We start from the raw sequence: 165,402 nt of genomic DNA, 5'->3' as shown, positions 1-165,402 counted from the left end.
TGCAAAGTGCTTTCCCGGTTTGGGAAACGGCTTTACACCCTTGCAAAGTGCTTTCCCGGTTTGGGAAACGACTTTACACCCTTGTAAGATGCTTTCCCGGTTTGGGAAACGATTTTACATCTTCTTGGAAATTGTTTTGACAAAACAGTTATCTTTTGAAATATAATGCTTACCTTGCCCTCGTTATCAAAAAATAGAAATCATGGGAACATACTTAAAATTCACCGATTTTTCTGCAAATAATTTCAACAACGCCGAGTACCTCAGTTTTCTCCGCCGTTTCCGTGCCCTCCTTCCATTTCCGGAGCAGGGTGGCGACCGACCCGAAATCGAAAGCCTTAGCGTCAATGAATCGAACGGTGTCCCTGCATTGGGCGTTTCGGCCGCTCAACTGACTGTCCTCGACGCAGTGATCGACCAACTTACCGATCTGAACAACCAGAGCCGTATCAGCCAGGAAACTGAAACGTTGAACGACACTGACAAACAACGCGACAACGTTGCCGTCTATGCTTTGAACCGGATAAACAATTCCGCAACCCTGCCACTCCAGGCAGAACAGGAAGCCGGAAAGTTTCTGCGGAACGTAGTGAAACCATATACCGGAATCGCACGCCTCCCGCTCAATCAGGAAACAGAAACGATCAAAGGACTCCTGGTCGATCTGAGAAAACCTGAAAATGCATCTGCCGTACAGGCTTTGAGCCTGACCCCTTATTTGAATGAACTGGAACGTTTGAATAATCTATACGAATCACTGGTGGCCCAACGCGCTGCCGAACGTCTGGCTAGTAGTGTAGACAACAGCAAGATCGTGCGTGCCCAAGGTGATGATATTTATGACGATATAACCTCGCTGGCTTTTGCCTGGAGCTTGGCGAATCCTTCGGACGAAGCTACTGCTTTTATCCGCAATGTCAACGCTCTGATATCCGATGCGCAGACAGCCTATAACCAGCGTATGGGACAGAAGAAAAAGAAGGAAAGCGACCGGCCGGAAATTGAATAAACTGGGTAAGGTTGCGGTTAAGCCCGTTTTTACAACGGCTGCCGCAACCTTCTTTTTTTATTCTGTTTCATTACCACTTCAGATAATCCTCGAAAGTAACCTTTTCGAAGTTCGGAATCACTTCATATACTTTATCCTTCAATGATTCTTCCGGGTTGGTGGTGCTCAGGCCGATAACCCGCATGCCGGCAGCCGTTCCCGCTTGTATGCCGGCAAATGAATCTTCAAAAACGAGGCAGTCGGCAGGGGAGACATGCAGGTCGTCTGCGGCCAGCAAGTAACACATCGGGTCAGGTTTCCCCTTTGTGATGCGGTCTGCGGTCACGATTGTATCGAACATGTTTTCCAGATGATGCAGTTTGAATGCCCGTTCAACCTTTGTATTGTCCGAACTGGTGACCAATCCCATCTGCACACCGTTCTTTTTCAGCAGGTGCAGAAATTCCAGGGAGCCGGGCATGGCGGGCAGGGGCATCGTGCTTTCGTATTCGGTCGATTCTTTGATGATCATCTGACGAAATTCTTCCGTACGGTCGGAAAAATACTTTTCCATGATGTAGGGGAGTGTTGTGCCTTTGATAACAGCAGCGAAGTTGTCGATACCTGTCCCGTAACGTTCACCTGCCTCATTCCAGAAAATATCGTAAATGGGTTCAGTGTCGACTATCACGCCGTCAAAGTCAAAGAGAGCCGTTTTAAATTTCATAAAAATACCTTTATTGATTACATTTTGCACACAAAGATAAGGCTATTCTTTGAAAAAGATTCTATCTGTTGTAAAATAGCAACACTTTTGCTGTGCATTTATGAATAATATTTTATCTTTGTGCTCGTACACATGTGTTAGTTGACAGACCAGTAAAACAATTTTCTTATTTATAATACCTAAAAGAAAAACAGAATGAAAACATCTTTGAAGTTAGCAGCCCTGTCCCTCGCGCTGCTTTGTTCCTGTCAGTCGAATGACGGCTGGCAAAAGTTATTCAATGGTAAAGACCTTACCGGTTTCAAGCAATTGAACGGCGAAGCGCCCTACCGGGTGGAAGACGGCTGCCTGGTCGGAACTTCGGTGACGGGCCAGCCGAACAGCTTTATGGCTACCGAACAGGAGTATGGCGATTTTATCCTGGAATTTGAAGCCCTCTGCGACCCGGCATTGAACTCCGGTGTGCAGTTCCGCAGCGAAAGCCGTCCGGATTACCAGAACGGGCGTGTGCATGGCTACCAATGCGAAATGGACCCTTCCGACAGAGCATGGAGCGGAGGTGTTTACGACGAGGCACGCCGTGGTTGGCTGGTGACGCTCGTCGATAACAAACCGGGACAAGCCGCCTACAAAAAGACAGATTGGAATAAATTCCGTATCGAAGCGATCGGCAACAATATCCGCATCTGGCTGAACGGCGTGAACACCGCCAATCTCTATGACGACGAAACAGCCAAAGGCTTCATCGCTTTCCAGGTGCATGGCATCGGAAAGAATACCGATCTGGAAGGAAAAGAAATCAAATGGCGTAATATCCGTATAAAGACGGAGAACCTGGAAGCCGAACGCATGCAGGGAACCCTGGCTCCTGAAGTGAACCGCGTCCCCAACTACCTGACGGATGCTGAAAAAGCGGACGGATGGAACCTCCTGTTCGACGGACAGACAACTACAGGCTGGCGTGGCGCCCATAAAGAGGCCTTCCCGGATCATGGCTGGAAAGTGGAAGACGGACAGTTGATCGTCTTGAAATCCGGTGGTGGCGAGTCTACCAACGGAGGTGATATCGTGACCGATAAAGAATATGCAGCATTCGAGTTAAGCCTGGAATTTAAAATCACTCCGGGAGCAAACAGCGGAATCAAATATTTCGTGACGGAAGCAGAAAAACCTAGCGGCTCCGCCTATGGCCTCGAATACCAGATATTAGATGACAAACTGCATCCGGATGCCAAACTCTACACAACGACTCCCGGCAGCCGCACCCTGGCAAGCCTTTACGACATGATGCCGGCCGGTAACAAACGTTTCAACGGTGTGGGCAACTGGAACCAGGCTGTCCTGAAAGTATTCCCCAATAACCATGTGGAACATTGGCTGAACGGCTTTAAAACATTGGAATACGATCGTGGTTCGGATGCTTTCCGCGAATTGGTGAAAGGTAGTAAATATGCTGCCCCGTCTTATAACGAGGCAGGACGTTTCGGTGAAGCTCCCCAGGGACATATCCTGTTACAGGATCATGGCGACGAAGTTGCTTTCCGCAGTATCAAAATCAAAGAATTAAAATAATCTTATTTTACACGGAGGAAGCTGCACAGGACAACCGGGCGGCGCACTTCGTGGATGATACGTTCAGAGGAGGTCAATATATTAAAAGTATATTGGCCTTCGTAATTTTTAAGGACAACCTCCAGGTCGCTGGAAGTTGCAAAGAAAAATCCTTCTTCCGGCATCTCCTGTTCGAAATTGTGGAAGCGGTTGCCGAGATAGAAATTAAGCCCGTACAGGTTCCTGTATTTCTTGAGATTATTCATAACGAACATATTGTTCTCATTCAGCGGATATTCTTTCATTACCTTTTCCGCAAAAGGGCGGGCAGAACCATCCTGGCGGATACCCCGCATGATAACCCCGTCGATCAGTAAATTGATCGTAAAACTCAGGGCGATCGTAGCATACAGGATCTTGATGTTTATCTTTTTGAACATCTGGTAAAGCACCGTCAGCAGCGCCACCAAAACGACGATAACAATGCAAACCGTCAGTCCGTAACTGAAAGAAAATATGTTGCTGACAGCTTCGACCTGTGCCAGGGTGGAGGTACGGCTTGTGTACTGTGAAGCAATAGCCACGGGGTCGATAACGCCGATCATCGTCAATCCGATGGCAATCAGTACCACGGTAGTGACCGATGCCAGGAAGGCTGCGAAGATACGGGTTACCTTTGTCCTGTATTCCGTGATATAGATGGCGTATTGTGCCAGGAATATTGCGATGAACGGATAAGCCGGCATCAGGTATACGCTTCTCTTGCTGGAAGGGATACTATAAAAGAAGATGATGCAAACCAATGCTACCAGGCTGAACAGTTTTTCTTTTTCCATGGAAAGAATATTATTCCAGCTGTCTTTCAGCACTTGTTTGAACGATCCTTTTTTTCTCTGCCAGTTCAAACCGAAGAGGGAGAAGAAAAAGAAGATGGTCCAGGGAATAAATCCGGCAGCCAGCGTCATAAAGTTATACCATACGCCATTCTCGTGTCCCAGGTCATAATTGATATCGGGCGTATTGAGATGGAAGAAACGTCCGAAGTTCTCGGCAAGTACGACATCGAGAAATTTATCCCCTCCCTGTTTCCAGGCTGCGATATACCAAAGCAGAGGCAGGAACAGAGACGAAACACCGATATAAAGCAGTGCCTTGAAAATTGTCAGCAGGCTGTATTTACGGAGCATCAGCAGATAAGCACCGAACACGAATAGAGGCAAAATAACTCCTACAGGCCCTTTAGTCAGAACCGCACACCCCAGCAATACCGGGATAATAACCGGCAGACCTTTCAACTCCAGTTGGTCTTCCCATCGGAACAACTGATAGAGGCCGATGACAATGAATGTCGTCAGTAGCATATCGACACGGGTAGTCATCGCCGCTCTGTGCATTTCAATGCATGTGAGTAGTAGGAGAGTAGCTATAAACGCCTGCTGGAATTTTATCCTCCGCCCGAAAAACATGAGCGTGCATCCCATCAGGCAGATAAAAGCGATTGTAGACGGCAGGCGAGAGGTAAACTCCGATACATATCCCTGCGGATAAGAGAAAGCAGCCATCAGCCAGTGTGCCATCGGCGGCTTATAGGCAAATTCGTTGGCATAAACCTGGGGTAATATCCAATTGCCTGATTCAAGCATGGATATGGCAACTGATGCTTCACGCGGCTCTCCTTTGGTGGAGAAATCACCCAGGCCGATCCAGGGAAGCACGGAGATTATACAGATTATAATAACCATTGTTACCGGCTTTTGCAGGTAGAGATATTGTAATGTAGGTGTACGCATATTCTTTTTGTAAGAGGACTAAACCAGTTAATGTCGTTATATCAGTTTGCAAAAGAACGATTTTTTGCGGACTTTTTCTTCATTTTTGATAACTTTTTATGTCCCTAAAGATTCTTTGATGGAAGAACGTATGACTTCCGCATCCTCTTTGTTTTCTTTCAGAATGGAAAGAACGAAGTTTAAATAACTCTCCTTGTTGCTGATACCGCAGAAGTTGCATACACGGCTTTGCGGCAGCATCCCTTTTTGATTATACACACGAAGGATATTCTTGTAATCTCCCGTTTCGATGTACTGGTTGAATTTATCTTTTATCCCATTGTATATTTCATCGACATGAACGTTGTAACGGATGCTTTCCACATGCTCGGTCAGTTGTTCGACGGTCGTTATCTTGCGGTCGACCGCTGTTTCCAGTTTCTTGCGGACGCGGTGTTTGGCATGTAGGATAACCTGGCTTTCGAGGTCCTTCTCGAAGAGTTTGACTACATTTTCCTTTACCTGGGTAAATACGGTATCGGGATCTTTCATCATACGGCGTGCCACGGTACGTATCACGGGTTCGAGCATCAGCAGGTTTTCCACTTCGGCTACGTCGGGAACGAAGATATGCTGGTCATGCAGATAGTCGATCTCTCCCTGCGTACGGCGGTCGCGGTCTACGATCCCCATGGATTCCAGCGTATGGAAGTCCTGTAACTGCCGGAAAGCCTTTGTCGTTTCAATCACCTTCTGGCAGCCACCCATCGGCTTGACCATATAATCGGGGAAGATCAGTGGGTAGAGGCGGTTGTCGATACTGTTGGAGTCGGTCCCTTCGATGAACAGGATCGGTTTGCGGCTCCCGAGGATATCTATATATACTTCTTCGGGAAGGCTGTCGCTGTTTTCTATCAGTTGGTAGTCCCAGACATGGGCGTCGGCATTGTAGTCCCTGATCCATATCCGTTTGCCTTCCGGACGAGAGGTGGCGAAGTCGATATCGTGCGTCAGATAAACGAATGTGCAGTCGGGACGCATAGCTTCGATCTCATCCCAAAGCAGGTTCTTGATCGAGTTGTGAAGCAGTATTTCCGGTTCTTCGATCACCAGCAGTTCGTTGGGACGGGCACAGAGTACGGCGCCTATCAGGTAGAAGACGATCTTTTCGCCGTCGCTCATTCTGCCGGCCGTATAAGAATCGCCGTCGCGGCTGGTGGAAGCCAGTTCAATAAAGCCGGACTTCCTGACCAGGCGGTTATGCGGGAACATTTTCTCCCAGATGGCCTGTATGCGGTCTATTTTGGTAACGGGCGGTTCCAGGTCCGGGGTCAGCTTGCAGGCTTCCTTATAGTTTACCGCCGCCTCAAATTCTTCGCTTTGCAGGTGGAGGATCAGTTTTTCGTATTCTGAAAGGCGGGGCATGAAGATGCGTTCCGCTATCATCGATTGCAGGCGTGCCAGTTCATTACCTTCGACAGGCACAGGTTCTTCACTGCTGATAAACAGGGAGTGCATGCCGGATATCTTTTTACTGTTGTCGGAGTAACGCTCCAGCAGATCTCTGCCGAACGAACTTTTGCCGGCACCATTTGCCCCGATAACGACAAGCACGTTTGTGTCGAGCACGATCGTTTCGGAGGCATTCAACTTGGAAGGGAGAGTGAGTTCCATACAGGTACTGATTTATTTTACTCCCAAAGGTAATTAAATTATTCGTATTCTATAGCTTGGGCGATCTTTTTGACGGAGTAAAAAAATCTGTAAATGGCAAACCAATGATTAAGATCAAGGATGTCATTTACAGACTTTTCTTCATATTTATTTTTAGTTATTAAAGTGATAACTGCCCGAACCGATCTCGATTTCCGTATAGGAGGCAGTGTCATTCACCCTCCTGATACCCGATTGGTTGGATTGTTTGATCCGGAACTCTTTCGGTATCCGTACGACGGCTGAGGTGTTGCCGGGGATTGTAATATCCCAGCTGAAAGTACCGTTTTCTTTTTTCCAGGCACTTTTGATCTCTCCGTAAACTGATTCGTAGGAGGCGGAAACGGCATTCAGCCCTTCGGGAAATACCGGAGCCATGATCAGCTTCTTATAAGCGACGGATTCCGGAGCGCATTTGATTCCAGCCAGGTCTTCATAGTACCAGATGATCAGGTCGCCCAGTAACATGACATGGTTGGCGGAATTCATGGCAGGGTCGGCGGTATCTCCGTTCCAGAGTTCCCAGATGGTGGTGGCACCTTTCTTTGCCATGTATCCCCAACTCGGGTAGGTGTCGTTCGTAGCAATCTTCCAGGCCATATCTACCCGGCCGTATTCGGTGAGGCCGCGCATCAGATGCTGGATGCCCAGGACACCGGTACTGACATGGCCGCCGAAGTCTCCCTCCGTTTTCTTGACAATGTTGGCAAACACTTTTTCTTCATATCCTTTTGGAACGAGTCCTAAACGTAATGACAGGATGTTGGCTGTAACCGTATTGTTGCCGTATTGGGCTGTTTCCGGATGGAAATATTTTGCGTTGTAGGCTTCTTTCATCTTTGCTGCCAGTTCCTGATAGGCTGTAATATCGTTTTCCTGTCCGCTTAGCCGGGCAAATTCGCTCATCATATTCAGCAGGCTGTAATACATGGTTGTAGACAGGATAGCACCGTCAGTCTTACGGGCCGGGTCCTGCGAATGAATTAACTCCTGTGATTCCGGGGGCATACACCAGTCACCGTAAGTGTCTTTTACGATGATATAATCCTGCATGGCTGTTTGTTGTATGTGTTGCATCCATCGCTTCATAGACGGGTAATGTCTGATGATGGCACTCTTATCCCCGAACTGGCGGTATAAGAGGTTGGCTACATAGAAATAGGCGGCAGGCCAGGTGACATCGTCGTTGTATATCGTCCAATAACGGGGAGATACGTCGGAGATGCTTCCTTCCGGGCTTTGGGAGTCTTCGATATCCTGCAACCATTTATTATACAGGAGGGCATTGTTGAAGATGAAAGCTTCTCCATATGCTCCGGTTACACGGTCTCCCAGCCATCCGTGACGTTCGTCGCGTTGCGGACAGTCAGTCGGCATGCCCCGGTAATTGCCACGAATACCCCAATAGGCATTTTTATAGATCTGGTTCACCAGAGGGTTGGAAGTTTCAAACTTTCCGGTCGTTTTCATTTTGTCATAGATTACTTTTCCGGTAAAGGCGGATAATTCCGGCTTATAATCAAGCCCCGAAATCTCTACAAAACGGAATCCGTGATAGACAAATATCGGTTCCCAGCTGAACTGGCCGTCGCGAGCCGGGGTATATATATCGGTTACATTGGCACTACGCAGGTTTGCCAGGTAAAGCGAACCGTCTTCCTTGAGTAATTCAGCAAATTTCATAGTGACAGGTTGATCTTTCTTTCCTTTCAGGCTGACAGCTAACCTGCCGACCATATTCTGTCCCATATCGATGATATATTTGCCGTCCGGTCTTTCGGTGATGCTGACCGGCTTGATTTCTTCCTGGATACGGAGGTTCGGATTTGACTGTACGGTTAATTTACCGGCGGGAGTTGTCATGACATCTGCCGTGAGCCATTTAGAGTCGTCGAAACCATTTTTGTTCCAACCGCTCAGTTCCAGGCGGGCGTCATATTCTTCGCCGTCAAATTCGTTGTTGGCAATGATCGGGCCTTTGGAGGTTACTTTCCATGAGGTATCGCTGACTATGACGGTTTGCGAGCCGTCGGCATACTCGATTTCCAGTTGTGCAAGCAGGGAGGGCAGCGTTTCCTGCCGGTCTCTCATTGCGAAATAACGACCGTTACCCAAGGCAACGCCTATCGTATTTTTATCTTTTGACAACAGATCCGTCACGTCATATACATTATAATATACACGGTTAGGATACCAGGATGGTCCGGGCGCGAAAATATCTTCGCTTACAGGTTTTCCATTGATATAGGATTCGGAAAAACCGAGGCCGGAAATGTATAGAACAGCTCTTTGAATCGGTTTATCCGCAACAAACTCTTTGCGGAGATTGCGAGCGGCAAGACGTGTCTTCCCTTCTTTCGTCTCCCCTGGGTTGGAAAGATTGTTTTCGCCGATCCAGGTTGCTTTCCAGTCGGAAGGATTGAGCAAGGTCATCGACCAGGTGTTTATCGGACTCCAGTCCGTTGAGCCTTGATTCGTATTGGCTTTAATACGCCAATAATATTGTTTTCTGGATTGTAACGGATTGCCTCCGTAGGGGATGAGTATGGACTCATCGCTTTTCACTTCACCGCTGTCCCAAAGCAGTTCTTTCCCGTTTTTCAGGTTATCGGGAGATTCGGCAACCTGTATCTGATAGGAGGTCTGCGTGAGATCGGGTGATCCGGAAGAGATTTTCCACATAAAGCGGGGTTGTGATACACCAATGCCTACCGGGTTTTCTTTCATTTCAACCCGAAGATCTTTGATACTGACCGTTTGGCCGGAAGTACATCCCGCCAGTATGATAACCAAAGCAGTCAATAATGAGGATAAAGTAGCTTTCATTTGCATTCGAATTAAGTTAAGTCTGTATAGAACAGGGATAATACATCTTCCTTAGTTTCACAAAATTAGGATATTGGATATTGAAAGGGTTTTAATTTTGACTTTTTTCCTTTGTAAAATGATATTGTTAATGGATAGTTCTATGTTTTATGCCAAGTTGTCACAGCAAAAACGACTGGAGCCAACAGAGGACTTCCAGTCGTTTTTGCTGTGAATAGCTATAAGTCAGTTAGTTTTTTTATTACTATCCGAACCGTGTCCCGCAATTACCACAGAAGACTTTTTTTGGTTCCAACGCTTTGCCACAGGAAGGGCAGAAGCGGGGAGCGGCTGAAACGGGGGCAGGCGGATCGTAAGAGGGAGCGGCTGCCTGTGGTATTTCTGCTGGAGATTGTTGTTCACCATAGCCGGACGCTTGTCCCGCATAAGCCGGTTGCGGTTCGCTCGTGCCTTTGTTAAACAGTTCTTTGAACTTTTTCGACAGGTTGCACAACTTGCCGTAGAGGTCGAAGGTGATTTGGGTGGTCGGAGCTACCTGCATATAGCTGCTCATCATTTTTACCAGTATCCAGCTGTCGATAAAAGCATATTTTACCGTATAAGCGAACAGCAAGGAGATAATGAAAGCCATAAATCCGCTCCATCCAAATAGACGGAACAGCCCGCCGAAGAGGACGAATGCCACCAGCGTTACTGCCACGAATGAAAGGATAACCACACCGGTTGTCTTCGCTGCGTCTTTCAACAGTGTCTTCCAGTTCTTGAAATAGATAACCACACCGTCGGCGGCCAATTTATAGGCATTCTGTTCCGGATGGGCGAAGGTATATCCCAGGCAACATTCATCGACGTAGCCGAGGGAGATATCCAGAAACATATTCATGAGGCTTTTTACGCCATCGGCTCCCGGCAGTGCTCCGAGCAGTCCGTCGGTGATACGCCCCAGGGTACGTTGCAGTTGTTTGACGGAACCGGCTACCAGTTTGTCGAGTGCGAAGTATACGTTGGAGGTACCGAAGCGTTCCTTCACCATCGTCTTTCCGGTTTCAAACGGGTTGGCAGGGACTTGCCCTGTTTGAAAGGCTATCGTTATTACGGCTACATGCCCGGCTTTCACCAGATAGCCGATGTAATGGTTGAGGAAGAAATTCACTATCCCGATCAGACTCAGCCAGATAATGAACATGATTGCGCCGACTCCTCCACTATCGAACAGGACGGCGATACCCATCATGATGGCGAACAGAACGACGGCTATCAGGATATTGAGCAATCGCAGCCCCAGCTTGATCCAGCCGAATTGCAGTGTCTTTGAAAAAACTTCTTTTGCTGTCATAACCAATAGGTATTAATGTTAGAACCTGATCTTGAAGGAACCTTTATCCGTTTTCACGATATAAACGCCCGGTGAGAGTGTTGAAACATCTATTGTAGATGTGGAACTTTTCTTTACCAGCCGTCCGACGATAGCAAATATCTCGATACCGTTTTCGGCTGCCGGGACTTCGAGGATGGTTCCGTTTAGTCGCCATTCGGGTTTTTCGGCAGTGATGGTTTCGTTGCCGGAAGGATTGCCCGGTTGGTGACTGGAGTAGTAGGCGTAATCTTTGCCATCGTATTGCCAGTCGGTGGCTATTGGGAAATAGGTTTTCCCCCAGCTTTTGGAGATTACCGGGTTGCCTTTGTCAACTATTTCGCTTTTCATTTCTGACATTACAGCCCAGGAGCCCATCATATCGGTTGACATTTTGGTCATGCTGATATCTCCGTCGTAAGTCATTCCCATTTTCATATTGAAAGTCATTCCTTCCGCTGTAGTTGAGAGTTCGAGTAAAGTAGGCATACCTGCGGAGTTGACCTTTACGTTAGTTATATTTACAATGCCTTCCTGTTTCCAGCTACCGCCTTCCCTGGTAAAACTGGTAATCATTTTCGGGTAAATATGATCATTTTCGTAGGTCATATCTGTCTTGTCGGTTTCCGTTCCGTCGGCAGAATAACCGATAGCCGTTGTTGTACGTCCTTTACTGTCGAGCGTGTTGACGGTTTTACCGGCCGTTTTCCAGCTGCTTGTCGCTTCCTCCCAGGTATAATGATTGGTCTGGGTGACGAAGTTCTTGTCATTGAATACGTTTTCTTCTTTTGTACTCTTTTTGTCGTTTTCATCGTAATGGATGGTGCTGTCCGGCGAAGCGGTAAGGAACGCCAGAAGATCGAATGCACTACGCAGTGAAACCGATGTGTTTTGTGCCATCAGGTTGGTTGAGGCGAACAGGGCAGTAGCTGCCATAAGTATAATCTGTTTCATAAGAGTAAATTATTAGAGATGAATACTATTTTAATAAGCGGTATTTTCCGATAAGCGGGAGCTCTTTGGCTCGACCGTTCACGGCATTGAGAATTCCGATCACGGCCAGCACGGCAAATACGAAACCGATAAGACCGATGATGCTCACCACAAAATAGAGTCGCCATGAGATAGCGAGGATCACGCCGCTCAGAATGCTGTACGCTATACCATATATGATACATGCGATGCAAAGCAGCAAACCCTGGTTGGAATGATATCGGGCAAAAGGCGAGTCTTTGGCCGCCAATATCGGAATAAGAACCAGCGGGCCGAAATAGGCCAGGATCGACATGCCTTTGTGCTGTTCGATGTCTCTGGGATCGAACTGGGCCGTGCTGTCGGCCGTGTTGTTCAGGTTCGAGAAGGTATCGCCGGCAGCCGGTTGGGGTTGCTGGGCCTGGGGTGGTTGCTGTACCGGTTGGGGCTGTTGATACTGTTGTTGCGGAGCCGCCGCCGGCTGGGGCGGTGTTTCCTGAGTAGGAGCGACTGCCGCCATCGGTGCGCCGCAGGCCGGACAGAATTTAACTCCGTCGTTTACTTGTTGTCCACATTTTCCACAGAATGCCATAATTATTTCCTCCTTTAATTTTAGTTGTTTTGTTTCTTACTGTTATTTATTCGAGCGATTTGAGTGTATCTGTAATGTCACTGAGACCGGAACCGAACATGCTTCCGAAAATAAGGAAGATGATGCCCGAAAGAACCGCGCTTATCAGCATGATGATAAGCATGGCACGGGCGAAGTTCGTCTTATTCACTTTCCGGCAACCGCCGCATGCCCATACAAGGAGCAGGATCAGGTTGACGATGGGTAGCATCATCAGCAACATGATGCCGATAAATCCGCCGGTCGTGATCGGTTCGTACTTGCTGCCCGGGGGCAGGGCGTTCGGGTCGGGAGCCGGTGCATACGGTTGCGCCGCATAGGGCTGGGCTGCGTATGGCTGTGCAGGTGGTACCGTGTAAGCCTGTTGAGGCGGTGGTGCGGTCTGCGGTTGCGCATAAACAGAGGGAGCCTGCTGCGGTTGGGGCGGTGGCGACGGAGCTTGGGGCTGCACCTGCTGCACGGGCTGTACAGGCTGGGTAGGGACTTTCACCGTTATTCCCATCGGTTTTCCGCACGAGGTGCAGAATTTGATGTCGTCGGGGACTTGTGTTCCGCAAAAAGTACAAAATGCCATATTGTTTGTTTTTTAATTGTTAAATAAAGATAGATCAAGTTTAACCGACATTCGTTCCGCAATTGCTACAGAAACGGTGTCCCGCTGCTACTTCGGCTCCGCAATTGGAACAGAAGCGTTTGGCGGCAGGAGCTTGTGCCGGTGGAGCGAGGCGTGTACCGCAATCCTGGCAGAAGTTGGTTCCTTCGGGGTTGTAGGCTCCGCAATTCGGGCAGCTGTGGGCGACTTCTTCGGCTTCGCGACGGGCACGTTCTTCCTCCTTGGCACGTTCGCGGGCTATCTTTTCTTCGCGTGCAGCTTTCAGGCGTTCCTCTGCAGCCTGCCGGTTGGCGGCAAGCTGGTCGAGTTCAGTCTTTATCTCCGGATAGCTTTTGCCTCCATCGGTTTCATATACTTGCCGGCCGAGACGGGCATAGACCTTCTCTTCTTTACCGGCAAGTTCTTTCAATTCACTTTGTGCATTGAATATTTTCACATCCGGATCGTCTTGCGGCATAAAGCCCGACAATCCTTTCACTATTCCGTCGATGATGTTTGACATGTTATTGTTGTTTGGTTCGTTACTCTTTTTTCTCCTCCGGAGCTGTTTTCTTGGCATCCTTCATCAGCTCGTTCAGGTCGAGATCTTTTAGCCCTGCGCTGATGGCGAGGATGGACAGCTTCGACACCTTGGCGACGATTTTCAGTTTTGTTACACCGCCGATTTCGTCGTTTTCCAGTGCTTCATTCAATACTTTCAGCGGTTCTTCCAGGTCTTTGCCTATCTGTTCCATGTCTTCCTTGCTCAGTTTCTCGCCTTTCTTATTTGCTTTTTCCAGCTTTTCGATGGCGGTGTCGATTTTCTTCAAGGATTTGTCAACGGGTGAACCTCCGCAAGCCGTCATTATCACGAGGCTTACAATGCACATAAGTGCTACGATTGTCTTTTTCATGATGCGTTTGTTTTTTAGGGTTTAAAAGCCTTCTATTTCTACTATTTCCTGTACGGACATCAGCTTGCCTTTCTTGTTGTAAGTTTCCGTTTTCACGGGACCGATGCCGCGGCCGTACCATACTTTCTGCTTCATCTGCTGCTTGATGCCGATCACTTTCGAGAGGACGGTGCTTTCGACGATCAGGCAGTCGATGGAGGTTCCGCCGATATCGAGCGTTTCTTCGCCCGTCACTTTGATATCGGAGGTAGCGGTTGTCGTTTTCATGGCACCGATGTTGACGGTGATGGTGTAATCTTTCAATACGTCGCCCACAGCAACGTCGGCGGGTAGTATCAGGTTATCGCCGCTCACAGTCATGCCTTCCATCAGCTTGCCGGCCAGCGAAGTCGGGTCGAACGTGACGACACCGTCTTTGATGTAGATTTTCATGTCCATCTCTTCGTTCAGCAACGGTTTTTTCTTGTTGTCCATCACCATCGTTTTGTAGACGACGGTGCAGTTAGAGGGTTCGCCTTCCACGCTAACGACGGTGCTTTGGCTGTAACCGTTGATCTTTCCTTTGCCGTCTTTTTCGGCCAGGGTGATCTTCAATCCGTCCTTAGTGAAGAAGAAGGGTTCCTGGGCGTTCAGCCCCACAGTTGCCATCAGGGAGATGGCGATTAGCAGTAATGTTTTCAGATGTGTTTTCATACGCTTGATATGTTAGTGATTAATAATAAAGTTGCGTTATCGATTCATATTTGATATCTGTACCATTCATTTCTCCGGTCGGCCTGTGCCTGTCGAAAGCGATTTTTCCGTTTACGATGACCAGTTCTATTCCTTCGGAGAATTGGCAGGGGTTGGCATTCGTTGCCCGTCCTCGGATCGTTTCGGGGTTGAATACCGTCAGGTCGGCGATGTATCCGTTTCGTAGTTCGCCGCGTCCGCGCATCGGGAAACCGATGATCCGGGCGGAGCGGGTAGTCATCTTGTTGAGTATCTTTTCCAGCGGGATACGTTCGTCCAGCGCATAACGGATAGCGGAGGCGAAGCAGTTTGCACCGCGGGGATGGTTGTTGGCGCACCGTTCTTTTTCGATGCCGCCGTCGGAGCCGATCACGCAGAAGTCTTCCCGGAGGGCCAGCCTGACAGTTGTCTCCATCGGCTGGACACCGGGGCGGACGGCAACCAGTACGCCGGCTTGGCTGCGGTAGCGGTTGAAGCTTTCTTCCGTCAGCCGTTCGCCGGTCCCGACGATTTCGAGGTCGGAGTAGGTTATTTGGTAACGTTCCTGCCAGCCCTCGGTGAAGCGGGAAGAATGGAGATAAGTGGCCCAATAGGAACTGGGGTATACGCATGTCGTGATTTCCAGTCCGCTGGTACGGGCTTCGCGGATACGTTTCAATGCCTCGGGCATGTGGAAGGTGCCGCCTGTCGAGTTGAGGTGGTCGATATGTACTCTGCACCCTGTCAAGTGCGACAGCCGGATCGCTTCGTCTACTCCCAGCAATTCTTTATCGCGGCAGGAATAACGTGTGTGCAGGAAAAGCGGCCGTTCGTATTTCCGGGCGAGATGGGCATAGGCCAGGAGCTCTTCCCTGGTTGTGTCCGGGTGATATTCCGGGCTGTGGGAGATGCCCAGTGCGCCTTCTTCCAGGCTGCTTTCGATGGCTTTCAGGCGACTTGCCAATACCGGATATTTATACCGGAGGTTCATTACTTTAGTGGAAACACCCCAGTTGACGTAGTGTTTTTCCCGGCTGAAATGACGGTAATAATCGCCTGCATGTGTTGCTCCGCCGTGCATTTGCAGGGCTGTTGCGACACCGTCGCCCAGTTTGTATTTTTCGAATGTGAGGAAAGTCCTTTCGGGATTAGCGGAATTGTCGGCCAGGATATCGATAAAGCCGGGAGAGACGACTCTTCCGCTCACGTTGATCACATAATGGCAAGGGATAGGAGACTTGCTCACTACCAGTCTGCCTCTAGGAGTTATGCCGATGTCGCAGCTACACCATCGTCCGTCGATATAGGTTTGTCCTCCACGCAATACATACTCCACTTCCGGACTTGCTACTTTTATCGTGGCAGACCGGAGGGCATCCGAGCACAGTGCGGCTGTTGCTAGGCCACATGCCTTCAGAAAATTCCGGCGGGAGTATATTGGTTTCATGTAGCGATTGTTTCTTATGGTTGTTTATTTCTTTTTCTGTCCGGCACCGAACATTTCGAGCAATGCCTTAATCTTTTCTTCCGGGCTCTTGTCCGAACCTTCGTTGATGGATTTTATTTCTTCGGCTTTTTTCTGGAAAGCGTCGCGGGTATCGTCGAAGTTTTTTTGGCTCTCCTGGCGCGATTTTCCCGAGAATAGTTCCAACATTCCACCGCTGGGCATTTCGGTGATTTTGTAACCTTCAGGCAATTCGAACAGATGGGCGGGTTGCGGTCCTTGCCGGATGTTGCGCAGCACTTGTAATCTATCGTACTGACCACCGGGTTTTTCGGCGATGCAACCTGTATAGTTGGATGCCTTCAATGGTTCGTAAATCCATGTCAAGCCTGCATTCTCGGTCTGTGCCTCCCCTGTCAGGTTATTAATGCTTGTGCGATAACTGTAATATTTTTTGCACATGCGCCCGTCCACTTCTTCTTCACCCAGGTATTCCGTATGACTTTGTTCATTGCTAACAAGATCGAGCCCTACCATCTGGTTGGTTCCGGCAAATTTCGTGATGTCGTTAATCAGAAAACCGGTCTTTTTATCTTCGAATAGCGCATACACTTTCTTTGTGTCCAGGAGGCAAAGGGTTATGAACTTTTTGCCTGTCTGCTTATCAACGCTTTCCGACCGCAAACCTTTGGGCGACACCCACGTCTTACTGATGAGTTCGCCATTGCTGTAGCACCACTCGCCGTAGAACGAGATTTGTGCTTCTGCCGTTGTCATTCCCAGCAGCCCAGCAAATAGCAGTAGTATCCATGTTTTCATAACTGTTCGTTTTATCCGTTAATAAGTAACACATTGAGTTTTATTCGATTTCTGGTCTGTCTTCGCCACCGCCACCACCTTCCGGAGGGGTGCTCTTCGCCAGGCGATAATCGGCCAGAGAAGCGTAGCTGATATCATTTTCCAGCACGCCTCCATCCTCGAAGGTGAGGCCATTGAGCACGCTTTCGCGCAGCTCTTTTGAGGGGGTGAAGACGATGCGGGCATTCTTGATCATGCTGTTTGCCCGGAAATCGTTGATATTTTCCACACCGTCACTTTTGAAGGTGGTACGAAAGGTTCCTAAACCAGGAATTTTCACTGTGTGCCCCTGCTGAAGCTGTTGGGGCACAAATTTGGCAAGGAGTTCCAACGAGGCTTCCATCTCGATGGGAGCCATGGTAGTGTTGGCGGTGGCAGCACGTGTCATCGCCTTGCCCGACAGCGGGGATTCGCTATTAGGGGTTGCATACCATTTGGGAGGTGCATCCTTTTTCAGCGGGTTCGTTCTTTTAATTAATTTGTACTTAGCCATTGTTTTTATTTTTAAATTATTAATAATAAGTTGTTTCATTCTCTTATACAGTTGTTCCCGGTCTTGCCTGTGTGAGGTCTCCGGTTTCACCTGCGTGAGGCTCTCGATGTCACCCGTGTGAGTCTTTAGATGTCACCTGTGTGAGGTTGACGATGTCACGCGGGTGAGACTTTTTACCTTTCGGGGAATCGGTTTCCCCGGAAACCCGGAAATTGCATTCCGGAGTTTCCGAAGTCACCGACGGGTCTACCAGAATCTATCCCCGTTTGTTTTTTTATAGTAGCTGACCGCGATGTCCGAATATGAATAATAGACGGTTGCGGCGGTCGGCATGAAATCGGTATGGTAGAAGCGGCGACCGGCCCGGCGGCGGATCTCTTCGTAGCTGTCGCGGAAAGAGCCGTTATAGGCAGTGGCGCAGAAACGGACTTGCCCGGTTGCTGTCTCTTCGGCCAATTCGGGGAAACGCCGGTAAAGGAGTTTCAGGAAAAGGGCGAGGTAGATGCATTGCCATTCAGGGTTATCCAACCGGCGGATGCGGGCGCGGCGGGCGTAGACGTTGTCGGCCAGGTCGAAATAGATTTCGTATTCGTGGCGTAACGGGATCTGCATCCAGTCGTGCTCCAACGCTTCGGCAAAGGAGGGTTTCATCTGGAACCGTCCGATGGAGAAATCGGCCCCGCGGGTTCCGCCTTGCAGGTAGAGTGCTTTGATGGCTACTGTCTCCATTAGATTCTGCAAGGCGGAGTAGCGGAGCAGTTCGGGGAAAACGACTGCTGCCGCCAGTTCGACAGGGAGGCCGAACTCTGAAAAAACAACTTCCCAGATCTCCTTTTGCCTGGTTGTGTATTTTTTTGCTTCTATCCATTCTTTTTCAAAGATCGCTTGATAATCCTGCGCCACGGATGCCGTGCAAAGGGCGAAGGCGAGGGCCGGCACGAGGAATATCTTTATAATTTGTAGACGCATTTCTCTACGTTTTCACCGGATACCTCTACCCATATCAGCCGATTGCCTTCCTTCTTCAATGCCGAGGGATAGAAGGTGGAGCCGTCGTGCAGGGTCAGGGCACCGTCGCGCGAGTAGGTGGCGGTCCATTTGCCGCTTTGCGAAGTCCAGGTGCCGTAAGGCGGGTCGTAGTCTTCGCGTTTTTGCTGCTGTTGCTTGATGGCCTGCCGACCTTTGGTGTCCATTTCGCGTTTCTTGCCGTTCTCGTAGATGTACTCGGTGCCGTTCTCTTCGTCGATTGTCCAGATGACACTGCCGCTCAAGAAGCCGTCGACGGAGGTGGCATAACCGCTCTCGGCACGCATCATCCGTTCGCTCTTCGGGAATTTCATGATGGTCTCTTTACAGACGGGCGAAAATTCCGGTTCGGGAAAATCGCGGTATGCCTGGTCAAGCAGGTTGGCGCAGATGGTCACGATATTGAGGCTGGCGCGTTTCTCGGCACAGGCGGGGATCATTCCGGCTTTCACCATGTCGGCCTGCAGGGACATACTCTGCGGGTAGAGCCCCCTGTTCAGTTCGATCTGCTCTGCCAGGTATTTGCGCCAGGTGACGGCGGCTTCGCGGCGGGCGCGTTTGGCCAGCTCGTCGGCTTCGGTGTAGATCTGCTCGATCTCTGCCGGGTCGTCGGTGTTGCAGAGCCGGGCGTAGAGGCTTTTGATGATGTCGGCATTTTTTCCGAGTATTTTATTGTAGTTAATGAGCGGGTTAGGAGGGCCCTCCATCTGTTTTTGCATCAGTTCGGCGAGGCGTTGGTCCAGTTCGGCATCGCCGCTACCGGATTGTATGCTTGAAAGGGAGGAGGATTTTTCCATCAGTGCGCCCAGGTCTTCCATGGCGTTGCCGTGTTCGGCAAGGATGGCCAGCCGGTCCTGGTCGCTCAGCTCGCCACCTGCGGCTGCTTCGCGTTTTTCAATGTCGACGGCCATGGCTTCGAGGCTGCTCATGTCGCCGATGGTGTTGCTAACGATCTTTTGGGTGATGCGTTCTTTTTCGGCTTCGGAGGTCATGTCGTTTTCGAGGGCCCGCAGTTCGGCTTCGGTGATGCCGAGTTTTTTGGCAGTCGAGGCGTACATGTTTTCGCGGAAGGCAATCATTTCTTCGTTCGAGCAGGTGTATTGCTTGTCGAGTTCCCTGACGCGCGTCGTAACGGCTACTATCTTCCGGTAGTAGGTTTCGCGGGCGGCGGCATTGGGGTTCGCCATTTCATCGACCGATGGGAGCGGGGGAAGTTCCTTCAGCAGGGCTTCGATGGAGGAGGCTTTGCTGGGGGTGACTGCTTCGTCCCATGTAGCGGTAGCGGTGCGGAGTTTCTGCAGTTTGTCGGACGGGGTGGGGCGTTGGATCGGTTTGTTGCCATCGCTGTTCCCGTCGTGATTGTCGTCGGCTTGCGTCTGATCTTCCGCAATGTCGGTGCTTTCGCTGATGCCGACAGCGTTTTCCACTTTCTGCTTCAGCTTTTTCATAAAGCCCTGGCTGTGTCCCGCGGTGGGGAGGCAGCAGGCTAATGCTAGTAGGAATAAGGTCTTTTTCATGTCGTTCCGTTTTTATGGTGTTACATTATTTTCATATATGCACACAAAAAAAGCGTGTAAACTTTGTGATTGGTTTACACGCTTTTGGTTACGGAAGTGTTTTTTATATTCAACTGGTTACAAATTGTAACCAGTTGAATTATATTCTTTTATATCATGTGGGCAATCCTCTAATTCCTGCAAAAGTTCTTCAACGGTATGAGGTTTAATCTTACCTTCTCGTACGAGTTTAAGTTCCCGTAGTCCCTCTCGGATATCGTTCAATATCTCTTCTTTTTCTTCGAGTGACATTTCTTCGTCGGTCATATCGTCATTTTCATAATTGATATGTATCATGGGATTTTTAACCGATTGTTTAAGAACACGGACAATATTCATCAGAATACGCCCTATTTCGTTGCTTTCGTCGAAAGTGATGGTAATCATTTCATTATCTCCTTTCTTTTTTGATTGTTCATATTCTTTAGCATGTACACTAATGTATTACAGAGCATTCCTACACTTCAATCTGTGGATCGTCTTTATCCTGTTCTAATTGTAGAAAGTCTTTTGCATTGATGGGGGTTACGACCGGCCGGCCGGTTTCTTCTTCCAGTTTCATGCGGGCTTCTTTGGCGACGTTAGCTCCACGGCGGGCTACTTCCATATGATCGTCGAAAGTTTCTGTTTCCGTCACTTCCGATATCTCCTTGGTGGAGAGTTCGGCAAGCATGTTTAACACTAACTCTTTGTTGGTCATATTATCGCGCAGGTTTTCTTTTTTCAGCCTCTTGAATTGTTTGTATTCTTTGGCTGTTTTTCCTGCCCACGTCTTATAGATAATATCTGTTAGAGTGGCAAACTGTACGCCTTCCTCCAATCCCTGGCGTTTCCATTCGTCGGTCAGGTCTTTACGGATTTCGATGCTTTTAAGACGTTGGTTTATCCAGTTATCGGAGTAGCCTAGCCGTTTGTAGTCGGTCATGGCCTGTTCGATGGATAACTCCGGGTCTTGCATCTGGTCGAGACGTTCTTTCGCTACCTGTGCCATCCAGAGTTTGAACGGCTCGGCTTTGGGCGAAGGGATGGATTGGATCAGGCGGAAGAGTTGCTCGGTGGTGGCAACGTCAGTCTTGTAATACTTGCCGTCGGAGGAAAGCATTTTCAGTTGACTACAATTTGTAGTCAACTCACTTCCTTCCTTTTTTAATCGGTTTTTTAATACACTCCAGTATTTTCTGGGGTTAGGACTGTCGGTCAATACAGCCACCACATCAACAATAGAAAAGTACCATTCTTCGGTTTCACTATCCCATAATGTGCGGACTTTCTTCTCTTCAAAAACTTTGATAGCATTTTGCTGTGTCATAATTTATGGTTTGTTGGTTCTTTGCAAAGATATGCAAATACTTCTCAAAACCTTTTGTTTCCGAAGAAATTATTTTAAGCGTGTAAACCAATACGTCAAAGAGCGCTTTTTAGTATGTTGTTATGGTAGAGTCCAAACAAGTTTGGCTCTGCGTTTACTTACTGCTTCACAAATTGGCTCCGCCCATTTGTCGGCGCTGCTCGGCATAGCTCAAGCAAGCTTGGCTCTGCTCTCACAGCTTGACAAATTCAACCCGTCGGTTTTTGGCACGGCCTTCGTCGGTTCCGTTATCGGCGATGGGAGAGGATTGTCCTTTGCCGGAAGCGGTGAGGCGGTCGGTGGCGATGCCCAGTTCGATCAGTTTGTCGACGATGGCTTTCGAGCGGGCTTCACTCAGTGTCTGGTTGGAAGCCTCGTTGCCAGTGCTGTCGGTATGGCCTTCGACGGAGAATTTGAGATCGGGGTTTTCTTTCATCAAGGTGACGATACGGTTGATTTCACCCATACTCTCCGGTTTGATGGTCGATTTGCCGACATCGAAGGTGATACCGTAGGTGATGAATTTACCGTCAGACATCATGCGGTCGTACAAGGGGACGGCGCCTTTGGCGATGCGGACGTTCTTGAGAAAATATTTGCCCATGGATTCGCTCGTCACAGCCTCTATGTAAAACCATCCGGGTTGAACAACGTTAGGAGCGTTTGTCACTCTCACGCCATCGATATACACTTTCCAAGCACGTTTGTTGAACGACATCTGGCATTTGTGCCAACCCACGGCCGACAAATCAATTTTGATGTTTGAGGTGCGACTTTCTTTCGATGGCGTTACCCAGTCGGCCTCTATCACACGCTCATTGGATGCCTGGACATACCACTCGGCATGCGAAATAAAATCATTGCTCGACGGTTTTCTGAAGGCAAATTTCCACCAACCGCCGCCCTTTTCGGGTACATAAAAATCAAACTCTACGGTATGAGACTCGGTAAGATAGTTCTTCGCATCCTTCATTAGAGGAGTTATGGAAGTTGACCTGTCAAAAGAAATGACTTTCACTCCACCGACAGTCGCGATTTCACAATTTCCTCCCAACAAATCCCACTTGGAGGGGAACTCACCGAGTTGTTCGTTGTCAACGAGGTCTTCGAAAATAATCTCATCCCCCGGCACGAAGTCGCTTTTGGCATACGTCATTTCAAGCGATTGCCCTTTCTGCTGCCCTCCATCCTGCTCCACATCCTGCCCGTCGGCATCCGTATTATCATCGACATCGGTGGCGGTGTTGTCTTTCTTATCATTCCCTTTCCCCGTCACCGCATCTTCGGCGCTATCGAAAGTTTTGTCCACTGCTTTGTCTATTTTCTTTTCGACATTACGTTCTGTTGCTCGCTTGGCACTTTCACCTGCTTTTTTAAGGAGCTTCTTTCCCCATTGGGCTTGTACGTCCGTTGTCCCGATCAGGAACAATAAGGCGGATAGAATTAATACTAGCTTTTTCATTTTTCTTTGATTTATAAATTATAGTTTGATGTTATTTATTTGCCGCTGCCAGGCTTGTGAGAAGGTTTCTCGTACAAATTCATGTACTTCTTCGGGCTCATTCTTTCATATTCGTTGAACCGAGAGAAGAAAACGGAACGGGAATGAAATCCGCATTGTGTCCCTACCTCTTCGATCATCGCTTTACTGTTTGTTACAGCCATTTCTCTGAGTATGGCTTTGGCTTCTTCTATCCGCATCCGGTTAATCAAGTCGTAAAAGTTCCGCTTCATATATTTATTGATAGATTTGGATATCATTTTGACAGGAATACCAGTCTCGCGCGATAAATCCCATAACGAGTAGTTCGGATTGAGATATCGTTTTTCTTCTTCCAGGTGGCTGACCACCCGTCGGCAATATTCAGCCATCTGATCGGACGGCAGTTGGAGCCGGAGGTTCTCACCGGAAGGATGATTTTCTTTCTGACTGTCTTTGGTTACCATAACATTGCGATTTGATGGTGCGATAAACTTTGCTTGCTGCAAATGGACGATAAAATCCCCGGGTAACCTAGAAATAAACGTTCGGATAAATCCGAATTCCTTGCATTCAGACTAGTTTCTGACTAAAAGAATGCATTCAGGACGAATAAATGATGCCGGGAATGGATAGAGAGTTTCTGTTTTTTTCATGTGCATTGACAGGTTCTTGCCGTTTAGTCCCGGAGTACGGCTATTTATATTATAAGGAAAGCGTGAGACTCTTGACTTATTTTAAGAGATAGGCTCTGGTAAACCCGTGCAGTAAAATAAGCAACAGCCCACGCCCTTTGACATATACTCGTATGTATATAACAATGACGTGAAGAGTACAGCTTATCATTCTCCTGCGAAAAATTTACCAGATTTTATCTCTGAGAACAAAGCTAAACACTTTCCATGTGTCTAAAATGTCTGTTACCTGACGGCAACGTCACAAATATAACAAGAATTTCGGACTTTGGAAGTATTCGCGTACTCTTTTTCGGACTGTTGCTCTTTTTTGTTTATTAACAGTACTTTGCTCAGAATTTGTATGCTGCTCCGAGCGTGAACACCGGACGGTCGTAGTCGCTGACTAATTGGTATTTAATTTCGAAAGCCAGGGCGAAATTATCTGTCAGCCAATATTGCGCACCGGCTCCCAGGTTGGCTCCGAATTTGGTTTCGGAAGCACTGGCTTTCACGCCGTATTCTTTCAGACTGTCACCCAGATCTGCTTTGGCTCCGAGCAGTGAAACGCCTGCCAGGGGATAGAATGCGAACTTGTCGGCTACATGGAATAAATAATGCAGGTTTACATTGATATCCCACATGCTTACATAATCTTTTTTGAAGAAATAGGTAGCTGACGGCTCGATACGGAGAGCATCGGTAAAACTGTACTGAAACTTGGCTCCGACCCCAAAATTGCTGTAACCGCTTTTTGTGCCGTAAGACAGGTTAAGACCTGCTGCCATATCTCCTTTTTCCTGTGCCTGAATGGCAAATGCTGTAAAAAGAGTTAGCATCAAAAACAAAACTTTTCTTGAAATAGTCCTTTTCATAATGGAAGAAATTAGAAGTTTATCCTACTCGTAAGCTTTTCGGTTCCGCTGTTTTTAACTCGATAATTATGAGCACAAAGAGAACATAAAAGAACGAGAGCTCCTAATAATCGGAGCCCGGGTTAATTTGAATGCACTGCATTCGGACTAAAAAGTTTCGTTTTTCTGCGATTTGAGCCATTGGGCGGGAGATTTCCCTTCCGCTTTCTTAAAGGCAAGAAAGAATGTCGAACGGGAACGGAAGCCGCATTCTTCGTAAATGCTGTCTATCGTATAACCGGAAGTTTCGGGTGAAAGTAATAGCTGCCTGGCTTTTTCCACGCGCATCGCGTTTATAAGCTCAAAGAAGTTGCATTTCATATAGCTGTTGACGGCACGTGAAAGCATCTTTTGCGGGATACCGGTTTCTTTGGAAAGCATTGCCAGTGAGAGGTCGTTCCGGAGAAATGCTTGAGAGGTTTCCAGGTACTCGGTTACCCGTTTGCAGATTTCCTGCATTTGTATTTCATCCAATATGGGAGAGGGGGTATTCTCACTGTTGTTTTCTGTGGCCGACACTTCTTCGGTTGTGGAAAGTACGGCCGGATGTGCTATAGAGTTGTATGTCAAATAGCTCATAGCTATAACATTCAGTATTTGTATCAGCCAGGCGTCCGTCCGGGGCCATATCACGTAGCAGGTCATGACGATAACAAACAGGGCGGCAAACAGGTACATCAGTTTCGGTATCCACTCTTTTTGCAGGTATTCCGCATCAGACCAGTTTTCTTTGATATAGTGTCTCTTTTTATGAAGATAACGGAAAATGGCTGCAAAATAAAGGAACATCTGGAATAATATGATAAGCGTATTGAGATCGCCGACCCACATATCGTCGCCGCTCATTTCATATATAATATTATCCATCCGTTCTTGTGTAGACAGCGAAAGTACGATGATAACGGAAACGGCTGCAGGAATGAAGTGTAGCAGTTGTATCGGTCTGAAGCGAAAGTCCGTATCGAAATTTCTGAGAGTGAAAAGCCACAGTAGAGGCATCAACATTGTATTGACAGAGTAACTGATGGGAAACATGAACAGGGTGATCTCGTGCCAACCCAGCATACGGCTCATATTATAAATGTAGACCGGAACGTTTGGAAGTACGATAATGGCTGCCGCGTATCCGTTCTCTCCCCGGAAGCGGGTGGCAACCAACAAAATTATTGCCAATATGATCAGTATGGTAATGCAAGAGGAATTTATTGTCAATATGAATTCTGTGTATCCCATTATCTATTCTGTTTTTTGGGTTGATTTAAGCCATTGTTTGCTCTGTAATCATATTAGTCTTTACGTACAAAAATAATTATTTTTTTATGTAAAAGATATATTAAGCTTGATTTACAATAGATAAAAAATGAGGATACACCTGTGAAGGCATATCCTCATTCATATATTTTATTGTTTATGTTGCTTAATAAGCCCGTGCAAACAATACGCGTTGTGCGGAAGGTTTGCCGGTAACCATACACTTACCCGGTGTTTTATCGCCTTCCAATGGGATACAACGGATAGTTGCTTTGGTTTCGTTCTTGATCAGTTCTTCTGTTTCGGGAGTACCGTCCCAGTGAGCCATGATGAACAGGCCTTCTTCGATCTTTTCTTTGAACTCTTCGTAAGTATCGACAGTTACCGTGCAAGCTGTACGATGATCAAGAGCTTTCTGGAAAATGTTCTGCTGGATTTCTTCCAACAGATTCTGTACGTATTCTTCGATACCGTCGCAAGTGATGGTTTCTTTTTCCAGCGTATCGCGGCGCATTACCTCGATCGTGTTGTTTTCCAAGTCGCGTCCGCCCATAGCCAGACGTACGGGAACACCTTTCAGTTCGTATTCTGCGAACTTCCATCCCGGTTTTTTGTTGTCTGCATCGTCAAACTTAACGGAGATACCCATCTTCTTCAGTTTGGCAACGATACCGTTTACCTTTTCGCTGATCTGAGCTAACTGTTCATCGTTGCGGTAGATCGGAATAATCACAACCTGGATAGGAGCGAGGTGCGGAGGCAATACCAGACCATTATCATCCGAGTGAGACATGATCAGGGCACCGATCAGACGGGTTGAAACTCCCCATGAAGTAGCCCAGGCATAATCACTCTTGCCTTCTTTGTCGATGAAAGTAACATCGAAAGCCTTACCGAAGTTCTGTCCCAGGAAGTGGGAAGTACCTGCCTGCAAAGCCTTTCCGTCCTGCATCATCGCTTCAATAGTGTAGGTATCCAAAGCGCCTGCGAAACGTTCGCTGGCAGATTTTACACCTTTGATAACCGGCATTGCCATATAGTTTTCAGCAAAGTTTGCATATACTTCCTGCATCTTCTTTGCTTCGATTTCTGCTTCTTCACGGGTAGCGTGAGCCGTGTGACCTTCCTGCCACAGGAATTCTGCGGTACGGAGGAACAGGCGTGTACGCATTTCCCAGCGCATCACGTTTGCCCATTGGTTACATAGGATAGGCAGGTCGCGGTATGACTGAATCCAGTTACGGTATGTGTTCCAGATGATTGTTTCAGAAGTCGGACGAATGATCAGTTCTTCTTCCAGTTTAGCTGCCGGGTCGACAACTACACCTGTACCGTCATGGTTTGTTTTCAGACGATAATGTGTAACAACAGCGCATTCTTTGGCGAAACCTTCCACGTGTTCGGCTTCCTTGCTTAAGAATGATTTCGGGATCAACAGAGGGAAGTAAGCGTTTACGTGTCCTGTTTCCTTGAACATATCGTCGAGGATACGTTGCATCTTCTCCCAAATAGCGTATCCGTAAGGCTTGATAACCATACAGCCACGTACAGCAGAATTTTCTGCCAGATCCGCTTTAATAACCAAATCCTGGTACCACTGAGAGTAGTTTACACTTCTCTTAGTCAGTTCTTTCAGCTCTTTTGCCATTTTCTTTAATTCTATGTTGTTTTCAATGATTTTCGAATAATGTCGGGCAAAGGTACAAAATATTTAGATTGAGTTCCAATATGCAAGACTGATATTAGAATATATTCTGATACGGGTATAAATTTCCATAGAAGAATGACACTTTCCGAATGATTCTTCCTTCTATGGTAAAAAGTGTTTCTACCTATAGAAACAACAGTTTCTTCATAATGAAACAACTGTTTCTATAGGATGAAACAAACAAAGGCTGTCACCTTTTCAGGGACAGCCTTGGCGCTTATTTAGATAAGAGTATTTTCTTATTCTTATTTATACGGTTCGCCCTTTACAGCAGCGATACCCGGAAGAACTTTACCTTCGATAGCTTCCAGCAAAGCACCACCACCTGTAGATACATAAGAAACCTGGTCTGCGATACCGAACTTGTTAACGCAGGCAACAGAGTCGCCACCACCAACAAGAGAGAATGCACCGTTCTTTGTAGCTTCAACGATAGCGTTACCTACTGCACGTGAACCGTCAGTGAAGTTATCGAATTCGAATACGCCTGTAGGACCGTTCCAAAGGATAGTCTTTGAGTTTTTGATAACGTCAGCGTAGATTTCGATAGTCTTAGGACCGATGTCAAGACCTTCCCATCCGTCAGGAATTTCGTTTACGTCAGCATATTTAGTGTTTGCGTCGTTACTGAAAGCGTCAGCAATCTTAGCGTCTACAGCCAATACCAGGTTTACACCTTTTTCTTTTGCTTTCTTCATCAGGTCAAGAGCCAGATCCAACTTATCGTCTTCAACGATAGAGTTACCGATCTTACCACCCATAGCCTTTGTGAAAGTATAAGTCATACCACCTGTTACGATCAGGTTATCTACCTTACCCAGCAGGTTTTCGATGATTTCGATTTTAGAAGAAACTTTAGAACCACCCATGATAGCAGTGAACGGACGAGTGATGTCGCTCATTACTTTATCGACAGCTTTTACTTCTTTTTCCATCAGGTAACCGAACATCTTATGGTCAGTATCGAAGTAGTCAGCGATCAGCGCTGTAGAAGCGTGAGCACGGTGAGCTGTACCGAATGCATCGTTTACATAGCAGTCTGCATAAGAAGCCAGTCTCTTTGTGAATTCTTTCTGGCTTTCTTTAACGGCTTTCTTGGCAGCTTTCTTTTCATCGTCTGTTGCGTCTTCCGCCAAACCTCTTGGTTTGCCTTCTTCTTCAGCATAGAAACGAAGGTTTTCCAGCAACAATGCTTCGCCCGGTTGCAATGCAGCAGCCTTAGCGCCGGCTTCTTCGCCGATACAGTCGTTAGCAAACTGAACTTCTACGCCCAGCAGTTCAGAAACGTGTTTCAGGATATGTTTCAAAGAATATTTATCTGTAACGCCTTTCGGACGGCCCAGGTGTGAACCGATAATTACACTGCCACCGTCTGCCAGGATCTTCTTAAGAGTAGGAAGAGCGGCACGGATACGAGTGTCGTCTGTGATGTTGAAGTTTTCGTCCAATGGAACGTTGAAGTCAACTCTTACAAATGCCTTTTTGCCGGCAAAATTGAAATTGTCAATTGATTGCATAACTCTTGTATTTAAATTTCTGTATAAAATGTCTTTCTTAGCGCTCGCAAACTTACATAAAAATATTTTATTTCAGTGTTACATTTACATAATAATTCGGTCTATTTAGCATCCGAATGACATCTTTTGGTTTTGTCTATATATAATGTATAGATGCTGAATAATCTGTTGTCGTAAACAGGAGAGGGCCTTAGGGTAAAAAGATGGGAGATCTTGTGTAATAGATTTTTTTTAACACTTTTAATAATTGCTAATAATCACAGTTTATATATTTGTCACCGGCTAATTAAGTAATCATTTTTGTATACTCTATAAAAATCATTATGAAAATGCAAATTAACTGTTTAAACCTACTATTGGTACTGTTATTGGGTGTTATCCCTTGTAAGATCCACGCTACGGACACAAAAGAGAGCGTGATGTTGTACACTCCCTACACAAAGATTTCTGTTCCACCGGGAGAGTCGATTGATTACAGTGTTGACGTCATCAACAAGAGTGACGAAGTGAAGAATGCGACGATTTCCGTGGAAGGAATGCCCCGGGGATGGAGTTATGAGGTGAAGTCCGGAGGTTTTACAATCAGTCAGTTGTCAGTTCTGCCGGATGAAAAGAAAAATTTCTCTTTAAAGGTCGAAGTGCCGGTGAAGGTGAATAAAGGTACTTATAATTTTACGGTCTCTGCCGACGGAATGGCGAAACTCCCGCTTACGATTACCGTCTCCAAGCAGGGAACTTACCAGACCGATTTCACGACTACGCAGCCGAACATGGAGGGAAATTCCAAATCGACATTTACATTCAATGCAACGATCAAGAACCGTACAGCGGAGCAGCAACTCTATGCTTTGACAGCCGATGTACAGCGGGGCTGGAATGTGGTATTCAAGCCGAATTACAAGCAGGCAACATCTGCACAGGTAGAACCTAATGCAACCCAGAATATAACTATCGACGTCAACCCGCCGGCTAATGTTGCAGCAGGAAGTTATAAAATACCTGTTCATGCCTCGACGGGTTCCACTTCTGCCGATCTGGACCTGGAAGTGGTAGTAACCGGTTCTTATGAAATGGAATTGACTACTCCGAGAGGTTTGCTTAGTTCTGATATTACAGCCGGTGAGACGAAACGGATCGATTTGGTTGTGAAAAATACCGGTTCTGCCGAACTAAAAGATATAGAGCTTTCTGCCAGCAAACCGGTAGACTGGGAGGTTACTTTCGAACCGGCAAAACTGATGAAGCTGGGAGCCGGACAGACTACAAACGTTGTTGCTACGGTAAAGGCTTCTAAAAAAGCACTTCCCGGAGATTATGTAACAAAGATGACAGTCAAGACTCCGGAGGTAAATGCTACAACCGATTTTCGTATTTCCGTAAAAACTCCGATGATATGGGGCTGGGTTGGTGTTCTGATCATTGTTTTGGTATTGGGAGGCGTCTATTATCTGTTCCGCAAATATGGAAGGAGGTAAGCCATGGGTCAACCAGTTATTGAACTTACCGGACTGACAAAAAAGTATGGTGGTTTTACTGCGGTAAATGATTTGAACCTGACCATTAATAAAAAGGACATATTCGGATTACTGGGACCTAACGGAGCCGGAAAGTCTACAACGATCCTGATGATGCTGGGACTGACTGAGCCGACTTCGGGTTCTGTGAAAGTATGTGGCGTAGATTCTACCACGCACCCGATAGAAGTAAAACGGATAGTTGGCTATCTGCCGGAAGATGTCGGGTTTTATGACGACATGACCGGGATAGAAAATCTGGTATATACAGCTCAGCTGAACGGTATTCCGAAGAAGGATGCAAAGGAAAAAGCTGTTCAATTGCTTGAAAGAGTCGGTCTGATGAATGAAGGGAATAAGAAAGCCGGTAAATATTCGCGGGGTATGCGTCAGCGTTTAGGCTTGGCAGATGTCCTTATTAAAGATCCGGAAGTGATTATTTTGGACGAACCGACATCAGGAATAGATCCTGCCGGTGTCCGTGAGTTTATGGACCTGATTCATCAGCTGAGTCATGAAGAAGGGCTGACGGTGCTGTTCTCTTCCCATCATCTGGACCAGGTTCAGCAGGTCTGTAACCGTGTCGGTCTGTTCAGCAGTGGTAAACTGTTGGCCGACATTGAACTGACGGAGCAACAGAAGAAAGAGCACGGACTCGATGATATTTATAATCATTATTTCGAAGGAGGTAAAGGTCATGAATAGAATATATCATCCCTTTTGGGTAATTGTGAATAAAGAAGTCTCCGATCATGTGAGAAGCTGGCGTTTTATTATCATGATCGTCCTTATTGCATTGACTTGTATGGGGTCGTTATATACTGCTCTGACTAATATCGGAGACTCCATCAAGCCTAATGACCCAGACAATGCGTTCCTTTTCCTGAAACTGTTTACCGTTTCGGATGGAACTTTGCCTTCTTTTGTTGTCTTTATCAGTTTCCTGGGGCCTTTGCTGGGGATTGCGTTAGGATTCGATGCGATCAATTCTGAACAAAACAGAGGTACATTGAGTCGTATCCTGTCTCAACCTATCCATCGTGATTACCTGATTAATGCCAAATTCGTCGGGGCATTGATTGTTATTGGCATTATGTTGTTCTCCCTGGGGTTTCTGGTGATGGGATTCGGATTGATAGCGATCGGTATTCCTCCGACGGCGGAAGAGTTTTTGCGAATGGTGTTCTTTATCATTGTCAGCATCTTCTATGTTGCTTTTTGGCTGAATCTGTCGATATTCTTTTCCATACAGTTCCGTCAGGCTGCGACATCCGCACTGGCTTGTGTGGCCATCTGGTTATTTTTCAGTGTGTTCTATAATATGATCATCAATCTGATAGGGAAAGCACTCAGTCCTTCCGGATTTGCCAGCGATTACCAGATAATCAGCTACCAGCGCTTTATGCTTAACCTGTTGCGCTTCGCGCCGAGCCAGTTGTTCAGTGATGCAACGACAACCTTGCTGATGCCTTCTGTCAGAAGTCTGGGACCGTTGACGATGGAACAGGTGCATGGGGCTATCCCCAGTCCGTTGCCTCTGGGCCAGAGCCTGATCGTTGTCTGGCCGCAGCTGACAGGGTTGATTGCAGCGACAGTTGTTTGTTTTGCCTTGTCTTACGTTTCTTTTATGAGAAGGGAAGTTCGTTCCCGTTAATCCGATTAATATCAGAAAAGGCTCTTACCTGTGTTGGGGATAAGAGCCTTTCTTTAATAATTATATCTTTGTTTATGCAGTTTCCAGTTTGAACCGCAGGCGTAACCGTCCGTCAGTATAATCGTAATTCAAGAGTTTAAACCGCCCTATTTCAGAAGTGTTGCTGACATGTGCACCAATACATGCACAGGCATCATAATCTCCGACACGAACAATACGTAATGTCTCACTCGCATCTTCCGGTAATTTACTGAGATCGACAATGGCTCCGGCTTCCGCTTTCGGAATAAATTCGATCGTTACAGGCAGATGCTGTTCTATTACTTCATTTATCCGGCGTTCTACTTCAGCCATCATTTCAGCGGTAGGCGCTTCCGATAATTCATAATCGCACTTGCTCTTTTTCCTTTCTATATGGGCATTCTTCGAACGCGGACAACCAAACATGCGAACCATCGTCTGATTTAAAATATGTTCGGCTGTATGCATCGGTGGATATTCAGCCTTATTATGTTCGTTTAATTGAATTTCTTGTTCCATCTTAATTATTTTGATTGATGAGGTTTACTGCAACTTGTTTGAACTTGTGTGATTTTTACACAGGTTGATTTATTATTATTTCAACTCCAACTCCTTCCTCAGTAAACTATATACATTTATATCCGTGTATTCACCGGAAGAAAGTAATTCTCCGTCACGTTCCGTTCCTTCCAGTGTGAAGCCTAAACGTTGAGGAATGGCGTTGCTGGGTTGATTGCCCACGGCACATCGTACCTGGATGCGGTTGAAATCTTTTTCAAAGAACGCCCATTGGCAGAGATAATGGACGGCCCGTGTAATAACACCTTTTCCCCGAAACTCAGGAAGCAGCCAGTATCCTATTTCCGTACGATGGTTTGTTCGGTCTGAGAAATGAAAACCGATCAGACCACAGATCGCAAAGCCTTTTTCAATGATATATACGACATCCCGTTCTTTATAAGGCACTTTTAATGTAGATTCCAGGAATGACTGTTCATCCGCAACACTGTTTAAACCATCGACAAACGGTAACCAGATCCGTAAATCCTCACGATGTTTATCTATCGCTTCGTATATGATTTCTGCATCTTCATAAATAGCTTCCCGGATCGTATAACCCGGAATCCCGAAAGAAGAAGAGTGGGGGCGGATGCTTTTTTCAAACGCTTTGCGTTTATCTCCCCTGTAAGGAACTTCTCCAGAGTAACTGAATCCCAAAGAATCTATTAAGCGGAGCATATACTGATTGTCGAAATTGGTGTCGATGCGAAATTCATAGATGCCCTTGTTACGGCTTACTTCTTCCGCCTGCAACATAAAACGTTTCGCCAATCCTTGATGTTTCATCTCATCGGCTACGGCCAGTCGGTGAACCACCATGTAAGGAAGCTCGTTTGTCCATTTACCGTCGATTTCTTTGTAGGCTGGCTCTCCGTCGAAAGAAATAACGCCATAAGTAACAGCTATATTTTCTTTATTACAAAAGACATATCCATTTCCCGATTGAATATCTTTGGCAATGTTTTCAAGTGCCGGATAATTCTCATCCCATTGATGGCTGTTCAACCGTCGCATTTGCGCTTTGGCTTGTCCGATGATTTCCCAGATACGTGCTATATCTGCTTCTTCTGCTTTCCGGAATAGTAAATCTGAATTGTCCATATTATATTCTTATATTTCAGTGGATGCAAATATAATGATATATTTCGGGCAACAGGATATTTTTTGAAGAAGTGGCGTTCAGAAAGAAAAAGAGCCTGCCTATCCGGAGTAGGATAAAGACAGGCTCTTCCTGTTTGATTGATAATTAGAATTCGTAGTGGAAACCAAAAGTCAGGTCTTCAGAACTCAGGCTGATACCGGATGTACTGTTGGCATATTTATAATCATCGCGATAACCGGCGAATCCGTATTTAGCGACAAATGTCAGGTTCTTGCATATTTCAAGTGCAATACCCGGCTTGATACCGATTTCGAAACCGTTGACGCTATCGTAGCTTTCTCTTTTATAGGTAGAGATACCAACACCACCGTCCAGGAATAAACGGACAATACCTTTTTCGAAGAATGAAAAGCGGGCATAAGGAGCGAAATTAAACGCATTAGCCTTGTCCTCGTCCGATTTGAAATGTGTATAACCGATCTCTGCTGCAATAGCCCAGTTCTCGTTCAGGTTATAACCGACTTCTGGTGCAATAGAAAAATTGGTAACATCGGCGTTCTTGTCGTGAGTAAGATTGAATGAACCACCTACATAAACCTGTGCATCAGCACTGATGATTGCCATAAATGCAACCACCAAAGTAAAAACTAACTTTTTCATCTTTGCTTGTATATTAAACGTTATATGTAAACGGGCGCAAAGATATACAAAAATAAACATATGTTGTACGGCATAAATATTTTATTGTTTGTCTTGCTAATTACAGAATATCCTTAACTTTGCCGCCGTAACAATTAACAAAAAGCATTATGTCAGTTGCAAAGAGGGATTTAGATGATACAAGAAAGGTGACGACACATCGCCTGATGGAAATGAAACAACGTGGAGAAAAAATTTCTATGTTGACGGCTTACGATTATTCTATGGCTAAACTGATCGATCAGGCTGGTATGGATGTTATTCTTGTCGGCGATTCAGCATCGAATGTAATGGCCGGTAATGTAACAACGCTTCCTATCACATTGGATCAGATGATTTACCATGGTAAATCGGTTATGAAAGCAGTACAGCGTTCATTGGTGGTAGTCGACCTGCCTTTCGGTACATACCAGGGAAACTCGAAAGAGGCTTTGGCTTCCGCTATCCGTGTTATGAAAGAGACGCATGCCGACTGTATTAAACTGGAGGGAGGTAGTGAAATAAAAGAATCTATCGAACGTATCCTTTGTGCAGGTATTCCTGTGATGGGACACTTGGGTTTGACTCCGCAGTCTATTAATAAGTTTGGTACTTATACCGTCCGTGCCCGTGAAGAAGCAGAAGCACAGAAGTTGGTTGACGACGCTCATCTGTTGGAAGAGATCGGATGTTTCGCCATCGTGCTGGAAAAGATTCCGGCAGAACTGGCTGCACGTGTTGCTTCCGAACTGAGCATACCTATTATCGGTATCGGTGCCGGTGGAGGTGTAGACGGTCAGGTTTTGGTTATGCACGATATGTTGGGAATCAATATGGGATTCTCTCCGCGTTTCCTTCGCAGATATGCTAATATCGGAGAAGAGATCACTCGTGCTGTCCAGGCATACATCGAAGATGTGAAGACACAGGACTTCCCGAATGAGAAGGAACAATATTAGAAATAATTGACCCGACTTTTCCCTTGATGGAAAAGTAGTCAAAAGATCAAGGCTGCACCTGCTTTGCTACTATAAGTATCGGTGTCGGCCATCCTAAGAGGAAGTACAGCTTCCTTGGAAAGGCCTAAGCGGTGAAGCCGGTTGAGCCTTGATCTTTTGGTTACTTTTCTATCAAGAGAAAAGTGATATTTAAATCTGATAAGTCATGAAATCTCATCTACTGATCGGAGCCGCATCGTCAGGAAGCGGTAAGACAACATTTACACTCGGTTTGCTTCGGGCGTTGAAGAATCGGTATGGAAAAGTCCGGCCGTTCAAATGTGGTCCGGACTATATCGACACGCGCCATCATAAAATGGCCGCCGGTTGTCCTTCCGTCAATTTGGATAGTTTCATGATGTCCGAACAACATATATGTGATTTGTATCGACGCTATACTTCGGTAGCCGATTATGCGGTAACCGAAGGCGTGATGGGCCTTTTTGACGGATACGATGCTATGCAGGGAAGTAGTGCTGAAATCGCGCGTACATTAAATATACCTGTCGTCCTGATCGTAAACGCAAAAAGTACAGCCTATTCCGTTGCCCCTTTGCTGTACGGTTTCAAAAACTTCTATAAAGAGATAAACATTGTCGGAGCCGTTTTCAATTTTGTAGCTTCCGAAACTCATTATTCCTTTTTGAAACAAGCCTGTGAAGATGCCGGTGTCGAAGCATTAGGATACCTTCCCAAACAGGCCGACGTAGAGATACCGAGCCGCCATTTGGGCTTAACCCTGGATGAGACATTTTGTTTTGATACATTTGCCGACCGTGTAGCCGCCCTGGTAGAGAAACATGTCGATATCGACAGGCTATTGGCATTGACCGCCTGCCAACCTGTTTCTAACTCTCATATGGTTCAGCTTGAACAAACGCTGCCTTCTCCTTTGAAAATCTCGATCGCTCGTGATACCGCCTTTAATTTTGCGTATGAGGAGAACATTCAATTGCTGCACAGGCTGGGAGAAGTTACCTTTTTCAGTCCGCTTCACGATTCCGTATTACCGGAATCCGATTTTGTATACTTGCCCGGAGGCTATCCCGAATTATACCTTCTCGGTTTATCATCAAACCGTTCCATGCTTCAATCTGTCCGCGATTATGCAGAAGCAGGAGGGAAGCTACTTGCCGAATGCGGAGGAATGATGTATTTATGCAATAAAATAAAATCGTCGGATGGGAGTAGTTTTCCGATGGTCGGTTTACTGAACCAGTCGGCTACTATGGAGCAAATGAAACTTCGTCTGGGATACCGTACATTATATTATAATGATTATGTAATGACCGGACACGAGTTCCATTATTCCCGTATTGAGCCTCAGAAAGAGGAACTGCCTTCCGTCGCTACCGCCTGCACAGCCAAAGGAAGCCCTGTCGCTACCCCTTTATACAGATATAAGAACGTCTTAGCCGGATACACCCACCTTTATTGGGGCGATCCGTCAAGAAACCAATGGTTTATCGACTATCTGAACGGACTTATCTAGCCATTGCCAACACTTTCATCTCTTTCGGCATCTTTTCGATCGCATATCTTAACGAAGTACGCGGCATATCCGCTTTCTTAGCCATCACATAGTCGAATACATCTTTCTGATATGCTTCACTGGCAGCCTTCAACATCCATCCGTAGCCTTTTTGTACCAAATCATCCGTATCATAGAAAAGAGTATCGGCAATTTCAAATATATCTTTCAGGAAAAGGCCCTTTCTGGCAGGGATAATCAGTGTGACGGCAGCTGCCCGTTTCATCCACCGGTTCTCAGAATGCGCCCACTCTTTCAAACGGGAAATATAGTCCGGATACATCTCAACAAAAGTACCGACCGTATGATTACATAATGTATCGCAGGAAGCCCAATTGGATACATACTTGTCCACCCACTTTTCGAAAACGTCAAAATCCTCCGGTTCATACTGCGCATGAAGATAATAAGACCAATTACATGCAATATAAGATTCTTCCGAATATCCTGATTCCCACAAAGTTTCACAAAGAGTAAATATCTCTTTCTTAGGAAGTTCTTTGATTAATGCATAAAACTCCTTACTGATCTTATTAACCGTGGGGATTCTCACACCGTGGTACAAAATTTTTTCCTTAAAGAAACCCTGGGCATTCTGCCGGGTCTTTTCGTCGATATTGTCAACCAGTGCCTGGCGTACTTGTTCAATGACTGTTTTCATAAGAGGATATGATATATTTACTACAAACATACATATTTTTCTTATATATGCTCGTTTTAATAAAATAATCCTTATTTTCGTGTAAACTAATAATTCAATGCCATGGTCAATACTATTTTTCTTGGAATCGCAGTTGTTGCTTCCGCCATATTTCTGATACAGTTCATCATGTCTATCTTCTTCGGAGACCTGGATACGGACACGGATATTGATGTCGATCTCAGCAGCGCAGTATCTTTTAAAGGATTAACCCACTTCTGCATCGGTTTCGGATGGTATATGTATATTGCCAAAAGTACGGCCATCTCTACTTTCCTGATCGGCATCCTGATCGGGTTGCTCTTCGTTTTTATCCTATGGTTTCTCTATAAGAAAGCCTATCAGCTTCAAAAAGAAAACAAACCGGAAAAGACAGAAGCCCTGGTGGGCCGGGAATGTACGATCTATGCACACGATGGAGTTCGCTATATCGTTCAGGTCGCCCAGAACGGAGCCTTGCGTGAGGTGGAAGTCCGTTCCCTGGAAGGAAAAAAGTACCAGACCGGCGACCGTACGTTGATCTGCAAGGTTGAATCAGGAACAATTTATATACAGTAATAAATAATAAACTCAACGATTAAATTATGACACAGGAAATGTTAATCATGGTAGCCATCCTGGTAGGGGTTATCATTCTTTCTTTTATCGGGATATTGTCCCGTTACCGTAAGTGTAAGAGCGACGAGGTGTTGGTAGTGTACGGTAAGACATCCGGAGAGAAATCAGCTAAACTCTATCACGGTGGAGCCGCTTTCGTATGGCCTATTATTCAGGGATACGAGTTCCTTTCCATGAAACCTCTTCAGATTGATTGTAAACTGACCGGTGCCTTGTCCGCGCAGAATATCCGTGTAGATGTTCCGACCACCATTACGGTAGCGATCAGTACCGACCCTGAAGTGATGCAGAATGCAGCCGAACGTCTGTTAGGTTTGCAGCCGGAAGACAAGCAGAACCTGATTACCGATGTTGTGTATGGCCAGATGCGTCTGGTTATTGCCGATATGACGATCGAAGAGTTGAACTCCGACCGTGATAAATTCCTTTCCAAGGTACGCGACAATATCGATACGGAACTACGTAAGTTCGGTCTTTACCTGATGAACATCAATATCAGCGATATCCGTGATGCCGCCAATTATATCGTCAACCTCGGTAAAGAAGCTGAAAGCAAAGCCCTGAACGAAGCACAGGCCAATATCGAAGAACAGGAAAAACTCGGTGCCATCAAGATTGCCAATCAGATTCGCGAACGTGAAACGACTGTTGCCGAAACACGCAAAGATCAGGATATCGCTATTGCAGAGACAAAGAAACAACAGGAAATATCAGTTGCCAATGCCGATAAAGAACGTATTGCCCAGGTTGCCGTTGCCAATGCCTCGAAAGAGTCGCAGGTAGCCAAAGCCGAAGCAGATAAGAATATCAATATAGAAAAAGCAAATACTGAAAAAGAAAGCCGTATCGCAGAACTAAATTCCGATATGGAAATCAAGAAGGCCGATGCCGGAAAGAAAGCCGCTGTCGGACGAAACGAAGCAAATAAAGAAGTGGCCAAGTCTGATGCCGAACTGGCAGTAACCCAGGCCGAAGCAAGCAAACAAGCCGGTGAAGCAGCAGCCCGTTCGGAAGCCTCTGTGCAAGCTGCCCGCGAAATCGCCCAGCGCGAAGTGGAAGAAGCAAAAGCCAAAAAGGTTGAATCAGCCCTGAAAGCACAAAAGATCGTTCCGGCAGAAATCGCCCGTCAGGAAGCCATCCTGCAAGCTGAAGCAGTGGCCGAAAAGATGATCCGCGAAGCCGAAGCGAAAGCAAAGGCAACTTTGGCCCAGGCCGAAGCCGAAGCCCGTGCCATCCAGATGAAACTGGAAGCCGAGGCCGAAGGTAAAAAGAAATCATTGCTGGCTGAAGCCGATGGTTTCAAGGCAATGGTTGAGGCAGCCGAATCGAACCCGACTATCGCTATCCAGTATAAGATGGTAGACCAGTGGAAAGAAATTGCCGGCGAACAGGTGAAGGCATTTGAACACATGCAGCTTGGCGATATCACCGTCTTTGACGGTGGCCAGGGCACAACCGGTAATTTCCTGAATCAATTGGTTAAAACCGTTGCCCCGAGTCTCGGCGTATTGGATAAATTGCCTATCGGCGAAACCGTAAAAGGAATCATTCGTCCGGAAGAAAAAGACGAAAAGAAAGATACAACGAAGAAGTAATATGAGAATTTACACCAGGGGAGGAGATAAAGGCCGTACCGGTATCCACGGCGGCGAACGGGTTGATAAAGACGATATCCGTATCGAAGCCAACGGTACGCTTGACGAAGTGAATGCACAAATCGGTATCGTGCGGGCTTTATTACCTCCCGAACATGAATGGCAGGATGTCTTAGGTAAAATACAACGGGAGTTGATGGTTGTCATGTCGCACGTGGCAACCCCTTCCGCTATCCGCGACAAGAACCCTAACAGTTTATCGGAGGACCTTGTGTCCTTCTGTGAGCAACAAATAGATCTACTTACCGGACAGATGCAGGATAATGGTTTCTTTATCCTGCCCGGCGGTACCCTGATCTCCGCCCATTTGCAGTTGGCACGTACCATTGCCCGTCGAGCCGAACGTCGTTTATGGACATTATACCGGAAAGATCCGCTTCCGGAAGAAATCATGCAGTTCGTGAATCGCCTCTCAGACCTACTTTTCACTATGGCTCGTTACGAAATGTTTCAACAGGACCATGCCGAAGAACGTTGGAACTCTTTCCTCTATAAAAGAAAAAAGAAAGAGTAATCCATATCCGGCAATAGTTAAATTAAACTCTAAAATCTTGCAAATTCACGATTGAAAAGTGAATTTGCAAGATTTTTTTATTTTTCAGAAGTATATAACCTCTCTTTTTGAAGTTTGCCATCATCGGAACGTCCACTCTCCTTATGAAAATAAACCTATTTCTGGAAATCTCATCTTTTTAATTACTTATAAAAAACAGTGTATTATTGCCTTACTTATTGTATGGAATTAATGTTTTAGGTTTTGACTGAAAAATGACTTTATTCATATAAAGAATATGGCTTAAAGTGTGTGTTAATATGCAGTATACTAGATTTTTATATGTAATAGGTACTGACTAGAAAAAACGATCGTTTTTTTTAGTCAGCGCAAAAGTAAGCAAAAAAAATATATAACAAACAAAGAAATTCAATTATTATTTGAAATTCAATACTTCAACATTTTTTTAATCATAGTAAAATCGGACAATATGATGACTAGAAAAAACGATCGTTTTAGCTAGTCATCCTGTTCGTGAGTACACTTTATGTGACTGACGAACCTTGTCATATCAAAAAACTAGTATTAATTAATGGCTTATTTATTGACAACCCTGTCTTTAGTCTTATCTATATTGCTCTCAGCCCTGATAATTCCGCGTATCCTGGTTGTCGCTTATCGAAAAAAACTATTTGATATACCTAATGAACGAAAAGTTCACGACGGAATAATTCCCCGTTTAGGTGGTATTTCATTTGTTCCTACAATCCTGTTTTCACTCTCTTTTGTGACCGGATTACGTTACCTGATCGGCTTCGAAATAGCCGAAAACAGGCTCCATTTTATCATTCCCGAATTTTTCTTCTTGATCTGTGGTCTCACGTTATTGTATTTATCCGGTATAAAAGACGATCTGGTCGGACTACGTTATCGGACAAAATTCTTTATACAAATCCTAGCCGCCTCCATGTTCCCTCTGGCGGGATTATGGATCAATAACTTATACGGGTTGGCAGGTATTCACGAATTGAGTCCGTATATAGGAATTCCTCTTACGATATTAATGACAGTCTTTATCATCAACGCCATCAACCTGATTGACGGTATCGATGGCCTGGCCTCCGGGTTAAGTATTATTGCCCTAAGTGTTTTAGGAAGTTTATATCTTTATTATAGCCAGTGGGTATATGCCATGTTTGCTTTTTCGGCATTGGGCACATTACTCCCATTTTTCTATTATAACGTCTTTGGGAAGGCGGACCGTTGTACGAAGATCTTTATGGGCGATACCGGTAGTTTGACATTAGGTTATATGCTGGCATTTCTTACGATCTCTTATGCAACAGTCAATCCGCAGATACATCCTTATTTCGAAGGAGCGATCATTGTCGCTTTTGCCCCGTTGATAGTACCGGCTTTCGATGTTTTCCGCGTCATGTTGATTCGTGCCCGAAATCATAAACCATTGTTTATTGCCGACCGGAATCATATTCATCATAAATGCCTGGATGCAGGTCTGACATGTAAAAAAGCAGTGGTATGCATTTTAGGACTGGCTTGTGTCTTATGTGTTTTGAATATGGCACTGATTAATACGATCAATAACAACCTGATTCTTTTTCTGGATATTCTGTTATGGTCTGTGTTGATAGGTTGGTTGAATAAATCAATAAAACGTTTTAACTATTAACTTTTCAGGTTTCCGCTTTATCCGGATAAATGTTTATCTTTGTTCAACACTTGACAAAGATTAAAATAGCGTATGATGACGAATCGTAAATTACCAATAGGAATACAAAGTTTCGAGAAGATTCGGAATGGAAACTATTTGTATGTCGATAAGACTGAACTGGTTTATCGTTTGGCAGTAAGTGAGATCCCTTATTTCCTCAGTCGTCCTCGTCGTTTCGGAAAAAGTTTGTTGATTTCTACTTTGGACGCTTATTTTCAAGGACGAAAAGAACTTTTTCAAGGGTTAGCCATTGAAAAATTGGAACACGATTGGCTTACTTATCCGGTGTTGCATCTTGATTTGAATGCCCGTAAATATGAAACGGAAGCGGATCTGGAAGCTATTTTAAATCAATATTTAGAGATGTGGGAAGCTGTTTACGGGGATGAAATGAAATTACGTGCTCCGGAAGAACGTTTCTTTTATGTTATCCGTCGTGCTTGGGAGCAAACCGGTCGTCAGGTGGTTGTATTGATCGACGAATACGATAAACCCCTTTTGCAGGCTATTAATAATGAACCTCTGCTGGATGCCTATCGGCGTACAATGAAAGCGTTTTACGGTGTACTGAAAAGTACGGATCGTTATCTGCGTTTTGTTTTCCTGACCGGTGTCACTAAATTTGCACAAGTCAGTGTTTTCAGCGATTTGAACCAGCTCAATGACATAAGCCTTGATTACAATTATGCTACTCTTTGTGGTATAACGCATAAGGAGTTGGCCGAAAACTTTCATCCGGAATTGGAACAACTAGGTCAAATGCAGTCTCTTTCATTGGATGAAACATTTGAAACAATGGTTAAACAATACGATGGATACCATTTCCATCCGAACCGTGAAGGAGTATTCAATCCTTTTAGTACTTTAAATGCATTAGAAAAAAGAGAATTTGGCGATTATTGGTTCCAGACAGGAACTCCCACCTTTTTAGTAGAATTATTGAAAAAAAGCGAATACGATCTTCGCCTTCTGATCGATGGTGTAGAGACACAGGCATCGGCTTTTACCGAATACCGTGCCGAGCAGAATAATCCGATCCCGTTAATCTATCAAAGCGGATATCTGACCATCAAAGAATACGATGCCCGTTTCAAACTCTATAAACTTGAATTTCCCAATGAAGAGGTGCGTTATGGATTCCTGAACTTTATCACTCCTTTTTATTCATCTATCTCTGATGACGAAAGAGGTTTTTATATCGGCAAGTTTGTAGACGAGCTGGAGTCGGGTAATGTAGATGCTTTTATGCAACGTATTCGTGCTTTTTTTGCAGATTTTCCTTATGAGCTGAATGACAAAACAGAGCGTCATTATCAGGTTGTTTTTTATCTGATCTTTAAGTTGATGGGACAATTCTGTGATGCTGAAGTTCGTAGTGCCAAAGGTCGTGCGGATGCAGTTGTTAAAACCGGGGAATATATCTATGTTTTCGAATTCAAGTTGGATGGAAGTGTAGAAGAAGCCTTAAAACAGATTGATGATAAAGGCTATTTGTTGCCTTATAAAGTAGATAACCGTAAACTGATAAAGGTCGGTGTTTCGTTTAATAAAGAAGAACGGAATGTCGGAGAGTGGGGTGTTGTGAATAAAGAGGTGATATTTTGATTTTAATGGTTTATTTATATAGCTTTGTAAAAAATCAATAACGAAATGGCAAAACAATCGCATCCATATAAATCAAAAGAAAATATTCACTCTTCGAAGTTGGAGGAACCTTCTGCTGCTTATGTTTCTGCTGACTTGCGGGGCACTTATCTGGATATTGTTTCTGAAGATATGTTTAGAAGTGCCATATCCAAAGCTGTTTCTGATTTCGATAAAGGATTGGTCATATCCCATAACCAGATAGATGAATTAGTGAAGGCTCGAATGGGATGGAAATAGTTTGGTCATCTTTTGCTACCGAAGGACTTTTCTCTATATTAGAATATGTAGAGACTGATTTTGGAAGCCGTGTATCCCAACGTGTATATACTGATATAATGGGATATATTGAAACCTTAACTAAGTTTCCTAACTAGGGTATTCATGATGATATATTTTCTACTGAAACTTTAGAGGTTCGTTATCTGATTTGTAAGCAAAATATAATTTACTACTTGATCTATAAGGAGACAATATACCTTTTGTCGATAGCAAACTCTAACCAGTCCTCTGACCGTATACGTAAAGTGATAGCAGACTATTTACGATTATATAAATAAGTTTTCCAAGGAATATCAATACTGTATATTCCCTTTGTAATCAAACAATAATGAATATAGCAATTGTAGGAACAGGCTATGTAGGCCTGGTCACGGGAACCTGCTTCTCTGAAATGGGAGTAGATGTCACCTGTGTGGACATAAATGAAGCAAAGATAAAAGCTTTGCAGGGAGGTGTAATGCCTATCTATGAACCCGGTTTGGAAAACCTGGTCCTGAAGAATGTGGAAGCCGGTCGTTTACATTTTACGACTGATCTGACCGCTTGCCTGGATAATGTATCTATTGTTTTCAGTGCTGTCGGAACTCCTCCGGATGAAGATGGAAGTGCCGATCTGAGATATGTCCTGGATGTAGCACGCACTGTAGGGCGTTCTATTAATAAATATACGCTACTTGTAACAAAGAGTACTGTTCCGGTCGGAACGGCTCAAAAAGTAAAAGCTGTCATTCAGGAAGAACTGGATAAGCGTGGAGTGGCTATTCCCTTTGACGTGGCATCCAATCCTGAGTTTCTGAAAGAAGGAGCAGCCATCAAAGACTTTATGGCACCTGACCGGGTGGTTGTTGGTATTGAAAGTGACCATGCCCGTAAATTGATGGAACGTTTATACAGACCTTTTGTATTGAATGGTTATCCTATTTTATTCATGGATATTCCTTCAGCGGAGATGACGAAATACGCAGCAAATGCTATGCTGGCTACCCGTATCAGCTTTATGAATGATATCGCTAACCTGTGTGAAAGGGTTGGTGCTGATGTGGAATGTGTCCGTAAAGGCATTGGAAGCGATACCCGGATCGGAAAACATTTTTTGTATGCTGGCTGTGGTTATGGTGGCAGTTGTTTTCCAAAAGATGTGAAAGCATTGCTACATACCGGCAAAGAGAATAGTTATACGATGCGTGTAATAGAGGCTGTAGAAAATGTGAATGAAACTCAGAAAAGCATTGTTTTTGAAAAAGTAAACAAACTCTTCAATAATGACCTGAAAGGCAAGATCGTTGCTATTTGGGGATTGGCATTTAAACCGGATACGGATGATATGCGTGAAGCTCCGGCATTGGAAGTTATTGCGAGGTTATTAGCAGCAGGTGCTGTAGTAAAAGTCTATGATCCGGTAGCCATGGCAGAATGCCGTCGGCGTATTGATGACTTTGTGATTTATGCACAAGATATGTATGAAGCTGTCATAGACGCAGATGCATTGTTGCTTCTGACAGAATGGAAACAATTCCGTATTCCTAGCTGGTCTGTTATCCATAAAGTAATGAAAAGTCATGTAGTAGTGGATGGTCGGAATATTTATGATGGTGAAGAATTGAAAGAGTTAGGTTTTACTTATTCAAGAATCGGACAGAAATGAAACGAGTATTAGTAACGGGCGGAGCCGGTTTTATCGGCTCTCATCTATGCGAACGTTTGGTGAAAGAAGGCAACGATGTGATTTGCCTGGATAATTATTTTACCGGCAGTAAGGATAATATTCGTCACCTGTTACAGTATGACAACTTTGAGTTGGTTCGTCACGATGTAACTTCTCCCTATTATGCCGAGGTCGATGAAATCTATAACCTGGCTTGTCCTGCATCGCCTCCCCATTATCAGTATAATGCAATTAAGACAATGAAAACCTCCGTTTACGGGGCAATGAATATGTTGGGATTAGCCAAACGAACCAAGGCAAAGATTCTCCAGGCTTCGACTAGTGAAGTGTATGGTGATCCGGCAGTTCATCCTCAGGTCGAATCTTATTGGGGAAATGTGAACCCGATCGGTATTCGTAGCTGCTACGATGAAGGCAAACGCGCAGCCGAGACATTGTTTATGGATTATCATCGTCAGAATGGTGTGCGGATTAAAATCATTAGGATATTCAACACCTATGGTCCTCGAATGAATCCGAATGACGGACGTGTCGTTTCAAATTTCATAGTACAAGCATTGAAAGGAGAGGATATCACAATTTATGGGGATGGAACTCAAACCCGAAGTTTTCAATATGTGGATGATTTGATTGAAGCAATGGTTCGCATGATGGATACCGGTGATGATTTTATTGGTCCTGTTAATACAGGAAATCCAGGAGAGTTCACAATGTTGGAACTGGCAGAAAAAGTGATTGAATTGACGCATTCGGCATCAAAGATTGTTTATAGCCCATTACCGGGTGATGATCCGAAAAAACGGAAACCAGATATATCGTTGGCAAAAAAGATGTTGAACGGCTGGGAGCCGGGAATACAATTAGAAGAAGGACTAAAGAAAACAATTAGATATTTCGGAAAAAAGTAAAGTCCTACTAGAACGTGAATACATTGAATGAAAAATATGGTTATATCATATAGCTTTGGCATCATAGATTTTTTACACTTTGGGCATATCCGTTTATTTGAAGATGCCCGAAAATTTAGTAATAGACATATTTTAGGATTAATATCGGATGCCGCTATTTATTCCTGGCATGGAACGTTGGTTTCTTCCTATGAAGAACGGCTGGCTGTATTGCAGGGTGTTAAATATATAGATGAGATACGTCTTCAAAATTCATTTGATCCGCTACCCAATTTGCAATTGATCCATAGAGAATTTCCTGAAGCTAAGATAGTACTTTATATTGGTAATGATCGAAATTTTGTTCCTTGTGAGAATTATCTGAAGGAAATAGGAGGGGAAGTAAAAGTCATTGATTATTATGAAAAATTGTCTCCTCAAAATATATTAGATTGTCTGACAACTAAAGCCGCAAGAGTAAAACAGTATTCTTCAAATCTTATATCAACCAAGGCAAATACATTATTAGCATTGAAACCGGTTCTCTCAAAAGGGAAAATAGAAGATATTTATGTACTTACAGTAAATGAATATGTGAACGATTTCATAGCTGCATTTCAAAATATAAAGGAAAAGTTTCAGGGAGATTATATTGTAGTTAGAAGTTCTTCAGTCGCAGAAGATTGCTTTGAATCCTCTAATGCAGGACATTTTGAAAGTGTTTTAGGGATAAACTCTTCTGATATGGTAGAAGTTAAAAAAGCGATAGGAGAGGTTGTTCGCTCTTATGATCAATCAACTGATTTTTATAAGGATGAACAAATACTTATTCAGCGTCAAACAATGAACGTCGCTTGTTCGGGAGTCATATTTACCCGTGATGTGGATAGTAACCTTCCTTATTATTTAATCAATTATGATGATGGAGGTTCTACAGATTCTGTGACAAGTGGGAGTGGGGGAAATACAATCTGGATTTTGCGGAAGAAAGCTAAAAATAATCCTCCAAATAAATGGAAGAAGTTACTTTCTGTTGTGGCAGAGTTGGAGTCTTTGTTAAACAAGATGATACTTGATATAGAATTTGCTGTTACATCTGATGATGAGGTTGTCATTTTCCAGGTTCGTCCTTTGGCTGCCAATTATAAATTCCAGGTAAAACAAAATGATGAACAATTCTATCGTTGCTATAAGAAAGAATTATTAGCTTATAACAACATAAAAAATTATCAGACGTCTGTTCCGATGCTTCTTTCTGATATGGCCTTCTGGAATCCCTCTGAGATTATAGGAGTGAATCCCCATAATCTTGATTATTCCTTATATCGGGAAATTATAACCAAACATGCCTGGAATGAGGGATTGTTGCCTTTAGGATATAAAAGAGTTCCGGATGATCTGATGTTTCGTATAGGTAATAAGCCTTATATTTCTATCGACTATTCTTTTTTGGCTTTAACGCCGGAAGCTTTGGAAGAAAATCTTAGAAATAAACTTTGTCACTATTATGAGAAACAATTGTTGAAAGATACTACGTCTCATGATAAAATAGAGTTTGAAATCGTTTTTAGTTGTTTGGACTTTTCAACAGATAGACGATTGAAAGACTTATTGCATGAAGGATTTAGCTTTGAAGAAGTAAATATTTTGCGACAAACTTTATATAATCAAACGAATGATATTTTAGAAAATTACTCCAGAATATTATCATCAGATAAAAATGATTTGCAGGAGTTGGAAAGTATCCGTCTTGAAGTAGAAAGAAATGTAGATTTAAAATGTGATAATGTTTTTGTGACGCTTCAGAGTATTTACCAACTGTTATCATCATTAAAGAAATATGGTACTCCTCAATTTTCCCGGCAGGCTCGTTGTGCCTTTATATCGAGATCATTGTGTAAATCTTTGGTTGAAGAGAATTTGTTTTTAGGCAAGGATATGGATTTATTTATGTCTTCTATCCATACTGTGGCATCTCAGTTTGAGGTTGATTTTAAGGCCTTTTCTTCAGGAAGATTGCCTATAAGGGATTTTAATCGTAAATATGGACATTTGCGTTGTGGAACATACGATATACAGTCCCCCCGATATGACCGGATAGATTTTTATCAGGATACTCGACAACAAAAAACTCAATCTGTTAAATCAGCAGAGTATGAATCCATATCAGAGGTCGAATCTTCCTTGAAAGAACAATTGTGTAAGTTGGATTTTTCTGTATCATCAGAAGATATATTATACTTTATAAAAGCTTCATTGGAGGAAAGGGAATCTTTCAAATTTGAATTTACCAAATCATTGAGCCTTGTTCTCGAGTTGATCGAAGAAGTCGGAGCCCGAATTGATCTCACAGTCTTAGATTTATCTTATTTGGAAGTTGCTGATATTTATGCAGCAGAGTATTATCCGTCCATACAAGAATTGAAAGAGTTCTGGACGACTCTGATATCCAAACGAAAAGAAATTTATAGAGAAAAGTCAATGCTGATACTACCAGAATTGATTGTAAGTAATAAAGATTTGGAAATAATAGAGCAGAATGAAGCCCGCCCCAATTTTATTACTACTCAGAAAGTGGAAGGAGAAACGATTAATTTGGATAATAACAATACCCAGGATATTCAAAATAAGATTGTGGTTATATCTAAAGCAGATCCTGGTTATGATTGGATATTTACTAAGAGAATAGTTGGTTTGATAACTAAATATGGAGGAGCAGCTTCCCATATGGCTATACGCTGTGCCGAATTTAGTTTACCGGCAGCTATAGGCTGTGGCGAAAAGATTTTTGATTATGTATCTAAATCGGAAAAGATAGAACTTGATTGTGGAAATAATAAAATAACCCGGATATTTTGATGAAAACATTAATAACTCAACGGGAAGGAACAGATAAATATGGAGTTCCGGTTGATTCTCTTGAAAGTAATTATATCCGTTATTTTAGCAATTTAGGATGTGAATTGTATCCGGTATCCAATTTTATATCCCGAACAGGCTATCTCTTTGATCAGGATGTCGAGTTACTCATTTTGACCGGGGGAGGCTCTCTTAGCGGTGAGTTTTATCATCCGGTTAAACCCGAAACGGATTCTCCTTGCAGAGATTATATAGAAAAAGCATTGTTTGAAGAAGCAATAAAAAGGCAGATTCCAGTTTTAGCCATTTGTCGTGGTATGCAATATGTAAATGCATTATTAGGAGGGAGTATTTCTGTCCTTTCTGGCTTACCGGTATTGCGGCGTGTAGGAGAAGATCATCCTGTTTCTTTTGGAGAAGAAATAGTTTATGTAAACAATTATCATAATGACGGCGTCTACCTAAATCAGTTAGCAACAGATTTGACTCCCATAGGCATAGATAAAGAGAATGGAGTTGTAGAAGCTTTTATGTCTGATGCGCATAAAACCTTAGGAGTACAATTCCATCCGGAGAGAAATATTCAAGATTATGAATCACGAGGTTTTATAGACCTGCTGATTGAGAATTTTATACATAACAGAACAAATAAATATTCAGGAAAATGAAAGCAATTATTTTAGCTGCCGGACAAGGTACCCGCTTAAAGAAATATACAGAGAATTTACCTAAAGGAATGCTCGAGTTTCAGGGTAAGACAATCATAGAACGTCAGTTGGAAACTTATCGTTCAATGGGAATAGATGATATAATTGTCGTCCGTGGCTTTGCTGCTGATAAAATAGATTATCAGGGTGTGAAGTATTATGAAAATCCAAATTATGCGACCACTAATATGGTGGAATCTTTATTGATGGCCCGGAGTGAGTTTGACGATGATATAATTGTCAGTTATTCGGATATTTTATTTTCCCATGAAATGCTGCAGGGAATGATTCAAGCAAATGGGGATTTTGTTGTGGCGGTAGACGATAACTGGAAAACGTATTGGAGGGCTCGTTATGGAAAAGTAGACTTTGACACGGAAAGTCTGGAAATAGATGTAAATGATAATATAGTATCATTAGGTTTGGAAGCACCGTGTATGGATGATATTGATGCTCGTTATATAGGTCTACTTAAATTCTCCAAAGAAGGCTTGAATATTATAACAGATTTGTTAGATAGAGACTATCCTCATTATGTGGATAAACCTTGGATGTTATCCGGAAAGCATATTCGTCAGGCTTATATGACAGATTTATTAATGGCATTGATAAAAGATAAACATCAAGTGAAAGCCAGTCATTATAAGAATGGTTGGATAGAGTTTGATACGAATGAAGATTATGAACGAATGTCAGAGTTGGCAAATAATGGAGAAATAAGAGCTTTTATAGAACTGTAGAATGGGGAATGATTTGAGACGGGAGGCCGTCCGTGGTGTCTTATGGAGTGCGATAGAACGTTTTTCCGTGCAGATTGTTCAGTTCATGATACACATAATTCTGGCACGCTTGCTTCTTCCTTCGGATTTTGGACTGATTGGCATGCTTGCTATTTTTTTGCAAATATCCCAATTGCTGATAGATGGTGGTTTCAGTAATGCTTTAATTCAGAAGCAAGACAGGACGGAGATAGACTTTTCTACTGTTTTTTATTTTAATATGTTTATCTCGATCGCGTTGTACTGTGTACTATTCTGGACTGCTCCTTTTATTGCGAATTTTTATCATATCCCTGAATTATCATCGGTAGTTCGGGTTATCGCCTTGAATCTTGTTATATCCTCTTTTTTTGCGATTCCGAAAGTCAAGCTAATGATAGCGATCGATTTCAAGAGCCAATTGAAAATTTCATTGGTGTCGATTCTCGTTTCAGGAGTCGTAGGTGTCCTTTTGGCATACAAAGGTTTTGGCGTGTGGGCTTTGGTTATGCAATCTTTGCTGAATAATTTGTTTTTGTGCATTCTTTTTTGTGTGTGTTTTCGTTGGTTTCCATTGTATGTATTCTCTGGGAAATCTTTCAGGAGTTTGTTTTTTTTCGGTTCGAAATTGACCCTGTCGAGTTTAATTCATACGGTGTATTATAATTTATACTCTATTGTGATCGGTCGTTATTTTTCCGCAACAGCCCTTGGGTATTTTAGGAATGCGGAACAATTCGCCTCCCTGCCATCTTCAGGAATCAATATGATCATATCCCGTGTTTCTTATCCGGTGTTAAGCCGTATTCAGGATGATGATGAGTATTTGGCCAGGGCATATCGAAAATATATTCGTTTGAGCTCATTCCTGATTTTTCCTTTGATGTTTTGTTTGGCAGCTTTGGCAGATCCAATCGTGAATTTTTTATTGACGGATAAATGGAGTGAGGTAATTCCTCTTTTTCGAATATTATGTCTTTGCTGGATGTTGGACCATTTGAGTGTGATTAATTTGAACTTATTGTTTGTCAAAGGACGTACGGATTTGTCTCTTCGCTTGGAATTGGTAAAAAAAACGATCGCTACGATTATATTGTTTACCTCTATTCCTTTTGGACTAGAGGGTATGTGTTGGGGACGTGTTTTTTACTACATAATAGCTTCTTATATTAATACGTATTATACGAAAAGATTGATAGGATTGAGTTTCTTGATTCAATTGCATGATATTATTCCATATTGGATATTGTCGTTAGTCATGGCTTTATGCGTATATGGCATATCTCTGCTTTTTCTGGAAAGTTATTTCCAAATAATGTTCGGTGTGGCATCTTGTGTATTGATTTATTATATGTTGTCTTATCTTTTTACCTTCAAGACATTAAAAGAATTTGTGTTACTATTTAAATGAAAAATATATGAGAAAAATCTCTTTAGACGAGATGAAGAAAATTCAACTCGAGATATTAATTGATGTAGCAAGATTTTGTGAAGAAAATGGTATAAGATATTATTTGACGTATGGGACTCTTCTTGGTGCTGTCAGGCATAAAGGCTATATTCCTTGGGATGATGATATTGATATAATGATGCCAAGACCAGATTATCAAAGATTTTTGAATATCTATAATGTCAAAAAATCTCATTATAGATCAAGATCTTATTATTCGGACTCGAAGTTTCCAAATTTATTTGCAAGAGTTGAGGACATAAGGACATTTCAAAAGGAAAAGCTTATCTATGAAAATGGAGTCGGGGTTTCAATTGATGTGTTTCCTCTTGATGGGGTTCCTAAATATGTTTTTTCGATTTATCTAAGATTTATAGAGGTGTTGAAGTTAGTATGGCATTGTAGATTACAACATATGATATCCCCAAAAAGTGTTTTGAAAAGAGGCTTGACTTTTATGATAACAAAGATTCCTTTTGGCATTTATCTATATTGTTTGAATGTCATGGATAAAATGTTGAGATTGTTTTCGTATGACAATTCAGGGAGGGTTGCGCTTCTTGTTGTGATAGATAGAGAAAGAAGGGAGTTATTTGAAAAAGAAATGTTGGAAAAAACTGTATTATTAGAGTTTGAAAATAATTATTTTTCTGTTCCATATAAATATGGTGATGTTTTGAATGCTTTGTATGGCGATTACATGAAACTTCCCCCTGAATGCGAGAGGGTTCCAAAACATTCTTTTGAGGCTTTTTATAAAGAATAACTAGGTTTAAATGATGAACAAATACGATTATTTGATAGTTGGAGCAGGCCTATATGGCTCCCTGTTTGCCTATAAAGCAAAAAAGGTGGAAAAAAAGGTCTTGATGATTGATAAACGGTCTCATATCGGTGGAAATTTGTATTGCGAGAATATAGAGGGAATCAATGTTCATAAATATGGTCCTCATATATTCCATACGTCGAATAAAGATGTATGGGATTTCATGAACTCCATTATACCTTTCAATCATTTCCGTTATGAGCCATTAGCCAGTTATAAAGGAGACTTGTATAATCTTCCTTTTAATATGAATACATTCCATCAACTTTGGAACGTAAATACCCCGGATGAGGCAAAGTCTATCATTAATGCGCAGCGAAAGGAATTTGAAGGAAAGGAGCCTCAGAACTTAGAGGAGCAAGCGATCTCTTTAGTCGGTCGAGATGTATATGAGATTTTGATAAAAGGTTATACTGAAAAACAGTGGGGAAGGAAATGTACAGAGCTTCCTGCTTTTATTATCCGCCGTTTACCTGTTCGATTCACCTACAATAACAATTACTTCAATGACTGTTATCAAGGAATTCCTATCGGGGGTTACAATAAATTGATTGAAGGTTTATTGGAAGGGGTGGATGTTCGTCTGAATGTGGACTTTTTTAAAGATAGGCAATCTTTAACTAGCTTAGCAGATCGTATCGTATTTACCGGAAAGATAGATGAGTTCTACGATTATCGTTTTGGAAAGTTGGATTATCGTAGTCTTCGTTTCGAGGAAGATATCTTGGATATGGAAAGCTATCAAGGTAATATCGCAGTGAATTATACAGATACAGAACAACCTTATACCCGTATCATCGAGCATAAATATTTTGAATTCGGTACACAGGATAAGACGGTTATCACGAAAGAATATCCATTAGAGTGGCAGGAAGGGTGTGAACCATATTATCCAGTGAATGATCAAAGAAATAATGCGATATTTCATAAATATAAAGAATTGGCTGAGCAAGATGCAGAGGTTATATTTGGAGGGCGTTTGGCTGAGTATAGATATTATGATATGCACCAGATAATAGAGAAAGTACTACATTTAAAAATCAATTAAATATGGAAAAAATAGAGAAACCAAATATTAAAATATTGGTCTGCTGCCATAAACCAGGTGAATGGATAAGTGATGATATATATATACCTATTCAGTGTGGAAAAGCTCTTAGTAATGTGGATCTTGCTATTCAAGGTGACGATACGGGGGATAATATAAGTACCAAAAATAGAAATTATGCAGAGTTGACAGCAATGTATTGGGCATGGAAGAATATGAAAAATGTAGATTATATAGGTTTATGCCATTATAGAAGATATTTTGATTTTCATAAACAAAGCAATGGTTTTGGAGCATATACTGAAAGGCCTATATCATCAATTCAAGATTTAGAATACTCTATTCCAAATACTGTTTTTTCTCAAATAGAAAAAGGACATATAATTGTAGCTTCTCCTTTTATTGTTAATACTTGTTTGTATTTGAACTATTGCTATTATCATATAAGTGATGATTTGAGAGTTTTAGAGGATGTTTTGAGAAAGCGTAATGATATTTATTATAAATCATTTTTGAAATTAATGTGGTGTAATAATCGTTTTTTTCCATGTAATATGTTTCTTATGCCATTTGTTGAGTATGATAAATACTGCACATGGTTGTTTGATGTATTGAGTGAAGTAGAGAGTAGATTAGATATTAGTAAATATACATCCGATCAAAGTCGTGTTTTCGCATATATGGCAGAACGTTTACTAACTGTATATCTATATGCTAATCATATAAAAACTAAAGGTGTACACTTTGTTTGGTTCAATAATAGTAGTTTTCCTAAGAGATCTTGGTTTCGCGTAAAATTATCAAATTTTGTATCTACCTTGTCATTGTTACCAATGTGTCTGGAATATAGAAGAAAAAAATCTATTCAAAATAATATATAATATTTGTGATGGCAGAATACGAATATGAAGTAACACTATCTATGCCTATTTACAATGTAGCATCTTATGTAGAACGTGCCTTGCTATCTGCGTTGAATCAGACTTTTGAAAGTATTGAATTCCTTTTAGTTGATGATAGAGGAATCGATAATAGTATGGAAATTGTACATACAATAATTTCTGGACATCCTAGGGAAAAGGATATTCGTATTATTGAACATAAAAAAAATATAGGTCTGGGTGCAACGAGGAATACTGCTATTGATAATGCTAAAGGTAGGTATCTGTTTTTTATGGATAGTGATGATGAAATAACTTCTGATTGTATAGATATTATGTATTCTAAGATAGTGAAAAATAATGTCGATTTTGTTGCAGGAAGCTACAATGTTATTAATTGTGTAGGAGAGGTTGAAGAGATAATGAAATATAATGACTGTTTTTTGTATGATAGTAATATTATTTCTCTTTATATAAAGGATAGACAAAAAATATTTACTCCAATATGGAATAAATTATATAGTATAGATTTCTTAAGAAGAAATAAAGTATATTGTATACCATATTGTTTGAATGAAGATATTTTATTTTTATTACATGTTATGTTGAAGGCTTCTAGCTGTATATTGATATCAAATGTGTCTTTGTCGTATTTTTTGAGAGATAATTCTATAACAGGTGTTATAAGAAAAGGTATTGATGATAAACTGGTAAAACAGCATATAGATATATTTAGAGAAATGCAATATTTGCTTAATCAGAATAAAAATAATATAGTATATATATATGGTTATATGTTATCATTTGTTTTTTCTGAAATGATAACAATTCTATCTTCTGATGTGTTTTTGAATACATCTAAAAAGTTATATATAAATAAATTCTCTTTTGACATTGATTTGTCTAGTTTAATAAAGTTATTTCGTAATAATATTAAATATATTTTTGAATATTTATTTATTAAGTCGTCATTTCCTGTTAAATGTTTTTTAGTGATCTTGTTTAAATGCAGAATGAAATTTTGATAGTATGAATCATTTGAATTTATTATGACTGCTATTAATACATATATGAAAATAAATAAATTACTTCATATCTATTTATTTACTTTTGGTTTCTTTTATTATTTAATATTGCCTCTAATAGTTTTGATTTGGAATTTATTTGATGGATATCCAGGAATGAATTATTTATATATGTATTATGATAATTCTTTTTTATATAATTACATTTTTATATCTATAGGAATACTGTTCTCTTTTATATTTGGCTCTTTGATACCTTTGTTTTATATTAAAAAGAAAAAGCGTAAAGAGAATAAAGTTATTTATAATAAGGTTGTTGCTTTCTTTTTGGTGATGCTTTTTATATTTGCTAATGTTGTTATATATTATAATAGAGGTTTGTTGTTTAGTGGATATAAAGATGATGTGGATATTTTATTTACTGGTCAAATTAGTTCTATTAATACTGTTTTTTTATTTTTTTTGCTGTATTATATAGATGTGAAAGAGAGATTTTATACTTTATTTGTTTTTATACTTTTATCAATTGTAGAATTTAGTATTGTTTTATTAGGTCTGGGATCAAGAATGTATGTTTTTATACCTTGTATAGTGTTACTTGTATATTATTATGATAAAGGAAAGTTATTGTTAAAACATGTGTTTATTATTCTTGTTTTTTTGATTGTTTTTCTTCTAACAGTGGCTATATGGCGCTTGGGTGATATGGTTGTCTCTTTTGATAAACTACTTTTTGTAGGTTGTACTGAACCTGTATATACATGGATTACTGCAGTATCCATGTTTTCCGAAAATAAATTTTCCTATTTTTCTTTTCCAGATAATTTTATTACCTCTTTCTTGAATTTTATACCTTCTGTATTGTTGCCTAATAAATCTGATTTAATATTTTCAGTAGATATGAAATTTGATGCACCGTTTGGGGGGATGAGCTTATTAGTCTCTTTGGTATATAATTTTGGAGTTTTAGGGAGCTTTTTAGCATTATTCTTTTTGGGTTTATTTTTTACATATGTTCGCTATAATTTTTCAACTTATTTTGGGAATGTCTATTATTATTGTATCTGTTCTGTGATTCCTTTTCAATTATTTCGAGATAATTTTTCTATAGTAAATAAAATGATATTTTATAATTTTCTAATAATTCCTATGGTGATTTTGTTGTTAAGTAATCTTATTAAATGGGTTATAGTTAGATATTGTAATAATTCGTATGAATGATATAATTGTTTTAAATATTGATTAAGTATGAATAATTCTGTTTTAGAATCTATTAATAAGAAAATCTGTCTTGAAAATGAACTATTTAGAAGTCAGGAATTCATCTCTTTTATTGATGATGTAGTATCAGTTATTAGTAAAAGTTTCTCTAAGAAGAATAAACTATTGATTTGCGGTAATGGCGGCAGTGCCGCCGATTCCCAGCATTTTGCGGCAGAACTCGTAGGGAGGTTTATGAGAGAACGTAAGGCTTTGCCTGCGATCGCCTTGACCACGGATACATCAGTACTGACCGCAATTGGTAATGATTATGGTTTTGATAGAGTATTTGAGCGTCAAGTGGAAGCCTTATGTGTGGAAGGAGATGTTCTTTTGGTTATATCTACAAGTGGAAATTCAAAGAATCAGGTGAATGCTATACTAAAGGCAAAAGAACTTGGTGTTACAACTGTAGCATTACTGGGCAAAACCGGTGGAGAGTGTCTGAAACTTGCGGATTACAGTTATGTCGTTCCTTCTTCAGAATCGGCAAGGATCCAAGAGGTTCATTTGTTTATTGAGCATTTGATCTGTGAGTTGGTAGAAGAGGATTATGTGTCTAAAAAGTAAGGCTATTTTTTTGGATAGGGATGGTACCATCAACGAGGATTATGGCTATGTCTATAAATTGTCAGATCTAAAGTTGATAGAGGGAGTGACCAAGGAGTTAACCCGATTACAGGACAAAGGTTATTTGCTGATAATAGTGACCAATCAATCAGGGATAGGAAGAAATAAATATACCTACGAAGATGCTTTGCGTTTCAATGATGGTCTGCTAACGGTTTTGAAAAAAGAGAAGGTTTTTATCACAGATGTTTTCATGTGTCCTCATGTTCCGGAAGAAAATTGTGAATGTCGAAAACCTAAACCGGGAATGCTCCGGGGAGCGATGAAAAAATATAATATAGATCCGGGGCAATCTTATATGTTAGGTGACAAGATGTCGGATGTGGAATGTGGACAAAATGCAGGGGTAAGTTCTTTTCTTATAACACAAAAGAATGATCTTCATCATTGGGTAGATTTAATTTTAAAGGAGGATATATGAAGGAATTGTTTAGTGGCACGAATAAAATTTTTGTGTTCGGAGACGTGATACTGGATGTCTATAATTTTGGTAAGGTGGAAAGAATTTCCCCGGAAGCTCCCGTTCCTGTTGTCCATATAAGAAAAGTTCGCAAGACTTTGGGGGGAGCTGCCAATGTTGCGAATAATATGGTTAAGTTGAAAATGACTCCTGTTCTATTTGGCTGTATAGGTAGTGACATTCATGGAAAAGAACTTATAGACCTGCTTAATGCTGAAGGTGTGAACAATTATTTGAAGGAAGATAACTTCCCAACAACATCAAAAGTTCGTATTATAGCAGGTTCCCAGCAGATAGTTCGGGTCGATACGGAGGAAGCCCGAAAGTTTCCTTCATGTTCGAATGCCTTGTCTCAAATAGATGCCTTATGTGAGGATTGTAAGGTTTTGGTGATATCTGATTATGGGAAAGGAATGGTTTCGTTTGATATATCTCGTTATCTGATATCGAAAGCTAAAGATTCTGGTAAAATATTGATAGTCGATCCCAAAGGGAGTAATTGGGAAAAATATAGAGGAGCTACGGTTATCACTCCAAATTTGAAAGAATTGTCGGATGTTTATGGGGAAGAGTTAGAAAATGAGGATGAAGTAATCGAAGCTGCTGCAAAGGATATAATGGGGAGGTTTGATCTTCCTTATTTATTGGTTACGAGGTCCGAAAAAGGTATGTCATTGATCTGTACTGATTATGTTTTTCATGTAAAGTCAAAAGTTACTGAGGTGTTTGATGTTTCTGGAGCTGGCGACACGGTAGTCGCTACCTTGGCAGTGGGGTTATCCTCTGGATTGGACTGGAAGGTAGCTGTGCAGATGGCTAATCAGGCAGCGGGTATAGTTGTTGGAAAGATGGGGACGGCACCGGTACTTTATGATGAATTGATGGATAGTTTATCTTATTCCGGAAAAAGAAAAATTTATGATGCGGGAGAGATAAAACTGATATTGCAGAAGCTGAATAGACCTTTGAAAAAAATAGTTTTTACAAATGGTTGCTTTGATATAATACATAAGGGACATATCCAATATCTGAAAGAAGCGAAAAAAATGGGGGATACGTTGATTGTCGGTTTGAATAGCGACGATTCGGTACGACGCCTAAAAGGAAATTCCCGTCCTATCAAGAAAGAGGATGAGAGAGCTTTGATCTTGTCTGCTCTAGAGTTTGTGGATTATGTAGTGATTTTTAATTCGGATACACCATTGGACTTGATAAAGGTTCTTCAACCAGATATCCTAGTGAAAGGAGGTGATTATACGGTTGAAAGTGTAGTTGGGCGCGAGTATGCAAAATCTGTCCGGATTATACCTTTCGTAAATGGATATTCTACAACATCTACGGTTGATCAGTTAAGAAACGATAAAAAGTAAGACGATGTACGCTAAGAAACTTGGATTGACGAGAACGGGAATGCTTGAGGTATATATATTGATAATATTCCATGAACTATTGAATTTTTTTATTCGCTTGCTTGTCAGGCCTAAAGGGGAGAAGTTCGATTTGTTGCTGGTAAGGACTGATGGTATCGGTGATTATATCATTTGGTTGGATTCTTTGCGGGCTTATAAAGAGGCTTTCAAAGATAAAAAGGTCTTGTTGGTTTGTTCCAAGGCTACGTTGGATATAGCGAAGCTGGATCCTTTTTTTACTAAGATTGTTCCTCTTGACAGGGGGCAGTTCCTGAAAGTAACGTATTGGTATAGCTTCGTGAAAAAAATTAGGCAATATGCTTTTGATTATGCGATAGCTCCTGCTTTTTCTCGTTCTTATGTTAGTGATAGTGTAATATCGGTAATTCGTTCTAAGCGGCGGGTCGGATTTCATGGTGATTGCCTAAATATGTCTCGTTGGCAAAAGTATTATATGGAATGTTTTTATACACAGTTAATTAATACTCCGTTGGAAAGGCTACCAGAGATTGATATTAACGCTTATTTTGTGCGTACCTTATTTTCTCAGGATTTTCAGGCTCAATTACCAGCATTTCCCGTTTTACCGATCTCATGTTCTTATGTGGAAGGTAATTATTGTGTATTCTTTTTATCTACTAATAATCTCTTCCACGCATGGAGTGTGGATCGATTTGTGAAGATCGCAATGGAGTTGGTCGATAAATATAAGATTATATTATTAGGGTACGGAAAGATTGATCAGGATTTGTCTGATGCTTTTATGTGTTTATCTGGAAATAATGGACAAATAATAAATAAAGTAAATAAGACTTCTTTTCTGGAGACAGCCCAGATTGTATCTCATGCTAGTTTGGTAATCGGTAATGATACAGGAGGAATACATTTGGCTACAAGTTTGTGTGTTCCTTCTTTGGCGATCGTATCAGGTGCACATCCGGGAAGATTCCTGCCTTATCCTTCGCGTTTTTCTTCTTTATTTTATTTTCCTCATATCGTTTTTCATCAAATGGATTGCTTTGGTTGTGATTACCGATGTTCAAGACCTATGAAGCAAGTTTATGAATGTATAGATTCTGTTAATGTTGAGAGTGTCAGAAAAGAATTATTGTCATTGTTGAATTGTTTAAAATAAAAATATGGATCGTCTGAAATTATTGATAAAACCATTGGCTTGTCGGAAAAATAAAGTATATGCGGATCGGGATATGATATCTCCAGATACTGCTCCAAAGAATTTATCGGAAGAAGCTTTAAAGGCAATAAAAAGTTTAGCCGATGATATTATCGAGGCAAGGGAAAATAAAAGATCCGTGATGTTAACGTTTGGTGCTCATACGATAAAAAATGGGATGGCTCCTACTTTGATAGCGATGTTGGAACGAGGATTTTTTACGCATTATGCTACCAATGGCGCAGGGATCATACATGATTGGGAGGTCGCTTATCAAGGTCGTACGAGTGAGGATGTGCGCGCTAATGTTTGTAAGGGAGAGTTCGGAACATGGGAAGAAACAGGTTTCTATCTGAATCTGGCATTGAATGTTGGTGCTTGGCAAGGATTGGGATATGGAGAATCCGTGGGACATATGGTGTTTCATGGTGGATTGATGATCCCTGCATTGAATGAATTGGAGGCTTTTACCTTGGATAATTATCATATTGAGCCAGGACGGGTAGCAGCAGCTATGGATTTATGCGAGGTTATACGAAGGTTTAATTTACGGCCAGGATTTATGGAGATAAGGCATGAATATCCTCAATTAGGTATTCAGTCAGCCGCTTTACGGTTTGGAATTCCTTTTACCGCACATCCTATGTTCGGTCATGATATAATTTATACGCATCCGATGAATTATGGAGCTTCTGTAGGAAGAGTGGCAGAGCGTGATTTCCTAAGTTTTGCGGATAGCGTTACGAACCTTTCAGGTGGAGTTTATCTATCGGTAGGTTCTGCTGTAATGTCTCCGATGGTTTTTGAAAAATCCATGTCTATGGCTCAGAATCTGGCACTTCAAAATAGAAAGAAAATCAGCGGACATAAGATCTATGTAGTGGATTTAGCTACCTCTAATTGGGATTGGAATAAACAAGGAGAACCCCCGATGGATAATCCTGCTTATTATTTAAGATATTGTAAGACTTTCTCTCGTATGGGAGGAAATATGAATTATATAACAGCGGATAATCGTGATTTTTTATTGGCATTGTATCAACGACTAATTAATAGTAATTAAAGCATTATTTATCATATAATTTTATTTAAAATGAAAACAGCATTTGTCTGTGGCGCCGGTGGATTTATCGGTAGTCACATGGTGAAGTGCCTCAGAAAAGAGGACTATTGGGTGAAAGGTGTCGACTTGAAATATCCGGAATTTGGAGAGCCGGAAGCCGATGATTTTGTAATTGGTAATTTGCACGATATCAATGTTTATAATCTGAAAGTGGATCGTCTGTGTCTTCATTTAGATTAAAATGTAACTATAAATAGTGAAGTATAAAATAACAAACAATATTATGATAAATCGAATCGTACAGATAAATAAAAAATGGTCGGACCATTTCAGTACAAAAAAAGAATTTTTTTGTACTGAAATGGAATCTTATACTGATACTCTTAAAATGCTTATTGAAAAGAGCCTTAATTCTGCTAATTCTATTTTAGAGGTAGGTGGTATTGATAGACCTTTATGGTATAAGAATAAGGATCTGATTTATGATGGTTTAGATATTGAGTACAAAGATAAATGTGAGGAAATATATGATCATTTTATTGTTCAATCAATAGAGGAACCTGTTAATGGCAAGTACGATTTGATTATTTCCAGGACATTGTTGGAACATGTACCTGATAATAAGAAGGCGTTTAATTCTATTTATCAGGCTTTATCCGAACACGGTGAAACAATTCATTACTTACCAAGTAAATATCATATATATTCTCTCATATTAAGATTAGTAGGGAATAAAGGACAACGTTTTCTTATTAAAAAACTTCGTCCCTGGGCAGCAGATGTTACTGGCTATCCTACTTTCTTTAATTATTGCTCTCCTCGGCAAATGAGAAAATTATTAGCCGAAACAGGATTCAAATCTATTAAGATAACATGTTTTTATCATGCCAACGATTATTTTTCATTTTGTTTTCCTTTGTTTTTACTGGTAACTTTGTGGGAAAACTTATGTAAAAAATTAAATTTGGAAACCTTTTGTGCTGGGTTTGTAGTTGAAGCACATAAATAAACTTTTTCCCTTGTCTATTTGATTTATAAAATCAACATATTAAATTCAAATTCAAAAATGAAAACAGCATTAGTCTGTGGCGCCGGTGGCTTCATCGGTAGCCACATGGTGAAGCGCCTCAAAAGTGAGGGCTATTGGGTGAAAGGTGTCGACTTGAAGTATCCGGAATTCGGAGAAACAGAAGCCGATGACTTTATGATTGGCGACCTGCGCGATATCGATGTATGCTATCGTGCGGTGGATCGCAAGTTTGACGAGATCTATCAGTTTGCCGCTGATATGGGCGGAGCAGGTTTTGTTTTTACCGGTGAGAACGATGCCGATATTATGCATAACTCTGTGATGTGTAACATCAATATGATGGATGTGGCTTATAAACGGAATGCAGGACGGATCTTTTACTCTTCTTCGGCTTGTATCTACCCGGAACGTAACCAGATGGACGCTTTGCATCCGACTACATCGGAAGATTCCGCTTATCCTGCCGGACCGGATAGTGACTATGGTTGGGAGAAACTGTTCAGCGAACGTATGTACCAGGCTTACCATCGTAATAAAGGTCTGGATGTACGTATTGCCCGTTTCCATAATATTTTCGGTCCGGAAGGGACCTGGGAAGGCGGACGTGAGAAGTCTCCGGCTGCCTTCTGTCGTAAAGTGGCTGAAACACCGGATGGCGGAACGATCGAGATGTGGGGAGACGGTAATCAGACCCGTTCCTTCCTTTATATCGACGAATGCCTGGAAGGTGTGCGCCGCCTGATGAGCCAGGATGAGTTCATGGGGCCGGTGAATATCGGTTCGGACGAGATGATCAGTATCAATGGCCTGGCTGAAATGGTAATGGGCATTGCCGGAAAGAAACTGAATATTGTACATATCCCTGGTCCGCTGGGTGTAATGGGACGCAATTCGGATAACCGCCTGATCAAAGAAAAACTGGGATGGGCACCAAGCTGGCCTCTGTCTAAAGGCATGGCTTTGACCTATCAGTGGATTAACGAACAGGTTCAGAAACGTAGTAAATGAAGATAATTTGTATCTCTCAGGTCTATTGGCCGGACACGGCATCTGTGGCACAACATCTGGTTGATCTGTTGCAGGCCTTGTCCGGTCAGGGGCATGAGGTAACCATCATCACCAGCCGTCACAATTACGAACATCCGGAGATTATCTATCCTGCTCGTGAGTGCTGTGAGCGGGTTCATATTCACCGTCTGCCGAACACAGGATTCGGCAAGCAAACGAAACTTGGGCGGCTGGTTGATTTTCTTAGTTTCAATTTTCTGATTGCCTGGAAATTACTTTTCATCGGCCGCAAATCGTGCGATGTGATGATCGGTCTGACCAGTCCGCCTTTGCTTTCGTATATCGGGATAAAGATTGCGCGGATGAAAAAGATGCGTTTTGTCTATTGGACGATGGATCTGCAACCGGAACTCTCTGTAGTGGCCGGATATATGAAAGAGGGTTCTTCGATGGCACAGACGATTCAGAAGCGGGGGGATTATATTTTTCGACATGCGGACAGGATAATCGTGTTGGATAAGTATATGAAGGAGCATATTTGCCGTCGTCTTCATTCGGACAGGAAAGGGATCGATGTGATTCCGGTCTGGCCGGTGATGGAGTCGGTGTATGAAGGGAAGCGGGAGGATAACCCGTTCCGTCAGGAGAATGGTTTCGGTGACCGTATCGTGATCATGTATTCCGGTAATCATTCGGTGATGCATCCGTTGACGACTTTGTTGGAGACTGCTGTCCGGCTGAGTGATGACAAGCGTTTCCTGTTTGTTCATATCGGTGGCGGAGTACGTTTGCAGGAAGTCCGCGAATATAAGGAAGAGTATGGATTGGATAATGTCATGATCCTTCCTTACCAGCCGCGTGAACGGATTCATTTGTCGTTGGGTTCGGCCGATATCCAGGTTGTTTCGTTGGGAGAGGGTTGTGTAGGCTATACGCATCCGAATAAGGTCTATGGGGCTATGTTCATCGGCAAACCGATTCTTTATATCGGTCCGGAGAAGTCGCATATCAGTGATATCCTGAATGTCTGTAAAGGAAACATTGCTGTCTGTCATGGAGAATCGGAACTGTTGGCGGAAAGACTTTTAGCTTTTGCCGAACTTTCAGAAAGTCAAAAGAACGCAATCGGATTGTGTAACAAAACTTTTGCCGAACAGCATTTTCATCCTGATGTATTATTAGATCAGATGATACGGTCGGTAGAGTCGGTAGAGGATTTATGATATCTTGATTTTTTTCTTCTCTTTCTTTTTTTGATATTCAATTATTTCTTTGTTCCTTTGCAGTAATCAAAACAAATAAGAATATGAATAATCCATTCGAAAAATTAATTAAGATGTCTCCAGAGGAACTGCTGAGTGCAACAAAAAAGATGTTGGAGGATAAGGAAGCATGGAAAGAATGCGTCCAAAAGAAAGAATCTTTTTCAACTCTGGAGAATAGAGGTATGAAATTGATGAAAGTTAAATAAGCCGTTAAAAATCAAACCATAAACCTTAATTGTAATGTATCCTATAATTAATCTTGATGACATTAATTTGTCCGCACCTTATTTTGTATATGCTTCATCTGATAATAAAAGTATAAAATTCACAACGGATAATACGTTGCATTATACTGTATCGTTTATTGAAGATTACAATTTTCCTGGTGCATATCAGTTTTTCTTATATGAAGATGATAAAAGAAAATCCTCATATGATGAAAAAATCAGTTTAACGATATTATCTATTCTAAGATCTTTTTTTACAGATAAGAATAATGTGTTGCTTTTTATTTGTGATGCACAAGATGACCGGCAGTGTGGAAGGAATCTGTTGTTTTCTAAATGGTATCATATATATGGGAGTAAAGCATATCATAAAGAAGATTTAGTAATAAATGTAGGTGGAACTTGTTCCTATTATGCATCATTTATTTGTAGGAAAGATCATCCTTCGTTAAAAATCATGCAAGAAACATTTATCGATTTTCAGAAAAAAAAATTCAAAATAAAAACGTTTTGCTTCAGATTAACTAATACACAAAAAGTCTGTTACCCCTCCATATCAGAGAAGATAACAGACTTTAAACGATCAAACATCCGTCTCTTCATCTTTCCATTCCTCTTCCGGATAATACTGGTCGATGATAACGAAAAACAGATGATATTTACATAAGATATGACGTATCCAGCGTTCGCTCACCAATAGCATCTCACTGATCCGGGAGATATCCCGGTCGGTAATGCCGGAGACATCCATGCTTTCGGCATGTTTTCGGTAAGCCTTCAACAGACAGTCATAGATGGCATATCCGGTCGCTTTGTTGCGGTGGATCATGCGTTGGTAATTTTCTCTGTAACTCATGCGGTAAATAATTTGTACAGACCACCGATCAGTCCCGCAGCCATCAGGCTGTAACCGGCAATGTCTATGGGTTCGACACGTTGTTTGGTTCCCCAGTCGCCCTGGTTGAGAGCGAGAGTATCGCTCCGATAGTTGTCAGCGTCACTTCTGTCTGCTCCATCAGCAGAGACAGTAGGGTGATCGCCATCAGGAAGAGGACGAGGATAGGGATGGGGACAAGGGCAGTCACCGGTTGCCGACTTTTGCCTGCGGGGAAAGATGATCCGGGCAAGGCTGGTGAGGAAGGCAAGGATTGTTTCAAGGGTTTTCATTTTGTATATATTAATATTTAGAAATAATAGAGCTATCTATGGTGTCTTTTAAACGAGGTTTGCCTCGTGCCGCAGGCTCTCTTTTGCCGTTGGTTTCAACCAACGGTTTTAAATACAGGAGGCAAAGCCTCTTCCTCTGTGGGATTTATCCCCTTTCATAATATGATACCAGATAAAGGGGTTGAAACCCACAGAGGAATCCGGTAAAACCGGAAGATTTATCTATCCGTCAGTTGAAACTGACGGCAAAAGAGAGCCTATGGCATGGGGCTTGCCCCATTAAAGAGACACTAATAGTTCTTTTCTGATAAAAGGTGAACTCAGCAAACAGTATATCTTTCGATCGTCCGGCAGATCGACACCAGCATCCTCTGGTAGGCTGCACGGTTGTCACCGTTCACTTCACTGATGTATTTGCTGTAAGCAATCTCTTTGGCATAGGCCGAAGGATGGGAACTGAGTGAGGCAGCTACCGGATAAGCGGTGTGGATCAGACGGGCGAAGTCCATAAAACTGTCTTCCGCTGATTCGTAGGTGCGGAACCATAAGGAGGTATGGCCGCTGTTTTCAGAAAGATCGGTCTTTGTGCCTTTCCAGAAAGCGTTTGGACGTCCGTAGGCGGTGATGCCGAAGAAGTTATGATGCTCCTTAGCCAGCGTACTTTCTCCCCAGCCGGTTTCGATGGCCGATTGGGCAAGGATGACGATCGGATTGATTCCGAAACATTCCCCCGCCTTTTGAGCGGGGAAAAGATACTGTTTGATGTATTCCTGTTTTACCATAATAAAGAATAATTATTTTACTCGATTTCCGGACGGTCACTGCCACCGCCGCCTTCTTCCGGCTTGCTTTCCGTACCGGGGATATTGTATTTTTCGAAACTGGCATTACGGATCGTGTCCGTCAGCATTGTACCCGGATAGAAAACTATATGTGCCCGGTGGAACAGAGAGGTATTGAAATCCTTTTCCGTAGAAGATCCTTTGCTGCCGGCAACCATCCGGAAGCTGCCGAAATCGCCCAGATGGATCGATTCTCCGTCGGCCAGCGATTCATTCATGACGGACAAGAGTCCATCAAGTACCAGCAGGATATCACCGCGGCTGGCAGTGCTGTATTTGCTGATACGGCTGCAAATACGGTTCAGGTCGACCTTCTTGGTGATGCTGGTCTGTGCATAGTAAAGTTCGGCCCCTTCGGCCGCATCCTTACTCATGTCTCTTCTTTTGACAAGTCTGAATTTTAATGGCATAATCTGGTAATTAAAAATTGATAATTGAAAATTGTTGGTTATCGATAACATTACAAAGGTAATTGCTGCGGAAAAGTGCCTGCCGGATAGAAGCAGATAGCAGTAGTTGGGAGCGAATAAAGATGGTTATTATTTATCATCAAAGAAGCTGATAATTACTATTAAAAGATAGGTGTTTTAACGGCAAAACATATATGGTTTGCGATCGAAACATATATGTTTTGAAGAAAGAATAAAAAGACAATTTCACAACTTAATAACCCTGATTACAACTTAAATTTATAAACAAATGGGACAGCAAGTAAATAAGTTGAAAATAAATCAGATAAAAACAAAATTGATGGAAGTTTTAAAAAAACATTCGGGCAATAACCGGTGAACACCTGTCGCTCGATCCTTTGACGGAATGGCTGGATAAACAGCCGGATAAAAACCGGTACGTGATGTTGTTCACCTGGTTCTTAGGAGAACCGGTCATAAAGGCGCTGAAAACATGGAATACTTTGGGAGAGCGTTTCCTGAAAGAGAACCGGATCGGTATCCTGCATGATTGCGGTTTCGATACGGGACGTTTGCCGATGGAACGCATTCGGGTGAAATCTCCGGATTTGTTCCTCGCTTACATCGCGGCCATGGCCCGTTGTGGAATGTTGGATTGTTCGTTGGAAGAACTGGCCGATTACATCGACTTGATTTTTGAAACGGGATACGAAGTCGTTACGATTTACAATCATTTAAAGGCGGCTCAGAATACCTTTTGGGAGATCGACCAGGAAGTCGAAAGGAGTAAAAAGAAGGAGAGAAAACAACAACGTAGTAAATAGAATTTATAACTCACTGTAATCTTGTTATTTAAGTTGTGAAACTGGCATCAAAACAGTTCTCAAAAGTCGGAAAAGAATGGTTTACTTTGCATCAGAACGTTAGGGTATTATTTCATTTGCGAAAAAAATGATGGAAATTACGATTTATAAATTCTAGATAAGAAAGATAGTTCTAACTATATTAAAAGAGAGGCATCCGGATACGTATAGAGTCTACATACGGTAGTGCTTCGGGATAATGACTATCAAGTTTTAGCGCAAATAGTAATCTCATAACGGGGCAAATATCAATTTTCTTTAAATGTGATTATTATGAGCGTAAAACAAACGAAAGAAAACCCGGAGGTATTGTGGATGGGAAAGTCTTTTATGAAGATGCCTCGAAAAGTGTTGGCGCTGTCGGTCAGTGCCAGTAAGAAAGAACGTCACCTAGCCCGTATCTACATGGCATTGGCAACGATGAGTTATTTCAAACCCGGATTTATGAAACTGGGACGTATCCAATACGTTTGCCATGTAGGGGAATATTTTTGTACTTATCAGTTCCTGGCTGATCGTACTGATATCAGTGCCGGTTCGGTGGGGTATTATCTGAGAAAGTTGGCTCGTGAACGATTGATCGAATATGGTCCTGTGGCGGGAGGCACAAAAATCAAGATTTGTAATTATAATTATTTTTCGGGACAGATAACGGAAAGTACGGACGACAGCGGCAATGATACTTCTGCCGCTCAGGCAATGGCCGCTGCCGAACAGGCGATGGGAGGTCGTAGCAAACAATTTCAGCCAAAAGGAAAGGGAGGCGAAGCATGAAAGAAGGTGTTGACGAACAGAAAGATCTGACATTGTCGGAGGTGGAGAATACGTTGGTGTGCTGCCTGCTGACCAGTGTGGATGCTCCGGGCCTGGTGTCGACATTGCTGCATAAGGAAATGTTTTCGGATGCAGCGCTGGGTTTTGTTTTCCAGGCGGTAATGAATTTGTATGAACAGGGTGTGCAACCGGATATGGTGTCGGTCGAAACGGAGATGCGGCGGATGGATGAAGCTCGCTGGAAGGAGCTGAACGGATTGTCGTTCCTGCTGACGGCGATGCTGAATGTGCGCCATGGCGGAAATGTGCAGCATTATGCTCAGGAGATAAAGCGCCAGTATATGTTACGTTGCCTGGCACAGTTGTTTGTCCTGCTGAATATTAAGAGCAGTTGTTTTGATGCTGATCCGGAGGCCGTTATTTCGGAAGCGGAAGATTCGCTGCTGAAACTGCGGGGGGAAGTGGCCGGTAGTGAACCGATACGTCCGGTGGGTGTCCTGGCTGCCGAAGCGGTTGCCTGGCACCGGGAGCGGTTGGATGGTTCGTACGACCGGAATCGCATACGGAGCGGGTTGGCTGAGTTCGATTATGTCACCGGTGGTTTTCATAAAGGGGAACTTTCTGTCTTGGCGGGTCATTCGAGCGATGGCAAGACTGCTGTCGCCCTGCATATCGCTGTCCAGGCGGCCCGTGCCGGAAAACATGTCTGCCTTTTCAGTCTGGAGATGTCGAACCTGCAAATGCTGAACCGCATCCTGGCGGGTGTGACGGATGTCGATCCGGACCATCTGCGTATCTCGGGATTGACGGTCCGCGAACTGGAGGTGCTCGAAAAGGCCGGAAAGTTGTTGGAGCATCTGCCGTTGTATATTGATTACAAGGCGTGTAACACCCTGTCGGATATCCGTTCGAAGGTCATGCTGAAAAGCAAGAAGGGGGAATGTGATTTCGTGATCCTCGACTACCTGCATCTGCTGAGCAGTATCCGTCAGAAAAACGAAACGCAGGAACAGGTAGTGGGGCGTAACATAACGGCCCTAAAGCAGTTGGCTTTGGATACCGACTGCCCGGTGCTTGTCGTTTCGCAGGTGAACCGTGCCAGCGACCAGCGTGTCGACAAGGCGCATATCCCGGTGATGAGCGACCTGCGTGATTCGGGAACCATCGAACAGGTAGCTGATTGTGTATTTTTTGTCTATCGCCCGGAGCGTTACGGGATCGTCAAGGACGAGCGTACAGAGGAAGACCTTAAAGGGGTAGGTAAACTCTATATCGTTAAAAACCGAAACGGTGCGACCGGCATTGCCCGTTTCCGTTATAATGCTTCGTACACTAAAATAACGGATTATTAATACCCGGAACGAAATGGCACAATATAATATCGATCAGATAAAACGGTCGGTCCGCCTGGAAGAGGTGGCCGGACATTACGTCAAACTGTCACGTCGGGGGAAGTTGTTTATCGGACTTTGTCCGTTCCATGCTGACCATCATCCGTCGTTGACCGTCGATCCGCAAAAGCAGACTTTCACCTGTTATGCCTGTGGCGAACATGGGGATGTGATTGCTTTTGTACAGAAAGCGGAGAAATGTAGTTTTGCGGAAGCGGTGGAGAAGTTGTCGCCGGTGACATCGTTGCCAATGACACACCCCCTGCCCCCTCTCGAGAGGGGAAAAGTTACTCCCGGCGCTATAAACGAAAAAACGGAATGTCCGATGGTATCTCCTTCCCCTCTTGAGAGGGGGCAGGGGGTGTGTTATCTTACCATCCAAAAGAACAATCAATTTCTCCAGGCCCTCTTGCCTTATGCTTGCGGTGATTCGGACTTGACGCCTGCTTATCTGGATTTTGAGGTGGGTGTTTCGCCGGGTATGGTGCCGAAAGAATGGTATAAGATGCGGAACCGTGTCATTTTCCCGCTCCGTGATGAGATGGGAGGGTTGATAGGTTTTGCCGCGCGGAAACAACCGGACGGGGATTCGGATGAACCGAAATATAGAAACACGTCGGTGGAAGAGGGGTATCGGAAAAGTGAGAACCTGTATGCCTTGAATCTGGCGAAAGAGGCGATCCGGCAGGATGGTTTTGCATTTGTGGTGGAGGGGTATAAGGATGCCATAGCCATGCATGCGGCGGGTTTCAGGAATACAGTAGCTTTGTGTGGGACGGCTATGTGTGACGGACATGTCGCGTTGCTGAAAAAATATACTTCGCAGGTGACTGTCTTGCTGGACGGGGATCGGGCGGGTGAGAAGGGTTCGACTGAAGCTGTAGCGATTCTTCGCCGGGAAGGTCTCTGGGCTGTCAAGGGACAATTGCCTGCGGGTGAAGATCCGGATTCGCTCTTTCGCCTTTGGGGAAAGGAGGCTTTTGTCTCTTTTATCCGCGGGTTACGGAAACAATTGCTGTCATCGGAAGAGGTCGCCTTATTCAACCGGATAAGCAGACAGGTGCAACTACTGCTGCAAAAGCATAATGCCGGGGAACGAAAAGTTTTGCTCAGTGATTTGACGAAGATGTTTGCTTATCGGACAGGTTTGTCGCTTCGTGACGGCCATCCGGCTACATTAGATTGGAGGTGGCTATGAAAGAGGATCAGAAAAATAAGAAGCCGGATAGGGACGAAGAGGAGGAGAAATGGAAGAACCGTAGTTTCGGTTGGCTTGAACTGGGTATCTTGTACAGTCCGATGATAACACCGGCGGCAGCTTCCCGCCGTTTGAAAGCCTGGGTATTGGCAAACAAAATTCTGGTCACTCTTCTGAAAGCCGCCGGTTGGAATCGCAAGCAACGTGTCATGACACCGAAACAGGTGGAATGTATAGTAGAAATATTGGGAAGACCTTAATATCGATAACGTGATGAGGGGGACTGATTCAATATTTATCAGAATTGAACTATTTGTGCCTCTTTAATGGGGCTTTGTCCCATGCCGCAGGCTCTTTTTTGCCGTCAGTTTCAACTGACGGATAGATAATCTTTCCGGTTTTACCGGATTCCTCTGTGGGTTTCAACCCCTTTTCCAAGTATTATGAAAGGGGATAAATCCCACAAAGGAAGAGGCTTTGCCTCCTGTATTTAAAACCGTCAGTTGAAACTGACGGCAAAAGAAAGCCTACGGCACAAGGTGAGCCTTGTTTAAAAGACACTGTAGATAGCTCAATATTTTCTAAAATCGAAACAAATGGAATTAATATCAAAATTACTTCTTTGGGGAGGTATTTTAGTGCTTCCCCTGAACTCTTATGCTCAGTTTATCAAAGAATTGAGTTATCGGGCGGAAACCGGCGTGAGCTTCAGCGGAGGGGAACATACTCCTTTCTGGCTGACGGCAAACAAGCAGGGATTGTCATCTATTGAAAAGAATAACGGTTATCTGCGTGCCGGGGTCTTCCGGGAGTTGGAAAACGATAAACGCTTCTCGTATGCTTTCGGGGCGGATTTGGCTGTCGCTTATCATTTTACTTCGACTTTTGTGGTGCAACAGTTGTATGCGGATTTGAAATACCGTTGTCTGGGATTGAGCATCGGAAGCAAGGAGCGCTATAGTGAGTTCAATAATCCGTTCCTTAGTAGTGGCGGCTTGACATTTTCGGGAAATGCCCGTCCGGTTCCGCAGGTTCGTATCGGTATTCCAGAATATACGCTTGTTCCGGGGACAAAAGGTTGGTTGGCTTTCAAAGGACATATCGCTTATGGTATGTTTACGGATGATGGCTGGCAAAAAGATTTTATTAAGCCGGGAGGAAAGCATACGGAGCATGTGCTTTATCATTCCAAAGATTTGTATGTGAAGGTCGGTAACCGGGAGAAGTTTCCTTTGATCTTTGAAGGAGGTCTTGAGATGGCTGCTCAATTTGGGGGGAATGCGTTTAGAGGAAGTGAAAAGATTGATATGCCAAACGGGATAAAGGATTTCTTTAAAGTGTTTATTCCAAGCGGAGGGAGCAGTGACACTCCGCTTGGGGAACAGACGAATATTTATGGAAACCATTTAGGAGGTTGGAATTTTTCTTTGACCTGGTATGCTCCTAAAGATTGGACAATTCGTCCTTATTACGAACATTATTTTGAAGATCATTCGCAGATGTTCGGAGAATATGGCTGGAAAGACTGTCTGGCAGGAGTGGAAATAACGTTTCCCAAAAATCCTGTCGTTAGCAGTTTCGTTTACGAATATATCTCAACAAAAGACCAGTCCGGTCCTGTTTATTGGGATCATACATCGGAGATACCTGAACAAGTGAGTGGTACAGATAATTATTATAATCATGGTATTTATACCGGTTGGCAGCATTGGGGAATGGGAATCGGGAATCCGCTAGTCATGTCTCCAATTTATAATGATGATGGAGAAATAGTCTTTAAAAGCAATCGCTTGCAGGGACATCATTTCGGGATCATGGGGACTCCTTGTACCGACCTGCAATACCGAATCCTTTTATCGTTTACCCGTAACTGGGGAACTTATAGCTTACCTTTTTATGAGATCAAAAAGAATGGAAATGCGTTGGTAGAATTAACTTATACGCCCCATCAGTTAAAAGGCTGGGACTTTACAGGATCGCTAGGTGTTGACAGAGGTGGAATGTTGGGTAAAAGTGTTGGTGGCATGTTAACAATCAGAAAAACGGGATGGATATGATGACTTTAATAAATACGAAGAAAAGATATATAGTAGCGGTTTTGCTAGTTCTAATAGTCAGTTCCTGCGGAAAAATGCCGATTAACGGAGACCTGGATGGTCGCTGGCAGATCATGAAAATAGAATATGCATCAGGAGAGGAAGAGATGCCGGAGCGGGCTTACTACAGTGTTGCTTTGCATACAATCAATCTGATGAAGGTTGATGTAACCAGTCAGACCGGCAATATGGAGTATACCGGAGATTCCTTGTTTGTAGTCATGCCAATCAGCAAAGTTGAAGATTTATTGCCATTCGGGATGAACGGAACGGAGCAACGTTTCGGCGTCAAAGAATTAACATCAAAGCATCTAGTATTACAATCGGATTATGCCCGATTGGAGTTCAGGAAGTTTTGAAAACAACAAAACAAATAACAATATGAATAACGTAATCAGAAATGTATTATTGGGGGGATTACTGTGTCTGTCGGTTCCGCTAGCGGCACAGGTACCCCAGGATTTGATTGACAAGGCGAAAGCCGCGGGTATGACGGATGAACAGATCCGTCAGGAGATGAATAAACGAATGGGACAGTCCGGAGCGGAACAGACCGTACGTACGGCATCGGATGCTGTGGTAACAGACCGTACAGTCATGGTTCCGGATGGAAAGGGGATACCTCCTTTGGATGTTCAGCGGGAAGCCAATCGTCCGGCGGGAGATTTAAGCGGAACCGTGTTTGGCCGTGAAATATTCTCGAACAAGAACCTGTCCTTTGAACCGGATCTGAATGTACCGACTCCCAAAGGATATGTTTTATCCGCCGGAGACGAATTGCTGATCAATGTCTGGGGAGATTCGGAATTGAACCTGAAACTGAAAGTTTCTCCTGAAGGAACGATTCTTATCCCTAACCTGGGTCCGGTATCTGTGAGCGGACTGACTATTGAAACAGCTGAAAATCGTATCCGTCAGGAACTGGGGCGGATCATGTCTACTTTGTCCGGAAATACAGAGTCTGGAAGTACGGACGGGGCTAATACGTTCGTATCCGTTAGTCTGAGCCAGATACGCAGCATCAAAGTCAATATTGTAGGTGAAGTCGTTGCTCCGGGAACATATACGCTTCCTTCGTTTGCCTCCTTGTTTAATGCGTTGTATGCAGCAGGCGGAGTGAATGAGATCGGTTCGCTTCGCGGAATAAAGGTTTACCGTAACAGTAAGGAAGTGGCTAAACTGGATGTATATGATTATCTCCTGAACGGCAAATACAATACGAATATCCGTCTGGAAGAAAATGATATGGTGATCGTTTCTCCCTACGACCAGCTGGCGGTTGTAAGAGGGAAGGTAAAACGTAACCGCATTTTCGAAATGAAGAAAGGGGAAACTTTACAACAACTGTTGAACATGGCCGGAGACTTTACCGGGGATGCTTACAGGAAAGATGTCCGTGTCAAGCGAAAAGCCGGAAGCCGTTATCAGATAGCTACTGTTACAGAAGATAAATATCCTACTTTTGCGATGATGGACGGTGATTCTTTGTTGGTGGATTCTGTGATCCCCTTCTACGAAAACCGTCTGACAGTGACAGGAGCAGTCTGGCGTCCGGGAGAATATGAGTTGAACGGGGCGGTACATACAGTCCGTCAGCTGGTTGATCAGGCAGCCGGTTTGAAAGGAGATGAGTTTACCGGTCGTGCCCAGATTACCCGTTTGAATCCGGATTTTACAACGACTGTCATAGCCGTAGATATCCGTGGAATCCTCAGTGGCACATCTCCGGATATAGAACTTAAACCGGAAGACCAACTGAACATTCCATCCCTGTTTGACCTTCGCGAACCTTATACGATCAAAATAAGCGGGGCGGTGAATTACATTGATACGGTTCTTCCTTACCGGAACAACTTAACCGTTGAAGATGCCATTATGATGGCGGGCGGATTAAAAGAATCGGCGGCAACGGTCAATGTGGAAGTAGCCCGAAGGATTAAGGATACAAAGACTTACGAGAATACCAACCGTACAGCAGAAGTATTCAATTTTGCATTGAACGATAATTTAGGTTTGATCTCTACGGATGGAAAGAAAAGCGATATGGTCTTTACATTAGAACCGTTTGATGAAGTGTATGTGCGTTTCTCACCGGGTTATCAGGAACAACAGGTGGTAAAGGTAAATGGTGAAATCACTTTCTCCGGCGATTATGTTCTGGCAGAAAAGAATTCCCGTTTGAGTGATATCATCGCCAAAGCCGGAGGGATAACTCCTGATGCCTATGTCAAAGGGGCCAGCCTGAAACGCCAGTTGACAGAAGATGAAATGCGCCGCCTGGAAACTCTGCTGCAACTGAGTGCAAATAAGCAAAGCCGTGACTCGGTAGCTTTGTCACTGGAAAACATCAAAGACTATTCAGTGGGTATCGATTTGGAAAAGGCTTTGACAAATCCGGGAAGTGCCCACGATGTGGTGCTACGTGACGGGGATGAACTTTATATTCCACAATTCCAGAGTACAGTGAAGATAAGTGGAGCTGTAACTTATCCGAACAGTGTGACGTATACAAATGGAATGTCTGTAAAAAGTTGTTTGTCGCAAGCCGGTGGTTATAACGATATTGCCCGTAAATATCCGATCGTAATTTATATGAATGGTAAAGTGGCAACGACCAGAAAGCGTTTTATCTTCTTCAAGCACTATCCGAAGGTAGAGCCCGGCAGTGAAATCGTTGTTCCCGCCAAAACGCAGCAAGATCGCAAAACAAGTTTGGCAGAAATCTTGAGCATAACCAGTTCGACCACATCGATGGCTGCAATGATAACCTCTATCATCAACACACTGAAATAATTATCAATTTTCAATCTTTAATTATCAATTAACAAGGTGGATATGATTCAAATGAACGCTCCTGATATGGATACAAACGAGCAGGAGATAGATTTAATAGAGTTGGCTAAACGGCTATGGGGGGAACGCAAGTTCTTGTTCAAATGCTGTGGAGTCGCGATAGTTGTAGGATTGGTGGTTGCTTTTAGTATACCGAAGGAATATAGTACGACAGTAAAGCTGGCACCTGAAACGTCTGATCCGTCCAAAAAGATGGGAAACTTGGGAGGATTAGCAGCCATGGCAGGGATTAACCTGAACAGTACTTCGGGAGCGGATGCCATCTCTCCGGACCTGTATCCGGATGTAGTCAGCAGTATTCCTTTTTTACTGGAGTTATTCCCCGTACAGGTGAAAAATGAGAAAGGTGATTATTCTGCATCCTTATATGATTATATGAATGAGGATCAGAAAAGGGCGTGGTGGAGTTATGTGGTACAGGCTCCCTTTAAGCTGTTGGGTGTTGTGAAAGATTTGTTCTCAAAAGAAGAACCGGTAAGTAGTGGAGAATTGACTTCTTTCAGGTTAACAAAGGAACAGGCAGATGTCATAAATGCGTTACAGGAACGCATCTCCGCTTCTGTGGATAAAAAGACATCGGTAATCACTGTTTCCGTTCAGATGCAAGACCCATTGATCTCTGCGAATATTACTCAAATTGTTTTGGAAAAACTTCAGGGATACATCACAAATTACCGAACCCAGAAGGTAAAGCAAGACCTTGAATTCACAGAGAAAGTATTTAGTGAAGCCAGGGAGTCCTACTATAAAGCCCAACGTGCTTATGCTGCCTTTGAAGATGCCAACAAGAATATCATCTCAGCCAGTTACCGTACGGAACAGGAACGTTTAAAGAATGAAATGACATTGACCTTTAATGTTTACAATACATTGGCCCAGAAGCTGGAACAGGATAAACTCCGGGTACAGGAACAGACACCGGTATATACAATAATACAACCTGCCACAGTTCCTTTAAAAGCCGCTTCTCCCAAGAAACCGCTGATTCTGATCGGATTTGTATTCCTTGCCATTTTCGGCGGAGTCGGTTATCTGTTTATCAAAGACCTTTTCAATCCCAAAGAGGAAACTGAAGTTTTAGAGGTTGAATAATTAGTTGGGGGATTTGTATAGAGTTCAGTTTTTATCAGATTTGAACTATCCTGTCCCCGTGCTTGACACGGGGCCGCAAGAGAACTGGCGGTATCAAAAGATATTATAGGATACGGTCTGTGCCTTTGCGATCCCGTGTCAAGCACGGGAACGGGATAGCTCAATTATTCCTAGTATTGACATATTTTCTGAATGTCACTCTGCGATCTTTATCATTCTTATCATTATTTTGTTACTGAAGAATCCGGCTGTCTGCTGGTAGGCTTCAGGGAGGATTCCGTTACTTTCATTGTGAAAGAGGTATGGAATAAGGAACCTGTCGGTTTGCCGGAAGTGGACAGGCTGTATACTGAAATGCAGCGTATCGGGGAAATGTGCAGCTGCAACCAGTTCCGGATCCTGGCTCACGGAGGTTATCTGCCGGAGGCACTTTCCTTTGAACTGCATGGACTGACTGTTTCGGATGATAGCTATCTGAAAAGCTTGGAAACGGGAAAGCATATTGAACTGTTTTCACATAATGAAGCGGCTTACCGGGCTATCGAGGAAGGATTCAAAACAAACAGGATCGGAGCGGTTGTACAGGCGACCGGAACAGGAAAGTCTTACCTGATTGCCCGCTATATCGTCAATCATTCAGAAGATGATATTTTAGTTATTGCTCCCAACGTTACGATCATTGCCGAGATCAAAAAAGCAATCGGCAGGACAATGCCACATGTCGCCTACCGGACTTTCCAGGCATTAGTCCTGAATCGCGGTACAGTCGGTGAACTCAAAGCGGATCATATCATTATTGATGAGTTCCATCATTTCGGAGCGGAGGTATGGGGAAAGGCTGTACAGGAAGTAATAGATAACAATCCGGAGGCCCGTGTACTGGGAATGTCGGCAACCCCGATACGTCCCGAAGAGATGCTCGATACGGTAGAGGTTTATTTCAAGGGAAACCTGTTCCATGAATTGTCTTTGTCTATGGCCTGGTATTATAAGATACTGCCTGTTCCTGTTCTGGTGCAGAGCGTGTTCGATCTGAATAACCAGCTGGATAAGGTACAGCGTATGCTGAACAGGAGCGACTGTACATCTGAAAGGCGTAAGCGTATTCAGGACAAAATAGACTTTGCCCGACTGGATTTTCGCGGCTCGTTGAGTGCATCGGAACTGATCCGGCGTTATCTTCCGAAAGAAGTAAAGAAAATGCTTGTCTTCTGTAAAGACAAGGAAGATCTTCAGCATATGATTCCCGAAGTATCGAACTGGCTCGGGCAGGCAGGCTTTGAGACGGAAACATTCGAGATCCATAACGGGCTGAGTAACCGGGAGAATGAAAAGACGTTGCGTCGTTTCCGTAGGGAAACGGGAAAACTGCATGTTCTTTTCTCTATAAATATGCTGATCGAAGGATTGCATGTGGAAGGAGTAGATGCCGCCATGTTCCTGCGACGTACAGAATCGTATGTGGTTGCCTTGCAACAGTTGGGCCGTTGCCTGAAAGCCGGTTCGGACCGTCATCCGGTGGTACTAGACTTCGTCAATAACCTTTCGGGTCGTTCTGTTTATGAGGCTATGTCAAGGGAATTGGTTTATCATCCGGCAATCCGTGCCCCAAAGAGCTTTAAAGGCTTTATGGAATTTGAAGTCACGGGATTCCTGTCTGATATCCGTGCCCGTGTGGATGATATGCTGGCGGAGTTGGATGCATGGCCGGTCATGTATGAACGTTTGATCGAATATAAGGAACGTGAAGGGCGCTGGCCGCAGGCAGCCGAAGGGAAGCTGGGAAACTGGTGCAACACCCAGCGGATTGCCCGGAAGAAAGGAACGTTATCGGAAGATTATATCTCGCAGCTGGACCGGATCGGTTTTGAATGGGAGGTACAGGACAGCCGCTGGATGAACTGCTTTGAAGAACTGAAAGCATTTATGGCTGTAGAACACCGTTGTCCCAAACGCGGCGAAAACAAACTGAATACCTGGTGCAATACCCAACGCCAAGCACGAAAGAAAGGTCTCCTTTCCAATGAAAGAATCCGGTTGCTCGATTCGATCGGCTTCTGGTGGGAACAGGATCTGGATTCGCTTTGGACGGAGAACTGGCAGCAGGTACTTGCCTACTACAAAAAACACAAACGTTGGCCCAAAAGCAATGAAGGTAAAGCCGGCAGCTGGTGTAACACCCAGCGCAAAAACCGGAAACAAGGTTTACTTTCGGCTGAACGCATCGCCCGGATGGAAGCCGAAGGTTTTATCTGGACTATCGATGATGTCTGGATGGAAAACTATGAAAAACTACAGCAATTCTTCTCTGAAAACAACCGCTGGCCAACCGCCCGTGAGAACAAGCTGGGCAGTTGGTGTTTCGTACAGCGCAGAGCCTTGAAAAAAGGCGAACTCTCCTCTGATCGTAGGAGTCTGCTGGATAAGATTTCTTTCCCCTGGAGTTTGAGGTAAATTTCCAATAATACTTTCCTATTAGTCAATGGCGACATCCTGCCATTCCCCTTTCACCAATTCACGGGTAGATTTAAACCCGATCTCTTTCAGCAATTTGAATGCCTTTTCCCGTCCGTCGTTTACCAGGTCAGGATAATGGCAGTCGGAATTAACCATCACGGGGATGTTCATCTCTTTCAGTAATCCGAGGTACTCTTTCCGGGGAAATAGCTGTTGCTTCTTTTCCAGATTTTTGGTGTTTATTTCAACCATCAATCCTTTTTCGACTATCAGGTCGAGGGTTGCTCTGAACGGTTCCTGATACCAGGCTGCGTCAAAAGAGAAACCTTCGCATTTGTGCCCGTTCATATATATTTTATCCATATGGCCGACAATATCGATACCGCCGGCTTCTATCATTTTTAGTGTCGAATCATAATAACGGGTTACCAACTTGCGGATATCTCCTTCAAAATAACGTTCTACCGATGCTTTATAATCAGCGAAGGAACCGTCGATACAGACCATATTCTCTTCACTCAGATGTTCCGAGATAGGAAGGAAATGGATGGAGCCGATGCGGTAGTTCAACGGAAGTTCCTGGAAATAAGGGACGGATGGGTTGTAGGTTTCATCCAGATAATCAATTTCCAGGGCTGTATATATTTCTAACCGGTCGCTGTATTTCTTTTTCAGCCGGTCTATTTCAGCCAGGTATTCGGGCATGTCGTTTTTCGACATGTTCCAGAAGGTCTCGAAGGGCAGGGGGGAGTGTGATGAAAATCCATACGCCCGGAAGCCATGGGATATAGCGAACTTTACAAAGTCTTCAGGCGTACTGCGCCCATCACAGAATGTACAATGACTGTGATAATTACTAAGTTGCATAAATATTCTATTGTCGATTGTTTTAGGAATACAAAGATAGAAAATCTTTCTGAACATATTGACCGGGACTGTTGTTTAATAGTTGAGAGATTGTTAAACAGGTGATAATTTATAAGAGATATGAACAGACGAGAAAGATTGGAACTGGAGGTTTCGAATATCCAGTCGAAGATAGATAATGCTCCGAAAGATATTCCTTCCCATATTTTAGATTCGTGGAGGAAAGATATAGTCAGTCTGGAGTTTGAGTTGAACAACCTTGTCGATAGCGAGGAAGATAATAATTACTGATAGGTATATTTATAGGTTAATAGATTGTTTTAGGAAGAAAAGAAGCGGAACATCCCGATGTTGCCGCTTCTTTTTTTCAATCTTTTATTTGATGACATTCAGCTCTTTACCAACTTTGATAAATGCTGCAATGGCTTTATCCAGATGTTCTTTTTCGTGGCCGGCAGACAACTGAACGCGGATACGGGCCTGGTCTTTCGGAACTACCGGATAGTAGAATCCTGTTACATAAATACCTTCTTCCTGCATTTTTGCAGCAAAGTCCTGAGACAATTTGGCATCATACAACATTACGGCGCAGATAGCAGACTGTGTCGGTTTGATATCGAAACCGGCAGCCAGCATCTTATCGCGGAAGTAAGAAACGTTGTTCATCAGCTTAGTATGCAGTGCGTCGCTTTCTTTCAGAATCTTGAACATTTCCAGACTGGCTCCAACGATAGCCGGTGCTACTGAGTTAGAGAACAGATAAGGACGTGAACGCTGGCGGAGCATGTCGATAATTTCTTTTTTACCTGTAGTAAAACCACCCATAGCGCCACCGAATGCTTTACCTAATGTACCTGTGAAAATATCTATTTTTCCATATACATTATATTGTTCTGCCACACCGCGACCTGTCGGACCGGCTACACCGGCTGAGTGAGATTCGTCGACCATGACCAGTGCATCGTATTTTTCTGCCAGTTCGCAGATCTTGTCCATCGGAGCAACGTTACCGTCCATAGAGAAGACACCGTCTGTGGCGATGATGCGATGACGCTGTGCCTGAGCTTCCTGCAAGCAACGTTCCAGGTCAGCCATATCGGCGTTGGCGTAGCGATAACGTTTTGCTTTACACAAACGTACACCGTCAATGATGGAGGCGTGGTTCAACGCATCGGAGATGATGGCATCTTCTTCGCCGAACAACGGCTCGAACAAACCACCGTTTGCATCGAAACAGGCGGCATACAGAATCGTATCTTCTGTTTTGAAATAATCGGAAATAGCGGCTTCCAATTCTTTGTGCAAATCCTGTGTTCCGCAGATGAAACGAACGGATGACATACCGTATCCGTGGGAATCCATGGCATCTTTAGCTGCTTTAATCAGACGCTGGTTGTCTGACAGACCAAGGTAATTGTTGGCACAGAAGTTTAAAACATTACTTCCGGCATTTACTTTAATGTCGGCTCTTTGTGGCGTAGTGATAATACGCTCGTTTTTGTACAATCCGGCTGCTTTAATGTTAGCCAGTTCCTGTGTAAGGAAATCTTTCAGTTTACCGTACATAACTTTGTTTTTTGTTAGTATTTTTGAATCAAGTAGACTATTTAGTTAACAATTGATAGTTGAAAAGTAACAGTTAGTTCGTTTTTGTTACAAAGGACTGTCAACAGTTAATAGTCAACTCTCAACTGGTGAAGCAAAGGTCATATTTTTTTTTGAATATTAGCATGAAAAAACACAAGAAAATCGTGCGGGAACAATTTTATTCTCTATACCTTTGCCGCAGAAAAAACTTAAAAGAACAATAAAAACGCAATGAAGAATGTATTAATTATCGGTTCTACCGGTCAGATCGGCTCAGAGTTAACCATGGAGTTGAGAAAACGTTATGATGGCGACATCGTAGCAGGTTATATATCCGGAGCAGAACCCAAAGGTGAACTATTGGAATCAGGACCTTCTGCACTTGTTGACATAACAAATGAACAGCAGATCGCCGAGACAGTGTCTAAATATAAGATTGACACAATCTATAATCTGGCTGCATTGTTGTCTGCCGTTGCTGAAGCAAAGCCTCAGTTAGCCTGGAAGATCGGTATGGGTGGATTATTCAACGTACTGGAAGTAGCACGTGAAATGAAATGTGCCGTATTTACTCCGAGTTCTATCGGTGTATTCGGTAACAACACTCCGAAAGACAAGACTCCGCAGGATACGATCCGTAACCCGCGTACGATGTATGGTGTGACTAAAGTTTCCGGCGAGTTGTTGAGCGACTATTATAACATCCGTTTCGGTGTGGATACACGTTCGGTTCGCTTCCCGGGATTGATTTCTTACGTAACTCCTCCGGGTGGTGGTACAACTGACTATGCAGTGGATATTTATTATTCAGCCGTAAAGGGTGAGAAGTTTGAATGTCCGATCGCTGCCGGAACATTTATGGATATGATGTATATGCCGGATGCATTACATGCTGCTATCCAGATTATGGAAGCCGATCCTACACGTCTGCAACACCGCAACTCATTCAATATTGCTTCTATGAGTTTCGATCCGGAAATTATAGCAAACAATATCCGTAAATATATTCCTGACTTCCAGATGGAATACAAGGTTGATCCGTTGCGTCAGGCGATTGCTGATTCATGGCCCAATTCATTGGATGATACTTGTGCCCGTGAAGAATGGGATTGGAAGCCGACTTACGATCTGGATACAATGACTAAAGACATGATCGCAAAACTGAAAGAACGTTTCGGTAAATAACAAATATAAGAGGTTTGTTGATGGGAGGGGATATCCGGTTTAGGGTGTCCCCTTTATTTTTAAGTGGGGTGGGTAATAAAGTTTCCTGTAAAGGATACTTCATTTTATATGTTTTAGAGCATGTTTTGGCTAAATAATGTTAATGCGAGGCATTTTTCTTGCAAATATTATGCTGAATAACATAAAACCCCTATATTTGCACTGTGTTTTTCATGGTATTAGATTTAAGGTTAACAATGAAGATTGGCTGTCCGTGATGGATAGCCTTTTTTTGTTTATATGTGTCTGGATTTGCTATTTCGTAGAAACCATGTTACTGTATTTTTTCGGGTATCCTGAGAGGATTGCCAGTAAAGCGCCGAATCCCAATAAATAAGGATAGTATAGGTACTGCATAATCTCGAGAGGGGAGACCTGGCCTAATCCTGAAGCCATTAGCAACTGTGCCCCGTAGGGGATGATTCCCTGAATGAAACAAGAGAAAATATCCAGAATACTTGCGCTGCGGCGTGGGTCGACTTTAAAACGGTCTGCAATATCTTTTGCGATCGGTCCCGCCATGATCAGGGCAATCGTATTGTTTGCCGTACAGAGATTGGCAAAGCTGACCAATGCGGCGATACTCATTTCCGCTCCTTTGGAGGAATGGATGCGGGAAGTCAGTTTGAGGATGATCCAGTCGATACCTCCATTGTAACGAATCATTTCCAACATGCCTCCTGCCAGTAAAGTGACGATAATCAGTTCACCCATATTGGTTATACCGAGTCCCATCGAAGCTGTCCAGCCCCATATGTCGAAACCTCCCGTCAGCAATCCGACAATGCCGGAGAGCAGGATACCGATAAATAAGACCAGCATTACATTGACTCCGCAAATGGCGGCGACAAGGACTACCAGGTAAGGAACCACCTTTGTCCATTCGATCGCTCCGGCTGTGTAATTGCTGTCGATACCGCTTCCAACCAATACATATATTATACCTGTAATAATAGCGATGGGGAGAGCGATACGGATGTTCACTTTAAACTTATCATTCATGTTACATCCCTGTGTTCGGGTGGCAACGATCGTAGTGTCGGATATGAAAGACAGATTGTCGCCGAACATGGCTCCGCTTACAACCACTCCGAGCATCAGGGCATCGGGCATTCCCGTCTTATCGGCAATACCTACTGCCACTGGGGCAAGGGCAACAATTGTACCTACGGAGGTCCCGACTGAAATAGATATAAAGCAGGCAGCCAGGAATATACCGGCAGCCAACAGGTTTCCGGGCAGGATCGACATCGCCAGATTGACGGTTGCATCTACAGCCCCCATCGCTTTGGCTGTCTGGGCAAACGCCCCGGCGAGAATAAAGATCAGTACCATCAGCATGATATTGCTGTTGGCAGCTCCGCGGCAGAATTGTTCGATACGGTTGGACAGTTTTCCTCCCTTGGATATGGCGATAGCAACGACAGATGATATGACAAAAGCTACGGTGATAGGCATCTTATAAAAATCGCCTGCCAATATGGATACGACCAGATAGGTGAGCAGGAATACCAGTAAAGGTATGAGTGCCCAGGCATTAGGCGCATGATTTAAAGGAGAGTTAGAAGGAGAATCGCAACGCAATACGCACCCCTCCTTTCTTTATATTCGGTTCATCCAGATAGGTAAGCCGTCGGTAATAATCTATACGAAGAATCTTGAAGATGTTTTCCAGGCCGACGCTTGCTTCCATATAGGGTGTTTTGCCCAAAGGACGTGTGCCGTCGGGCAGGAGGAACAGATTCGGTGTCAAGGCCGGATTGTTTTTATCCGTCAGTCCTCCGTAGATACCATTGAAAGAGATTACTTCGCGTAACCTTAGCCATTTGATACCCGGGATACGGTTTAATATCCAACCTTTTAAATAATAAGTTGCATTGAATGAAACATATTGGTCTGTCACAAACTCCAGGGCATTCATCATGTGGAATGCTTCCGGCTGGATAGTAATTGACTGGTTGGTATTCGGCAGGATCAGCAGCGGGAAAGGTACTTTGTTCCATACTTTTCCGGCTTTCAACTGCGTATCGATATGCCCGAACGAGGATAACCAGATACGTTTTTCCGCACTGACTTCCGTATGATTGTAGTTATATTCTCCACCCAGTACCCCTTTGATACCCAACTGATGTGACAGTTTGAAGATAGGAGCATCCTTCGACAGGTTGAAGACCGATTCTTTTCCGGAGCGTCCGTCGTAAGAGCGTTCACCGGGAGCGAAACGGAGTTGTGTTCCGATTTCAGAGGTTGTAATATCCTTTTTTTGAATCAATGTGCCGTCTGCTTCTTTCTCGATATATTTGAGCGTTCCGGCAGCCTGGTTATTCTGGTTATAGACCCATGACCTCCACGTAAGGCCGTTCAGCCATTCCTTTTCGTACTGGAACATGGATTTGCGGATATACTGCATTTTAGTTACAGGTTCGCCTACTTTCCAGGCAACAAAGATGTTATCCTTGCTGGTGAAAAGGAAATCCTGTCCGGGGGTATATACGTCATATTCCTGGATAAAGGATAAATTATTGACCGGACTTTCTCCTTCGTGGTATAGTTTTTTGTTGAAGCTATGTGTCAGTTTTACATTGTATTTCAGTTTACGGTCGTTCGTTCCGTAGGCGAGATATCCGCTGGCGAACCAGTAAGGATTCAGGTTGGCTGTCGTCATACCGCCGATACGTAAACGGACACCTTCCAGACTGTTACCGCTGATTGTCGTGTTCATCGGACCGAAGTCGAATTTGGTGGATTTTTTATCGCCGGCTGTCGGGATATATCCGGATATAAGTATTTCTGCTGTTTTGATGATTACATTGAATGCCGGGACTTTCCGGAGTTGGGCCAGCAGGTCGTCCAAGGCGTTTTCTTTTTCTTTCAGAGGCACATGGCGGTTGTTTATCCAGAAGGTATCGGGCTGTTCGATTGCCACAGGTAATGTATGGAGTGAACCCAGCAGGTTGAAAACGGAGTCTGCTTTCGCCTGTTCTATGTTGAAATTGTATTTGTCGTAATTCCTGAGTTGGTGCGCATAGAGCTGCTGGGCGCCTTTTACCAGGTAGAAATTGACATAGGTGTTTTCGTTCTTTACCACCCAGGTGCTGTCCGGCATCCGTTCGAATTCCTGTTCGATGCGGAGTTTGTCCACCCAGTTCAGGTTGATATTCGCGGGGGTGTTCAGCAGGAATTTTTTTAAGGCATAATTACCGTCAAGAGTGATGTATAACCTTCCGGTAAAACCGTAACTCTGGCTGTTGACCGGAACGAAAGCCAGGTCGACACATTTATCGCCTCCTATATCGAGGGTATCCATGATATAGTATTTATAATAGCTGGTAGCCAGGGTGGAGGACAAGGGGCTGACGAAACGGTTCAACAGGATATTGATATTATTATCGAAGATGTTGATGCCCTGAAATATCTCTTCCAGGTTGGAGGTGATGCCCCCGCCGTCATCCAGAGTCTGGTCGACGCCTTGCATACGTTTGCCTTTGACAATCGTTTTTTCTGTTTTCGGATGTTTCCGGTAATATCTATCTGCAATTGTTTCACGAACGGAAAGGGTCAGGATGGGTTTACCGTTAAATTCGGAACTGTCCAGGTAGTTCTTGATGAATTTGAATTTCTTCATGAACTTGTTTTTCTCGAAATCCGGGTTGAAGTCATCCAGGGAGAGAGAGAGTTTTTCGTATACCTCGGTTTGATATTCGTCCTTGGCTTCGATGCGGTTGTCGTTCTTATGTTCGATTACTTTTTTAATCAGTTCGACGGCCGGATTGTCTTTACGGGAATATTTTTCTCTTTTGGGTTTGACGATGACTTCGGATATTTCGAAAGCGGTAGGGCGAAGGTCAATGGTAAGTCCGTCATTCTTCTGTCCGGTTTTCAGGTCGAGTATTTTAGTGTCGTATCCTAATGATGCGACAGCCAGCTTGTTATAACCTTTATCGTTCTGTAAGGCGAAAGCCCCGTTGTCGTCGGTCATTGCCCCAATGGTTGAACCGTCAAAATAGACGGAAACAAAAGCCAAAGGTTCTCCGGTTATTGAATCCTTTACGATACCGGATGCAGAGGTCATGCTTTGCGCATATAAAACGGCAACACCGGTCACTGCCTGCAACAGAACCAATAATACTATTAAGTGAATTCTTTTTACCATGAAACTAACGTTATTCCTTCTCGGATAATGCAGTTGGCAAAGGTAAGCTTTTTCCCCGTAGGAGCGGAGTCAGCCTTATTAATAATATTTAATCAAGGAGGATGCAGGAGCCGTTTACAACGACTTTATATTCTCCCTATTTACCGGATTCTTGCCTTCCGGTGTGTATAAATGATCGATGCGGGAAGCGTATGCTTTTTCTACTTTTCCACGGACAATCTTCATTGTACTGTTAACCATGCCGTTTTGTTCGGTGAACGGTTCGGGCAAGACGGCAAATGTGGTGGGTAGCCAGCGATCGGGGAACATAGATGACAAGTCACCCCCTTTACGGAAACGGTCGATCTGTTTTTGGATGATACGGATGGCTTCTTCTTTTCCTTTTTCCGTATTCAGATCGAGTTGCTGGTGGGAGAGATGTCTTTTCAGATGGTCTTTGTTCGGTACAACCAAAGCAACCGTATAAGGATTCTGGTTGTTGTAAAGCAATAGTTGGTCGATGCAGGAAGAATGTTCAACCAATGCTTCTTCGATACCTTCCGGACTGTATTTTTCGCCATCGCTACCGATCAGCAGGCTTTTGAAACGGCCTAATACATATAATAAGCCGTCTTTGCCCATATATCCCATATCCCCGGTGTAAAGCCAACCGTCTTTAATGGTTTCGGTCGTAGAAGCCGGATTTTTCCAGTATCCAGCCATGACATTTTCTCCGCGGATAACAATTTCGCCTTTTTCTCCGAGGGGAAGTTCTTTACCTTCCTGGTCGCATATTTTCAGGTCAAGCGGTTGAACCAGTACGCCGCTGCTTCCAAACCTGTGGTGGCGCGGGCCGTTGGTCGAGATGACAGGGGTTGCTTCGCTAAGCCCGTACCCTTGATACATCGGCAGGCCGATGGCATAATAGAACTTTTGTAAATCCTTATCCAGCAGGGCACCGCCGCCGATAAAGAACTTCAGTTCGCCGCCAAAGTTTTCACGGACTTTAGAAAAGATGATACTATCGAACAGGCTTACAACCGGCTTTAGCAGGAACCGCCAGCCACGACCTTTGTCATCGCCGCCATCCCCGTTATAGGTATATGCCACGTTCAGTCCCATGTGGAACAGACGGTTGACCATGTTACCCTGCGCCCGGATGCCTTGTTCGATATTCTTCTTGAAGTTCTTGGCAAGGGCCGGGACACTCAATATTAAATACGGCTTAAATTCCTTGATGTTTACAGGGATATTCTTTAACGTCTCCATACCGGTTCTTCCCACCTGTACGGTAGCTACCGAAGCTCCTTTATACATAAATATATAGAAGCCTACCACATGGGCAAAGCAATGGTCGAGCGGAAGGATAACCAACGTGCGCCAGGTATCGTCGATATCTACGCAGGTAAGTGATTGCTCCACGTTAGCCGTGTAATTGCGATGAGTGAGGATAACGCCTTTCGGGTCGGCGGTTGTTCCGGAGGTGTAAGTGATTGTGGCATAATCATCGTTGGTAAGCGATTGTCCGATTGCCAGAAACTCTTCCAACGGATGCGCACTGAGGTATTCTTGCCCCATTTCTATTACTTTAGAGAGGGGAATTTCTTTTTCCTGATATTCTTTTTGGTCGTCGAAGATGATGATTTGCCGGAGCAACGGCAGTTTATCGACGATAGAACGTATTTTCTTCAACTGGTTGCCGGATACCATAATATATTTTACATCGGCATGTGTCAGACGGAACAACAGGTCGTTTGCCTCTTCCAGTTTGATAGAGAGGGGGACGTTGGTGGCTCCGGCGTAGAACATCGCCAGTTCACCGATGATCCAGGCGTTGCGGCCTTCGCTGAGCAGGGCCATGTTGTCGCCTTTCATTACTCCCAGGGCAACCAGTCCGGCGCCCAGCGTGTAAACCTGTTCCCTTACCTGTGTGTAAGTGGTAGGCTCAAATTTGTTTGTTGTCTTTTCCCATAAGAACGGGTTGTCGGGATATTGTTTCACCGAGTTTTCAAAAAGGTCTACCAATGTTCTTTTCATGACATCTTCATTTTATCCAATTAGCTTTATATTGTCGGAACTGATAATCTCCGCGTTGTTTGTGCCTCTTATAATAATGCCATAGTCCAGATAAAAATCGTTTATGGCATCGATACTGAATATCGTACTATTGAATGCAGATAGTAAATTGGGAAATGAAACGATAGCGTATACTTCTTTTTCCTGAGGTAAAATGCATTTATCTTTAAAGAATTGAACGGTCTGCTTTATTTGCTCAATCATATTATTCGGATAATCGTTTCCTTTCCTGAAAGCAGCGATCTCGTTTTCTGCATATTTCATTTCTACAAAAAGAACCCAATCTGTATCTTTATAATTATCGGGGTAAATAACACATTCGCATTGACGGGCCTTTTTCTTTTTGCTGTATTGTAATGCGTTTTCGCCGAATGCATCCACAAGAATGGATATGGCCGAATCATTCCTTAAGCAAACAGAGTGGATTAGTTTTCCTGTATTCGGGTTAACCGGAACACGATCATGTACTTTCAGATTTTCGCTCGTGAACTTTTTCCAATCAACGATATGGATGCTTGTATATGAACATGGATAAACCTGATGTTGTTGTATAGAATCATTTATCCGTGTTTTCATTTTGTTCTTTTGATATACTTGAGCATTGCATAATATTCATCCATTACTTCATTCATTATTGTGTTGAAATAATGATCTCCGATTGTATTCAGTCTGCTATTCTTAATATCTACTAACTTACCATCTTTTATTTCCCATGCGGATACCAGCGACGGATCTATCCATGATTGTCGGCTAGCCAGACTTTCCTGTTCCGTTTTCGGCATTGTCTCTTTTACTTGAAAGCCTAACATGCAGTTATTCAGGGCATAAAGGATGTAGGGGCTATGGGTGGTGAGAATTAATGAGTCGTCTTCACGTTGCTGAACACTGCTGATGAGATTGTATAGTATATCTCGTTGGGTAGACGGAAATAGATTAAGTTCCGGTTCCTCAATAAAGAATCCGGTACCTGCTGTTGCGATATATGGAATAATATATGGCTCTAGTTCTGTAAATTGTATGCCGCCATCCTGCTTACTTAAAGTACTTATCAAAATATTTAGAAATCTGGAATCCCTCTCCTTAGAAGCTATACTTCTTGGTTCTTCATTTGTATATATCCACTCTGCAAAATAAGATCGCAATACGACTAAAGGGATCATAGATTGTAAACCACTGGATGCATCCATTAGTTGAATAACGGTACCGTCCTGATTTTGAATATAATCCATATCGCTCTTTTCGTCATAGTAATAGTCTATCTCTAAAAAGGGCAGATGAATATGTTTCTCAGGAGTGAATATTTTGCGGGCATTGTTCCAGTCTGCCATAAAATTCCTTATGTTGTTGTTGGGCAGGCTGACTTCTTTCCAGTCGGAAATCATCGAAACAATATTTCTTTCGGCAGGAATATATGACAGTTTTATCCTTTTATATCCAAACTGGTTCTTCCAATTTATGACAGGTTCTTTATCTTTATATATATATTTCAGATTAATTGTTTCTGAATGATATTCTATTTCTGAAGTTTCCTTAAAATAGCCGGTGAGTTTGTGGAAACGAGCTAATTCTTCAATAAATACACCTTCTTTGAGGAAGTAATCAAAAGATTGATCTAATGATATTTTCTTTTCCACCCAAGAACAGTAACATGCAATTTTATTGATAGTACTTTTCCCCGAACTCTGGGGGCCCATGATTACATTGACTTTGTTTAGTTCAATGTCTGCATATTTTATCGGACCTATATTTTTAATTCTTAAATGTGGCATATTATATTCTTATATTAATTCTCGCAAATGTAAAGAAATATATTTGAACCGAGTTGCTTACAATGGTTTATTCGTGAGAAGTCTTTGTCTTCTCTATTTCTTCAAGCAGCATGCAGGCAGCCTCTACTGTACTCACATTTTTTATTACGATACTGCGCTTACCGTTCTGGTCCCGGAGATTACATTCGCGGGGATGTTTTTGTATAAAGGCCAGCAATTTGTCGAAAGCCTCGCTCTGATAGTACGGGCTTTCGGAGTTGGATATGAGGATGATGTTCATCTGCCCCTTCTTTAATACTACTTTTTCCATTCCCAGCTTCTTGGCCATACGGCGGAGGCGGACGATACGGATCAGTTCTTTTCCTTCCTTCGGAATTTTGCCGAAGCGGTCTTTCAGACGTTCCGTGAAGGCCAGTATATCCCGTTCTTCTTCCATATTATCCAGTTCGCGGTAGAGAGAGACACGTTCCGAATCGTTGGGGATATAGGTGGGTGGGAACATCAGTTCGAGGTCGCTTTCGATATGAGTTTCGCGGATATATTCGCTGCCGGAATCCCGTTTGCCGTTGTCGGAATCGGCATACAGGTCGGCAAACTCATCGCTTTTCAGTTCATCGACAGCCTCTTCCAGAATCTTCTGGTATGTTTCATAGCCGAGGTCGGCAATGAAACCACTTTGCTCGGCTCCCAGCATGTTACCGGCACCACGGATATCCAGGTCCTGCATGGCGATATGGATACCGCTACCCAGTTCAGAGAAGTTCTCGATGGCCTGCAAACGCCGGCGTGCCTCCTGTGTCAGAGAAGAAAGAGGCGGGGAGAGCAGGTAACAGAAGGCTTTGCGGTTGCTTCGTCCTACACGTCCGCGTAACTGGTGCAGGTCGGACAGACCGAATTGCTGTGCGTTGTTGATGATGATTGTGTTGGCATTCGGTACGTCGATACCGCTTTCCACAATGCTGGTGGCGATCAAGACATCGTATTCGTAATTGACAAAATCGAGGATGATCTTTTCGAGTTTCTCCGGTTCCATTTGCCCGTGACCGACTGCTACGCGGGCATCGGGTACTTCACGGCGAACCAGATTCTCTATCTCGTAAATATTCTGGATACGGTTATTGATAAAGAATACCTGTCCGTTACGGCTCATCTCGAAATTGATCGCTTCACGGATAATATCGGGGTTGAAACGCTCCACTTCCGTCTGTACCGGATACCGGTTGGGCGGGGGAGTGGTGATGCTGCTCAGGTCGCGGGCACCCATCAACGAGAACTGCAAAGTTCGGGGGATCGGTGTCGCTGTCATTGTCAGCGTATCCACATTCACTTTCATCTGACGAAGTTTTTCCTTAACGGATACGCCGAACTTTTGCTCTTCATCGATGATAAGCAATCCCAGGTCTTTGAACTTGACATCTTTGCTGACAATACGATGCGTACCGATCAGGATGTTCACCTGGCCCTCGGCGACATCCATCAACGTTCTTTTGATCTGTGCCGTAGTCCTTGCCCGGCTGATATAATCGATCCGGCAGGGGAAATCTTTCAGACGCTCCGAAAAAGTTTGGAAATGCTGGAAAGCAAGAACTGTTGTAGGAACCAGTACGGCTACCTGCTTGTTATCGGAAACGGCCTTGAAGGCAGCACGGATCGCAACCTCTGTCTTGCCGAAACCTACGTCACCACAGATCAGGCGATCCATCGGACGTAAACTTTCCATGTCTTCTTTCACTTCGCTTGTCGCTTTCATCTGGTCGGGCGTGTCTTCATAAATGAAGCTCGCTTCCAGTTCGTGCTGCATGAAGCTGTCCGGCGAGTAGGAGAAACCTGTCTCCTGTTTGCGTTGGGAGTAAAGAAGGATCAGGTCGCGGGCAATGTCCTTGACCTTCTTCTTTGTCTTTTCCTTCATCTTCTCCCAGGCACCGGTTCCCAACTTGTTCAGCTTGGGCGGTTCGCCGCTGTCTTTTCCTTTATATTTGGATAGCTTATGCAGGGAATGTATGCTGACGAAGATGATGTCGTTGTTTTGGTAGATCAGTTTGATAGCTTCCTGTATCTTGCCGTTTACTTCGGTGCGTACCAGGCCGCCGAACTGCCCGACGCCATGGTCGATATGCACGATATAGTCGCCGGTCGTGAACTGGTTCAGTTCTTTCAGTGACAACGTGAGTTTTCCGCTGCGGGCCTTTTCGCTTTTTAGGTTGAACTTGTGGAAACGGTCGAACAGCTGATGATCCGTAAAGAGACAGATACGCAGCGCGTCATCGGTAAATCCTTCATGGATGGTCTTGTTGACCGAAGTGAAAGGGATATTTTCTCCCCGGTCCTCGAAGATCGCCCGGATACGGGTTGCCTGTTTTTCGACGTCACTCAATATATATAATGTATAGCCACTCTCCAGATAGTTACGGAAAGAGTCGCTCACCATGTCGAAATTCTTATGGTAAATAGGCTGTGCCTGTGTACTGAATGTAAGGGTGGCATCCGCTACTCCTGCCGGGCGTGTACCGAAATGTATCCGGCGGAAGTTGAGGGCTGCCCGGAGGAAATCTTCTCCAGTCACCAGTCTGGCACGCATTCGGCTGATGTCGGCAAACGATTCTTCGTCACCGACAACCGGCTCTTCATTCCACAGGCTGCCGATACGTTCCTTCGTCCATGTCAGGTCTCTGGCTGCCAGGATTGTTTGTGCAGGCAGTGAATCCAGCAGCAGGGTGTTGGTACGGTCGCTTTTATTCATTTCCGGCACGATATAGATACTCTCCAGTTTCTCTTTGGAAAGCTGGGTTTCCACATCGAACGTACGGATTGTCTCCACTTCCTTTCCGAAGAAGTCGATACGGTAAGGAAATTCATAGGAGAAAGAGAATACGTCCAGGATACTGCCGCGCAGGGCATATTGCCCCGGTTCGTAGACATAGTCCACCTGCTCGAATCCATATTCGTCGAGCACGTCGGACACGAACATATTATCCAACTTCTCGCCGACACTGATCTTCAGAGTGTTCTTTTTCAGGTCGTCGCGCGATATGACCTTTTCAGCCAGTGCATCGGGATAGGAAACGATCACGAAGGGTGCTTCGGGGTCCTGGAGGACACTGAGCACTTCGGTCCGCAGTATTTCATTTGCCGGGTCGATATGTCCGTATTTGATGGCCCGGCGGTAAGCGGACGGGAAAAAGTAAATCTCATTGCTTCCGGTCAGCTGCATCAGGTCGTGATAGAAGTAGCCGGCTTCTTCCTGGTCGTTGAGTATGCACACATAGTTGCCCCCTCTTTTTAAAAAAAGAGAAGCGATTGTCATTGCTGCGCCCGAGCCGTTCAACCCTTTCAGGAAAATGTTATTTGACGTATTACCGTTCAAAAGGGTATCCAATGCGGAAACTTGTGGGTGGGCGGCGAATATTTTAAGTAATTCTTGTACCTCCATTAAAATTGTTGTCTGTTGACAAGTAACAAATGACAGCAACAAATGTTACTGAAATGTTTGGCAAAGGTAGCTTTTTTGTTCAAAATAATATAGAGTAATAAGTTTAAATCAACTAAAATATGTACCTTCGCATTCGGGTTGATAACCGATTGCCGACAGTTCTGCGGGATAGTTGCAGTAAATCTGTCAACTGTCACTTGTCAACTGTCAATTAATAAAAGAAGTATATGTCAGACAGTATTGTTATTATTCCGACCTACAACGAGAAAGAGAATATTGAGAATATTATCCGTGCGGTATTTGGGTTGGAAAAGGAGTTTCATATTTTGATTATAGATGATGGCTCGCCTGATGGTACAGCGGATATTGTAAAGCGATTACAGAGTGAATTTCCTGAACGTCTTTTCATGGTAGAAAGGAAAGGCAAGTTAGGGTTGGGAACTGCCTACATTTGCGGTTTCAAATGGGCGATCGAACATAAGTACGACTTTGTCTTCGAAATGGATGCCGATTTCAGTCATAATCCGAATGATCTTCCGAAGTTATATGCCGCCTGCACGGAGCAGGGGGGAGATGTGGCTATCGGTTCGCGTTACAGCAATGGCGTGAATGTGGTGAACTGGCCGCTGGGACGTGTATTGATGTCATATTACGCATCTGTCTATGTCCGCTTCGTTACCGGGATGAAAGTACAGGATACGACTGCCGGTTTCAAATGCTACCGTCGCGAGGTGCTTGAGGCGATCGATCTCGATCATATTCATTTCAAGGGATATGCTTTCCAGATAGAGATGAAGTTTACGGCGTATAAATGTGGTTTCAAACTGGTGGAAGTGCCTATTATCTTTATCAACCGCGTATTGGGAACATCGAAGATGAACTCTTCCATATTTGGGGAAGCGTTGTTTGGCGTGCTTAAACTGAAGTGGTGGAGTTTATTCCGCAAGTATCCGCAGAAGAAGTAAAGGGGATAGCTGGTAATAGAGGACGGATTCGTTACAATTTTTTTCGCCATTATTATATTTGTCAGGATTAATTATGGTAAATTTGTTGCTTTCAGTACTAAATACAATATCATGAAGCTTCTTACAAACACATTCTTGTTAGCCGCATTCTTGTTTTTACCCGTGCGTGTGTTCTCGCAAACACAGCAGGACGAACTGGAGCAGATCCGTCAGAACTATATCGGGACCTTGATCAGTTCCAATGATGAATCGGATTTACTCAACCGCATATTGTCCGGTATCCCGCCTGAGACGGAAATGTCTGATCAGGTCGTTGTGGAACTGCATCAGCGGTATCCCTTCAATATGGAGAAGATCAAAGGATATATGGAGAGTATAAATGAAGACGGTTCCTGGCCGGATATCAACTATACAGATACCAAACGCTCCGGATGGGATGCCAAGAAGCATGCCGACCGTATACTGGAACTGGCAAAACTCTATCATGCCGAAGGACCTTCGTGCACCTGGTCGCCCCGCTTCTCTACGGTTATTCATCAGGCGCTCGGTTATTGGTTCCGCACGAAACCTGTTTGCAAGAACTGGTGGTATAACGAGATCGGCATCCCGAAAACGTTCGGGCCGGCTTTCCTGCTGCTCCGTATGCAGATGACACCCGACGAACTCAAAGAAGCTGTGAAAGTAATGGATAACGCCCGTTTCGGCATGACGGGGCAGAATAAAGTCTGGCTGGCAGGAAACGTACTTGTCAAAGGCCTGCTGACAGACGATTATGCCTTGGTAAAGGCTGCCCGCGATACGATCATCTCTGAAATAACCACTGGGCGTGAGGAAGGTATTAAAAGCGACTGGAGCTTCCACCAGCATGGACCGCAACAGCAGTTCGGCAACTACGGGCTGGCTTATCTCGGTGAGATGAGTTTCTATTCAGGATTGTTTGCCGGGACTTCCTTTGCTTTGAATGCCGAACAGCAATCTATCCTGAATAATTTATTAACGGAAGGCTATCGCTGGATTATCTGGCGCGGCTATATGGATGTGAATGCCCTCGACCGGCAATTGTTCCATAATGCCCCTATTCATAAAGCGTTGGCGATAGGATATGCCGCCAGTTCACTGAAGAAGGGCAGCGCACCGGCCGATGTGCAGAAGATGGATGATTTCCTGAATGACAATTTCCCTCCCCAACCTGCGCAGGGGACAGCCTTTACCGGACAGAAACATTTCTGGGATTCAGACCAGACTATCCATCGCGCACCGGGGTGGATGGCCTCTGTCAAGATGGCTTCCAAGCGGGTGATCGGTACTGAGTTAGTAAATGAAGATAACCTGAAAGGCTTTTATATGGGTGACGGCGCTACTTATATATACCGTAACGGCGATGAATATCTGAATGTGTTCCCGTTCTGGGACTGGCGTAAGGTCCCGGGTATTACTTCGTATGAAAGCGATGCGCCTATCCCTTCTCCCCGTACTTACGGGGCTCATGTCCGTAATGAAACGACTTTTGTCGGTGGTGTAACGGATGGCAGTACAGGCATGACCGCCATGATCCTGAACCGTGACGGAGCACATGCCCGCAAGTCGTGGGTTATCACGGACGATTTTGTGTTATGCCTTGGGGCAGGGATTCAGACCGACAGTACGCTGAACCTGGCGACATCGATCGACCAACGTATGAAACAGGGGCAACTGGCTTATTGGGAAAATAACCGTTGGAATCCTGTCAACGGAACCGTTACGATCACCGGGAAGGCTCCGCGTTTCTATCATGACAGTACCGGTTATATCCTGATGCAGCCTGAAAACAGTGTGGCGATCTCAGAAAAACGTTCCGGCCGTTGGTCCGACTTTATGGGTTCATATATACCGCAAACGGTGGAAGGGGAGGTGGTCTCTTTATATATCCGCCATCCGAAAGAGCTACCCGCCACTTACCAATACCTGATACTGCCGGCCTCTTCGGCAGACCGTACAGCCACTTTCCGGACGGATGATATCCGGGTGCTTCGCAATGACGAGGCCATGCAGGCCGTAGCAGCCGGCAACCGTTTCTATGTCACCGCATATCAGGAAGGAACCATCCGCCTGTCGGATGATATAACACTGGCGGTACATACACCGGGTATCTATATGCTTTCTCCGGAAAACGGGAGACTCCGTATAGAGGCAAGCGATCCGACACATACACAATCGTCCTTGTCTTTAACGATCAATGACTACGATTTGAAGATAATGGTTCCTGCCAACCAGGCTCCCGGCCAGCCTGTTTCCGTTACCCCGGTTATCAGCGCGCCGTTGGTAAAGTCGATTTCCGTAGATGGCAAAAAAGACGACTGGCAACAGATACCTGTTTCCGTGTCGGGCCTGACCGCTCCCTGGAACGGGGCTGCTAAAGACCGGACCCGGTTCTCTGTCTGCTACGACAAGAAGAACTTATATTTCCTGTATGAAGTAGCCGATACTACCATTATATATAATAATGAAAAGACCGAGGCCTCGGTTGAGAGCAGTGACCGTATCGAGTTTTTCTTCAGCAAAGACCCGGCTATGGGCGATTATTATTGTGCGGAGATCGATCCGCGCGGAAAAGTCATGGACTATCATGCAAAGTTCTACCGCCAGTTCGATTTCGACTGGAACTTTAAAGGACTGAAACTGGGAACACATACCGGCAAAGACACTTATATCGTGGAAGGCTCCATCCCCTTGAAGAGTCTGGAAGAAATGGGTGTGATCTCACCGGACGGCGAGATACGTTTCGGTGTATACCGTGCCGATTATTACGGGCCGCAAGAGGAACAGGTGATCTGGTCGTCCTGGATCATCCCTGATGCCGTCAATCCGGACTTCCATATACCGTCTTCTTTAGGAGTACTGAAATTGCGGTAAGAGGTGGTTCGTAATTTATCAGAATTGAGAAGTATATTGTCATTATTATAAGTAATAGAGGAGAATATAAATAGTATTTTTGCTTGTATATAAGATCAATGTAATTGCTTAATTCATGTATTATGGCGAAAATAACACACTTATTCTCTTTATGTATTCTTGTTTGTTTAGGTCTTTTGTCATGTAATAAGACAGAGACGTCTGCAAATCATCCATCCTTTGCCAGTATCGAGCAAGGCTTCCGTTCAATACCCGATAGTGTACAGACCGGTGTTTATTGGTACTGGATTTCTGATAATATATCGAAAGAAGGGGTGGAACGTGACCTGGAAGCCATGAAAGTGGCTGGTATTAATCGTGCGTTTATCGGGAATATCGGTATCGATGGCATCCCTTACGGCGATCATAAACTGCTGAGTTCCGAATGGTGGGAAGTGCTGCATGCCGCTTTGAAGAAAGCCACGGAACTGAATATAGAAATCGGAATATTCAACAGTCCGGGATGGAGCCAGTCCGGCGGTCCGTGGGTGAAAAGTTCACAGGCTATGCGTTATCTGGCCTCTTCAGATACGATTGTCGCCGGACCGGGACGTATGCAACTGACGCTACCTTCCGTTGGAAAAGATGAACAGGACGTCTGCGTTATCGCTTATCCGGCATTGGATAAGCCAGTGGCGGAAAAAAGCTGGGCGATAAATAAGAAGTCAGGGCAATCGTCCTCTTCCGTTCTGGTCTTTGATAAGGAAGCAACCGTCCGCACACTGATCTACCGGGTAAATACACCTTTTAAAACGACAGCCAAGCTGTGGGTGAAAAAAGGAGGAAAGGAAGAATTGCTGAGACAATTCGTGATCGACCGTAGTAACCCGGCACTGAATGTAGGCTTTGTCCCTTATGCGCCGGTCGTTATTTCCCTTCCGGAGACTTCCGCTTCACAGTTTCGCCTGGAAATGTCAGAAGAAGGAGAGGCTGCCGGAAATGTAACCCTTACATCTTCTCCCATGATGGAACGCTACCCGGAGAAATCGCTGGCTAAGATGTTCCAGACCCCGCTTCCTATGTGGGATGACTATCTCTGGGAAAAACAGCCTGCCGTTAGTGATGCCTCTTTGATGGTTTCGCCGGATGAGATAAAGAACGTGACTGAATTTTCAAAGAACGGTGTGTTGGATTGGGAAGTACCCGAAGGTAAGTGGGTGATCTGCCGGATGGCTATGTTGCCGACAGGTGTAACCAACTCGCCGGCTGCTCCCGAAGCTACAGGACCTGAGATCGATAAGATGAGCAAGAAACATGTCGCTTTCCATTTTGATGCCTTTATCGGTGATATACTGAAACGTATTCCGGAGGCAGACCGTAAAACATTTAAGGTGGTTGTCCAAGATAGCTATGAAACCGGAGGACAGAACTGGACCGACGATATGATCAGCGTATTTAAGGAACGTTACGGATATGACCCCGTTCCGTATCTTCCGGTTCTGGAAGGTACAGTGGTTGGTAATCCCGATATTTCAGACCGCTTCCTGTGGGATTTGCGCCGTTTGATAGCCGACCGTGTTTCTTACGATTATGTAGGTGGCTTGCGTGATGTTTGTCATCAGCATGGATTGACAACCTGGCTGGAAAATTACGGTCATTGGGGATTCCCGGGCGAGTTTCTGCAATATGGCGGCCAGTCCGACGAGATAGCCGGTGAGTTCTGGAGCGAAGGTTCCCTGGGGGATATCGAGAACAGGGCGGCTTCTTCCTGCGGGCATATTTATGGCAAGAGACGTGTCTGGGCCGAGTCGTTTACAAGCGGGGGACCTGCTTTCGGCCGCTATCCGTATCAGATGAAGCAGCGTGGGGACCGTTTCTTTACGGAAGGGATAAACAGCTCTTTACTGCATGTATATATCCACCAGCCGTTTGAAGATCGCGAACCGGGGTTGGATGCCTGGTTCGGTAATGAATTTAACCGGAAGAATACCTGGTTCAGCCAGATGGATGTCTTTACCGGCTATCTGAAAAGATGTAACTTCATGTTGCAACGCGGCGATTATGTGGCAGATGTAGCTTACTTTATCGGTGAGGATGCTCCGAAGATGACTGGTATCTGTACGCCTGAACTTCCTGCCGGCTATTCCTTCGATTATATTAATGGGGAAGTTTTGTTGCAGCGGGCATCGGTGGAAGACGGCCGGATTGTTTTGCCAAGCGGAATGAAATATCGCTTGCTGGTATTACCCCAACTGGAAACCATGCGTCCGGAAATTTTGCAGAAGATAAAGGAACTGTTGCAGGCAGGTGCCTGTGTGATAGGGCCTGCTCCGAAATATTCTCCGAGCCTGAGTGATTATCCGGCTGCCGACCGGAAAGTGCAGGCACTGGCTTCCGAGCTTTGGGGCGACCAGACAGAATCCGTACGGACAATAGGTAAAGGCCGTCTGTTTATGCCGGCAACTTCCCTGCAACCGGTATTGGAAGCCTTGAACGTAAAACCGGATATGCGTGTTAATTCCGGTACGCCTGTTTTGTTTATCCACCGTGCTACGGATGAGGGTGATATTTATTTTATCTCGAATCAAAGTGAAACTCCGGTTGATATAAACCCGTCCTTCCGTGTAGCCGGAAAATTGCCGGAACTGTGGAATCCGCTGACAGCAGAGATACGTCTTTTGCCGGAGTTCACCTGTGCTGACGGAGTAACTACCGTGCCGGTTCGTCTCGAAGGTTTTGAAAGCTCCTTTATTATCTTCCGTAAAAAAGGCACGCCGGTGAAAACAACCGCCCGGAATTATCCGGTCAAAGAGGTTCTGGCAACTGTTAGCTCTCCCTGGCAGGTCGATTTTGAAAAAGGGAAAAGAGGACCGGAAGAAGCTGTAACCTTCCCGGCATTGCAGGACTGGACAGAAAGTACAGACCCGTCCATCCGCTATTTCTCAGGAAAAGCAATCTATACCAACCGGATCACTTTGGATGAACTGCCTCAGAAGGCGCTTTATCTGGATCTGGGCAAGGTGATGGTCATGGCGAAAGTAAAGATCAACGGACAGTATGTTGGCGGCGTATGGACAACCCCTTACCGCCTGCCGGTTGGAGACTTTCTACGTAAAGGGGAGAACCTGATCGAAGTGGAAGTCGTGAATAACTGGAGGAACCGCCTGATCGGTGACGCTTCGTTGCCTGAAAAGGAACGCGGCACCTGGACAAACGTGAATCCCTGGAATGCAGATTCGCCTCTACAATCGTCCGGTTTGATCGGACCTGTGGAAATACAGGCCTATTCTTACGAATAACCGCTCCTGCCTGCGTTGTTTTTGAATAGAATCATGTACATTTGTAACAAATAAAATACAAGGTATATGAATAAGATTCTGATAAAAAACGCTCGCATTGTGAATGAAGGCCGTATGTTTAAAGGCTCGGTCCTTATTGATGGAGATAAAATAGTAGAGGTGTTCGAGGAAGTTGTTCCCGAAACCGCCTCCAATGTACAAGTTATCGATGCTGAAGGAAAGCTCCTGTTACCGGGAGCAATCGACGATCAGGTACATTTCCGTGAACCGGGCCTGACACATAAAGGAGACATCGCTAGTGAAAGCCGTGCGGCCGTAGCTGGCGGTGTCACCTCTTTTATGGATATGCCGAATACCAAGCCTCAGACTACCACGATAGCCGATCTGGAATGGAAGTTGCAGCGCGGAGCGGAAACATCTGTCGTCAACTACTCTTTCTTCTTCGGTGGAACGAATGATAATATGGACGAGATCCGTAAGCTGGACCGTAGCCGTGTGCCGGGGTTGAAGCTGTTCCTCGGTTCTTCTACAGGCAACATGTTGGTGGATAAGAAGGAGAGCCTGGAGCGTATTTTCGGTGAAGCGGATATGCTGATCGCCATCCATGCGGAAAAGGAAGAAGTGATCAAACGCAATATCGCTTATTATACAGGATTGTACGGCGAAGATCTCGACATCTCTTTCCATAGCAAGATCAGAAGCGAAGAAGCATGTTATGCCTCTTCATCCGAAGCTGTCGAACTGGCTACCCGCCTGAATTCACGTTTGCATATCCTGCATTTGTCTACTGCCAAAGAACTGACATTGCTGAGTAATGAGATTCCTTTGAGCGAGAAGAAGATTACCGGCGAGGTGTGTGTGCATCACCTTTGGTTCCATGACGGCGATTACGCTAAGTTTGGTAACCGAATCAAATGGAATCCGTCTATCAAGACGTTGGAAGACCGTATCGCTTTGCGCAATGCCGTTAACGATAATACGATAGATATCGTAGCGACCGACCATGCTCCGCATTTGTTATCGGAGAAAGAGGGCAGTTGTTTGAAAGCGGCTTCGGGCGGTCCGTTGATTCAGCATTCGCTGGTTGCCATGCTGGAGATGGTGGCAGAAGGTTGCTTCACGTATGAAAAAGTGGTGGAAAAGATGGCGCATATGCCGGCAGACCTGTTCCATATCGACCGGCGCGGTTATATCCGTCCGGGTTATTATGCCGACCTGGTCCTTGTCGATCCGGAGAAGAGCTGGACGGTGGCTCCCGAAAATATAGTATATAAATGCGGATGGGCACCTTTTGAAGGGACTACCTTCCATCATAGTGTCAGCCAGACTTTTGTCAACGGGCAGTTGGTGTATGACAATGGCGTCATAAACGACGAAGTCCGGGGGATGGAAGTGAAATACAACTAAAATACAAACCAGTATGTATAATGTATCCCTTCTCGCTTTTCCAACTAGCCTGCCACACTTTGGTAGTCTCGCTTCCAAGGCGTAGTAGTGTGGCTTCCAATCCGTGGAAGAGACGCTACCACGCCGTGGTAATCAGGTAAGGATAAAATCGTAGAGGTCGCGATACTCGTCGAAGCGCAACTCGTCTGTATAGCCGTGCCGGCGGAAGAGGTTGATGATCCATTCCTGTTGCTCAGGTGTGAGAAGGCGTTCGCCATTGTGGTAGCGGTAGTAGGTGGTGTTTCCACCCAAATACGTCTTGATACGGTCGCGCAGAGGCGTATCGTCTTTCTTCTTCACCTCGGCAAAGAGGGCACGGAAACCGTAGGCGGCGTGGATAATACGTGTCTGCTTATAGCACACGCAGGTGACGCCTTGACGGGCCGTGGGATAGACGGCAGGCCCTGTCACCCAGCCTTCGGGGAGGTGCTTCCCAGCGAGAAAACGGGCGCAACTGTCCGACTTCGGGCAGTCGCTTTGGAAGCAACGGCAGTAGGAGGGAGGAATTTGTTCGGGGGTCAATAGGATGTTTGTCTCCATTGTATTCATATTATTCGTTTCCTGTTTCAGTGAGTAAATTGCTTCTTGGTGTTTTCTGTCCAACCGTCAACAACCGTATTAATGTGCTCTTTCCCTGAACTCGGAGGGCGTTACGCCCTCTTTCTTTTTAAAGAAGGTCGAGAACTGGCCGGCATTTTCAAACTTCAGGCTGTAGGCAATCTCCGATATGTTTAGGTTACTTCCCGTAAGGAGTTCTTTTGCCCTCAATAGTTTTTGCTGTAACTGGTATTGAGCGGGAGACACGCCGGTATATTCTTTGAACATACGGCGGAACCAGGAGTATCCCAGTCCCAGTTGCGAGGCGATCTCTTCCGGCGACACGGGGTTTTCCACCTGCTCTTTCATCAGGATACGGGCCTCGTTGATTTTGTCTACTACATATGTATTAGTAAAAGCACCATTCTTTTTCTTATAATAAACAGTACCCATTATATGAAGGACGATACTGGATATCATCTGCTGGTATCCGGATTTTTCCTGCATGGCAAACTTTAGTATATCTTCATATAATCCTACAATAGTAGCACTTAAACCGATTCTATGAAGCGGCTCTTCTTTCGTGAAGAAACGTTTTTCCACTCGTTTGTCGATATGTATTCCACGGAATCCTACCCAATATTCATCCCATCCGGTCTCTTTGTCCGGATAGTAGCTGTGCCATTCTCCTGGAAAAAGCAGGATCATGGTGCCGGCTTCTATCTTTTGCTGTTTGCAGGATTGGGAAGAGAAGTAGCCGCTTCCCTTCGTTATATAGACAAGCTGGTATTCCTTCAGGATACGTCCTGTCTGCGGTTTGAAGTTATAACTGTCCGGATGACCGGATAACGGATATTGACTTTGGGGTGGAATGAATTGGTATCCGATCGTGGTGACCGTAATCCCCCAGTCTTCATCAGACGCTCCGATAGTCAGGTAGCGTATTTGATTATTTGCGTGTTTATTCATGTCAGAATTGAAAGGTTTAAAATCATTTTCGTAAGCAAAGATAGTAAATAACCTTTTACTTTTGCTTCTGTAAAACAAATAACTTTGTTGCAGGCATGAAGAAACATAACTTTTTAGCATTTGACATAGGAGCCACAAGCGGGAGAGCCGTTTTGGTGTCATTAATGAATGGCAAATTTGAAATGCGGGAACTTCACCGCTTCCCTAATAACCTGTTGGAATTGCACGGGAAATATTATTGGAACATATATAATCTGTATGAGGAACTGAAGAAAAGTCTTTCCCTTTGTGCCCGGGAAGATATCCCGGTCGATTCGATCGGGATCGATACCTGGGGAGTCGATTTCGGTTATCTGGCTTCGGATGGTTCTTTACTGGGGTTGCCCAGGGCGTACCGCGATCCGTATACGGAAGGTGCATTGGAGGAATATTTCCGCCTGGTGCCGCGTGAGGAAGTCTACCGGCTGACCGGTATCCAGTTTATGAACTTTAATAGTCTCTTTCAGCTGTTCCGTGCCCGAAAGGAGGATTTTGCACCTTTGAAAAATGCTGAAGAAATACTTTTCATCCCTGACTTATTGTCTTATCTGTTAACGGGCAAGAAGGTGTGTGAATATACGGATGCTTCCACATCCCAGTTGCTTAATCCTGTTACGAAACAATTTGAACCTTCTTTGCTGGAGGCAGCAGGAGTTTCGCCGTCTATCGTGCGGCAGGTGGTGATGCCGGGAACGCTTGTCGGGGAACTGACGGATGCCCTGGCGGAGGAAACCGGCATTGGCAAGATACCCGTTATTGCTGTAGCGGGGCATGATACGGCTTCTGCCGTAGCTGCTGTTCCGGCCAGGGATGAGCATTTTGCTTATCTGAGTAGCGGGACCTGGAGCTTGATGGGGATTGAAACGGAAGAACCGATCATAACGGAAGAATCCTATAAGAATAACTTTACAAACGAAGGCGGTATCGAGGGAACAACCCGCTTCCTGAAAAATATTACCGGCATGTGGTTATTGGAACAATGCCGGAAAGAGTGGGAGAAGGCCGGGCGTGCTTATGCTTATTCTGAAATCGTGGAGCTGGCTGGGCAGGCTGTTCCCTTTGTACGCTTCGTCGATCCGGACGATCCCCGTTTTGCTAATCCGACGTGTATGACAAAGGCTATTGCCGGTTATTGTGAGGAGACAGGGCAGCCTGTTCCTGAAACGGATGCCGATTTTATCCGTTGCATCTTCGAGAGTCTTGCGCTCCGTTATAATGAGGTGATCCGGATGTTGAAGGGAATGGCGCCTTTCCTGATCGATCGGTTGCATGTGATTGGCGGAGGTTCGAAAAATAACCTGCTGAATCAGTTTACGGCGAATGCGATCGGCATGCCGGTGATTGCCGGCCCTTCGGAAGCAACGGCGATCGGGAATGGTATGGTACAGGCACGGTCTGCCGGTATCGTCTCCACCCGTTGGGAAATGAGGCAGTTGATAGCTGATTCTATTCAGACCGAAACATTCCTGCCGCAGGATGAGACTGTTTGGAAAGATGTTTACGACCGGTATTTACAGGTTGTAAAACGATAATAATTAAGATAAATAAAGACCAGTGTGATAGTAAAAGTCAGCTTGTTCCCGCGCTTGACGCGGGATCGCATGAGAACCAGTCATATGAATATCGAATCGATCAGGCCTGTTTTTATGCGTCCCCGCATCGGGTGCGGGGACAAGGGCTTTTATATATTTGGAGTAAAATAAAGTATTAACAATATCAATAATTAAAAAGCATACCATGAATACTGAAAAGAAAGTAAAAGAAGCATTTGATTTGGCAGCCGAACGTTTTGCTGCTGTAAACGTTGATGTAAACAGTGCACTTGAAAAGTTGCAGAAAATCAGTCTTTCACTCCATTGCTGGCAGGCAGATGACGTGACGGGATTCGAGAATCCGGACGGCTCGCTTTCGGGCGGCATACAGGTGACCGGTAATTATCCGGGCAAAGCGCGTAATATAGATGAAGTTCGCGCCGATATCCTGACAGCAAACTCTTTTATCCCGGGAACTCATCGCTTGAACCTGCATGAAATCTATGGCGATTTCGGAGGAAAGAAAGTGGACCGCGATGAAGTGGAACCTGCCCATTTCCAAAGTTGGATGGAGTGGGGGAAAGAGAACAATATGAAACTCGATTTCAACTCCACTTCTTTCTCACATCCTAAAAGCGGAAACCTGACGTTGGCTAATCCGGATGATTCGATCCGTAACTTCTGGATCGAACATACGAAACGCTGCCGTGCGATCAGTGAGGCGATGGGTGTTTACCAGAACGATCCTTGTATGATGAACCTCTGGATACATGATGGTTCCAAGGAAGTGCCGGCAAGCCGCATCAAATACCGCCAGTTGCTGAAAGATTCGCTGGACGAAATCTTTGCAACGGAGTATAAGAACATGAAGGATTGCATCGAAGCTAAATTGTTCGGTATCGGACTGGAAAGCTATACGGTCGGTTCTTACGATTTCTATCTGGGATATGGGGCTAAGAATAATAAAATCGTAACGCTGGATACCGGACATTTCCATCTGACGGAAAGTATTGCCGATAAGATCTCTTCCATGCTGTTGTTCACTCCTGAGATCATGCTTCATGTGAGCCGTCCGATCCGTTGGGACAGCGACCATGTGGTTGTATTGAGCGATGACCTGCTGGACCTTTCCCGTGAGATCATCCGTTGCAATGCATTGGATCGTGTACATATCGGACTGGATTATTTCGATGCTACGATCAACCGCATCGGAGCTTATGTGATCGGTTGCCGTGCCACACTGAAAGCGTTCCTGCAAGCCTTGCTTGAACCGTCTGCTACTTTGCAGCAATATGAATCGGAAGATAAACTGTTCCAGCGCCTGGCATTACAGGAAGAATTGAAAAGTCTTCCGTGGACTGCCGTATGGGATATGTACTGTTTGAAAAATAATGTTCCTGTAGGGGAAGATTACATTGCAGAAATAGAAAAATATGAAGCGGAAGTAACAAGCAAGCGCAAATGAATATACTGATAGGCTTACTGATTATCGCCATCGGCAGTCTGGGGCAAAGCAGTTCCTACGTGCCGATCAATAAGGTGAAAAACTGGAGTTGGGAGAGCTTCTGGCTGATCCAGGGTATTTTTGCCTGGCTCGTTTTTCCTTATCTGGGCGCACAACTCGCTATTCCGGAAGGAAATAGCCTGACTGAACTCTGGAGTGCCGGTGGAAGTACCGGCGCTGTAATCTACGGAATGCTGTGGGGCGTGGGAGGTCTGACATTCGGTCTTAGCATGCGTTATCTGGGAATAGCCCTGGGGCAGAGTATCGCTCTTGGTACCTGTGCCGGATTCGGTACGCTTTTTCCGGCAGTATTCGGGGGGACGGATTTGTTTCATGGCGACGGACTGATCCTTTTGCTGGGTGTTTGCGTAACGTTGGCTGGTATCGCAGTGATCGGTTATGCCGGTAGTCTGCGTGCCCGCAACATGACGGACGAGGAAAAGAAAGCGGCTGTGAAAGACTTTGCCCTGACGAAAGGTTTGCTGGTTGCATTGTTGGCGGGTGTGATGAGTGCCTGTTTTAATCTGGGCCTTGAATCCGGAACTCCGATACTGGAAAAAGCGAAAGCCTCCGGTGCAAGCGATTTGTTTGCTTTGAATCCGGTGATCCTGTTGGTAACAATGGGTGGCTTCCTGACGAATGCAGCCTATTGTATCTTTCAGAATATAAAAAATAAAACGGGGAAAGATTATTTCTCCGTTCCGGGTAAGATATTATTGAATAATGTTTTATTTTGTGCGCTGGCAGGAGTACTTTGGTATTCACAGTTCTTTGGATTGGGCATGGGAAAGAGCTATTTTTCTGACTCTCCGGTAATGCTTGCCTTTTCATGGAGTATCCTGATGTCGCTGAATGTCATATTCAGTAATGTTTGGGGAATCATATTGAATGAATGGAAAGGCGTTAGCAGGAAAACGATTATCGTATTAATTACCGGTATGGGAATACTGATATTCTCTTTGCTGTTACCGAGTTTATAGATGACTTTTCGGGAATACCCGAAGCAATTAATATAGAAAAAAAATGACAACAATTGGAAACAACAGCCTTTTGATGGCTGAAATTGGCCGTATCGCTGAGGTGGCTGGCTATCTCTGGACAAAAGGATGGGCCGAAAGAAATGGAGGAAATATATCTGTTAATCTAACCGGTTTACTGACACCGGAAGAAATGGCATTGCCGGCACTTGCTCCTGCTATTCAGTTGCAGGAAGCGATGACCGCCCTTGGAGGACATGTATTTTATGTGACCGGGACAGGCAAACGGATGCGGTATGTCGCACAGGACCCGTTCGCAAATGGTTCGCTGATCCGGATAGCACCGGACGGAAAAAGCTATGAGATCATTGCCGAACAACCTGTCGCCCCGACATCCGAACTGCCGTCTCACCTGATGATGCACAATTATCTCCGTTCGTTGGGACGTGATAACAAGGTCGTTTTGCATACGCATCCGACAGAACTGATCGGTATGACGCATTGTAAACCATTCCTCGATTCGCAGGTGATCACCCGGACGTTATGGGGCATGATCCCCGAATGCCGTATCATCGTACCGAAAGGTGTCGGTATTGTCCCTTATGAAATACCGGGAACGATCGAACTGGCGCATGCTACGATCAAACAACTGGAAAAACATGATGTTGTATTCTGGGAAAAACATGGAATCCTGGCGGTCGGTGAAGATCTGATCGAATGTTTTGACGCAATCGACACCTTGGCAAAATCTGCTCAAATCTATCTGAGTGCCCGCATGGCCGGCTATGAACCGGCAGGAATGACCGACCAGCAGTTGGATGATCTGGTTCCTGCTTTTGGGTTGTAGTTCCTGTAGCGTGTGAGGTTCAAAATTAGAAAGAAATGAGCTATCCCGTTCCCGTGTTTGATACGGGATCGCAAAGGCACAGACCGTATCCTATATGTATCTTTTGATATTGCTGGTTCTTCTGCGGCCCCGTGTCAAGCACGGGGACAAGATAGCTCATATCTGATAATAACTAAACCTGTCCATAGAAGCAAATTGATTCATTATTGATAATACCATGAAAAAGATACTTATACTTCTTACTCTTTTATGTTCCCTGCCGGTACTGGCCCAGCAACGCGACAGCCGGGTACGCGAATATCTTTCCCCGACGCGTATTGTCTGGCAACAACATAGCGAATTGATAAAAGATGGCGATAAACTGCTCCTGCCGGGTAACGGACAGGCAGAATTAACAGATCGTGCTCTTTGCAAGATGACCAGTACGTCAGAAGAGCATCCGGCCCTTTTGTTTGATTTCGGGAAAGAACTTCAGGGAGGCATTCAGATTGTGACCGGTGCTTTTTCCAATAAAAGCCCTATAAAGATGCGTGTCCGTTTCGGAGAATCCGTCAGTGAAGCCATGTGTGAAATTGATGGGAAGAACGGGGCCAGTAATGACCATGCAATACGTGATTTTGTTGTCACATTGCCCTGGTTGGGTGTGCTGGAAGTCGGTAATTCAGGTTTCCGTTTTGCCCGTATAGACCTGATGAGCGATTCTACGGAAGTTTCCTTGAAAGAAATCCGTGCTATTTCTACATTCCGTGATATCCCGTACAAAGGTTCTTTCCGAAGTAGTGACGAACGGCTGAATAAAATCTGGCAGACCGGTGCTTATACGGTTCATTTGAATATGCAGGAATATCTCTGGGACGGTATTAAGCGTGATCGTCTGGTCTGGTTGGGTGATATGCATCCGGAAGTGATGACCGTAAATACTGTTTTCGGTTATAACGAAGTCGTCCCAAAGAGCCTTGACTTGATCCGTGATGTAACGCCTCTTCCCGCTTGGATGAATGGCATCAGCGCCTATTCGATCTGGTGGTTGCTGATCCAGCGTGACTGGTATTATCACCATGGAGATGTGGCTTACCTGAAAGAGCAGCAAACTTATATGAGCGACCTTCTGCGCCTCCTGATTTCTAAAGTGGATGCAGACGGACGTGAGAAACTGGATGGATGGCGTTTCATGGACTGGCCGTCAAGTGAGAATCAGGTGGCGATCGATGCCGGTCTGCAATCGCTGGTTCTGATGGCTATGAGGGCAGGCGATGAATTATGTACAACACTTGGTGACGATGTGTTGGCATCCCAATGTCGTGAAACGGCGAAGAAAATGGAAAAGGCGGCTCCGAAGGTGATCAAGCCTTTGTTGAAATCTAAAATAGCACCGGATGCTCCGGGCTCAAAACAGGGTGCGGCTTTATTGGCCCTGGCTGGTTTGATGAAACCGGAAGAGGCAAACAGTAAATATCTGTCAGTAGGTGGGGCACGTGGATTCTCTACTTTCTACGGATATTATATGTTGCGTGCAATGGCTGCTGCCGGGAATTATCAGGGAGCGATCGATGTGATCCGCCAGTATTGGGGAGCGATGATCGACCTGGGTGCTACTACGTTCTGGGAAGATTTCAATATGGACTGGCTTCCGAATGCAGCACGTATCGACGAACTTGTGCCCGAAGGGAAAAAGGATATTCACGGTGATTATGGTGATTATTGCTATAAAGGTTTCCGTCATAGTTTGTGTCATGGCTGGGCTTCCGGTCCGACATCATGGCTGAGTGAATATGTATTGGGGGTTCAGGTGGTGGAACCGGGATGCCGCGCAGTCCGTATCACCCCGCATCTGGGCGATTTAAAATGGGTGGAAGGAACTTTCCCGACTCCGCAGGGTGTAATAACGATCCGTCACGAAAAAGGAGCGGACGGTAAAGTGAAAAGCGAAGTAAAGGCTCCGGACGGTGTGAAAGTCTATCTGGAGAATTAAATAAAATTGATAACCTGTAAAAGCGATCGTATTATGAAAAAGTATCTCTTATTGTGTGTATGCGCCGGATTTTTGGCTTCGGCAGAAGCTAAAACGAAAACGTACTGGAAAGCAAACTGGATAAATACGGAACAATGCCAGAGTGCGAGCAATACCTGGCTGGCCTATCGTAAAACGGTAACTTTGGCTGAAGTTCCCCGGACACTGGCCGCACATATTGCAGCCGACAGTAAATATTGGTTATGGATCAACGGTCGGATGGTGGTGTTTGAAGGAGGCTTGAAACGCGGTCCTTCTCCTTATGATACTTACTACGATTCGGTAGAGATTGCTCCTTACCTTACGTCGGGGGAAAATACGATCGCTGTTTTGGTGTGGCATTTTGGTAAGAACGGATTCAGTCATGTGAACAGTGGACTGGCAGCCTTGTTATTTGAGGCGATTGCTCCCGGCATAGAGATTGTATCCGATAAAAGCTGGAGTTGTAGGGTATATGATGCTTATCAGAATACCGGTGCTCCTTATCCGAACTATCGCCTGTCGGAAAGCAATATCCGTTTCGATGCCCGCAGAACATTAGAAGGATGGAACCAGCCTGGCTATAAGAATACGTTTCCCGGAGCCGAGATCGCTGCAGTGGTTGGTAAAGCGCCTTTGGGAAACCTGGTTGAACGTCCTATTCCGCTTTTTAAGGATTTTGGTTTAAAGGAGTATCCGGGTGTCCGCCGGTCGGAGAGAGGCGATACCCTGTTCTGCCGTTTACCTTACAACTGCCAGTTTACACCCTATCTGAAAGTGGAGTCGGCGGAAGGTGCGACAATCCATATGCAGACGGATAATTATCGGGGTGGAGGACCAGAAAATATCCGTGCCGAATATGTCACCCGCAACGGCATACAGGAGTATGAAAGTTACGGCTGGATGAGCGGTCATGAGATGTGGTATATTCTTCCCGAAGGAGTAAAAGTACTGGAAGTTAAGTATCGTGAAACCGGCTATGATACAGAGTTTGCCGGATCGTTTCAATGTAACGATTCTTTCCTGAACGAACTTTGGAAACGTTCTGCGAGAACATTATATATAACGATGCGTGACAATTATATGGATTGTCCCGAACGCGAACGTGCTCAATGGTGGGGAGACGAGGTGAACGAGTTGGGAGAGGCTTTCTATGCACTTTCTCCTTCTTCCCATAAACTGGCCGTTAAAGGCATTTATGAACTGATGAACTGGCAGCGTGCCGACGGCTCATTGTTTGCTCCTGTTCCTGCCGGTAACTGGTCGAAGGAGTTGCCTTTGCAGATGCTGGCTTCGGTGGGTTGGTATGGTTTCTATACACAGTATTATTATAGCGGAGACAGTACATTTATTCCGGTTATTTATGACCGCCTGCATCGTTATCTGCATGAAACATGGCAGGTCGATAAGAGTGGCCTGCCCATCGAACGCAGTGGTGAATGGAGTTGGGGTGACTGGGGCGAACAGATCGATATGGGGGTATTGACGAACTGCTGGTATTATCTGGCACTGAAAGCAGAAAAGGAATTTGCACTTCAACTGGGTAAGAAAGCAGATGCAGAAGAGATCACCCGTATGATGTATAGTATTGAGAAATGCTTTAATACGAAATTCTGGACCGGCACTGCATATCGTTCTCCGGGTTATCATGGCAAGGATGACGACCGTTCGCAGGCTATGGCCGTTCTATCCGGTTTGGCGACAAAAGACAAGTATCCCGCCATACTGAAGGTCTTGAAAAAAGAATATCATGCCAGTCCCTATATGGAAAAGTATGTATTGGAAGCACTTTTTCAGATGAATGCCCCGGAGGTTGCCTTGCAGAGGATGCGTGACCGGTATGCCGGTATGTTAAACTATAAGGATTATACAACCTTATTTGAGGGTTGGGGAGTCGGCGCTGAAGGTTTCGGAGGAGGTACGATCAACCATGCCTGGAGCGGAGGACCGCTGACGCTGCTGAGCCAGAAAGTGTGTGGTATTGAACCGACATCTCCCGGTTTCCGTACATTCCGCATAAAACCTCAGATGGGGTCTTTAACGGAAGCATCGGCATCAGTACCTACCCATTACGGAGATATAAAAGTGAAATTACGCAAGTCAGGACGTACTATATTAATGGAAATACAAGTTCCGGAACAGACGAGTGCAGAGGTCGTTTCTCCGAAAGGAAAGATACAGCAGATAGGCTCCGGAACCTATAATTTAAAGTGCCCCTTTTAATCGGGGCACTTTTTGTATTAATTCTGACGAATATATTTAAGGTTTATATATTGTTTAATAATCTCACATTATCTACTTTTGCGGCGGAGAATAAATGGTTATTAATCAATGGCAAAAAGAAAAGGCAAAGCAAAATCGCGGAAAAAGAAGAATCAGGGGGCATCTTTAGTTTCTGTAATCAGGCGTATATTTGTTCTTGCGGCCTTAGTGGTTATCTGTTTTATCGGCCTGTTATATGTGTTTAACTATTTCTATCCTACTTCCGGTAAGAAGCCTGTGGCGGTGGAACAGAAGAAGCAGCCTGCTGATCCTGTAAAGGAAAAACCGGCAGATAAAAAGCCTGCCATTGTTCCTCCTCGTCCGAAAACAACTACTTTTAAAGTTCCGGCAAATGCCGAAATCCCTAAATTGAAGGCTAAACGTTCCGAACAAGTGATCCGTCACGAAGGATATACCGTATCCTACAATTCAGATTATAAGATTGCGAACTGGGTAGCTTACGAGCTGACTGCCGAAGAGGCGAAAAGCAAAAAGACGGAACGTTCTAATAAATTCGTACCGGACCCGATGGTAAAAGGTGCGACAGCAACGAATGAAGACTATACCCGTACAGGTTACGACCGTGGCCATATGGCTCCTGCCGGTGACATGAAGTGGTCGGCAAAGGCAATGCGCGAATCATTTTATTTCAGTAATATCTGTCCGCAGAAACCGGCGCTGAACCGGGGTATCTGGAAAGAACTGGAAGAGCAGAGCCGTTTATGGGCGAAAGATTACGGATCTTTGCTGATTGCTACCGGTCCTGTAATTACGGACAATATGAAACGGATGGGAAAGAATCGAGTAGGTGTTCCTGGCGCGTTTTACAAAGTGATTTGTTATGTTTCGGGAAGCGAATATAAAGCAATTGCGTTCATTCTGGAAAATAAGGATTATAAAAAGACTTCTTTGAAGTCAATGGTGATACCTGTCGATAGTGTGGAAAAAGTAACGGGAATTGATTTCTTTCCGGCTGTTCCCGATGAACAGGAAAGGGTAATGGAAGCAAAAATAGATTGGGACAGTTGGTCCTTTTGACACTAGTAGTTTGTACGAGCAATATAGAAATAAAACAAGCAAATATAAGTAGCTGCCGTTCGGTTCCGAAGGAGCGGCGCAATTAGAACAATTAGTGGAAAATGAATGTTGTATAGCTATGACTTAACGCATAGTTTTATATGACTGTATGCAAGCATATATAATTAATAAGTAACTAAAATAACTAAATCAAGTTGTTATCATGAATGGTAAATTGATTCCCGTTTTTGTATTGACAGCATTGATGTCATGTAGCCAGCCTCCGGTAAAGGAACAGGGCCCTCGTCCGGTGAAGCTGGAAGAAGTGACATCTTTGGATATGGTAGAAAAATCATTTAGCGGTGTTGTATCGCCTGATCAATTTAGTGACCTGGCTTTTAAGATGTCCGGTCCGCTGATTTCATTAAATGTCGAAGAAGGACAGAAAGTACGTACAGGGCAAATCGTAGCCGAAATAGACCCACAGGATTTCAAATGGGATTATGAAGCCAAAAAGGCTTCTTTCCAGACAGCACAGGCGCAGTTGCAGCGTGCGGAAAGACTGCTGGCTAAACAGGCAATCTCTCAACAGGAGTATGAATCGACAAAGGCTGCTTATTCCAATGCACAGGCAGCATTCGAAAACTCACAGAATACCTTGGAGCAGACTAAGCTGCGTGCTCCTTTCGATGGCTTCATCCAAAAGAAATATGTAGAGAATTATCAGAAGGTACAGATGGGACAAGGTATTGTCTGCCTGATAAACCCGAACAAATTGCAGGTGCAGTTCACAATGCCTGAAACGAATATCACTTACTTCTCCACTCCCTACAGCATCTTTGTAGAGTTTGACAATTACAAAGGGACCCGCTTCAAAGCGAAAGTAAAAGAATATGTGGAAGCCTCGCCCGATGGTTCCGGCGTACCGGTATTCCTTTATATTGATGATCCCGAATTTAATCTGAACAAATATAAGGTAGCCGTAGGTTTCTCCTGTCGTGTAATCCTGAACATAGAGAGCAAGAGTTTCAATGAAGGGGCCGTGTTGATTCCGCTGTCTGCTATCGTTGCCGACGAACCGAACAGTGGTAATAAATATGTGTTCGTCTATAACCCGCAAACCTCGAAAGTGGAACGTCGTAAGATTACGGAAAAAGAACTGGTCGGCAAAGACGGTGTTGTCGTAACCGAAGGTTTGAAAGCCGGAGAGCAGATCGTTACTGCCGGAGTAACCCGCCTTGTCGACGGACAACAAGTAAAAGTATTAACAGATTAAGAGGATAAGCAATGAATATTCCAAAATATTCTTTAGAGAATTCGAAGATTATATACTTCTTCCTGGCTGTTATGCTGATAGGTGGTATATACTCTTTCTTTAAATTGCCGAAGAAGGAAGATGCTCCCTTTGTGATCAAGCAGGCTGTGCTTGTTACACAATATCCGGGTGCGACTCCTTTCGAGGTAGAAAAACTGGTCACCGAGCCAATCGAACGTGAGATCCAGTCTATGTCTGACGTGCTTCAGATCAAGTCTGAATCTTATTTCGGTATGTCTAAGATTTCGATTGAACTTCAGCCGACACTCGACCCTGACAACATGCCCGTTAAGTGGGATGAACTTCGCCGTAAGGTGGCGAATATCGAACCCCGCCTGCCGAGTGGCGCTTCTTCTATCTCAGTCAGCGATGATTTTGGAGACGTGTTTGGTATCTATTACGCTTTGAGTGCGGATGATGGTTATACCTATGATGAATTACGTGACTGGGCTCAGAAGATCAAGACGGAACTGTCTCCCGTTCCCGGTGTTCAGAAAGTATATCTGTTCGGTGAACAGACACAAGTTATTAATGTAAGGATTTCAGTTCCTAAACTGGCAAATCTTGGTATCGACCCGAACTCGATACAGCAAGTGTTGCAAACGCAAAACCTGCTGGTAAATACCGGAGATATCAATACGGGTAATTACCAGTTGCGTGTCCGGGCGGAAGGAACCTATAAGAATATCCAGGATATCCGCGACCAGTTGATCGTAACCAAAAGCGGTAGTGAAGTCCGTTTAGGAGATATTGCTATTGTGGAACGAGGGTATATGGATCCTCCTTCCAATCTGATGCGTGTGGATGGCAAACGTGCTATCGGTATCGGAGTTGCAACAGGTGCTAAAGATGACGTGGTGGCTGTCGGTAATGATGTAGCTGCCCACCTCCAGGAGATGGAACAATTGTTCCCTGTTGGAATGGACCTGAAAACGATCTATCCGGAAAACAAGATTGCAGACGAGGCAAACAATGGTTTTATCCTGAACCTGATCGAATCGTTGCTGATTGTAATTGTGGTGATCTTCCTGGTGATGGGATCACGTGCCGGTATGCTGGTGGGTAGTTCGCTGCTCTTCTCGGTGGGCGGTACTTTATTGCTTATGTTGATCTGGGGCGTCGGACTGAACCGTACTTCGCTGGCCGCCTTTATCATTGCGATGGGTATGCTGGTGGATAATGCGATAGTTGTAACCGATAATGCGCAGGTCGGTATCAAGCGGGGATTGTCCCGTTATCAGGCTCTGATCGATGGAGCGACCAAACCGCAATGGGCATTGCTGGGAGCTACCTTTATCGCTGTCTGTTCATTCCTGCCGATGTATCTGGCTCCGGCTTCAGTGGCCGAAATCGTTAAACCGTTGTTTATCGTATTGGCTGTTTCATTAGGTTTAAGTTGGGTACTGGCATTGACTCAGACAACAACTTTCGGTAACTTTATCCTGAAAGAGGCTAAACCGGGCGAGTCGAAGGATCCGTACGATACGAAACTGTATCATAAATTCGAAGGGGTGCTGGGGCGTCTGATCAAACGCAGATGGATAACTATTACTTCCGTGATTGCGACATTGTTCCTCTCCTTATTTATTATGAGTATCATGCCGCAGAGTTTCTTCCCGATCATGAACAAACCTTATTTCCGTGCCGACCTGATCTTCCCTGAAGGGTACAGTATTTACGACGTGGAGAAGAATGTTAAGCTGATCGAAGATTATCTGAGCAAGAACGAGAATATCAAGTCATATTCATTTACCCTGGGAGGTTCACCGGTTCGTTATTACCTGGCAAGTTCGTCGGTAGGTCCGAAACCTAACTTTGCCAATGTGCTGATTGAGACTAAAAAGGCGGAGGATGCACAGGCGGAAGAAGGTAAATTCTATGACTATATGGTGGCTAACTATCCTGATATCCTGACGCGTTCAGCCTTGTTCGCCTTGTCTCCGGTACCTGATGCCGCTATCGAGATCGGTTTTATCGGCGACAATGTGGATACACTGGTCGCTTTAACGGAACAAGTCAAAGAGATTGCCCGTCAGTACGACCAGGTGATGGAAGTGCGTGACAGCTGGGGGAATAAAGTACCGGTATGGAAACCGATGTACTCACAGGAAAAAGGTCTGCGCCTGGGTATTACCCGCCAGCAGGTTGCTTATTCCCTTCGTTCGGCAACGAATGGTGTACCATTGGGTGAATATCGTGAAGGCGATGTCTTCATGCCTATCCTGATGAAGGATGCCGACAGGGATTCTATGAACCTGAACGATATTAGAACATTGCCGGTTTACAGTGCCAAAGGACGTTCCGTCAAAGTTGAACAGGTTATCGACGATTTCTCTCTCGATTATGAATATAATGTAGTGAGACGTTACAACCGTCAGCCATACATGATGATGCAATGTGAACCGAAACGCGGCGCCAACACCATGGCTGCTTTCAGCCATCTTTGGACAGAAGCCCAGAAACAAATACAGGTTCCTGAAGGTTATAAGATGACTTATTTCGGAGAACAAAGCGAACAGGATAAAGGTAACAAAGCGATTGCCGCCAATATTCCGTTGATGTTCGGTCTGATCTATGTTACCCTGTTGTTCCTTTTCCCGAAATATTACCGTAAACCGGTGCTGATCATGGCTATGCTTCCGTTGATCTTCATCGGTGTGGTACTGGGATTACTGGTATTCGGCAAGTCGCTCGACTTCTTTGCGATGCTGGGATTATTGGGACTGATCGGTATGAATATAAAGAATGCGATTGTGCTTGTCGATGAGATAGGTTTGCAAATGGATAGCGGACTGGCTCCTGTCAATGCCGTTATCGAGGCAACTAAGACACGTATCGTTCCTGTAACGATGGCCTCGGGTACAACGATTCTGGGTATGCTTCCGTTGTTGGGAGACGCGATGTTTGCAGGTATGGCCGCAACGATCATGGGAGGTTTGTTTGTCTCAACCATCCTGACCATCTTCGTGCTTCCGGTTACCTATTGTATTTTCTTTAAGATTAAATCGGAATAAGATATGAAAAGTAAACTGATAATAGGTTGTATGTTACTGGGTGCCCTGTCTGCGAAAGCACAGGTGCAGCCCATTACGGCAGCCGAATACAAAGAAAAAGTACTTGAATACAGCCGTCAGATCAAGCAAAGTTCGGAAGAACGGATTGCAATGCAGCATGCTATCAAAGCTGCTAAAACAGCATTCTTCCCGGCTGTGGATTTCTCCGGAAGTTATCAATACCGTATAAATAAATACGAATTGGGAATGGGAGATGGCATACCCGGTATCGAAATGGACCATAATACGTATAGTCTTGGTGCCACAGTAAGCCAGCCTATTTACGCCGGCGGACAAATTTACAACAATTATAAGGCTGCCGAAATCCAGGGCCAGATCGCGACCGAGGCCGAAGAGTTGACGACCGATAACATCGTTTATGCTGCCGACATGAACTATTGGTCTGTTGCTGCCCGTAAAGGCATGTACGCTGTAATGACACAGTATGTCGATATTGTACAGGAACTGGCAAACGTGCTGACTCTCCGTTTTCAGGACGGACAGATCAGCAAGACCGACCTGTTGCAGGTACAGGCCCGTTTAAAGGAAGCCGAGTTGAATAAAAGTGCCGCTTATAAGGATTATCAGATTGCATTGCAGAATCTGAATGTCCTGATGGGTGTCCCTCCAATGGAGCCGATAACGATTACAGACTCTATTACGATGGTTTTACCGTTGCCTATGCAGGTCGGTGAATCGGCAGCACTGGAAAACCGGCCGGACTACCTGATCTCCAAACTGAACATCGAGTATCAGAAAAGACAGATCAACCTGTCAAAAGCAAAATATAATCCGACCCTGTCTGTCGGTTTTCAGGGCACATGGGGAACTCCTATGTTGAACGTAAAAGGCTCCGATAACTTATGGACACCGGCTGTCTTTGCATCTTTAAAGATTCCTTTGTTCCGTTGGGGTGCCCGTTTCAAGGAAGTAAATTCCCAAAAAGCCGTGCTGCGCAGTAAAGAGTATGCAATGGATAATACCCGCGACCAGATCACTCAGGAAGTGGCTAATGCATGGACAAGCCTGACAGAGAATACTAAACAGATCGATGTCGCTGAAGAGGCTTGTAAGATAGCAGAAGAGAATCTGGATCTGAATACATTCAGTTACAACGAAGGTAAGCTTCCTATTGTCGATGTCCTTTCTGCCCAGTTGTCATGGATACAGTCTTATAGCAGCCTGATCCAGACCTGGTACCAGCAAAAAGCATCATTGGCCCAGTATAATAAGGCTATTGGTATCCGACGGATGCAGTGACCTCTGGAAAATACATACTAAGTAAAATCTGTTTCTCCCTAGTGGAACACTTGTTTCATTAGGGAGAAACATTTGTTTCATAGTAATGAAACAGTATAAAGGTTGTATGTTTATATTTGAATACAATTGCTTGCAGGTTAGAAAGCATTAGTTTTTATCTTTGTATCCGTTTAAGAACACAAAAACAAGATGGAGATTATAAGATTGACAGCAACGGATCATCCGCGGTATACTGCTTTTAGAAACATATATGATATAAGTTTCCCAATCTATGAACAACGGACTGTGGAGCAGCAACAGGACGCGTTTTCAGACAGCCGGTATCATTTGGATTGTCATATTGATCCGGTCAATGATCTTTTATTGGGCTTTATCGCTTATTGGAGATTCGATAGTTATACGTATGTGGAACATTTTGCAATCCATCCGAATGAGCGCGGGAAAGGTCTGGGAGGTTTGATTCTGAAGAATCTGATAGAGCAGGAAAGTGGGCGTGTATTATTAGAAATAGACCCTGTTACGGATAATGTCTCTGCTGCCCGCTTGCATTTTTATCAGTTACATGGGTTTGTAGAAAATCCGTATCCTCATACCCATCCGGCTTACAGAAATGGATATCCGGATCATTCGTTAGTTGTTCTTTCCTCCGGAGAAACCATACCGGATATTGAATATAAGCGGTTCGCTTCAGATTTGAATCGGGTTATAATGAAAAAGGGAAGGTGATGAACCTTCCCTTTTTCATTATATAGTTTCTTTTTATTCTTTACTCAACGCTTTCAGGGATGCGAAGAATGTGGAACCTTTACCTTCTTCCGACTCGAACCAGAGCTTTCCGTCATGCTGTTCAACAAAGTCTTTGCAAAGCATCAAACCTAATCCGGAACCTTTTTCATTATTCGTTCCGTAGGACGTGAAGTGAGTATTCTGTTTTAACAGCTTTTCCTGGTCTTCTTTCTTTATCCCCTTGCCGGAGTCTTTGACGCTGATAACAACATGGTCTCCTTCTATCTTGGAACCGATAGTAATGGTTCCGCCTTCAAAGCTGAACTTAATAGCATTTGAAATAAGGTTCCTGACAACTGTTTTGATCATGTCTATATCAACAAAACCGGATAGTTCTTTGTCCATGTCCTGTAATTGGATAGTCAGTCCTTTTTGGGTTGCCATCGGGATATATATTTCTGCTGTGCTTGAAACCAGGCTGTTTATATCAGTTTCCTGTTTATATACATTTTGTTTCTTCAGACGGTTTTTAGCCCACTTAAGCAAATTATCCAACAGCAGGAAGATTTCTTCCGACGTCTTGTTCATCATCTGGAGCATTTCAAATACTTCCGGACTTACCTGGTCTTTATCTACCATCATAAGGATCGCATTGTTCATCATTTTCAGAGAACCTAGTGGCGAACGCAGATCATGGGCGATAACGGAATAAAGGGTGTCACGGGATTCTATGGTGTTTTCCAGTTCCTGCTTAATTCGTTTAATGCTGAATAACTCGAAACGGTGAGCTACGCGCTTAACCAATTCCTCTCTCTGGAACGGTTTCGTCACATATTCTGTTGCTCCGAGCTGGTAACCTTTTACTATACTCTGCATATCACTCAGGGCCGACATGATAATAACAGGTATATCGTTTGTGTCCGGATTACTTTTAAGATGCTGTAATACTTCGTATCCATCCATCTCCGGCATCATGATATCTAATAGTATGAGATTAGGGTGCTTGTCATGTGCCAGACGTAAAGCCTTGGCTCCGCTGTCACAGGTTAATAGCCTGTAGCCTTCTTTTTTTAATATAGCTTGTACTAACATGACGTTGGTTGGTACATCGTCAACGATCAATACTGTATATCCTGCTGCTAAATTATCCATATCAAATTTAAACTTTTCTTGATATTCAATCACTATGCGTACGCAAAAATATTAATAATGTTTGAATTTACAGGCGTTTTCCTTGTTACATTTTAGAATTATTTTTTTTATTGAATTCTTTTTGCTTTCTCCCATGCTCCATTCCCTTTATTTCCAGCTAAATAGAAAAAACCTCTTATCACATTTATATTCATGAAAGAGAAGTAGTAGGGGATAAAAAACAACTTGTTTCGAACATTTTTCTGTTCCATCATATAACCGGCATAAGCCATTATATAGAATGCAACTTGTAAAAGTAGTAAAAATATATAAGTAAACCCTCCATAACAGGCTAATATTATATTTAATGGTATTAAAAGAAATAACATGACCGGCGTAATGGTCCATCGTAAGACACGATGGCTCACAAATTGAAAACTAAGCATACCATAACGGAAGATGTTGAACAGGTTTCGCAGACGCCAGACCGATTGCAGTCCTCCGGCAGCAATGCGTATTTTGCGTTTTTCTTCTTCTTTCATATTGAGGGAAGCGGTTTCGGTAGCGTAGGCTTCTTTACAATAGGCTATTTTATATCCTTTTTGTGCAATACGTAATGAAAGAATGAAGTCGTCAAGCAGGGTGTCTGACGGCATTTGTTCGAATAACTCCGTCCGTACGGCAAATAACTCTCCTGCTGCTCCGACTGCCGAATACAACCGGTAGTCTAATGCTTTCAGGGCTGATTCGTATTTCCAGTAAATACCTTCTCCCGCCGTAGCTCCCTGGGCAGTGTTTGTTTCCACTCTTTTTTCTCCGGCTACGCATCCGACCTCCGGATTGGAGAATTGGCGGATAATTTCATGCACGGCTTCTTTATTAAGCATGGTATTTGCATCCGTAAAGATGACGTAGGGCGTTGTTATATATTGTATACCTCGGTTCAGGGCGGCTGTTTTCCCTTTGCGTTGCGGTTGGAAAAGCACGGTTACTTCCGGATATTGTTTCAGGAGTTCATTCGTACGGTCGTTCGACCCGTCTGTAACCCAAACGATTTTCAGCTTATCGGTCGGATAGGCGAGGGCATGACTGTTCTCCATCTTGGAAGCAACGATATCTTCTTCATTGTATGCCGCAATGAAGAGGGTAACTTCAGGAAGAGGCTCAGGCAATCCTATGCTTATGGGTTTTTGGAAGAGTTCTTTTACTTTTACTAATACATATAATAATATACCGTATCCCAGATAGGTATAGAAGACTATAAAGATACCGATCCAAAATAGCCATTCGATTACAGTGTAAAATACTTCTTGCATGGTTTTATATTTATTTATCTGATAAAAGAGATTCCGTCTATTCCTCCTTTAAGCAAAGGAAGTATCAGCTTGAATTTTCCTTGGCATAAATAAATCAGAAAGTGCTTAGGTAAAGCAACAAAAAGCTGATATAGATATGAACATTTCCTTTCAAATGGGTCAGACAATGTTCTTTGGGCAAATATCAGGCGATTGCGGGTATGAAAATATACTTGTAACGGACTTTGCAGACCGACACTGGCACTTTCTTTATGTCCGACGACTGCCTGAGGTTCATACCAGATACTAAATCCGGCTTTATGCATGAAGGTACACCAATCCAGTTCCTCATAATACAAAAAATAGTATTCGCTCATATAACCGAACTTTTGAATATCAGCCGTCCGGATCATCATGGCTGCTCCATTGGCAAAGGCTGTTTCCTGCGGGACATCAAACCTTCCGTCGTCTTCCTGTGAGTAGCCGATGAATTCGTTACGGAGTGTTATGTAACTCATTGGAGTGGCTCCTGCATATTGCAGTTTATTGTTTTGCGGCCAGAAAGTCGTTTTAGGGGAGACACATCCTATTTTTTCATCACTATCCAGCCGTTTTACCAGTATCTCAAGAATGGGGCGGGTAATGATCGTATCGTTATTCAGGAAAAACAAGTAATCACCGGTTGCCTGTTTGACACCGATGTTATTTCCTTCCGCAAATCCGAGGTTTATATCGTTTCGTATTACTTTTGCATCAGGATATTTTTCTTTTAACAAAGTGTAATCATTCAGGCTGGCTGAACCGTTATCCACAACAATCAGTTCGTAAGGATAATTTTCATGCCGTTTTAATGATTCAATCATTTCACATGTATCTGTGACCCCGTTATAATTAACAGTTATTATGGAGACTTTTTTCATATGTAAATAAATTGCGCTCCCTATCTCAAGAGAGCCGTTTAAACCATTAATAAATTGATTTTTTTAGAGTTCAGACAAAACAAAAGAGAGCACTTGTATAGATACAAATGCGGTTGGCTATTATCTTTGGGCATTTTATAATTTTACAACAGCTAAGAAAAAAAATTTCATACACGCGTTAAAGGACTCGCAGTCTTGACCGCTTAGCAGTTGAGATCAGTTTCATGAGCGACCTCTTGCTGTTTCTTACGACAACAAGCCAGTAAAAATCGACCTTCTCTATGTTTTTAACCTACTTCTGGGATTGGACCATCATCACGGCTGATTTTAACTTTATAGCCAAGTGCTTCCAGCTCTTTCTTCAAGTAATTTTTCCGTTTCTGCTCCATCCTTTGGTTGAGATATTCCGCACCGAGTTCCTTATACTCACAAGCCTCTTTCAGTACATGCCATACCGATTTCAGGATCGAGTGTCCTACTGCTACTAAAGCCCTCTTTTTCCCTCGACGGGCGGCTAAACGGTGATAACGTGCACTGTAAAAGGTGTTCTTGGTACGGGTGGCTGCCCACGCAGCCTCCGTGATTACGGCTTTCAACTGTTTGTTGCCATGGGTGGTTCTACCACTTTTTTTTTACCTGCGCTCTCGTTATTGCCAGGACAGACACCGGCCCACGAAGCCAGGTGCTTTTCGGTTGGAAAGGCTTCCATATCCACACCTATCTCTGCTATCAGGTCTTCAACCGTTTTCCGGCTAAGTCCGGGGATCTTCTGCAAGAGTTCCATCACATTCTCATAAGGAGATAAAACCTCTTTTATACGGCAGGTAAGGTCAGCTATGATGGCTTTCGTCTGTTCCATATCTTTACGGATGGTCTGCAACATATAGATGTGATGCGGTTCTATAAAGCCTTCACAAGCCTGATAAAGAAGTTCCGGACTGGCTTCAAGTTTTTTATGATAGATGCAAGTTATGTCATCCATTGTTACATGACCCTTATCGATCAACATATCTATCAGCTTGTTCGCCACGACTCCGTCCAGGCTGCACACCACGCTGGAAAGTTTGATGTTACAATCTTCCAGGATACGAACAATACGGTTTTTCTCAGAAGATACATGCTGGATCAACTTGTTACGGTAACGGGTTAAATCACGAAGCTCACGTTGTTCACGCTCCGGGATATAACTCGGTTTCAACAAACCTGCTAAAAGCAGTTTGCAAATCCAGGCACTATCCTTTTTATCCGTTTTGTGCCCGGGAACATACTTGATGTGCCGTGCGTTCACGATCCAGACTTTCATATCAGGACATTCAAGAATCTTATAAACCGGCTTCCAGTAAACACCGGTACTTTCCATGGCTACATGCGTAATGCCACTGGATAATAACCATTCTTTTAATTCTGTCAAAGAACTACTGAAGGTCTTGTAACTGCGGGTTTCAGTTTTGAGACCTTCGCCACTTATCGTAGCAACTACCATGTCCTTGTGGACATCTATTCCACAACCCCGGAGGATGACTTGTTCAAAAGGTACTGTTTTCATTGCATTCGTTTTTTCGAGTGAATGACACTAAAGTAAACAATACCCCCCTATTTACATTCTCTTGGACGAAATTTATTTCATGGATGTTTCATGATTATTCTTTTTAGTGATATGATGCGGTGTATTGTTGAAACTCATGTCTTTCTTTTTTACGCGGCAAATCGAAGCCGTGTAACTGCGTAACAGTGCTATCATCATTGATGGTAGTTTTGTTATGCTGACGAAAAAGTCTTGGGTGTACATATTCCGGGGTATTGCTAAGAGATATGTTCCTATTTTGATGATTAGCAGGTAATACCATTTAATTGCAACGGAAAACGATACGACAGACCAGAAGAGTATCATCAGGAATATCAGCAAAAAACGGACTGGTCTGGGGAAAGGGATCCATTGGATGACCTTGTCAATATATGACAGATTTATCTTCCTTATATTAAAATCCTTTGTTATCAGGGAAAATGCAAGAATCTGAGCATGGAACCATCTTGACCGTTGTCTGATCAGAATGTCTTGTCTGGCGGTCTTCTCATCATATACATATATATCATCACTGTAATCTACGAATATGTTGTCTCTGGCCAGGATAGCTTCCAGTTCTTTGTCTTCCGCAAAGGTTTTGCACTCATGCATATGTTGTTTCAGCCATTCAAAATCAAAAACCATTCCGGAACCGATCAAAGCTGATGATAGTCCGACGTTCACACGTCCTTTTCTGAATATAGTATTATTTATCTCTTCTGAAATGCCATCCCACACGGCAACGGATGTATTTTCATTTTTCCGGGTTCTGTGGGCCTGCAATACTTTAACTGTTTGTGTGGCTTGGTTTATGCGGGTCAGGAAGTCTGTGTCGGTAATATTATCGGCGTCCATAATAATAACCCGGTCAAATCCTTCCAAGTGATCTAATGCATAAGATATGGATTTATGCTTCATACTTTCTTGAAAGTCAGGAGTAAAAAGAGTTATTGGCAATTGCCCCAAAGCGAGATTGGTTGCCTCCTCCATATGATCAGAGACCACTACTACCTGAAATTTATCCCGGGGATAATCTTGCTTCATAAAACTTTCAACAGATTCTTTTATTACCCGGTCTTCCTTATAGGCAGCAAAGATAACTACAATGCTTTGTGTTTTAACATGGTCTGTCTTTCCTTTTTTTCTTTTGACAAAAGAGGCCAAAGTGAAAAAAAGATTGTATCCTGTGAATATCGCAGTGATGATGAACAGGAGTGTATCCAATTGAAATAGAAAATTCATTCTCTTTTTTTTGCAAAAATAGCTATAAATATTTAAGATGTATTGAAATTCAAAATGTTTTTATGTTATTCTGATTTGTCTTTTTTTGTTTTAGAATGTAAGTAATATGGTGTGTATTTGAAAATATTTAATGATAATATGTATTTTTTTATTGGGTAACCAATAAATAATGAGCAAATAATAGCAAAAATAGTAAGATAAATCCCTTCCATAAGAGTCGAATTTTCAAGTTTAGGAAATCCAATTATATACCGTCCAATTTCAAAACACAAAATATGCAAAGCAAAAATAATTAATGAGTTTTTCCCTAGATACTTCAATATAAAGGCTAGACACCTTATCTTCTCAATGTGTTTGCTAAAATATAGAATAATACAAGAGGCACTTATGGCTGCTAATATCGAAATTGGAAAATAATTACCTAAATGGTTTAACATTACATCTACATTTATATTTAAGTAAACAGCACTAATATAAATAATACTTCCAATGATAATTATAACTATTTGCTTTTGTAAGGAAAATGTAAGTATAGCATGTTGATTAATCCACTGTCCTATATGTAAAAATATTATCATAGATAAAGAAGTGCTTAAATATAAAGGTAATAAGATCCTCATTTTGTATAATGAAAAGCCTATTAGTAGACAAATTAATGATAATAATGATTTTATGAATTCTTTTTCTGTACATTTACTAATTAGAAAATATATAATTTGTACTTCAAACAGAGACAAAAAGAACCATAAAGGGCGTACAACTCCATATGGTTTGATAATGACGCCAGGACTTATTGTGAATAATTCTGAATGATTTGTCCCATAATATAGTACAGCTGAAGCTGTTTTACATATAATAAAGAAAAGTATATATGGATATATATATATTTTTAATTTCTTTTTAACTACTTCAATGAAGCTAAGGCATTCATCTTTAAAAAAATAACCTGATAAAAGAAAAAATAGCGGCATATGAAATAAATAGATTTCTTCTTTAATTGGACATACATTGGGTAAATGTCCCCATACAACAGTTATTATACCTATTCCTTTAGCTATATCTATGATATTGTTTCTGTTAGACATACGATTTGTTGATTAATGTTATTTTGACAACTAAATATATGGATGATTTTTTTGTTATTTTTTCCCAAGAAATAATATTCTTGTGATTTTCCATTTTACTAATATTCTTTCTAACGTAATAGGAAGTATTATTGCTACTATAGTGGCAAAAACAAATGTAACAAAACTATTATGTATATGTATTTTAGATATTAAAATACGACCACCAGCAGTTCCAAATCCATGGAATAGGTATATTGTGTAAGCATATTGGGCTAACCATACGAAAAAAGTATTTTTTAGATTAATGGATACAAGAAAGGCTGATGATATCATACCAATGGGAATTGTTAAATGAAGTATGGTGTAATAAGTGAATGTTTCTGGTAAGAAATAGTCTATTTGCTGAAAGATAATACCTACTAATGTTCCTAGTAGATATATTTTTTGTAAAGTTGAAGTACATAACTTTTGTTTAAATCTATTTAGTCCTAGGCCAACTATGAAAAATGGTATGAGGTATAGTGCGTTTTTAAATGCAAAAAAATTAGGAATAGATTCTGAAATTATATGTGATACTTGACAAAAGCATAGTCCCCATGATATCATTGTTATTATACACCAGTTTTTAAATGATTTTATAAGATTTGATATTTCAAAAATAGAGATAAAACTAAAAACTAAAAAAAGTGCAGGTAGATACCAAAATAATGTATATGGATATATGTATATTTTCCATATTTTTTCTAAAGACTCTTTCTGATTTGTTCCAGGTATTAAATATTGAAGGATGAAATAGGTCGTTCCAACAAATATTAAAGGGAAAAGAAGCCGCCTTGCTTTTTTTTGTAAAAATGTTATAACTGTTAGAGAGTTTACTGGGTGTAATGCATATACCCAACCTGATATAACGGTAAATAATGGCATTCTTATATTTTCAAATAAGCAATATAAATATCTGTATATAGAATTTTCATCTACTTGCATACCTCCAGTAGATCCTGAACCTATTACATGCCCCATAACAACAAACAGAATAGCTATTCCTCTTAGTGTTTCGATATGAAGTGATTTTTTTTGTATCATAATATAATAAATTGATTAATTATTAATATATAGTCTATATAATAGTGATAACTTTTTTCATTTGTTCTACCCAGGAAAGTGATTGAATAGAGTTTCGTATCTCTAATGGAGACATTTTTCTTTTTTGATAGAATTCTATGATTAGTCTAATATCAATAGGACTTTCGTCTGCCGGAACTTTTAGGATATAAGGCTTGTCTTCAAAGTCACTGTCTTGTTCCGAATAGATGAAAGATAAGCCGCGAGCAGCATATTCCCGGTTCTTAAGTGTTTTTATATTGGTTATACCACTACGATGGCGGGCCAGACTACCAATGGCCATATCTGATTGTTCAAAAAGCAGATCTAATTCTTCACCATGTTTTGCCCCATGTAGAATGATATAAGACTCCAGATGATTTGTTTCAATCAGTGGTAAAATGTCGTTTTTCTCTCTTTCCCCGAAAAAATTACCGACTAGGTGGAAAAACACTTTGTAGTCAGGGTCTTTCTTATAATAATTAACCAGGCCTTGTACAAGACGGTCGAATCCATGCCAGTAGTGTATTTCTGCGACTCCAATCAAATGGAGCTCGTGAGAAGTGTCATTTGTTTTTTGTTTCAATTTTATTTTACTAAAATCGACTCCATTGGATATCTGGATTGTGGGAGTACCAAAAATACTTTTATAATCAGAGAATGTAACAATCCGGCATAAATGTTTGGCTAGACTATTCCTGAAATACTTATCCAGAAATCGTTGTAGTTTCCTTCCGGAAGAGGGCTTCTCATTATCATAGGGGTAAGTCGGAATTTCCATAACAACACGGATGCCCGCTTTACGCATTTTTTTTACCATTTTGATCGTAAACGGGTTGGCATTATGATCTGAACGGATATATACGAAACGAATACCTTCATTAATTGCATAATCTGCGATTGAATTGAATTCAATCCGTTTTAGTAGTTTCCCTTTTATTCCTCGTCCATAATCACATAAAATGGCATCATCGATCATCCTGTATTTATTTCCATCGGACTCGCTCAGATAACAGGTTTGTACATCTAAACCACAGGCCTTTAATGCATCTACCTGATAATGTATTTTTTTACTGATACCATTTGTTTCACTGAAACCATGATATACGAGGAATAGGGCTTTCATCTTTTAATTTTAGATTTAATCAGATTGATAATATCATATTCTCCTTTTATTTGTATGTATGCTACATAGACTATTGAAAATATGCAGCCTTTTAATAATAGACTGATGTATGTAGGACATTTGTTCGGCACATAATACATAGGTAATATGCAAACAATTAATATTCCAGTAAGCAAAATAGGAGAGACGAACTGCTTCCAGAATGTCTGAAGGCCTTGTTTAAAGGTGATTTTGTACATCCAGATATAACATTGTACAAAGTTTATTGTAAATGTAAGGGATATACACCATGCTACAGCTTCTAATGTCTTGAAAAAAAATATTCCGGTTAATATTCCTATGATATTAAGCAGAGTAGAGAATACCCCACAAATAAATAAACTTTTAGTATCATTTGCTGCTTGAAAAATGGAACCGGAGGTAGAAAGGATTACCTGTATACCAACCGATATGGATAATATTTGAAAGACGGGAATAGAAGGCATCCATTGTTCACCAAAGATAATTAGGATTATTTCCCGAGAGCAGAACCATAATAATACAGATAAGGGGAATCCGATAAAAGCCAGGAAACGAACTACTTTATTATATGAAGCTGAAAGCCTGGACAAATCGTTTTGAAAGTCTGCGAATATAGGATGCATAACCGGAGATATGACATGTGTGATATTCTGAAGAGGCAACATCATAAGACGGTATGATTTTTCATAATATCCTAATGAAACCATATTCATATATTTTCCTATCAGTAATTTATCTAAATTCCGACTGAAATAATTGATCACATTGAACATAAACTGATAAGTAGAGAAGCTAAGAATTTTTTTCATGGATTGAATTCCCCATGTACCGGATAACTTCTGTGGTTTTTTCCGGAAAGATATGAGAAATAGTAATATACTGGACAATATGGGATTAATGATTAATGCATATAGTCCAGCTCCCATCAAAGCGGCAGTTATGGCTAAACTTCCTCCGGCAATCTGAATTGTTAAACTACGGTATGCAATGAATTTAAATTCTTTTCCTCTGAATAACAATGCATTTGGTACAATGTTGGCAGAGGCGAAGAATAAGTTCAGTGACAGTAGTTGACAGATGCTTAATAACGTATCGCTTTGGTAAAAATGGGAGATAGGCCATGAACATAAGAAAAAAATTATAGAGATACCAATACCCAACCAAAGGGTAAAGGAAAAGATATTGCTGAGATCATTTTCGGATAATTCTTTATTTTGTATGATTGCCGGTGCTATTCCAAGATCGCTGAATATACCAAAAAAAGAAATAATAACTGTTGCAATTGCTACTACACCAAAATCTTCCGGCTCAATGAGACGAGCTAGTATCCCGGCTATTACTAAGGATATTATTATTCCTGAATATTTAGCTATTGCCGTATAAAAAACACCGGATAGAAGTTCTTTCTTTGTGGAAGACATGTAATCTATTTTTTTAAGAATGATTTAAACAGTAAAATAAGGATGTTTTTTCCGGAGACATACCTTTTGTAATCTTTGATACAGCGTCTTGCTATGTATAAGCGATCTTTAAAAGGCATTTTGTAAGATAACCATACGGCTGCATTCAACATTTTAGACAAATGTTTATCAACTATATACCGTGTTTCTGTATGTTCAGAGGCATAAGTAAATAATCTATCTGTTATGATAAAATAACTATCTATGTTTTTTAAGGAGAATTTACGTGTCATAATAGAGTCACTGCGAAACCTTCTTTTAAAGAAATTTTTATGGATACACATTACTCGATTTGCTTGTAAATATAGTAGAGTGCTGAATAACTGATCCTCGTGAATAATACCCGGCAGAAAAAGAAGATTTATCTCTTTTAGAAATTTAGTGTTTATAAGATTTAAACAGGGAGATGGAGAATATTTGTTTTTTTCTACCAAGATTGTAAATAGCTGTGATCCTGTGTATAATGTGTCTGGGCTAGTACAATCCTTACGCTGATAATTAAGATGAATGTTAAAATTTGTCTCTTTATTAAGAATGTCAGCATCAAAAAAAATAAAATCTAATGCATTTTCTTCACATTTGAAAAAACATGATTCCAAAGCTTCAGGCTCAAGATAATCATCACTATCCATGAAATATAGGTATTTCCCTTTAGCAATACTAATTCCTTGATTACGCGTAGCAGAAGGACCTTGGTTCCCTCTGCTATAGACCTGTATTCGGTCATCTTCATTTGCTAATTTTCGGATTATGGATAAAGAGTTATCTGTAGAACCATCATTTATGATAATGATTTCTATATCCTGTAGGGTTTGATTCATGATAGACCTGACGGCCTCTTCCACGAACTCTTCAGTGTTATATACTGGTATTATAATGCTAACCATAGAGTTTGACATTGGATTCATGTTATATTTTGATCCACTTTTGTATATTCGGATCATATCTTTTTATGATTTTTGCAGGATTTCCCACAGCAACACAGAAATCCGGTATGTCTTTGGTAACAACACTTCCTGCACCGATTTGACACCTTTTTCCAATATGCACTCCGGCTACAACGACTGAGTTTGCTCCTATATGTGAATCATTATCAATCACAACTTCTTTTTTTACAAGAGGCTGTTCATTGGAGTCGCAAGTACCGTCTTCATATCCGTGGTTAAAACCTGAGATGAATACATGTTGTCCCAAGCCAACTTTATCCCCTAGCTTTGCCGGACCGATAACTACAGATCCTATGCCTATTCTGGCATTATTTCCAATAATAACATCTCCTGCACCATTATTTATGGTAGTAAAGTCTTCTACTAAAGAATCTGTACCAACAACAAATTGATTCCAGGGAAACACATCTATTCTTGACCGGTTTCTTCTGATAACAGCTCCTTTTCCTTTTTTATGCAAAAATGGATTCACAAACCATTTAACCCAAAGTCTGGGCCTCGGATTTTTAGGAGATGATATTAAAAACAAAATGAACTGTTTTAGTCTCTCATTTTGTTTTATTTTTTGTTTAAGACTACTATTCATAATTTTATCCTATATATTCCGATAGATTTTTAATAAAGATAAAGCTGTACTCTTCCAGGAGAATTTATTTACTCGTTGTAATCCGTAATCGACTTGTCCGACATAATATTGATGATCATTCTCTAATAAGAGTAATTTATTTGCAATATCTTCTTCATTGAATGGATCTGCCAGTATTCCTTTTTCACCTGCAATTTCCGGCATGGCAGAAGTATTTCCCGCAATTACAGGTGTGCCGCAAGCCATTGCTTCAAGCATAGGGATACCAAAACTTTCCCGGAGTGATGTATATAGAAAAGCATATGCTCCATTATATAAATAAGCCAAATCCTTGTTGGGAATGTATCCCGGATAGGAGAGATAAGGTTTGATATCTTCTATTCCTTGTTCTTTAAGTATAATATCTAGCTTGTCTTCTTTTAAGTCGGCAATCAGTAGAGGACGTTTTTTCTCTGACTTCTTTAAGTAGATACTATAAGCCTTTAATGTGCGTGGCACATTTTTTTTAGGATCAGTATTTCCTAAAAAGAAAAGATACTCTTGGCCTGCTATATATTTTTCTGTAACAGATGCTACATCAGGTATTGGATGGAAATGCTGATTATAGCCATTGTATATTGCCGTTATCTGATTCTCACAAAGATGTAATGCCTTTTTAATACGGTTACATTCAAAATTGGAGACTGTGATGATCTTTTTGCATTGGGGGAGAATGCGAGGAACGATCCAGCGACGATAATACCATCCCATATTTTGATACCACGATTTATTTCCGCTTTGCCGCGGTTCTAAAAATATAATATCATGTAGTGTCAGTATCAAGGGTACCGGGCAATAAATAGGAGCTGTGTTACTTGTACAATGTAGTAAATCTGCTTTTATCTTTGCTACGGCACGAGGTAAGGCAATCTGCTCCCAAAGTGGATATGTAGAACAGTTGACTTCTATGATATGCATATTGGGTGTCTCCTCCAGACAGCGATCATTTCCCGGACTTACAAAAATATAATACTCATTCTCTTTATCTATTTTTTGTAATTCCCGTATGCTTTCTAAAGCAACGAAGTCCATTCCATGTTTATTAGAACGGAATATACGTTGAGCTTCAATGGCTATTTTCATATTTTACAGAGTGTTTAGTATGGATAAATTTTTTACTTCCTCCTCTTAACCGGAAAAGGTTTAGAAACATAAGAAAAAACAGAATTGGCAAACTGATGATTGCCTTTTTAAACTGCTTATCAACCAGATAATCGGGAACTGCTAAACTGAAGGTTATACCAATGAAAAGTAATAATCCCCACCATTTAATTGATAGAAATATATTTATAACAGTAAAAAAACAAGCGATAAGGATAACGAATCCTAACAACAAAATACGGGGGGGCATCATCCATTGGAATAGCTTATCACAATAATCCCATTTCCCGCTCAACATCGCTCCGGGTAATTGAGAGATCCCTGAAAACAGATTACTGAATTGAGTCGCTAACCAACGGCGTCGTTGGTTGTAAAATTCTTTTTTACCTCTTACTTTTTCATCATAGGTATAGACATCTTCCAGATATTCAATATATATATTTTGTAAAAGTAATTTACGTTCCATGTGTTTGTCTTCACCTATTTCATCAATTCCCTGGATTATTTTTTTGAATAGATCATATTCAAAAGCCATTCCTGATCCGCTTAAACCGGAAGAAAACCCAAGTCGTGTATGCCCTTTTCTAAAAATAGAGTTATTAATTTCTTCACTGACAGCATCTAGCACAGCCGTATTTGTATCCCGATTTTTAGCAACTCTATGTGTTTGTATTGCCAAGCATCCGGAATAGAAGGCATCGTTTATTTTATCCAGGAAATGAGGATTTACTACATTATCCGCATCAAGTACAACTACCATATCATAAGATAATTTGTTATCTTCTATGTATTCGATCGCTTTATGTAATGCATAGATCTTAGTACTCATGGGATCAGATATTGGGGTAACCATTGCTGTTATTCCCTCCAATCTGGCGATTGTATCTTCTCTCATTTGATCGGATATCACAATCACATCATATAATTCCCTGGGATAATCCTGCTTGAAAAATGACTGTACAGAATCTATAATCACATCATCTTCCATATAGGCAGGGAACAATATGGCGTACCTGTGTTTCTTATTTGCTTTAGGATAAGAATAAACAGCCTTTTTTTTAGAATAGGCTGCGAAGATGAATAGATATAAAACTGCTATAAGGAAAAGTAAAAACAAAACAGCATCTATAAGCAGAAATAAATATTCCTGTTTATCTATCCAGTTATTCTTTAAGCTAAATAATAGTTCTATCATGTTTTATTATCAACTAGTCGGTTTATGAATAATTTTTGATTTTATCACTGAGTTCCTTATCAAAATATTTTCCATTCAAAATGAAACTCATTCCCATGAATGCTATAACCATCGTGGGGAATTGTCCCCAAAATGAATTCCCATATGCACTTAAAAACATACCGAATATAGCACATAGCCATCCCGTTAATATTCCTTTTAGCTCAGGATCATGTATATTAAACATTAAAATCCATGTTCCGCGAGCTATGGTAATAAAAACCATACCCATATATAATATTAAACCAATGATTCCTGTTTCAACCCATATCTTGACATACCAAGAATCAGTAGGGATGGATGTTGTAAAACGTCTGGATACTTTTACTCCCAAGCCATCACCGGATAATCCTAATCCTTCTCCAAATGGTTTGTATTTTAAATATTCCTTTAATTTTTTCTGGTTCTCTTTACGGACAATATATGAAGCATCTTTACTTGGTGTAAAAGCAGTTCTCATTCTTTTGATAGTCGCATTACTTTGACCGATCATTGTAAAAGCAAAGAACACGTAAATCAGAATCAAAGACGCTGTTCCAATTAAAATAGACCGAGTCTGTTTGCTAACTACGGTATAAAGTGCTAATCCGGCCAATGGTACAATTATTGCACCTCGAGTACCGGAAAGCATCATTGTATACAAAGAAGCAATAGCTACGCTTGCATAATAAATCTTGAATGCTTTATTTTTCATATATAAAGAAGTTATACCAAAAATAATACCAGCACCTCCCATATTGGATCCCATGTTACTCGCATCTGTGAAAAAGGAGAAATAACGTATACCGGAATGAATTATATGGGTCGTTGCACCTCCATTGTTGAGCCATCGGGTTTCATAGGTATCAAAACCAAAATATTTTTGCATAAAGGTTTTTAATACGGCCAATACAGTGAATAATGAAAATGTAAATAAAAGAGCTTTCAATGTTTTGTATCTGGTACATAGTAGTGATGTAAGAATTGTTATAGTTAGTCCGTTAATGATTAACCCTCTGGATAAAATCCACCCTTCAAATACTCCACTTGGATTCATCACTTCCAAAATGCAATAGAAGGTCCATATTGCTGATAATGCACTTAGAATGTGAAAGCATCTTTTCCATTTGATACTATGATAAAGTGCACTATGCACAAAAATAAGTACAAGGGTAAGTACATATAAAATATCCATGATTATACTTATTCCTTCTATAGGCATATAACGGGTGATCCCTAAAATGAAATAATTGATAGTAAAGATTATGAATAACATTAATTGAGGATATCTTAAGATTAGAATTCCTGCAATACATATTAGTGGAAATGCTGTAATTACTGCAAAAAGTGCCATATTCATGGATAATAAAGCCATGAGAATACCAACCAGCCCTATCAATATAATAAGATAGAGAAGCTTTATTGAACGAGTTTCAACAGGTATGTAATTACTATTATTCATGCTTATCCCTTTATAGCAGAATTTTTTGCTGTTAATCCCATATATATAATACGATTGGAGAATGAACGTATAGAAGTTTCCGGAGGTAATTGGCCTGTAAAATCTTCTACAGCTTCACGGCTTGCATTATTTAAATAAAGGAATAACGGCTTGTCTTGAGCCATGTCCATTAGATATTTCACAAATTCTTCATCACTATTCTTCCATACTCTACGGGCATTAGCTATTAAAAGATTTACATCTGCCTTATTTAATAGACAAATCGGCAGACTATTATCTTTAATAGAAGGATATTCCAACAGGAGAATATCCATTTGATCATGGTCTTCTATGTAGGAACTTATTTCTCCTGAAGACAGATATGTCGCATCAATTGGAAAATCTATTCCCGCTACCAGATATTTGACATTGAATCCGATTTCTTTCCAATATTCTAATAAATATTGGCAAACAAAACTTTTCCCTTCTTTTCTTTCTATGCTTAGTATATTAATATGAAATATTTTTCCTTTTTTCATGTGTTGAACAAGTCGATTACATGTATAGGCTGCAGATATTCTGTTACAAGCTTTTATAAATCCTCTGTATTTTAATTGCTGGTTACCTGTGAAAGCGCCTAAAACATTCATTTTAGTAAGCCTGCGGGCACGTTCTGCATCCCGTAGAGTTCTGTCTAATAACTCTACGATTAAATTCAGACCAATAATGAATATTATACTACCGGCAAATGCAGCTATGATTAACAGCACACGTTTACTTTTATCGCTGAAAAGAGGAAATGTCGGTTCTGATATAGTGTTCAATGTTGCAGTAGTTAATTGCAAATTCTTTTGTTTCATTTTAGCCATATTCAAAGCATGTAACACCTGCAAATAAGCTTCTTCTGTCACATGTATTTCACGCTCTTGCCTGTTTATCTGGGTTCCTACAGGAGAATATGTCTTATATTGTTCAATGAATTCTTTTTTCCTTTGGTCTAATATCTTCAATTCAGCTTTTGCTTTGATATTGATAATGGTTTGTGCTAACCACTCATTGACTAATCCATCGATAGAAATACCTTCCTTACTTTCTTTATAATTATTGATTTGTTCTGTTAGTGTTGCTACTTTTTTCTCTGCATTCTTTAAATCATCTTTGTATTTCAATAATTTCAGATCGTCATTTTGAGTATCTTCCGTTGTAAATATTTCTATTTCCGTTATTTTTCCATTTATTTTAGATATTTCTTCTAAAGCTTTGATAAACTCGTCATTAGCTTGTACTAACTTGATACGAATTCGCATATATTGTTCAAGGCTTTCAAGTAATTGTGAGGAACTGTTGATTCTACGAATTACTTCTTCATAGCGATTTTCAAAATCTGAAAATGAACCGGCGATAGCTTTTGTTTGTTCCTGATAGTTTATTACGCTATTCTTGATATTGTAATCCGTAAGCTCATTTTCGAGATTATTTAATTGACTTCGTAATCTTTTTTGCTCAACTTCGTAATATTTTACGATGTCATCGGCAGTTTTATATTTTAATTGATTATAGGAGATACGTAATTCTTCACTAAGGAGTTTCACTGTTGTTAATGTAATACCTGGGTCGGTAGATGTATAGGCAATGTCAATCAGATCGCTATTACCCAGGCGTTTTACAATGATTTGGGATAATGCGCCATAACTATAGTAAGGAGTGAATCCGTTAAATAACTTATACAAGAAATTATGTGTATCACTTTGCTTATATTTCTCAAGGTTACTTATCGTTTTCTTAAAAGAATCTTTATCAATTAAATTCAGGACTTCTTTAGGAACAAAGCTAACTAGGTTCTGATAGTTTTTGGCAGTTATATATTTATTATCAACATTGGGATCTCCATTAATAAGATTCAATGCTAATAATTTCATTGATACGGTTTCTAAAGTACCTTTTGATTTAGTAAGGTTTACCAAATTGTCGAAGGTATTGTTTACACTCATCCAATCCGGTTTACTTTCACTCTCTAATCCAGTATTAGATGTAATGCCGGTATAGATAGACGTATTCACTGTATATTTTTTTTGCATGAACTGTGTAAAGTATGCAACTAATGCCGTGACAACTAACGTTCCTAATATTAGTTGATAGCGAATGCGGTGTAGAAAACGGGATATATAGAGTGTGATATCCATAAGTCATCTGTTTATGATCTTTACATTTGTGAGCATCTCTAGTAGAGTGACAGCATTATGTAAAGCAGTTCGTCCTTCCTGATAAAGGATGATTGCATTAGTACGTCTTCCTTTCTCTATGGAAAGTTCTCCAATACCAATTTTCCCATTAATGAAGTCCTGTTCGGATATTTTCATTTGAGCGTTATACAATGCTGCAGCATCCGATTTCGCTTTTAGAGTGGCTAAAGATTGTAATACATTGTTATACGCCTCCAATATTTTTAATTTCCGTTCCTCTATTGACATTTCGTACTCGTAATCTAATTGACGGAAATGTGCTTTCTTTGCTCTTATCTTTTGTTTGTGACTAAACAAATCACCGAAAGGTATTGATATGGATAAGCCTGCACTATATGTACTTTGATTACTACCCAGGCTAGTCATAAACATTGGATCTTCCACTGTTTTTGTAGTAGATAACTGAACGATCTTTCCGTACTGGTACTGTCCGTATATTCTGAAATAGTCCAACCATTCTCTCCTTGATACTTTCATTTCAGCATTAGCTTCTTCCCGTTTGGCTTCATATATTTTTATAGAGGGATGATCGTAAACAGATTGTAAGAAAACAGAAAGAGGAGGAAGTTGAACCCGTTCATAGTCGTCTAACATGGCCTGTATAGAATCTGCATTGACCATGGCTGTTACTTCTACTGTTGTAGTTTTGTCAAAATAGTTGCTTTTCTTTTTTTGACAGAAACAGTAAGACGTATTTATCAGTAACAATATAATGAGAATATTTTTCATCAGATATTTATACATCCTCCTTTTGGATAAACGCTGTGAACGTTTTAATAATGATCCTCATATCCATACGGAAAGAAAACTCTTTTGCGTACTTGATATCCAGTTGTTTCCGCTCTTCGGCAGACATTTTTCCTGCACCACCCCGTTTTTCAACTTGCCAGAGTCCGGTCAGTCCGGCAGGACCCATGAAACGTTGCACATATTCGTCGCTTGTAAGCAATTCGGCTTCGTAAAGGGGGAGAGGACGGTTTCCTACAACAGACATATCACCTTTTAGGATGTTGAATAATTGCGGAAGTTCATCAATACTATATTTTCGAATGAAATGACCGACGCGAGTGATTCGTGGGTCGTTTTCCAGTTTGAAGAAGGCATTAGAACGTTCGGTTCGTTTAGTTTTTAGGTAGTTATTTTCGGAAGTACTTAGGTTGTCCGAAAATAAAAGTATATCCTGTTCCTGTTCTTGTTTCTGTTCGCTGGAACAGGATCGCTGAGATATCTCAGCAGCCGAAGAAGAGTTTAAAGACTCTTCTTCGGCTATATTTTTTGTATACTGATTTAATTGCTGATATTCAGCCAGCCGTTTGTCTGCATCCGAATACATGGAACGGAACTTGTAAAAGTCAAAAATCTTATAATTGCTGCCTACACGTTTCGATTTATATACAATCTTTCCATTACTTTCGGTACGAATAGCTAATGCTGTCAGGATAAGTATCGGGGATAAGCAAAGAATAGCGGACCCCGAAGCCAGGATATCGAATGTTCGCTTCCATAAAGGGAGTCTGAATTCTGTCAAAGATGATATCTGATTATCTTTTCTGGCTTTTTCCTTTTCTTTAAAATCAATAATAACAGAAAATAATTTCTGCAAATCATCCTTGGAGGTGTTCTTTGATATCATGCAATCAGTGCCAGCTCTCAGATAAGGAATTTTCTCTTCCTTACTTAACGTTTCACTGATTAAAATAATGTATAAGGTAGGATATAATTTATGCAGTTGAGCGATAGTGGGTATATCTGTTGCCATATCGGACCTCTCCATAAAAACACAAAAATCGATGTATTCAATACTGGATAGACAAGATTTTATCTGCTGGAAGGTGATACATTCGATGATTTTGCATTGCAAAGTTTCACGTAAGTGAGCGGCAAGAGGAATATTATGTCCCCAAAAGATATATTCCATACAAAATGTTGTTATTTACCCTAGCGTTTAGTTATTTATCTCAAAAGTCTTTTTACCCGAACCCTTAATTCTTCAGGATTAAAAGGTTTCAGAATAAAATCTTCTGCCCCTTCTTCAAAAAGACGTATTCTGTTCGCGCTACTTTCATCGCTTGACAGAATCAATACCGGAATGTGATTAAAAAGAGCATTCGCCTTTAGATAACATAAGAATTCTTCTCCACTCATTTCGGGCATATTCAAATCGGATATCACTCCGTCAGGAATATTTCCTTCATTAAGCCAGGCTATAGCTTTAATCGGATTTTCTCTATATGTGACGTCATATAGAGAAGATAAATAAAGCATTATAATCTTTGCTATCTCCGGCTTATCATCAACCAATAGAATTGACTGTTTCATGTTTTTATATACTAGTGCTGTTTTTATTTGCTTCAATGCACAAAATTAAAATAATTATTTAATAAAACGTATAAAAATCAAAGGTTTTTCCTGGAGAATAGTCTTTTCTCCAAAGAATGTTATATATGAAAATTATTCTTTAAGTTTGCAAGGCGAAATCTAGTCGTTATTTTGAATTGATAAATAAAGAAATGAATATACCCTTTAAAGTATTAAATATAAGCATTATACTCGCCGCTATGCTTTCCGGTTGTCAGCCGGAAATGCCTGTTACATCTTCAATAATAATTGATTTGGACGGCTTTTCTGTTCCTGTTAATAAAAATTTGTATGGAGTAACAATTGAAGAGATAAACCATGCCATTGATGGGGGAGTATATGCAGAGATGATACAAAATCGCAGTTTTGAGGATGGAGTGCCTCCTTTAAACTGCCCTTATGATGCCAAGCGAAATGTATTAAGCACGCCTAACGGATGGACGATCCCCTTTATTCGTCCCGATTCAACACCCGGCTGGCGGAAAATTTCTTCAAATACCAGTATATGGCCTGATAATAAAGAGTTGATTAATGATAAAAATAAACGCTCTTTATTGGTTTCTGTTGCCGCTTCTTCGGAAACCGGGAGAGGAGGCGTAGTTGCAACTGGTTATAATGGACTTTCCATACGTGAGGGTGAAAAATATGAATTGTCCTTATATCTGAAAGGCGGGTCGATGATTCCTAAAAAGGTTCGTATCTTTTTAGGCGATTCTGTGGCAGAAACACCTTTGAGTGAAACTTTTGATGTTTCTCCGATATATGAATGGAGGAAATACAAACATACATTTACCGCTTCGGAAAGCACAAATAATGCTGTTTTGGCTATTACAGCAGATACTTCTATTGTATTCTGGATGGATATGGTTTCTCTATTTCCTCAAAAAACATGGAAGGACAGGCCTAACGGTCTGCGTCCTGATTTAATGGAGATGATTTCTTCGTTGAATCCCCAGTTTGTCCGTTTTCCGGGAGGGAGTTTTGTAGAAGGTTATACGGCCGGAACGTATCCGGTCTGGCATGAAACCATTGGAGATATTTCTACACGCAGGAATTTCTGGAATATATGGGCGTATGGTTCGACTAACGGTATGGGGTATCATGAATATCTGCAAATGTGCGAAGATTTGGATGCGGAACCGCTTTATGTGATTAATAGCGGGGTGACAAGCCAAAGCCGCCGGCCGCGTTATGAGGATATTACAGCTATGAACAAGTTGGTTCAGGATGCATTGGATGCGATTGCTTATGCCAATCAGCCTGCTGATTCGACTTTTGGTGCTATGCGTGCCAGGAATGGGCATCCGGAGCCGTTTGACTTGAAATACATAGAGATTGGGAGTGAGAATTATGGGCAGGAATATTCAAAGCGTTTTGACCTTTTTAAAAAAGCTATTAATGAGGCTTATCCTGAAATTACTGTGATTAAGAGTTCATTTATTTCAGGGAAAAACCGTAACGAGTGGACTGATTATCATTTTTATTCCGGTGAAGATTTCCTTATCGCAAATCATGACAGATACGAGACCGGGCAATATCTGAGAAGATTTCCTGCGGTTTTCATCGGTGAGTTCAGTATGGGCGATGTCTCTTTGCAAGGAACTTTGCGGGCGGCGATAGGAGAAGCCTGTTTTCTGCTTGGTGTGGAGAGTAGTCCGGAAGTGGTAAAACACCTGGCCTATGCACCGGTATTGGGAAATGTAAATTATGATTTTCAGAGATATCCGGCTATTTCTTTTAATAATAACAGTGCAATCGGGTCTCCTTCTTATTATATGATGAAGATGTTTTCGGATAACCGGGGAGATGATTTGCTGAAAACAGAAATAGAAACATACAGCAGGCCCCAGGTTACATTCGGATATGCAGGAATCGAACTGTTTGATAACAGTTATGACTTTGAAGATGTGCGGATTGATGGCAAACCTGTAACGGATGCGATAGTCAGGACCGGAGGCTGGAAAGTAAATAACGGTACATTAACTCCCGATGCCAACCGTTGGAATTATATCTTAATGGGCGATTCGACAGCCCACGATTACACTTTTTCCATGAGAGTGAGAAGGAATAAAGGAAGCGGACAGATTCAGCTTCGTGTGCGGGATAATGGAAAAGAAGGAGAGGCCAACGATCATATTGCAGTTTCCATTGCTCCCGGAACCTGTGAGTTCTATCGTTCTGCCGGTGCCGTTAAAGACACATTGCGTTCTCCTGAACCTTATTCTTTTGAAAGCAACCGTTGGTATGATGTGAAAGTGGTTTGTAAGGATGAAGCCGTAAGTTGTTATGTCGAGGACAAATTGGTGCATGAGGTTGTATTGCCTCCGCTGCCGTCGCTGGTTTCTGTTGCCACATTGGAGAAGGAGACCAATACGATTATACTGAAAGTCGTAAATACGACACAACATGAAGAAAAGACGGAATTGAATATAAAAGGTGCTAGTGTCAAAAATGATGCGGAAATCCTTCAATTGACCGGCGATCCTTTGGTGCGTAATACATTTGATAATCCGACCCGGATTGTTCCGGTATCGAAGAATATCACTTTCTCTCTGGGTGGACCGATGGTTTATTCTTTCCCGCCCAACTCGATTACCATTATGAAGATGAAAGTCGATTAAGATAAAGAAAGGCCCTGAACAGTGACGTCCAGGGCCTTTTTTGTGATTACCAAAATGTGATTAATGAACCAGCATTTCCGGAGTGATACGGGTGAATCTTTCTGCATCCGCTTTACGCAGTTTTACACTGCCGTCATTCCAGTTGGAAGGCCATCCGCCGATGATATGTCCGAGGAATACCACTTTGATTTCATGCAGGCCGGCAGCCAAAGCAACAGAAGTGTCGTGGCGTGAGAAACGTTTTACTTCACCGCCATTGTTGATTAGCAGTTTGCCGTCAATCCAAACTTCTTCGTTGTCAGAAGAGATATAGTAAACGCCATCTTCCGGAATATTTACATAACCGGTTGCAACGGCAGCATACTGTTTAACGCCTCTCATTGATTCGCTGGTCTTGACAACGCTGGTAAGTTCGCGCAAATCTTTCATGGTCGATTTCTTCCATTCTTTTACGTCAGCCAGTTTCGATGATTCAAGGAACATACCGTCAGTAACCTGCATTTCCAGTCCCGGAGTTGTTTTAGCAACTTCCTTAGCCGGAGCCAGTGCCTGTTTTTCTACAGTGATTGTACGAGTCTTGCTCATTTTACCGGAAGGTAATACGGAGCGGATTTTCAATATGCCTGATTCTGTGAATTCGATAGGAGCAGAGTAAACAGTTGATTCGGCAGTCGGTTCTGTTCCGTCGATTGTATATACCATTTTGACAGGGCGAGTTGTTTTGAATGCCAGAGATGCTTTATCCGTAAATGCAACGAAGTTACATGAGCCATTCGGCTGTTCCGGTTGTGGGATATGATAGTTGATGTTGTGTGCATCCAGACGAACATAAGCATTATCAAGTCTGCGTTCGAAATCTTTATAATCCTTACGGTTTAGCGGACTCCATCCGATTTCGGCCAAAGCCAACATACGAGGATACATGCGATATTCCATCAAATCGGTGTTGTACATATATTCCGACCAGTTGTTACACTGAACACCGATTACATGCTGGGCTTTGCCTGTTGTAACCAATGTGTCAGGAATCGGGTTATAGCTGTATACTTTTTCAATCGTAGCATATCCGCCGATAGTTACCGGTTCTATTTTGGAATCTCCCTGATATTGGTCAAGATACATACCACCGCTTCCCGGAGTCATAATCACATCGTGGTCCATGTTAGCAGCAGCGATACCGCCGGCTTCACCACGCCATGACATAACAGTTGCAGACGGTGCAAGACCACCTTCCAGGATTTCATCCCAACCAATGATTTTCTTTCCGTATTTGCCGGAAAGATATTTTTCCATACGTTGTACGAAGTAACTCTGCAAACGTTCTTCCGCGCTGTGCTGTTTGTCGCCTTTTAACCCTTCTTCCTTGATACGTTTCTGGCATAGCGGACATTCTTTCCAGCTGATCTTCGGACATTCGTCACCTCCGATATGGAAATATTCACTGGGGAACAACGGGGCGATTTCATCAATCACGTCTTCCAGGAACTTGAATGTTTCTTCTTTGCCGGCACACATTACGATGTCTTCAACACCCCAGATGATACGCGGAGTACCCGGTTCGCCTTTACAAGACAATTCAGGATAACCGGCGATAGCAGCCATTTCGTGTCCCGGAAGTTCCAGTTCAGGAATAACTGTGATGAAGCGATCGGCTGCATATTTCACAACTTCCTTGATTTCTTCCTGTGTATAGAAGCCGCCGTACTCAGTGCCTTCGCCTTCGATACGTTTTGCTCCGACTTCTGTCAGTTTCGGATATTTCTTGATTTCGATACGCCAGCCCTGGTCGTCTGTTAAGTGCCAGTGCATGCGGTTTACCTTGAACAGGGATAATACGTCAATCTGTTTTTTTACGTTTTCAACTGGAATGAAATGGCGGCACGGGTCAAGCATGAAGCCACGGTATCCGAAACGCGGTTCGTCTTTTACCGAAACACATGGAGTGGTCCATGCGATACCGTTTACAACAACCGGACTTTCGATTTCTGCCGGCAACAGTTGCATGAATGTCTGCATACCGTAGAACAAACCTTGCGGAGTTTTAGCTTTTACAACAACTCCATTGGCAGTTACGTCGAGTGTGTAACCCTCGTTATTTACGTCCAGTGATTCGTCGATGAGCAATGAAATCCCGTTAGAAACTTCTTTGTCTCCGACTGTTACCTGATAACCTGTTGCCAGATTCATTTTAGAAGCAAAAAATTCAGCCACAGTCTTAGCTTCCGGAGTGGAAGCCTGGAAAGCCATATTTTTGCCAACTTTAAAGACTCCTTCGTTCTGAGTCAGACTTACAGGTACAGGAATTACATTGATACCCTGATTATAAGGCATCTGTTTTGTAGGCCCTTCGCTGCATGACGCAAGGATACATAGTGCTGCGCCTGCACACATTGAAACGAGCTTCTTCATGTTATAAAGATAAGTTTATAGATAATTGTGAATTTTGTTTTTCGTAGGGGCGGCCCTAGCGGTCGTCCCGGTATTTACTCCGGTTAAACAGATATTTTTGCCGCTTATACGGTATTTATATACTATATATAATATAATGTATAGGGACAGCGGTTTAGTGCCGGCCCTATACAAGGTATTTTACCATGCGAAGATTGGATATTCTTTCATGATGCTGTTTACTTTTTCGCGAACAGCGGTGATTGTCTTATCACATTCGGGAGCAGAAAGAACAGTGTCGATTAATTCAACGATTTCAGCCATCAGCGGTTCTTTGGCACCACGGGTTGTGATAGCCGGAGTACCGACACGGATACCTGAAGTCTGGAATGCTGAACGGCTGTCGAACGGAACCATGTTCTTATTGACAGTGATGTCGGCAGCAACCAATGCTTTTTCAGCTACCTTACCGGTCAGTTCAGGGAATTTCTTACGCAGGTCTATCAGCATACTGTGATTGTCCGTACCATCGGAAATAATCTTATACCCCTTATCGATAAATGCTTTAGCCATAGCAGCTGCATTTGCCTTCACCTGAGCCTGATATGTTTTGTATTCCGGTTTCAGTGCTTCGCCAAAAGAAACGGCTTTAGCAGCAATTACATGTTCCAGCGGACCTCCCTGGATTCCCGGGAATACGGCTGAATCGAGTAACTGCGACATCTTTTTGATTTCGCCTTTCGGAGTCTTCTTTCCCCATGGGTTTTCGAAGTCTTTGCCTAACAGGATGATACCTCCACGCGGACCACGCAGCGTTTTATGAGTCGTAGAAGTCACGATGTGGGCATATTCCAACGGGTTGTTCAGTAAACCTGCAGCAATCAGACCGGCAGGGTGAGCCATGTCTATCATCAACAGGGCGCCTACTTTGTCGGCGATTTCGCGCATACGTTTGTAATCCCATTCACGTGAATAAGCAGAACCGCCACCGACAATCAATTTCGGTTTTTCGCGCAGTGCAACTTCTTCCATCTGGTCGTAATCGACGCGTCCGGTTTCTTCTTTTACGTTATATTCTGTTGCTTTATATAGGATACCTGAACTATTTACGGGAGAACCATGAGAAAGGTGGCCGCCATGTGCCAGATTCAAACCGAGGAATGTATCCCCTGGGTTAAGAACTGCCAGGAATACGGCTGCATTTGCCTGTGCTCCCGAGTGAGGCTGGACATTTGCCCATTCAGCATTGAAGATTTGTTTCAACCGTTCGATAGCAATCGTTTCGCTCTGGTCTACTACCTCGCAACCACCATAATAACGCTTGCCGGGATAACCTTCGGCGTATTTGTTGGTCAGGCAGCTTCCCATGGCTTGCATCACCTGGTCGCTCACAAAGTTTTCAGAAGCAATCAGCTCGATACCTTTCAACTGGCGCTGATGTTCTTTTTCAATGATGTCGAAAATGATCTTGTCTTGTTTCATTACATGTAAAATTGGTTATTGCAATGAGTTCTCTGCTTATCAAAATGAGAGAATCGTCGCAAATTTACGATAAATTTCTGTATATATAGTCTAATTGTTATCAAAATATAAATAGAGAAAGGCAGGAATGAGGCCGTTTTTGTGCCTATCTTTGTCGTTCTCTGTATTTGTGGAAATGATGTTACTTATTTCGGCTGTCAAGAGGTAATAGAATCTGTTTTCTTACTATTCCTCAATTTTGTATTAGTGTATTTGTCTTTTTGTAAATAAAGTTGACTCTTTAAAGAATCAACAATGAAAAAGAAGAATTATTATCAAGAGAGAGAGCATCATCTGATGTGTCATGAGATTTATCGCCTTCGTGTAGTAGAAGGCCTGGAAGTCGCCGCGATAGTAGAAAAACTGGGTATAAGTCGTTCTCGAGTTTACCGTGCATTAACTATCTTTGAGGTTGATACCCCCCAAAAAGCAGCAATGATGAAGAAACAAGGCAAAGAGGTAACAGAGGAAGATTACAAAAAGTTACTGGGTGAGATCGCCTCTCTCAAGAAGGATTTAGCTCAGGAACGCCTTCGGGCTGACTTTTACGAAGAAATGGTGGCCTTTGGCAAAGAAGTTTATGGTATCGACCTAAAAAAAGCTGGCACCAAGTAGCATCCAGGCTTCACACCAGGGACAAGAGGCTTTACGGCATTGTCCCTATGTGTCGTCTGCTTGGTGTAAGTAAACAAGCCTACTATAACCATGTGGATAAATTAATGTTCAAATTAGCCAGGGAATCCTTTGTGATTGAATTTATTAAAGAAGTACGTCAGAAAGCTCCCGGCATTGGTGGCAATAAGCTTTGGTTGATGTACCGTCGCAGGTTCGGAGAAGAACACAGCGTTGGCTACAATCGTTTCTATGACATCATAGAACGATATGGCTTGAAAGTACGTAAGCGCAGGCGGCGTATTGCAACAACGGACTCCAACCACGACCTTCCGCTTTATCCGAATCTGGTTAAAGAGTTGATACCCAATCGCCCTTGCCAGGTGATAGTTAGCGACATAACCTATATACCTCTTTGGGTAAACCCTGTTACGGGTGAATATACATTCTGTTACCTTTCGCTGGTGACGGATTATTATACGAAAGAAATCGTAGGATATAGCGTAGGGGAGACATTAGAAACGATATATCCTCAGGAGGCCCTGGAAATGGCCATCAGACATTATGCCGGCAAAGACCTCTCAGGGTTAATCCATCACTCCGATCGTGGTGTACAATATGCCAGCTATGCTTATACGGGCCGTTTGAAAGATTGCCAAATACGCATAAGCATGACAGAGAGTGGAAATCCCAAGGATAATGCGGTAGCCGAGCGTGTGAACAATACCATAAAGAATGAACTGCTTAAAGGAATGGTATTCTATCGAATCCGGGAAGTAAAGGCTGCCGTTAAAGTTGCTGTGGAGTTTTACAATCACGAACGCCCTCACTGGAGCCTGGACGGAATGACACCTTCCGAGGCCGCCGAAGGTGAAGGAGAGCTGAAGAAAAGATGGATAAGTTACCGTGAAAGAGCTATTAAAAGGCTGAAAGAGATGGGGATGACAGGATAGATCTTCCATTAAGTAAGGACTGATTATAACCTAAGACTCTTTGGAGGCTTCGCGCCTCCAGCCGTATGGCAAACCTCCGCGGTGGTTTTTTCATTACCCGTTTGGGGTGAATAGAGATTTTGATTATTTTTGCGAAAAACTGGCAGGTAGAGTTAACCTGTTTCATAAATAAGCAAGAAATAAGTCAACCGTTATTATTATTAAGTTTAAACCGAGTCAACCTTTTATATATATAAGACTGAAAGTAGTCAACTAAAAACGTTAACATACAATTATTGCTCAGCTGATTACAGTTTCCTCGTAGTTTCGCGTTTAGGAAACTCCAGTTCCCTGCCTAGGAAACTGCAATTTCCTGCCTGGGGAACTCCAGTTTCCTGCGGAAGAAACTCGCATTTCCTAAGCAGGAAACTGAAGCCGCTCCGCTGTGTCCGGAATTTTGCTCCCCAGTGAATGACAAATTGCCAACTCAATAGGAAAAATGACCATTCCCTTAACTAGTCGCTTTCTCTACTTTTGTATTGTCATCCTTTGCGTTTTAAGCGGGGAGGCTGATAGATAATAAATATTGGAATATAGATAAATTTTACGAACAATTAGGTTAAAACGAATGTTCTGTTAATAACTAACTTAAAAGAGGAGAAACGAAAGATGAAAAAGTATGATGCGATAATCATTGGGTTTGGTAAGGCCGGCAAGACTTTGGCCGCAGAGTTGGGAACGAGAGGCTGGAACGTAGCCATTATTGAACGTTCGGCTGGTATGTATGGCGGAACTTGTATCAATATAGGTTGTATCCCGACAAAAAGGCTGGTACACATGTCGAAAGTAACTCAATACAGGAAACCCTCTTCTTTTGAGCAATACGCAGAGGAATTCCGGAATGCTATTGCCGGAAAAAGGGAACTGACTGCCTTTTTACGCAAAAAGAATTTCGATAACCTCGATTCGAAAGACACCGTCACGGTCTATACCGGTATCGCTTCTTTTCGTTCTCCTCATGAAATAGAAGTGAAAGCAGGCAATGAAACCCTTCTCCTGGAGGGCGAAAAGATATTCATCAATACGGGCGCTTCCACCATAATTCCGTCAATCAAGGGACTGGAAGGTAATCCGTATGTTTATACCAGTACTTCTATTATGGAACTGGATAAGTTACCGCGCCGGCTGGTGATTGTAGGCGGCGGTTATATCGGCCTTGAGTTTGCCTCCATGTTTGCCGGCTTCGGTTCCGAAGTGACCGTGCTTGAAGGAGGCGACAAGTTTATTGCCCGTGAAGACCGTGATATTGCCGAGGCGGTAAAAACAGTATTGGAAAAGAAAGGAATTACTATTCATCTGAATGCTTTGGTGCAGTCGATTGAACACAATGACGCCGGAGCTGTTATAACATATAAAGAGAAAGAAGGAAACGAAGTACAACTTCCCGCCGACGCTGTGCTGCTGGCAACCGGACGCCGTCCGAACACGACGGACCTGAATACGGAAGCCGCAGGCATACAGGTTTCCGACCGTGGTGCAATCGTGGTAGACGAACACCTGCATACGAACGTGCCCGATATATGGGCCATGGGCGATGTGACAGGCGGACTCCAGTTCACTTACATCTCCCTGGACGATTACCGGGTGATAAAGGATGAACTGTTCGGTAGCGGACGCCGTACGAAAGATGACCGTGTCGCTGTGGCTTACTCCGTTTTCATCGACCCGCCTTTGTCGCGTATCGGTATGGGAGAAGAAGAGGCCTTGCGTTCGGGAAGAAAGATAAGTATCGCACGGATTCCGGCGGCGGCATTCCCGCGAACACGTACTTTCGAGCAGACGGATGGCCTACTGAAAGCGATTGTCGATACGGAAACAGGCGAGATACTGGGTTGTACCCTCTTCTGCGCCGAATCGACGGAGGTTATCAATACCGTCTCGCTGGCTATACGGGCGGGAAAAGATTACACATTCCTGAGGGATAGCATTTATACGCATCCTTCGATGAGTGAATCGTTGAACGATTTGTTTGCATTGATAAAATAACGAAATATAAAATAGAACAGAACATGAAAAAAGCAGATATCGGACTGATAGGTCTCGCCGTTATGGGTGAGAACCTGGCTCTGAACATGGAAAGCAAAGGTTTTACCGTTGCTGTATATAACCGTAGTTTCCCCGGTGAGGAAGGGGTGGTGGACCGTTTTGTGAACGGCCGCGGCAAGGGGAAGAATTTTATCCCGGCCCATTCTATCGAGGAACTGGTGGAAGCCGTTAAGCGTCCGCGTGTCATCATGATGATGATTAAGGCAGGCGCTCCGGTCGATGAGATGATTGAACAACTGCTGCCCCACATGTCGCCCGGCGATGTGATTATTGACGGTGGTAATTCCGATTTCCACGATACGGAACGCCGTGTGAAGGAAGTGGAGGCAAAAGGTCTTTATTTTGTCGGTAGCGGTATTTCAGGCGGCGAGGAAGGTGCCCTGCACGGCCCGTCTGTGATGCCCGGAGGTTCTCCCGAAGCATGGCCAATTGTAAAGGACATATTGCAAGGCATTGCAGCCAAGCTCGACGATGGGACTCCCTGTTGTCAATGGATAGGCACGGGCGGTGCCGGACATTTCGTGAAGATGGTGCATAACGGGATTGAGTATGGCGACATGCAGTTAATCTCCGAAGCCTATTCTTTGCTGAAGAACCGTAAAGGACTGGATGATGACGAAATGGCTGTCGTCTTTGAAGAATGGAACAAAGGGGAACTGGACAGTTTCCTGATTGAGATTACAAAGAATATCCTCCGCTTCCGCGACGAAGACGGCAAACCGTTGCTGGACAAAATCCTGGATGTCGCCGGACAGAAAGGAACCGGCAAATGGAGCGCCATCGCAGCAATGGACGAAAACGATCCGTTGACACTGATTACGGAAGCTGTTTATGCCCGTATGCTGTCGGCCCTGTCGTCTGAACGCGAAAAGGCTTCCGGATTGTATCCCGAACCTGTCGAACTGGGTGAGAACCTGTATGTGGAAGAGATTCGTCAGGCTTTGTATGCTGCGAAGCTGATTTCTTATGCACAAGGTTTTTCTTTGATTCGCCGCGCTTCCGAACGTTACGGATGGAACCTGGACTTCGGCACGATTGCACAGATATGGCGTAAAGGCTGTATTATCCGTTCCGTATTCTTGCAGAAGATTACGGATGCGTACAGGAAGAATCCGGAGTTGCAGAACCTCCTGTTCGACGACTTCTTCCGCACCAAGATACAGGTCGCTTTGCCTTCTTGGCGTAAGGTGGTTGCAGAAGGCGCCCTGAGTGGCGTAGCCTTGCCGGCCATGAGTTCGGCCCTGAGTTATTTCGACGGCTTGCGCACGCTCAATTCGGCTGCCAACCTGATTCAGGCACAGCGTGACTATTTCGGTGCGCATACCTATGAGAGAGTAGATCGTGACCGCGGCATTTTCTTCCACACCAACTGGACGGGCGAAGGCGGTAACACAGTTTCAGGAACTTATACTGTATAAAGGAGGGACTTGATGATGAAAAGAGCAGACAGTCAACTCCTGGTTATTTTCGGAGCATCGGGCGACCTGACAGGCCGCAAGTTGCTTCCGGCACTTTTTGAATTGTTCATTGGCGATATGTTACCCGAACATTTCGCTATATTGGGTGCGGCCCGTACGGGATACACGGACGAAGAGTTTCGTGCCGAACAGCGTAAACACATCCTGGAAGCAAGGGGAAATAAGGAAACAAACAGCGCAGAACTGGATAAATTCCTCCGGATTCTGTTCTACCTGGCATTCGATTCAACCAACTCCGCCGAATATGTAAAACTGAAAGACCGTATCCATTCGTTGCAGCAACAGGAAAATATCCCGGACAGGATTATCTATTACCTGGCCACTCCGCCGCTGATGTACGAATTGGTACCCAAGTATCTTCAGGAAAACGGCATGAATGTGGCTGATACGGAAGACGGATGGCGCCGCGTGATTGTGGAGAAGCCGTTCGGCACAAGTCTCGAGACGGCCCAGGAACTGAACAAGCATCTCTGTCGTATTTTCGAAGAGGAGGAGATTTACCGTATCGACCATTATTTGGGAAAAGAGACGGTGCAGAATATCCTGGTACTCCGTTTTTCCAACGGTATTTTCGAACCCCTTTGGAACCGGAATTATGTGGATTCAGTCGAGATAAGCGCCTCCGAAACGCTAGGTGTGGAGAACCGCGGCAAGTATTATGACGGGGCAGGCGCCTTGCGGGATATGGTTCAGAACCACCTGATGCAATTGATGGCGTTTGCGGCGATGGAATCGCCTGCCGTGTTCGATCCGGAACCGATTCGCGATGAGATTGTGAAGGTCTTCCGTGCTATCCGTCCCTATACGATTCGTGAGATGAATGAATGGGTAGTCCGCGGTCAGTATGACGGTTATCGCGAGGAGAAGAATGTCGCACCCGATTCGAATACCGAAACGTATGTAGGCATGAAGTTCTTCATTGACAACTGGCGTTGGAGTGGTGTCCCGTTCTATTTCTTTACGGGTAAGAAGTTGCCGGAAAAGTCGTCGGAGATTGTCATCCATTTCAAATCGACACCGCATCAGCTTTTCGCCGGGCAGTGTTCGGGCAGTTCATGCAATAAGCTGGTTATCCGTATCCAGCCGGACGAAAGTATCACGCTGCGTTTCGGTCTGAAGATGCCGGGAGCCGGATTCACCGTGAAACAGGTCGGGATGGAATTCCGTTACGACTCGCTTTCAAAAACTCACCTGCCGGATGCTTACGAGCGTCTGTTGCTGGATGCCATGCTGGGCGATTCGACCCTGTATGCCCGCAGCGATGCGTTGGAGGCAAGCTGGCGTTTTATAGACCCTATCCTGCATCACTGGAAGGAAGAGGGTTCGAAGAATCTCTTCTTCTATGAGCCGGGACAGAATGGTCCGATAGAAAGAATGATGCTAGGCGCAGATTCGATGGGAGCTCCCTGCGATTCGTGCGGCTGATAATAATGAAGCATATGAAAATAGAGAATTACAAAGACAACAAAGATGCATTACGGGCATTGACTCGCCAGTTGATGGATTATATGGCCCGTAAAGAGGATGATGAACCGTTCAACCTGGCTCTGTCGGGTGGTGAAACGGCCAAACAGATGTTTGCCTTGTGGGCAGACGAATATAAAGATAAGATAGACTGGAACAACATGCGTTTCTTCTGGGTGGACGAACGCTGCGTTTCGCCGACAGATGCGGAAAGTAATTTCGGTCATGCGAACAAGCTGTTGTTCGAACCGCTCCACATTCCCCGCGAACATATCCACCGCATTCATGGCGAAGGGGAACCGGGGACGGAGGCTATGCGTTATTCGCGTATCGTGAAGGAGTATCTGCCGCGTCACGGCCAGTTTCCCTATTTCGATTGTATCATCCTGGGTATAGGAGGAGATTCGCATACGGCGTCTATCTTCCCCGACAATCTTCCCTTGCTGACCGACAGCCGCAATTATGCGGTATCGCAGCATCCGGAAACAGGACAGTTCCGCATCACGATGACGGGCCCGCTTATCCTGAACGGTTCGCCGTTGCTGGTCCCCGTATTAGGCAAAGGTAAAGCGGATGCAATAGAGGAATTGAAGAAGGGGTATTCCATAACGAATGCAACGCCGGCAGCTTATATCCTGTCGCATGCGGTGGATTCGATAGTGTATACGACGCTGTAATGATAAGTCAATATGTTTGTGTAAATACCGGCCGGTTCGTATGGGACCGGCCGGCATCTGAAAAAAAGTCCTTCCCAAATGCTTGCCGATTGAAATAATTCCTATCTTTGCGATACTTCCTGCTATTAGGGGGCAACCAAAATTCATTAGTTATGGGAAAGTTTATCAATCCCTTTACCGACTTCGGTTTCCACCGTATCTTCGGTCAAGAGGTACACAAAGAGTTATTAATTGATTTTCTGAATGAGTTGTTGAAAGATGAGCGTCATATCGTTGACATCACTTTCCTGAATCCTATCCAGCAACCGGAAACCATAGAGGACCGGGGAGTGATATTCGACATTCATTGCAGGGATGACAAAGGCGGCCTGTTCGTCGTTGAAATGCAAAATGGAGCCCAACCCTACTTTTACGACCGTGGTATTTATTACTTGTCACGGGCAATCAGTAATCAAGGGGAGAAGGGAAAAGACTGGAAGTTTAGCTTATGTCCGGTATATGGCATATTTCTGTTAAACTATAAGATGGGGATAAACTCCAAGTTTCGTACAGACGTTATACTGGCAGACCGTGATACGGGGCGTGTGTTTAGTGACAAGATTCGTCAGGTCTATCTGGAACTGCCCTGGTTTACAAAAGAGCCGGATGATTGTGAAACAGATTTTGAACGTTGGTTATATTTATTAAAGCATATGGATACATTGGAAAGAATGCCTTTTAAGGCACGTAAAGCCGTCTTCGACAAATTGCTAGAAGTGGCAGATGTGGCAAGTCTGAGCAAGGATGAACGTATTCTGTATGATGAAGCCCTGAAACGCTATCGGGATTATAAGAATACGGTAGACTATGCGGAAGAGAAAGGTATAGAAAAAGGACTGGAAAGAGGCATCGAAATCGGTAAAGCGAAAGGTAAGGCAGAAGGAAAAGCAGAAGAGCAACGTCTTATTGCCGCCAATTTAAAGAAGCAGGGAATCAATCCCGAAACGATAGCCCAATGTACAGGACTGTCGGTAGAAGAAATAGACGGATTATAATTTACTTACATTAATATTAAGTACATCAATCAATAAAGCAATCAGGCGACTCCTTACGTAGGAGCCGCCTGATTTTTTTGAACTACCTTCCGGTTATTACCCGCTTATTTCACGATTACCTTCCGGACTGTTTGGCCGGCCTGGATGATGTAGAGGCCGGGGGCCAGATTGCGGCGGTTCAGGCCGGGGACAAGGCGGAAGTCGTGCAGCAGCCGTCCGTCGGCGGAGATGATGCGGACGGAAGGAACGGTATCCGTGTCGGTGCTTGTGCGGTTGGTAATGTCGAGGTCGATGCAGAGGGTACCCGGCTCCGTCCAGATGCGGAGGGCATCGGAGGGGGCGGCGATGGACTCGTTGGCGACAGGGTCGTTTTCGACGATGCCGGCGATTGAGATGGAGACGTCGCTGTGGACGGTTTTCACGATATAGGCCCCATCGCTCGTGCGGGGTGTGATCGTTTCACCGCGGTCGGTGATGACGACGGGCTGCGACTGCGAGTAGGCTTCGTCGAGGGTGAGGAAGAAGCGGAAGCTCTCCTTGGCTTCGACGGAGTACGTGCCGGCGGCGGGGTCGGTCGTGGCGCCTTCCACGGAGGGAAGGGTGACGTCGTAGTAGACCGGCGTTGGAGGCGGCGGCGGTGCCTGTGCGGTGAAGGAGGCCGTGATCCATAGGTCGGCGGCGGTCATTGTGAGTGACTGTCCGCTGACGGGTTGGGTGACACCGTCGGAGGCTGGGCCGGAGAGGTAGGCTTCGAAGTCGTAGCCTGCCTTTGGGGTGTTGGTGAGCCAGAGGGCGGTGCCGGGGGCGACGGGGATGCTTTCGGAGCCGTTGGTGCCGTCGGTGAGGGGCGGCGTACCGGGAGCCGGTGCCATCGGGTTTGCCGGGTCGGCGAGGTAGACGGCCAGTGTTCCTCCTTCAGCCGGTTGGGTGACGTGGAGGAGGGGACGGTTGACAAGGTAGTCGGCTGCATCGATGTCGGGTTGGGCGACTGAAACTGCCGGGGAACTTAAAGAGCCGTATACCGCCGTCGTAGCCGGTGCCGACCAGGGGGTGAAGCCGTTGGGGGTGCCGGAGTCGTCGAAGGTGACGAGGGCCAGTTTGGGTAACAGCGTGGACGGGGCGGCAGGCCATGTCCAGGCGCTGGATTTCCAGCCATCGTTGGTGGCATCGTCGGTTGTCAGGTCGTCGGCGAAGGTATCGAGCCAGGTGTCTGCGCCGTCGAGGGAGCTGCCGTCGGGAGAGGTTACGGTTGTGGAACCGGAATCTGAGCCGTTGTTCAGCGACATGGCTGGGCGGGCGTAGTTAGCGTCGAGGACGGGAAGTAAATCAGACGGAAAATCAGGAGGAGAATCGGGCGGAAAAGAGTTGCTGGCTATCCGGTGGGCGTTGGCGCCGTTTGCTGTTACTTCACTGTTCAGGGCGAGGCTGTGGGTTAGTTCTCCGCCGACTATATCTCCGCAAATGCCGCCGGCATATTGGTTGGTCTTGTTTGTCTTTACACTTCCGGTGGCATAGGTGTAGGAAAGGTGCCCGTAGGAACTTCCGGCAATGCCGCCTGCACAACAGGTGGTATTTGCTGTTGCTTCGACATCGACTGTTGCATAGCAATGGGTAAGGGTGGCGGAGTTAGGGACGGAAAAGCTTATCAATCCGGCTATTCCTCCGGCAAAGCCTAAGAATTCAGCTGTAGCTTCCACCTTCCCGTTTCCAACTACGAAGCAATTACGGAGAAGGGTGTTATCTTCAAATCCAATTTGAAGTCCTACAATTCCTCCGGCAAAGGCATCGTTATTATTTGAAACTGCCTTTATACCATCTTCATGCAGGCGGACACCCAGGTTACAGAGCGTACCATCTTCAACATAACCGAATAATCCGGCGTATGCAGGCGTATTATCTAATGAATTCTCTGATGAATTCTCTTTAACAACGTCCACTCTCAGTCCATCCACTGTATGTCCTTTGCCATCGAAGTGGCCCCGGAAGCTGTTGTCATCTCCTATCGGTATCCAGTTTCCTCCCTCCAGCTTAATATCATCGGAGAGGGAGAAGTAGTAGCCGGAAAAACCGCGTTTGGTGATTTCATTGGCGTTGTCAATCTTGCTTCCATCGCTAAACTCCAATACATAGCCTCCCGCATTCACCTGTTGTGCCAGATACGCCAGTTCGGCGGCATCTTTGATAAGGATAGGGGTGTTTGGGGAGGAGCCGTCGCCGGGTTGGGAGGCGCCGGAAGGAGTGGCGTTTTCAATGGAAGTGACAGCATTGTCGGCCCAGGGGGAGTGATAAAGGAAGTCGTCCGCCTGATGGGGCGTTTGCCCAGCTATCAGGGAGCTGGAATAGCTGCCGTCGGGGTTACTTTTTTTCAGGCATGGAAGTTTACCGTCCGCCCATTTCCAGGCTGTTGCCCATTCGTTGTTATCGGAAGGCTCTTTTAGCAGGTCTTCCTTGAATTTGTCGGTCCAGGTGTCGGCGCCGGCGAAGTCTCTATCGGCGTTCTTGGTAGGTTGACCGTTTAGCATCATGCGGGGGGTGGAGTAGTTGGAGGTAGAGGTGGAGGCAAATCCTGCTATACGATTGAATAAGATATGGCCTTTTTCGTCAGTCGTAATCTCCTTGTTCAAGGCCAGGCAGTTTGTTATTGAGCTACCTGTACTTCTTCCTGTAATGCCGCCTATAAAACACGAACCGCTACATTTTATTTTCCCAGTGGCATAAGTATAGGAAATGGCAGGGCCTCCTTCTCCGACAATGCCGCCGATACGAGCCGCTCTATTGTTTGTTCCTTCTACATTGACGGTAGCGTAACAATGGGTTATTTCTGCATACGCATTTCCTGCTATTCCTCCAATGTTGACAAGGTTATCTCCTGTTCCTCTACCTCTGATTGTACCGTTCCCTTCTGCTTCCACGTAGCAGTTGTGGATACAGGAGACGCTGATAATATTATTGGTATATAATGCGGATATATATCCTGCCAGTCCTCCGGCACAAATATCGCTTTGGCTTGAGAATATCTCTATCCCTTCCGGAGCCAGCCATATACCCAGGTTGCAGAACGTACCGTTTAGAACGTAGCCGAACAATCCGGCATATACATCGGCATCCGTTTCATTGTGAATACTTATTTTCAAACCTTTTATGACATGCCCGTCGCCATTGAAATTTCCCATGAATGGGGAGTCTTCATTCCCTATTGGCGTCCAGTTTTGCCTTTTCAGGTCGATGTCGTCGGAGAGGGCGAAGTGGTAGCCGGCGAAGCCTTTGAGGTTATCATCGGCGGTGTTGTCGATGCTTTTGCCATAGAGGAGCTGTAGGGTTTGACCGCCGTTGTTGACCTGACGGGCGAGGTAGGCCAGTTCGACGGCATTGCGGATGCGGATGGGAGTTGCAGCGGTTGAGCCGTCGCCGCCACCCAGGTTTTCGATGGAAGACGCCGGGTCGGGTTGGACGGAAAGGAAGTCAACGGTGGCGAGTGAGGGCTGTCCGGCAAGCAGGTTGTCGGCGGAGGAGCCTTCGGGGTAAGTGCCGTCGGGGTTGAGCCGTTTTAGCTGGGGGAGCAAGGCAGGTTGGCCGGACGGGGTGTCGGGCCAAATCCAGGCTGTTGTCCATTCGTTAACGTCCGATGGTGATACCGGGATGTTTTGGAGGTCGTTCCTGAATTGGTCTGCCCAGGTGTTTGCACCGTCGAGGCTGGAAGGATCGTCGGTGAAGGGTTGGTTCTTCAGCGACATGGAGGGGCAGGCATAGTTGAAGGAGGAACCGGGAGACGTCTCGTCGTTGAGATTGGAGCCGGCTATCCGGTGGGAGTCGGAGCCGCCGGATACTGTCACTTCGCTGTTCAGGGCGAGGTTATGGGTTAGTTCTCCGCCTTCTCTTCTTCCGCAAATGCCGCCGGCGGATTGTTCAGTGGCGTTGTTGGTTTTCACGCTTCCGGTGGCGTAGGTGTAGGAAAGGATACTATTGGATCTACCGACGATGCCACCTGCATAGCACTGGTTTTCTGTTGTTGCTTCCACATCGACTGTGGAATAACAATGGGTCAGGAGGGCGGAATGAGAGTCGGAACTCTTAATCGACCCAGCTATTGCTCCTACTGTCCCCTGGTATCCAGCTGTTATCTCCACTTTTCCGTCTCCAACCACGAAGCAATTGCGGAGAGAAGCACCAATGTTTAATCCTAGTAGATATCCGACAATTCCGCCTGCGAAGATATTATCTTTAGGGCGTGATGAAGCAACCTTTATCCCGTCTTCATGCAAGCGGACACCCAGATTGCAAATCGTGCCGTCATTAACGTAGCCGAATAATCCGATATAGCCATCAATCTGATCTATTCTCAGTCCGTCGACAATATGCCCTTTGCCATCGAAGTGGCCGCAGAAGATATGCATATGTCCTATCGGAGTCCAGAGTCCTCCATCCAGTTTGATATCGTCGGAGAGAGCGAAATAATAACTGGAGAAACCTTGTTTATAGGAATCGGCCTCGTTGTCGATTTTATTTCCGTTTTCAAGTTCCAAGACATAGCCTCCTTCATTGACCTGCTGTGCCAGATACGCCAGTTCGGCGGCATTCTTAATCAGTATAGGTTTGTCGGGCGATAGGCCGTCGCCGGGTTCGTCGGTTCCGGCAGGAGGGGCGTTTTCTATGGATTGGGCGATGTTGGTCTTGGATTCCCAAGTGCTATGATAGAGACAGGCTGACTGGGACCGGACTTTCTGACCGGATATCAGCTCGTTGGAATAGGTGGTACCGTCGGTATTTAGTTTTTTTAAACGTGGGAGTTCACCCTCTGTCCAGCTCCAGGCCGTTGTCCATTCGTTGTTGCCGGAGGTGCCCGAAAGTGTTTCCTTGAAGTTCTCGAGCCAGATGTCGGTCCCGTTTTTGGAGACTTGGTCGTTACCGGTGACCGGTAGGCCGTTTATTATCATGCGGGGACTGGCGTAGTTGGTTCCGGAGCTGGAACGGCATATACGGAAGCATAGATTTGATCCCGGACTACTGATTTCCTTATTCAGAGCCACGCAGTTTGTTATTGTCCCGTTAGGAGCGTGTCCGCAAATGCCGCCTACCAATAGCCCTCTAGCTTTTTTTATATCCTTCACCTTCAAATTCCCTGTAGCATAGCTATAGGAAATATCTAAAGCATAGCCGGCAATACCACCAACATGGATAATACTTCCACCTACCAGTTCTGTTTCTACATCTACCGTTGTGTAACAATGGGTAATAATACATGTGCCAGTCATTGCTGCTCCAACTATTCCTCCGACATGAATTCTAATAGTATTATCTGTTGACCTGACTGCTATATTACCCTCTCCTTCCACATAGCAATTTTGGATACCGGCAGGAGTATTTGAGGCTGTTCCCGTCACAGCTCCGGCCAATCCTCCGGCAAAGATAATGCCAGTATCTGTTGAAGAAACCTCTATCCCTTCCGATGCCAGCCATACGCCCAGATTGCGGAGCGTACCGTTCTTTATGTAACCGAATAATCCGGCATAGGTTGTACTCTTGGTCTCAATCTCCACATTCATCTTCAATCCTCTTACGACATGTCCGTCGCCATTGAAATGGCCTCTGAATGGGTGAGTATTGTTTCCTATCGGCGTCCACTCATATCCGTTCAGGTCGATGTCGGCGGAGAGAGCGAAATAATAACCGGAGAAACCTTGTTTGGAGGATTCGTCCGTGTTGTCGATCTTATTTCCGTTTTCAAGTTCCAATATATAACCTCCTTCATTGGCTTGCTGTGCCAGATAGGCCAGTTCGGCGGCCTCTTTGATGAGGATAGGTTTATCGGCTGTGTCGCCGGAATTGCCGGCGGCATTTTCGATTTTGTCGGCTATTTCGCCGTTCCACCCTTCACCGGCCGGAGCGGCGTGTGTTATGAAGGGGGTTGCCGCCATAATAACAAAAAACAACCCGGCGAGTAAACGGCGGGTTGCCAAGGGGCGTAGTTCTGTTGTATTCATACGTATAAATGATTAATGTAGTATTTTCGATGGTTTATAACCTCGGGAGCGTTTGGTCCGGTAGCCGGACCTTCCCGGGTCTTGGTGTCGGACCTTCCCGAGTCCGGGTGCCGGACCTTATAAGGTCCGACCTCCGGACTTTTACGGGGAGGGAGGATGGAGGGGGCCAGTCACTCTATTTCGGGCCGGTCACTTCCGCCCGAACCTACCTGAAGCAGATAGGGAAAGCGGCTACGGCGTACTTCTTTCAATATTTTTGTGCTCTGCCCACCGTATTGTGTCGCTATCTCCAGATAGTAGTTGCCGTTGGGCAGTGCGGGGATGATGAAGGAGAAGCTCGACGGTTCGTTGCGCGAGATGGCTGTCTCGGGCACGGGCACGACCTTCGTTTCGTCGGTGGCGTCGACGAAGAAGAAGCCTACTTCCTTGCCTTCGCTGCCGGCTATTTTCACGCGGTTGCCTTTGCCGTTGAGCGTGTTGCCGGGCGTGAGCTTCGCGTTGGTCGTCTTGGTGAACACGTCGTAGAGGGTCGTGACGGTCGGCATTCCTTCGTTGGTGCCGTTGATAATCACGTCGATCATGTCGAGCTCAGGACGGAGCCCTACCAGCGGGATGCAGCGCATAACCACGCGGTTGACGGCGGGATCGAAACCGGCGCCTGGGCCGATCACGGCGCCTTCGACTCCCAGGGAGTTGTTGGCGAAACCGAATTCGACGGTAGCACCTGAGTATACTTCTTCCTTCGCCTGCTTTTCGATATCCTTGTAAGCGGTCAGCAGCTCGGAAGCTGAAAATTTGCTGCCTGCTTTGGCGGCAAGGCTGCACAGGCCGTCGATAGAGCGTCGGCCCACATAAGTGATGTTGATGGTGGAGTCGTCTTCGCGCTCGGTCAATTTGTTATCGACCAGTGTGCCGATGATGCTTCTCCGTTTAGGTTCGTCTTTTGCCATGTTTATTGGGTATTTTAGTTCATGAAGAACTCTAGTATTCCTATTGATAATGAACCGTTTTATAGAGAATTTCTGTTGAATAACATCAGTTTTTCCTTTTGTAGCATCCCCTT

At 43.6% G+C, this 165,402-nt stretch carries 134 protein-coding genes and 1 pseudogene; 70 read left to right on the top strand and 65 right to left on the bottom strand.

The genetic code is table 11. From position 1 onward, the window contains the following. The first annotated feature begins 202 nt into the window (after positions 1-202). Positions 203-1,009, top strand: coding sequence for a DUF6261 family protein (locus tag HMPREF1535_RS20510; protein ID WP_046147327.1), 807 nt, complete (start codon positions 203-205; stop codon positions 1,007-1,009). A gap of 70 nt (positions 1,010-1,079) precedes the next feature. Here the strand turns inward: HMPREF1535_RS20510 and HMPREF1535_RS20505 are convergent, their stop codons facing one another. Beyond that, entirely contained in the window at positions 1,080-1,715 is a 636-nt protein-coding gene (locus tag HMPREF1535_RS20505) for an HAD family hydrolase (RefSeq protein ID WP_046147656.1), read from the bottom strand. Positions 1,716-1,910: 195 nt separating this feature from the next. On the opposite strand from HMPREF1535_RS20505, the gene HMPREF1535_RS20500 reads away from it, so the two are divergent. Further along, a complete protein-coding gene (locus tag HMPREF1535_RS20500; protein ID WP_007656011.1) occupies positions 1,911-3,287 on the top strand; it encodes a 3-keto-disaccharide hydrolase in 1,377 nt (458 codons plus the stop codon). 2 nt (positions 3,288-3,289) lie between these two features. On the opposite strand, the gene HMPREF1535_RS20495 is transcribed toward HMPREF1535_RS20500, so the two are convergent. From HMPREF1535_RS20495 to HMPREF1535_RS20385, 23 genes are all read right to left on the bottom strand, one after another. Continuing rightward, positions 3,290-5,056, bottom strand: a complete 1,767-nt coding sequence (locus HMPREF1535_RS20495) for an ArnT family glycosyltransferase (protein WP_010802827.1) — start codon at positions 5,054-5,056, stop codon at positions 3,290-3,292. Positions 5,057-5,152: 96 nt separating this feature from the next. Further along, positions 5,153-6,709 carry a DUF4435 domain-containing protein gene (locus HMPREF1535_RS20490; protein WP_046147326.1) on the bottom strand — a complete coding sequence of 519 codons (1,557 nt, stop codon included), beginning with the start codon at positions 6,707-6,709 and terminating at the stop codon, positions 5,153-5,155. A 153-nt stretch (positions 6,710-6,862) separates the two neighbouring features. After that, positions 6,863-9,574, bottom strand: coding sequence for an alpha-L-rhamnosidase (locus HMPREF1535_RS20485; RefSeq protein WP_046147655.1), 2,712 nt, complete (start codon positions 9,572-9,574; stop codon positions 6,863-6,865). Positions 9,575-9,818: 244 nt separating this feature from the next. Beyond that, positions 9,819-10,910 (bottom strand): zinc ribbon domain-containing protein, encoded by a 1,092-nt coding sequence (locus HMPREF1535_RS20480; RefSeq protein WP_046147325.1) that lies wholly within the window; start codon positions 10,908-10,910, stop codon positions 9,819-9,821. A gap of 18 nt (positions 10,911-10,928) precedes the next feature. Continuing rightward, on the bottom strand, positions 10,929-11,882 hold the full coding sequence (locus HMPREF1535_RS20475; RefSeq protein WP_046147324.1) for a T9SS type A sorting domain-containing protein: 954 nt from the start codon (positions 11,880-11,882) through the stop codon (positions 10,929-10,931). Between the two features lie 25 nt (positions 11,883-11,907). Then, positions 11,908-12,492, bottom strand: coding sequence for a DUF4870 domain-containing protein (locus HMPREF1535_RS20470; protein WP_046147323.1), 585 nt, complete (start codon positions 12,490-12,492; stop codon positions 11,908-11,910). A 46-nt stretch (positions 12,493-12,538) separates the two neighbouring features. Beyond that, entirely contained in the window at positions 12,539-13,105 is a 567-nt protein-coding gene (locus HMPREF1535_RS20465) for a zinc ribbon domain-containing protein (RefSeq protein WP_046147322.1), read from the bottom strand. Positions 13,106-13,145: 40 nt separating this feature from the next. After that, positions 13,146-13,646 (bottom strand): zinc ribbon domain-containing protein, encoded by a 501-nt coding sequence (locus HMPREF1535_RS26340; RefSeq protein ID WP_007656019.1) that lies wholly within the window; start codon positions 13,644-13,646, stop codon positions 13,146-13,148. 19 nt (positions 13,647-13,665) lie between these two features. Continuing rightward, positions 13,666-14,037, bottom strand: coding sequence for a hypothetical protein (locus HMPREF1535_RS20455; RefSeq protein WP_046147321.1), 372 nt, complete (start codon positions 14,035-14,037; stop codon positions 13,666-13,668). 21 nt (positions 14,038-14,058) lie between these two features. Next, positions 14,059-14,730, bottom strand: coding sequence for a TapB family protein (locus tag HMPREF1535_RS20450; RefSeq protein WP_007656021.1), 672 nt, complete (start codon positions 14,728-14,730; stop codon positions 14,059-14,061). 19 nt (positions 14,731-14,749) lie between these two features. Then, positions 14,750-16,195, bottom strand: coding sequence for an amidohydrolase family protein (locus HMPREF1535_RS20445; RefSeq protein ID WP_046147320.1), 1,446 nt, complete (start codon positions 16,193-16,195; stop codon positions 14,750-14,752). Positions 16,196-16,219: 24 nt separating this feature from the next. Beyond that, a complete protein-coding gene (locus HMPREF1535_RS20440; RefSeq protein ID WP_007656023.1) occupies positions 16,220-17,011 on the bottom strand; it encodes a hypothetical protein in 792 nt (263 codons plus the stop codon). Positions 17,012-17,051: 40 nt separating this feature from the next. Next, positions 17,052-17,543: an HU family DNA-binding protein gene (locus tag HMPREF1535_RS20435; protein WP_007656024.1), complete on the bottom strand. Its 492-nt coding sequence runs from the start codon at positions 17,541-17,543 to the stop codon at positions 17,052-17,054. Between the two features lie 246 nt (positions 17,544-17,789). Continuing rightward, positions 17,790-18,512: a hypothetical protein gene (locus tag HMPREF1535_RS20430; RefSeq protein ID WP_229102632.1), complete on the bottom strand. Its 723-nt coding sequence runs from the start codon at positions 18,510-18,512 to the stop codon at positions 17,790-17,792. Then, complete coding sequence (locus HMPREF1535_RS20425) at positions 18,494-20,086, bottom strand: hypothetical protein (protein ID WP_046147319.1); 1,593 nt, start codon at positions 20,084-20,086, stop codon at positions 18,494-18,496. Before HMPREF1535_RS20425 ends, HMPREF1535_RS20430 begins: the two co-directional genes overlap by 19 nt. 117 nt (positions 20,087-20,203) lie before the next feature. Next, a complete protein-coding gene (locus HMPREF1535_RS20420; protein WP_046147318.1) occupies positions 20,204-20,512 on the bottom strand; it encodes a hypothetical protein in 309 nt (102 codons plus the stop codon). A 70-nt stretch (positions 20,513-20,582) separates the two neighbouring features. Next, positions 20,583-21,434 (bottom strand): BRO-N domain-containing protein, encoded by an 852-nt coding sequence (locus tag HMPREF1535_RS20415; RefSeq protein WP_046147317.1) that lies wholly within the window; start codon positions 21,432-21,434, stop codon positions 20,583-20,585. Positions 21,435-21,666: 232 nt separating this feature from the next. Beyond that, positions 21,667-22,935 (bottom strand): OmpA family protein, encoded by a 1,269-nt coding sequence (locus tag HMPREF1535_RS20410; RefSeq protein ID WP_046147316.1) that lies wholly within the window; start codon positions 22,933-22,935, stop codon positions 21,667-21,669. Positions 22,936-22,970: 35 nt separating this feature from the next. Then, the gene (locus HMPREF1535_RS20405; RefSeq protein WP_046147315.1) at positions 22,971-23,420 is read right to left on the bottom strand and encodes a helix-turn-helix domain-containing protein; all 450 of its coding nucleotides are present in this window, start codon (positions 23,418-23,420) and stop codon (positions 22,971-22,973) included. Positions 23,421-23,980: 560 nt separating this feature from the next. Then, complete coding sequence (locus tag HMPREF1535_RS20400; protein ID WP_224265409.1) at positions 23,981-24,502, bottom strand: porin family protein; 522 nt, start codon at positions 24,500-24,502, stop codon at positions 23,981-23,983. Between the two features lie 147 nt (positions 24,503-24,649). After that, the gene (locus HMPREF1535_RS20395; protein ID WP_046147313.1) at positions 24,650-25,774 is read right to left on the bottom strand and encodes an AraC family transcriptional regulator; all 1,125 of its coding nucleotides are present in this window, start codon (positions 25,772-25,774) and stop codon (positions 24,650-24,652) included. A gap of 184 nt (positions 25,775-25,958) precedes the next feature. Then, complete coding sequence (proS, locus tag HMPREF1535_RS20390) at positions 25,959-27,440, bottom strand: proline--tRNA ligase (RefSeq protein WP_046147312.1); 1,482 nt, start codon at positions 27,438-27,440, stop codon at positions 25,959-25,961. Between the two features lie 305 nt (positions 27,441-27,745). Further along, positions 27,746-29,017, bottom strand: coding sequence for a phosphoglycerate kinase (locus HMPREF1535_RS20385; protein WP_007656041.1), 1,272 nt, complete (start codon positions 29,015-29,017; stop codon positions 27,746-27,748). Between the two features lie 323 nt (positions 29,018-29,340). Between HMPREF1535_RS20385 and HMPREF1535_RS20380 the strand changes: the two genes are divergently transcribed. From HMPREF1535_RS20380 to HMPREF1535_RS20370, 3 genes are read left to right on the top strand one after another with little or no spacing between them, the layout of a single operon-like run. Then, the gene (locus HMPREF1535_RS20380; RefSeq protein ID WP_044246210.1) at positions 29,341-30,492 is read left to right on the top strand and encodes a COG1470 family protein; all 1,152 of its coding nucleotides are present in this window, start codon (positions 29,341-29,343) and stop codon (positions 30,490-30,492) included. Between the two features lie 3 nt (positions 30,493-30,495). Beyond that, positions 30,496-31,236 (top strand): ABC transporter ATP-binding protein, encoded by a 741-nt coding sequence (locus HMPREF1535_RS20375; RefSeq protein ID WP_007656044.1) that lies wholly within the window; start codon positions 30,496-30,498, stop codon positions 31,234-31,236. After that, positions 31,229-32,185 carry an ABC transporter permease gene (locus HMPREF1535_RS20370; RefSeq protein ID WP_007656046.1) on the top strand — a complete coding sequence of 319 codons (957 nt, stop codon included), beginning with the start codon at positions 31,229-31,231 and terminating at the stop codon, positions 32,183-32,185. Before HMPREF1535_RS20375 ends, HMPREF1535_RS20370 begins: the two co-directional genes overlap by 8 nt. Positions 32,186-32,257: 72 nt before the next feature. Here HMPREF1535_RS20370 and HMPREF1535_RS20365 read toward each other — a convergent pair whose 3' ends face one another. The 3 genes from HMPREF1535_RS20365 to HMPREF1535_RS20355 form a co-directional block, all read right to left on the bottom strand. Further along, positions 32,258-32,725, bottom strand: a complete 468-nt coding sequence (locus HMPREF1535_RS20365; protein WP_007656048.1) for an alanyl-tRNA editing protein — start codon at positions 32,723-32,725, stop codon at positions 32,258-32,260. A 75-nt stretch (positions 32,726-32,800) separates the two neighbouring features. Continuing rightward, a complete protein-coding gene (locus tag HMPREF1535_RS20360) occupies positions 32,801-33,868 on the bottom strand; it encodes a GNAT family N-acetyltransferase (RefSeq protein ID WP_046147311.1) in 1,068 nt (355 codons plus the stop codon). Positions 33,869-34,013: 145 nt separating this feature from the next. After that, complete coding sequence (locus tag HMPREF1535_RS20355; protein WP_046147653.1) at positions 34,014-34,529, bottom strand: outer membrane beta-barrel protein; 516 nt, start codon at positions 34,527-34,529, stop codon at positions 34,014-34,016. Positions 34,530-34,678: 149 nt separating this feature from the next. Between HMPREF1535_RS20355 and panB the strand changes: the two genes are divergently transcribed. Further along, complete coding sequence (panB, locus tag HMPREF1535_RS20350; protein ID WP_046147310.1) at positions 34,679-35,506, top strand: 3-methyl-2-oxobutanoate hydroxymethyltransferase; 828 nt, start codon at positions 34,679-34,681, stop codon at positions 35,504-35,506. A 205-nt stretch (positions 35,507-35,711) separates the two neighbouring features. Beyond that, the gene (locus HMPREF1535_RS20345; protein WP_046147309.1) at positions 35,712-37,037 is read left to right on the top strand and encodes a cobyrinic acid a,c-diamide synthase CobB; all 1,326 of its coding nucleotides are present in this window, start codon (positions 35,712-35,714) and stop codon (positions 37,035-37,037) included. On the opposite strand, the gene HMPREF1535_RS20340 is transcribed toward HMPREF1535_RS20345, so the two are convergent. After that, a complete protein-coding gene (locus tag HMPREF1535_RS20340; RefSeq protein WP_173012319.1) occupies positions 37,030-37,737 on the bottom strand; it encodes a DNA alkylation repair protein in 708 nt (235 codons plus the stop codon). The genes HMPREF1535_RS20345 and HMPREF1535_RS20340 overlap by 8 nt on opposite strands. A gap of 102 nt (positions 37,738-37,839) precedes the next feature. Between HMPREF1535_RS20340 and HMPREF1535_RS20335 the strand changes: the two genes are divergently transcribed. The 28 genes from HMPREF1535_RS20335 (at position 37,840) to HMPREF1535_RS26335 (ending at position 66,500) form a co-directional block, all read left to right on the top strand. Continuing rightward, positions 37,840-38,334, top strand: a complete 495-nt coding sequence (locus tag HMPREF1535_RS20335) for a hypothetical protein (protein WP_007656066.1) — start codon at positions 37,840-37,842, stop codon at positions 38,332-38,334. Between the two features lie 26 nt (positions 38,335-38,360). Next, positions 38,361-39,989: a flotillin family protein gene (locus tag HMPREF1535_RS20330; RefSeq protein WP_046147308.1), complete on the top strand. Its 1,629-nt coding sequence runs from the start codon at positions 38,361-38,363 to the stop codon at positions 39,987-39,989. A 1-nt stretch (position 39,990) separates the two neighbouring features. Beyond that, entirely contained in the window at positions 39,991-40,563 is a 573-nt protein-coding gene (locus HMPREF1535_RS20325) for a cob(I)yrinic acid a,c-diamide adenosyltransferase (protein ID WP_007656071.1), read from the top strand. Positions 40,564-41,134: 571 nt separating this feature from the next. Then, a complete protein-coding gene (locus HMPREF1535_RS20320) occupies positions 41,135-42,232 on the top strand; it encodes an MraY family glycosyltransferase (protein WP_046147307.1) in 1,098 nt (365 codons plus the stop codon). A 75-nt stretch (positions 42,233-42,307) separates the two neighbouring features. Next, complete coding sequence (locus HMPREF1535_RS20315; protein WP_046147652.1) at positions 42,308-43,879, top strand: ATP-binding protein; 1,572 nt, start codon at positions 42,308-42,310, stop codon at positions 43,877-43,879. A gap of 45 nt (positions 43,880-43,924) precedes the next feature. Next, complete coding sequence (locus HMPREF1535_RS20310) at positions 43,925-44,158, top strand: hypothetical protein (RefSeq protein WP_010802837.1); 234 nt, start codon at positions 43,925-43,927, stop codon at positions 44,156-44,158. Between the two features lie 370 nt (positions 44,159-44,528). Beyond that, entirely contained in the window at positions 44,529-45,845 is a 1,317-nt protein-coding gene (locus HMPREF1535_RS20305; protein WP_046147306.1) for a UDP-glucose dehydrogenase family protein, read from the top strand. Beyond that, positions 45,842-46,774, top strand: a complete 933-nt coding sequence (locus tag HMPREF1535_RS20300) for a UDP-glucuronic acid decarboxylase family protein (RefSeq protein ID WP_046147305.1) — start codon at positions 45,842-45,844, stop codon at positions 46,772-46,774. Before HMPREF1535_RS20305 ends, HMPREF1535_RS20300 begins: the two co-directional genes overlap by 4 nt. Before the next feature lie 27 nt (positions 46,775-46,801). After that, positions 46,802-49,612 (top strand): PEP/pyruvate-binding domain-containing protein, encoded by a 2,811-nt coding sequence (locus HMPREF1535_RS20295; protein WP_052716758.1) that lies wholly within the window; start codon positions 46,802-46,804, stop codon positions 49,610-49,612. Continuing rightward, complete coding sequence (locus HMPREF1535_RS20290; protein ID WP_052716757.1) at positions 49,612-50,280, top strand: gamma-glutamyl-gamma-aminobutyrate hydrolase family protein; 669 nt, start codon at positions 49,612-49,614, stop codon at positions 50,278-50,280. The genes HMPREF1535_RS20295 and HMPREF1535_RS20290 overlap by 1 nt, the downstream gene beginning before the upstream one ends. After that, on the top strand, positions 50,277-51,059 hold the full coding sequence (locus HMPREF1535_RS20285) for a phosphocholine cytidylyltransferase family protein (RefSeq protein WP_046147303.1): 783 nt from the start codon (positions 50,277-50,279) through the stop codon (positions 51,057-51,059). The genes HMPREF1535_RS20290 and HMPREF1535_RS20285 overlap by 4 nt, the downstream gene beginning before the upstream one ends. Position 51,060: 1 nt before the next feature. Next, positions 51,061-52,488 carry a lipopolysaccharide biosynthesis protein gene (locus HMPREF1535_RS20280; protein ID WP_046147302.1) on the top strand — a complete coding sequence of 476 codons (1,428 nt, stop codon included), beginning with the start codon at positions 51,061-51,063 and terminating at the stop codon, positions 52,486-52,488. 7 nt (positions 52,489-52,495) lie between these two features. Then, positions 52,496-53,293, top strand: coding sequence for a LicD family protein (locus tag HMPREF1535_RS20275; protein ID WP_046147301.1), 798 nt, complete (start codon positions 52,496-52,498; stop codon positions 53,291-53,293). A 13-nt stretch (positions 53,294-53,306) separates the two neighbouring features. Continuing rightward, a complete protein-coding gene (glf, locus tag HMPREF1535_RS20270; protein WP_046147650.1) occupies positions 53,307-54,401 on the top strand; it encodes a UDP-galactopyranose mutase in 1,095 nt (364 codons plus the stop codon). Between the two features lie 2 nt (positions 54,402-54,403). Next, positions 54,404-55,282 carry a DUF4422 domain-containing protein gene (locus tag HMPREF1535_RS20265; protein ID WP_046147300.1) on the top strand — a complete coding sequence of 293 codons (879 nt, stop codon included), beginning with the start codon at positions 54,404-54,406 and terminating at the stop codon, positions 55,280-55,282. Positions 55,283-55,290: 8 nt separating this feature from the next. Continuing rightward, positions 55,291-56,307: a glycosyltransferase gene (locus HMPREF1535_RS25205; RefSeq protein ID WP_052716756.1), complete on the top strand. Its 1,017-nt coding sequence runs from the start codon at positions 55,291-55,293 to the stop codon at positions 56,305-56,307. Between the two features lie 45 nt (positions 56,308-56,352). Then, the gene (locus HMPREF1535_RS20255) at positions 56,353-57,528 is read left to right on the top strand and encodes an O-antigen polymerase (protein ID WP_046147648.1); all 1,176 of its coding nucleotides are present in this window, start codon (positions 56,353-56,355) and stop codon (positions 57,526-57,528) included. 27 nt (positions 57,529-57,555) lie between these two features. After that, positions 57,556-58,137 (top strand): D-sedoheptulose 7-phosphate isomerase, encoded by a 582-nt coding sequence (locus HMPREF1535_RS20250; protein ID WP_082150471.1) that lies wholly within the window; start codon positions 57,556-57,558, stop codon positions 58,135-58,137. After that, complete coding sequence (locus HMPREF1535_RS20245; protein ID WP_046147299.1) at positions 58,121-58,618, top strand: D-glycero-alpha-D-manno-heptose-1,7-bisphosphate 7-phosphatase; 498 nt, start codon at positions 58,121-58,123, stop codon at positions 58,616-58,618. Before HMPREF1535_RS20250 ends, HMPREF1535_RS20245 begins: the two co-directional genes overlap by 17 nt. Next, the gene (gene rfaE2, locus HMPREF1535_RS20240) at positions 58,615-60,027 is read left to right on the top strand and encodes a D-glycero-beta-D-manno-heptose 1-phosphate adenylyltransferase (protein WP_046147298.1); all 1,413 of its coding nucleotides are present in this window, start codon (positions 58,615-58,617) and stop codon (positions 60,025-60,027) included. The genes HMPREF1535_RS20245 and rfaE2 overlap by 4 nt, the downstream gene beginning before the upstream one ends. A gap of 4 nt (positions 60,028-60,031) precedes the next feature. Further along, a complete protein-coding gene (locus tag HMPREF1535_RS20235; protein ID WP_046147297.1) occupies positions 60,032-61,201 on the top strand; it encodes a glycosyltransferase family 9 protein in 1,170 nt (389 codons plus the stop codon). Between the two features lie 4 nt (positions 61,202-61,205). Further along, positions 61,206-62,303, top strand: a complete 1,098-nt coding sequence (locus tag HMPREF1535_RS20230; RefSeq protein ID WP_046147296.1) for a GSU2086 family protein — start codon at positions 61,206-61,208, stop codon at positions 62,301-62,303. Positions 62,304-62,333: 30 nt separating this feature from the next. Beyond that, the gene (locus tag HMPREF1535_RS20225) at positions 62,334-62,543 is read left to right on the top strand and encodes an NAD-dependent epimerase/dehydratase family protein (protein ID WP_046147295.1); all 210 of its coding nucleotides are present in this window, start codon (positions 62,334-62,336) and stop codon (positions 62,541-62,543) included. A gap of 43 nt (positions 62,544-62,586) precedes the next feature. Further along, entirely contained in the window at positions 62,587-63,312 is a 726-nt protein-coding gene (locus tag HMPREF1535_RS20220) for a methyltransferase domain-containing protein (RefSeq protein WP_046147294.1), read from the top strand. A 57-nt stretch (positions 63,313-63,369) separates the two neighbouring features. Further along, positions 63,370-64,341, top strand: a complete 972-nt coding sequence (locus HMPREF1535_RS20215; RefSeq protein WP_046147646.1) for an NAD-dependent epimerase/dehydratase family protein — start codon at positions 63,370-63,372, stop codon at positions 64,339-64,341. After that, complete coding sequence (locus HMPREF1535_RS20210; protein WP_046147293.1) at positions 64,338-65,564, top strand: glycosyltransferase family 4 protein; 1,227 nt, start codon at positions 64,338-64,340, stop codon at positions 65,562-65,564. The genes HMPREF1535_RS20215 and HMPREF1535_RS20210 overlap by 4 nt, the downstream gene beginning before the upstream one ends. Before the next feature lie 83 nt (positions 65,565-65,647). Beyond that, complete coding sequence (locus HMPREF1535_RS26025) at positions 65,648-65,812, top strand: hypothetical protein (protein WP_007656094.1); 165 nt, start codon at positions 65,648-65,650, stop codon at positions 65,810-65,812. A gap of 34 nt (positions 65,813-65,846) precedes the next feature. Next, complete coding sequence (locus tag HMPREF1535_RS26335) at positions 65,847-66,500, top strand: DUF6169 family protein (RefSeq protein WP_235438407.1); 654 nt, start codon at positions 65,847-65,849, stop codon at positions 66,498-66,500. Here the strand turns inward: HMPREF1535_RS26335 and HMPREF1535_RS20205 are convergent. The 4 genes from HMPREF1535_RS20205 to HMPREF1535_RS20190 form a co-directional block, all read right to left on the bottom strand. Then, on the bottom strand, positions 66,417-66,689 hold the full coding sequence (locus HMPREF1535_RS20205; RefSeq protein WP_046147292.1) for a hypothetical protein: 273 nt from the start codon (positions 66,687-66,689) through the stop codon (positions 66,417-66,419). The genes HMPREF1535_RS26335 and HMPREF1535_RS20205 overlap by 84 nt on opposite strands. Next, positions 66,686-67,000, bottom strand: coding sequence for a hypothetical protein (locus tag HMPREF1535_RS20200; protein WP_046147291.1), 315 nt, complete (start codon positions 66,998-67,000; stop codon positions 66,686-66,688). The genes HMPREF1535_RS20205 and HMPREF1535_RS20200 overlap by 4 nt, the downstream gene beginning before the upstream one ends. 320 nt (positions 67,001-67,320) lie before the next feature. Beyond that, entirely contained in the window at positions 67,321-67,782 is a 462-nt protein-coding gene (locus HMPREF1535_RS20195; protein ID WP_046147290.1) for a glucosaminidase domain-containing protein, read from the bottom strand. 17 nt (positions 67,783-67,799) lie between these two features. Then, the gene (locus tag HMPREF1535_RS20190; protein ID WP_046147289.1) at positions 67,800-68,252 is read right to left on the bottom strand and encodes an HU family DNA-binding protein; all 453 of its coding nucleotides are present in this window, start codon (positions 68,250-68,252) and stop codon (positions 67,800-67,802) included. A 443-nt stretch (positions 68,253-68,695) separates the two neighbouring features. On the opposite strand from HMPREF1535_RS20190, the gene HMPREF1535_RS20185 reads away from it, so the two are divergent. The 10 genes from HMPREF1535_RS20185 to HMPREF1535_RS20140 all read left to right on the top strand — a co-directional run bounded on the left by HMPREF1535_RS20185 (position 68,696) and on the right by HMPREF1535_RS20140 (position 80,973). Continuing rightward, the gene (locus tag HMPREF1535_RS20185; protein ID WP_148499122.1) at positions 68,696-69,076 is read left to right on the top strand and encodes a hypothetical protein; all 381 of its coding nucleotides are present in this window, start codon (positions 68,696-68,698) and stop codon (positions 69,074-69,076) included. Positions 69,077-69,388: 312 nt separating this feature from the next. After that, complete coding sequence (locus HMPREF1535_RS20180; protein WP_046147287.1) at positions 69,389-69,889, top strand: hypothetical protein; 501 nt, start codon at positions 69,389-69,391, stop codon at positions 69,887-69,889. Continuing rightward, entirely contained in the window at positions 69,886-71,241 is a 1,356-nt protein-coding gene (locus HMPREF1535_RS20175) for a replicative DNA helicase (protein ID WP_046147286.1), read from the top strand. Before HMPREF1535_RS20180 ends, HMPREF1535_RS20175 begins: the two co-directional genes overlap by 4 nt. A 13-nt stretch (positions 71,242-71,254) precedes the next feature. Continuing rightward, positions 71,255-72,478 (top strand): CHC2 zinc finger domain-containing protein, encoded by a 1,224-nt coding sequence (locus HMPREF1535_RS20170; RefSeq protein WP_046147285.1) that lies wholly within the window; start codon positions 71,255-71,257, stop codon positions 72,476-72,478. Beyond that, positions 72,475-72,738, top strand: a complete 264-nt coding sequence (locus HMPREF1535_RS20165) for a DUF4248 domain-containing protein (protein ID WP_010802861.1) — start codon at positions 72,475-72,477, stop codon at positions 72,736-72,738. Before HMPREF1535_RS20170 ends, HMPREF1535_RS20165 begins: the two co-directional genes overlap by 4 nt. 336 nt (positions 72,739-73,074) lie before the next feature. Continuing rightward, entirely contained in the window at positions 73,075-74,535 is a 1,461-nt protein-coding gene (locus HMPREF1535_RS20160; protein ID WP_046147284.1) for a capsule assembly Wzi family protein, read from the top strand. Next, on the top strand, positions 74,532-74,933 hold the full coding sequence (locus HMPREF1535_RS20155; RefSeq protein WP_046147645.1) for a lipocalin-like domain-containing protein: 402 nt from the start codon (positions 74,532-74,534) through the stop codon (positions 74,931-74,933). Before HMPREF1535_RS20160 ends, HMPREF1535_RS20155 begins: the two co-directional genes overlap by 4 nt. A gap of 22 nt (positions 74,934-74,955) precedes the next feature. Continuing rightward, positions 74,956-77,367 carry an SLBB domain-containing protein gene (locus HMPREF1535_RS20150; protein WP_046147644.1) on the top strand — a complete coding sequence of 804 codons (2,412 nt, stop codon included), beginning with the start codon at positions 74,956-74,958 and terminating at the stop codon, positions 77,365-77,367. Positions 77,368-77,409: 42 nt separating this feature from the next. Further along, positions 77,410-78,519: a Wzz/FepE/Etk N-terminal domain-containing protein gene (locus tag HMPREF1535_RS20145; protein WP_082207565.1), complete on the top strand. Its 1,110-nt coding sequence runs from the start codon at positions 77,410-77,412 to the stop codon at positions 78,517-78,519. 192 nt (positions 78,520-78,711) lie between these two features. Next, entirely contained in the window at positions 78,712-80,973 is a 2,262-nt protein-coding gene (locus HMPREF1535_RS20140; RefSeq protein WP_046147283.1) for a Helicase associated domain protein, read from the top strand. Positions 80,974-80,994: 21 nt separating this feature from the next. On the opposite strand, the gene HMPREF1535_RS20135 is transcribed toward HMPREF1535_RS20140, so the two are convergent. Further along, on the bottom strand, positions 80,995-81,843 hold the full coding sequence (locus tag HMPREF1535_RS20135) for a histidinol-phosphatase (protein WP_046147282.1): 849 nt from the start codon (positions 81,841-81,843) through the stop codon (positions 80,995-80,997). Between the two features lie 120 nt (positions 81,844-81,963). Between HMPREF1535_RS20135 and HMPREF1535_RS26020 the strand changes: the two genes are divergently transcribed. Further along, entirely contained in the window at positions 81,964-82,134 is a 171-nt protein-coding gene (locus tag HMPREF1535_RS26020; RefSeq protein WP_007656129.1) for a hypothetical protein, read from the top strand. An 84-nt stretch (positions 82,135-82,218) separates the two neighbouring features. On the opposite strand, the gene kbl is transcribed toward HMPREF1535_RS26020, so the two are convergent. After that, entirely contained in the window at positions 82,219-83,409 is a 1,191-nt protein-coding gene (gene kbl / locus HMPREF1535_RS20130; RefSeq protein WP_010802868.1) for a glycine C-acetyltransferase, read from the bottom strand. 252 nt (positions 83,410-83,661) lie between these two features. Here kbl and HMPREF1535_RS20125 point away from each other — a divergent pair, with 252 nt between their 5' ends. Next, positions 83,662-84,615 carry an NAD-dependent epimerase/dehydratase family protein gene (locus HMPREF1535_RS20125; RefSeq protein WP_007656131.1) on the top strand — a complete coding sequence of 318 codons (954 nt, stop codon included), beginning with the start codon at positions 83,662-83,664 and terminating at the stop codon, positions 84,613-84,615. Between the two features lie 294 nt (positions 84,616-84,909). Here the strand turns inward: HMPREF1535_RS20125 and HMPREF1535_RS20120 are convergent, their stop codons facing one another. The 6 genes from HMPREF1535_RS20120 to mfd form a co-directional block, all read right to left on the bottom strand. After that, on the bottom strand, positions 84,910-86,238 hold the full coding sequence (locus tag HMPREF1535_RS20120) for a Na+/H+ antiporter NhaC family protein (RefSeq protein ID WP_046147281.1): 1,329 nt from the start codon (positions 86,236-86,238) through the stop codon (positions 84,910-84,912). Beyond that, positions 86,216-88,807 carry a DUF5686 and carboxypeptidase-like regulatory domain-containing protein gene (locus HMPREF1535_RS20115; protein ID WP_010802871.1) on the bottom strand — a complete coding sequence of 864 codons (2,592 nt, stop codon included), beginning with the start codon at positions 88,805-88,807 and terminating at the stop codon, positions 86,216-86,218. Before HMPREF1535_RS20115 ends, HMPREF1535_RS20120 begins: the two co-directional genes overlap by 23 nt. Before the next feature lie 114 nt (positions 88,808-88,921). Further along, on the bottom strand, positions 88,922-90,823 hold the full coding sequence (locus tag HMPREF1535_RS20110) for an AMP-dependent synthetase/ligase (protein WP_046147280.1): 1,902 nt from the start codon (positions 90,821-90,823) through the stop codon (positions 88,922-88,924). A 12-nt stretch (positions 90,824-90,835) separates the two neighbouring features. Continuing rightward, positions 90,836-91,438, bottom strand: coding sequence for a hypothetical protein (locus HMPREF1535_RS20105; protein ID WP_046147279.1), 603 nt, complete (start codon positions 91,436-91,438; stop codon positions 90,836-90,838). Continuing rightward, the gene (locus tag HMPREF1535_RS20100) at positions 91,435-92,631 is read right to left on the bottom strand and encodes an AAA family ATPase (protein ID WP_007656148.1); all 1,197 of its coding nucleotides are present in this window, start codon (positions 92,629-92,631) and stop codon (positions 91,435-91,437) included. Before HMPREF1535_RS20100 ends, HMPREF1535_RS20105 begins: the two co-directional genes overlap by 4 nt. A gap of 67 nt (positions 92,632-92,698) precedes the next feature. Next, positions 92,699-96,061: a transcription-repair coupling factor gene (gene mfd / locus HMPREF1535_RS20095; protein WP_046147278.1), complete on the bottom strand. Its 3,363-nt coding sequence runs from the start codon at positions 96,059-96,061 to the stop codon at positions 92,699-92,701. Positions 96,062-96,288: 227 nt separating this feature from the next. On the opposite strand from mfd, the gene HMPREF1535_RS20090 reads away from it, so the two are divergent. The 4 genes from HMPREF1535_RS20090 to HMPREF1535_RS20075 all read left to right on the top strand — a co-directional run bounded on the left by HMPREF1535_RS20090 (position 96,289) and on the right by HMPREF1535_RS20075 (position 104,603). Then, on the top strand, positions 96,289-97,026 hold the full coding sequence (locus HMPREF1535_RS20090) for a polyprenol monophosphomannose synthase (protein WP_007656150.1): 738 nt from the start codon (positions 96,289-96,291) through the stop codon (positions 97,024-97,026). A 111-nt stretch (positions 97,027-97,137) separates the two neighbouring features. Beyond that, positions 97,138-99,918: a polysaccharide lyase family 8 super-sandwich domain-containing protein gene (locus tag HMPREF1535_RS20085; protein ID WP_046147277.1), complete on the top strand. Its 2,781-nt coding sequence runs from the start codon at positions 97,138-97,140 to the stop codon at positions 99,916-99,918. Between the two features lie 122 nt (positions 99,919-100,040). Continuing rightward, entirely contained in the window at positions 100,041-103,196 is a 3,156-nt protein-coding gene (locus HMPREF1535_RS20080; protein WP_046147276.1) for a glycosyl hydrolase, read from the top strand. Positions 103,197-103,262: 66 nt separating this feature from the next. Continuing rightward, positions 103,263-104,603, top strand: coding sequence for a dihydroorotase (locus HMPREF1535_RS20075; protein WP_046147275.1), 1,341 nt, complete (start codon positions 103,263-103,265; stop codon positions 104,601-104,603). A 132-nt stretch (positions 104,604-104,735) separates the two neighbouring features. On the opposite strand, the gene HMPREF1535_RS20070 is transcribed toward HMPREF1535_RS20075, so the two are convergent. After that, complete coding sequence (locus HMPREF1535_RS20070) at positions 104,736-105,182, bottom strand: DUF6078 family protein (protein ID WP_052716777.1); 447 nt, start codon at positions 105,180-105,182, stop codon at positions 104,736-104,738. Between the two features lie 78 nt (positions 105,183-105,260). Then, positions 105,261-106,148 (bottom strand): AraC family transcriptional regulator, encoded by an 888-nt coding sequence (locus HMPREF1535_RS20065; RefSeq protein WP_007656161.1) that lies wholly within the window; start codon positions 106,146-106,148, stop codon positions 105,261-105,263. A gap of 95 nt (positions 106,149-106,243) precedes the next feature. Here HMPREF1535_RS20065 and HMPREF1535_RS20060 point away from each other — a divergent pair, with 95 nt between their 5' ends. The 11 genes from HMPREF1535_RS20060 to HMPREF1535_RS20010 all read left to right on the top strand — a co-directional run bounded on the left by HMPREF1535_RS20060 (position 106,244) and on the right by HMPREF1535_RS20010 (position 122,670). Next, positions 106,244-107,719: a rhamnulokinase gene (locus HMPREF1535_RS20060; RefSeq protein ID WP_046147274.1), complete on the top strand. Its 1,476-nt coding sequence runs from the start codon at positions 106,244-106,246 to the stop codon at positions 107,717-107,719. Positions 107,720-107,924: 205 nt separating this feature from the next. Then, entirely contained in the window at positions 107,925-109,184 is a 1,260-nt protein-coding gene (locus tag HMPREF1535_RS20055) for an L-rhamnose isomerase (RefSeq protein ID WP_046147273.1), read from the top strand. Continuing rightward, positions 109,181-110,203 carry an L-rhamnose/proton symporter RhaT gene (gene rhaT / locus HMPREF1535_RS20050; RefSeq protein ID WP_046147272.1) on the top strand — a complete coding sequence of 341 codons (1,023 nt, stop codon included), beginning with the start codon at positions 109,181-109,183 and terminating at the stop codon, positions 110,201-110,203. The genes HMPREF1535_RS20055 and rhaT overlap by 4 nt, the downstream gene beginning before the upstream one ends. Positions 110,204-110,246: 43 nt before the next feature. Further along, positions 110,247-111,047: a rhamnulose-1-phosphate aldolase gene (gene rhaD / locus HMPREF1535_RS20045; RefSeq protein WP_046147271.1), complete on the top strand. Its 801-nt coding sequence runs from the start codon at positions 110,247-110,249 to the stop codon at positions 111,045-111,047. Between the two features lie 217 nt (positions 111,048-111,264). Beyond that, positions 111,265-113,019, top strand: a complete 1,755-nt coding sequence (locus tag HMPREF1535_RS20040) for an alpha-L-rhamnosidase-related protein (RefSeq protein ID WP_010802882.1) — start codon at positions 111,265-111,267, stop codon at positions 113,017-113,019. Positions 113,020-113,052: 33 nt separating this feature from the next. After that, positions 113,053-115,260 carry an alpha-L-rhamnosidase-related protein gene (locus tag HMPREF1535_RS20035; RefSeq protein WP_046147270.1) on the top strand — a complete coding sequence of 736 codons (2,208 nt, stop codon included), beginning with the start codon at positions 113,053-113,055 and terminating at the stop codon, positions 115,258-115,260. A 108-nt stretch (positions 115,261-115,368) separates the two neighbouring features. Continuing rightward, the gene (locus HMPREF1535_RS20030; RefSeq protein ID WP_010802884.1) at positions 115,369-116,337 is read left to right on the top strand and encodes a DNA/RNA non-specific endonuclease; all 969 of its coding nucleotides are present in this window, start codon (positions 115,369-115,371) and stop codon (positions 116,335-116,337) included. 202 nt (positions 116,338-116,539) lie between these two features. Then, entirely contained in the window at positions 116,540-117,592 is a 1,053-nt protein-coding gene (locus HMPREF1535_RS20025; protein ID WP_010802885.1) for an efflux RND transporter periplasmic adaptor subunit, read from the top strand. 11 nt (positions 117,593-117,603) lie between these two features. Next, positions 117,604-120,645, top strand: a complete 3,042-nt coding sequence (locus HMPREF1535_RS20020; RefSeq protein ID WP_046147269.1) for an efflux RND transporter permease subunit — start codon at positions 117,604-117,606, stop codon at positions 120,643-120,645. Positions 120,646-120,648: 3 nt separating this feature from the next. Next, a complete protein-coding gene (locus HMPREF1535_RS20015) occupies positions 120,649-121,944 on the top strand; it encodes a TolC family protein (protein WP_007656176.1) in 1,296 nt (431 codons plus the stop codon). Between the two features lie 189 nt (positions 121,945-122,133). Continuing rightward, the gene (locus tag HMPREF1535_RS20010) at positions 122,134-122,670 is read left to right on the top strand and encodes a GNAT family N-acetyltransferase (RefSeq protein ID WP_046147268.1); all 537 of its coding nucleotides are present in this window, start codon (positions 122,134-122,136) and stop codon (positions 122,668-122,670) included. A gap of 33 nt (positions 122,671-122,703) precedes the next feature. Here the strand turns inward: HMPREF1535_RS20010 and HMPREF1535_RS20005 are convergent, their stop codons facing one another. From HMPREF1535_RS20005 to HMPREF1535_RS19915, 19 genes are all read right to left on the bottom strand, one after another. Beyond that, entirely contained in the window at positions 122,704-123,822 is a 1,119-nt protein-coding gene (locus HMPREF1535_RS20005; RefSeq protein WP_010802887.1) for a hybrid sensor histidine kinase/response regulator, read from the bottom strand. 107 nt (positions 123,823-123,929) lie between these two features. Next, positions 123,930-125,117, bottom strand: coding sequence for a glycosyltransferase family 2 protein (locus HMPREF1535_RS20000; RefSeq protein WP_046147267.1), 1,188 nt, complete (start codon positions 125,115-125,117; stop codon positions 123,930-123,932). 14 nt (positions 125,118-125,131) lie between these two features. Beyond that, a complete protein-coding gene (locus tag HMPREF1535_RS19995; RefSeq protein WP_046147266.1) occupies positions 125,132-126,016 on the bottom strand; it encodes a glycosyltransferase family 2 protein in 885 nt (294 codons plus the stop codon). 287 nt (positions 126,017-126,303) lie between these two features. Next, a complete protein-coding gene (locus HMPREF1535_RS26120) occupies positions 126,304-126,612 on the bottom strand; it encodes a hypothetical protein (protein WP_007657317.1) in 309 nt (102 codons plus the stop codon). Then, positions 126,609-127,562: an IS110 family RNA-guided transposase gene (locus HMPREF1535_RS19985; protein WP_010800681.1), complete on the bottom strand. Its 954-nt coding sequence runs from the start codon at positions 127,560-127,562 to the stop codon at positions 126,609-126,611. Before HMPREF1535_RS19985 ends, HMPREF1535_RS26120 begins: the two co-directional genes overlap by 4 nt. Before the next feature lie 72 nt (positions 127,563-127,634). Further along, a complete protein-coding gene (locus HMPREF1535_RS19980; RefSeq protein WP_046147265.1) occupies positions 127,635-128,822 on the bottom strand; it encodes a glycosyltransferase family 2 protein in 1,188 nt (395 codons plus the stop codon). A 65-nt stretch (positions 128,823-128,887) separates the two neighbouring features. Then, positions 128,888-129,907 carry an acyltransferase family protein gene (locus HMPREF1535_RS19975; RefSeq protein WP_046147264.1) on the bottom strand — a complete coding sequence of 340 codons (1,020 nt, stop codon included), beginning with the start codon at positions 129,905-129,907 and terminating at the stop codon, positions 128,888-128,890. 54 nt (positions 129,908-129,961) lie between these two features. Next, on the bottom strand, positions 129,962-130,972 hold the full coding sequence (locus tag HMPREF1535_RS19970) for an acyltransferase family protein (RefSeq protein WP_046147263.1): 1,011 nt from the start codon (positions 130,970-130,972) through the stop codon (positions 129,962-129,964). A gap of 34 nt (positions 130,973-131,006) precedes the next feature. After that, positions 131,007-132,116 carry a glycosyltransferase family protein gene (locus tag HMPREF1535_RS19965; protein WP_046147262.1) on the bottom strand — a complete coding sequence of 370 codons (1,110 nt, stop codon included), beginning with the start codon at positions 132,114-132,116 and terminating at the stop codon, positions 131,007-131,009. Then, positions 132,113-133,558 carry a lipopolysaccharide biosynthesis protein gene (locus tag HMPREF1535_RS19960; RefSeq protein ID WP_046147261.1) on the bottom strand — a complete coding sequence of 482 codons (1,446 nt, stop codon included), beginning with the start codon at positions 133,556-133,558 and terminating at the stop codon, positions 132,113-132,115. The genes HMPREF1535_RS19965 and HMPREF1535_RS19960 overlap by 4 nt, the downstream gene beginning before the upstream one ends. A 5-nt stretch (positions 133,559-133,563) precedes the next feature. Then, positions 133,564-134,496, bottom strand: a complete 933-nt coding sequence (locus tag HMPREF1535_RS19955) for a glycosyltransferase family 2 protein (RefSeq protein ID WP_235438469.1) — start codon at positions 134,494-134,496, stop codon at positions 133,564-133,566. A gap of 10 nt (positions 134,497-134,506) precedes the next feature. Continuing rightward, positions 134,507-135,130, bottom strand: a complete 624-nt coding sequence (locus tag HMPREF1535_RS19950; RefSeq protein WP_046147259.1) for an acyltransferase — start codon at positions 135,128-135,130, stop codon at positions 134,507-134,509. A 9-nt stretch (positions 135,131-135,139) separates the two neighbouring features. Beyond that, positions 135,140-136,252, bottom strand: coding sequence for a glycosyltransferase family 4 protein (locus HMPREF1535_RS19945; protein ID WP_046147258.1), 1,113 nt, complete (start codon positions 136,250-136,252; stop codon positions 135,140-135,142). Continuing rightward, positions 136,236-137,465 carry a glycosyltransferase family 2 protein gene (locus HMPREF1535_RS19940; protein WP_046147257.1) on the bottom strand — a complete coding sequence of 410 codons (1,230 nt, stop codon included), beginning with the start codon at positions 137,463-137,465 and terminating at the stop codon, positions 136,236-136,238. Before HMPREF1535_RS19940 ends, HMPREF1535_RS19945 begins: the two co-directional genes overlap by 17 nt. Before the next feature lie 22 nt (positions 137,466-137,487). Further along, the gene (locus tag HMPREF1535_RS19935) at positions 137,488-138,945 is read right to left on the bottom strand and encodes an O-antigen ligase family protein (RefSeq protein WP_046147256.1); all 1,458 of its coding nucleotides are present in this window, start codon (positions 138,943-138,945) and stop codon (positions 137,488-137,490) included. Positions 138,946-138,947: 2 nt separating this feature from the next. Next, positions 138,948-141,107: a GumC family protein gene (locus HMPREF1535_RS19930; protein WP_046147255.1), complete on the bottom strand. Its 2,160-nt coding sequence runs from the start codon at positions 141,105-141,107 to the stop codon at positions 138,948-138,950. A 3-nt stretch (positions 141,108-141,110) separates the two neighbouring features. Beyond that, positions 141,111-141,896, bottom strand: a complete 786-nt coding sequence (locus HMPREF1535_RS19925) for a TolC family protein (RefSeq protein ID WP_046147641.1) — start codon at positions 141,894-141,896, stop codon at positions 141,111-141,113. A 7-nt stretch (positions 141,897-141,903) separates the two neighbouring features. After that, positions 141,904-143,085 (bottom strand): sugar transferase, encoded by a 1,182-nt coding sequence (locus HMPREF1535_RS26115; RefSeq protein ID WP_046147254.1) that lies wholly within the window; start codon positions 143,083-143,085, stop codon positions 141,904-141,906. Positions 143,086-143,120: 35 nt separating this feature from the next. Next, positions 143,121-143,486, bottom strand: a complete 366-nt coding sequence (locus HMPREF1535_RS19915) for a response regulator (RefSeq protein ID WP_046147253.1) — start codon at positions 143,484-143,486, stop codon at positions 143,121-143,123. Positions 143,487-143,677: 191 nt separating this feature from the next. On the opposite strand from HMPREF1535_RS19915, the gene HMPREF1535_RS19910 reads away from it, so the two are divergent. Beyond that, entirely contained in the window at positions 143,678-146,146 is a 2,469-nt protein-coding gene (locus tag HMPREF1535_RS19910) for an alpha-L-arabinofuranosidase C-terminal domain-containing protein (RefSeq protein WP_046147252.1), read from the top strand. Between the two features lie 60 nt (positions 146,147-146,206). Here the strand turns inward: HMPREF1535_RS19910 and HMPREF1535_RS19905 are convergent, their stop codons facing one another. Continuing rightward, positions 146,207-148,555, bottom strand: a complete 2,349-nt coding sequence (locus tag HMPREF1535_RS19905; RefSeq protein ID WP_007656218.1) for a family 20 glycosylhydrolase — start codon at positions 148,553-148,555, stop codon at positions 146,207-146,209. 180 nt (positions 148,556-148,735) lie between these two features. After that, the gene (gene glyA / locus HMPREF1535_RS19900; RefSeq protein ID WP_046147251.1) at positions 148,736-150,016 is read right to left on the bottom strand and encodes a serine hydroxymethyltransferase; all 1,281 of its coding nucleotides are present in this window, start codon (positions 150,014-150,016) and stop codon (positions 148,736-148,738) included. A 294-nt stretch (positions 150,017-150,310) separates the two neighbouring features. On the opposite strand from glyA, the gene HMPREF1535_RS19895 reads away from it, so the two are divergent. From HMPREF1535_RS19895 to HMPREF1535_RS19865, 7 genes and pseudogenes are all read left to right on the top strand, one after another. Beyond that, positions 150,311-150,670, top strand: coding sequence for a hypothetical protein (locus HMPREF1535_RS19895; RefSeq protein ID WP_046147250.1), 360 nt, complete (start codon positions 150,311-150,313; stop codon positions 150,668-150,670). 29 nt (positions 150,671-150,699) lie between these two features. Further along, positions 150,700-151,620: pseudogene (locus HMPREF1535_RS19890) on the top strand (IS3 family transposase); the annotation flags it as partial. A gap of 648 nt (positions 151,621-152,268) precedes the next feature. Next, positions 152,269-153,645, top strand: a complete 1,377-nt coding sequence (locus HMPREF1535_RS19885) for an FAD-dependent oxidoreductase (RefSeq protein ID WP_046147248.1) — start codon at positions 152,269-152,271, stop codon at positions 153,643-153,645. Positions 153,646-153,668: 23 nt separating this feature from the next. Next, positions 153,669-155,123 carry a decarboxylating NADP(+)-dependent phosphogluconate dehydrogenase gene (gene gnd / locus HMPREF1535_RS19880; RefSeq protein ID WP_007656224.1) on the top strand — a complete coding sequence of 485 codons (1,455 nt, stop codon included), beginning with the start codon at positions 153,669-153,671 and terminating at the stop codon, positions 155,121-155,123. 15 nt (positions 155,124-155,138) lie between these two features. Next, positions 155,139-156,608, top strand: a complete 1,470-nt coding sequence (zwf, locus tag HMPREF1535_RS19875; RefSeq protein WP_044246351.1) for a glucose-6-phosphate dehydrogenase — start codon at positions 155,139-155,141, stop codon at positions 156,606-156,608. Between the two features lie 14 nt (positions 156,609-156,622). Next, positions 156,623-157,324 (top strand): 6-phosphogluconolactonase, encoded by a 702-nt coding sequence (gene pgl, locus HMPREF1535_RS19870; RefSeq protein WP_046147247.1) that lies wholly within the window; start codon positions 156,623-156,625, stop codon positions 157,322-157,324. A gap of 152 nt (positions 157,325-157,476) precedes the next feature. Next, positions 157,477-158,358 carry an Rpn family recombination-promoting nuclease/putative transposase gene (locus HMPREF1535_RS19865; protein ID WP_046147246.1) on the top strand — a complete coding sequence of 294 codons (882 nt, stop codon included), beginning with the start codon at positions 157,477-157,479 and terminating at the stop codon, positions 158,356-158,358. Between the two features lie 104 nt (positions 158,359-158,462). Here HMPREF1535_RS19865 and HMPREF1535_RS19860 read toward each other — a convergent pair whose 3' ends face one another. Continuing rightward, a complete protein-coding gene (locus HMPREF1535_RS19860) occupies positions 158,463-164,339 on the bottom strand; it encodes a T9SS type A sorting domain-containing protein (protein WP_187386439.1) in 5,877 nt (1,958 codons plus the stop codon). A gap of 170 nt (positions 164,340-164,509) precedes the next feature. Next, a complete protein-coding gene (locus HMPREF1535_RS19855) occupies positions 164,510-165,289 on the bottom strand; it encodes a DUF4469 domain-containing protein (protein ID WP_046147245.1) in 780 nt (259 codons plus the stop codon). Between the last annotated feature and the right edge of the window lie 113 nt (positions 165,290-165,402).

It is taken from the genome of Parabacteroides goldsteinii DSM 19448 = WAL 12034 (genome assembly GCF_000969835.1).
Classification (GTDB): Bacteria; Bacteroidota; Bacteroidia; order Bacteroidales; family Tannerellaceae; genus Parabacteroides; species Parabacteroides goldsteinii.
This window is presented reverse-complemented; position numbering and strand designations above follow the sequence as displayed.

Excerpts from the sequence above, each read along its gene's own strand:
- HMPREF1535_RS20510 (WP_046147327.1), top strand. The coding sequence starts at position 203 with ATGGGAACATACTTAAAATTCACCGATTTTTCTGCAAATAATTTCAAC.
- HMPREF1535_RS20505 (WP_046147656.1), bottom strand. The coding sequence starts at position 1,715 with ATGAAATTTAAAACGGCTCTCTTTGACTTTGACGGCGTGATAGTCGAC.
- HMPREF1535_RS20500 (WP_007656011.1), top strand. The coding sequence starts at position 1,911 with ATGAAAACATCTTTGAAGTTAGCAGCCCTGTCCCTCGCGCTGCTTTGT.
- HMPREF1535_RS20495 (WP_010802827.1), bottom strand. The coding sequence starts at position 5,056 with ATGCGTACACCTACATTACAATATCTCTACCTGCAAAAGCCGGTAACA.
- HMPREF1535_RS20490 (WP_046147326.1), bottom strand. The coding sequence starts at position 6,709 with ATGGAACTCACTCTCCCTTCCAAGTTGAATGCCTCCGAAACGATCGTG.
- HMPREF1535_RS20485 (WP_046147655.1), bottom strand. The coding sequence starts at position 9,574 with ATGAAAGCTACTTTATCCTCATTATTGACTGCTTTGGTTATCATACTG.
- HMPREF1535_RS20480 (WP_046147325.1), bottom strand. The coding sequence starts at position 10,910 with ATGACAGCAAAAGAAGTTTTTTCAAAGACACTGCAATTCGGCTGGATC.
- HMPREF1535_RS20475 (WP_046147324.1), bottom strand. The coding sequence starts at position 11,882 with ATGAAACAGATTATACTTATGGCAGCTACTGCCCTGTTCGCCTCAACC.
- HMPREF1535_RS20470 (WP_046147323.1), bottom strand. The coding sequence starts at position 12,492 with ATGGCATTCTGTGGAAAATGTGGACAACAAGTAAACGACGGAGTTAAA.
- HMPREF1535_RS20465 (WP_046147322.1), bottom strand. The coding sequence starts at position 13,105 with ATGGCATTTTGTACTTTTTGCGGAACACAAGTCCCCGACGACATCAAA.
- HMPREF1535_RS26340 (WP_007656019.1), bottom strand. The coding sequence starts at position 13,646 with ATGTCAAACATCATCGACGGAATAGTGAAAGGATTGTCGGGCTTTATG.
- HMPREF1535_RS20455 (WP_046147321.1), bottom strand. The coding sequence starts at position 14,037 with ATGAAAAAGACAATCGTAGCACTTATGTGCATTGTAAGCCTCGTGATA.
- HMPREF1535_RS20450 (WP_007656021.1), bottom strand. The coding sequence starts at position 14,730 with ATGAAAACACATCTGAAAACATTACTGCTAATCGCCATCTCCCTGATG.
- HMPREF1535_RS20445 (WP_046147320.1), bottom strand. The coding sequence starts at position 16,195 with ATGAAACCAATATACTCCCGCCGGAATTTTCTGAAGGCATGTGGCCTA.
- HMPREF1535_RS20440 (WP_007656023.1), bottom strand. The coding sequence starts at position 17,011 with ATGAAAACATGGATACTACTGCTATTTGCTGGGCTGCTGGGAATGACA.
- HMPREF1535_RS20435 (WP_007656024.1), bottom strand. The coding sequence starts at position 17,543 with ATGGCTAAGTACAAATTAATTAAAAGAACGAACCCGCTGAAAAAGGAT.
- HMPREF1535_RS20430 (WP_229102632.1), bottom strand. The coding sequence starts at position 18,512 with ATGCGTCTACAAATTATAAAGATATTCCTCGTGCCGGCCCTCGCCTTC.
- HMPREF1535_RS20425 (WP_046147319.1), bottom strand. The coding sequence starts at position 20,086 with ATGAAAAAGACCTTATTCCTACTAGCATTAGCCTGCTGCCTCCCCACC.
- HMPREF1535_RS20420 (WP_046147318.1), bottom strand. The coding sequence starts at position 20,512 with ATGATTACCATCACTTTCGACGAAAGCAACGAAATAGGGCGTATTCTG.
- HMPREF1535_RS20415 (WP_046147317.1), bottom strand. The coding sequence starts at position 21,434 with ATGACACAGCAAAATGCTATCAAAGTTTTTGAAGAGAAGAAAGTCCGC.
- HMPREF1535_RS20410 (WP_046147316.1), bottom strand. The coding sequence starts at position 22,935 with ATGAAAAAGCTAGTATTAATTCTATCCGCCTTATTGTTCCTGATCGGG.
- HMPREF1535_RS20405 (WP_046147315.1), bottom strand. The coding sequence starts at position 23,420 with ATGGTAACCAAAGACAGTCAGAAAGAAAATCATCCTTCCGGTGAGAAC.
- HMPREF1535_RS20400 (WP_224265409.1), bottom strand. The coding sequence starts at position 24,502 with ATGAAAAGGACTATTTCAAGAAAAGTTTTGTTTTTGATGCTAACTCTT.
- HMPREF1535_RS20395 (WP_046147313.1), bottom strand. The coding sequence starts at position 25,774 with ATGGGATACACAGAATTCATATTGACAATAAATTCCTCTTGCATTACC.
- proS (WP_046147312.1), bottom strand. The coding sequence starts at position 27,440 with ATGGCAAAAGAGCTGAAAGAACTGACTAAGAGAAGTGTAAACTACTCT.
- HMPREF1535_RS20385 (WP_007656041.1), bottom strand. The coding sequence starts at position 29,017 with ATGCAATCAATTGACAATTTCAATTTTGCCGGCAAAAAGGCATTTGTA.
- HMPREF1535_RS20380 (WP_044246210.1), top strand. The coding sequence starts at position 29,341 with ATGAAAATGCAAATTAACTGTTTAAACCTACTATTGGTACTGTTATTG.
- HMPREF1535_RS20375 (WP_007656044.1), top strand. The coding sequence starts at position 30,496 with ATGGGTCAACCAGTTATTGAACTTACCGGACTGACAAAAAAGTATGGT.
- HMPREF1535_RS20370 (WP_007656046.1), top strand. The coding sequence starts at position 31,229 with ATGAATAGAATATATCATCCCTTTTGGGTAATTGTGAATAAAGAAGTC.
- HMPREF1535_RS20365 (WP_007656048.1), bottom strand. The coding sequence starts at position 32,725 with ATGGAACAAGAAATTCAATTAAACGAACATAATAAGGCTGAATATCCA.
- HMPREF1535_RS20360 (WP_046147311.1), bottom strand. The coding sequence starts at position 33,868 with ATGGACAATTCAGATTTACTATTCCGGAAAGCAGAAGAAGCAGATATA.
- HMPREF1535_RS20355 (WP_046147653.1), bottom strand. The coding sequence starts at position 34,529 with ATGAAAAAGTTAGTTTTTACTTTGGTGGTTGCATTTATGGCAATCATC.
- panB (WP_046147310.1), top strand. The coding sequence starts at position 34,679 with ATGTCAGTTGCAAAGAGGGATTTAGATGATACAAGAAAGGTGACGACA.
- HMPREF1535_RS20345 (WP_046147309.1), top strand. The coding sequence starts at position 35,712 with ATGAAATCTCATCTACTGATCGGAGCCGCATCGTCAGGAAGCGGTAAG.
- HMPREF1535_RS20340 (WP_173012319.1), bottom strand. The coding sequence starts at position 37,737 with ATGAAAACAGTCATTGAACAAGTACGCCAGGCACTGGTTGACAATATC.
- HMPREF1535_RS20335 (WP_007656066.1), top strand. The coding sequence starts at position 37,840 with ATGGTCAATACTATTTTTCTTGGAATCGCAGTTGTTGCTTCCGCCATA.
- HMPREF1535_RS20330 (WP_046147308.1), top strand. The coding sequence starts at position 38,361 with ATGACACAGGAAATGTTAATCATGGTAGCCATCCTGGTAGGGGTTATC.
- HMPREF1535_RS20325 (WP_007656071.1), top strand. The coding sequence starts at position 39,991 with ATGAGAATTTACACCAGGGGAGGAGATAAAGGCCGTACCGGTATCCAC.
- HMPREF1535_RS20320 (WP_046147307.1), top strand. The coding sequence starts at position 41,135 with ATGGCTTATTTATTGACAACCCTGTCTTTAGTCTTATCTATATTGCTC.
- HMPREF1535_RS20315 (WP_046147652.1), top strand. The coding sequence starts at position 42,308 with ATGACGAATCGTAAATTACCAATAGGAATACAAAGTTTCGAGAAGATT.
- HMPREF1535_RS20310 (WP_010802837.1), top strand. The coding sequence starts at position 43,925 with ATGGCAAAACAATCGCATCCATATAAATCAAAAGAAAATATTCACTCT.
- HMPREF1535_RS20305 (WP_046147306.1), top strand. The coding sequence starts at position 44,529 with ATGAATATAGCAATTGTAGGAACAGGCTATGTAGGCCTGGTCACGGGA.
- HMPREF1535_RS20300 (WP_046147305.1), top strand. The coding sequence starts at position 45,842 with ATGAAACGAGTATTAGTAACGGGCGGAGCCGGTTTTATCGGCTCTCAT.
- HMPREF1535_RS20295 (WP_052716758.1), top strand. The coding sequence starts at position 46,802 with ATGAAAAATATGGTTATATCATATAGCTTTGGCATCATAGATTTTTTA.
- HMPREF1535_RS20290 (WP_052716757.1), top strand. The coding sequence starts at position 49,612 with ATGAAAACATTAATAACTCAACGGGAAGGAACAGATAAATATGGAGTT.
- HMPREF1535_RS20285 (WP_046147303.1), top strand. The coding sequence starts at position 50,277 with ATGAAAGCAATTATTTTAGCTGCCGGACAAGGTACCCGCTTAAAGAAA.
- HMPREF1535_RS20280 (WP_046147302.1), top strand. The coding sequence starts at position 51,061 with ATGGGGAATGATTTGAGACGGGAGGCCGTCCGTGGTGTCTTATGGAGT.
- HMPREF1535_RS20275 (WP_046147301.1), top strand. The coding sequence starts at position 52,496 with ATGAGAAAAATCTCTTTAGACGAGATGAAGAAAATTCAACTCGAGATA.
- glf (WP_046147650.1), top strand. The coding sequence starts at position 53,307 with ATGAACAAATACGATTATTTGATAGTTGGAGCAGGCCTATATGGCTCC.
- HMPREF1535_RS20265 (WP_046147300.1), top strand. The coding sequence starts at position 54,404 with ATGGAAAAAATAGAGAAACCAAATATTAAAATATTGGTCTGCTGCCAT.
- HMPREF1535_RS25205 (WP_052716756.1), top strand. The coding sequence starts at position 55,291 with ATGGCAGAATACGAATATGAAGTAACACTATCTATGCCTATTTACAAT.
- HMPREF1535_RS20255 (WP_046147648.1), top strand. The coding sequence starts at position 56,353 with ATGAAAATAAATAAATTACTTCATATCTATTTATTTACTTTTGGTTTC.
- HMPREF1535_RS20250 (WP_082150471.1), top strand. The coding sequence starts at position 57,556 with ATGAATAATTCTGTTTTAGAATCTATTAATAAGAAAATCTGTCTTGAA.
- HMPREF1535_RS20245 (WP_046147299.1), top strand. The coding sequence starts at position 58,121 with ATGTGTCTAAAAAGTAAGGCTATTTTTTTGGATAGGGATGGTACCATC.
- rfaE2 (WP_046147298.1), top strand. The coding sequence starts at position 58,615 with ATGAAGGAATTGTTTAGTGGCACGAATAAAATTTTTGTGTTCGGAGAC.
- HMPREF1535_RS20235 (WP_046147297.1), top strand. The coding sequence starts at position 60,032 with ATGTACGCTAAGAAACTTGGATTGACGAGAACGGGAATGCTTGAGGTA.
- HMPREF1535_RS20230 (WP_046147296.1), top strand. The coding sequence starts at position 61,206 with ATGGATCGTCTGAAATTATTGATAAAACCATTGGCTTGTCGGAAAAAT.
- HMPREF1535_RS20225 (WP_046147295.1), top strand. The coding sequence starts at position 62,334 with ATGAAAACAGCATTTGTCTGTGGCGCCGGTGGATTTATCGGTAGTCAC.
- HMPREF1535_RS20220 (WP_046147294.1), top strand. The coding sequence starts at position 62,587 with ATGATAAATCGAATCGTACAGATAAATAAAAAATGGTCGGACCATTTC.
- HMPREF1535_RS20215 (WP_046147646.1), top strand. The coding sequence starts at position 63,370 with ATGAAAACAGCATTAGTCTGTGGCGCCGGTGGCTTCATCGGTAGCCAC.
- HMPREF1535_RS20210 (WP_046147293.1), top strand. The coding sequence starts at position 64,338 with ATGAAGATAATTTGTATCTCTCAGGTCTATTGGCCGGACACGGCATCT.
- HMPREF1535_RS26025 (WP_007656094.1), top strand. The coding sequence starts at position 65,648 with ATGAATAATCCATTCGAAAAATTAATTAAGATGTCTCCAGAGGAACTG.
- HMPREF1535_RS26335 (WP_235438407.1), top strand. The coding sequence starts at position 65,847 with ATGTATCCTATAATTAATCTTGATGACATTAATTTGTCCGCACCTTAT.
- HMPREF1535_RS20205 (WP_046147292.1), bottom strand. The coding sequence starts at position 66,689 with ATGAGTTACAGAGAAAATTACCAACGCATGATCCACCGCAACAAAGCG.
- HMPREF1535_RS20200 (WP_046147291.1), bottom strand. The coding sequence starts at position 67,000 with ATGAAAACCCTTGAAACAATCCTTGCCTTCCTCACCAGCCTTGCCCGG.
- HMPREF1535_RS20195 (WP_046147290.1), bottom strand. The coding sequence starts at position 67,782 with ATGGTAAAACAGGAATACATCAAACAGTATCTTTTCCCCGCTCAAAAG.
- HMPREF1535_RS20190 (WP_046147289.1), bottom strand. The coding sequence starts at position 68,252 with ATGCCATTAAAATTCAGACTTGTCAAAAGAAGAGACATGAGTAAGGAT.
- HMPREF1535_RS20185 (WP_148499122.1), top strand. The coding sequence starts at position 68,696 with ATGTTGTTCACCTGGTTCTTAGGAGAACCGGTCATAAAGGCGCTGAAA.
- HMPREF1535_RS20180 (WP_046147287.1), top strand. The coding sequence starts at position 69,389 with ATGAGCGTAAAACAAACGAAAGAAAACCCGGAGGTATTGTGGATGGGA.
- HMPREF1535_RS20175 (WP_046147286.1), top strand. The coding sequence starts at position 69,886 with ATGAAAGAAGGTGTTGACGAACAGAAAGATCTGACATTGTCGGAGGTG.
- HMPREF1535_RS20170 (WP_046147285.1), top strand. The coding sequence starts at position 71,255 with ATGGCACAATATAATATCGATCAGATAAAACGGTCGGTCCGCCTGGAA.
- HMPREF1535_RS20165 (WP_010802861.1), top strand. The coding sequence starts at position 72,475 with ATGAAAGAGGATCAGAAAAATAAGAAGCCGGATAGGGACGAAGAGGAG.
- HMPREF1535_RS20160 (WP_046147284.1), top strand. The coding sequence starts at position 73,075 with ATGGAATTAATATCAAAATTACTTCTTTGGGGAGGTATTTTAGTGCTT.
- HMPREF1535_RS20155 (WP_046147645.1), top strand. The coding sequence starts at position 74,532 with ATGATGACTTTAATAAATACGAAGAAAAGATATATAGTAGCGGTTTTG.
- HMPREF1535_RS20150 (WP_046147644.1), top strand. The coding sequence starts at position 74,956 with ATGAATAACGTAATCAGAAATGTATTATTGGGGGGATTACTGTGTCTG.
- HMPREF1535_RS20145 (WP_082207565.1), top strand. The coding sequence starts at position 77,410 with ATGATTCAAATGAACGCTCCTGATATGGATACAAACGAGCAGGAGATA.
- HMPREF1535_RS20140 (WP_046147283.1), top strand. The coding sequence starts at position 78,712 with ATGTCACTCTGCGATCTTTATCATTCTTATCATTATTTTGTTACTGAA.
- HMPREF1535_RS20135 (WP_046147282.1), bottom strand. The coding sequence starts at position 81,843 with ATGCAACTTAGTAATTATCACAGTCATTGTACATTCTGTGATGGGCGC.
- HMPREF1535_RS26020 (WP_007656129.1), top strand. The coding sequence starts at position 81,964 with ATGAACAGACGAGAAAGATTGGAACTGGAGGTTTCGAATATCCAGTCG.
- kbl (WP_010802868.1), bottom strand. The coding sequence starts at position 83,409 with ATGTACGGTAAACTGAAAGATTTCCTTACACAGGAACTGGCTAACATT.
- HMPREF1535_RS20125 (WP_007656131.1), top strand. The coding sequence starts at position 83,662 with ATGAAGAATGTATTAATTATCGGTTCTACCGGTCAGATCGGCTCAGAG.
- HMPREF1535_RS20115 (WP_010802871.1), bottom strand. The coding sequence starts at position 88,807 with ATGGTAAAAAGAATTCACTTAATAGTATTATTGGTTCTGTTGCAGGCA.
- HMPREF1535_RS20110 (WP_046147280.1), bottom strand. The coding sequence starts at position 90,823 with ATGAAAAGAACATTGGTAGACCTTTTTGAAAACTCGGTGAAACAATAT.
- HMPREF1535_RS20105 (WP_046147279.1), bottom strand. The coding sequence starts at position 91,438 with ATGAAAACACGGATAAATGATTCTATACAACAACATCAGGTTTATCCA.
- HMPREF1535_RS20100 (WP_007656148.1), bottom strand. The coding sequence starts at position 92,631 with ATGCCACATTTAAGAATTAAAAATATAGGTCCGATAAAATATGCAGAC.
- mfd (WP_046147278.1), bottom strand. The coding sequence starts at position 96,061 with ATGGAGGTACAAGAATTACTTAAAATATTCGCCGCCCACCCACAAGTT.
- HMPREF1535_RS20090 (WP_007656150.1), top strand. The coding sequence starts at position 96,289 with ATGTCAGACAGTATTGTTATTATTCCGACCTACAACGAGAAAGAGAAT.
- HMPREF1535_RS20085 (WP_046147277.1), top strand. The coding sequence starts at position 97,138 with ATGAAGCTTCTTACAAACACATTCTTGTTAGCCGCATTCTTGTTTTTA.
- HMPREF1535_RS20080 (WP_046147276.1), top strand. The coding sequence starts at position 100,041 with ATGGCGAAAATAACACACTTATTCTCTTTATGTATTCTTGTTTGTTTA.
- HMPREF1535_RS20075 (WP_046147275.1), top strand. The coding sequence starts at position 103,263 with ATGAATAAGATTCTGATAAAAAACGCTCGCATTGTGAATGAAGGCCGT.
- HMPREF1535_RS20070 (WP_052716777.1), bottom strand. The coding sequence starts at position 105,182 with ATGGAGACAAACATCCTATTGACCCCCGAACAAATTCCTCCCTCCTAC.
- HMPREF1535_RS20065 (WP_007656161.1), bottom strand. The coding sequence starts at position 106,148 with ATGAATAAACACGCAAATAATCAAATACGCTACCTGACTATCGGAGCG.
- HMPREF1535_RS20060 (WP_046147274.1), top strand. The coding sequence starts at position 106,244 with ATGAAGAAACATAACTTTTTAGCATTTGACATAGGAGCCACAAGCGGG.
- HMPREF1535_RS20055 (WP_046147273.1), top strand. The coding sequence starts at position 107,925 with ATGAATACTGAAAAGAAAGTAAAAGAAGCATTTGATTTGGCAGCCGAA.
- rhaT (WP_046147272.1), top strand. The coding sequence starts at position 109,181 with ATGAATATACTGATAGGCTTACTGATTATCGCCATCGGCAGTCTGGGG.
- rhaD (WP_046147271.1), top strand. The coding sequence starts at position 110,247 with ATGACAACAATTGGAAACAACAGCCTTTTGATGGCTGAAATTGGCCGT.
- HMPREF1535_RS20040 (WP_010802882.1), top strand. The coding sequence starts at position 111,265 with ATGAAAAAGATACTTATACTTCTTACTCTTTTATGTTCCCTGCCGGTA.
- HMPREF1535_RS20035 (WP_046147270.1), top strand. The coding sequence starts at position 113,053 with ATGAAAAAGTATCTCTTATTGTGTGTATGCGCCGGATTTTTGGCTTCG.
- HMPREF1535_RS20030 (WP_010802884.1), top strand. The coding sequence starts at position 115,369 with ATGGCAAAAAGAAAAGGCAAAGCAAAATCGCGGAAAAAGAAGAATCAG.
- HMPREF1535_RS20025 (WP_010802885.1), top strand. The coding sequence starts at position 116,540 with ATGAATGGTAAATTGATTCCCGTTTTTGTATTGACAGCATTGATGTCA.
- HMPREF1535_RS20020 (WP_046147269.1), top strand. The coding sequence starts at position 117,604 with ATGAATATTCCAAAATATTCTTTAGAGAATTCGAAGATTATATACTTC.
- HMPREF1535_RS20015 (WP_007656176.1), top strand. The coding sequence starts at position 120,649 with ATGAAAAGTAAACTGATAATAGGTTGTATGTTACTGGGTGCCCTGTCT.
- HMPREF1535_RS20010 (WP_046147268.1), top strand. The coding sequence starts at position 122,134 with ATGGAGATTATAAGATTGACAGCAACGGATCATCCGCGGTATACTGCT.
- HMPREF1535_RS20005 (WP_010802887.1), bottom strand. The coding sequence starts at position 123,822 with ATGGATAATTTAGCAGCAGGATATACAGTATTGATCGTTGACGATGTA.
- HMPREF1535_RS20000 (WP_046147267.1), bottom strand. The coding sequence starts at position 125,117 with ATGCAAGAAGTATTTTACACTGTAATCGAATGGCTATTTTGGATCGGT.
- HMPREF1535_RS19995 (WP_046147266.1), bottom strand. The coding sequence starts at position 126,016 with ATGAAAAAAGTCTCCATAATAACTGTTAATTATAACGGGGTCACAGAT.
- HMPREF1535_RS19985 (WP_010800681.1), bottom strand. The coding sequence starts at position 127,562 with ATGAAAACAGTACCTTTTGAACAAGTCATCCTCCGGGGTTGTGGAATA.
- HMPREF1535_RS19980 (WP_046147265.1), bottom strand. The coding sequence starts at position 128,822 with ATGAATTTTCTATTTCAATTGGATACACTCCTGTTCATCATCACTGCG.
- HMPREF1535_RS19975 (WP_046147264.1), bottom strand. The coding sequence starts at position 129,907 with ATGTCTAACAGAAACAATATCATAGATATAGCTAAAGGAATAGGTATA.
- HMPREF1535_RS19970 (WP_046147263.1), bottom strand. The coding sequence starts at position 130,972 with ATGATACAAAAAAAATCACTTCATATCGAAACACTAAGAGGAATAGCT.
- HMPREF1535_RS19965 (WP_046147262.1), bottom strand. The coding sequence starts at position 132,116 with ATGAAAGCCCTATTCCTCGTATATCATGGTTTCAGTGAAACAAATGGT.
- HMPREF1535_RS19960 (WP_046147261.1), bottom strand. The coding sequence starts at position 133,558 with ATGTCTTCCACAAAGAAAGAACTTCTATCCGGTGTTTTTTATACGGCA.
- HMPREF1535_RS19955 (WP_235438469.1), bottom strand. The coding sequence starts at position 134,496 with ATGTCAAACTCTATGGTTAGCATTATAATACCAGTATATAACACTGAA.
- HMPREF1535_RS19950 (WP_046147259.1), bottom strand. The coding sequence starts at position 135,130 with ATGAATAGTAGTCTTAAACAAAAAATAAAACAAAATGAGAGACTAAAA.
- HMPREF1535_RS19945 (WP_046147258.1), bottom strand. The coding sequence starts at position 136,252 with ATGAAAATAGCCATTGAAGCTCAACGTATATTCCGTTCTAATAAACAT.
- HMPREF1535_RS19940 (WP_046147257.1), bottom strand. The coding sequence starts at position 137,465 with ATGATAGAACTATTATTTAGCTTAAAGAATAACTGGATAGATAAACAG.
- HMPREF1535_RS19935 (WP_046147256.1), bottom strand. The coding sequence starts at position 138,945 with ATGAATAATAGTAATTACATACCTGTTGAAACTCGTTCAATAAAGCTT.
- HMPREF1535_RS19930 (WP_046147255.1), bottom strand. The coding sequence starts at position 141,107 with ATGGATATCACACTCTATATATCCCGTTTTCTACACCGCATTCGCTAT.
- HMPREF1535_RS19925 (WP_046147641.1), bottom strand. The coding sequence starts at position 141,896 with ATGAAAAATATTCTCATTATATTGTTACTGATAAATACGTCTTACTGT.
- HMPREF1535_RS26115 (WP_046147254.1), bottom strand. The coding sequence starts at position 143,085 with ATGGAATATATCTTTTGGGGACATAATATTCCTCTTGCCGCTCACTTA.
- HMPREF1535_RS19915 (WP_046147253.1), bottom strand. The coding sequence starts at position 143,486 with ATGAAACAGTCAATTCTATTGGTTGATGATAAGCCGGAGATAGCAAAG.
- HMPREF1535_RS19910 (WP_046147252.1), top strand. The coding sequence starts at position 143,678 with ATGAATATACCCTTTAAAGTATTAAATATAAGCATTATACTCGCCGCT.
- HMPREF1535_RS19905 (WP_007656218.1), bottom strand. The coding sequence starts at position 148,555 with ATGAAGAAGCTCGTTTCAATGTGTGCAGGCGCAGCACTATGTATCCTT.
- glyA (WP_046147251.1), bottom strand. The coding sequence starts at position 150,016 with ATGAAACAAGACAAGATCATTTTCGACATCATTGAAAAAGAACATCAG.
- HMPREF1535_RS19895 (WP_046147250.1), top strand. The coding sequence starts at position 150,311 with ATGAAAAAGAAGAATTATTATCAAGAGAGAGAGCATCATCTGATGTGT.
- HMPREF1535_RS19885 (WP_046147248.1), top strand. The coding sequence starts at position 152,269 with ATGAAAAAGTATGATGCGATAATCATTGGGTTTGGTAAGGCCGGCAAG.
- gnd (WP_007656224.1), top strand. The coding sequence starts at position 153,669 with ATGAAAAAAGCAGATATCGGACTGATAGGTCTCGCCGTTATGGGTGAG.
- zwf (WP_044246351.1), top strand. The coding sequence starts at position 155,139 with ATGAAAAGAGCAGACAGTCAACTCCTGGTTATTTTCGGAGCATCGGGC.
- pgl (WP_046147247.1), top strand. The coding sequence starts at position 156,623 with ATGAAAATAGAGAATTACAAAGACAACAAAGATGCATTACGGGCATTG.
- HMPREF1535_RS19865 (WP_046147246.1), top strand. The coding sequence starts at position 157,477 with ATGGGAAAGTTTATCAATCCCTTTACCGACTTCGGTTTCCACCGTATC.
- HMPREF1535_RS19860 (WP_187386439.1), bottom strand. The coding sequence starts at position 164,339 with ATGAATACAACAGAACTACGCCCCTTGGCAACCCGCCGTTTACTCGCC.
- HMPREF1535_RS19855 (WP_046147245.1), bottom strand. The coding sequence starts at position 165,289 with ATGGCAAAAGACGAACCTAAACGGAGAAGCATCATCGGCACACTGGTC.